Genomic DNA, 226322 nt, shown 5'->3' with positions numbered 1-226322 from the left:
GCGCGACGTGAAGACCAGCGGCGACTGGTTGAGATAGAGCGGCCGGTAAACTTCGGTCATGACGTCACGAGTCCGCGCGTCATCATCGGCAACACCGATGACGATGCGGTCGGGCCGCTTGAAGTCCTCGATCGCCGCGCCTTCGCGCAGGAATTCCGGATTGGAGACGACGGCGAAATCAGCATCCGGATTGGTTTCGCGGATGATGCGCTCGACCTCGTCGCCGGTGCCGACCGGAACGGTGGATTTGGTGACGATGACGGTGAAGCCCTGGAGGTTTACGGCGATCTCGCGCGCCGCCGCATGCACGTAGGAGAGGTCGGCGTGGCCATCGCCACGGCGGGAAGGGGTGCCGACGGCAATGAAGATGACGTCGCTGTCGGCGACGGCCGAAACGAGATCGGTGGTGAACGACAGACGGCCCGAGGCGACGTTGCTGGCCACCAATTGATCGAGGCCGGGTTCGAAGATCGGAATACGCCCCTGCATCAAGGCGTCGATCTTGCTCTCATCCTTGTCGAGGCAGACAACATCGTGACCGAAATCCGCAAAACACACACCGGAAACGAGGCCTACATAGCCGGCGCCGATCATCGTGATTTTCATTGGCTCTTTCCTTTGTTGTCTGGCGAGCTCTTGTTCGTGAACGTGGAAACCATGCTGGTTGGCACGCCCTTATGCTTGCGGGGCCGAGGGTCCGGCTTTTCCGCCGACATTGTAATATTCCTCATACCAGGCGGCAAAGCGTGCCACGCCTTCTTCCACCGGTATCGAGGGTTTGAAGTCGGTCAGGGCCTCCAGGAGGTCCGGGGAGGCGTAGGTGCGCGGCACATCGCCCTGCTGCATGGGCAGCATGTTGCGCAGCGCCGGCTTGCCGACGGTCTTCTCGACCGTTTCGACGAATGTCATCAGTTCGACCGGCTGGCCGCCGCCGATGTTGACCACCCGGAAAGGCCCCTGGCGCGACAGCGTGTCTTCGGCCTTTTCGGCAGGCACGCGGTTCTCTTCGGCCGGGGCCACATGAGAGAGCCGGAGGATGCCTTCGACGAGGTCGTCGATATAGGTGAAGTCGCGGCTCATGCGGCCTTCGCCATAGATGTCGATCGGCTGCCCCTTGTGGATGGCGTCGACGAACTTGAACAGCGCCATGTCAGGCCGCCCCCAAGGTCCGTAGACGGTGAAAAAGCGAAAGGCAGTGGTCGGAACCTTGTAGAGATGCGCATAGCTGTGCGCCATCAGTTCCGCTGATTTCTTGGTGGCCGCATAGAGTGTCATCGGCTCGTCGGCGCGATCGGTTTCCGCAAACGGGATCTTCTCGTTGGCGCCATAGATCGAGGACGTCGAAGCCAGCATCAGGTGCTTGGGGCCGAGCTCCCGCGCCAATTCCAGGACGTTCCAGGAGCCGACCAGGTTGGAATCCACATAGGCCTTCGGATTTTCGAGGCTGTAGCGAACGCCGGCCTGGGCCGCGAGGTGGATGATGACCTCCGGCTCGGCAATCTCTGCCGCATGGTTGAGCGCTGCGCGGTCTTCGAGCATGCCGACGACAGCCTTGAAGCCGTTCGAACGCGCCAGGATTTCATGCCGCCGCTGCTTCAGCGTCACGTCGTAATAGGGCGTCATGCCGTCGAAGCCGACCACGAAATGCCCTTCGTCGATCAATCGCTTGGCGAGATGAAAGCCGATGAAGCCCGCGGTGCCGGTGATGAGGTAACGCACGACGAATGTCCCCAAATTGTGTTGTCAGGGCGTTCTTACGAAGAAAGCCGGGCGATGGAAAGTCGAAACCGTCACTCCGACGGTCGGGTCAACCCCTGTTGCAGGGCGGAAAGTACCGACATCGCGTGTCCCGCATATTGGCTGATCCAGCGGTCGTGAATGGATTGGATCGGCAAAGCGTTCAAATGGTTCCAGCGCTCGCGACCCTCGCGCCGGACAAGCACGAGTTCAGCCTCTTCCAGCACCTTCAGATGCTGCATGACGGTGCAGCGGTCAAGGTTGCCGAATTGCTCGCAGAGCATGCCGGTGGTCTGCGGCGCGTACTTCATGGCGTCGAGCATCTGTCGCCGCAGGCTGTTGGCCAGGGCCTTGAAAACGAGATCGTCTTTCGAATCGGTTGACATGTTATTTTTTTATAACATATTCTGTTTTGGCTCAATGGGAGGAACGTCAGATGCCCTTCGAATTCCGTGTGAATGGACGGATCGATCGCCCGGTCGCCCAGGTCTTCGATGCCGTCGTCAATCCGGATCAGCTCAGCCGCTATTTCGTCACCTTTGGAGGCATCAGCGGCCCCCTGGTCGCAGGGGCAACGGTCAAGTGGTGGGGGGAGGTGCCGGTCCAGGTCGAGGCGGTCGAGCAGAACGAGCGTATCGTCTTTCGTTGGGGCGCCACGGTCGCCAAGGGCGAGGAGCCCTACCAGACCAGCGTCGAAATGCGCTTCCAGTCGCTGGATGACGGCGCCACCATGGTGACGATCGCCGAAAAGGGATGGCGCGAGAACGAGCAGGGGCAAAAGGGATCTTATATCAACTGCGAAGGTTGGTCGCAGATGCTGGCCTGCATGAAGGCCTGGCTCGAATACGGCATCAATCTGCGCCAGGGCTATTACTTCAGCGAACTCTCAGGCAAGCCGGCGCTCGAACCGCAAGCCTGAGCCCACRCACCTGGCTTTCCGCTCCGGATCCAGGCGCGAAATCATCGACAACTAAACATAAACAGTAAGCCGCGTCGGCAGGCGTCGAGCGGCAATAGGAGATTGCGCCATGACGAAAATCACAGGTGGCATCAACATCGCCATGAAGGTCCCCTCGCATCAATACGAGGCGGTCATCGCCTTCTATCGCGACACGGTCGGTCTCGAGCCCATCGAGGAAAAGCTGCCGGCCATCGGCTTCAAGCTAGGTCCCAACCAGCTCTGGATCGACGAGGCGTCGAATTTCAGCCAGGCCGAGGTCTGGCTCGAACTCTTTACCGATGACCATGTGGGCGCGCTGGATCATCTTGCCACGAGCGGCGTTGTGCGCTGTGATGCGGTAGAAGATCTTGGCGAAGGCTTTCGCGGCGGCTGGATCATGAATCCGGCCAACATCGTGCACATGGTGCGGACGCCGGACGCCTGGTAGGCGCGCCCGGCATTCCGCCGAGCAGGTATCAGTAGACCGGCGGCAGGCCGCCATTGGCAGCGCTTGCCATCGGGATGCCGCCCGCCGTTTCGGTCATCGGCGGTTCCGCCTGCAGCACGACGACGCGCGAGTCGAGCGGCACGCGGCTGTAGAGGTCGATGATGTCGGGGTTGAAGAGGCGGATGCAGCCGCTCGACACCGCCTTGCCGATCGACCAGGCCTCGGTGGTGCCGTGGATGCGGAACAGCGTGTCGCGGTTGCCCTGGAACAGGTAGAGCGCGCGCGGCCCGAGAGGATTGCGCACGCCCGGTTCCATGCCGCCTGCAAGCGGACCGTAGCGTTCAGGCTCGCGCTCGACCATGCTTTGCGTCGGCGTCCAGCGCGGCCATTCGGATTTGCGCGCGATGCGCGCTTCGCCTTCGAATTCCAGGCCGGCCTTGCCGACGCCGATGCCGTAGCGCATCGCCATGCCGCCATCCTGCACGAGGTAGAGGAAGCGGTTCTGGGTATCGATCACGATCGTGCCCGGCGGCTCGTGCGTCTGGTAGGCGACCTGCTGGCGCAGATAGCGCTTGTCGACCTTGCTGATGTCGATCGCATCCAGCGGGAATTTCTCATTCGGCAGCGGCCCGTACATCGCCACATAGTATGGATCCGGCCCCTTCGGCTTGGCCRGCCCCGAGGCGGTAACGCAACTGGCGAGCGTCGAGGTGGCGAGAAGAAGGGCGAAAAGCTGCGCCAGGCGGCCGGCGCTGTTCCGGGACACACACATAATGAAATTTTTATCCTGCTGATTGTCTTTTGGGCGGGAGGCACGGTTTTTGCCGCCCTTCCGTTCTAATGTCAAAGACGGCGTCGGGGCGGCGACAGCATGTCGCAAATGAGGCAACCAGCGAGTGTGGCCGAAAGGCGACAGTCACCCGGATGCCCACCCCTGCAAGATCGCTTGATCCGCTTTCGATCGCGGGTGTATGCCATAGCCATGCAATGGAGCGATCAGGCCATCATTCTCGGAATACGGCGGCACGGCGAAAGCTCGGCCATCGTGGAGGTCATGAGCGCTACCCACGGCCGACATCTCGGCATGGTGCGCTCGGGCCGTTCGCGCATGATGCAGCCGGTTCTGCAGCCGGGCAATTCGGTGGAAGTCACCTGGCGCGCCCGGCTTGACGAGCATATGGGCGAATTCCGCATCGAACCTGTGGAACTGCGCGCCGCCCGTCTGATGGAGACGGCGACTTCGGTCTACGGCATCCAGGCGCTCGGCGCGCTCTTGCGGCTGCTTCCCGAGCGCGACCCGCATCCGCATCTCTATGAGGCGCTGACGGTCATCGTCGATCATCTCGCCGATCCCGCCGATGCCGGCGAATTGTTCGTGCGCTTCGAGCTTGCGGTCCTCAACGATCTCGGCTTCGGGCTCGATCTCACGGAATGCGTCGCGACCGGCACCCGCACCGAGCTCGTCTACGTCTCGCCGAAATCGGGCAGGGCGGTCTGCCGGGAGGCGGGAGAACGCTATGCCGATCGCATGCTGGCGCTGCCGGATTTCCTTTCGGCCGAAGCGCGAAGGGCTGCGGACCACGACAGTCTCGCCGCCGCCTTCCGCCTGACGGCCTTCTTCCTCCACCGCCATGTCTACGAGCCGCGTGGCCTCGATGTTTCCTCCGCCCGCAACGGCTTCGTCCATGCGGCGCTCAAAGCGCTGAAAGCGCAATCCTCCGCCGCCTGACCTCCAGGAGTTCCAGATGTATCAAGAGCTTTATCCCGGCATGTCCGTATCCGGTATCGGCGTGCTGTCGCTCGATCGCGTCGCCCGTGATGGCGGCCTCAGGGCGATGCAGGACCTGTTGAGCGGCGACCTGCCGGCCCCACCGATGTCGAAGACATTGAAGTTCGGGCTAAGCGAAGTGGAGGAGGGCCGGGTTGTCTTCAAGGGATTGCCGACCGAGGAGCATCTCAATCCGCTCGGCACCGTGCATGGCGGATGGACGGCGACGATCATGGATTCAGCCCTTGGCTGCGCGGTCTTCACCACGGTGAAGCCCGGCGAGGCCTATACGACGGTCGAGTTCAAGGTGAACCTCGTCAGGCCGCTGCTGCCCGGCATGGGAGAAGTTTTCTGCGAGGGCCGCATCGTGCATCGCGGCCGCACCATCGCGACGTCCGAAGCCTGGCTGCGCGACGTCAACGGCAAGCTGCTGGCCCACGCCACCGAAACCTGCGCCATCTTCCCGATCGACAATCTGCGGCGCTAAAACAATTCCTGAAACGAGGACGCCGTGCAGAACTGCGCGGCGTCCGTCTGCAATCCTCAGATTTATCAGCCGATCCGGCCGCCGCCCTGCTTGGTCACGGCGATGACGGCCGGGCGTACCGGCATGTCATCCCTAAAGTCCGGCCAGCGGGTGGCCGGGGCCTCGTAGGTGGCAAGGCCGGCATCGCCCGGGTGCTGGACGGCGAGGAAGAAGGTGTCCGAGGTCGGGTTAAAGCAGGGGCCGCACATTTCGGCGCCAACCGGCACGCGGAAGAAGAGCTTCGACGTGCCGCGGGCGGCACCATCCGTGTCGATCGCCCATATGCCGTCGGTACGGCCGGTGTCCTTCTCATTGTTGCCATCGGTCGAAACCCAGAGACGGCCGTCGGTGTCGATCGCGCAGTTGTCTGGCATGCCGAACCAGCCGTTCTTGGTGGTCGCGGTCGAGAACGAGGCGCCGACCTCGGCAACAGCAGGGTCGCCGCACTTCAGGAGCACGTCCCAGCGGCTCTTCAGCGAGGCAAAGTCACCGTCCGTCTCGGTGATCTCGACGATGTGGCCGAAGGCATTCTTGGCCCGCGGATTGGCGGCGTCAACTTCCTCTGCCCTGCGCTTGGTGTTGTTGGTCAGCATCACGTAGACCTTGCCCGTCTTCGGGTTCGGCTGGACGTCTTCCGGGCGGTCCATTTTGGTCGCACCGAGGGCGTCGGAGGCGAGACGGGTGTTGATCAGCACGTCCGCCTGCGAGGCAAAGCCGTTGGCTTCGGTCAGCGGGCCTTCGCCGTGCGTCAGCGGCATCCAGGTGACGGTGCCGTCTTCGTCGAACTTGGCGACATAGAGCGTGCCCTCGTCGAAGAGGTCCATGTTGGCGGCGCGATCGTCAGGCTTGAAGGTGCCCTTGGTCACGAACTTGTAGACATAGTCGTAGCGCTCGTCATCGCCGGAATAGAGCACGACGCGACCGTCCTTGTTGACGATCGATTCGCAGCCTTCGTGCTTGAAGCGGCCGAGGGCGGTGCGCTTCTTCGGTACCGACGTCGGGTCCAGCGTGTCGACCTCGACGATCCAGCCGAAGCGGTTGGCTTCGTTCGGCTCCTTGGAGACGTCGAACCGGTCGTAGAAAGACGCCCATTCATACTGGCCGCCCGGTGCGCCCAGGCGCTTCAGCTGCTTGTATTCAGGATGGTCTTCGGCGATCTCGCCGCCGAAATAGCCGTTGAAGTTTTCCTCGGCCATCATGTAGGTGCCCCAGGCGGTGACGCCGCCGGCGCAATTGTTAAGCGTGCCGAAGACTTTTTTGCCGGTCGGGTCGGAGGGCGTCTTCAGGCGGTCGTGGCCGGCGGCCGGACCGGTGATCTGCATCTCGGTGTTGACGGTGATGCGGCGGTTGTTCTTGCCATCGAGAACCGGTTGCCACTTGCCGTCGACCTTGCGGATCTCGATGATCGTGCCGCCATGGGCAGCCATCTCGATGTCGACCAGTTCCTTGCTGTATTCGCCGAGAACGACCTTCTCTTCCTCGACTTCCTTGCCGTCCTTCGTCACCTTTTCCTTCACGACGCTGGCGAAGGCCGGGAACATCAGTTCGGCATTGGTATATTCGTGGTTGACGACGAGCAGGCCGTGGTCGGCGCTGCCGTCGAGCGGGATGAAGCCGACATAGTCGTTGTTGTAGCCGAAGAGTTTTTCCTGGGCGGCAGCCGTCTGGTTCTTCGGGTCGAACTCCGGACTGTCGGCGAAGATCTTGTCGCCCCAGCGCAAAAGGATATCCGCATCATACCCTTCAGCGACATGGTGCTTCTCGTCGACGCCGGCTTCGATCTCGGTGAAGTCGAAGCGCGAACCTTCCTCGGCGCGTGCTTCGTCGGCAGTGAGCAGAGCGAGCGGGCTGACCGTCGTCGAAATCGCGGCGACGGCGAGCGAGCCGCCGATGAAGGAGCGGCGCGAGAAACGGCGATGGATGATGTCGCCCATCGTCGGGTTGGCGGAACAGTTGTGGCCGATGTCTTCCAGCTCTTCCCTGCGTTCCGTCAGCGTCTTGAATTCGGTCTCTTCCGTCTGGGCGAGATGCTTGTCCATGATCGGGTCTCCTGTTGAACGATGGAAACCACCGCGCGAGACAGCGGTGTTCATCCGCCTGTACCAGCTGCCCGGTGACAGTTCTGCGACATTTCCGTGAAGAGATTACAGCGCTCGGACGTCTATGGATTTGGTGACCGCGCAAAAGTTTGTATGGTTGCGCCGAGCACGCCAGTGCGACCGTCAGGGGAATACATGTTCGAACTCTTTGCCTTTGTTGCCTTTATCCTCGCTCTTTCCGCCTTCGCCGGCGGTCGCAAGACGGCCGAGCGACTGGGGGCCGAAATCGCCGCGCTGAAGGCGGAGGTCGCAAGGCTGAAGGCCTCTTCGGGCGAAGGCATTCGGGCCGAATCAACGAGCGAAGAGCTGGCAGCCACGCCCGAATTGCCGGTGGAACCGGAGACGGTCGAGGATACCGGCGGCGACCTAGCGGCCAGCGCGGCCGAGGGCGCCCGCATCTTCGGTGGCGAGGAGAAGGCGGCGGATATCGAAGTCGAAGAGACGATCGCTGCCAACACGGAAGCGCCACAGCCGGTGCAGGCCACGCCCCGCCAGGCCGAAAGCCTGGAGAGCCGTCTCGGCGCGCGTTGGGCCGTCTGGGTCGGCGGCATCGCGCTCGCTCTCGGCGGCGTCTTCATGGTCAAGTATTCCATCGATGCCGGCCTGCTGAGCCCCGCGGTTCGCCTGACGCTCGCTGCCCTCTTCGGCCTCTTGCTGATGGCGGCAGGCGAGATCATCCGCAGGCGCGCGGTGCCCGTGATCGCCAATGAATTCCAGAATGCGATGATCCCCGGCATCCTGACTGCCGCCGGTGCCGTCACTCTCTTCGGGGTCGCCTATGCCGCCTACGGCATCTACGGCTATATCGGCACAGGTACGGCATTCGTGCTGCTGGCCGCGATTTCGCTGGCGACCGTTGGCCTGTCGCTGCTGCACGGGCAGGCGCTCGCTGGCCTCGGCCTGCTTGCCTCGCTCGCAACGCCGGCGCTGGTCTCGAGCGGCGAGCCGCGCCCCTGGGTGCTTTTCGGCTTTCTCTCGGTTGTCTGGCTGGCGACGATTTCTGCCTCGCGGCTGCGCAGCTGGACCGTGGTTCCGACTTTGGCCAATGCCGGCATCGGGCTCTGGGGGCTGGCTTACATCGCCGCGACCGCGCCATTCGAGCCGCTGCCGGTCGCGTTCGCACTGCTGGTGATGATCGCTGGTACCGGCCTCATTTGGCCGGGTGCTACGGAAGCAGCAGCCGCGCCCGAGGCCCCGGAGGGAGCGGAGCGACGCGGCGCCGTTGCCGGACCATGGGAGCGGCTGTTTATCCCGCCGCATGCGGCGATCTCCATTTCCGCGGCGATCACCGCAACGGTGCTTGCGCTCCTCCTCATCAGCCCGGCGGTGGCCGCGGTCAAATATCCGGTGATGGAATTTGCCGTCGTCATTGCGGCGCTGGCGGCCCTTGGGGCCTGGCGGCCGACGGCGGTCTATCCCGCCGTGCTTTCGGCGGTCGGCGCTGTTGCCGGCGTCTGGAGCCTGACGGCGCTGAGCGGTGTGCTCGCCTATCTCGATCCTTCACTGGCCGACGCCCTGCCGACGATCGTGCTGCCCGGACGGACGGCCATGATCACCGCGATGCTGCTTGCAGCGCTGTTCGTCGCCCTCGGCGGCTTCGTGCTGTCGCGCCGTCTCGTCACCCATCCGCAATATTCGACGCTCTGGGCAGGAATTGCCGCGGTCGTCCCGGTCGCGCTCGTCGCCATGTCGTTCCTGATGACCGGCAATTATGCCTTCGACCTGCCGCACGGCCTGTTCTCGCTCGTCGCCGGGGCCGCGTTGCTTGGGCTGGCGGATTGGCTCTACCGCCGCGACGGCGAGGTGGAGGTGCGCGACACGGCGGCCGGACTGCTGGTGGCGGGCTCGCTTGCGTTCTTCGTCCTTGCGCTTCATGCCTGGACGGACGGGCTCGTGACGACGCTTGCGATTGCGGTGCTCGGAACGGCCTATGCGCTCGCGACCCGCATCCGCACCTGGCCGATCCTGCCTTGGATGACCGGTGCGGCGGCCGTTGTCGTTCTCGGGCGCATCGCCTGGGAACCGACGATCGTTGGCGCAGGCAATCTCGGCACCACGCCCGTCTTCAACGCACTCCTGCCGGGCTACGGCATTCCGGCCGTGCTGCTTGCGGGCTCCGCCTATTTCCTGAGATCCTGGCCCGGCACACGGGTGCGCAACCTTTTGCAGGCGCTTGCCAGCCTCTTCGTGCTGTTGACGCTCGCGATCCTGGTGCGTCATGCGATGAACGGCGGCGTGCTCGACAGCGCGGTACCGACACTCGGCGAGCAGTCCATCTATACGCTGCTGGCAATCGGCGCCTCGGCGATTTTCATGAGCCTCGACATGAAGTCGCCGAGCCCGGTCTTCCGCTATGGTGGCATGGGCCTCGGCGTGCTCTCGATGCTGTCGGTGCTTTCGGCACACCTCCTTGGCCTCAATCCCTACTTCAGCGGGGAACTTCTCGGCCATATCCCATTCTTCGATCTGCTTTTGATCGGCTATTTGTTGCCGGGGCTCGGCTATGCCGGGCTCGCCTGGTATGCGCGCGACAAGCGGCCCTTGCCCTATGTCATGGCGCTTGCCGTCAGCGGCGCGATCCTCGCCTTCGCCTGGGCGAGCCTTACGGTTCGACGTGCCTGGCAGGGCGAGAACATCGCGGATTGGAAGGGCTTCCTGCAGGGCGAGACCTATACCTATTCGGTCGTCTGGTTGCTCCTCGGCGTGCTGCTGCTGGTGCTCGGCTCGCGCTTCCACGCCAAGAGCATCCGCATCGCTTCGGCCGTTCTCGTCTTCGTCGCCGTGCTGAAGGTGTTCCTGATCGACATGTCCAACCTCGAAGGTTTCCTGCGGGCCCTGTCCTTCATCGGACTTGGCGGAGTATTGATCGGGATAGGACTCTTCTATCAGAAGATTCTCTCCGGCGTCGCATCGACGGCGCCGACAAGTTCTGCCGAGCAGCAATAGGACACCATGACTTGCATTTCGAAACTGGCGGCCGCCTTCGCGCCGCATGAGGATCTCGCCGCGGTGCTGTTGCCGCATGCCTTTGCCGCCGATGACGGATCGCATGATGCAGCGCATCTGATCCGTGTCTGGAAGAATGCCGCCCGCATTCAGAAAGAAGAGGGCGGCGATCCGCGTTTGCTCGCCGCTGCGGTGCTGTTGCATGACTGCGTCTCGGTGGAGAAGAATTCTCCATTGCGCACTGAGGCGTCGCGGTTGGCGGCGGAGAAAGCGACCGGCATTCTGCGGCAGCTTGGCTGGGGTGCGGACGAAACCGCCGCGGTGGCGCACGCCATCCTGACGCACAGCTTCTCGGCCAATATCCCGCCGGAAACGCTGGAGGCGAAGATCCTTCAGGATGCCGATCGGCTGGATGCGATCGGCATGGTGGGCGCTGCCCGCTGTTTCTACATCGCCGGACGCATGGGCAGCGGCCTCTATGACCCGCTCGATCCGCTGGCGGAGGGCAGGGAGCTCGACGACAAGGCTTTTGCCATCGATCATTTCGAGACCAAGCTTTTCCGGCTGGCCGATGGCTTCAAGACCAAGGCCGGCCGCCGTCTGGCGACGGAGCGTGAGCAACGGCTGCGCGACGTGCTTGCCATGATGCTCGATGAAATCTAGTTGCTGGGAAGGGCGTGGAGCAGTTCTTTGTGTGGGTGTGTAGATTGCACCGGAACATTTCTCCGTTTCCCTCAAACCGAGAAATGATCTAGGCCTTTCAACGGATTGCAGCCTCCTGGTGAATCGGACCGTCAGGCGCTTGAATCAGTTTTTGAAGATGAAGGAACTGACCATGAAGGTGACCGGCCTCAACATTCATCCGCTGAAGAGCGGTCGCGCGATTGCCCGCGAGACGGTCTCGGTTAATCTCGACGGCGTCGAGGGCGACCGTCGTTTCATGTTGGTGGAGCCGGACGGGCGCTTCATCACCCAGCGCGAACTGCAGCCATTGGCGCAGGTTGAGGCCAGGCACATCGATGGCGGCGTGCACCTGAAGATGGGTGACCGGGAGATCTCGGTTCGCTTTGACCCCGACCGTCGTCTGGACGTCGTCGTCTGGGGCAGCGAAGTCGATGCCGCCGTGTCGGACGAAACGACCGACGAGCTTCTCTCCTCATGGTTCGGCCGCCCGGTCAGGCTCGCCCATATGGACACCTCGGCCGAGCGGTTCGTCGGCGCCGAATGGGCAGGAGCGGCCGCGCCCGTCGGCTTTGCCGATGGCTTTCCGGTGCTGATTACGACGACAGGTTCGCTTGCCGATCTCAACCGGACGCTTGCTGAAAAGGGGCAGGAGCCCGTCGGCATGGATCGTTTCCGCACCAATATCCTCGTCGATTGCGATGACGCCTGGGATGAAGACTTCTGGGAGAGCGTCGAGATCGGTGGCATCCGCTTCGATCTCGTGAAGCCCTGCGCCCGCTGCATCATGACCACGCAGGATCAGATCACCGGCGAGCGCATTGGCGGCAACCCGATCCAGGGGCTCGCCGAAAAGCGCATGTCCTCTGACCGACGTGTGCCCGGCGTTCTCTTCGGTTGGAATGCGGTGCCGCGCAGCGAAGGCACCGTGAAGCTCGGCGACGAGGTCAAGGTCACCGGCCGACGCGGCGAGCGCTGGCCGATGAAGGTGCGGGCTTCGGCTTAGTTCAGAAGCAGTTCCGAGCGGAAACCATTTCAAGCCTCTCTCACGCCCAGGGCGTGATGCCGAGAAGCTTGGCGCCGAGATCTGAGAGGCTGGCGGCGGAAGCGTTGTGCTTCTCCCATTCGCGCGGATCGCCGGGGAAGGCGTCGCGCTTCGGGTGATCGAGCTCGCGCCACAGCCGCACCCGCTCTTCGCGCTCGGCGACATTCTCCCATTCCGCCGGATGCATCGAGATGTATTGCGCCATGCGCACGCGGCCATCGGAGTGATTGGGCCGAACGCCGTGGGCAAGCAGGCTGTTGAAGATCATCAGGTCGCCGGCTTCCATCTCGATGTTGACGGTTGAAAGACCGGTCATGTCTGGGTGCATCGGGTCGCGATCGGCAGCTTGAGTCTTCTCCCAGCTTTCAAAGTTCTCGAACAGTTCCGGCACGCACTGGAAGCCGCCGACGTCGCCGTCCTGCTTTTTCAGGCTCAGTACCCCCTGGACGCCGATCGGCAGCGGCCGAATCGAGGTGTCGACGTCCCAATGAATGAAGCCGTTGGGATTGCCCTTGATCTTCTTCGGCGGATTGAGGTTGGCGCGGTCGATCGTCACCCAGAGGTCTTCGCGGTCCCAGATATCGACGAAGGCGCCGTAGATGCGCGGCTCCTGGCGATTGTCCCAGAGATACTGGTGATTGTAGATCTCCAGCATGCCGGTGTTGTTGAGTTCCTTCATCTTGTGCTCGCGCCGCTGCGGTGCATACCAGGTCGAAGGATCGCTCGGATCCTTCTCGTCGAAGCGCCAGAGCAGCTCGACGAGCCGCTCGACATTGGCCGCCGGCACCGCCTGGCGGACGATGACGTAGCCCTTGGTGACCCAGTGCTGCCAATCCGCTTCCGAAAGCACGCGCAACGGCAGACGCTTCCGGATGTCCTTCAGTTGAATGTCGAGATGGGTCGCGGTCGGGTGGCTGTCTCTGAGTGGCTGCATGGGTATCTCCTCGCCTCAAAATGCCGTGTTGGTGATGGAGAAAACCTAGACCTTTCAACGGTACCGCTGTTGCACGCAGCCTGCCAAAATTGATACTATTCTGGCCTCGAAGGAGAGGGCGGTGCAACATGAAGGCAGTTTTGCAGAAGATCTCGAGGCCGACCAATGCCTCATCGATCCTGCTCGACCGTCGGCTCGACGATGCCATCCCGTTCCAATGGCACCATCATCCCGAGTTCGAACTGACGCTGACGCTCAACTCGCGCGGCCAGCGCTTCATCGGCGACCATATCGGCACCTATGACGACGGCGACCTCGTGCTGGTTGGTTCCAATCTCCCACACACTTGGCACTCCGCCGGCAAAGTCGACGAGGCCGAACCGCACGTGGCGCTGGTGCTCTGGTTCCATCCGGAATGGGTGGAGCGCCTGGAGGAGGGCTTCGTCGAACTCGCCGGCGTCAAGGCGATGTTCGAGCGGTCGGCCCCGGGGCTGCAGTTCACGCCGGACGTGGCAGCGCGCGTACGCCCGCTGTTCGAAGGGTTGCGCCGGTTGGCGCCGGAGGAGCGCCTGCCGGATGTCCTGTCGATGCTGACGATCCTGGCGCGCGAGCAGGTGGTCACGCCGCTGTCGACCCGGGTCGTCACGCCGTCGGGCCGATTGGTCGACCGCGGTCGCCTCGACCGGGTGCTCGACCATATCCACCTGCATTACGCCGAAAACCCGTCGATGGACGAACTTGCCGATCTGGCCGCGCTCAGCCTTTCCGGCCTGCATCGCCTGTTCCTGCGCCACCTCAACATGCCGGTCTCGGAATATCTGATGCGCCTGCGGATCGGCGAGGCCTGCGCGCTGCTCAGTGGTTCGGCGCGCTCGATCGCCCATATCGCCGATGCCGTCGGCTATCGTTCGCTCGCCAACTTCAATCGCCAGTTCAAGGCGGCCAAGGGCATGACGCCCCGAGCGTTTCGCGACCGGTTTCGCAGTGCCGCTTGATCAAGGCATCAATTCCGGTGATTGCGGCGTCAATTTAATTGGCTTTTATCTGTTTTAGCAGCCGCCTAGGATCGCGCTCCATCAATCGGAGAGATTCCATGTCCGCTGTTTCCGGAGCATCCGCGCCGTCCAGTGCCCGTCAGGAGATGCCCTGGCTGATCATTGCGGCCGGCTCGGTCGTCGCGATGCTCACCTTCGGCCCGCGCTCGGCGATGGGCTTTTTCCAGCTGCCGATGCTCGCCGATACGGGCTGGGACCGGACGACCTTCGGCCTTGCCATGGCGCTGCAGAACCTCTGCTGGGGCCTGAGCCAGCCCTTCTTCGGCGCGATCGCGGACAAGTTCGGTACCTGGCGGGTGCTCGCGATGTCGGGCCTTCTCTACGCGGCCGGTCTCTTCATCATGGCCTTTGCCGATGCGCCGATCTGGCTGCACATCGGCGGCGGCGTGCTCGTCGGCATGGCTGTTGGCTCCGGCTCCTTCGGCATCCTGCTCTCCGCCTTTGCCCGCAATGTCACGCCGCATCAGCGCTCGCTCGCCTTCGGCATCTGCACGGCGGCGGGTTCGGCCGGCATGTTCCTGTTCGCGCCCCTGAGTCAGGGCCTGATCTCGGCCTATGGCTGGTCGGACAGCCTGGTCTATCTCGGTGTCCTCATGCTGCTGGTGCCGTTCTTTGCGATCCCGCTGCGCGGAAACGCGTCCTCCGGCCGCCAGAGCGAGGCTCAGTACAAGCAGTCGATCGGCGAGGCATTGAAGGAGGCGCTTGGCCACAAAAGCTACCTGCTGCTCGTCTCCGGCTTCTTCGTCTGCGGCTACCAGGTTGCCTTCATCACCGCGCACTTCCCGGCCTATATCGGCGATATCGGCATTGATGCGCGCTATGCGGTGATCGCGCTGGCACTCATCGGCTTCTTCAACATTATCGGTTCTCTGTCAGCGGGTTTCATCGCCCAGCGCTATTCGAAGCCCTATTTCCTGGCGCTGATTTACATCGCGCGCTCGGTAGCGGTCACGGCCTTCCTGCTTTTGCCGCAGACGCCGACCTCGGTCATCGTCTTCGCGATCGTCATGGGCCTGCTCTGGCTTTCGACGGTGCCGCCAACCAATGCGCTGGTCGCGATCATGTTCGGCACGCGGCACCTCGGTCTGCTCGGCGGCATCGTTTTCCTCTCGCACCAGGTCGGCTCGTTCCTGGGCGTGTGGATGGGTGGCTACCTCTACGACCACTTCGGTTCCTACGATCCGGTGTGGTGGCTCGGCGTGGCACTCGGCATCTTCGCGGCAATCGTCCATTGGCCGATCGAGGAGAAGGGCGTGACACGCCCCGCCATGGCCTGATCGCGAACCAAAATCAGAAGCGCCGCGAAAAGCGGCGCTTCTATTCTTGAATTCTGTCACAAAACTTTCTAAATCAACCCATGCGGCTTTGCCGCTTTTGTTTTGGTTCAATTATGCTCATATTGAGCATAATTGAAAGCCCGCCCAGGAAGAGGGGCGGAGAGGAGATGTCGATGACGCGCCTAGATCCCCGCACCGCGGCCGTGGCGAAACCGGTTTTTGTCAGCGCTGCAGAGCGCTTCGGCATCATCGAAAGACCCGAGCTTGCCTTTACGCCGGCGGTCGCGCGCGAAACCGAGCATCTCTACGAGAAGGTCAAGGATTTCATCCCGGCGATCGAGTGGCCGGTCTATGCGCCCTATGTGCACGCGATCAACCGTCTGAAGAAAGAGCGCAACGCCGTCATCCTCGCACATAACTACCAGACACCTGATATCTTCCACTGTGTCGCCGATATCGTCGGCGATTCGCTGCAGCTCGCGCGCGACGCAGCCAAGGTCGATGCGGAAATCATCATCCAGTGCGGCGTGCACTTCATGGCCGAAACGTCGAAGCTGCTGAGCCCGGAAAAGACCGTGCTCATCCCCGACGCCAAGGCAGGTTGCTCGCTGTCGGAATCGATCACCGGCGCCGATGTCCGCCTGTTGAAGCAGCGCTACCCCGGCGTTCCCGTCGTCACCTATGTCAACACGTCTGCCGACGTGAAGGCCGAGACCGACATCTGCTGCACCTCGTCGAACGTGCTCGATGTCGTCGAGAGCCTGGAATCCGACACGGTGCTCTGCATCCCTGACGAATACCTGGCGATGAACGTGGCGCGTCAGACCAACAAGAAGATCCTGACCTGGAAGGGCCACTGCGAGGTGCATGAGCGCTTCACAGCTGCCGAACTGCTCGCCTACAAGGAAGCAAACCCCGGCATCGAGATCATCGGTCATCCGGAATGCCATCCGGATGTGATCGCCGTCTGCGACTTTGCCGGCTCGACATCGGGCATGATCAACTACGTCAAGGACAATCGCCCGTCGAAGGTGCTGCTCGTCACCGAATGCTCGATGGCCTCGAACATCCAGGCGGAGATCGAAGGCGTCGAGTTCGTCAAGCCCTGTAACCTCTGTCCGCACATGAAGCGCATCACGCTGCCGAAGATCCTCGACAGCCTGCTGACCATGACGGAGGAGGTTCTCGTTGATCCTGACATCGCCGATCGCGCCCGCCTCGCGGTCGAACGCATGGTGAACCTCAAGCAGTAACAATTTCAGCCGGGTTATACCGGATGCAGGCATGCGCATTGGAGGAGAATGAAACATGCTGACCGACCATTTTCGCCCGCAATCCTTCAACGGGATTGACGACATCGTCATAGTCGGTGGCGGCCTGGCCGGCCTCTTCTGCGCGCTGAAGCTAAGCCCGAGGCCGGTAACGATCCTTGCCGCCGCGCCAATTGGCCATGGCGCCTCCTCGGCCTGGGCGCAAGGGGGCATCGCCGCCGCCATGAGCCCCGGCGACACCTTCGAAAAACATGTCGCCGACACGCTCGCTGCTGGTGCCGGCATAGTCGACGAGAAGATGACGCGCATGATGGTGGCCGAAGGCCCGGCGCGTATTCACGATCTGCTCGAATACGGCGTGCCCTTCGATCGCGATCTCGAAGGCAAGCTGCTGCTCTCGCGCGAAGCCGCGCATTCCGAGCGCCGCATCGTCCGCGTCAAGGGCGACATGGCCGGCAAGGCGATCATGGAGGCCCTGATTGCGGCCGTCCGGCGGACGCCGTCGATCCGTGTGATCGAGGGTTATGTGGTCGAGGAACTCGTACGCGAAGGCCGGTTCATCTCCGGCGTCATCGCACGTCCGGATGCCGGCCAATCGAAGAAGCGCGTGTCGTTTCCGGCGCGCGCCGTGGTGCTCTGCTCCGGTGGTGTCGGCCATCTCTATGCGGTCACCACCAATCCGTGGGAAGCCTGCGGGCAGGGGGTCGGCATGGCGGCGCGCGCCGGCGCCATCATCGCCGATCCGGAATTCGTACAGTTCCACCCGACCGCGATCAACATCGGCAAGGACCCGGCGCCGCTCGCGACCGAGGCGTTGCGCGGTGACGGCGCCCATCTGCTGAATTCTGCCGGTCATCGCTTCATGCTCGACATCCACCCGGACGGCGAGCTCGCGCCGCGCGACATCGTTTCGCGCGGGGTTTTCGCCGAAGTCCAGGCGGGTCGCGGCGCCTTCCTCGATTGCACCCAGGCGGTGGGCAAGCATTTTCCCGAAATGTTCCCGACGGTCTATGCCTCCTGCATGGCGGCCGGCATCGATCCGGTGACCCAGCCGATTCCGGTAGTGCCGGCGGTTCACTATCACATGGGTGGGGTGCTCACCGATGCCGAAGGCCGCACCTCGATCGATGGCCTCTGGGCGGCCGGCGAAGTGACCTCGACCGGCGTGCACGGCGCCAACCGGCTTGCCTCCAACTCGTTGCTCGAAGCGGTCGTCTTTGCCGCCCGCATTGCCGAAAACATCAAGGGCACGCTGCCGACGCCGCAGCTCACCGCATGGGGCGACAACGCCGGCGAGAACGACGACCCGGTGACGGTCGAGGACAGCCCGCAACTCAAGATCCTGCGTCAGGTGATGAGCGAGTGCGTCGGTGTAATCCGAACCCGCGAGAGCCTGCTGAAGGCGATCCGCGAAATCGCGGTGCTCGAGCGCGAAAATGGCCGCATGCGTTTCACCAACATCATCACGACCGCCAAGCTGATAACCGTTGGTGCGCTACGCCGCACGGAAAGCCGTGGCGGTCACTTCCGCGCCGATTGCCCGCAGGAACGCCCGGAATGGCGTCGCCGCACCTATCTGACGCTCGCCGACGCCAACCGTCTGGCACAGGAGCTGGCAGAAACGGAAGCGGCGTAAGAGCGGTCTGCGACGGCCGTTTCGAATTGAACCTTTGAAATGAGTGATACCATGACTGTAGCCCTCCGCCCCGAATTGCCGGCACTGATGATCGAGGACCAGGTGCGCGCCGCGCTCATCGAGGACCTTGGCCGCGCCGGCGACATCACGACGCTCTCGACGATCGGGCCGGAACTGACGGCAACGGCCGGCATGAATGCGCGCGACCCCGGCGTCGTTGCCGGGCTGGACCTGGCCCGGGCGGCTTTTCGCCTGGTCGATCCGTCGATCCATTTCGAAGCACTGGTAGCGGATGGGGATCGTGTGGCGCCGGGCGCGGCGATCGCTCGCATTTCCGGTCGCGCTCGTGGGGTGCTGTCGGCCGAGCGCGTCGGCTTGAACTTCCTCATGCATCTCTCGGGCATCGCCACTTACACGGCGAAGTTCGCCGACGAGATCGCCCATACGCGCGCGAAAGTCTGCTGCACGCGCAAGACCATCCCGGGCCTGCGAGCGCTCGAAAAATATGCCGTTCGCCTCGGCGGCGGCTCCAACCACCGCTACGGGCTCGATGATGCAGTGCTGATCAAGGACAACCACATCGCCGTGTCAGGTGGTGTCGCGAGCGCGATCCACGCGGCCCGGGCCTATTGCGGCCATCTCGTCAAGATCGAGATCGAGGTCGACGGTCTCGATCAGATGCGCGAGGCGCTGACCGCGGCCCCTGATGTGATCCTGCTCGACAATATGGGCCCGGATCTTCTTCGCGAAGCCGTTGCGGTCAATCGGGTTCATTGGCAGCTTTCTGCCGATGCCTACGCGCTCGATCCTCGCCGCACCCGGCTCGAGGCCTCGGGTAACGTCAAGATCGATACGGTGCGGGCGATCGCCGAGAGCGGCGTCGACTACATCTCGACCTCAAAGATCACCATGGCCGCGCCGACTCTGGACATTGGCCTCGATGTGGTGATTGAGCGGTAATCTTACCCGGCAGCTCATCGCTGCATGATGAACGGGCAGGCGAAGCGCTCGCCGACGGTGATCTGCGTGCCGCAATCATAGCGGCAGGTTTTGAACTGCCCGTTCGAATCCTGGCCATTGAGATTGCAAATGGTAGTCTGCGGCTGCGAGCCGCCGAGCTGGTTCTTGAAGTAGTCGGGCATCTTCGGCTTCTCGTCGATCCCCGATTGCGGGCTGCCGAGCAGCGACGTCAGGAGGGTCAGTGCGAGCAGCATGGGCTTACCTCGATCTTGAACGTCACGCCATTCTGGCGTGGGCATACGGGTGGTCTCCGCCCGCTGCATCAAACATATCACGATCCGGCAATGTAGGGCGCACCTCCGGACGTTTTTAGCCGCCGACCTGCTGTCAGGGCTTGGTGATGACCCTATCTCCCGCCAACCTTGAGACCAGGGGCAGGGCGCTCGTCCAGAATCTGGCGACGGAAGCGGAAGAGGGCTGCCGGGCGGCCGCCGGTAGACGAAAGCGTCATGCCCGTTGGTTCAACCAGTTCTGCGCCTTCGACGAGGCGGCGAAAATTCTGCTTGTGCAGGTGGCGCCCGGAGATCGCCTCGACGGTCGCCTGCAGATCCGTCAGCGTGAATTCCGGCGGCATCAGCTCGAAGACAACAGGTCGATACTTGATCTTGCCACGCAGCCGCGCAATTGCGGTGGCCACGATCCGGCGGTGGTCATGGCGCATCGCCTGTCCGACGGTCAAGACATCGTGGCCATTGCCGTGGCCATCAAGCACGGCCTCCGGCACGAGCCCGGCCTCATAGAGCAGTTCGTAACGCTCAAGCACCCGCTCTTCGTCCCAGGGAAAATCGTCGAGGCCGAAGGCGAGGCGGATGCGGGCGCGACGTTGCGCGATCGGTGCCGCTCGCTCATCGCCGGTGGCGCCGGTTTCCCAGCGGGCAAGCCCCGGCAGGATTGCTTGATCGAGCATCGGCGGGCGACCCTGCCGCCAATCTTCCCAGGGAAGGAAGCCGTACCAGTCGCGCCAGTGCGCGCCGGCTTCGGCGAGCCTTTCGGTGTTTTCGGCATCCGTCCTTGTCAGCGCCAGATAGCCCACCGAGACCATGTGCTTGCCTTCTTCGCCCGGAAGCCGCTGGCGGCCGCGATCGCCGAAGGTGTAGAGCTGCTCGATATAGCCGAGCTTCAGTGCCGTGCGCTTTTCGACGCGATCGCGCAGGCTCGTCTCGAACGTCCGGTGGCGCGCCGGATCGAAGGGGCCGAACGGCAGGCTGTCACGTGTATCGCCATCGGTTTCGCTGACGGCAAGGATGCGAGGACTGCGCTGGACAACGGCGACGATCGCCGCATTGAGACCGATTTCGACGGTCGTCGGTTGCTGCGTCTCAGTCGGCAACGGCTGCTCCCTCGGCGAGGAGCGGCAGGACGAAGGGTGCGTTGCCGTCGGCATCCGCTCCGCGACCGATCGCGCGCACGGCCGCAATGAGCCGCCCTTCGCGCTGAAGGACGGCATCGCCGATTTCGACCAGCCGGGTGTTCGGGGTAGCAAAAGGCGAGGCGCGCCGCAGGCGCTGCACCAGCTCTGCGTCGTCCTGATCGGGTTCTGCCGCAAGGGCCGCGATCAACGCTGCTGCCGGCGAACGCGAAACGCCCATCCAGCAATGGACGAGCAGCGGCCGTGCGCGGTCCCATTCGCGCGCGAAGGCGACGATCTGCCGGACATGGTCTTCCTGCGGTGCGATCAGGTCGCCGGTGCCGGCAAAGGTGATGTCATTCATCCCAAGCGTCAGGTGTCGCGCCTTGGTGATGACCCCGGGACGGTGAAAGTCCTGGCCCTTGGCGACGAGGCTGATCATCTCGGTGCAGCGGTGGCGGACGGCCATTTCGGCAATGCGGGCGAGCGGCGATACGACGATTTCCGGCATGTCAGATTTCCGCGCGCGCTGGCAGTCGCTCGGCTTCCAGCGCGAGGAATCGATCGGTAAACAGCCGTTGCGCCTCGACCGCCGGTACCGGATCGATCAGTAGCATTTCACGGGTGATGCCGCGCGGCTGGCCGAAGAACTTGCGTGCCTCCTCGACCGAGAATCCGGCAAGCACCGTCGCTTCGAAATAGGCGGCGACGTGATCGGCCTTCTTGATGCGATCCTTCAATTCCTTGGAGCATTGCGCCGGCAGGCCGAAACGAAGATGGATGGCGCTTTCCAGCCGCTTTTCCACCGCCTTGTAGCCGCCGCCGACCACCGCCTTGAACGGCGAGATCATGTCGCCGATTACATATTCCGGCGCGTCATGCAACAGGGCGAGCAGGCAGTCGTCGGTGCTGCATTTGTTGCTGCGGCGAAAGATGTTCTCGACCATCAGGCTGTGCTGCGCCACCGAGAAGGCGTGATCGCCGGCGGTCTGACCGTTCCAGCGTGCAACACGCGCAAGCCCATGCGCAATGTCGCCGATTTCGACATCGAGCGGCGACGGGTCGAGAAGATCCAGCCGACGGCCGGAGAGCATGCGTTGCCAGGCGCGGGTCGTCGTCACGCGCTTGCCTCGTCGGCGCTGGTCGGAAAGGTGAGCCCGGTCCATGCGGGCAGGACCATGGACACCGCCACGTCACCGGCAAGCAACGGAACGCCGTTCGCCATGGCTTCGCCGGCCTTGTCGATGCGCACGATCGCGAGCGCCGACTTACCTTGAACCGTGCCCAGCGTGCCGATGGCCTTGTCGTTCGCCGTGATCGTCGTTCCCGTCGGGGGAAGGGCGGTTTCGGCAGAAACGATCACGATCCGGCGGCGCGGCGTGCTGCGGTGCTGCATGCGCGACACTACTTCCTGCCCGACGTAGCAGCCCTTCTTGAACGAAAGGCCACCGTTCTTGTCCAGCAGAACATCATGCGGAAAAGCATCTTGCGCCGCATAGTCGGGGCCGGCATTCGCTACGCCCGCTGCGATGCGAAGCCGCTCCAGGTCTTCGGTGCCAGCCGCGTCGCCGGCACCATCACCGTAGGCGCGGAAGAGTGCGATGCCGGCCTTCTCGAAGCGGTGATCCCGGTAGGCACCCTCAGGCGCAGCTTCGTCGAATATCACGGTGACGGCGGACGCATCGATCGAAAGATCGACCGCCGAGCGTAGCTTGTACATCGTCAACCGCTTCAGCAGCGCTTCCGCCTGGTCGCGCGCCGTCTCAAGCCGGAGGCCGTCGCCGTCACGGGAAATGATGAAGTCGAACAGGATCTTGCCCTGCGGCGTCAAAAGCGCGCCCGGACGCGCTTCGTCGGGCGCCAGCGCGTCGAGGTCGGTGGTGATCAATCCCTGGAGAAGATCTTCCGCATCCTTGCCGGAGACGGCGACAATCGCGCGGTCGTCGAGGCGAACCCTGGGCATCGTTCGAATCCTGCTCCGCGGGGTAGAAGCCCCCGCTCTAACCTGGAGCATTTCCAGCACAAAGTGCCTAGCGGTTTTGCGGTTGGAAATGCCTAACAACAATCACCGATCACGCCGGCGATCCCGGTCGACTCGACCTGGTACCATCGTGATCTCATGGCGAAGAGGTAGGATGTTCGGAGAGGATCGGCAAGCTCGGTCGCCGGCGCTCAGTCGCCGGCGATGAAGAATCTCCACTTTCCGTCCGGCATGATGCCGACGCGGTAGAAGTTGTAGCTGCCGAATTCTTCCATATCGGCAAAGTCGCCGGCCGTAACCAGGCGGAACAGGTCGACCTTTTCCGGCGCCGTCAGTGTGGAAAGCTTCTTTTCGGCGAAGTATGGCCAGACATAGGCTTCCTGCGGCGTGCCCTTATCCACCAGCACGAAGCCGGTCGAAAGCACGTCGAGCAGGATCGCGAGGATCTCGACGCCTTCCTGGTCTCCCGAAAGTCCCTTCAGGATTGCAACGGGGTCCTCGTCACCGGTGACGCCTGTGACCTGAGTTTGTGTCGGCCCCTTGCCGAGCAGCGAGCGCAGGCGTTCGATATCGCCGGAAGCGGCGGCTTCGATGATGAGCTCACGCATCCGGGCAACCGGGGCCGGTATCTTGGAAACGTCGGTCAGTACCTCGACGGGCCCGGTCGTCTCCGGCTCTTCGGCCGCAGGGGTATCGTCCTTGATGGCCGTCGCTGACTTGTTGATCAGCGGATCGGGCATCGGGATTTCGAGCGGAAGCTTTTCTTCCTCGTCCGATTCCTCCGCGACAGGCTCGGCCACGGGCGTCGTCGCCTTCTGCCCTTCGGCTGCCGGCTGTTGAGCAGGAGCAGGCTGCTGCTCTCCCTGCAGTTCACTAAGTGCAAAAGCGGGGGAGAACGTTGCTGGGGTGCTGAAGGCGACACCGGCCAAAAGCAGCGTAACGAGGCGAACCGGAAGGGTCCGGTTTGCAAAATTCCGACTCATCGGGCAGTCCTGATATTACTGAAGCTTGCGCTGGGGCGAGAATTCGCCGGCAAGCACGCGCTCGCGAAGCGAGTTGAGCATTGCTTCGGCACCGTCTTCGCCGTGAAGCCGAACGGTCTCCCGCATGGCGAGGGCGATGGCCGCATCGGCGATGATTTCCGGCTCGATGCCATCAGCCATGCCGTCCGCCCAGGCTTCGCTCTGGTGTTCCAGCGCAGCCTGCATTTTCTCGTGGACGATCATGTCATCGATGTCGGTCAGGCTTGGTTCCATCATTCGTTCCATGCGACTTCCATTGTGCAAGCGGTTCATTCTATGGCCGTCCGGCTGAATTCCAACTGAACGACCGTGACGGACTCGCCACTTCTTACCACTCTCTTAACGAACTTAGCAGCCTTTTCCCGAAACGACACGGGGTCGTGAGAAAAGAGGTTAATTTATTGCTAATTTCCAAAGCGGGCGACGATTTCTGACGCAAGTGTTGCGCCTTCGGCACGATATCTCTGCTCCGCGACGATCGCCGGTCCGGTGCAGGTCGTGTAAACAGATGCAAATGTGCGATACCCACGGTTGAAAGCGGCGGTCATGCGCTCGCGGCGTTTGACCTCGTCTGCCGTCTCTTTGTCGATCAATTCCTGCATCGAACGGCGCCAGATATCCTCAGGTTCCTTGACGCAAAGGTTCCGGAGGTAATGCACAGAGCCCAGGATTTCGGAGAGTCTAATCAACCTCTGGTCGTAAGGCGTGGGTTTCTCCTCGACGACCGCAGGGGCAGGGGCTGCAGCCTCGGTCGTCGCCGGTTCTTTCGTTGGCGTTTTTTGCGCCGCCGCGCCAGTAGCGACTGTCAGCGCCAAGCCGGCCAAGGCGAGCCGCGCGAAGATCGGGGCAGTGATCATGGTTTCACCAAACCGGAATTGACGGCGGTTTCAAGGCCGGGGCCACATTCTGTTGTGACGTTGGTGAGTCTTTCCACGCATTCGCGCACGCTGTCGGGGATCGGCAGCGCAAAGATTTCGGCCGGCGTAAACCATCCAAGGCCGGCGGCGTCGTCGCTTGCGACCGCAACCGCGTCGGCACTCGCCTCGGCCCTGAAGACAGAAAGCAGGAAGTGGCGTCCTTCCGATTCCTTGCCGGGCAGGTCGTAGGTTTCGAACAGCACGGGATTGCGGGCTGCGATGCCCGTTTCTTCCGAAAGCTCCCTTAGCGCAGTTTCGGCCGGGGTCTCTCCAGGCTCCGCCCGTCCACCGGGAAAGGCATACATGTCGGCCGAAGGCGGGTTGGCCCGCCTTACGAGCAGGTAGCGGCCGTCGCGTTCGAGAATGACGGAGGAGGCGAGTTCAGGCTTGGTCGACATAGGGGAATCAAATTGCCTCAGTAGCGTTGACCCATCCTACGTGAAGTGCCACATCCGTGTCATGTGCGGACGTTTTGCGCTGACGGCTACGCCGGAAGAATTGATAGAGTTGTTCGGCCTGCTGGAAAGCGAAGACTTTCCGGCGCGCTTCAACATCGCACCGACGCAGCCGATCATGGTCGTCGTAGCGGGCGACCGGGCGGCGCCCGGCAGCAACCTGCCGGAGCGCAAGGCCGTGCTCGTGCGGTGGGGGTTCATGCCCGGCTGGGTCAAGGACCCGCGCGATTTTCCGCTGCTGATCAATGCCCGTGCCGAATCGGCGATCGAGAAGGCGTCGTTTCGCGCCGCCATGCGGCATCGCCGCGTGCTGGTGCCGGCCTCCGGCTTTTATGAATGGCACAGACCGCCGAAGGGCAGTCGCGAGCCATCACAGGCCTATTGGGTGCGGCCGCGCAAGGGCGGCATCGTCGCGTTCGCAGGTCTGATGGAAACCTGGTCGTCAGCCGACGGTTCCGAGGTCGATACGGCAGCGATCCTCACGACGGCCGCCAACGCGTCGATCCGGCAGATCCACGACCGCATGCCCGTCGTCATCCAGCCAGAGGACTTTACCCGCTGGCTGGATTGCAAGACGCAGGAGCCGCGTGAAGTAGCGGATCTCTTCGCCCCCGTAGCGGAGGACTATTTCGAGACGATCCCTGTTTCCGACAAGGTCAACAAGGTCGCCAACACCGGCCCGGACATCCAGGATGCGGTGGCACCGAGGATTGTGGCGGATGCCCAGCCCAAGGGTACAAGCAAACCCGATGGGCCCGATAGCGGTCAGATGTCGCTGTTCTGAAGGAACGACCCAGGGGTCAAGGCAGGCCGCTTGGTCATTTTGGTCGCGGGCTTTCCCTTTGCTTGCAGCGCAGCGGCGAGCACGGCCTTCAGGCCGAGCGGACGGTACTGTTCGACGAGATTGGTAGGCTTGGCGATTTCTTTGGTCTTTGCGGCTTTCACTTGCACTCACTCCTTGATGCTTTCCTGAACCGGATACATTCCGTTTTCGTCTTTTGGCGCGAAAACGATGCTCCTCCCTGTTCTCCGGAGACAGGATTCGTGATGCAGAACCACCTACACCGCGAATCTGTTTTCCGCGTGGCGCTCCCAGATAAGCCTAATCATGACAAATCCATGGCCGCCGATTCTGTTTCGCTAACCGACTGTGCTTGCATGCGCCTGACCTCTTGACCGAAATTCGGTGACGCGCGATAAGTGGGCGCATGAAAACGGTTATCTGCATTATCTGCCGGAAGATTATTCGCTAGCGTCCCGCTGGCCTGGCCGTTTTCGTCTCCCGAAATCCAAGATGACAAACGCGCGGGCCTCCCGGGCGCCGTGTTTTTCGACGGTTGTATGCGTATTGGAGAATGGGAATGGGCGGAGCGCCGACACTGAAGCTGTACAACACGCTGACGCGGGAGAAGGTCGAGTTCCGGCCGATCGACCCCGACAATGTCCGCATGTATGTCTGCGGCCCGACGGTCTATGACTATGCCCATATCGGCAATGCCCGGCCCGTGATCGTCTTCGACGTGCTGTTCCGGCTTTTGCGCCATGTCTATGGCGCGCAACGCGTTACCTATGCCCGCAACATCACTGACGTCGACGACAAGATCAACGCGCGGGCGCTTCGCGATTATCCGACCCTGCCGCTCAATGAAGCGATCCGGCGGGTGACGGAGAAGACCGAAACGCAGTTTCTGGCGGATGCCAAGTCGCTCGGCTGCCTCGATCCCGACGTGCAGCCGCGGGCGACCGACAACATCGCGCAGATGATCGAGATCATCGAAAAACTGCTTGCCAAGGGGCACGCCTATCAGGCGAGCGGAGAGGTGTTGTTCGACACCAAGTCGATGGCCGACTACGGCCAGCTTTCGAAGCGCAACCTCGATGAACAGCAGGCCGGTGCCCGTGTCGCCGTGGAAGTGCACAAGAAGAGCCCTGGCGATTTCGTGCTGTGGAAGCTTTCGGCCGAAAACGAGCCGGGCTGGGATAGCCCGTGGGGCAGGGGCCGTCCCGGCTGGCACATCGAATGCTCGGCCATGAGCAGCCGCTACCTCGGCGAGGTCTTCGATATTCATGGCGGCGGGCTCGACCTCATCTTCCCGCACCATGAGAACGAGATCGCCCAGTCGCGCTGCGCCCACGGTACGCAGGTGATGGCGAATGTCTGGATGCACAACGGCTTCCTGCAGGTCGAAGGCCGCAAGATGTCTAAGTCGGAAGGCAACTTCGTCACCATTTACGAATTGCTGCACACCGAGAAGTTCGCTGGCCGCCAGTGGCCGGGCGATGTGCTGAGGCTCGCCATGCTGATGACGCATTATCGCGAGCCGATCGATTTCTCGGTCAAGCGGCTGGAGGAAGCGGAACACCTGCTTTCCAAGTGGCCGGTGCCGGGCGACGCGAAGGGTGAGGCCGATCCGGCTGTGGTCGCCGCGCTTGCGGACGATCTCAACACCGTTGCGGCCATTCAGGCCCTCCATGCTCTGGCCCAGAAGGCGGCAGCCGATCCGAAGCTGCTCGGCACTTTTGCCGCCAGCGCTGCCCTGATCGGCGTGGTGCCCGAAGCGGTCGAACTCGACGAAGCCGTGGTGCACGACATCGACAGCCGCGTCCGTGCCCGCCTGGAACTGCTGAAGGCGAAGAATTTCGCCGAGGCCGACAAGATCCGCGACTATCTTCTCGCCCAGGGCGTCCAGCTCAAGGATGGCAAGGACCCGGCAACGGGCGAACGTGTGACGACCTGGGACATCAAACGGTAGTCGCGAGCCCGGCGGCGCGTTTTGTCCGATCCCTTTGATCGGGATCGGACGGAGCCATCCGGAGCAGCGGTAACGCGGAGCGCATGCATGAAAGAGGAGTTCGTGCGATGATCGACCATACGGGCATTCCGGTCGCGGATTTCGACCGGGCGCGGTCGTTCTACGACCGGGCATTTGCGCCGCTCGGCGGCTCGCTGCTGACGATGGTGCCGGTAGAACATACCGGCGGCGTAAAGGTCGCCGGATATGGTCGCGAACGGCCGGTCTTCTGGTTGCACGAGGTGTCGGCGACAGGCACCGGCCGGCACTACGCGTTTTCAGCGCGCAACCGCGCCGAGGTCGATGCCTTCTATGAAGCGGCGATGGCCGCCGGCGGGCGCGACAATGGCAAGCCGGGATTGAGGCCGCACTACCACCCCGACTATTACGGGGCCTTCGTAATCGATCCCGACGGCAACAACATCGAAGCCGTCTGCTACGCGCCCGGCTAAGGAGGAGTTGCGATGAGTCTCGACAACAGGCCTTATTATGCCGGCGGCTGCCAATGCGGCGCGGTCCGTTTCCGCGTCGAGGGCAAGCTCGGTGACGCATCTGTCTGTCATTGCCGCATGTGCCAGAAGGCAAGTGGCAACTTCTACATGCCCTTGGTTTCGGTTCGCGGCGCGCATGTGACATGGACCCGCGCGGAGCCCAAGCGCTTCCAGTCGTCAAACGCTGCGCGACGCGGCTTCTGCGCCGATTGCGGCACGCCGCTGACCTACGAGGCACCGGATGGCATGGCGCTGGCGATCGCTGCCTTCGACGAGCCGCAAGGCATCGTGCCGACCATCCAATGGGGCGTCGAGGGTAAGTTGCCCTATGTGGATCACGTCGCCGATCTGCCTGGCGTTCATACGCTGGAAGATCCGGACGCGATCGAGTTCCTGACCAATCTCGTTTCCTACCAGCATCCCGACCACGACACCGAAACCTGGCCCCCGGAGGAAAGACGATGAGCGAAAATGTTCGAACAGGCGGATGCCAGTGCGGCGCGGTCCGTTTCCGCATCCGCGGGCAGCTCGGCCGCCCTTCGATCTGCCACTGCCGCATGTGCCAGAAGCAATTCGGCTCGTTCTTCTCCGCGTTGGTGACGGCGCCGAAGGACGGGGTCGAATGGGTGCGGGATGAACCGAGCTACTTCCAGTCCTCGGTCAACATCGACCGCGGCTTCTGCCCGAAATGCGGCACGCCGATGACCTATCGGCACCCCGGCGGCCTTGAGATCGCCATCGGCACCTTTGACGATCGCACCGATCTCGCGCCCAAGATTCAGGTCAATTACGCCGCGCGTCTGCCCTGGGTCGAGACGATCTTCGAGCAGCCGGTGCTGGAGGATCCGGATTTCTACGCGCGGCAGGAGAGCATCATCTCCTTCCAGCATCCGGATCATGAAACCGAGCAATGGCATCCTTCGGGAGCATTCCGGTGACCATCGCCCGCATCTATACCGGTGGATGCCAGTGTGGGGCAGTCCGCTATCGTGCCGAGGGCACGCTTGAGGACCCGCATATCTGTCATTGCCGGATGTGCCAGAAGGCGGCCGGAAACTACTTCATGCCGCTAGCGAACGTCGCGCGTGACAGTTTCGACATCACCCGCGGCCAGCCGTCGTGGTTCCGCTCGTCGCATCTGGTCCGCCGCGGCTTCTGCAGCGATTGCGGCACGCCGCTGTTCTACGATATGCCCGACGAGAACTTCATCAACATCGCGCTCGGCTCGCTCGACGACCCTGATGACGTACAGCCCGTTTACCAATCCGGCGTCGAATCCCGCGTCATATGGTTCTCGCGGCTCGCGGGCCTGCCGCCAAGGGAGACGGATGATGGCACCGAGGTTTCGGCGACCCGCCATCTGATCGTTCTCGAAACCAACCGCCAGCATCCCGATTACGACACTGTGCACTGGCCGCTCACGAAAGACTGAAAATGACGACTGTTTTGCGTACGCTTTATCCGGAAATCGAACCCTATGCGTCGGGCCACCTCGACGTCGGCGACGGCCACGTGATCTATTGGGAAAAGGTCGGCACGCCAGGCGCCAAGCCAGCCGTTTTTCTGCATGGCGGACCGGGGGGCACGATTTCCGCAAATCATCGCCGCCTGTTCGATCCGGCGCTCTATGACGTGACGCTCTTCGACCAGCGCGGCTGCGGCAAGTCGACACCGCATGCGAAGATCGAAGCCAACACCACATGGCATCTCGTCGCCGATATCGAGCGGCTCCGTGAGCAGGCTGGGGTCGACAAGTGGCTGGTCTTCGGCGGTTCCTGGGGATCGACGCTGGCGCTTGCCTATGCGGAGAAGCACCCGAGCCGGGTTTCGGAGCTCGTGCTGCGCGGCATCTACACGCTGACGAAGGCCGAGCTCGATTGGTACTATCAGTTCGGCGTCTCGGAAATGTTCCCGGACAAGTGGGAGCGGTTCATCGCCCCCATTCCGGAAGAAGAACGGCACGAGATGATGCACGCCTATCACCGCCGCCTGATGAGCGACGACAAGGCGACGCGCCTTGCCGCCGCGAAGGCCTGGAGCATCTGGGAAGGCGAAACGATCACGCTTCTGCCGGAACTTGCGACGAGCGCACCTTTCGCCGACGATGAATATGCCGATGCCTTTGCGCGCATCGAGAACCACTTCTTCGTCAATGCCGGCTGGATGGACGATGGCCAGTTGCTGCGAGATGCTCACCGGCTTCACGGCATCCCAGGTGTCATCATCCAGGGACGCTACGACATGCCGTGCCCGGCGAAGTACGCCTGGCAATTGCACAAGGCCTGGCCCGGATCCGACCTCCATCTGGTCGAAGGGGCGGGGCACGCCTATTCCGAACCGGGCATTCTCGACCGACTGATCCGTGCCACGGATCAATTCGCAGGCAAGACCGAGTAAGACGAGCAAGAACAGAGCATTTTGGACGATTAGCCATGACCAGCGAACGCATCTATCTCTTCGACACGACGCTACGGGACGGGCAGCAGACGCCCGGCATCGACTTTTCGGTCGAGGACAAGATTGCGATTGCGAGCCTGCTCGATGCGTTTGGCATGGACTACATCGAGGGCGGCTATCCCGGCGCAAACCCGACCGACACCGAGTTCTTCACGCGCAAGCGCACGCAGAAGGCGTCCTTCGTCGCCTTCGGCATGACCAAGCGCGCCGGCGTTTCGGCATCCAACGATCCCGGACTCGCGGCATTGCTTGCGGCCAAAAGCGACGCCATCTGTCTGGTCGCCAAGAGCTGGGACTATCATGTCGAGGTGGCACTCGGCTGCACGAACGAGGAAAATCTCGACAACATCAGCGCCTCGGTCGAGGCCGTTGTCGCCTCCGGCCGCGAGGCAATGGTCGATTGCGAACATTTCTTCGACGGCTACAAGGCCAACCCGGCCTATGCGCTCGCCTGTGCGAGGGCCGCCTTCGATGCCGGCGCACGCTGGGTGGTGCTCTGCGACACCAATGGCGGCACGCAGCCACCGGAGGTGCGGGAAATCGTTGCCGCTGTGATTGCCGCCGGCGTGCCCGGCGCCAATCTCGGCATCCATGCCCACAACGACACAGGCCAGGCCGTCGCCAATTCGCTGGCGGCCGTCGAAGCCGGCGTGCGTCAGATCCAGGGAACACTTAATGGCATCGGCGAGCGCTGCGGCAACGCCAATCTTGTCACACTGATCCCGACGCTCGCGTTGAAGGAAACCTACTCCAGCCGCTTCGAAACCGCGATCGACGCCGATCGCCTGCAGGAATTGACGAAGCTTGCCCACTCCTTCGACGAACTGTTGAACCGCTCGCCCGACCAGCAGGCCCCTTACGTCGGCGCATCCGCCTTCGCCACCAAGGCCGGCATTCACGCTTCGGCCCTGCTCAAGGATCCGCGCACCTATGAGCATGTCGCGCCGGAAAGCATCGGCAACCTGCGCAAGGTCATGGTCTCCGACCAGGGCGGCAAGGCCAATTTCATCAACGCGCTGAAGCGCCGTGGTATCGTTGTCAGCAAAGACGACCCGAAGCTCGACAAGCTGATCGCGATCGTCAAGGAACGCGAAGCGACCGGGTATGCCTATGAGGGGGCGGATGCGAGCTTCGCGCTGCTCGCGAGCCGCATCCTCGGCACGGTGCCGGATTTCTTCCACGTCGAAAGCTTCCGCGTCATGGTCGAACGGCGTTTCGACGCCAACGGCCAGCTGAAGACGGTATCGGAAGCGGTGGTGAAGGTGGTCGTCGACGGTGAGACGATGATGTCGGTCGCCGAGGGGCACGGACCGGTCAACGCCCTCGATCTCGCGCTGCGCAAGGATCTCGGCAAATACCAGTCGGAAATCGCCGACCTCGAACTGGCGGACTACAAGGTCCGTATCCTCAATGGCGGCACCGAGGCGATCACTCGCGTGCTCATCGAATCGACCGACGGCACCGGCGCGCGCTGGTGGACGGTGGGCGTGTCCGACAACATCATCGACGCATCGTTCCAGGCGCTGATGGACAGCATCATCTTCAAGCTGCTGAAGAACCGTGACCACCTGGGCCTGATCGCCGCCGAGTGACCTTGGCGATCCCTAACCCCTGGCGTTTCTATGAAGGGATGATGAGCAAAACTCACCATCCCTTCACGGAAATGAATTGGTGCATAACCGGGCATTGGGGTAGGACCCGTCTATGGGAAATTGTGCCGGCCGGTAAGCCGTGCCTTCTCGTGTGACCGAAGAGCGGCCGTTGCCGCCAGGGCTCTCCGGAAAAAAAGCACCAGGAAAAGATGATATGGCCGAGCCGAAAGCACCCGCCGAAAATACCGATTCCGCGAAAGGCTTTGCCTTCGCGCTGACCGCCTATCTGCTTTGGGGCTTCCTGCCCTTCTTCATGAAGGCGGTTGCCCACATCCCGGCGCCGGAAGTGGTGGCGCACCGGATCGTGTGGTCGGTGCCGCTCGCGGGTCTCGTGCTGCTCTGGCTCGGACGCACCGATGACATCAAGACGGCGTTGCGCTCGCCGCGCATGCTGTGCATGGCGGCGTTGACCGCCGTGCTCATCACCATCAACTGGGGCATTTATGTCTGGGCAATCGGTGCGGGGCGCGCCATCGAAACCGCGCTCGGCTACTACATCAATCCGCTCTTCTCGATCTTCCTCGGTGCGGTGCTTTTGAAGGAGAGGCCGAACCCGGCGCAGATGGTTGCAATAGCGCTCGCCGCCTCTGCCGTCGCCGTGCTCGCCTTTGATGCCGGCGGTCTGCCGTGGGTGTCGATCGGCCTCTGCCTGTCCTGGGGTTTCTACGCCTTCTTCCGCAAAACCTTGCCGGTTGGCCCCAATCAGGGCTTCTTCCTCGAAGTCCTGCTGCTGAGCGTGCCTGCCATCGGTTACATTATCTGGCTGGAGACGACAGGGCAGGGACATTTCGGTGACACCGGCATGGCCGACGTCCTGTGGCTGCTGTCCTGCGGCATCGTCACGGCGGTGCCGCTGATGATCTATGCCAACGGCGCCAAGCTCCTGCGCCTGTCGACCATCGGCATCATGCAGTACATCGCGCCGACGATGATCTTCGTGATCGCCGTCTTCGTCTTCCACGAGCCCTTCGGCACCGCAAAGCTCATCGCCTTCGGTCTGATCTGGGCGGCGCTGGTGATCTATACCGGCGCGATGCTGGCCGAAAGCAGGGCGCGCCGCGCCCTGCAGGCAAGCCCTGCCGAATAAGGTCGGTGGCGATAGAAACAAAAAAGGCGCGCCGGGTGGCGCGCTTTTTTTGTTGGCTGAACAGGTTTCTTAAAGCTTGGAGATGATCTCGGCTTCGCCGCCACGGCCCTTGCCGCCATTGGCTGCCGCCAGGATGGCCGGAACGATGCCTTCGGCATCATCGACGACGAGCGGCTGCACGAGATGCGCCGTATGGACGAAGCCCTCGTCACGCATGTGCTGCAGCAGGTCCAGCATCGGTCGCCAGAAATTGTTGATGTTGCCGAAGACCATCGGTTTGCGGTGACGGCCAAGCTGCGCCCAGGTCATGATCTCGACGATCTCTTCCAGCGTGCCGATGCCGCCCGGCAGAGCGACGAAGGCGTCGGCGCGTTCGAACATCGTATGCTTGCGCTCGTGCATGTCGGCGGTGACGATCAACTCGTTCAATTGGCCGAGCGAATGACGGGTGGCTTCCTTGTCCATCAGGAATTCGGGGATGATCCCGGTGACTTCGCCGCCGTTCGAAAGGACGCCGCTGGCGACTGCTCCCATGATGCCGCGCGTGCCGCCGCCATAGACGAGGCGAAGGCCGTGATCGGCAATCGAACGGCCAAGTGCGCGGCCGGATTCCATGTAGGCGTTGTCGCGTCCGGGCTGTGAACCGCAATAGACGCAGATGGATCGAATCGTGCTGTTCTGGGTGCTCATGCCCCCAAAAAACATTGCAGCGCAGCATGGGTCAAGAAAAATGAGGGGAAACCGGGCTTTCTGCAGGTTGCCGCGCCCTCGGCTGCTTGTGCGCCGAATCGCGAATCGCTAGCAATTTCAGGGATTGATTGAACAAATCGGACGAGTTGCTTGCTGTTGCGCTATAATAACCGGCGCAAGCCCGCACCGCAGGCCGATGAGAGGGCATGCGCGGAGCGTTGCTCCGCTCCGTGTGGAGAGTGGCATGATCAAAAATAAGGCCGGCTGGGTGGCCATTACTGTCCTCGTGGCAGCGACAGCGTTGATGGTATTCGTGGTGCAACCGAACCTGCGTGGCGACGGCAAGAAGCCGGCGGACGAGCCGGCTGCAGGCGGCGCGACCCAATCGAACGACACCGCTTCGGCCTCCGGTGGCCCGCAGTCGACGGATGCGACGGCAAAGCCGCAGGATGCCAAGGCTTCCGAAGCCGCGAAGTCCGGCGAGGCCGCCGGCACCGCGGCCGAACAGACAGCCAATGCTGCGCCGACGAACGCGCCCGCCGAAAATCCGGCCGTTCCCGGTTTCGACGTGCTGCGCGTCGAGCCTGATGGTTCGACCGTGATCGCCGGGCATGCGGAGCCGGGTTCGAAGCTCGAGATTTTGAGCGGTGACACCGTTGTCGGCACCGCCGATGTCGGTGCGACGGGCGACTTCGCCGCAGTCTTCGACAAGCCTCTGCCGGCTGGCGATTATCAGTTGACGCTGCGCAGCACCGGCGAGGACGGCACAGTGAAGAGTTCCGAAGAGGTTGCGACCGTTTCGGTTCCGAAGGATCCGTCCGGCCAACTTCTCGCCATGGTATCGAAGCCGGGTGAGGCAAGCCGGCTGATGACGACACCGGAGGCCGGCAAGACGGAAGCCGGGCAACCGGCTGAGGTCGCGTCGACTGCGACGCAGGCGCCGCTAGCGACCGGCGATGCATCCTCCGCCCCGGCAAAGGCAGTCGGCGTTCCCGGCTTGCAGGTGAGTGCCGTCGAGATCGAGGGCAGCAAGATGTTCGTCGCCGGCAGCGCCAAGCCGCGTGCGCTGGTGCGGGTCTATGCGGATGACAAGCTGCTCGGCGAAATGAAGGCCGACGATAAAGGCAATTTCGTCGTCGATGGTGAGATCGAGTTGACCGTGGGCAGCCACATCATCCGAGCCGACATGCTGAACGAGGATGGCAGCAAGGTTGCCATGCGTGCATCCGTTCCCTTTGATCGTCCCGCCGGTTCGCAGGTTGCCGCAGTGGCACCGTCAAGCACGCCTTCGGCGACCGCCGGTCTTGATGGCGTACGCGCTGAGGCTGGCAAGGCCCTGGCTCTGTTGAAGGGGCTCTACGCCAACGGCAAGGTGCCGACAGGCGAGCAACTCGCCGCTGCGCGTTCCGCCACGGAAATTGCTCTGAAGTCGCTGGCCGATTTCCGGCTCGCCGATAATTCCGATCAGGTACTGGCGGCAACAGCGGCGCGGGCGTCGAAGGCGGCAGCCGACGCGCTGGCAGCCTTGAAGGCCGCGCCGCAGGATGCGCCGAGCGTTGCTTCGGCGCTTGCCAAGGTCGACGCGTCCGTCGGCCCGGTTCTGGCCGAACGCGGCAGCGCGACGCCGGCGTCGGACGAACAGGCCCTGCCGAAGGGTAATGCTCCGGCACAGGGCGAACTGGCGAAGGCCATGGGCGCAGGCAGTGCAGTGGTCAGCGATGCGGTAACGACGCCGGCACCGAGCACGGAGACCGCAGCGGCTTCCCCCACGCAGGAAGAGCCGCAGACGGTCCAGCAGGAACCGCTCAAGGAAAGCAAGTCTTCCGTGATCATCCGTCGCGGCGACACCTTGTGGCAGATTTCGCGGCGCGTCTATGGTGCAGGCCTGCGCTACACCACCATCTATCTCGCCAATCAGGATCAGATCGAAGACCCGGATCGCATTCGCCCGGGACAGGTCTTCGGAGTGCCTGACAAGGCGCTGCCGGACGATGAATCGCGCGAGATTCACAGAAAGCACATGAAACACGAGCAATAGGCTGTCGATCGCCCGCCAACGACATTGCGGCGGCGGCGATGGATGCTTATCTCTCGATCAAGGGCGGCGCCTTCAATGAGGCGCCGCTTTTCATTGAACGGTGATGACGGCGTTGCTTGTCTTCGGATAGAGGGAAAACGCGGTGTGGCAATGCTCGCGGGGCTGCCGCGGCCGCCGGCAGCGCGAAACGTAAGAGCGGATCAGAACGTGGCACCCCAGAAGAAAACCGTTTCGGCCGATACGAGCAATCCGTTGCAGACGATTGCCAATCTCTGGCCTTACATGTGGCCGACGGACAGGGCTGATCTCAAGCTCCGGGTCATCTGGGCGACCGTCATCCTGATTATCGCCAAGGTCGTCCTGATCCTCGTTCCCTATTCCTTCAAATGGGCGACGGACGCGCTGAACGGCAAGCCCGACGTCCTGGGATTCTTGCCCACGTTCATGACCGGCGCGGTCATGCTGGTGCTGGCCTACAACCTCGCGCGTCTGCTTCAGGCCGGCCTGAACCAGCTTCGCGATGCGCTGTTTGCAAGCGTCGGCCAGCACGCGGTCAGGCAACTCGCCTACAAGACCTTCGTCCACATGCACCAGCTTTCGCTGCGCTTCCATCTGGAACGGCGTACCGGCGGGCTTTCGCGCGTCATCGAGCGCGGCACCAAGGGCATCGAGACGATCGTCCGCTTCACCATCCTGAACAGCGTGCCGACCCTGATCGAATTCCTGCTGACGGCTGTGATCTTCTGGTGGGGTTACGGCTTCAGCTATCTGCTGGTGACGGCCGTCACCGTCTGGCTGTACATCTGGTTCACGGTCAAGGCGAGCGACTGGCGCATCGCCATCCGCCGCTCGATGAACGACAGTGACACCGACGCCAACACAAAGGCGATCGACTCGCTCCTGAACTTCGAGACGGTCAAGTATTTCGGCAACGAAGAGATGGAAGCCCGTCGCTTCGACAAGTCGATGGAGCGCTATGAGGCGGCGGCCACCCAGGTCTGGACCTCGCTTGGGTGGCTCAATTTCGGCCAGGCACTGATCTTCGGCGCCGGTACGGCGGTGATGATGGTCATGTCGGCACTCGCCGTTCAGCGCGGCGAACAGACGCTCGGCGATTTCGTCTTCATCAATGCGATGCTGATCCAGCTCGCGATCCCGCTCAATTTCATCGGCTTCGTCTACCGCGAAATCCGCCAGGGCCTGACCGATATCGAGCATATGTTCGATCTTCTCGACGTTCGCGCCGAAGTGGTGGACCGCCCGGGCGCGACCGAACTTGCCATTGGCAAGGGCGCCATCGCCTTCAAGGACGTGCATTTCGCCTATGATCCGGCACGACCGATCCTCAAGGGCATCACCTTCGAAGTGCCCGCCGGCAAGACGGTCGCAGTCGTCGGCCCGTCGGGCGCTGGCAAGTCGACACTCTCCCGGCTGCTCTATCGCTTCTACGATGTGCAGGCGGGAGCGATCACCGTCGATGGCCAGGATGTGCGCACGGTCACGCAGAAGAGCCTGCGCTCGGTCATCGGCATGGTGCCGCAGGATACGGTGCTCTTCAACGACACGATTGCCTACAACATCCGCTACGGCCGGGTCTCGGCCAGCGAGGCCGAGGTCGAGGCAGCCGCCGAAGCCGCACAGATCGCCGGCTTCATCCGCACGCTGCCGGAAGGCTTCCAGGCCATGGTCGGCGAGCGCGGCCTGAAACTCTCCGGCGGCGAGAAGCAGCGCGTCGCAATCGCCCGCACGATCCTGAAAGCCCCACCGATCCTGATCCTCGACGAGGCGACGTCGGCGCTGGACACGCGCACGGAGCAGGAAATCCAGTCGGCGCTCGACGTCGTATCGCGCAATCGCACGACGCTCGTCATCGCGCACCGTCTCTCGACCGTCATCAACGCCGACGAGATCATCGTGCTCAAGGATGGTGTCATCGCCGAGCGAGGCACCCATGGCGAGTTGATCGATCGCGACGGCCTCTACGCCTCGATGTGGAGCCGCCAGCGCGAAGCAACGCAGGCGGAAGAGCAGTTGAAGCGGGTGCGCGAGAGCGACGATCTCGGTATCGTCACGCGCGGCGAACCGGCGGTCTAGGGATGATTTCTTTCTTTGCTGAGCGCGACGCGTTTTGTCGCTGTCTGGTGGGTGACGTTGYCCGCCAGGGCATTTCGCGCTAGTTCACGTTCCACGGAAAATCTGGAGTAGAGTTCATGAGCCTGGTCAATACGATCCGCAACACGCTCGTACCGGTCCACAAGGAAGGCTATCGCTTCGTCGCGATCTTCTTCGTGGTGTCGCTGGTGCTTGGCTTCCTGTGGGAGCCGTTGATGTGGATCGGCTTCGTGCTGACCGCCTGGTGCGCCTATTTCTTCCGTGACCCGGAGCGCATGACCCCGCTCGATGACGATCTGGTGATCAGCCCGGCCGACGGCCGTGTTTCGTCGATCGCAACGGTCATGCCGCCGGAAGAGCTGAATCTCGGTTCGGAACCGATGCTTCGCATCTCGGTCTTCATGAACGTGTTCAATTGCCATGTGAACCGTGCGCCGATGGCTGGTACCATCACCCGCGTCGCCTATCGCGCCGGCAAGTTCGTCAATGCCGAGCTGGACAAGGCGAGCCACGAGAACGAGCGCAACGGGCTGGTGATCGAGACCAAGCACGGCCAGATCGGCGTCGTCCAGATTGCCGGCCTCGTCGCACGTCGTATCCTCTGCTGGAAGTATGAAAACGGCTCGCTGGACGCAGGCGAACGCTTCGGCCTGATCCGCTTTGGCTCGCGCCTCGACGTCTTCCTGCCTGCAGGGGCCGAGCCGCGCGTCAGCGTCGGGCAGACTGCGGTTGCCGGCGAGACCGTGCTTGCCGAATTCGGCTCGGCCAAGGGCCCGGTCATCAGCCGCCGCGCGTAAGGAGTGTACATGGAAGGCTCTGAACAGGAAAAATCGACCGAACCGCCGAAAGTGGCCGGCGACGCGAACGGCTCCAACGACACCGGTCGCGGTCCTCGTCTGCGCGAGATACCGCTGCGCCTGATGATCCCGAACCTGATCACGGTGCTGGCGATCTGTGCAGGTCTCTCCGGCATTCGGCTGGCCTTCGAAAACCGTATCGAGCTCGCCGTCGCCATGGTATTGCTCGCGGCGTTCCTTGATGGCATCGATGGTCGTGTCGCGCGCGCCCTTAAGGCGACGTCGAATTTCGGTGGCCAGATGGACTCGCTCGCCGACATCATCAACTTTGGCGTTGCACCGGCGCTTGTGCTCTACGTCTTCATCCTGGATCAGGCCCGCTCGATCGGCTGGATCGCCGCACTGATCTACGCGATCGCCTGTGGTTTGCGGTTGGCGCGTTTTAACGTCATGGCGGAACGCCAGTCCAAGGCGCCCTGGCAGTCGGAATATTTTGTCGGTGTACCGGCGCCCGCGGGCGCTATGCTGGTGCTGCTGCCGGTCTATCTCGGCCTCCTGGGTCTTGCGCCGGAACGCACCTTCGCCCTGATTGCTTCCGCCTATACGGTGCTGATCGCCTTCCTGCTCGTCAGCCGTCTGCCGGTGTGGTCCGGAAAATCGGAAAATAGCCGCGTGCGCCGCGACCTCGTCCTGCCGGCCATTCTCGGTGTTGTCTTCTACGTGGCGACGCTGATGACCTATACCTGGGAAACGATGGCCTTGACGGCACTTGGCTACCTGATCACGCTGCCGTTTGGCGCACGCTCGTGGCAGCGCAAATATGGCGGCGACTGGCCGGCCCATCCGTCGACCGGCGGCGACGGTCTGCCTGGCGACAAGGACTGAAGCGTTCCGCCGAAAGCTGCGAAACGACGAGCCCTTCAGAAATTACGGACAAAAGAAAAGGCCACCGTGGGGACACGGTGGCCTTTTCCATGAGCGATGCGTCAAAGACTATTCGGGCATCCGGTAGTCGACGATCTTGTCCTCGCGAACGATATAGAGCTTGCCGGTCTCGGTCTGGTTCGGGCCGACGAGCGGAAGCAGCTTGGCGGCAACGTCGGAAGGGTGCGGCACGGTCTCCGGATCCTCGCCGGGCATCGCCTGGGCGCGCATGGCGGTGCGCGTTGCGCCCGGATCGACCGAGAGGATGCGCAGCGGCAGGCGCTGCGTTTCGCCGGCCCAGGTGCGGGCCAGCGCCTCGACGGCAGCCTTGGAGGCGGAGTAGGGGCCCCAGAAAGGCTTGCATTTGTGTGCGGCGCTCGAAGACAGGATCAGCGCGCGGCCGGCATCCGACTTGATCAGCAGCGGCTCCAGCGAACGGATCAGCCGCCAGGTCGCGTTGACGTTGATGTTCATCACCTTTTCAAACACCTTCGCCTCGAAATGGCCGATCGGTGAGATCGTGCCGAGAACGCCGGCATTGGCGACCAGGATATCGAGTTTACCCCAGCGCTCGTTGATGGCGCCGCCGAGCTTGTCGATCGCCGCCATGTCGGCGAGGTCGAACGGCACCAGCGTGGCCGAACCGCCCGCCGCCTTGATTGCGTCGTCGAGTTCCTCGAGGCCGCCGACGGTACGCGCGCAGGCGACGACATGGGCACCGGCCTTGGCCAGTTCGAGAGCGGTGAAATAGCCGATACCGCGCGACGCGCCGGTGACCACGGCCACCCGGCCTTTGAGATCGATCGTCATTTTGTTTTCTGATTATCCGTTGCTGGCGAGAACCGAAAGTTTGCGGACATTGCTGGCGCCTTCCTGGTCGAGAAGGCGGGTCGGATAGTCCCCGGTGAAATAGTGGTCGGTGAATTGCGGTGCCTTGGGATCGCGCTTTTCGCCGCCGACTGCCTCATAGAGGCCATCGATCGACAGGAACTCGAGCGAGTCGGCGCCGATATAGCGGCACATGGACGCGAGGTCGGCATGCTGGTTGGCGAGCAGCTTGTCGCGATCCGGGGTGTCGATACCGTAGAAGTCCGGATGGAAGATCATCGGGCTGGCGACGCGAACATGTACTTCACGCGCGCCGGCATCCCGCATCATCTGCACGATCTTCACAGACGTCGTGCCGCGCACGATCGAATCGTCGACGAGGATAACGCGCTTACCCTCAATCATCGCGCGGTTGGCCGAATGCTTGAGCTTGACGCCGAAGGCGCGGATCTGCTGCGTCGGCTCGATGAAGGTACGGCCGACATAGTGGTTGCGGATGATGCCGTATTCGAACGGGATGCCGCTCTGCTGCGCATAGCCCAGAGCCGCCGGCGTGCCGCCATCCGGGACCGGAACCACCACGTCCGCCTCGATGGGCGCTTCCTTGGCGAGGTTGATGCCCATGTTCTTGCGCGAAACGTAAATGCTGCGGCCACCGACGACCGAATCCGGCCGGGCGAAATAGACGTATTCGAACAGGCAGAGCCGCTCCGGCTGCGATAGCTCGGGCTTGCGTGCATCGATCGAGATCGAACCGTCGGGCTGGATTTCGCAGATGATCACTTCGCCGTTCTCGACGTCGCGAACATAGGTCGCGCCGATGATGTCGAGTGCGCAGGTCTCGGAGCAGAAGATCGGCTTGCCGTCGAGTTCGCCCATGACGAGCGGGCGGATGCCGATCGGATCGCGCGCAGCGATCAGTTTGGTACGCGTCATCGCCAGCATCGAATAGCCGCCTTCCATCTGGCGGATGGCGTCGATGAAGCGGTCGGACGAGGAGGTCTGCTTGGACCGCGCAATCAAGTGCAGGACGACTTCAGTGTCGGAGGTCGACTGACAGATCGCGCCGTCGGCAATCAGTTGCCGGCGAAGGGTGAGGCCGTTGGTAAAGTTGCCGTTATGGGCGACCGCGATGCCACCGACTTCGAGTTCGGCAAAGAGCGGCTGCACGTTGCGCAGCGCCACTTCGCCTGTCGTCGAGTAGCGGGTATGGCCGATCGACATGAAGCCCGGCAGCTTCGCCAGCGTCGCCGGATCCGTGTAATGATCGCCAACGAGGCCCATGCGTTTCTCGGTGCAGAACTGCTTGCCGTCGAAGGTGACGATGCCGGCTGCTTCCTGGCCGCGATGCTGGAGCGCATGCAGGCCGAGCGCCGTCAGCGCCGCCGCGTCCGAGTGCCCCAATATGCCGAAGACGCCGCACTCTTCGTGCAGCTCATCACCTTCGAGTTCATCGTGGATTTCCATGGATCTCAGATCGGTCATCACAGTCGCCTTTGCTCCGTACCGGTGCGCATATCGTGATCAGGCCCGCCGTCTTCAAGCGATCTTAGCTGAAAACGGCTGCAAGCGTTATTCCCCAAAAGGACAAAGCCCGCGGGGCGGGCTTTGTCGGCAAATCGTTCCTGTCTCAGCCGTTGGTGGCCGGAGCGTCGTCGGCGGGCGCCTGTTCCGGCGTCGTCGTCGGTGCCTGGCCGGGTGCCGTTGCCGGTGCTTCGCCTTCACCTTCGCCGGTCGTATCCTTGCCGCGCAGGCGGTCGAGAATGGTGGCGTCGGCTTCTTCCGGCAGCAGCGCAATCAGCTTGTTGCCGAGATTGTCAAGCAGCGGTTTCGACTTGGCGTGGGTGACCCAGCCCGGCTGTTGCTGCGGTGCGACGAGCCAGTTGAAGAACAGCATGGCGACGACGACCAGCAGAATGCCGCGAGCGGCTCCAAACAGGAAGCCGAGCGTGCGGTCGAGCGCACCGATGCGGCTGTCGATGATGAAATCGGCAATCCGCATGGTGATGAAGGAAATGATGATCAGCGCAACCAGGAAGATCACCGCCGCCGATCCGATCAGCGCGACGGTATCGCTATTGGTGTACTGCTTGGCATAGGGCAGAAGCTGCGGGTAGAGGAAATAGGCCGCCGCGGCCGCACCTACCCAGCTCGCGACCGAGAGCACCTCGCGCGAGAAGCCTCGAACCATGGCCAGGATTGCGGAAAACAGGGCGACGCCGAGAACGATACCGTCGAGAATTGTAATGGGCATTTTGTCCTTACTCCGGACCCGGTTCGTCCGGGTCTCCTCAAGCCTATCCGCCATCGGCCCTGCCTTATGTCCAGGGCATTTGCAGCCTGCTCGCGGCCCTCACAGCGCCGCGCGTCTTTCGGACGCGCAAAGGTCGCTGCAACGCTCAGATCTGCTGCATAAATTTGTCCCTAGATCGATCCCGATCTAAGGGCTTATGCAGTAGAGGACGGTTTGCGACATCCGCGTCTTCAGTCCTCGTTTTCCGCCGGTCTCAGCGCGTTTCGCGAACCCGCGATGCGCGCCACCAGATCCGGCAGGCTTTCCATTTCGCTCCATCGGCCATTGCCGTTTTTCGGCAATTCGGTGGACGCGGACGGCAGGACCGCCTGTGAGAACCCGAGCTTCTCGGCTTCTTTAAGGCGTTGTGCGGTATGCGCAACCGGCCGGATGGCGCCCGACAAGCTGACTTCGCCGAAATAGACGCAATCCGCAGGAAGGGCAAGCCCGGCAAGCGATGAAACCAGTGCGGAAGCCACAGCTAGATCGGCAGCGGGCTCGGAAATGCGGTAACCGCCGGCAATGTTGAGATAGACGTCGTGCTGGCCGAGCCGTACCCCGCAGTGCGCTTCGAGCACGGCGAGGATCATCGACAGGCGGGCGGAATCCCAGCCGACGATGGCGCGCCGCGGCGTGCCGAGCGATGTCGGGGCGACGAGCGCCTGCACTTCGACGAGCACGGGGCGGGTACCTTCCATGCCGGCAAAAACTGCCGCGCCCGGGGATTTCTCGTTGCGCTCACCGAGAAAGAGTTCCGATGGGTTGGCGACTTCGCGCAATCCCTTGTCGGACATCTCGAACACGCCGATCTCGTCGGTCGGCCCGAAGCGATTCTTGACGGTGCGCAGAATGCGGTAATGGTGGCCGCGGTCGCCTTCGAAGTAAAGCACGGCATCGACCATGTGCTCGACGACGCGCGGTCCGGCGATCTGGCCTTCCTTGGTGACATGGCCGACCAGAACGACGGCGGTTCCCGTCTGCTTGGCAAAGCGGATCATCGCCTGGACGCCGGTGCGGACCTGGGTGACGGTGCCGGGTGCCGAATCGACGATGTCGCTCCAAAGCGTCTGGATCGAGTCGATGATCACCAGATCCGGTCGCTTGCCTTCGGAAAGCGTTGCCAGGATGTCCTCGACATTGGTTTCGGCGGCGAGCAGCACGTCGCTGTCGGCAGCACCCAGGCGCTGCGCGCGCAGACGTACCTGTGCCACGGCCTCTTCACCCGAGACATAGATGACGCGGTGCTTGCGGCGCGAGAGGGCGGCGGCCGCCTGCATCAGCACGGTCGACTTGCCGATGCCGGGATCGCCGCCGACGAGCAGCGCCGAGCCGCGCACGAAGCCGCCGCCGGTCACCCGGTCGAGTTCGGAAATGCCTGTCTGGATTCGTGGCGCATCTTCGATCTCGCCGGAAAGCGTGGTGAGCGCAACCGGCCGCCCCTTCTTTGGCGCCCGCGAAGGTCCACCACCGATGCCGGCCGTCGGATCGTCCTCGATGATCGTGTTCCATTCGCCGCAGCCTTCGCATTTGCCCACCCAGCGGGTGTGGATGGTGCCGCAGTTCTGGCAGATGAATTGTGTGCGGGCTTTCGCCATCAGGGTCGACTTTCGAAATCTGGAAGGGTCATCGGCGCTCGCGCGCGGCGATGCGTCAGTGACGGGAGAATCACTTGTGTCGTCACATAATGCCGCGAAACGCGGAACAAAAGGTGAATTTTAATGAAGGCCGCAGGGAAAACGCAGGAAAACCGCGTCAGATGGCGCCTACATAGTTCCTGATGTACCGACGCCCGAGGCTGGTCAGCAATTCATAGCCGATCGTCCCTCCGGCGCGCGCCACATCGTCGATGGCGATGTTGCGGCCGAAGAGCTCGATGTAATCGCCCGGCCGCGCTGCATCTGCCGGCAGGTCGGTGACGTCGAAGAGGCTGAGGTCCATGGTGACGCGACCCACATGCGGCACGCGCTTGCCGTGCAGGAAACCGAATGCTCCTGATGGCGTTGCCTGCCGCAGAGTCACGCCGCCGCCGGAGACCGAGCGATGGTAGCCATCGGCGTAGCCGACCGCGACGGTGGCAATGCGGCTGTCCCTGTCGAAGCGGGCAGAGGCGCCGTAGCTCGCCGTGCCGCCAGCCGCGACTTCGCGGATCTGAATGATCCGGGCCTCGGCGGTCACGACCGGGGTCATCGGGTTGGCGATGTCGTTGACCGCTTCGCCGCCATAGACGGCGATGCCCGGTCGGGTGAGATCGAAGTGATAGTCGGGCCCGAGGAACACACCGCCGGAATTGGCAAGGCTGGCATCGACGCCTTCATAGGCGGCCGTCGCTTCGCGGAATCGCCCGAGCTGGTAGGCGTTCAGCGGATGCTGCGGTTCGTCGGCACAGGCGAGGTGGCTCATGATCAGCACGGGAGAGAAGCTTGCGGGTCGCGCCGGGTCGTTGGCAAGCGCCACCGCTGCCTCGACCGTCAGGCCCAGTCGGTTCATGCCGGTATCGATATGCAGGACGCAGGGGTAGTCACCGCGCTCGGAAAGTGCTGACATGAACACGGCAAGCTGCTCATCGGAATTGATGACGGGCACCAGGTCGTTGTCGAAGAAGAGCTCTTCGTTTCCCGGCCACATGCCCGCGAGAATGTAGATGCGCCCCTCCGGAACGAGCGGCCGCAGTTCCTCGCCTTCCTCGGCATTGGCCACGAAGAAGTCGCGCGCACCGGCAGCATAGAGGGCAGGGGCTGCTTGATCGATGCCGAGGCCATAGGCGTCCGCTTTGAGGACCGCCGACGCCCGCGCCTTGCCCGAGCGCGCGTTCATTGTCCGCCAGTTATCGGCAAGCGCGCGCAGATCGATCGTGAGGCGGTTGGAAGCGGAGAGGAATTCTGGGGGGAGCATGCCGGACACCTTCGTGGACGATCCAAAGAGCAATACAGCCAACGGCCGGTGGTCGCAAATACTCCCCCGCCGCCCGCGCGAAACGGCCCCGCGTGGAACGGAGCACTTTTGTGCAAGACGGAGCCGGTTGGGTTCACTATTGTTTCCGCATGCAGACGATTTCGCAGCAGCAGGCCATCGATGACACGCCGATTGAGGGCGGCGAGCGTACACGCTTCTGGCGGGACGCTCGTTTCATGGGGATGGAATGCCTGACGGCGACCTTCATCACCCATGAATTCGCGCCGCATGCACACGAGACCTTCAGCATTGGCGCCATTGAGGCGGGTTCACAGATCAGCAAGATCAAGGGCGAGCGCTCGGAAGCTGGTCCCGGGGACTTTTACCTGATCAATCCCGACGAAATCCACGACGGTCACCCCGGCGGCAGCGGCTACCGTTACCGCATGGTCTATCCGAGCGCCGATCTGCTGGTGAATATCATAGAGGATGTGACCGGTCGCGCCTTCAGGGGAACGCCGTCGTTCTCGAAGCGTGTTCTGCAGGACCCGGACCTCGCCTTGTCCTTTCATCAGGCGCACCGAACGCTTGAGCTGGCCGGCGGCACGCTCGAGGCCGAAGAAAGAATGTTCGGTGTGCTTGCGGCGATGTTCGAAAGGCACGGCAGTACGATCATCACTCCGATCGAGACGCGCGAGCAGTCCGCCGTGCATCGGGCCCGGGATTTCCTCACCGAGAACTACGCCGACGATGTCGGGCTCGAGGAACTCGCCAAGGTCGCAGGGCTCAGCCGCGCGCACCTGATCCGCGCCTTCCGCAAGGAATTCCATATCACGCCGCATGCCTTCCTCACCGACAAGCGCGTTCGTGCTGCCAAGACCTTGCTCAGGCATGGCTGGTCGGCGGTGGATGCCGCCTATCAGTGCGGCTTTGCCGATCAGGCGCATTTCAGCCGCCATTTCAAAGCCCGCACCGGCGTGACACCCGGGGTCTTCCGCGCCGGCTGATCACTTTCGTTCAATACGGGACCTGATGTGCGGTCTAGACGTTCTCCGTTTTCGCATGGGAATGGAGACCGGGACGTTGCAGGAGAGAAGTACATTTCAGGAATTTCGGGCCGCGGCGATGGCGATGACGCCGCTGATCGTCGCCGTCATGCCGATCGGCCTGGTGTTTGGCGCGGTGGCGGCGGGCAAGGGGCTGACACCGGCTGAGGTGACGCTGATGAGTGGGCTGGTCTTTGCTGGCGGGTCGCAGTTCGTCGCCATGGATATCTGGACGCATCCGGCGTCCTGGGCGGCCCTCGGTTTCTCGGCTCTGCTCGTCAACATCCGTCATGTGCTGATGAGCGCCTCGATCGGCGGCAAGCTTCACAGCTTCTCTGGGCCGGCACGCTATGCGTCGATGCTGCTTCTCGCCGATGAAATCTGGGCGATGGCCGAGATGCGCGCGGGTAACGCCAAGCTGACGCCGGCCTGGTATGTCGGCCTCGCCATTCCCTTCTACTGCGCCTGGGTGCTGACGAGCCTGACGGGGGCAATGCTTGGCGCCTTGCTGGGCGATCCGAAGGTCATCGGTCTCGACTTCGCCTTCCCGGCCGTTTTCATCATTCTGGTCATGGGGTTCTGGAAGGGCCGAGAAACCGGCGCCGTCCTGGCCGCAAGCGCTTGTGCGGCCGTGGTCACGCATCAATTGCTGCCGGGCGTCTGGTATATCGCTGCCGGGGCTGCCGCAGGCGTCGTCGTGGCCATGCTTTCAGGCGGACGCAAGGAGGCCCACGCGTGATCGTCGATCTCAACACATTGCTTGCGATTTTCGCCATGGCGGCCGCGACAATCGCGACCCGTATCGGCGGGCTCGTGCTCATCCGCTACGTGACGATCGGAGAGGGGCAGAAACGCGCCCTTGAGGCCATTCCGCCGGCGGTTCTGATGGCGGTCATCGCTCCGACGGCACTGGTTACCGGTCCGGCCGAAACGATTGCGGCTGCGGCGACGGCCGTTGCTGCAACCAGGCTGCCGCTCCTGGCATCCGTTGCCGTCGGGGTAATTTCGGTAGCGCTATTGCGTCAGGTTTTGGGCGGCGCCTGGTAGATGACGGTGGCGGTTGGCCCCAAGGTTAGGCGGCTTTTCGTGAAGTAGAGCGGGATGGGAAACCGCAAACATTTTTCCCATCCCGCTCCGGCCGCCCCCACGGAACGTCAGTGTTCTTCGTATTGGGTGAAGGAGGGATCGGCAAGGTCGGTGAATCGCGTGAATTCCGACTGGAAGGCGAGCTTCACGGTACCGGTCGGTCCGTGACGCTGCTTGGCGATGATCACGTCTGCCGTACCCTTCACCTGCTCCATCTTCATCTTCCACTCTTCGTATTTCGGATCGAACTCGTCGCGCGGCTCCAGGTTCTTCACGTAGTATTCTTCGCGGAACACGAAGAGCACGACGTCGGCGTCCTGCTCGATCGAACCCGATTCACGAAGGTCGGAAAGCTGCGGGCGCTTGTCTTCGCGGCTTTCCACCTGACGGGAGAGCTGTGATAGCGCGATGATCGGAACGTTCAGTTCCTTGCCGAGCGCCTTCAGGCCCGTGGTGATCTGGGTGATTTCCTGTACGCGGTTGTCGCTCGACTTGCCCGAGCCGGTCATGAGCTGGATATAGTCCACCACTAGGCAGTCCAGGCCGCGCTGGCGCTTCAGACGACGGGCGCGGGCGGAAAGCTGGGCGATCGAGATACCACCGGTCTGGTCGATATAGAGCGGCACCTTCTGCATCATCTGCGAGCAGGCCACGAGCTTTTCGAAATCGGCCTCGGAAATGTCACCGCGACGGATCTTCGACGAGGACACTTCGGTCTGCTCGGAGATGATACGGGTTGCCAGCTGTTCGGACGACATTTCGAGCGAGTAGAAGCCGACGACACCGCCGTTTCTGGCCTTGAAAGAACCGTCGGCCTGGACTTCGGGTTCGTAGGCGGCTGCGATGTTGTAGGCGATGTTGGTGGCAAGCGAGGTCTTGCCCATGCCGGGGCGCCCTGCAAGCACGATCAAGTCCGAGCGCTGCAGGCCGCCCATGCGGGCGTCCAGCGACAGGATGCCGGTGGAAATGCCGGAGAGGCTGCCGTCGCGCTCGAAGGCAGCGCCCGCCATGTCGATTGCAAGCGCCACCGCGTCGTTGAACGACTGGAAACCGCCATCGTAGCGGCCGGTTTCAGCGAGTTCGAACAGGCGGCGTTCGGCGTCTTCGATCTGGCCCTGCGGCGGCATGTCGAGCGGCGCGTCGTAGGCGATGTTGACCATGTCCTCGCCGATCGTGATCAGCGAGCGGCGAAGCGCCAGATCGTAGATCGCACGGCCATAGTCTTCGGCGTTGATGATCGAAACTGCTTCGGCGGCAAGGCGCGCGAGGTATTGCGCGACGGTCAGGTCGCCGACCTTTTCGTCAGCCTTGAGGAAGGTCTTGATGGTGACCGGGTTCGCTGTCTTTCCCATACGGATGATATCGCCGGCTACCTCATAGATCTTGCGGTGCAGCGGCTCATGCAGATGGACGGGCTTCAGGAAGTCCGAGACGCGATAGAAGGCGTCGTTGTTGACGAGGATCGCGCCGAGCAGAGCCTGTTCGGCTTCAAGGTTGTTCGGCGCCTCGCGATAGTGCTGGTCCACCTGATCCTTGCTGATAGGGGATAGCTTTCGCGCCGCGTCATTCATGTCGTTTTATCTCTGCCTCTATGTGGTGTGGCACCGGTTTGCGATCTACCGCGAGCCGGGTCAAGTGCAGGGGGGACACACTCACAAAGCGTCTCATCAGAGCCTCGCGCTTTTCCCGTTGTTCGACTGATCCACAGGTCAAGTTCACAAAAGCGTAGATTCTCGCCTTCCCACAAAGTTGGACGTTGACGAGCGAATCACCCAACCGGGCTAGGCAAGTGTAGCCCTCTCTCCATTCCGCTCAAATCTCCATCTTGAAAATCGGCAGCGATTGGATTAGATAGAGACAAAATAATTAGCATGCTAGTAATATGGAAAAGGTATCAATGTATCAGCCGACCGTGAACCGCGAATTGTTCGATGCCCTGTCGCTGCTCAATCGCAAGCTGCGGGCCGTGTTCGATGCTCGGGTGAAGGAGAGGGGGCTGACGCTGTCGCGGGCCCGCGCGCTTTTCGCCTTGACCAAGAAGGATGGCTTGAACCAGCGCGAGCTTGCCGATGAGCTCGATATTGAAACCCCGACTTTGGTGCGCCTGCTCGATGGCATGGAGAAGCAGGGTTTCATCGAGCGGAGGGTCGAGGCCACCGACCGGCGCGCCAAGCAGATCCACATGACCGACTTCGGTCGCTCGGTCGCTGACGAAATCCTCAAACTTGCCGACGAAATCCGAGCCGAAGTGCTGCACGGTATCGATGCGACCGAACTTGCCGTGACCAAGCGTGTGGTGCGGGCGATCGCCGACAACGTTCAGTCCCTGGCGCGGGAGTGACAGCGATGAGCGCAGTCGCGACCGCTGCTGCAAACGACAATCGCGGTGTCGTACCGCTGGAAACAGACGAGGCGAGCGACCTGGGGGAGATTGCTCCCGTCGCACCCGCCCCAGTCCCGGCGCCGGTGCCAGCCCCAGCCGACAAGAGCCTGGCGCTGTCGGCGGTCTATGTCGTCGGTTCCGTTCTTCTGTTCCTGACGCAGGGCCTGGGCATGAACCTGGCGCTGGCCAATCTCACGCAGGTCCAGGGTTCGCTCTCGGCAACCTCCGTGGAGGCTGGCTGGCTTTCGGCGGCGTACATGGCGCCCAATGTCAGCCTGTCGATCGCACTGGTGAAGATTCGCGCCCAATACGGGCTGCGTCGGTTTGCCGAAATCAGCATCGTCGGCTTCGTCATCGTATCGCTGATGAACGTTTTCGTTTCCGATCTGCATTCCGCCGTCGTCGTCCGCTTCATCAGCGGCATCGCGGCTGCGCCGATGTCGACACTCGGCTTCCTCTACATGCTCGAAGCCTTTCCGCCAGCGCGCAAATTGACGGCCGGCCTCGCACTGGCGCTCACCTGCACGACGATCTCCGCGCCGATCACACGACTCATCTCGCCGACCCTGATTGAATATGGCCAATGGCATGCGCTCTACACGCTCGAGATGGCGTTGGCGCTGATCGCGCTGCCGATCATCTATCTTCTGCCGCTGACGCCGGTGCCGCACGCCAAGGTCATTCAGCGCATGGACATTCTGAGCTACCTGCTGGTCGCCATCGCCTTCGGCTGCCTCGCCATCGTGCTGACCATGGGCCGTCTCTACTGGTGGCTCGAAGCACCGTGGCTCGGCGTTCTCCTGGTCGTATCGATCGCGACACTGACGACCGTGGTGCTGATCGAGCTTCATCGCCAGGTGCCGCTGATCGATGTGCGCTGGATCGCCTCGAAGGAGATCATCCACTTCACCGCTGTGTTGTTGATCTTCCGCCTGGTCGCTTCCGAGCAATCGACGATCGCCACGAACTTCTACCAGCAGATCGGCCTCCAGTTCGAACAGGTCGCGACGCTCTATTGGATCATCCTCGCAGCGGCGATTGCTGGCGGTCTGCTCTGTGCCGTGCTGATGAACCCGCAGCATGCGGAGCGCGTGCATATCCTGGCGCTCGGGCTGCTGGCGACCGGCGCTTACCTGGACAGCCAGGCGACAAGCCTGACGCGGCCCGAGCAAATGTATATGAGCCAGGCGATGATTGCGTCCGGCACCGCGCTCTTCCTGCCGCCGGCGATGGCGCGCGGCTTCAAGGCCGCGCTGATGAAGGGGCCGAGCTACATCCTCAGCTTCATCGTGATCTTCCTCTTCACCCAGAGCATCGGCAGCCTGATCGGCTCTGCGGCCTTCGGGACCTTCGTCACGATACGCGAGAAATTCCATTCCAACATTCTGGCCGAGCAGATCGTCCTGTCCAACCCGCTGGTTGCCCAGCGCGTCAACCAGCTCTCCGCCGCCTACAGCAAGGTAATGGGCGACAAGACCTTACTGAATGGCGAGGGCACCCTGCTGTTGTCGCAGCAGGTGACACGGGAAGCCTACATCCTCGCCTACAACGACGCCTTCCTGCTGGCATCGGCGATCGCGCTTTTCGCGCTCGCGGGCCTGCTCCTGCACATGTCCTGCAACTGGCTCACGCAGAGGCTGACTGGCCCTGCGCCGATACTGGCTGCCTGATCAATCGAGTTGATGACCATGCTGAAGTTCCTTCGCTCCCCAACGACCATCATCGTGCTGCTTGCCGGCATCGCCGGCATGACCCTCGTGCTCTATGCCTGGCGGCTGCCACCGTTCCACAGCTCGGTGGAGATGACGGAGAATGCCTATGTGCGTGGCTATGTCACGATCATGAGTCCGCAGCTCTCGGGTTACGTTGCCGACGTTCCGGTACACGACTACGAGACGGTCAAGGCCGGGCAGCTGCTGGTGAAGATCGACGACCGCATTTATGCGCAGAAGCTGGCCCAGGCCGAAGCGACGCTTGCCGGACAGAAGGCGGCGCTTGCCAATTCCTATCAGCAGGAACTGTCCGCCACGGCCGGCATCGCCGCCAGCGAAGCTCAGCTCGACAGCGCCAAGGCGGCTTTCAATCGGGCGCGCGCCACTTGGGACCGCATTCGCCCGCTTGCCGACAAGGGCGTGTCGACGCGCAGCGACGCCGACCAGGCCCGCGCCGGCTTCGAGCAGGCGAATGCTGCCGTCAACCAGGCCGAGGCAGGCTTGCAGGTGTCGAAGCAGGCTCTGGCAACCACACTTGGTGCCCGCGCCGGATTGCAGGCGGCCGTGACCGGTGCAGAGGCAGCCGTCGAACTGGCGCGCATCGATCTCGAAAACACCCGTATCGTCGCGCCGCGTGATGGCAGGCTGGGTGAGATCGGCGCCCGGATCGGGCAATATGTGACGGCCGGATCGCAGCTTCTCGCTCTGGTGCCGAACGACGTGTGGGTGGTCGCAAATTTCAAGGAAACGCAGCTCGACGGCATGAAGGCCGGACAGCCCGTCACGATCGAGGTCGACGCTCTGCAGAAGAGTGAACTGATGGGGCATATCGAGCGTTTCTCGCCCGCAGCCGGTTCAGAGTTCAGCGTGATCCGCGCAGACAACGCCACCGGCAACTTCACCAAGGTGGCCCAGCGTGTCGGCGTGCGGATTGTGGTCGATCCCGGTCAGCCGCTGGCCGAAATGCTCACGCCCGGCCTCTCAGTCGTCGTGAGCGTCGACAAGAATGCTCCGGTGCGGACGATACCGGCTCAGGCGACCAACCGCGCCGTGCCGGTTGCCGCGCGCGGATAGTGGCGTCATCGCAACGTTTTGCGACTTTGACCGCATCGCCTGTCGCGCCACCTGTCATTAAAACCGCACCAGGGTCGCCGTAGCGCGGCCAAGAAAAAAGCCCGGATCGATGACCCGGGCTTTCGCAATTGGAATGGCCGCTAAGGCTTATTCTTCTTCGCCTTCGAATTCGGCTTCCGGGTTGAAGAAGTCTTCCGGCTTCAGCGCGTCTTCGTCGACGCCGTAGATGGCGTCGGCCGAGGTCAGGCTCTCGCCCTTGGCCTGGCGGCCGGCTTCTTCAGCCGAACGTGCAACGTTGACTTCGACCGAGATTTCGACTTCCGAGTGCAGGTGCAGGGTAACCTGGTGCAGGCCGATCGACTTGATCGGGTGGTTGAGGTCAACCTGGTTGCGGCCGACGTTGAAGCCTTCGGCAGCGAGCGTCTCGATGATGTCGCGGGCAGCAACCGAACCGTAGAGCTGGCCGGTTTCGCCAGCGGAGCGGACGATGATGAAGGACTTGCCGTCGAGCTTTTCGGCAACCTGCTGGGCTTCCGACTTGCGCTCAAGGTTACGAGCTTCGAGCGTCGAACGCTCAGCTTCGAAACGGGCCTTGTTGGCAGCGTTGGCGCGCAGCGCCTTGCCGAGCGGCAGGAGGTAGTTGCGGGCAAAGCCGTCGCGAACCTTTACGGTTTCGCCCATCTGGCCGAGCTTGGCGATACGTTCGAGAAGAATGACTTCCATGTTGGTTTCCTTTCAGTGTTCCAGTTCGTTGGTCAGTTTTTTCCAACCGGCGTGACCGCGATGGTGCGTCGCGTATCGATCAGGCCGGACAGGAGGAAGAAGAATGCCGGGATCGTGAACACGAACACCGACAGGTATGCGATCCACAGCACGGGAAGCCGCCAGGACTTGCCGCGGGTGCGGAAATGGAAGGAGGCGAAACCGGCAAGCAGGAAGCCCGCGCCGAAAGTTCCGCAGATCAGCGCGCCGATCGTTGCGGGTGCGCCGCCGAGGAAGGTGAGGACGAGGCCGCCGAGAAAGATAAAGATCGCGTTGCGGTGCATGCGCAGCGTGGAGGGGATGTCCTCGCGCGGGCGCAGCGACCGGCCCGACATCTGCACGATGCGGGTCGCGACGTAATAGGCGGTAAACAGCATCAGCACCCAGATCGCGCCTTGGACGAGCGGCAATGCGAGTGTGAAGAGCGACTTGATCTGGGCAATGGCTGCCACGTCCGGATTGTAGCCCGGGTCCTGCGCCTTCACCGCCTGGATGACGATATCGACCATGCGGTCGGAAATGTCGGCGCCATAGCCGACGATGAAGCCGACGATGATCATGCCGACGGTCACGAGACCGGCGAGGTGGCTAAGGATGTCGGAGAGCGGATACCAGGCGAGCGCTTCGTCCGGACCGCCGAGTTCGGAGGCCGGGCGGGCGAGATTGGCGAGGTGGCTGAGCCAGCCGGCCGGAATCAGCGTGACGACGAGAATGAGCAGCGCGAAATAGGGAGAGACGAGCGCGGCAGCGGTGGCGCCTGCGCTGACGATCGCGGTGATCGCCGCAGCATTGCCCCAGCCAAGACCGGCAATCAGGATCGGGAGTGCGGAAGCAGCATAGAGAACGATTGCAAGAGACGACTGCGTGTTCGCGCCCATCGACAAGAGGGCGGCGGTAAAGCCGGCGAGAACGCCGGTCAGCAGCGATGTCCTGTTCACATTCGTCACGTTCGCTGTCCTGCTTCGTGCAGTTAGGGGATGGCAAGGCCCGGCCCCAGCATGGGATTTTGGCGCTTTTGCACCGGTTCCGATCCGCGCCCATCGCGGAAGGGAGAGAAAGAGGCGCTCACCGAATGGGAGCGCCTCTCCCTTCAAGTCGGTTTCCGTCGTGTCAGCTGACTGACGGAAAGTCAGCCGTTCTTAGGAAACGACGTAGGGCAGCAGGCCGAGGAAGCGTGCACGCTTGATCGCCTGGGCGAGTTCGCGCTGCTTCTTCTGGGAAACGGCCGTGATGCGGGAAGGAACGATCTTGCCACGCTCGGAAATGTAGCGCTGCAGCAGACGGATGTCCTTGTAGTCGATCCGCGGAGCGTTTGCACCCGAGAAGGGGCAGGTCTTGCGGCGACGGTGGAACGGGCGACGAACCGGAGCGGAAGAAACTTCAGCCATTGTCATTATCTCCTAAAGCTTCTTGATTACGCGCGGTCTTCGCGCGGACGACGCGGGCGGTCTTCGCGGTCGCCACGGTCCGGACGCGGACCACGGTCGCCGAAGCCACGCTCCGGACGGTCGCCATCGCGGCGCGGACGGTCGTCGCGGTCGCGCTTCTGCATCATGGCAGACGCGCCTTCCTCGTGCTTCTCGACGGCGATCGTCATGTAGCGCAGGATGTCTTCGTTGATGCGCATCTGACGCTCTACTTCGTGAACGGCCGGTGCCGGAGCATCGATGTCCATCAGAACGTAGTGAGCCTTGCGGTTCTTCTTGATGCGGTAGGTGAGGGACTTCAGGCCCCAGTTCTCAACGCGACCGACCTTGCCGCCGTTCGCTTCGAGCACGCCCTTGTACTGCTCGACGAGAGCGTCGACCTGCTGCGGCGTGATGTCCTGGCGGGCCAGGAATACGTGTTCATAAAGAGCCATTGTGGCTTGCCTTTCTTGCGTTAATCAGCCCGGACCTCGGCGGCTAAGCCTCAACGACTGTTCTTATGGGCTGCAATGAGCCGGCAAGAAAGTGTTGTATCGAGACGGTCGAGAGCGGAGACACGGGAGGCCGGAATGTCTTTCCATTCCTGACGGCACCCTCGCGGGAAACCGGCCCTCCGTTCAGCCACCAGCCAGAAGACCGGGCATTTCGAACAGCGCGCTTATACGCATTTTTCCGCGGAAGGCAAGGCTTGGTCTGCCGTTTAGATATTTAACCGAGCCCTTGGGCCTTCTTCCATTTGCGCAAACGGCCTGAGGCGTTGGCGTAGGGTGAGGACGTGTTGAACTGAATCATACGGCCAAGGGTCCATTTGCCGTAACACGGCTGGCCGTAGAGCGCATGGTCGTCCCGCGACTCGATCATCGCTTCCAGCGTTTTCTTGCTGCGCCTCAGGCGAGTGAGGAGTTCCGATGCCGAAAGAGCCTGCGAGTCACCGTAGAACTTCTGCGCAAGCTTGCCGAGTTCGTTCCATTTGTATCCGGTTTCGGGAAAGTCGACCGGTTCGCCGCGCTGATCGCGGTCGATCCATTTGATCACGAGTTCACCCCAGCCGATGAGGTAGGCGACGAGGTCGCCGACACTCATCGTGGTGCCCTTGGTATGCGCGTCGAGTGTCGGCTCACGGTACTTGTTGTCAGGAACCTTTTCCAGTTCGCGCATCAGCTTGGCGAACTGGACCTCGATCGCCTTGAGCAGTTCCGCTTTCGTCTGGGGCACGGCCATCGGCGATCGTTTCTCGCCCTCAGATCGGCATGGGGTAGAGACGGTGCAGCCGCCGAATGCCGTTCACGACGTCTTGCGACAACGTCAGGTCGGCAGCACCGAGATTGGTCTTCAACTGCTCCATCGAGGTCGCGCCGATAATGACGGAAGCCATGAACGGCCGCGTCAGGCAGAAGGCGATCGCCATCTGCGCGGGGTCGAGGCCGTGTTCGCGTGCGAGCTGGACATAGCCGGCAACCGCCGGTTCCTGGTGTGGCGTGAAGCGGCCACCGAGATCGCCGTTGATCGAGAGGCGGGAGCCCGTCGGCCTTGCGCCGTCCAGATACTTGCCGCTGAGCAGTCCGGCTGCGAGCGGCGAATAGGCGAGCAGGCCCACGTCTTCGTGATGCGACAGTTCGGAAAGGTCGAGGTCATAGGCGCGATAGAGCAGATTGTATTCGTTCTGGATCGATGCGACGCGGGGCAGGTCGTGGCGCTCTGCCATGTCGATCATCTTCATCGTGCCCCAGGCCGTATCGTTGGAAAGGCCGATGGCGCGGACCTTGCCGGCTTTCACGAGATCGCCGAGCTTGTCGAGGATCGCCCGGAGATCGCCGGCGACCTGCGCCTTGTCCTGTTTGGTCGGATCATAGAACCAGGCATTGCGAAAATGGTAGTGGCCGCGGTTCGGCCAATGGATCTGGTAGAGATCCACATAGTCGGTCTGCAATCGCTTGAGGCTGGCGTCGATCGCCTGGTCGATGCCTTCGGGCGTGGTTGGGCCGCCATTGCGGATATAGGGACGGCCGGGGCCCGCGACCTTGGTCGCCAGCACCACGTCTTCACGCTTGCCGCGCTTGGTCAGCCATTCGCCGATAATGCGCTCGGTATTGCCATAGGTTTCGGGCGAAAGCGGCGTCGTCGGATAGAGTTCCGCCGTATCGATGAAGTTCACGCCCTTTTCGAAGGCGTGGTCCAGCTGTTCATGCGCTTCGGCGACGGAATTCTGCGAGCCCCAGGTCATGGTGCCCAGGCAGATTTCGGAGACCTTGATGCAGGTGCGGCCAAGCGTGTTGTAACGCATTGAATAAGGATCCTTGTGAAAGACGTGCGTCGACCCTGTGGGAGAAGGATGCGCGCGCCCGGAATGGAGTGATGGCCTCCGCCCCGGAAATCGTCGAAGGGCAGGTCGGCTTGGGCGGCAAACTTACGCCTTGATTGTTGAAGATCAAGGGCAAAAGGCGGTTCCGGCCCGGTTCGGCAGGCCTTGCGCGCTTGACTCCCCGTTCAGGAATGTGAATGGAGAGGAAACCAGAGCGGGGTAATGAAAAGCATATGCGGTTATCCGCCGGCGTCCCGCTCTAACTCATAAGAACCGATCACTATGATTTTGTGTCGATTCGACCCAAAATCATAGTGATCTAGGGAAGGGACTATCCCATGAGCATTGCATTCACGTTTCCAGGCCAGGGCAGCCAGGCTGTCGGCATGGGCAAGGATCTGGCGGACGCTTTTCCGGAAGCCGCTGCTGTCTTTGCCGAGGTTGACGAGGCGCTCGGCGAGAAGCTGTCCGAGATCATGTGGAACGGCCCCGAAGAAACGCTGACGCTGACGGCGAACGCGCAGCCGGCGCTGATGGCCGTATCGATGGCCGTGATCCGGGTGCTCGAAGCCAAGGGTCTCGACCTCAAGTCCAAGGTTTCTTTCGTCGCTGGCCATTCGCTCGGCGAATACTCGGCGCTCTGTGCGGCCGGTACGTTCTCCATTGCCGACACGGCGCGTCTCCTGCGCATCCGCGGCAACGCCATGCAGGCGGCGGTTCCCGTCGGCAAGGGCGCGATGGCGGCAATCATCGGCCTTGAACATGCCGATGTCGAAGCCGTCTGCCGCGAAGCCTCGGCCCTCGGTTCCTGTCAGATCGCCAATGACAATGGCGGCGGCCAGCTGGTGATTTCCGGTGAAAAGGCAGCCGTCGAAAAGGCGGCTGCACTGGCCTCCGAAAAGGGCGCCAAGCGCGCGCTGATGCTGCCGGTCTCTGCTCCCTTCCATTCAAACCTGATGGGGCCCGCCGCCGACGCCATGCGCGAAGCGCTGGCCAAGGTCGAAAAGCGCACCCCCGTCGTGCCCGTGATCGCCAACGTGCTTGCAGCACCCGTCAGTGACGCCGACGAGATCGCCCGACTGCTCGTCGAGCAGGTCACCGGCCAGGTCCGCTGGCGCGAGACGATCGAATGGTTTGCCGCCAACAATGTCACGACGCTTTATGAACTCGGTTCCGGCAAGGTCCTGACCGGGCTTGCCCGCCGGATCGACAAGACTGTCAACGGTATTGCCGTCAATACGCCTGCCGATATCGACACGGCACTTGCTGCTCTGCTCGCCTGAGCGAAAGCCCAGCTGCTCCAGTTATAAGGAATCAAAGAGATGTTTGATCTTTCCGGCCGCAAGGCTCTCGTTACCGGTGCATCCGGTGGTATCGGCGAAGAAATCGCGCGCATGCTGCACGCCCAGGGCGCGATCGTCGGCCTGCACGGCACGCGTGTCGAGAAGCTCGAAGCGCTCGCCAATGAACTCGGCGACCGCGTGCAGCTCTTCCCGGCGAACCTTTCGGACCGCGCTGAAGTCAAGGCGCTCGGCGAAAAGGCCGAGGCTGAACTTGGCGGCGTCGATATCCTCGTCAACAATGCCGGCATCACCAAGGATGGCCTCTTCGTGCGCATGAGCGACGAGGACTGGGATGCCGTTCTCGAGGTCAACCTGACTGCCGTCTTCCGTCTGACGCGTGAACTCACGCATCCGATGATGCGCCGCCGCTTCGGCCGCATCGTCAACATCACCTCGATCGTCGGTGTCACCGGCAATCCGGGGCAGGCCAACTACTGCGCCTCCAAGGCCGGCATGATCGGCTTCTCCAAGTCGCTGGCCCAGGAGATCGCGACGCGCAACGTCACCGTCAACTGCGTCGCCCCGGGCTTCATCGAAAGCGCGATGACGGACAAGCTCAACGATAAGCAGAAAGACGCGATCATGGGCGCAATCCCGATGAAGCGCATGGGTACCGGCGCGGAAATTGCGTCCGCTGTCGCCTATCTCGCGTCGAACGAGGCCGGCTACGTCACCGGCCAGACGATTCACGTCAATGGCGGCATGGCCATGATCTGATCCGGTTCCCGGGATATGTCGCCCGTCGAGATTGTGCGGCGGGCGATATTCACCGTCCCGGGATGCCACCTGCCAAATGCCTGAAATTCAATGTTGAGCAAGCGAATGTCAGGCATTTTCGGACTTTGCGGCAGACTTAAACCGTGTTAATCGGGCCATGACTGTTAGCAGTCGACCGGTCCCGCCAGGTGTCCGGCAGCCTTGGCTGCCCTGGGTTTGCCGCAGTTCCGGTTGGATGGATTGCCGGGTAGGCCGTCTTGGTCTATCAGGCTTACATAAGAGTACCGGTGCCGGAATAGGCGCCCACAGAAACGAAGGTCGAGGAACTCCGACATGAGCGATATCGCAGAACGCGTAAAGAAAATTGTTATTGATCATCTTGGCGTCGACGCCGAAAAGGTTAGCGAAGGCGCAAGCTTCATCGATGACCTCGGCGCGGACTCGCTCGACACCGTCGAACTGGTCATGGCTTTCGAAGAAGAGTTCGGCGTTGAAATTCCGGACGACGCTGCTGACTCGATCCTGACTGTCGGCGACGCCGTCAAGTTCATCGAAAAGGCTCAGGCCTAATATCTGAGCGGCTAAGGCCGTAGACGGGCCGCCTAAAGCGGCCCGTTTCAGCCCAGGGAAGTGGGCTGTCCCGCATTTGCGGGTTTCGATCAGCAAGCGTTTCCCGCTTTTCCCCCTGGTCGTGAATAAGAACCTTAAAATAGATGCCCGGATCGGGTTCGTCACACGTGGTCCGATCCGGCTCTGAAATTGAAAAGTCAGGGTGGGTCGCGGACTATGAGACGTGTCGTTATCACCGGTACCGGCATGGTATCTCCCTTGGGTTGCGGAACTGAGGCGACGTGGGCGCGCCTGCTTGCCGGGCACAATGCCGCGCGCAAGGTAACCGAATTCGAGGTCGAGGACCTTCCTGCCAAGATCGCCTGTCGCATTCCCTTCGGTGACGGCACCGACGCAACCTTCAATGCCGACGACTGGATGGAGCCGAAGGAGCAGCGCAAGGTCGATCCGTTCATCGTCTACGCGATGGCTGCTGCCGACATGGCGCTGGCCGACGCCGGCTGGAAGCCGGAGAACGACGAGGACCAGATCGCTACCGGCGTCCTGATCGGCTCGGGCATTGGCGGTCTCGAAGGCATCGTCGAAGGCGGCTACACGCTGCGCGACAAGGGGCCCCGCCGTATCTCGCCGTTCTTCATTCCCGGCCGCCTCATCAACCTCGCTTCGGGCCAGGTGTCGATCCGCCATAAGCTTCGCGGCCCGAACCACTCGGTCGTCACTGCCTGCTCGACCGGCGCGCATGCGATCGGTGACGCCAGCCGCCTGATTGCGCTCGGCGATGCCGATGTCATGGTTGCCGGCGGTGCGGAATCGCCGATCTGCCGCATCTCGCTCGCGGGCTTTGCCGCCTGCAAGGCGCTGTCCACCCAGCACAACGACGATCCGCAGAAGGCCTCGCGCCCCTACGATATCGACCGCGACGGCTTCGTCATGGGCGAGGGTGCCGGCGTGGTCATCCTCGAAGAACTCGAGCATGCCAAGGCGCGTGGCGCCAAGATCTATGCGGAAGTCGTCGGTTACGGCCTGTCGGGCGATGCCTTCCACATCACCGCTCCGTCGGAAGATGGCGACGGTGCCTATCGCTGCATGCAGATGGCGCTGAAGCGGGCCGGCCTGACGGCCGCCGATATCGACTACATCAACGCGCACGGCACCTCGACCATGGCCGACACGATCGAGCTCGGCGCGGTCGAACGCCTGGTCGGCGAGCATGCGTCGAAGATCTCGATGTCTTCGACCAAGTCGGCAATCGGTCACCTGCTCGGCGCTGCCGGCGCTGTCGAAGCGATCTTCTCGGCGCTGGCGATTCGCGACAACATCGCGCCGCCGACGCTCAACCTCGACAATCCGTCCGTCGAAACGAAGATCGACCTTGTGCCGCACGTTGCACGCGAGCGCGAGATCAACGTGGCGCTGTCGAACTCCTTCGGCTTCGGCGGCACGAACGCCTCGCTAGTCCTGCGCCGCTATACGGGCGCCTGATCGTCGGCGATCTCTCATCGCGGACAATCATCGGATCGACAAACAGTCGGTCCGATGATCCTGCTTTTGCCGCATTGCTCGTTACAAGCATGTTTTGGGAGGATGCGTCGTCAATCGCGGCGGCGCTTGCCGACCGCTATGTTCGCGCAAGGCCTATCTGTCAGATTGCCATTTAGCTATTGCCGAGAACATGTTCGCCCCAAGGATTGCCAAGGGTGCGTGTTCCGAATAGCTGCATGTCTCCTATCTGGTTCAAGGATAAAGCAGGCAGTCATTTAGAGTGTTACAGAGGCCTTGGCTCGTCCTATAAGACGTGCGGTTCTGTAAAGTGTCGGGCGCCCGCCGCGTTCTCTTGAATAGACGGTGAACCGACACATTTCTGTGGTTCTTGGGTGCCAATGCACCACGCCGCAGGTCTGTTGTAGTGAAGACTGCGGAACGCCGCCCGCCAGGTCGGCGCCGTTTATGAAATTGACTTAAGCCTGCCGCGGTCCAGTCCGAAATTCGCACCGGGGCAGGAAGAGAATGAGGCTGCGAATTTCGGGTTCGGGATAATCGTGAGCGACTCAAACGATAACAGCGCGGCGCAATTCGGCCGCAATGAAAACGCGAGCAACGGACCGATCATTCCGAAATCGGCAAACGAGGCGCTGCGCCCGGAGAAAGTGCCCCAGCCCCCGAAGCGGTCGCGCAAGGCGCGCAGCCAGGTGGTGATTTTCCTGAACTTCGTAATGACCATCATCGTCTTTGCGGCACTGGCTGCGGCCGGCACGGTCTACTATGCGATGCATCAGTATGAGAAGCCGGGTCCGCTGCAGGCAAATCAGAACTTCATCGTCAGAGGCGGCGCCGGCATGAGCGAGATCGCCAGCGGTCTCGAGCGCAGCAACATCATCACCGATGCGCGCGTCTTCCGTTTCGTTTCGGAGGCCTATCTCGACAACGAGACTCTGAAGGCGGGCGAATACGAGATCAAGGCCGGCTCGTCGATGCAGGACGTGATGCAGCTTCTGAAGTCGGGCAAGTCGATCCTCTATTCCGTTTCTCTGCCCGAGGGACTCACCGTCAAGCAGATGTTCCGCAAGCTATCCGACGATCCGGTCCTGGTTGGCGATCTGCCGAGCGAGCTTCCGGCGGAAGGTTCGTTGATGCCCGATACGTACAAGTTCACGCGCGGCACCAAGCGCGGCGAGATCGTCCAGCAGATGGCTTCGGCCCAGAAGGTCCTTGTCGATCAGATCTGGGAAAAACGTGATCCGAACCTGCCGGTCTCGACGGTCGAGGAACTCGTGACGCTGGCGTCGATCGTGGAGAAGGAAACCGGCCGCGCCGACGAGCGTCCGCGGGTCGCTTCCGTCTTTATCAACCGGCTCGACAAGGGCATGCGGCTGCAGTCCGACCCGACGATCATCTACGGCATTTTCGGCGGCGACGGAAAGCCGGCCGACCGGCCGATCCTGAAGTCCGATATCGACAAGCAGACGCCCTACAACACTTACATCATCAAGGGCCTGCCGCCGACGCCGATCGCCAACCCGGGCCGTGCGGCGCTGGAAGCGGTAGCCAACCCATCGCGTACGCCGGAACTCTACTTCGTCGCCGACGGTACGGGCGGCCATGTCTTCGCCGAGACGCTGGACGAGCACAACGCGAACGTAAGGCGCTGGCGCAAGGTGGAGGCCGAGAAGGCGGCAGAGGCGGCGAAGGCCGCTACGGATGCGACAACCGCCGAACCGGCAGCAGCACAGCCGCAATAAACGCCTGCATTGTGGACGGTTAGATCACGGCGCGGATATCCCTTGCGGGATACCGCGCCGTCGCCTTATTGCTTCTGCTGAAACACTACGGAGGTGACTATGCCGCTCCAATCGATGACCGGCTTTGCCCGGAGGGAAGGCAGCAGTGGCCGCCGCCGTTGGGCCTGGGAATTGCGCTCCGTCAATGGCAAGGGCCTTGATCTCAGGTTGCGCCTGCCGCAGGGCCTGGAACGCTTCGAGCCCGAAGTGCGCAAGCTCGCCGCCGACTTTTTTTCGCGCGGCAATCTCCAGATCGGACTTTCCGTCAGCGGCGCGGAAGCGACCGTCGAGGCGGTGGTCAACCAGGGCGCGCTGACGGCCGTCCTTAACCTGCGCGAACAGCTCGGTGATCTCGTCGATCCGGCACCGCTGAAGTTCGACACGCTGCTCTCGATCCGTGGCATCGTCGACTTTCGCGAACCGGAAGAAAGCGAAGCGGAGCGCGCCGCCCTTGATGCGGATATCCTCGAAGGGCTGAGGCTGGCACTTTCTGACCTGCGTATGATGCGTGAAGACGAGGGGGCCGCGCTCTGTCAGATCCTGCTGGCGCAGGTCGAAGGCATCGAGACGCTGACGGGGACCGTAGAGGCCGATCCGTCACGCAGCGCCGCGGCGATCGCCGATCGGCTCGCGCAGCAGGTGGCATTGGTGATGGACAATGGCTCCTCGCTCGACCGGGAACGCCTTTATGCCGAAGTGGCGCTGCTTGCCACGAAGGCAGACCTCCGGGAAGAAATCGACCGCCTCGGTTCCCACATCGTTGCGGCGCGGGAACTGCTGTCGAAGGGTGGCCCCGTTGGCCGCAAGCTCGATTTCCTGGCACAGGAATTTAACCGAGAATCGAATACCATCTGTTCCAAGTCGAATGCGGCCGCCGTTTCGGCCGCCGGCATCGAGCTCAAGGTCGTCATCGACCAGTTCCGCGAACAGGTTCAGAATCTGGAGTAAAGCATGACCCCGGCGACCCCTTCGCCCATCAAGATTGCCCGTCGTGGGCTGATGCTCGTCATTTCCTCGCCCTCGGGCGCCGGAAAGTCGACGATCGCGCGTAACCTCTTGGAAGCCGATCCGGAGATGAGCATCTCCGTCAGCGTGACGACGCGCCAGCGCCGCCCGAGCGAAATCGACGGCCGACATTATCATTTCAAGACGATCCGTGAATTCGAAGCGCTCAGAGCAACGGACTCTCTATTGGAATGGGCGGAGGTGCACGGCAATTTCTACGGTACGCCGCGCGACGCCGTCGAAGCGGCGATGGCCGCCGGCCGTGACATGCTCTTCGATATCGATTGGCAGGGTGCCCAGCAACTTCAGGAAAAGATGGCCGGCGACGTCGTGTCGATCTTCATCCTGCCGCCGTCGATGGCCGAGCTGCAGTCACGCCTGCACCGCCGGGCGGAAGACAGCGAAGAGGTGATCGCCACGCGGCTCGCCAACTCGCGTGCCGAGATCGAGCACTGGCGGGAATACGACTACATCGTGCTCAATGACGATCTCGACCGCGCCTTCTCGGCGGTCCGCTCGATCGTTGAGGCCGAGCGGCTTCGCCGTGACCGGCGTCCGGGCCTGTTCGATTTCGTCAATGGGCTTCTGACGGAAAATCCGTTCTAGCTCGCTTTGCGAGCAGGGTATGTGGCCGGAGCGTTCCGGCCACCTGCGACACGGCGGTTGCCAAGGCGGCTAGAGGCAGTTTGCCAGCCGGCAGAATTGTTCCACCGAAAGCGTCTCGGCCCGCCGTTGCGGGTCGATATCGGCCTTGGCTAGCAGAGCCTCGCCGCCAAGCGGCTTCAAGCTTTGGCGCAACATCTTGCGCCGCTGGCCAAAGGCGGCGTGCGTTACCTTCTCAAGTGCCGAAACGGAGCAGGGGATCGGGTTTTCCACCGGCTCCAGATGAACCACAGACGACGTTACCTTCGGCGGCGGCGTGAATGCCTGCGGCGGTACGTCGAAGGCCATCCGCGCGTTCGTACGCCAGCCGCAAAGCACACCGAGACGCCCATAGTGGTCGTCATCCGCGTCGGCGACGATCCTGAGGCCCACTTCGCGCTGGAACATCAGCGTCAGCGATTGCCAGAAGGGCGGCCAACGATCGGGCAGCAGCCAGTTGACCAACAATTGCGTTCCGACATTGTAGGGCAGGTTGGCGATGATTTTGACGGGCCCATCGTCGGCAAGCGTCTCGAACGACGTCTTCAGGGCGTCACCTTCGATCACCTGCAGCCGGCCCGGATAGTGAGCGCTGATTTCAGCCAGCGCCGGCAGGCAGCGAGAGTCCCGTTCGATCGCGATGACCTTCCTGGCACCGAGGGCCAGGATGGCGCGTGTGAGACCGCCGGGACCAGGGCCGACTTCAATGACTGTCACGCCTTCGAGCGAACCGGCGGTCCGTGCGATCTTCTGTGTCAGATTGAGGTCGAGCAGGAAGTTCTGTCCGAGCGCCTTCTTGGCGTCGAGGCCGTGACGCTGAATCACGTCGCGTAAAGGGGGGAGACCGTCGAGTGCGGCCATCAGCGGGCATCTCCTGGCGTATTGGCCGCAAGCATAGCGGCAAGGTCGAGTGCTGCTCTCAAACTGTCGTCGCGGGCTATGCCCTTGCCGGCCAGGCTGAAGGCCGTGCCGTGGTCGGGCGACGTGCGGATGAAGGGAAGGCCGAGCGTGACGTTGACACTGTCGTCGAAGCCAAGCGCTTTCGCCGGGATCAGAGCCTGATCGTGATACATACAGATCGCAACGTCGTAGGTCGCGCGCGCCCGGTCGTGAAACATCGTGTCTGCCGGCAGCGGTCCTACGGCATCGATGCCTTCCGCGCGCAGCCGGTCGATAACGGGGCGGATGATCGCATCATCCTCAAGACCGAGCGCACCGTTCTCGCCGGCGTGCGGATTGAGCCCGGCAATTGCGAGCCGTGGGCGCTCAAGCCCGAAGCGCGTGTGCAGATCAGCCGCCGTTATCATGCAGGTGCGATAGATGAGGTCTGGCGTCAGCTGATCCGGCACGTCCTTCAGCGGGATGTGGATCGTCACGGGGACGGCGCGCAGCTTCGGCCCGGCAAGCAGCATGACCGGCAGGACGGGTTGCCCCGTCGCCTTCTCGGCAAGATCCGCTAAGTATTCTGTGTGGCCGGGAAAGCGGAAGCCGGCATCGTAAAGGACCGCCTTGGCGATCGGGTTGGTTACGACTGCGGAGGCTTCGCCGGCGGTCACAAGGCGCACCGCGGTGTCGATCGCACCGATGACGGCGCTGGCATTGGCGGTGTCAGGATCGCCCGCTGTGACCGGGGCAGGGCAGGCAAGCGGCAGCACAGGCAGCGCCGCATCAAACGCGGACATCGCGCCGCTGCAATCCGTTTCTCGAATGGGAACCGAATAGCCAAGCAGCGCCGCTCGCGCGGCAAGTATCGAAGGATCGCCAATGAACAGAAAGTGCGCCGTCGCGTGCTCGCGGCGGCCAAGCCAGGCCGAAAGGCTGATGTCCGGACCGATACCTGCCGGGTCGCCCATGGTTAGGGCGAGTGGCCCGCCGGTTGGTTTGCGCATGTTGCCGGGTGCTTACTTGTTGACGATCTGCGCTTTCTTGCGCAGTTCCTCGAGGTATTTTTCGCTGTTGGGGTCTTCGCCGCCTTCTTTCTTCTTGCCGATGTCTTCGGCACGGAAGACGATTTCTGCGGCCGTGTCGTCGTTGACTTCACGCTTCTTGCAGATCGCCAGGTACTCGACGCCCTTTTCGGTCACGCGGGTCCCGGTCGTGCCGTTCTCGCCGGCCTTCTCGATGAGCGGCTTCCACTCCTCCGGCAACTGCTGGGCCAGCATCCGTCCGAGGCTGCGGATCGAAACGTCGCGATAGTTGGCGGCAAACGCCTTCGAGGTCTCGCAACCCGGGAACTGCGAACGGGAGGCATTCGCCTCGGCCTGCCGCTTTGCCGTGATGGCGCCGCGCTTCTTCTCGGGGATGACGAAGATCACCTGCTGCAGGAAGTACTCGGTGGTCACCGGCTTGTTGCCGCCGCCTTCCATCATTCGCTTGACGAGATCGGCGCCCTGCAGTCGGCTCGAGCTGCCAAAGCGGAAGTTCACCGCGCGCGGCCAGCTCATCTGGACGGCGATGAATTGCTTGAAGTGATCGGCGCCGACGCCGGCCTGGTCGAGGATTTTGCCGAGCTGTTCCGGCGAAAGCTTGTTGCCAGCCGCGAAACGGGCATAGGCGGCATCCACGTCCTGCGTGCTGACGGATTGACCGATGCGAACGATCTCGGCGCGCTTCAGGACCTCGTCCACCAGCTGCTTCTTCGCTTCTTCCGCACCGCCCTTCTGGCGCTGGAGGCGTATGAACGCAACTCGCTTGGCAATATCGCCCGAGGTGATCACGGTGTTGTTGACCGTTACCTTGACCTGGCTTGCAGCCTGCGCACCGGCACATGCCGCGATGCTCAGGGCTCCGGCCACAGCCAATACCGAAAGCGTCCTCGAGATCGACATTTTCCCGCCCATTACCTTTTCCTGTTCGCCGGACGATCTCCGTCGTCGGGCCTTGTCCGCCTACCGGCGTTGCGCCGTTGCCTTATCTTGTCGGAGGAAATGCATAATACATGCGGCCAAACGATGACAAGACCGTTTGAGCAGCCCAAAATTGCGCGAAGGGGCGAACTTCGCGTTTCGCCCCTTCGTTTCTATGATCTTAATAGTAATCCAGCTCTTCGAACTTGGTGTCGCCGACATTCACGTCGCCGAGCGTACGGAAGCTGATTCTGGCGCCGATCGACCAGTCGTTCGCCAGCGTGCTGCCAGTGTCGCGTTCCTGCTTGTAGACGATGGAGAACAGGGTGTCCTGATCGTCGTAGGTGACGCCGAAGCCGTTGCGCGAAATGACGTCCCGGTTGATGTCGTAGGTGATGGCACCGAACACCGACCAATAGTCATGGAACTTGTAGGCGGCGGCGGTCTGGATTTCGTCCTGGTCCACCTGCGAGCCATAAAGCGGCTGGGCTTCGATGCGCGTGTAGGTCATCGCCGCCTGCCAGGTCGTGCCGAGATACCCGACGGTCGCGTCGGCACGGCGGAGTCCCAGGTCCCTTTCGTCGAGACGGCCCGAGAGGCTGGCCATCAGGCCGGACGGCGCATCGATGCCGAACATCGCGACATAGTCCGAGCTCTTCGTTTCCAGGCCGGAGTTCGCGCCGGCCTTCACCAGGTCGTCGGTTGCAAACGAATTCAGGCCACCGAGATGGAAGGACTGACCGACGACACCGCGCAGGCCATAGCCACTGTCGAAGGTACCGGTATAGCGGAAGCCGACGTTGGCGCGCGTGCCACCTTCGACCCGGTCGAAGCCCGAGAACTTGTCGCGGTCGAAAAGGTTGGTCGCGTCGAACACAAAGCTCTGGGCGTCTTCGTTCGGCAGGCCGCCGGCATCCTGTTCGTCCGGGCGTGCATAGAGCTGAGCGATCGGCTCGAGCACGTGGCTGCTGCCTTCGCCGACGAACAGGATCGGGTAACGGGCCTCGAGACCGGCGGTCAACATGCGTCGCGTCGTCGCGTCGCTGGTGTTGTAGTCGCCGGTATAGAGCGGTCCTGGAGCGTCCATGTTGAGCCCGAGGGCATCACCACGCGCCGCCAGAAGCGGTGTGACGACGAGGCCGCCGGGGGCGATGAAAGTGCGCTTCCATTCAAGCTCGCCCGTCAGGCGGTGGGTTGTGCCCTCCAGACCGCGGAAGCGATCGACGACGCCTGGAACATTCTCTAAGTCCAGCCGGTTGCGCTTGATGTTCGTCAGGTTGACGGTTGCCGAAAGCTCGCCGCCCAAAATGGGCTGAGGCGCCTTGTAGGAGTAATCGAGAACCTGCACCGTAGGCTGCTGATTTTCCTTGATGCTGTTCGGGTCCGCGTCCTGAATGTCGAAGTAGAAGGCGCGCAGATCGAAGAAGTTTCGCTTGCCGAGCCCGGTCAGGTAGGCCTGGTTGACATAGGTCGTACCGTCGAAGTTCGACAGTTCGTAGGTCTTGGCGAAGTTTGCGTCCGACTGGACGAGAACGTTCCAGCCGAATGTCCAGCGCGGATTGATCTCGAACTCGGCCTTCGACCCGATCATGCCGCGATTGGTCTTCTCCGCGTCGACCGTGCCAGGCGTGAACTTGCTCTTGTCGAGCTGGCTGATGCCGGCGACGTTCAGCGTATGGAAGCCGTTGTGGAAGCGCTGGCGGAATTCGCCTTCCAGCAGGAAGCCCTGCCGGGTCAGGCCCGTCACGGTTGCCGTCGCATCCATATAGGGCGAGATCGCCCAATAGTAGGGAACGCCGACGCCGACGCCGAGCTTCTGTGCCGAGCGGAATGTCGGGAACAGGAAGCCGCTCTTGCGCTTGACCGTATGGTCGGGCAGTTCCATCACCGGAATATAGGCGATCGGCTTGCCGAAGAGTTCGAAGCGGGCGTTCTCGAGACGAATCGTCCGCGTGCGACCGTTCTGAATGACGCGCTGCGCCTTGATGTGCCAGAGCGAGCGATGCTCCGGCTTGGTAGCGCAGGGCGTGCAGGCCGTGTAGACGGCCTCGTTCAGGATGAATTCCTCACCGTTCCGGCGCTCGCCGCTGGTCGCGGCAAGTCGGGTCAGATCGGTGGTTTCGATGCGCATCTGCTCAAGGAAACCGTTCCCGAAATCATCGGTGACGTCCATCTTGTCCGCGTAGACGACATTGCCGCCCGGCTCGATGAACTGGATTTCCCCGGATGCCAAGATGCGGCCATTCTTCTGGTCGTATTCGACCTGACGGGCCACCATCTTGTAGCCGCCGTAGTCGATCTGCACGTTGCCGCGCACGATCACCTTCTCGGCGTCCTTGTTGTAGACGAGCTCATTGGCGGACAGAAGCAGCTTGGCGTCTTCCGGCATGTTCGGGCGCAACGAATCGAGGCGGTCCGAACCCTGCTGCGCCATTGCTGGCGCACTCATTCCCATGGCAAGTGTCTGCAGCGCCACGCCTGCAAGCAGGGTAGCGTTGATCAGCGTCATGCGTTTGCGGTTCACTACCGCCACTAGCCATCCTCCTGATTTAAAAGAATCGTCGAGCCCAGCGCCATCGCTACAACAACTGGCAACCAGGCTGCAACGAAAGGAGGCACAATGCCGCTGCTCCCGAATGCTTTGACAAGCACGGTGACGACATAAAGCACGAAGCCTGAGACGATGCCACCGAGAATTACGGAGCGAGATTGGTTAAACCGGCTAAATTTGAGCGACACGCAGGCAGCTATCAATGTCATGGCGACGAGAAGCAGCGGCAGCGAGAGCATCGAGTGGAATTGAGTTTCCATGCCGTTTGTCGAGAAGCCGAAGGAGCGAGCCACTTCGATCTTGCTCGGAAGGTCGAAAAACTGAATGGAATCAGCCTTTGCAAGACGTTCCTGAACAAACTCGGCCTTTAGATTGGTGCTGAGCTGTGCTGTTTTCAAACGGCGCGGCAGCTGCCCGTTGCGCGTTTCCGTTACGTCGTTAAGAAGCCAGTAACCATCTTCGAGTTTCGCCGACGCCGCATCCTGTCTCAGAATGATCGTGCCCTGTGGATCGAAGTGGATGACGGTGACGTTGAGGAGCGTCGTTCCGTTGTCCTGAACCGCGCGCGCGCCGATGATTGTATCCGTACCGTTGTAGATTTGCCGCAGCCACGGAATGGATCCGGCATCGGAGGATCGCGAGGCGCCCCATTCCGCCAGAAGCGCCTCTCCACGTTTGGTTCCCCAGGCAGCAAGCGGGTTCAGTACCACCACTGCAAGCACGCCGAAGAGGAAGGCGCCCAGAACGAACGGACGCAGGAACTGCCAGACGGAAATGCCCGCGGCGCGCGTCACGACCAGTTCGTAGCGCCGGTTGAGGGAAATCAGCGCCGCCATTGCCGAAAACAGCGCCACAAACGGGATCGTCTGCTGCAGGATCAGCGGAATTCGGAAGGCGGTCATCAGCAGAGCGCCTGTGATCGAATAGTGCGGCAGGTTTGCGAGGCGGCTCGCCTGCTCGCTGAAGTCGATGATGAAGATCAGCGAGAAGATGCCGACAAGGAACCAGAACGTGGTGATCACGTAACGGATGAAGAAGTAGCGGCCGAGCGTGCCCATCATGACGGCTGTCCTCCTTCGGCATCACGCCGTACGAGGCGGAGGCGAACGAGGAGGTCCTGCAGCTTTTCCTGCCCGGTCATCGGGATGTCGAGGCGCTTGTTGCTGACGAGCTGGTGAATGCAGAGCGCACCGGCCGCAAGCGGCACGAGGTACATCAGGGGCACGAACCAGATGGAATCCTCGGCGCTGTTGCCGGCATAGAAGGTCATCCAGCGGATGAGCAGCGCCGTTCCGAGCGCGCTTACCATCGGATGGACGCGTGCTTCGCGGTGGGACCGCGCGTCACTGCTGAAAACCAGTGCGATCAGCCCGAACAGAAGCGGAAAGGTCCACTCCGTCAGTCGGCGATTGAGTTCGGCGGTAAAGGCGAGCGGCTTGTTCTTGTAGACCTGGTCGTTCGGATCCGGATTGAGAAGGCCGGCAAGGTCGCGGTCCTTCGCCCGAATCGTCGCCTCGCGGGTGGTCTTGGTCATGTCGGCGAGGTCGAAGGCATAGGAATCGAACTTGATGATCGAGACGCTGCCGTCGGGCAGTTTGCGTTGCACTTCGCCGTCCTTCATCACCAGGGCAGAGCTCTTTTCATCGACCGCGCCTTCGCGGGCGTAATAGACGAGCTCAAAGGCCGGGTTGCGCGAATCGGCAACGAAGATGCCCTGCAATACGCCGCCGCTGCGCCGCGCGCCGACCTGAACATAAAGCCCGTCGGCAACCTTGCGGAACGAATTCTCCTGAACGACCGACGACAGAAGGTCGGCGTTGGCGGTTGCCAGCATCTTGCGTACCGAAACGCGCGAGTAGGGCTCGACAAAATTATCGACCGCAAAGGACAGGACGCTCAGGCCCGCCGCCAGAAAGATGATCGGCCGGATGATGGCCATGCGCGAGCTGCCGGCGGCGTTGAGCACCGTCAATTCCGAATCGGTGTTCATCGTGGTGAGCGTCTGGGTGACGCCGATGACCAGAGCGAAGGGCAGGATGATCGGGATGACCGAAGGCAGAATGAGGGTTGCGAGCTTGGCGAAAGCCAGGACTGACTGGCCGCTGTCGGTGACCAGGTTGACGTTGGCGAGCGCCTGCGTCGTCCACACAATGCCAAGCAATGGCAGGAGGGTCGCGAGGAACATGACCAAGGCACGCCGGAATATGTAGCGTTCGATCAGCTTCATGCCCGTGTCCGGTCCAAAATCCTGCTCATGTTTCTGTTCCGGCGGCGGTATCGGACCAGGCCTTGCCCGTGTCCAAACCGAAGCCTGGTTCTTGCCCGCTATTTCGTGTCGCTCAAATTGTGAAGCAACAGGGATAATTTAAGGCGAAGAACCTCGGTTAACCGCATGTAAACATCTGGGGGCATCTTGCCAAGCGGTTGAAAAGCGAGAAGGGTGCCGGCCACAGCTTTGACGGTGGCGAATGTTGCGAATATTTTCCACTGTAACCGCCCGGTAACAGGGCGGATCGCCACAGGCCTCGCCGTGTCGTCCGGATGCGTCGTGGCCCGATCACCTTGCCCTGGCGCCCGGCTCTCGGAGGCTTCTTTCGAATCTCCGGCTGCGCACAGAATCATGAAAATACCCCGGAGTTTTCCAATGCCGATGAAGTTCGAGTTCACCTTTGCCAAGTCCCACCGGCCGAGCGGCGGTGTCGCGGTACTCCTCAAGACGTCGGGCGGTGGAGCCGCTGCTGGCGCCGACGTCGCCGATCCGGAAGATGTTGTGGCAAAGGCGGCCAAGGTGAAGAAGTTCACCGGAAAGGCATTCTCCAGCCTCGATATCATAGCGCCGCATGGCTCTCCCGCAGACCGAGTCATCGTGTTCGGAATTGGAGAGGCGGATGCACTCTCGGATCACGATTGGCTGAAGGCCGGCGGCGCGGTTGCGGCGAAACTCGGCTCGGCTGACAAGGTAACCGTCTTCATCGATGCTCCCGAGGTCGAAGTGACCGGCAAGGCGGCCGCCGACTTCGCGCTCGGTATGGAGATGAACGCCTATAGCTTCGACGGCTATAAGACCAAAAAGGCCGACGACGACGCCAAGACCTCCGGCAAGCCGACCAAGGTCACGATCGTGACCGGTACCGTCATTGCTGCGAAGAAGGCTTTCGCGGCGGCGGAGGCGGTGGCCGAAGGCGTGTTCCTGGCGCGCGATCTGGTGAACGAGCCGGCGAACGTACTGGGCCCGGTCGAATTTGCGGCGAAAGCGAAGGAACTGGAGAAACTCGGCGTTGAGGTGGAAATCCTCACCGAAAAGGATATGAAAAAGCTCGGCATGGGTGCGCTTCTCGGCGTGGCGCAGGGCTCTACCCGTCCGCCGCGCCTTGTCATCATGCAGTGGAAGGGTGGCAAGGCCAAGGAGCGGCCGCTCGCCTTCATCGGCAAGGGCGTCGTCTTCGACAGCGGCGGCATCTCGATCAAGCCGGCCGCCGGCATGGAGGAAATGAAGGGCGACATGGGCGGTGCGGCTGCCGTCACCGGCCTGATGCACGTGCTGGCCGCGCGTGAGGCGAAGGTCAACGTCATCGGCATCATCGGCCTTGTGGAAAACATGCCCGATGGCAGCGCTCAGCGCCCCGGTGACATCGTCACCTCGATGTCCGGCCAGACGATCGAGGTGATCAACACGGATGCAGAAGGCCGTCTCGTGCTTTGCGATGCGCTCTGGTACTGCAACGACCGCTTCAAGCCGCAGGCAATGATCGACCTTGCGACACTGACCGGCGCGATCATGGTGGCGCTGTCGACCCATCACGCCGGCCTGTTCTCGAACGACGACCGTCTCGCCGGGCAATTGCTCGCTGCTGGCGTCGCGACCCATGAACGCCTGTGGCGCATGCCGCTCGGCAAGGAATACGACAAGATGATCGACAGCAAGTTTGCCGACATGAAGAACACCGGCGGCCGCTACGGCGGCGCGGTGACGGCGGCGCAGTTCCTGAAGCGTTTCGTCAAGGACACGCCCTGGGCGCACCTCGATATCGCCGGCACCGCCATGGGCGCGCCGACCGATGAGGTCAACCAGTCCTGGGGCTCGGGCTTCGGCGTCCGCCTGCTCGATGAACTGGTGCGGGCGAGCTACGAGGCCTGACCGGAGATGCCGGACGTGACGAAAGGCGGGAAGCAATCGGCATGACCGAAATCCTGTTTTATCATCTGACGGAATCGAAGCTTGAGGACGCACTGCCGCCGTTGCTCGACAAGAGTGTCGAGCGCGGCTGGAGGGTGGCCGTGCAGACGATCGACGCCGAACGGCGCGATGCGCTCGACACGCATCTCTGGGTCTATCGCGACGAGAGTTTCCTGCCGCATGGCACGGACGCGGGCGATTTCGCCGCAGACCAGCCGGTGTTGCTGGTGGCCGACGGAGGCAATGCCAATGCCGCGACGGTCCGTTTCGTCATCGATGGCGCCAGCCCGCCGGATGTTTCGACCTATGAGCGCATCGTCTTCATGTTCGACGGCTACGACCAGGAGCAGCTTGAAGGTGCGCGCGCCCATTGGAAACGGCTGAAGGGGGAGGGGCACAACCTCACTTACTGGCAGCAGAACCGTGACGGCCGCTGGGAAAAGAAGGCCTGAGTTTACAACGCGTTGTGACGAAAAAAAAGCCCGCGGCAGAGACCGCGGGCTTCTTGTTTCTGCCGTGTCCGGAAGATCAGTCGTGGAAGGCCTCGACGAACTTGCGCTTGCCGAGCATGAAAGCATCGGCAACGTGGCGCAGCGGCGCCAGATCGACGTCCGACTTCCGGGCTTTGACGATCTCGGCGAAGCGCCGATAGAGCATCGGGTATTCCTGTTCCGGTTCCTGGTGCACGAGCTTGCCATCGACGGAGAGCTTGGCGCCGCCTTCGGAAAGCACCATCTCGCCCGCTACGGTCCGGGCAACGATGTCCCAGCTCTGCTTGCCGGTCTGGCGCCAGTCGAACTCGGCGGAAACCGGCAGTTTCTTCGCATCCGTGAAGGTGATGTTGGCAGCGATCGGCGCGTCGCGGTTCTCGGGGAATTCAAGCACGGCCGCGGTCACGAACAGCGGGTTCGGGAGGATGTGCGTGGCGATCGAAAGAGCGTTGATGCCCGGATCGAAGACGCCGAGGCCACCCGCCGCCCAGATCCATTCCTGGTTCGGGTGCCAGTGGCGCACGTCTTCTTTCCAGATGATCTGGACATCATTGATCGTCGTCGCGGCCAGGAAGGATTTTGCCGCTTCGACGGCAGGCGCGTAACGGGAGTGCCAGCTTGCGAACAGCGACAGCCCCTTCGATGCCGCCAGTGCCTCGAGGTCGGCGACTTCGCTGAGGGTGGCGCCCGGGGGTTTTTCCAGGAACACATGCTTGCCGGCATCGAGTGCGGCGCGGGCAGCCTCGTAGCGATACTGCGGCGGCATGCACAGTGACACGGCCTCGATCGAAGGTACGGCTTCGAGCATAGCTTCGATCGATTTGAAGTTGTCGATGCCGTCGACCGTGCCATGTCGGCTTGCGGCGGCGATCAGGTGATAGTCGCTGTTCTTGGCGATCGCCGGCAGGTGCTGGTCACGAACGATCTTGCCGATACCGACAAGGGCAATATTGATGGGGGCCATGGTGTTCCGCTCGATTTGTATGACTTATTGTCGGCTCTTGTAGCAGATTGCGCAGAGGGGACAAGCGCCGCCGGTCCGCCGGCAGCTTATGCCATCAATGTCGGCGAAATCGACAGAGTATCATTCCCTCTGAACGCCACCGCGCTAGCTCTACCACCGGACGTGCCGTTTCGTCTCGTCAACCGGGCGGACGTTAGGGCGATCTGACCGCCCCTGAGGAGTGAACCATGCAGCAGAAAATCCGTCGAGCAAGCCGCGGGGAACTCGACGTCATGATCGAGTGGGCGGCCGAGGAGGGATGGAATCCGGGGCTCGGCGATGCGGGCCCTTTCTGGGCGACCGATCCGGACGGTTATTGGGTGGCCGACGGAGAGGACGGCCCCATCGGAGCGATCTCATTGGTGCGATACAATGAAAGCTACGGCTTTCTTGGTTTATACATCACCCGACCGGACCATCGCGGTCAGGGCATCGGCCGGCAACTGTGGCAGCAGGCGATGTCGGTCGCCGAAGGACGCATAGTTGGCCTCGATGGCGTGGTTGCCCAGCAGGAGAATTATCGCCGCTCCGGCTTCACCTACGCCCATGCGAATATCCGCTACGGCGGCACTATCGACGTCGTCGAACCACCGGGCGCCGATCTTCTGGAGGTGGCGCCGGTCCACATGCCGCTCCTCACCGATTTTGACCGTCGCTTCGTCCCCGCCCGACGCGAGGCCTTTCTTCGCGAATGGCTGAAGTCGAGCGACGGACGGCGCAGCGTCTTGCTGCTGCGCGATGGCGCGGTCGCGGCCTATGGCACGATCAGGGCCTGCCGCAACGGCTTCAAGATCGGGCCGCTGTTTTCCGACACCGAGACCGGTGCTGATCTGGTCTTTCGCAAGCTTGCAGCCGCTGTCAACGGCAGTGAGGTCTTTCTCGACATTCCCGAACCGAACGCCTCGGCCAAGGCGCTTTGCGATCGCTACAATCTGCGGACGGTATTCGAAACCGCGCGCATGTATCGCGGGCCGGACCCCGGGTTGCCGCTTGCGCGGATCTACGGCATCACCACGTTCGAACTGGGCTGAAAGCCGGGCCGGCTGTTCTCAACCGGCCATCGCCTCTTCGTACTCGGCGGAAAGTTCGAGCCATTGCTCTTCGGCGTGAGAGAGTTTCGCCGCCGCGTCGGAACGTTCCTTGGCCTTTTGTGCAGCCTTCGCCGGCGACTTTTCGTAGAGCGCCGGATCGGCAAGTTCCACATCAAGTGCCTGAATCAGTTTCTCCAGCTTTCCGGTCAAGGATTCGATTTCATTGATCTTCTTGCGAAGCGGCGCCAGCGATGCACGCTTGTCGGCATTGGCCTTGCGCTGGTCCGCCTTCGAAAGACCGTCATCGACGCCGGTCGGCCTCGGCTTCTCGTCCTTCGCCTTCGGGCCGCCGACGATCAGGCTGCGGTAGTCCTCAAGGTCGCCATCGTAGCTGGTCACCGTTCCATCACGCACCAGCCACAACCGGTCGGCCGTCGCCTCGATCAGGTGCCGGTCGTGCGAGATCAGGATCACGGCACCGGAATAGTCGTTGAGCGCCGTGATCAGCGCGTTGCGGCTGTCGATGTCGAGGTGGTTGGTCGGCTCGTCGAGGATCAGGAGGTTCGGCGCGTCGAAGGCAGCAAGGCCCATGAGCAGCCGCGCCTTTTCGCCGCCGGAGAGATCCTTGGCGGGCGTTTCCATCTTTTCCGTCGCGAGCCCCATCTGCGCCACGCGCGAGCGCACCTTTGCTTCGGGTGCTTCGGGCATGCGTCGCCGCACATGTTCGACGGCGCTCTGGGTGGGGATCAGGTCGTCGAGCTGGTGCTGGGCGAAGAAGCCGACCTTGAGGTTCGGCGCAATCTTCAATTCGCCCGCCTCTGGCGCAAGGCGACCCGAGATGAACTTGGCGAAAGTGGACTTGCCGTTGCCGTTCGAACCGAGCAGGGCGATACGGTCGTCCGTGTCGATCCTGAGGTTCAAGCGCTTGAGGATGGGCTTGCCGGGCTCGTAGCCGACGGTACCGCCGGTGACTGCGATGATCGGCGAGGCGGCTTCCTTCTCCGGATCGGGGAAGGAGAAGCCCTGGACATGATCTTCGATCACGGCCGCAATCGTGCCCATGCGCTCCAGCGCCTTGACGCGGCTTTGCGCCTGGCGGGCCTTGGTGGCCTTGGCCTTGAAGCGGTCGATGAAGCTCTGGAGGTGCTTCCGCGCCGCGTCGTTCTTGGCTTTCGCCTTCATCTGCAGCTCGTCGGCTTCCGCCTTCTGCCGCTCGAACTGGTCGTAGGGTCCACGATAGAAAGTGAGCTTCTTCTGGTCGAGATGCACGATGGCGTTGACCGCGGTGTTCAAGAGGTCGCGGTCGTGGCTGATGATGATGACGGTGTGCGGATAGCGGCGGATGTAATCCTCCAGCCAGAGCGTGCCTTCGAGGTCGAGATAGTTGGTCGGCTCGTCGAGCAGCAGCAAATCCGGCTCGGAAAAGAGCACGCCGGCGAGCGCCACCCGCATCCGCCAGCCGCCGGAAAACGACGAGGCGGGACGCAGCTGTGCTTCGTGGTCGAAGCCGAGGCCGGCGAGAATGCTGGCAGCGCGCGCTTCTGCCGAGTGGGCACCGATGTCGGCGAGCCGTGTCTGGATTTCGGCAATCCGGTGCGGATCGGTCGCAGTTTCCGCTTCGGCGACCAGCGCAGTGCGCTCCTTGTCTGCCTTGAGCACGATCTCGATCAGCGGTTCCTCTGTGCCGGGCGCCTCCTGCGCCACCTGACCGATGCGCGCGTTCTTCGGCAGCGCGATCGAGCCGGCTTCCGACGCGAATTCGCCGGTGATGATGCGAAACAGCGTGGACTTGCCAGCGCCGTTTCGGCCCACGAGCCCCGCCTTCGTGCCCGCCGGAAGCGTCACGGATGCATTTTCGATGAGGAGACGTCCCGCGATGCGGGCGGAAAGGCCGGAAATCTGGATCATTGCGGCCTTTTGCCCGGACTTGGCCGGGAAGGCAAGAGGCGCAGGCGCGCTGCGTTTCCTCCGGCGTCGGTCTGTGATTTCAAGAGGCCATTGTTATCAATTTTTGAACAACGCGTTCCGACAATCGATACTACACATCCTCATCGTGAGGGACCATCTCAATAGCGGAAGGGCGGGGAATGCTCTTCTGACCGCCTCGATCGACTGAACGCCATCGGCAAGGGCCCCGCGTTCCGAGGGACGACCGATCGGGCCACGGACAATTTAGATGAAACCTCGTTCAACCGAACGAGCCTCCCAGGAGTGAAGACCATGAAAACTGCAATCCAGACCGCTCTTTCCGCCGCTCTCGTTGCAACCGCCATCCTCGGTGGGGCCTCGGCTGCCTTTGCCGGTGGCAGCTACTACGAAGGCATCAGCCCGACGCCGCTGTTCACCGAGCGCACGCCTGCCGTCACCGGCAAGACCTCCTTCACCATCGGCAATTCGGAAGCTGGCTATGTGGACAGCACCCGGACCGGCTCGGTCGTAAACTACGGCGTTGCGCCGAAGAGCGTGATCGGCGGCGAAGGCGAATACTATCAGGGCATTTCGCGCTAATCGCGACGAAATAGGGTGCGGGTTTCTGCCCGCACCCACTTTCAGGGGGTTTGATTGATCATCGCCATGATCCTATGAGGCGACCTCCCAAGTGCCAAGCGGGGCTTAGTCCCACCGTCTATCTCCACCAAGGAACCGATCCATGAAGAAGTCCATTGCCGCGATCCTCGTTGCGGTCGCCATGCTCGGCGGCGCGTCGGCCGCTGTCGCCGGCGGCAGCTACTATGAGGGCGTGAGCGCCACGCCGCTCTTTACCGGCCGCGCAGACGCCTCCGCCGGCACCGGCGTCTCCGCAAGCTCGACCGGCCGCGGCGATTACTACGCAGGTATCGAAGACAGATCCGTCGATGCGACGGCAACCGGCGCGATCGCCAACAGCCGTGCCAAGCCTTTCGGCCAGGCCGACGAAAACAAGCAGTAAGTCACGCCAAACGGTTGACCGAACAGCCCGGTCCCGCCACGCGGGGCCGGGTTGTTTCGTTTTGGCGTTGCCAAATGAGGTACATTGCCATGACAGAAAAAGTCGAAGTCGCCGAGCGGCTCTTCGATCTCTACCACTGCGTTCATCGCCTGGTGAACGCGTCTATGTCGGAGGAAGGCGTTTCGCTCGCGCGCAGCAAATTCCTGTTCTATCTGAACACGCTGGGGCCTTGCCGCTGCGCGGATATCGCCTCGGCGCTCAACTTTGCGGCCAGATCCGTCACCGAAGCGATCGACGGGTTGGAGCGGGACGGCATGGTCGTTCGTGAAGCGGATCCGGAAGATCGTCGCGCGAAGATCATCTCGATCACCGATCGCGGGAGGCTCGCACTGGAAGCGGCGCTGCAGCCGCGTCATCGCACGATCGATGAACTGTTTTCCGCGCTTGACGACTGTGAGCGCACCGAGCTCTTCCGCTTGCTTGGCTGTCTCCGGGAAAAGGCGTCGGAGATCGACGAGAACCGCCAGCCGGTCGCCGCCTGACGCGCGACGGTCACGCGGCGTTCTGACCGTAGGTTCTGACGTCGTCGCGGCCGAGTGCCGCCGAATAGCCAAGGATACCGGCGCCATCGCGTGCGCCGGCCAGGGCCAGCTCCGCCTGGTTGATGACGTCGGCGCTCGTGGATGCCGGTTGCGCGATGGTGATGCCGGCAGCCAGCGAGAGCGTTTCGGCGGTGTGTGCCCGCCCGGGAAGGGTGAATTTCAGTTCTTCCACGGATTGCCGGAGGCGGCCTGCAATGGCCTCGGCATTTTCGAGGCTGACATCCCGGCAGACGAAGGCGAATTCCTGCTGGCCCGCGCGAGCGACGAAATCGTTCTTCTTGATCGACTTGCGAAACAGCGCCGACACCTTGGCAAGCGCCTTCGCCGCAACCGCGCCACCGTGGCGCTCGGCCATCTCGTGAAGCCCCTGAACGGAGACGAGAAGCAGGGCAATCGGCTGGTCTGCCCGCTCCGTTTCGAGAATGGAGTCGAGCTTCGCTGTCAGCGCCAGACGGTTCGGCAAGCCCGTCGCGGCGTCGCGGGTAAGCGACCGGCGGCTTTCGGCGAGATCCCCCTCGAATTCGGCCATGCGCTGCGCACTGGTTTCCAGTGCGTGCTGCAGGGCATTCTCTTCGTTCATCAAACGCCCTGCCGTTTCCCGGAGCCGTGCGGCGTCGTCGGCGAAGTCCGACAGGCCGGCAACGGGATCTGCCGCCAGCCGACCGGCGAAACGATCGAGTTCGATCTTGAACGTTTGCTTCTGCGTCAGCGCAAGCTTGAGCTTGCCGGCCATGTCGGCGAGGATTTCCTGGGCTGCAGCTCTCGTCCGGTCCGCTGCGAGGGCTGCGTGGGAGACAAGGTGATGCTTGAGGCCCAAGGCGTCCAGCGAGTCCTGTTGCGGGTTGTGCCCGAGTGCTGCAAGCTCCCGGGAAAGCTGGGGCAAGCGACCGGACAGCGCCTCGTAGAAAAGTTCGTAATTGCGGGGCAGGGCAGCGATCCCGTGCGCGGACATGGCATGCGCCACTTTCAGAATGATCGCTGCCTGCCGCGCCTGCGATCGGCCGGCGTCCGCTGGAACTTGCCTGGTCATTCCGTCGTGGTCCCCACATGTCTATCGGACGATGATGTCCGGATCGATGAGCACTATGGAAGGCCGCTTTTAAGGGAGTCTGAAGATTTCAGGCGGTTGCCCATTCCCGCCCGGTATGGTTGCTGAATTCCATCTGAGGGAGGCAGTACGCAACTGACAATCGCAACCGAGCTGACAGCCGTCAGCTCGTCGATCTTTATACTTGACGGCTTTAGTCACCAATTATATTCGGCGCTGCTAAATCGGGCATCGGAGCTCGGGGCAAACAGCGACGGTCAAGGATGTCCATCTCGTTCATTGCGAATCTGGCGAAATGGGGCGACCGGCCGGCGCTGGTCTTTTCCGGGCAGCGGACCGTCACCTATCGGGAGCTCGGTGAGCGGATCATCCGCCAGGCGCTGGCCTTCCGAGGTCCGCGTGGGTTGGTGGCGATCGAGGCGGAGCTTTCCGAACATGCGATCGTTGCCTATCTGGCAGCACTGGCTGCGGGGCATGCCGTAGCGATGCAGGCCCCGAAAAACGGCGCGACTGCATCTTGGGTCGATGCCTTCGAGCCAGACTTCTGCTTCCGCCGGATTGATGGCCGCTGGCGCACGGAGCATCTGCGACAAGACGGCGGGGCGCCCCATGACCAACTCGCCGTCATGCTCTCGACCTCCGGCAGCACCGGTTGCGGCAAAGCCGTCCGCCTGTCCCGGGAAAACATCACGGCAAACGCCGCGTCCATCGCGGACTATCTCGGTCTGACGGCCGCGGATCGCGGCTGCCTCATCCTGCCGCTTCATTACTCCTACGGCCTGTCGGTGCTGAATTCCCACCTGGCAGCCGGCGCCAGCCTCTATATCCCCGGCGGATCGGTCCTCGATGCCGGTTTCCTCGATGGTCTTGCCGAAAGCGGCAGCACGAACCTTGCGGGTGTGCCCTATTCCTACGAATTGCTGGAGAAGGTGGGCTTCCGCGATCGGCGGTTCCCGCACCTGCGTTTCATGACCGTCGCTGGCGGTCGGTTGGGCCCGGACGTCATCCGTCTCTACAACGACCACCTGGGCGCTCAAGGCGCGGCCTTCTTCGCCATGTACGGCCAGACCGAAGCCACCGCGCGCATCGCCTATATGCCGCCCGCTTTGCTTGCCGGCAACGAGGACAGGATCGGCGTTGCGATCCCAGGTGGGCGCCTCCTGATCGAGAATGAGAACGGTGCGCCGATCGAAAGCGACGGCCTGGCCGGTGAACTCGTCTATCGCGGCCCGAACGTGATGATGGGTTATGCCACGTCGCGTGACGATCTCTGCCGCGGTGCCGAACTCACCGAGCTGCGCACTGGCGATCTTGCGATGCGACATACCGATGGGCTGTTCCAGATCGTCGGCCGCATGAAGCGGATCTCCAAGATCGCCGGGCTCAGGATCGCGCACGACGTGCTGGAAGCAGCGCTCGAAAGGCGTGGTATCGCAGCTGCCGTCGTCGGTGACGATGCCGGCCTTCACGCCTTTTATACCGGCAACCGCGATGCCGAAGAGGTCAAGCGGTTCCTGGCGCAGGCAAGCGGGTTGACGCTCGCCCATCTGAAGGCCACCGCGCTTGCCGAGATGCCACGGCTTGCCAGCGGCAAGGTCGATTACAACGCGCTCAACATGGCAGCTCGCCAGGCAGCAGCCAACGGCGACGACGACAGTGGCGGCATCGAAGAACTCTTTGCGCAGGTCTTCTATCCGAAGCGGGTGAAGCGCTCGGACAGTTTTGTATCGCTGGGCGGCGACTCCCTTCGCTTCGTTCAGCTTTCTATGGGTTTGGAAAAGGCGGCGGGGCAAGTTCCGGACGCCTGGGAGACGCTGTCGATTGCCGACCTGTCGGTCCAGGAACGCTGCGAGACCGCAACGCGGCGGATCGGGACGGACCTGCTGGTACGTGCGCTGGCCATTCTGCTGGTCGTGGTGCACCATGAAACCGTGTGGCCGATCCCCGGTGGATCGGCGGCCATGGTCGTTCTCGCAGGCTTCAGCCTCGCCAGGTTCCAGATAGGGCCGCTTCTCGCCGGAGATGGCTGGGCGATCCTGCGGCCGCTCGCTCAGGTGCTGGTTCCCTATTATCTGATCGTCGCGGCCTATGCGGTTGCCTGGGGTGAGGTGCCCTGGGCCTCGGTTCTGCTCGTCGGCAATTTCGGCCTGACCCTGCCGGAGACGCATGGCATGGTGCCCTATCTCTACTGGTTCATCGAAGCCTATTGCCAGATGATGCTGGTCTTCGTCGGGCTTTTCGCCATTCCGCGGTTCCGCCGTTTCGTATCGGCAAGACCCTTCGCCGCAGGGATGTCTCTGCTTTTGGCGGCACTTGTCGCCCGGCTTGCCCTGCCGTTGCTCTGGCCGATCGGCAATCGACAGATCTTTACCCTGCCTTGGATCTTCTATCTCGCCGTTATCGGCTGGTGCGCCGCCGTCGCCGAAACGGCCAAACAGCGGCTGCTGCTGATGGTGGCCGGCACAGGAGCCTTCCTGTTCTTCGGCTTGTACGAGGGGGTCTGGATCGGGACGCAGATCAAGTACATCTTGCAGATCGCCGTCCTGGCCGCGCTCATCTATCTCCCGCGCATCAACGTGCCGCGTTGGGCGGCGCAGCTTATCCTGCCTCTGTCGGCAGCGGGTTTCCACATCTACATCCTGCACCGCTTCGTGCCGGAGTTGCTGATGCTGCCGCTGCAGCCGGCATTGCCAACCCCGGCGTTTTCGTTCCTGTCGATCTTCGGCGGTGTGGCGCTCGGTCTCGTCGCCTGGCTCGGCCAGCGGCAACTCTTGAAAACGCTTGCCGCGTGGCGGGAGCGTGAGATCCGGCCACTTCGGGTGCTCAACTTCGCAGTGCTGCGATCTCCGCTACGCCCACTGTAATCCTTCGGTCCTGAGGAAATAGGCGAGATCGAGCGCCAGGGATGGGCCACCGAGCGCGGTGAGCGTTGCATGCGCCTGCCCGCGGTGATGGGTCTGGTGGTTGAAGAAATGCGCGAGCGTCGGTGCCAGCTTCTGCGTGATGACCGTAGGGTTGACGACCGGCGAATAGGTGAGGGCTGCGGCAAGGCGTTCGTCGCTGAGGTCATCGATCCAGGCGATGATGCGCGCGTCTTCGGCAATCCGAGCGGCGGTGAGTGCCGACAGATCGTCATGGAGGATCGTGTCGAGCGAGGCTGGGGCGTCGCCCTCGCGCGTAAAGCGCTTCATCCAGATACGGTCTGCAACGAGGATGTGGTTGAGGGTCGAAAGCAGTGAGCCGAAGAAGGCGCCTCGGTTTTGCCGCAACTCGGCATCGGTCAGTTCAGCGGCGGCGGCGTAGACCAGGCGGTTCGCCCAGCGGTTATAGTCGGCGAACATGCGAAAGTGATCGAGCATCGGATATCTCCTGAGGGGGCTTCGGCTTGGGGCGACGACGCTAACTCGAAACCGCATTTCTGTGGCTGATATCACTCATGAAATTTACTGATTTGATGGCGCGGCCGATTTGTCGTTCAACGGGACGCCAACCGACCGGGAGTTCACATGACGAGAAAGCTCTATTCGCTTTGTGGTGCCGACAGGGCGCGTCCGTTCTCGCCGCATGTGTGGAAGACGAAGATGTCGCTCGCGCACAAGGGGCTCGATTTCGACATCGTGCCGATCGGTTTCACCGAAATCCCCGTGGTCGAGGATGGAGCGACAGGCCTGGTGCCGCTGCTGCGGGATGGCGAGCGGCTGGTGAAGGACAGCTTCGAGATCGCGCTTTACCTCGAACAGAACTATCCGGACCGCCCCTCGCTCTTTGCCGGCGCGGGAGGCATGGCCATCGCTCGCTTCGTCGAAGGCTGGTCGCAGACGACGCTGCACCCCGCGCTAACCCGCATCATCATCCGGGACATTCACGATCGCCTTGATCCGGTCGACCAGGCCTACTTCCGTGAGAGCCGCGAAAAGCGTTTCGGTACCTCGCTGGAAGCGGTCGCCGAAAGCGGGGGAGCATCTCTTGCGACCTTCCCGGAAAAGCTCGAGCCGCTGCGCCATATGCTGAAATTTCAGGGTTTCCTCGGCGGCGCGTCACCGCTTTTCGCCGACTATATCGTCTTCGGCGCGTTTCAGTGGGCGCGCATCGTCTCGCCGCAGCGTCTCCTTCAGCCGGGCGATCCCGTCACCGACTGGTTCGAACGCTGTCTAGACCTGCACCACGGGCTCGGACGTAGTGTGACGGCTGCGTGAAACCCTCTCGGCCCAAGCCGAATCATCGGTGAACCCCCTTGTTTTGCGCGGGATTGGCGGTTAATGAACCGCCACTTCTCAAGAAACAAGGGATTTGAGCCAATGGCTATTGAACGTACCTTCTCGATGATCAAGCCGGACGCGACCAAGCGCAACCTGACCGGCGCCATCACCAAGATGCTCGAAGATGCCGGCCTGCGCGTCGTCGCCTCCAAGCGCGTCTGGATGAGCCGTCGCGAAGCTGAAGGCTTCTACGCCGTTCACAAGGAACGTCCGTTCTTCGGCGAACTGGTTGAGTTCATGTCCTCCGGCCCGACCATCGTTCAGGTTCTCGAAGGCGAAAACGCAATCGCCAAGAACCGCGAAGTCATGGGCGCCACCAACCCGGCAAACGCTGACGAAGGCACCATCCGCAAGGTTCACGCTCTCTCGATCGGCGAGAACTCGGTTCACGGTTCGGACGCTCCGGAAACCGCTGCTGAAGAAATCGCCTACTGGTTCTCGGGCACCGAGATCGTCGGCTGATTCAAGATCTTCGGTTCGGGTCGCAGCGGCCTGAATTGATTCAGGATTTGAACCGGAGCGGAAACGCTCCGGTTTTTTATTGCCGGTCTCTCACACCGGGCATTTTGCCGTCTCGAAATGCTCCGGTGCCTTGCCGCCACGGAAGACCTCGGGGTTCTTGTCATAGGCGGGGCCTTCGACCAGCGCCTGTGCCGGCATGATGTCCTGGTCGATGTCGGAGATCACGGTGGTTTCGAGCTTCTGCAGCGACTGGCCCTCAGGGCCTTTGACCTCGATCGACACCGTATAGGGGCGGTCCTTCTTCACGCAGGTAATATCGGGGCTTTCCAGCACCACTTTTTCCAGCTTCGGAAACAGCTTGCGCTCCAGCGTCAGCGCGTCGCCGCCGGCCGGATTTTCAAAGCGTGCCACGACAACGCTGCCGTCGGGCACGGCCTCGGCCTTGGTGAGCGTGACCATATAGGTCGCGTAGGCGAGGCGATAGTTGAAGACGAACATCTTGCCCGTCAGCTTCAGCGGATCCGGGCCGCTCTCGCGCTGACACCCGGCAGTGACGACTGCGATGGCAACTGCCACCAGGATACCGAATGTCCTTGTCATGGGCCTGATTCTTCCCTGTTGCGATGGTAGTGGCGCCTGGCCTTGTTGCGATTGCCGCACACAGCCATGTCGCACCAGGTGCGGCTGCGATTGCGGCTGCGGTCGAGAAACAGCCAGCCGCAATTCGGGCAGATCTTCAGCCGGTCGGGTTCGGGGTTGGCCGCGAGGCTCAGCGCCGATTGCGCGGTCGCCGTGTCGAGCGGAAGCAGACCGCCAGAGTGGGGCGAGCCGCGCATGACGCCGGCGATCGCCTCAAGCAGATCCGCCAGCAGTTCCGGTCGTCCATTGGCCGATATCTCGGCGCGAAAGTGCCGATCGGTCGCTTCGCGCAGCCACAGCAGCTTGGTGCGGTTTTCCGCGGCGACGGGTGCCAGTGGGCCGAAGCGGGTGTTCTCCGCCCCGAAGCGGTTGGCCGCTTCCGCGAAGGAATCGATCGCCGCGGCATCGGCGAAACGATCGATCCGGCGTTCCGGATCGAAACGCAGGACGATGGAATTGGCCACATCCAGCGCCAAGGCGCCGCCGGCAAATCGATGGGCTGTCCAGGTGAAGGTCATGTGAAAATCCTAACTGGTAAAAATGATTTTACCAGTTATATTGATCTTGTCACGCTCCGGATGCGCCATGCTCTATTTTCTGCAGCAGCTCGCCAATGCCGTTCCCATCGCTGCCCTCTATGCCGCGCTCGCTTTCGGCTATGCCATCGCCTTCGCGGTGACGCGCCGGGCTGATCTCACCTATGGCGCGCTCTTTGCGTTCTCCGGCCAGATGTTTGTGCTGTTTGCGGATTTCGGCTGGAACCGGCTGTGGCTGGTGCTGCCAGCTGCTCTTGCCCTCGGGGCGGCGGCAGCCTTGACCTTCAGCCTCGGCGCCGGGCTCGTGGCCGGGCGGTATGTCATGCGGCCGCTTGCCTTTTCCTCCGCCAACACGGTCGTCGTCGCTTCTCTCGGTTGCCTATTGGTCCTGATGGAAATGGCGCGGCTCGCCTCGCAGACACGCAGCCTGTGGCTGCCACCGTTCCTGAACGGCAACATCGTCTTCTGGAACGATCCGCGTTTTCCCGTAACCCTGACGGTTATCCAGCTTGGCAACACGGTGCTGATGGCTGCGCTCGTGGCAGCCGGGCATTGGTTCCTCACGCATTCGCGGGCAGGGCGGTTTTGGCGTGCAGTGTCCGAGGACCGGGGGGCTGCAGCGCTCTGCGGCGTCGACGCCGCGACCGTCTACATCGTCGCCTATGGCGTGGCATCGTTGATCGCCGCGGTCTGCGGCATTCTCGCTGCGTCCTATTACGGCAACATGGACTTCGGCACGGGATTGACCTTTGGCGTCAAGGTGCTGTTCATCGCCGCGATCGGCGGCCAGGCTTCACCCCTTTACGCGGCGCTCGGTGCGGCCGGAATCGGATTACTTGAGACGCTCTGGACTGCCTATGGCCCCATTCTCTGGCGCGACTTCGCGATCTTCGGCTTTCTGGTGATCGTGCTGGCGATAACGCGCAAGGAGAAGGTCATCCCCTGATCGCAAGGGGGACGCTACTTCGTCGACCAGCGGTCCCGTGCGGTATCATCCGCATCCTTGGCGCTGACCCAGCCGCCGGTGGTGCCGTCGTCGAGGTGTTCTTTTTTCCAGAAGGGCGCCGACGTCTTCAGGAAATCCATGATGAAGTTGGCGCCATCGAAGGCGGCCTGCCGATGCCGCGAGGCGGCAACGACCAGCACGATGTTTTCGCCGGGAAGGATTTTTCCGTAGCGGTGAATGGCGGTGGCGGCCTGGAGCGAGAAGCGCTCGACCGCCTCGTTGGAGATGCGCGCGATCTCCGCTTCCGCCATGCCGGGGTAGTGTTCGAGCTCAAGGGCGGAAAGCGTGCCGGCTTCGTCGCGGCAAAGCCCCGAAAAGGTAACGACCGCGCCGATGTCGCGACGTCCAGCCGAAAGCTTCTCAACCTCGGCATTGAGGTCGAAATCCTCGCGCTGAACGCGCACGGTGACCGGCGCGCTCATGGGCTCAGCCACCCGTCATCGGCGGAAACAAGGCAATCTCCCGGGCGCCGGCAATCGGCTCCCCGTGGTCGACATGCTCCTGGTTGATGGCCGCACGGATGACGTTTTCGTGTTCGAGCGCCGCTTCGTATTCCTCGCCGAGCGTCTTCAGGTGCGTGAGCAGGTCGGCGACGGAGACAACGCTGGCCGGAACGTCCAGCGTCTCTTCGCCCTTGCCGATGCGCTCGCGCACCCAGGAGAAATAGACGAGATTGACCGTGCTCATTCGTTGACCACGTGCTTGAGGCCGGCGCGGAAATAGTCGTAGCCCGTATAGAGCGTGATGGCGGCGGCGATCCAAAGGAGCACGATACCAGCCTCGGTCGTGTAGGGCAAAACCTTGTCGCCGGCGGGGCCTGCCAGCAGGAAGGCAATCGCCACCATCTGGATCGTGGTCTTCCACTTGGCGATGCGGGTGACCGGCACGCTGACCTTCAGCGCCGCCAGATATTCACGGAGGCCCGATACCAGGATTTCGCGGCAGAGGATGATGATCGCAGCCCAGATCGACCAGCCGGCAATCGTGCCGTCGGCTGCGACGAGCAGCAGGATCGAGGCGACAAGCAGCTTGTCGGCGATCGGATCCAGCATCTTGCCGATGTTCGACGTCTGCTTCCAGATGCGGGCGAGATAGCCGTCGAAGAAGTCGGTGATCGACGCAATCGCGAAGAGCGTGACCGCGGTCCAGCGCGCAAAATCCGAACTGTGCAGCCGCCCTTCGATGAAGAAGCAAAGGACGATCAGCGGCACGATCAGGATTCGGAAATAGGTGAGCAGGTTCGGGATGCTGTAGGCGACGGGCGTGGGCATGGATTCGTGTTCTCTGGTTCGTCTGGTACAGAATGACTTTGCTGGCCGGAGGTCAACAGGTCATCGTCGGCAACTGTMATATTTGCCCTATTGCATGTGAACGCCGGGTGAATTGTGACACCCGGTTTTCATTTCGCGGCGTCGTCGTGGAAATGTTCGTAAACCAGCCGGGCCACCGTTTCGGAAATGCCGCTGACGGCCATGAGGTCGTTGATGCCGGCGCGGGAGACGGCCTTCGCGGTGCCGAAATGCGTGAGCAGCGCGCGCTTGCGCGTCGGGCCGATGCCGGCGATCTCGTCGAGCGGGTTCTTGACCATCTCCTTCTTGCGCCGCGCCCGATGCGAGCCGATCGCAAACCGGTGCGCCTCGTCGCGCAGTCGCTGGATGAAGTAGAGCACCGGGTCGCGCGGCGGCAGCGTGAAGTTGTCTCGTCCAAGCGCGAAGAAGCGTTCGCGTCCGGCATCGCGGTCGACACCCTTGGCAACGCCGATTGCGGTCACGCAGTCTTCGACGTCGAGCTCTTTAAGAATGGCCCGCACGGCGGTCATCTGGCCCTGGCCACCGTCGATGAGGATGACATCGGGCCAGGCGGGGAAGGCGCCGTCATCGGTCGGCTCGGCGCTCCTGTCTGGCTTGCCTTCTTCCTTGAGCAGTCGCGAAAACCGCCGCGTCATCACCTCGCGCATCATGCCGAAGTCGTCGCCTGGCGTGATGTCGGTCGATTTGATGTTGAACTTCCGATACTGGCCTTTGACGAAACCTTCCGGCCCCGCCACCACCATGCCGCCAACGGCGTTGGTGCCCATGATGTGGGAGTTGTCGTAGATCTCGATGCGGCGCGGTGTGCGTTCGAGCTTGAAGGTCTCCGAGAAGCCTTCGAGCAGGCGCGACTGGGAGGCGGTTTCCGCCAGCTTGCGGCCATGGGCTTCGCGCGCATTGGCAAGCGCGTGGTCGACGAGATCCTTCTTCTCGCCGCGCTGCGGCACCTGGATCGCGACTTTGTATCCGGATTTTTCGCTGAGCGCCTGGCCGAGCAGTTCCTGTTCTTCCACGGCTTCGCAAAGCAGGATCTGCCGCGGACAGGGCTTGTCATCATAGAACTGCGCAAGGAATTGCGAGAGCACCTCCGCTGTCGGCAGCGAGGGGTCGGCCTTCGGGAAATAGGCGCGGTTGCCCCAGTTCTGGCCAGTGCGGAAGAAGAAGACCTGGATGCAGGAAATGCCGCCTTCGTGGTGGATCGCAAAGACATCCGCTTCCTCGACGCCGGCGGGGTTGATGCCCTGATGGCTCTGGACGTGGCTGAGTGCCGCCAGACGGTCGCGGTAAAGGGCCGCCCGTTCGAAATCGAGGTTCTCGGCGGCCTCGCCCATGGCGGCGGCGATCGTCGCCTTCACCGCCTGGCTCTTGCCAGAGAGGAAGTCCTTGRCTTCCTGCACCAGTTCCGCATAGCCCTGATCGCTGATCTCGCCGGTGCAGGGCGCCGAACAGCGCTTGATCTGATAGAGCAGACAGGGGCGCGTGCGGGTTTCAAAGACGCTGTCGGTGCAGGTTCTGAGCAGGAAGGCGCGTTGCAGCGAATTGATGGTGCGGCCAACCGCGCCGGCGGAGGCGAAGGGACCGAAGAAATCGCCTTTGCGGCTGCGGGCGCCACGGTGCTTGTAGAGCGCCGGCGCCCGGCTGTCTCCCGTCACCAGGATATAGGGAAACGACTTGTCGTCGCGCAGAAGCACGTTGAAGCGCGGCCGGAGCCGCTTGATCAGGTTCGCTTCGAGCAGCAGCGCCTCGATCTCGGTGYGCGTCGTCACGAACTCCATGTTCGCGGTCTCGCGCACCATGCGCGCGATGCGGTTGGAATGGCCGCGCCCCTGGGCATAGTTGCTGACGCGCTTCTTCAGGCTGCGCGCCTTGCCGACATAGAGAACGTCGCCCGTCTCGTTGAACATGCGGTAGACGCCCGGGCCGTTCGGCAACAGTTTGACGAAGGCCTGGATCAGCTCCGCGCCTTTCAAGCCTTCCATTTCGGCCTGATTCTCGTTCCACTCGACCGGCGGCGCAGCGCTTGTGCTTTCTGCCGCTTCGACCAGATCGTCGTCGTCTTCCGTCTCGGTACCGTCGTAGAGGATGCCGCCGTCGGCCGGCACGCGTCCATTCATTCCACTATCTCCCTGATGTCGGGCGTTTCCCAGGCGAGGTGCTGGCCCCCGTCGAGCGCAATCATCTGTCCGGTGATCGACGGTGTGTCGAACAGGAAGCGGATGGTCCGTCCGAATTCGTCGAGCGTCGGCCCGCGTTTGAGAATCAGCGCATCGACCTGCGCCTCAAAATCCCCAGGGTCCTGCCGTTCGTTCGGCAGCGTCGGCCCGGGGCCGATGCCGTTGACACGGATGTGCGGGGCAAGCGCCTGCGCCATTGTCCGGGTTGCCGTCCACAGCGCCGACTTGGACAACATATAGGAATAAAAGCGCGGATTGGGAGCCCAGACGCGTTGGTCGATGACATTGATAATGAGTCCATTGGCGTCGGCCGGCAGCTGCCCGGCGAAATCGCGCGCCAATAGGGAAGGAGCCTTCACATGCAGGGCGAAGTGCTGATCCCAGATTGATTCGTCGAAAGCCTCGAGGCTGTCCTTCTTGAAGACCGAGGCATTGTTGACCAGCAGATCGAGAGGACCGAGCGCCTCAGCGGCGCGGGCAATGAGCGTCGAGGTCTCCGCCGTATCGGTGAGGTCGGCGCGAAGCGCGACCGCCTTCGTTCCAGCTTCGGTGAGAGCCCGGGCCAGCGCTTCCGCTTCGTCAAATGAGGCGTCGGCATGGATAGCGACCGCAAAACCATGGGCCGCAAGATCCTCAACTATAGCTTTGCCGATCCGCTTGGCGCCCCCGGTCACGAGGGCCGCCTTCAGTGCTTTCTTCAACGTTTCATCCCGCTTTTTCGAATCTTCGCGTCAGCGGACGAAGATATAGGCAAGAAACGTGAGGCTGAAGCACTCCCTGACAGTTCCTTGCGGAAAAATTAATGGAATTGGCGTAATTTGTATTATTTTGAAGGCATATAGTATAACTTTCGTTAATCTTGAAATATGGTTAACAAATCCCCTGTTGCTCCAAAGCAACATCAAATTTCGGGCGTGTTTGTGCCACCAAAATTTCACATTTTGGCTCTTGTGAATCCTCATTTGCTGGCCAATTTCAGCTCAACCGGGCGGGTTAATTGAAAGTTGTCCGATGTTTCACTGTGGGACCCCAAGCCCACGACGCATCGGTACGAAAAGGAGAATATTTATGCGTACGCTCACCACCACCCTCATGGCTTCCGCCATGACCCTCATCGCCTTCCAGGCCGCCCAGGCTGCAGATGCGATCGACGAAGTTCCGGCAGCTCCGCAGGCCGAATACACCGAGCCGGCAGTGAAGAACTGGTCGGGCGCCTATGTCGGTGGTACCGCCGATTGGCACCATGGTCAGCATGACGCGACCGGCAGCAACACGGCAGCTGGTTTCGGCGGCGGTCTCTACGGCGGCTACAACGTGCAGAGCGGCCAGCTGGTATACGGCGGTGAAGCCGATATCGGTTACTCCGGCCAGGATTCGACCAAGGGCAACCTGCGCATGAAGCAGGGCGTCAACGGCTCGCTGCGCGCTCGCGTCGGTGTCGATCTGAACCCGGTACTGCTGTACGGCACCGCCGGTCTCGCCGTCGGCCAGGCCAAGGGCAGCGTTGGTGGCGCTTCCGACACGAACACCATGGTCGGCTGGACCGCCGGTGCTGGCGCGGAAACCTTCGTCACCGACAACATCACCGCACGCGTCGAGTACCGCTACACGGACTACGGCTCGAAGGACTTCAAGATGGGCGGCACCAACGTGTCCTCCGGTTACGACGAGCACAGCGTTCGCGTCGGTATGGGCGTGAAGTTCTGATCGGCTTTTGCCGGATCAAAAAGAAGGCCGGGGTGACCCGGCCTTTTTTATGTCCTAACGTTTGTCAGGCTGATTTTTTAGGCCTTGAACTTGGAATAGTCGGGGAAGTGCTTTTCGAACTTCGCCGGCCAGTTCTTGAGCTTGGCACGGCCGCGCTGCCACTCGCCGCTGAAGCGCAACTCGATGTAACGCAGCATCGCCGCAAGGGCGAAATGCCCGGCATGAAGCTTGGCTCCGGTCTTCGGCAGATTGGCGTTCAGGTGGTCGAGACTGCGTTCCACCTTTTCCCATTGCCGGTCGATCCAGGGCTGATGCACCTTTTCCGGCGGGTGCGAGCGCTTCTCGTAGACGATCGCGAGTAGGCTGTCGCAGACGCCGTCGCACAAGGCTTCGAGGATCTCGACGTCGGTCCGCTTACCCGCGTTCTTGGGGTAGAGCTTGCCCTTGGTGTCCCGATCGATGAAATGCATGATCGCACGGCTGTCGTAGACCGAACGGCCATCGTCGAGGATGAGCGTCGGTATTTTGCCGAGCGGATTATTGGCGATCAGTTCCGGGGGATTGGCACCGGTGTCGGTCAGCACGCTGTCCGCCGAAAACCCGGCATAATGCGCGGCCATCCGAACCTTGTTCGAATAGGGCGAAGCGGGCGAGTACAGTATCTTCATCGAACGTCTTTCTTTCCAGGAATTGCGGTTTTCAAGGCGAGCATCGTTTGCGTTCCGATCCCCCGCCAGCTACGGCGCCGGGGGCAGGGACACATTGTCTTTCCGGCAGGCCTGGCGATCGACAGCCGGGCAGGATCGGAAGTTCAGCGATTTGTCGAAGCAGATCCGGATTTCTTCGAGCCTGTTGCCTTCACAGGTAACGGCGACGGCATCCTTCGTCATGCCGGGATTTTTGGCGACGAGCGCGACTTCGATCGCGTTGACGGACAAATTGGTCTGCTGTCGGGGTGGTGAGAGTTCCGGCGGCAGCGCAAGCCGGTTCCACGCGGAGCGGGTGACGGCGAAATAGTCCTCCTGGCTGAGGCCCGAGCAGGTGCCGTGCTTGCGCCATTGATGGCCGATCAGACCCATGGACGGGATGAGATCCAGATACTGCTTGCCGAGCGACGACGGCACACGATCGGATTGCCGCGTCGGGCAGAAGTCCGGATATCCTTTTTCGTTCTGGGGCCAGAGGCCGTGCACGATCACGCCGCGATTGGATCCCGCCTCGCATTGGCTGGATTTCCCGTTGGGATCATTGTCGCCACACCAGGTCGGCGACCAGGACAGTGACAGCACGTAAAAATCGAAACCACTGCCGATCGGTACCGCGGCGGCTGTGTTCGCGCTGTCGCCTTTGGTTGCCGTCGGCGCTTTCTCGGTGTTCTGGTCACTGCAGCCGATCAAGTTTGCCGCAACGAAAAGCGCCGGCAAAAGCCGGCGCATAGTCCGGAGTGGCGCCATTTTTATTGAAGCGATGCGCAGTGCGCACCGTAAACGTACCAGGGATCAAGCCCGCCGACGCAGAACTCGATGCTGCGGCCGACACCGGCAAAGCCCCAGGGGCGTTCGATGACATAGTACAGCGAGCGCTGATACCCGTCCGTCATCACAGCGGTGGCGTGGCAATATTCGCGTTCGACCAGGTGCGTCTCGTCGCGGAGCTCCTGCCTGCTTTGTCCCGTGTTGCGGATCTCGGCGATCGACAGATTGGCGTGGAGATAGTTCGCATCCCGGTATTCGAAGCGGGACGTGATGAAGCCGAGCACCGACGCCTCGCTGCAAACACCGGTATCGTAGAAGGACTGGGCTGGGGCACCGCCGATGTAGTCGGCGGCCATAGCGCCCGGCGCTGCGGCGCCGGCGAGCGAAAGCGAAATGAGAAGCTTGGCGGCGAGCGTGCGAGTCATGGGCGTCTCCCTAAGTCGTCACTCAAGATTGCGGCGTGTGGCCGCCACCCGTCAAGCCCCTCCGGTTGCCTGTTCTTCGCCGCGCAGCCAGAAGCAGCGCGAAGAGGCGAAGCGATCCTGCGCCAGCCGGGTTTTCAGGAACGGCAACAGCAGGTCGAGTTCGCCCTTCAGCGTGAAAGGCGGGTTGACGATGATGAGGCCGGAGCCGGAAAGCCCGGTGGTCTCCCGGTCGCTCCGGACCGAAAGCTCGGCGCACAGCATCTTCGGAATATCGAGCGCCTTCAGCGTCTCGTGGAATGCCTTGATCGGCGCGCCCTGCTTCAATGGATACCACAGGCAGTAGACGCCGCCGGTAAATCGCCGGTAGGCGCGCGCGAGGCCCTCGGCGAGGCGGTCGTATTCGCCTTCCTTTTCAAAGGGCGGATCGACGAGGATCAGTCCGCGCTTTTCCTTCGGCGGCAGATGTGCGCCGAGCGCCAACCAGCCGTCGAGCTCGGTAACCCGGCTTTGGAAATCACCGTCGAAAAGCCGGTGCAGCGTTTCGTAGTCGTCCGGATGCAACTCCATCGCCGAAAGCCGGTCCTGCGGACGGAAGAGCATGCGGGCAAGCTTCGGCGAACCAGGATAGAGTGTCAGCTCGGGTCCGGGATTGAGCGTGCGGATCGACGCCAGATAGGGAGCGAGGACGGCAGCGATCTCGGCGGGCAGTTCACCCTCGAGAAGTCGGCCGATGCCGTCGCGCCATTCCCCGGTCTTCTGCGCTTCCTCGCTGGAGAGGTCATAGAGGCCGATGCCGGCATGGGTATCGAGCACCCGGAATGCCTTCTCCTTCTGCTGGAGATAGGTGACGAGCCGCGCCAGCACCGCGTGCTTCAGGACGTCGGCAAAATTGCCCGCATGGTAGATGTGCCGATAGTTCATGAGCGCCGCCGATGGCCCCGATCAATTGTTTCGATGGGTGGACGATTGGCTCTTTGAGCCCGTTTGTCGATGCCATATAGAAAAGCCATGAACGTTGCGACCCCCATCAAAGCAGAAAAATCGATCGGTCATTCGGTCTGTCCGCACGACTGTCCCTCCGCTTGCGCGCTGGAGGTGGACCTGACCGCCGAAGGGCGGATTGGCCGCGTGCGTGGCGCTTCCGCCAACACCTACACCGCCGGTGTGATCTGCGCCAAGGTGGCCCGTTACTCCGAGCGCATCTACCATCCGGGCCGGCTCATGGTGCCGCAGCGCCGCAAGGGCGCCAAGGGCGAGGGCAGCTGGCAGGAGGTGAGCTGGGAAGCGGCGCTCGACGAGATTGCCGATCAGTTCATCCGCGCCGAGCAGAGGCATGGCGCAGAAGCCGTCTGGCCCTACTTCTATGCCGGAACCATGGGCCAGGTGCAGCGCGACTCGATCGATCGGCTGCGTCACGCCAAGCGCTATTCCGGCTTCTTCGGCTCGATCTGCACCAACATGGCCTGGACGGGCTTGACCATGGCGACCGGCGCCTTGCGTGGTCCCGATCCGCGCGAGATGGCCAAGGCCGACTGTGTGGTCATCTGGGGCACGAACGCGGTCGCGACTCAGGTCAATGTGATGACCCATGCGGTGAAAGCCCGTAAGGATCGCGGCGCGAAGATCGTCGTCATCGACATCTACGACAATCCGACGGTCAAGCAGGCGGACATGGGGCTGGTGCTGAAGCCCGGCACCGATGCAGCACTTGCCTGCGCCGTCATGCACATCGCCTTCCGCGACGGCTATGCCGACCGGGCCTATATGGCGAAGTTCGCGGACGACCCGGCCGGGCTTGAGGCGCATCTCCAGTCGCGCGGGCCGGAATGGGCTTCCGCCATCACCGGGCTTTCGGTCGAGGAGATCGAGGCCTTTGCCAAACTCGTCGGCACAACGCCACGCACCTACTTCCGCCTCGGCTACGGCTTCACCCGCCAGCGCAACGGTGCCGTCGCCATCCATGCGGCGACCTCCGTGGCGACGGTGCTCGGCTCCTGGAAGCACGAAGGCGGCGGCGCCTTCCACTCCAACAACGATATCTTCAAGCTCGACAAGCGCGAGCTGGTCGGCTCGGCCTTCCACGATCCGGATGTGCGCATGCTCGACCAGTCGCAGATCGGCCGCGTACTGACCGGGGACGCCGAAGCATTGCGCCATCGCGGGCCGGTGACGGCGATGCTGATCCAGAACACCAATCCGGTGAACGTCGCCCCGGAACAGCGGCTGGTGAAACGCGGCTTCCTGCGCGACGATCTCTTCGTCGCCGTGCACGAGCAGTTCATGACCGATACGGCTGCGGTCGCCGATATCGTCCTGCCCGCCACCATGTTCCTCGAACATGACGACCTCTATCGCGGTGGCGGTCACCAGCATATCCTGATCGGACCCAAGGTGGTGGAGCCGCCCTCGACCGTGCGCACCAACCTCTTCGTCATCGAGGAACTGGCCAAGCGCCTGGGCGTTGCCGACCATGCCGGCTTCGGCCTGACCGAGCGCCAGCATATCGATCGGCTGCTTGCCAATTACGGCATTGGTTACGAGGAGATGAGACAAGAGAAGTGGCTGGACTGTCAGCCAGCCTTCGAAGACGCGCATTATCTCAACGGCTTCGGCCATCCCGACGGCAAGTTTCGCTTCAAGGCGGACTGGACGGGAACGCCCGCACCGAACCGGCCGCCGAAGTCCATGGGCATTCAGGGGCCGCACGCGGAACTGCCGGAGTTCCCTGACCACGTCGATCTGATCGAGGTGGCCGACGCCGAGCATCCGTTCCGTCTCGCGACCTCGCCGGCCCGCTCGTTCCTCAACTCGACCTTTGCCGAGACGCCGTCCTCCATCCAGAAGGAAGTGCGCCCGGAAGTGATGCTCCATGCGGACGATGCAGAGGCGCTTGGCATCGCCGATGGCGATGTCGTCCAGCTCGGCAACCGACGCGGCGAGATCCGCCTGCATGCAAAAATCGGCGGGGGAACGCGCCGCGGCATCGTGATCGCCGAGGGGCTGTGGCCGAACGGCGCCCATCTCGACGGGGAGGGGATCAACGTGCTTACCGGTGCCGATGCCGTGGCGCCCTATGGCGGTGCCGCTTTCCACGACAACAGGGTCTGGCTCAGGTTGGCGCGCTAAAAACAGGTTGTTCAACGACGGAACCCTCCATGAGCGGCGACCACCACCATGCAGATGTCAGCAGCACGCCCGTCTCCCGGCTTTGGGCTTCGCTTGGCCTGACCGGCGGCTTCATGCTGGCCGAAGTCGTGGGTGGGGTGCTGACCGGCAGTCTGGCGCTGATCTCCGACGCCATGCACATGTTGACCGACACGGCCGCCCTGGCGATCGCGCTCGTCGCCATCCATGTGGGCCGCCGCCCGTCCGACCTGTTGCGCACCTATGGCTATGCGCGTTTCGAAATCCTGGCCGCCGCCTTCAACGCGTTGCTCCTGCTCGCCGTTGCCTTCTACATTCTCTACGAAGCCTGGAAGCGCCTGTCGGAGCCGCAGGAAATCCAGTCGGGCGGCATGCTGGTGATCGCGATCATCGGCCTGCTCGTCAATCTCGCTTCGATGCGGCTGCTGACGAACCACAAGGACGAGAGCCTCAATGTCAAGGGCGCCTATCTTGAGGTCTGGTCCGATATGCTCGGGTCGCTGGCCGTCATAGTCGGCGCGGCGCTCATCTGGTTCACCGGCTGGCAATGGGTGGACTCCCTGCTTGCGGTCGGTATCGGCTTCATGGTCTTCCCGCGCACCTGGGTGCTCCTCAAGGAGTGCGTCAACATCCTGCTCGAAGGGGTGCCGCCGGGCATGCGGCTCGCCGATGTCCACGCGACCATCGCGGCCGTGCCCGGTGTCACCTCGGTGCACGACCTTCACCTCTGGGCAATCACCCAGAGCCAGCCGTCGCTGACCGCCCATGTGGTGCTCGCCGAGGGCGCCGATGGTGAAGCGGTGCGCCAGGCGATCGAGAGCCGTTTGCGCCAGGAGTTCGACCTGCACCACACGACCTTGCAGACGGAGCGCGAGGATCGCGCGGCAACGGAACATGTTCACTAGAACGCGCGGCGGTCTAAGGCCGGAGCGGCCGGATTGCTTCCGCCAATGAAGGATTTCGCATGAGCATACATCACGATCCGCGCGTCAGGATCATCGGCCGACGCACGCTCTGGGACGGGTTCATCCACCTCGAGGAGGTGACGCTCGAACAGGACATGTCGAACGGCGTGACCGCGACGCTGAAGCGCGAGGTTCACGATCATGGCAGTGCCGCGACCATCCTGCTCGTTGATGCCAGGCGGCAAAGCGTAGTGCTGGTGCGGCAGCTGCGCGTTCCCGTGCTTCTGCAGGGGCACCCTGCCTACATGATCGAAGCGGTGGCCGGGTTGCTGGACGACGACACCCCGGACGTCGCGATCGCCCGCGAGGCCCTGGAAGAGACCGGCTACCACGTCGAGGGCGCCACCCACCTTTTCGATGCCTATATGAGCCCGGGCGCGATCACCGAACGCACGAGCTTCTTCGTCGGCCATATCGACGTCACGGAAAAACGGGGGGATGGCGGCGGGCTCGCGCATGAGGGCGAGGATATCGAAGTTCTCGAAATACCGTTCGACCAGGCCTTCGCGATGATCGCCACCGGCGAGATCTGCGACGCCAAGACGATCATGCTGTTGCAATGGGCCAAGCTAAACCGCAACGAGCTCATCGGCTAACTTATTGTTTTATAAGAATATAATTTATTACGGATATTTCACTTTTTGATCCGTATCGGGTAAGCTAAAGCGCTGATGTTCTCATCATTTGACATGGGCGCCCATGACATCCTCCATCTCGGAAAGCGCAACCGACGACGAGCAGCAGGCGGAGGGAGGTTGGATCTCCTTCCTGCGCCGCAACCGTCGCTATTTTTCGGCCGCCGGTACGCTTTTTGTGATCGCTCTCTTCGGCTTTGCGATCTTTCATCTGACATCGGAAGTTCAGTACGACGAAGTCGTGCAGGCACTGGCGGACACGCCCTGGACGGCGGTTGCGGCAGCGATTTTCTTCACGGCATTGAGCTTCCTGGCGCTGACCTTCTATGACGTCAGCGCGCTCGACTACGTCCGGCGCAAACTGCCCTACGCCGATGTGGCGCTGACGGCCGCGTGCGCCTATGCCGTCGGCAACACCGCGGGCTTCGGTGCGCTGAGCGGTGGCGCGATCCGCTATCGGTCCTACTCCCGCCTCGGCATTGAGCCGGAAAACATCGCCCGGATCATCGCCTTCGTGACGCTCGCCTTCGGGCTTGGCCTTCTGACGGTGACCTGTCTCAGTCTGCTCGCGGTGGGCGAATATGTGGCGCCGATGACAGGGCTCGATCCCCTGTTCCTGCGCCTGATTGCAGTCATCATCCTCGGCGGGTTGTTCTCCGTGTTCTTCCTGGCGCGCGACGGCCGCGAGGTGAGCCTGGGACGCATGACCCTGCGGTTGCCCGATTCGCGCACGGTCTCGCGCCAGTTCCTGGTGACGGCGCTCGATCTGGCCGCTTCGGCGACCGTGCTCTACGTGCTCCTGCCGGCCGGAACCATCGGCTGGCCGGCTTTCCTTGCAGTCTACTCGCTGGCCGTCGGCGTCGGTGTCCTCAGCCACGTTCCGGCTGGTCTCGGGGTGTTCGAGACGATCATCATTGCGACGCTCGGCCACAACACCGATGTCGACACCATTCTCGGCGCGCTGGTGCTTTATCGCGTGATCTATCACGTGCTGCCGCTGGTGATCGCGATTGCCGTCGTCATCGGTATCGAGCTTCGCCAGCTTGCCGGCCATCCCGTCGCCTCCAGCGTCCGGCGTATTGGCGGGCGGATGACGCCGCTGCTGTTGGCGACGCTCGGCATCGTGCTGGCGATCATGCTCGTGCTGTCGAGCGTGACGCCCACCCCGGACGAAAATCTGGCATTTCTCGAAAGTCTTCTGCCCCTGCCGATCGTCGAGGGGGCGCATTTCCTCGCGAGCCTGCTCGGGCTGGCGCTCGTCGTCGTCTCGCGCGGACTTGCTCTGCGGCTCGATGGGGCCTGGTGGGCATCGATCGTGATTGCCATCGCCGCCCTGCTGCTGTCGCTGATCAAGGCGATCGCGGTGGTGGAGGCAGGCATGCTCGCCTTCTTCCTGCTGGGGCTGCTCGTCAGCCGGCGCCTGTTCGTTCGGCCGGCTTCGCTCTTCGGTCAGGCGCTCACCATACCGTGGCTCACGGCGCTCGGGGTCATCTGCCTAGGCGGACTGGTCGTCCTGCTCTTCGTTTACCGCGATGTCGAATACAGCCACGAACTCTGGTGGCAGTTCGAATTCTCGGCCGAGGCGCCGCGCGGGCTGCGGGCGCTCTTGGGCGTGACCATCGGCGCCAGCATGCTTGCCATCTGGAGCCTGATGCGGCCTGCTGCAGGGTCGGTCGAACCCGCCTCCAACGACGCGATGGAACGGGCTTTGGCGATCGTCGAGGCACAGAATATGTCCGACGCCAATCTGGTGCGCATGGGCGACAAGAGCATCCTGTTCTCGGCTGATCGAAGAGCCTTCATCATGTACGGCCAGCGGGCCCGTTCGTGGATCGCACTCTTTGATCCGGTCGGCCCGATCGACGCCTGGCCGGAATTGATCTGGCATTTCATCGAGAAGGCGCGTGCCGCCGGTTGCCGGGCGGTCTTCTACCAGGTCTCGCCCGAAGGGCTCGCCTATTACGCCGATGCGGGGCTACGCGCTTTCCGGCTCGGTGAACTGGCGCGCGTCGATCTCGCCCGCTTCGAGATGAAGGGCGGCAAATGGGCGAACTTGCGGCAACAGGTTAGCCGCGCTCAACGTGACGGTCTTGAGTTTCGCGTCGTGTCGCCGGCGGACGTTCCGGGGATCATGGCGGACCTGACGGAAGTTTCCGATGCCTGGCTTGCGCACCACAATGCCAAGGAAAAAGGTTTCTCGCTCGGCGCCTTCGATCCCGACTATCTGACCGAGCAGCCGGTTGCCATCCTGACCAGCGGCGGTCGCATCGTCGCCTTCGCCAACATTCTCGTGACAGCGACGAAGGAAGAGGGCACCGTCGATCTGATGCGCTTCTCCCCGGATGCGCCCAAAGGGGCGATGGACTTTCTTTTCGCCCAAGTTATGGAATACCTGAAGGCCGAAGGCTTTCGTGCCTTCAATCTCGGCATGGCGCCACTTTCAGGCATGTCGACGCGCCAGATTGCGCCGGTGTGGGACCGGGCCGGCCGTACCTTCTTCGAACACGGCGAGCGCTTCTACAACTTCAAGGGTTTGCGTGCCTTCAAATCGAAGTTTCATCCGCAGTGGCAACCGCGGTATCTTGTCGCCAGTGGCGGCATCAATCCGATCCTCGCCTTGATGGATGCGACATTCCTGATCGGCGGCGGTCTCAAAGGAGTGGTGAAGAAATGATCCGTGTCGCGAACGCCTGGAAATGTCTCACCTCGGCGGCGCTGCTGCTTTCGGCTTCCATTCTTCCCGCTCTCGCGGAAGACGCGCCGAAGAGCTACGATACCGGGATGATCCCGTCGCCGCGCATCATGCTCCCCAAGGAAAAGGCGGCCGCACTCGTCGTGCTGCTTTCGGATGCTGGTGGCTGGACGGACAAGGAGCAGGCCGTTGCCGATGCGCTCACAAGTGACAAGACCGTTGTGATCGGTGTCGATCTCAAGGCCTACCTCGCGTCGCTCGCCAAGGATGACGGCGACTGCATCTACATGGTCTCCGACATCGAGTCGCTCAGTCAGCAGGTACAGCGCGCCATCGGCAGCGATTCATACCAACTGCCCATCGTCGCCGGTGTCGGCGCCGGTGGCGCCATGGCGCTCGCGATTGCCGCCCAGACGCCACCGGCCACAATCGGCCAGACGCTGGCGGTGGACCCGGAAGAGGGGATAGCGCTCAAGAAGCAGCTCTGCACGCCGGCCGAGAAGGTGAAGAAAGGCGACCGCATGGTCTACGGCTTGACCGACGGCCCCCTGCCGGACCCGGTCTCCGTCGTCTTCTCGCCGGAAGCCTCCGCGGATGGCCGTTCGCATGTGGCCGCGCTCATCGCGAAACACCCGGATGTCGATCAGGAGGACAGCGACGATGACGCCTTCACGACCTTGTCCGGCCACCTCACTGACATCATCGACAGCGAGAGCGACGCCGGCAATCCGTTCGGCCTACCGCTGACCATTCTCGACGCCAAGCCGACGCGCGATACGATGGCGGTGATCTATTCGGGTGACGGCGGCTGGCGTGACATCGACAAGGAGGTCGGCGACGTCCTCCAGCAGCAGGGTGTTCCCGTCGTCGGTTTCGATTCACTGCATTATTTCTGGTCGGAGCGCGATCCCCAGGTGACGGCGGACGATCTCGCCAAGGTGATGAGCTACTACCGCAAGCACTGGAACGTCCGCAACGTTCTGCTGATCGGCTATTCCTTCGGTGCCGATGTCCTGCCTCGAACCTTCAACCTGCTGCCGCCGGGCGAAAAGGCGCATGTGCGCCAGGTGACGCTGATGGCGCTGTCGCACATGGTCGACTACAAGGTCTCGGTGCTCGGCTGGCTGGGCGCGGAAGGCGATGGCAAGGGCGGTGATCCGCTCGACGACATCAAGCGCATCGATCCGGCGCTTGTGCAGTGCATTTACGGAATGGACGAAGAGGATGATGCCTGCCCCGAATTGAAGGGCACAGGCGTCGACGTCATTGGGATCGACGGTGGTCACCATTTCGACGAGGACTATCCGGCGCTGACACGGCGCGTGCTTGATGCCCTCGATCGCCGGCTGGCGTCGGCGAAGTGACGATTTGATTTAGTCAGGCCGCCGGTGAGATCAGCGTGTCGCTCGCTTCGGCAGCGCTCTGGCTCACCGCGCGGCCGCCTTCCATGCGCACCTTGCCCTCGGCCATCAGCCGAAGCGCCATCGGATAGGTGCGGTGCTCGACGGTCAGTACCCGCGCCGCAAGGCTTTCCGATGTGTCGCCGGGTACAACTGGAACCACCGCCTGCGCCAGGATCGGGCCTTCGTCCATGCCTTCGGTGACGAAATGCACTGTGCAGCCGGCAACTTTCATACCGGCGTCGATGGCGCGCTGATGGGTGTGCAAGCCAGGGAAAAGCGGCAAAAGCGAGGGGTGGATATTGAGGATCCGTCCTTCATGGCGCTGGATGAACGTCGCGGAGAGCAGCCGCATGTAGCCGGCCAGGCAGATGATGTCGGGCGACAGGCGGTCGAGCTCGGCAAGGATTGCTGCCTCGTGGGCGTCCTTGCTGTCGAAATCCTTGCGCAGGAAGCTGCGTGTCGGAATGCTCAATGCCGCCGCCTTGGCGAGGCCGCCGGCATCCGCCTTGTCGGCGATGACCGCGACGATTTCGGCCGGGAAGCCCGGCTCGGCTGCCGCTTTGGCCAGCGCCAGCATGTTGGAGCCGCCGCCCGAAATGAAGACGACGACCCGCTTCTTGCCCGTCGAGACCTCAGTCGTCATAGAGCGAGGTTGCCCTTGTAGATCGTGCCGGCAGCACCTTCGTCGCGGGCCACCATACGGCCGAGGGTGAAGACGGTCTCACCTTCGCCGGTCAGCGCGGCGGAAACCTCTGCAGCCTTGTCGGCCGGAACGACGGCGATCATGCCGACGCCGCAATTGAAGGTGCGCAGCATTTCATTGGCGGCAACGCCTCCGGTCTGGGCGAGCCAGGAGAAGACCTTCGGCGCCTTGATCGCGTCGAGGTCGATCTCGGCAGCGAGATGCTTCGGCAGCACGCGCGGAATGTTTTCGGGGAAGCCGCCGCCGGTGATGTGGGCAAGCGCCTTGATCGAACCGGTTTCGCGGATCGCCTTCAGGAGCGGCTTCACATAGATGCGCGTCGGCGTCATCAGGAGATCGGCAAGCGTTCCTTCGCCGAACGGGGCAGGGGCATCCCAGGCAAGGCCCGAGAGCGCGACGATCTTGCGCACCAGCGAATAGCCGTTGGAGTGGACGCCCGACGAGGCGAGGCCGAGGATGACGTCGCCTTCGGAGATGTCGCCGGCCGGCAGCAACTGGCCGCGTTCGGCAGCGCCGACAGCAAAGCCCGCGAGGTCATAATCGCCGCCCGAATACATGCCCGGCATTTCGGCGGTCTCGCCGCCGATCAACGCACAGCCCGCCTCGCGGCAGCCGCTGGCAATGCCGGCGACGATGGCCGCACCCTGGTCCGGATCGAGCTTGCCGGTTGCGAAGTAGTCGAGGAAGAACAGCGGCTCGGCGCCCTGGACCACCAGGTCGTTGACGCACATGGCGACGAGGTCGATGCCGACGGTGTCATGCTTGTTGGCGTCGATCGCGATCTTGAGCTTGGTTCCGACGCCGTCATTGGCAGCAACCAGAACCGGGTCGGTGAAGCCTGCCGCCTTCAGGTCGAACAGGCCGCCGAAGCCGCCGATTTCGCCATCGGCGCCGGGGCGCCGCGTCGAGCGCACATGCGGCTTGATCTTCTCGACCATCAGGTTACCGGCGTCGATATCCACGCCCGCGTCGCTATAGGTGAGGCCGTTCTTTCCCGACTGGCTCATGCTCGTTCTCCAAGGCTCGTCGTGCGACAGGTATTTTGCGGATGCGATTGGCACGGCAGGCAAGGGAGTGCAAGCCGAGAGCAGGCATTGGCGGCGTTTTTTCAACATTTTGCCCATATCCCACGGTAGAAACGAACAGCATGGCTCCAAACCGCGCGGTGCCGCCCGGTTGGACTTGACCGGCGCCCGCGCCGCCCCCTATCTCCTCTAAAGGGTTGTGATACGCGTTCGGCGCGTGCAGCGCGCGAGAGCGAGATGAGGAAGAGTGTGCGGTTCCCCGCCCGCATCCCGCTTTCGCTGATGAGAAACGACCGCGTTTATGATTTTGGGTCGATCCGACCCCAGATGATCGTGGTCTAAGGGAGTGTCATGGATATCAAGGTCAGTGGTTCCGGATTGCAGCGCCAGGTCATCTTCTGGATGCTGGTGCTTGGCGCCTTCATTGCCTTCCTCATGGTCTTCAGCTCTATCCTGCTGCCGTTCCTTGCCGGCATGGCGCTTGCCTATTTCCTCGATCCGGTGGCCGACCGTCTCGAGCGCCTCGGCCTCAGTCGCCTGATGGCGACGGTCGTCATTCTGATCGGTTTCGTCGTCGTCTTCGTGCTGGCGCTGATGATCATCATTCCCGTGGTCGTCAGCCAGGCTTCGGACTTCATTGCGAACATCCCCGGCTATGCGTCCAAGTTGCAGGTGCTCGTCAATGAAGCACAGACGCGGCTCATTCCCGATTGGCTGGCGAGCCAGATGCCGTCGATCAAGCAGAGTTCAGGCAAGCTGTTGGAGCAGGGGGCGGCCTTCGTCGGCACGCTCTTCCAGCAGATCTGGAACTCCGGCGTGGCACTGCTCGACGTCATTTCGCTGCTCGTCGTGACCCCCGTCGTCGCCTTCTACATCCTGCTCGACTGGGACCGGATGGTGGAGAAGGTCGACAGTTGGGTGCCGCGCGACTACGTCTCGGATGTGCGCCAGATCGCCCGCGACATGAACGCGACGATCGCCGGTTTCGTGCGCGGTCAGGGCTCGCTCTGCGTCATTCTCGGCCTCTATTACGGTATCGGCCTGTCTTTGGTCGGCCTCAATTTCGGCCTGCTGATCGGCCTCTTCGCCGGCATGATCAGCTTCATCCCCTATGTCGGCTCGATGGTCGGCCTCGTGCTTGCCGTTGGCGTCGCCCTGGTGCAGTTCTGGCCGGACTATCTCTGGATCGGCCTTGTGCTTGCCGTCTTCTTCAGCGGCCAGTTCATGGAGGGCAACATCCTCCAGCCGAAGCTGGTGGGCAAGAGCGTCGGCCTGCATCCGGTCTGGCTGATGTTTGCCCTGCTCGCCTTCGGCGCGCTCTTCGGCTTCGTTGGCCTGCTGGTGGCGGTGCCGGCGGCAGCGGCCATCGGTGTGCTTGTCCGCTTCGGCATCCAGCGGTACCTTGATAGCGATCTCTATCACGGGCACGGCAAGGCAGTGGAAAAGAAGGCGAAGAGCGACAAGGCCGCCTGATTTCCGACGATTGTCCCGAGTACAGCATGACAAAACGCCCATTTGAACAAATCCCCCTGGCCTTTGGCCACGACCCGGCGACGGGCCGTGAAGACCTGCTCGTCTCCGACAGACTGAGCGCGGCGATCGCGATCGTCGACCATTGGCCGGACTGGCCCTCGCCGGTGGTCATCATCGCCGGGCCGGTCGGCTCGGGCAAATCGCACCTTGCCAGTATCTGGAAGGAGCGGGCAGGAGCTGAGGTCATCCACCCGCTCGCCGGTTCCGATGCTGCCGTCATCGCGGCTGAACGGCCCGTTCTCTTCGAGGACGCCGACCGCAGCGGCTTTGACGACACGACGCTGTTCCACGTCATCAACAATGTGCGCCAGCATGGCACCGGTCTGCTGATGACGACCCGGCTGTGGCCGATGTCCTGGCCGGTGACCCTGCCGGATCTGCGTTCTCGCCTCAAGGCTGCGACCGTCGTCGAGATCGGCGAGCCGGATGACGAGTTGCTGACGCAAGTGCTGATCAAGCTCTTCGCCGACCGCCAGCTCTTCGTCGACGAGCGGCTTGTGGGTTACATCGTTCAGCGCATGGAGCGGTCGCTCGAGGCGGCGCAGACGATCGTCGAACGCATCGACCATCTGGCACTTTCCCGTAGCACCAAGCTCAGCCGGGCGCTCGCTTCGGAAGTTCTCGAAGAACTGGGGAATCAGCGGCGTTCCGATTGACTGTCACAGAACCGTCGTCAAACTGAGATAGCCGGTGCAACCGGAGCAATGGGATCGGATGAGCATGGACAACGCGGTATCGGCGGTGAACGAAAACCAGGCAGCGGTGGAGGATGTCGATCTGCTGGCCAGCCCGCAGCGCTTCATCAATCGCGAGTTCTCCTGGCTGCAGTTCAATCGTCGGGTGCTTGAAGAGACGCTGAACACCGCACATCCGCTGTTGGAGCGCATCCGCTTTCTGTCGATCTCAGCCGCCAATCTCGACGAGTTCTTCATGGTGCGCGTCGCGGGTCTGGAAGGCCAGGTGCGCCAGGGACTTTCCATGCGTTCGCCCGACGGCAAGACCCCGGTCGAGCAGCTCGAAGACATCCTCAAGGAAATCGACAACCTGCAGATGGAACAGCAGGCCTCGCTGGCCGTCCTGCAGCAGTATCTCGCCAAGGAAGACATCCTGATCGTGCGTCCGGCATCACTGTCGGCGCAGGACAGGAGCTGGCTTGCCAACGAGTTCGACCAGTCGATCTTCCCGGTGCTGACGCCGCTCTCGATCGACCCGGCCCATCCGTTCCCGTTCATTCCAAACCTCGGCTTCTCGATGGGTCTGCAGCTCGTCAGCAAGACCGGCCGCGAGCCGATGACCGCGCTCTTGCGCCTGCCGGTGGCGCTCGATCGCTTCATCCGGTTGCCCGATGTCAAGAATGTCATCCGCTACATCACGCTTGAAGACGTCGTCAGCCAGTTCATCGACAGGCTGTTTCCCGGCTACGAGGTCAAGGGTTCCGGTACGTTCCGCATCATCCGCGACAGCGATATCGAGGTGGAGGAAGAAGCCGAAGACCTGGTACGCTTCTTCGAAACGGCGCTGAAGCGCCGTCGCCGCGGTTCGGTGATCCGCATCGAGACGGATTCGGAGATGCCGGCGTCACTGCGCCAGTTCGTCGTGCAGGAACTTGGCGTTCCGGAAAACCGCATCGCCGTTCTGCCGGGGCTCCTGGCGCTCAACACGCTCTCGGAGATCACCAAGGCGCCGCGCGACGACCTGCGCTTCGAGCCCTACAATCCGCGTTTTCCCGAGCGCGTGCGCGAACATGCCGGCGATTGCCTGGCCGCGATCCGCGAAAAGGACATGGTGGTCCACCACCCCTATGAATCCTTCGACGTCGTCGTGCAGTTCCTGTTGCAGGCGGCGCGCGACCCGGACGTCGTCGCCATCAAGCAGACGCTCTACCGGACTTCCAACGACAGCCCGATCGTGCGCGCGCTGATCGACGCGGCCGAGGCCGGCAAGTCGGTGACGGCCCTGGTCGAGCTCAAGGCCCGTTTCGACGAAGAAGCCAACATCCGCTGGGCGCGCGACCTCGAACGCGCCGGCGTGCAGGTCGTCTTCGGCTTCATCGAATTGAAGACCCATGCCAAGATGTCGATGGTGGTCCGGCGCGAAGAGGGCAAGCTCAGGACCTACTGCCACCTCGGCACCGGCAACTACCATCCGGTAACGGCGAAGATCTACACCGACCTGTCGTTCTTCACCTGCAACCCGGTGATCGCCCACGACATGGCGAACATCTTCAATTTCATCACCGGTTATGGCGAGCCGGAAGCGGGCATGAAGCTCGCCGTCTCGCCGCACACCCTGCGCCCGCGTATCCTCAGGCACGTCGACGAAGAGATTGAGCATGCCAAGGCCGGCCGCCCGGCAGCGATCTGGATGAAGATGAATTCGCTGGTCGATCCGGAAATCATCGATGCGCTCTACAAGGCGAGCCGCGCCGGCGTCGAGATTGATCTCGTGGTGCGCGGCATCTGCTGCCTGCGTCCGCAGGTCCCGGGTCTGTCCGACAATATTCGCGTCAAGTCCATCGTCGGCCGTTTCCTCGAACATTCCCGCATATTCTGCTTCGGCAACGGCCATGGGCTTCCATCGGAAAATGCCCTTGTCTATATCGGCTCGGCGGATATGATGCCGCGCAATCTGGACCGGCGGGTCGAGACGCTCGTGCCTCTCATCAACCGGACTGTGCACGAACAGGTTCTGTCGCAGATCATGCTGGGCAATCTCATCGACAACCAGCAGAGCTACGAAATTCTTCCTGATGGCACGTCTCGCCGGATGGAAGTCGGCAAGGACGCCGAGCCTTTCAACGCACAGCACTATTTCATGACCAATCCCAGCCTCTCCGGCCGGGGTGAGGCCCTGAAGTCCAGCGCACCGAAGCTCATAGCCGGCTGGAAAAGCGGCTGGCACAAATAAACTGGAATTGCATGGTCGAGTCTGAAGCGCAGGGGCGTCTGCCCGGCATCCGCCCGGTTTCTGTTATCGATATCGGTTCGAACTCCATCCGCCTTGTCGTCTATGAAGGCCTGAGCCGTTCGCCGGCCATGCTGTTCAACGAAAAGGTGATGTGCGGTCTCGGCAAGGGCATCGATGCCACCGGACGAATGGACGAAGAAAGCGTCGAGCGCGCGCTGAAGGCGCTGCATCGCTTCCACGCGCTCTCCAAGCAGGCGCGTGCGACGTCGATGTATGTGCTGGCGACGGCCGCCGCACGTGAGGCGAGCAACGGCCCGGCCTTCATCGAGAAGGCGGAGGCGATTCTCGGTCACAAGGTCCGCATCCTCACCGGCGAGGAGGAGGCCTATTACTCCGCGATGGGCATCGTCAGCGGCTATCACGATCCAGATGGTGTCGTTGGCGACCTTGGCGGCGGCTCCCTGGAACTCGTCGACGTCTCCGGCACGAAGATCGGCAAGGGCATCACCCTGCCGCTCGGCGGCATTCGTCTGTTCGAACACAGCAACGGCTCGTTGACGAAAGCGCGTACCTGGGTGCGCAAGTTCATGAAGAATTCGCCGGTGCTGAAGACCGGCACCGGGCGTACCTTCTATGCCGTCGGCGGCACCTGGCGCTCGATCGCCAAGCTGCACATGGAGATCCGCGACTATCCGCTGCACATGATGCAGGGCTACGAGATTTCCTATGGCGAGGCGATGGCGCTGCTGCCGGAAGTGATCGAGCCGAAGAACATCAAACCCTCGGCCTATTCGACGATCTCGAAGAGCCGCCGCAGCCTTCTGCCCTTTGGCGCGATCGCCATGCAGGAGGCGCTGTCGATCATGAAGCCGGAGCGGATTTCCTTCTCGGCGCTCGGCGTGCGCGAAGGCTATCTGTTCTCGTTGCTCAAGGACGAGGAACGCGCCCAGGATCCGTTGCTGACGGCGGCGAACGAGATTGCCATCCTGCGGGCCCGCTCGCCCGAGCACGCCCGTGAACTGGCCGACTGGACCGGCCGCATGGTGCCGTTCTTCGGGATCGAGGAGACGGAAGAGGAAAGCCGGTATCGCCAGGCCGCCTGCCTGCTCGCCGATATCAGCTGGCGCGCGCATCCGGATTATCGCGGCCTGCAGGCGCTGAACATCATCGCCCACTCGACCTTCTCAGGAATCACCCACGCCGGCCGCGCCTATATCGCGCTTTCCAACTACTACCGCTTCGAAGGCCTGAATGATGACGGCGCGACGAACGCGCTTGCCGGGATCACCACGCCGCGCCTGCTGGAGCTGGCGAAGCTGCTCGGTGGCCTCTTGCGTGTCGCCTATCTCTTCTCGGCATCGATGCCCGGCGTTGCGCGGAACCTGACGTTCCGCAAATCGTCTCTGCCGGACGTGGATCTGGAAATCGTGGTTCCGGCCGCCTACTCAGAGTTTTCCGGCGAACGACTGGATGGGCGCCTGCAACAGCTTGGCAAGCTCACCGGCAAGCGGCTCGCCTTCCACTTCGAAAGCTGAGCTGAAGAAAATCCCGGATCGAACGGGCAGGGCGCGCGAACTTCGGTTCGCGCGCCCTTTTTTGATTATTCGGCCTTCAGGAAGTCGCCGACTTCGAGCAGCACGAACTCGTTGTCGTCGGCCTTGTCGAGCGAGCGACCGGCCGAGAACGGCAGGTTGTTGTCGTTGCCGACGATAATGTGGGTCTCATCGACGCGGTCGACGTTCTCGATGGTGACGAAAGGCATGTCGTAGAAGCCCTCGCCGCCGCCCTGGCGCTTCCTGTTGTCCGGGTCGGCGATCTTCAAGAGGTCGATGTAGCCGATCTTGCGCACCGCCTTGCCGACATTGCTGTCGTCGAAGGCGATCTTGTAGATGCGTTTGACCTTGGAGCCCGTTGCGAAGCAGTCCGGCTTCGGGTCCTTCGGATCGGCGCAGGCCTTGTCGACCGTGCCAGCGCCATTGTCACGCTCGATCACCAGCGCGGTCTTGTCGTCGAGCATGTTGAAGTCGCCGATCGCCTCACCACCTTCCGCCAGCGGATAGAGCCAGCTGCGGCCGGTCCAGGCTTTGCTCGCAACATCGAGTTCGATGATGCGCAGCGCGGGGCGGCCATCGGCCTGCTCGACCGTTTCGCTGTCGGTCCAGATCGGGCCTTCGAGCAGGCCGTAGAGCTTGCTGCCGTCCTTGGAAAGCGCCATGCCTTCATAGCCGCCGGAACGCTTCAGGTTGAAAGCGGGCGTCTTCTTCGATGGATCGCCCTGCAGCGTCAGCGTCGGATTGTCGGGCGAAAGCACCGGCTTGCCATCGACCGTGGTCGCGATCACGTCCGTCAGTTTGCCGTCGAGGTCGAACTTGAGGACGTAGGGCCCGAATTCTTCGCCAACCCAGAAGCCGTCGGCGACCGGCTGGATCGATTCGACGTCGAAGTCAGCGCCAGTGAGATAACGCTTGTCGGAGCCTTCCATGACGATCGGGAAGGGGGCCTTCTTGTCCGGGTCGGTCAGGAACAGCGTCTTCAGGGCTTCGACCTTGCCGCCATCCCAGTCCATCTTCACGTGATGCAGCATCAGCATGGCGTCGCTTGAGTTCAGCTTGCTGCCGAAGCCGTTGTCGGAGAGGCTCCAGAATGTACCGTCTTCCATCGCCTTGATGCCGGAGAAGCCCTGCATCGGCTGGCCGTCGAAGGGAAGCGACAGGCCGGTCCGGCGAACGCCATCCTTGCCGGGAACGGTGCCGAGCGCTTCGGCGCGCTTGCGGTCCGCGGTGGTGAACTTGCCGGAGGTCTTGAGATACTCAGGCGCGTCCGCAGGGGCGGCGATGATCGTGTTCGCCGGCAGGATTGCGTGACCCTTGAGGGTCGCGGTGAAGGACTTTTCCTCGGCCGAGGCGGCCATCGTCATCAAGAGAGAAAGAGCCGCGGTGGCGAGAAGCGTTTTCGTCATGAAAGTCACCCTGGGTTGGAGCCTTCTGCATGTCTCCTTGGATCGCCCTCGATCCAAGGAGACAGACATGCAGCAAATTCGACGTGCCACAGCGACCGTTGCGCGTCTTGAGACACGCGGTGCTGCAGTCCGCAACCCGATAGGCGGCTATGATGACGGTTGGGTGATGCTTGCTTTACAACCCGATGAAGCTTTGGTGACAGGCTCAGCCTGCCATGGCGAGGCTTGCCCAGCGTCCGGGCGTGATGCCGTAGGCGCGCTTGAAATGGCGGGTGAAATGCGCCTGATCGGCAAAGCCGGTTTCGAGCGCAGCGCCTGCAAGACTTTCTCCCCTGGCGATCATCTGGCGGGCACGCTCCAGTCGGCGCATCAGGAGGTAGCGATGCGGGCTGGTGCCGAGAACCCGGCGGAATTGCCGGGCCAGCGTAAAGCGATCGAGCCCGCTGACCGCCTCGAGTTCCTGGGAGCCGACCGGGCGTTCGAGGTTGGCGCGAAGGAATTCGGTTGCCTCGAGAACGGCCTGCTTGTCGGCCTTACCAGGCTTGGTGTCCCTGGCGCCGGCGTGGCGGTAAAGGCCCTCTGCGATCCGCACGAGGATGTCGTCGAGCGCCAACTCGTCGATGCCATTGTCGAGATCCATCACGGCTTCTCCGACCGCCTGCCGCAGGGCCTCGTCACCCACGACCGGTGCTGCCACGAAGGGCAGAGTACGGTCGGTTTCGCCGAGTGCTGCGAGCAGCCGTTCCGGCTGCAGGTACATCATCCGGTAGCGCAGCCCGATCTCCGTTCCGGCGCCGCCATCATGGACCTCGTCCGGGTGGAGGATGATGATGCTCCCGGGATTGCTGAAGCGGCTTTCGCCGCGGTACTGGAACGTCTGGACACCGCCCAGCGTCACGCCGATCGCATAGGTGTCGTGACGGTGCGGCTCGAAAAATTTTCCGTGCAAGCGCGCCTCGATGCGTTCGATGCCATCGACGGCAGGTGCGACCCGGATGCCGTCGCCAGGCGCACCGCACAATCGTTCAAGATCGATCGCGGCATCACCCGATAATGCGTCTTCCGGCACACCCTGTCGGGCTGAAATGGAGATGACCGTCATGTTCAATACCAAATTTGCAATCGTCTTGCGCGAGGACCTGGCAACCTGGCAGAAGCTGAACGTCACCGCCTTCCTCGCCACCGGGATTGCCGGGCAGAAGCCCGATATTATCGGTGAAGATTATCGCGACGGCGCCGGCAACGTCTACAATGCCTTGAGCATTCAGCCGATCATCGTACTCGCTGCAGATGGGAAGACGCTCGGCGACATTCAACGGCGCGCGATCGAGCGAGACGTGCGAGCATCGATCTATGTCGATGGCATGTTCGCCACCGGCCACGACAACGCCAATCGCGCGATTTTCGCAGAGACCCGCCCGGATGACGCCGCGGTCGCCGGCATCGCCATCCACGCGGACAAGAAGCTGGTCGACAAGATTACCAAAGGCGCAAAACTGCACGGCTGACGGATGCAGATCGACGACGGCTATTCCGCGGCGCTGGGCGCAAGAGCAGGTGTCGCGCTACCGACACGCAGCGCCAGAACGCCGAGCTTCTGGCCGCGCCCCTTGACCGCGTGCTCGCCGAGATCCTCAACCCTGACATAGTGCGGCAAGCGCATTTTGCGGGCTAGGTCGGTAGAGATCAGCACCTGGTGGCCGAGCGTCTTGCAGAAGCCTTCCAGCCGGGCGGTGGTGTTCACCGTGTCGCCGAAATAGGTGATCTTGTGCCTGTCGAGGCCGATTTCGGCAGCGACGATGGTGCCGCCGTGGAGGGCTGCGCGCAGGCGTGGGACCTCACCGAACTCCTTCTGCCAGCGGTGCGCGTCCGCATCGATGGTTTCCAGAATATCGAAGACGCAATGGATGCAGGCGGCGTTGTTGGTGGCGCGGTCGAAGGGCCAGGTGATGACGGCGGCGTCGCCCACATAATCGTCGATCGACCCGCGATAGCGCAGCACCGGGTCGGCAATCGTTGCGAACAGCTTGCCGAGATATTCCTGCATGCGAAGATCGCCGTACCGTTCGGCAAAGGAGGTCGAGCCGGCAAGATCGATGAACAGAAAGACCCGCTCTTCCTGGATCGGTCTGCGGTAGCGCCCCGTCAGCAGGCTCAGGAACACGTCGCGCCCAAGCAGTTCGCGCACCCTTAGAATGAAGACGAGCGATCCTGAAATGCCGAGCGCGAAGAACAGGACCGTCTTGGACGGCATCATGGCCGCCATCCAGTGGTCCTCCATCACGCCGGTCGCCTGCATGATCAGGCCGGCGACGGCGTAGCCGACGTCGAGAAGCACGAAGTAGACCGCGAGCGAGGCGACGAAGAACACTGGGGTTGAGAAGGCGTGGATGCGTCGATTGAGGCGCCGGAAGACGACGCGCCGTTCAAAGGCGATGATCGGCAGGCACATGAAGAGCGCATAGGTGGCGCCGATCAGAGCGCCTTTTCCATAGAAGACCCATGCGTAAACCGCGCCTGCACCCGCAACGACGAGCAGCAGGAGAAGTCCTTCGAAAGTGGAGAAGCGCCAACGCATGCGGAAAGCCCCGGTACCGGAAGAAGCGGCTCCGTGTCAGTCGGCACGGTTGACCGCGCCGGCTGCACGCCTTGTCACCCCGTTTGAGACGGTGGTGATTCTGTTCCGCCGCGCTTTCAGCTAGAGCCGGATTCGGGCGGAAACTTGTCTCCGCCCGTGTGGGGCTCAGTTCCCGAGCTCGACAGTCTCGATCTTCTTGTCGACGAAACGAAGGGCCACTTCGCCATTGATGAGCTTCAGCGCGGTTTCACCGAAAAGTTCGCGACGCCAGCCCTTGAGCGCGCCGACATCGGCCTTGTCGCCCTCGGCGGCGATCTTGTCGAGATCGTCGCTGTTGGCGATGATCTTCGCGGCCACGCCCTGCTTTTCGGCGATCAGCTTCAAAAGCACCTTCAGCATTTCGCCGGCGGCAGCGGCGCCTTCCGGCGTGTGGCTTTGGCGCGGCAGTTTCGGCAAGTCGGCCTTCGGGATCGCAAGCGCCTCGTTAACCGCCTCGATGACCGCCGTTCCGGCGCCGGAGCGTTCCCAGCCCTTGGGGATGGTCCTGAGCCGCGCGAGCGCTTCCGCGTCCTTCGGTTGCTGCTGGGCGATTTCGTAGATGGCGTCGTCCTTGAGGATGCGACCGCGCGGTACGTTGCGGGCGCGCGCCTCGCGTTCGCGCCAGGCGGCGACGGTCTTGAGGACGGCGAGTTCGATCGGCTTCTTGACGCGCATCTTCAGACGCTGCCAGGCATCGTCGGGATGCAGGTCGTAGGTGTCCCGCGCTTCGAGGATTGCCATCTCTTCGGTCAGCCACAGCGAACGCCCCTCGCGCTCCAGTTCGGCGGCGAGATACTTGTAGATGTCGCGCAGATGCGTGACGTCGGCGAGTGCGTAGTCGAGCTGCTTGTCGGTCAGCGGCCGGCGGCTCCAGTCGGTGAAGCGCGAAGACTTGTCGATCTGGGTACCGGTGACGCGGTTGACGAGCTGATCATAGGAGACGCTGTCGCCGAAACCGCAAACCATGGCCGCGACCTGCGTGTCGAAGATCGGGTGCGGAATGAGGTTGCCGAGATGGAAGATGATCTCGATATCCTGGCGCGCTGCATGGAATACCTTGATGACCTCAGGATTGGCCATCAGCGCGAAGAATGGAGCGAGGTCGATGCCCTTGGCCATCGGGTCGACGATGACGGCAAGATCCGGGCTCGCCATCTGGATCAAGCAGAGCTCCGGCCAGAAGGTCGTCTCGCGCAGGAATTCGGTATCAATCGTAATATAATTTGAGCGGGCCAGCTGTTGGCAGGCGGCCTCAAGGTCTGCGGTTGTTTCAATCATCAGATTTAGATCACTGTGGCAAAAATGCGGCTTAGATTTTCGTGTAACCCTTCGCGGCATCTGTCACAATCGAAATTCTCAGACGATCTTGAAATAACCCGTCATGCCGGCCTTCTGGTGCTCGATGATGTGGCAATGGATGACCCAATCGCCCGGATTGTCTGCCACCAGCGCCACTTCCGCCTGTTCGTCGGGCAAGAGCAGGATCGTATCGGTCGGCGGCGGCAGGAAGGTCCGCTTGTTGGAATTGAGGATGCGGAAGCTCAAGCCGTGTAGGTGGATCGGGTGGGCGTGCGGCGTCCGGTTGGCGACCTGCAGCACATAGCTCTTGCCGAGCTTCATCTCCTCAATCGGCGCGATCGGGTCAGGCGTGTCGCCCGGCCACGGCACCTTGTTGATCGCCCAGAACGTATAGCCGAGCGAGCCGCAGATCGAAGGAGCGGCCTTGTGTTCGGCTGTCGCCGTCAGTTCGATCGGCACGCGGATCGCGGTGGAAAGGTCCGCCTCGGCGACAGGGTTGGCGGGCAGGGGGGCGACATCCCTGAGATCGCGTTTGAGTGTAGCGCCAGTCGCCCGGAAGCGCGCGATCGTCCAGGGATGCGAACCCCGGAAATTGCCGAGTGCAACCGTCTGCCCCTCGCCATCGGGCATGCGCACGACAAGATCGACGCGTTGGCCCGGGCCGAAATCGTAGCGGTCGAGCGCAAACGGCTTGTCGACCGGATTGCCGTCGAGCGCGATCACCGTCGCCGGCGCGCCGTCGAGACCGATCGTATAGATGCGGGTGACGTCGGTTGCGGCGATGCGCACGCGCACCAGGCCGCCGGCGGGCGCGTCGTAGGTCGGTTCCTGCTGCCAGTTGGCGGTACGCACCGTGCCGTAGGTGCCGCCGCGTGCCGCATCGCGCGGCTTGAAGGGATCGATGAAGGCACCGCCTGTGCCAAGCCGCCAGTCGCGCAGGTTGAGCACGATTTCGGCGTCGAACACCGGATCCTCAGGGTTCTCGACGACAATCACGCCGGTCATCCCGGCGCCCATCTGGGTCAGCGTGTTGCAGTGGGGATGGTACCAGAAGGTGCCGGCGTCGGGCGGCGTGAACACGTAGTCGAAAGAATCGCCCGGATAGACATAGGGCTGCGTCAACTCGGGCACCCCGTCCATGGCGTTGGCGATCCTGAGCCCGTGCCAGTGCACCGTCGTCGGTTCGTCCAGCCGGTTGATGAGGCGCGCGGCATAGGGCTCGCCTTTGCGCATGCGCAGGACTGGTGGCATGCCGCTGTTTTCGGCCTCACCCAGTCCGTAGGTCATCACTTTCGGCGTCACGCCGTCGCTGGCGATCTTCGCGTCGATCAGCTGCGCCGTGAGAAGCTGCGGATCAGGCGCGGTGCCCGCACGCGCCGCCATGCCGGCGCCGAGCGCAAAGGCGCCTCCCAGCGCGGCAGAGCCTTGAAGAAAAGTACGGCGGCTGATGACGGGCATTCGGCAATCTCGGGAGCTGTTCGCGTTGTCGCCGGTTCTAAACCTGATTGTGGAGTTCAGCAATTCTTTCAACGGCGCGCATCTTGCCGCAGGTCGGGGTCAACCGTCCTTGCGCTTGTGGTTGTTGCTGGCCGCAAGCTTGTTGAAGAAAGACGAGGTGCGCAGAAGATTGCGGAACGGCATCGCGCGCTCCTGTGTGGGCACCGGCGCGCGCGCCGTCATGCGCTGCAGGGTGTAGAGCATGAACAGGAAGAGGATGGCCGCGGTATAGATGAACAGCGCCTGCGGTCCGAAGATCTCGAGCAGGAAGGATGCAAACAGCGGCCCGATGATGGCGCCAAGAGACCAGAAGAACAGCATGCCGGCGGACACCAGCGCGTGCTGACCCTCTGCTGCGTGGTCGTTGGCATGCGCTGAACAGAGCGAATAGAGCGGCATCGCAAAGGCGCCGAAGAGGAAGATGCCGGCAAAGTTCAGCCACTCGTCGTTGCCGGCGCCGAAGGCGAGGAACAGGCCGGCGAGCAACGAGCCGAAGGTGGCGATCAGGATGATCAGCCGACGGTCGAGCCGGTCGGAGTAATGACCGAGCGGGTATTGCAGCACGACGCCACCAATGATGCCGGCGCTCATGAAGGTGGCGATGGCCGTCACCGACAGGCCGATCCCTTGCGCATAGATCGGGCCAAGCGAGCGGAAGGCCGCGTTGGTCAGGCCGACGACGATGCAGCCGACGGTCGCGAGCGGCGAGATGTTCCAGAGCGCCTTGACGTCGAAACGGATCGCTTCCGGCGCGACCGGGCTTGATCGGTCGGCAAAGGAGATCGGCACGAGCGACAGCGTCAGCGCCATGGAGATGATGGCGAAGAGTTCGAAGCCTTCGAGACCGATGCCGGGGATGACATATTGCGCCGCCGTCACCGAACCGAGATCGACGAGGCGATAGACGGAAAGCGTGCGCGCCCGGTTGGCATTGGTGACGCTGGCGTTGAGCCAGCTTTCGACGGTCGCGAACAGGCAGGCAAAACAGATGCCGGCCAGCAGCCGCATCAGGAACCACATCAGTGGATTGATGACGAGCACCATCGAAATGGCCGCGGCCGAAGCGATCGCCGCCATGGCCGAGAAGGTGCGGATGTGACCGATCGATCGCAGGATGCGCGTGACATAGACGCAGCCGAGCGCGAAGCCGATGTTGTATCCGGCGCCGATCACGCCGATCAGCGATGTCGAAAAGCCCTCTTCCAATGCGCGAAGCGAGATGAAGGTGCCCTGCAGGCCATTGCCGCCGATGAGGATGCCTGCAGTTGCGAGAAGGGGGATGAGCGGGCGAATCTGAGACATGGGGCAGGCGACATCCGGAAATCGGCCGCGACTCGGGGATCAATGCGGGCCTTCAAATGTGTAGCCCTGCATTCTGCCGCCGGACAGTCCCGAATTGTGACGATTGCCGTTCTTTTCGCGGCATTTCGGCTTGCTCCTGCCACAAGCGGCCTTGGACTGGCCGTTTCCTTCGTTTACAACGCACCTCCATCGGGGGCGGCAGCGGTCGCGCGGCTTGACAAAGGCTGCGCATCATGCGCTTTTCCGCCCGATTTTGACCATGTTGCCGCGCGCCGTTCCAGCGAGCCTGCGCGGCTCTTTGCAATTCCGGGATAAGACGATGCATCGTTACCGCAGCCACACCTGTGCCGCCCTCCGCAAGTCGGACGTCGGCTCCACCGTTCGCCTTTCCGGCTGGGTCCATCGCGTACGCGACCATGGCGGCGTACTCTTCATCGACCTGCGTGACCACTACGGCCTGACCCAGGTCGTTGCCGATCCGGACAGCCCGGCCTTCAAGGTCGCGGAAACCGTTCGCGGCGAGTGGGTTATCCGCATCGACGGTATCGTCAAGGCGCGTACCGACGACACCGTCAACAAGGGCATGCCGACCGGCGAGGTCGAGCTCTACGCCCAGGAGATCGAAGTTCTCTCGGCCGCCAAGGAACTGCCGTTGCCGGTCTTCGGCGAGCCCGACTATCCGGAAGACGTGCGCCTCAAGTACCGTTTCCTCGATCTGCGCCGCGACACGCTGCACAAGAACATCGTCAAGCGCACCCAGATCATCTCGTCGATGCGCCGCCATATGGGCGATGTCGGCTTCACCGAATACACGACCCCGATCCTGACGGCCTCGTCGCCGGAAGGCGCGCGCGACTTCCTGGTTCCTTCGCGCATCCATCCGGGCAGCTTCTACGCCCTGCCGCAGGCGCCGCAGCAGTACAAGCAGCTCCTGATGGTTGCCGGCTTCGACCGCTACTTCCAGATCGCACCGTGCTTCCGCGACGAAGATCCGCGCGCCGACCGCCTGCCGGGCGAGTTCTACCAGCTCGACCTGGAAATGAGCTTCGTCGAGCAGGAAGACGTCTGGTCGACCATGGAACCGGTCATCCGCGACATCTTCGTCGAGTTTGCCGATGGCAAGCCGGTGACCGAGAAATTCCCGCGCATCCCCTATGACACGGCGATCCGCAAGTATGGCTCCGACAAGCCGGACCTGCGCAACCCGATCGAGATGCAGGCCGTCACCGAGCACTTCGCCGGCTCCGGCTTCAAGGTCTTCGCGAACATGATCGCGTCGAACCCGAAGGTCGAAGTCTGGGCGATCCCGGCCAAGACCGGTGGCTCGCGCGCCTTCTGCGACCGCATGAACGCCTGGGCGCAGAGCCAGGGCCAGCCGGGCCTCGGTTACATCTTCTGGCGCAAGGAAGGTGAAAAGCTCGAAGGCGCCGGTCCGCTCGCCAAGAACATCGGCGAAGAGCGCACGGATGCGATCCGCACGCAGCTCGGCCTCGACGACGGCGACGCCTGCTTCTTCGTCGCCGGCGACCCCGCGAAGTTCTACAAGTTTGCCGGCGAAGCCCGCACCCGCGCCGGCGAGGAACTGAACCTCGTCGACCGCGACCGCTACGAATTCTGCTGGATCGTCGACTTCCCGTTCTACGAATGGCTGGAAGACGAAAAGAAGATCGACTTCGCCCACAACCCCTTCTCGATGCCGCAGGGCGGCCTGGAAGCGCTCAACGGCGAAGATCCGTTGTCGATCAAGGCCTACCAGTACGACATGGTCTGCAACGGCTTTGAGATCGCCTCGGGCTCGATCCGTAACCAGCTGCCGGAAGTGATGGTCAAGGCGTTTGAGCTGACCGGCAAGTCGCAGCAGGAGGTCGAAGACCAGTTCGGCGGCCTCTACCGGGCATTCCAGTACGGCGCACCGCCGCACGGTGGCATGGCCTTCGGCATCGACCGTATCGTCATGCTGCTCGTCGGCGCCAAGAACCTGCGCGAGATCTCGATCTTCCCGATGAACCAGCAGGCCGTCGATCTGCTGATGGGCGCGCCGTCCGAAGCGACGCCGGCCCAACTGCGTGAACTGGCGCTCCGCCCGATCCCGCAGAAGAAGGACTAAGGTCGAACGGACCCGATGAAAAACAAAGCCCGGCGATCGTCTCGCCGGGCTTTTCTTTTGATGCGGTCGATCTGTTCAGCGTTTGCCGTAGACTGCGTCGCGAACATCACGGGTGAATGGCCCCCACATGCCTTCGAAGGTGGTATTCGTCATGGCGACGACGGTGATCTTCTCGACCGGATCGACGAACCAGTTGTGCCCATAGGCGCCGCCCCACTGAATGGTGCCTTTCGATTGCGGTGTGGCGCCGGCCTTGGGATCGACAAGCACGGCCCAGCCATAGCCGAAGCCCCAACCGGGACCCTGCGTCTGAGCCTCCGCACCGGTCTGGTCCTGCGTCATCTTCTTCACGGTCTCTGCCGACAGGATAGGGCTGCCGCCCTTGCGGATGGCTTCGAGGAACGTCAGCACATCCTTGGCCGTACCGGCCATGCCGGCCCCACCCGAGGGGAATTGCTTGGCGTCGAGGATACGGCCCGGCGAGAACGTCAGCTTGCCTTCCCCGATCGGCACCGCGACACTTCCTTCCATGCGCTTCGGAGCAGGGGACGCATCGAAATAGGCGGCGGTCAGTCGCTCCGATGGCTTCGACGAGAAGCCGGCGTCGGCGAGGGAAAGCGGGGCGACAACGAGTTCGTTGACGGCCTTGTCGAGCGTCTTGCCGGTCGCTTTCTCGATGACGCTGCCAAGCACGTCGATCGCCAGCGAATAGCGAAAGGTCTTGCCCGGTTCGGATGCGAGCGGGACGCTGGCGAGACGCTTCAGGTTCTCGTCGAGCGAGATGTTCGTGAGATCGAGACCGTCGGAGACGCCGGCCTTGGCATAGAGGCCGCCGGGTGGCTGGAAGAAGCCGTATTCTAGCCCCGCCGTATGGTTGAGCAGGTGGCGGACGAGGATCGTCGCCGGCTTGCCGTCAAAGGTCGGCTTGAAGTCCGAGAGCCACTTGCTGACCGGATCGTCAAGCGTGATCCGGCCCTCTTCGACAAGCCGCATGGCCGCCGCCGTCACGAAGGGTTTCGTGACCGAGGCAAAGCGGAAGATGTCGTCCTCCTTCATCGCGCGGCCAGCCTCCCGGTCGGCGAGGCCCGCAGCGCGGGCATAGACGAGTTCGCCGTCGCGGGCGACCAGGATCACGGCCCCGACGATGCGTTTGTCGGCGATCGCTTGGTCGATCACCGGGTCGAGCCGTGCGCCGAGAGATGCGTTCTGATCTTCGGCCAGTGCAGGGGAGGCAAGCAGCAAGGCGAGGAGCGCAGCTTCTTTCAGGTGGAGACTCATCGGACAAATCCCTCTATAATCACAATGACCATTCCTTAATACGTCAGGTTGCGAGGGAATTCTAGAGTGACCATTGTGAAAAATAATGAATCCGCAGAATCATCCGTTCGCCGCCGGGGACGGCCGCGCGCCTTCGACCGCGACGTGGCTCTGGCTGCAGCCGGCGATACCTTCTGGAGGCTCGGCTACGAGGGCGCCTCGATCTCCGATCTCACAGCCGCCATGGGGATTACGCCGCAAAGTCTCTATGCCGCCTTCACCTCGAAGGCAGATCTCTATCGCGAGGCGCTTGAACAATATCGGCGCGAGGCGGGCGCTGCGGCGGGCCGCAATCTCGCCAGCGAAGGGCATGTGGTCGAGGTGATCGACAAGATACTGCGCGCCTCTGCGCACGAGTTTACGCTTCCCGGCAGACCGAAGGGCTGCATGATCTCAACCGCGGTGCTGACCTGCGCCGTCGAGAACCATGCGATCGCACAGCACGTGTCCGCCTTGCGCAGCGAGACCCTGGCGCTGCTGGAGGCCCGTTTCAGGCAGGGCGTCGTCGACGGAGAGTTGCGTGCCGACACGGACCTCGCCGGGCTTGCGCGCTTCGTCGGCGCGATCCTCCAGGGCATGACGGTGCAGGCGCAGGACGGCGCCAGCGAAGTGGAACTCCTGGCGATCGCCGAACTGGCGATCGCCGAGGTGGCGCGCCATCGGCATCCTTCTTCCTGAGCGGACTGAGCGCGTCAGAAATCCATGCCGGGGCCGGGCGGTGGCGTGGGGCCGTTCTTCTTCGGCTTCTCGGCGACCATAGCTTCGGTCGTCACCAACAGGCCGGCGACGGAGGCCGCATCCTGAAGCGCCGCGCGCACCACCTTGGCCGGGTCGATAACACCCATGCGGAAGAGATCGCCATATTCGCCGGTCTGGGCGTTCCAACCGTGGGCGAAATCATTGTTCTCCCTTAGCTTCCCGACGATGACAGAGCCTTCGGCGCCGGCGTTCTCTGCAATCTGACGCACGGGCATCTCGACTGCTCGCCGCACGATCTCTACGCCGACGCGCTGATCGTCGTTGGCAGCCTTGAGCCCGTCGAGCGCATGGACGACCCTGAGCAAGGCGACGCCACCGCCTGGCAGAATGCCTTCCTCCACGGCGGCGCGCGTTGCATGCAGCGCGTCGTCGACGCGGTCCTTTTTTTCCTTCACCTCCACTTCGGTCGACCCGCCGACGCGGATCACCGCGACGCCGCCGGCAAGCTTGGCGAGCCGCTCCTGCAGCTTTTCGCGATCATAGTCGGAGGTCGTTTCTTCGATCTGCGCCTTGATCTGGCTGACACGTCCGCCGATATCCGCTTTCGCTCCGGCGCCGTCGACGATCGTCGTGTTCTCCTTCTCGACCATGACCCGCTTGGCGCGGCCGAGCGTTTCGAGCGTCACGTTCTCGAGCTTGATGCCGAGATCGTCGGAGATGACCGTACCGCCCGTGAGGATGGCAATGTCCTCAAGGATCGCCTTGCGCCTGTCGCCAAAGCCTGGCGCCTTCACCGCGGCGATCTTCAGGCCGCCGCGCAGTTTGTTGACGACGAGCGTGGCAAGCGCTTCGCCCTCCACATCCTCGGCGATGATCAGCAAGGGTCGGCTCGCCTGGATCACCGATTCGAGGATCGGGATCATCGCCTGAAGGTTGGAGAGTTTCTTCTCGTGAATGAGAATATACGGGTCTTCGAACTCGACGCGCATCTTTTCCTGGTCGGTGATGAAGTAGGGGGAGAGATAGCCGCGGTCGAACTGCATCCCCTCGACGATTTCGAGTTCGATCTGGGCGGTCTTGGCTTCCTCGACGGTGATCACGCCCTCGTTGCCGACACGCTCCATCGCCTGTGCCAGATAGCTGCCTATTTCCCTGTCGCCGTTGGCCGAGATCGTGCCGACCTGCGCGATTTCCTCGTTGTTGGAGATCTTTCGGGCATGGGTTTTCAGCTGCGCGACGATCGCCTCGACGGCGAGGTCGATGCCCCGCTTGAGGTCCATCGGGTTCATGCCCGAAGCGATCGCCTTGATGCCTTCCCGGACAATGGCTTGAGCAAGCACGGTGGCCGTCGTCGTTCCGTCGCCTGCGACGTCGCTGGTGCGCGACGCGACCTCCCGCAGCATCTGCGCGCCCATATTCTCGAATTTGTCTTCGAGTTCGATCTCCTTGGCAACCGATACGCCGTCCTTGGTGACGCGTGGTGCACCGAAGGCCTTGTCGATCACGACGTTCCGACCTTTTGGACCGAGCGTCACCTTTACGGCGTCGGCGAGGATGTCGACACCACGCAGCATACGATCGCGGGCATCGCTACTGAACTTGACTTCCTTGGCTGCCATTGTGGATCTCCCTCAACACAAAACACGTGGCCTCATGCTCCCGCCGCCCGCCGAGCGAGGGGGCAGCCTTGCCTGCAATCGAAAACCTTCGCACGCCTTGCTGCCTGTTCGGCTACGTCGCGAAGTCCCGTTCCTCGTCATTGTCCGGCGTCAGGATATCGATCAATGCCGCAACGCGGCCGGCCGGCAGGTGGCGGCCTTCACCGATCAGCGCTTCGTCGTTGTTGACCCAGGCAATAGCTTCGGCGAGTTCACCCGCCGTGGCGCCCGTCGCAAGCAATTCGGCCATCAATGTCTCGTCGACCGGGCCAAGGATGGCGGTGATATCCGCATGCTTCAGTCCCATGGACTCCTCCTTCCGTTTTATCGGTCAGGAATGCGGGGACCTCGGATCCCCGCCCAAGGTAAATAGGCCGGGGTCCGAAGGCATCAAGCGTTGATCATATCATGGAAGCCAAGCCGGCGAAAAACCAAGAGGTCGTCATTCCGGCCGAAGCGCGTTGTCGAGGTAGTACCATTGGTCGAGATGCGCATGAACGATGGGCTCGATCGCGTTGTTCAACAGCAGCATATCGTCCAGGAGGCGGGCGTTGGGGTCATCGGAAGCCGGTAGCCGGATGGGCTCCAGCGCCCGGCATTCGAAACGGAATCCCTTGGTGCGCACACCGTACCAGGGGCAGATCGTGGCACCCGTCATGCGCGCTAGGCGAATGGCGAGCGCAAAATTGCCTTCCTGATGTGGCTTGCGGTCGAAGAACGGCCCGCGGATCATGCCGCCAAAGCCTTCGTCGCAGAACATGCTGACGACGCCGCCGTTCTTCAGGATCTTGATCGCCGGGCGGATCCCCTCCATGCCCGGCGGCAGAAACCGCAATCCGGCTTTGCTGCGAACGCGCTCGGCGATCCAGGCCTTGGCACGGCCCTTGGGCGGGAGATAGAAGGCATAGGGGCGCACATTGATGCTCTGCAACACAGTCGGGCCAACTTCCCAGTTGCCGAGGTGCATGCCGACGATGATCACAGGCCCAGTCTTGGCCACTTCGCCGATGATGTCGAGGCCGTTCAACGTCAGCCGATCACGGTTGTTTTGCAGCCGGTTCACGACCGAGAATTCGGTCATCAGCCGACCCTGTGACCGGCAATTCTCGCGAAAGAGCGCCTCTTGCCCGGCCGCGTCGAGATCGGGCCGCAGTGCGCGGATCGTCTCGCGTGCGCGCTGCGATGCCACCTTGTGGAAGCGCGGCACGGCAAAAAGACCGAGCGCTGCCCCAAGGTTGGAGCAGGCGTCCATTGGCAGCAGCTTCATCCCGAAATGGCCGGCGAGATGCGCGAGGTTCCAGAGATTATCCGTCACCCAATAGCGTCGGAACGCATTGAAACCCTCGCGTCCCGAAAGGGCGTCGGCGAAGGTCGGTCGGCCTTCGCTTGTAAAGCTCCAGGCCTTTCGTTTGGCAATCTTCTCGGTCTGGCGTGGTTCTTCAGCGGTCATGGGATGGTCTCTGCCGTCTGTGCAGGGTCACCGGTAGTCCGCCCTTCGGCCTGAGCGTCAGCCGGCAGATCGGCTCGACCGCGTGGTGTTCGCGCAGGCGCACCCGGTACTGTTGAGCAATGATCGCCAGGCAGAGGATCGCTTCCGTCAGGCCGAAATGCAGGCCCGGGCAGACGCGCGGGCCGCTGGCGAAGGGGATGAAGCTGTATGGCGTCGGGCGACGGCCTTCGGTGAACCGCTCTGGGTGGAAATGGTGTGGATCCTGGAAGAGGCTCTCCGTACGGTGCAGGAGCCACGGCACGATCAAGACGAGCGAGCCCGGCTCGGCGGCAACATCGCCGATCATGTCCGCCTCGCGGGTCTGCCGCGCCAGGATCGGAACCGGCGGGTAGAGGCGCAGCGTTTCCTCGATGACGGCGCGGCACCATTCGAGCTGCGGCACGTCGTCGATCGTCGGCGTTCTCTCGCCGCAGACCCTGGCGATCTCGTCATGAACGGCTTTCTCGATCCAGCCTGCCTTGGAAAGTAGATACCAGGTCCATGTCAGTGTCGCCGCCGTCGTCTCGTGGCCGGCCATGAAGATGGTCGCGGCCTCGTTTCGCAAGGCGACGAGGTCGAGTTTCAGCTCCGGATTTCGCTGCTGTCGTCGGATGAGCAGCTCGACCATCGAATTGTGGTCGCCGCGGCCGGCAAGGTGATCCTCCACAACCTTGTCGATCGTTCCGTGGATGCGCTTGACCGAGCGGCGCAGGCTCGGGGTGCGCAGGACGGGCAGGCCGTCGTCGAAGCCGAGGAAGTAGCCGATGTTGATGGAATCCACCAACGACTGGTAGCTGGTAAAGCCCTCGGTCACGGCGGCCGCACTGTCGTCGCCGAGCTGGTTGCCGAAGACGCTGCGCGCGATGATCTCGGCAGTCAGGCCCGCCATTTCGTGGAGCGCATTGACCTCGGCTCCGTCGGGCATCTCGTTCCAGCGCTCGACTAGTTCGCTGGTCGTCTTCTCCATGACAGGGCCGAAGGACGGCACTCTCTTGGCGTGGACGATATCGGCGACCAGCGGACGGCGTTGTTTCCAGGTGTCGCCGTCGGAAATGAACAACCCGTCTCCGAGGAGAAACTCGAGCGCCCGGCGCATCTGTGGGCTCTTGCGTTCGAAGTTCTCGTGCCGCTTGACGACGACCTGTCGGATCAGATCGGGCGAGTTGACGACGATGATCTGCCGACCGAGGATCCGGATCTGCGAGACCTTTTCGGTATAGTCACTGGCGCGCCAGATCGACAGGAAATCTGTTCGTGCCTGAAGCAGCAGCCGCAGCGGCTTCCCCGGTGGACCCGAATAGTAATCGGCGCGGACGGGAGCGAACTTCCCCTCCAGCAATTCTTCCCTGAAATTTACAGATTGCTGGAACCAGGCGAGCATTTACGTCCGATCTGCCGTAACGTGACGATGATATTCAGGCATCTATTTGTATTTCGTGCACGAGGTCCGAGAATTCCCGGTGTGCTTTAAATGTTCTCAAGTTGCTGGACGTCGGTTTAACGACGGCCTGATTTTGGCATGCACGATTTTGGCAAAAAACGCTATCACCCGGGGCCAAATTTTCTTGGTGGCATGAGTAACGTGTCGAAATAGCAACGGCAGCATAAGCCAAGGCGCGCGCCTTCAAGAAGTGCACTGCCAACCGGCCGCGTGAGCGCAAGTAGTAACGGCCCTTGTTCTGTCGGGGGCGGGCGGGTGCGCAATAAAGATATGCTTGAATGAAGTTGGACCGGAGGTCCTGCGGGCTCGGATAAATCAGACCGGCTGAGCCGCGGAGCCGTCAAAGCTTGCGCGCCCGTGTGGGCGCGCAAAACTCGTTCCGAGGTCGTCTGTTCCCGGCAGTCGGCGACGCCGGGAGCAGGCCAATACATCAGTCGTTCGCGGTCACCTTGACGCCGAGCACCGACGGGATCGTGTTCGGCGCGCCCATGGCAGCGCCCATGATCATCGGGAACGGAACCGGCTTTTCCGGTGCAGCGCTGATCGTCAGGCTCTTCGGGCCATCGAGATAGGCGTTGATGGCGGCGGACACCTGGTTCTGCAGTTCAGGCACGTTGAGCTGGGCCATCATTATCGGCACCAGGCCCTTCAGCGACTGCGCCATCTGATCGCCCGTAACGCCCTGCTGCGAGCCGGCATAGTCCAGCGCCTTCTTGGTGATGGAAGCGTCGTCGAAGCGGATTTCGGCGCTGTTGAAGGTCAGTTGCTGCACCAGTCCCATCATGGCGAGGCCCATGGCCTGGTTTGCCTCTTCCTTGTTCGGATTGGCCTCGGCCGCCTTCATCGCTTCCTGCATAGATTTGACGAAGCCCAGCGTGTAGCCGGAGATATCGAAGGCGAAGTTCAGCCGGCCGACGTTCTTGAAGTCGAAGGCGTATTCTTCCAGGGCGACATTGCCGCTTTCGACTTCCCAGCTGCCCTTCATCGTCAGAGCACCGTCAATGGTCGTGAGGCCGAGCTTTGCGATCGCGTCCTTCGTCTTGGCGTCTTCGACCGAAGAAAGGTCTGCCTTGATGCCGGAAGCCGTCGCGTCGAAGTCGAAGCCGGCGTCATTTTCCTGGCGTGCCAGGTTGGCTTCGGTGCTTTCGAGCGAGAATACTTCCTTACCCTTGGCGTTGAGCGTTATCGGGCCCGTGCTCGCGCTTTCGTAGAGAAGGATGTCGTTGATTGTCTCGCCCTTGGCATTGGCGGGAATCGTAAGGCCAGAGAGCAGGATGTCCTTGACCGAGAGGCTGCCTTCTTCCTGGCTGAGGTTCACGTCCGGGAAGGTTACGGTTTCGGCGTAGTAGCCACCGCCCTCGGTTTCCTCAACGCCTTCAAAGGTCAGATCGCCGATCTTCAGGTTTGTCGGTTCGCCCGGCTGGCTGGCGAACTTCAGCTGCACGCCGGTCACCGTCACCTTGTCGCCGTCGACTTCGGCCTTGTCATAGGTGAGGGAGGTGCCGTTCGCGTTCGTTGCCGCATCGAGCTTCTTCATCAGGTCCGCGCCATCGAGTGCGAAGGCCGGGCTGGCGAGAGTAAGGAGCGCGGCGCTCGCCATCATCAGGCGGATCTTGCGCGTGTGCATCATTGTCGAGTTCCTTCGTAAAATCTTTGATTGTGTAGCTGTTTCGAAGATGAGGCTTGGCTAATCTGGTTTGTCCCGGCAGAGGGCGTCAACTGGGAGCGAACGGCAACATCCGGCAGTTTTCGGCGGCCAGTTCGTGTCTTGCAATCCCCCTCACAGATCGTCCAAATCAACTGCAGCCGAAGCTATTACGAAACAGGGCGAAATTATATTCGCTTGGCCAAACCGCACATGTTCCTGACCGGGCATGCTTTCCGGGATGTTACCAAGCGCTCGCCTCAGACGCATAGCGGCCCGACCGTTGCACGAACATTGCGCCGGAGCAAGCGGATCGCTTCAGGCGCCAACTGTCGGCTGGCCGGGGGTTCTCCACAATCGCATCCCCTGAAAACCTTGCTGTTCCGGGTTTGTTGCGCTAGCAAGGACCTATGGGACAAAGCCTTAATCCCCCGTCAGGCGGGGACGACAATATTCAGCCGGTTGACCTCAAGGCGGCGCTGGAAGAGCGTTATCTCGCCTATGCCTTGTCGACCATCATGCACCGCGCGCTTCCGGACGTTCGCGACGGGTTGAAGCCCGTGCACCGCCGCATCGTGCATGCGATGAGCGAGATGGGTCTCAGACCCAATTCATCGTTCAAGAAATGCGCCCGCATCGTCGGCGACGTCATGGGTAAGTTCCACCCGCACGGCGACGCCTCGATCTATGACGCGCTGGTGCGCCTGTCCCAGGAGTTTGCGATCCGCTATCCGCTGGTCGACGGCCAGGGCAACTTCGGCAACATCGACGGCGATAACGCTGCAGCGATGCGATACACCGAAGCGAAGATGACGGACGTCTGTTCGCTGCTTCTTGAGGGTATCGACCAGGACGCGGTGGATTTCCGCCCCACCTATAACGAAGAGGACCAGGAGCCGACCGTGCTTCCCGGTGCCTTCCCGAACCTGCTTGCAAACGGTGCAACCGGCATTGCAGTCGGCATGGCGACCTCGATCCCGCCGCACAACGCGCATGAACTGTGCGATGCGGCGCTGCATCTCATCCGCCATCCGGAAGCGAGCGTCGAGGATCTGCTTTACGATCCGGCCAATCCGCAGAAGGGCGGCATCGAAGGACCTGATTTCCCGACCGGCGGCGTGATCGTCGAGAGCCGCGAAAGCATGGCCGAATCCTATCGCACGGGCCGTGGCGGCTTCCGCGTCCGTGCCCGCTGGGTTCAGGAGGACATTGGTCGTGGCGGCTACCAGATCGTCGTCACCGAAATTCCCTACCAGGTCCAGAAGTCGCGCCTGATCGAAAAGATTGCCGAGCTGCTGGTGGCCCGCAAACTGCCGCTGCTCGAAGACATTCGCGACGAATCCGCGGAAGATGTCCGCATCGTACTGGTGCCGAAGAGCCGCTCGGTCGACGCCGGCATCCTGATGGAGTCGCTGTTCAAGCTGACCGAGCTCGAAAGCCGCATCTCGCTCAACATGAACGTCCTGTCCATGGGGCGCGTGCCGCGGGTCATGGCGATCAACGAGGTGCTGTCGGAATGGCTGGCGCACCGCCGCGAGGTATTGCAGCGCCGGTCCCGCCATCGCCTGGCGGCGATCGACCGCCGGCTCGAGATCCTTGGCGGTTACCTCGTCGCCTATCTGAACATCGACGAAGTCATTCGCATCATCCGCGAAGAGGACGAGCCCAAGCCTGTGATGATGGAGCGGTTCTCGCTCACGGACCTTCAGGCCGAGTCGATCCTCAACATGCGCCTGCGCTCGTTGCGCCGGCTCGAAGAGTTCGAGATCCGCACAGAATTCGACGCCCTGTCGAAGGAAAAGGCCGAAATCGAGGCGCTGCTCGCCTCCGAGGAGAAGCAGTGGCAGACCGTCGCCTGGGAGATCGGTGAGGTCAAAAAGAAGTTTGCCAAGGCGACCGATATCGGTAAGCGCCGCAGCACGTTTGCCGATGCTCCGGAAGCCGACGTGGAGGCGATCCAGCAGGCGATGATCGAAAAGGAACCGATCACCGTCGTCATCTCGGAAAAGGGCTGGATCCGTGCGCTGAAGGGCCATATCTCCGACACGTCCTCGCTCCAGTTCAAGGAGGGTGATGCGCTCAAGGTGGCGTTCCCGGCGCAGACGACGGACAAGATCCTGGTCTTTACGACCGGCGGCAAGGTCTACACGCTTGGCGGCGACAAGCTGCCCGGCGGTCGCGGGCATGGCGAACCGCTGCGCATCATCGTCGACATGGAGAACGATCAGGACGTCCTGATCGCCTTTGTTCACGATCCGGCGCGCAAGCTGATCGTCTCGTCGGCGGCAGGTAACGGCTTCGTCGTGACGGAAAGCGACATCGTCGCCAATACTCGCAAGGGCAAGCAGGTGATGAACGTCTCGATGCCGGACGAAACGAAGCTGGTCGTGCCGGTCAAGGGCGACCATGTTGCTGTCGTCGGCGAGAACCGCAAGATGCTCGTCTTCCCGCTCGTCCAGATCCCTGAAATGGCGCGCGGCAAGGGCGTCCGGTTGCAGCGCTACAAGGATGGCGGCATCTCCGACATTCGCTGCTTCACGATCGCTGAGGGGCTCATCTGGGAAGACAGCGCTGGCCGCGTCTTCACCAAGACGAAGGATGAACTGATCGAGTGGCAGGCGGACCGCGCATCGGCTGGCCGCGTCGTTCCGAAGGGCTTCCCGCGCAGCGGAAAGTTCAGCGGCTGATCTTGAAGTCCCAGCCATGCGGCCGATTGGCTGCATGGCTGGTGTCCCATTTCGGGGCGTCGAATTTTTGCATTAAGGTATTGGAAACACAGTTGAAACCGAGCGAAATGCGGCGCTTGTAAGGTGTCGCCGTATCGTGGATCACTGCCCATCCAACAGGATGGAGATGATGCCGAACGCCAGCACCCTCGACGACATTCTCCTGGCGCTCGCCAGCCCGATACGCCGGCGGATCTTCGAGATCCTGTTTGCCGGTGAGGCGCGCGTCGCCGACATTGCCACGGCGGTGGCGGTCCGAGGCGAAGAGCTGGAGAAGCATATCGCGCTACTGGAAGCCGCCGGGCTCATCACGCGCCTGCGGCGCCGTGAGGGCGAATCGCTGAGCGGAAATCCGGCACCTTTGAGCGAGGCGGCCACCTGGATCAACACCAACCGCGAGCTTTGGGCGATGCGCGTGCAAATGCCGGAAACCAGGCTGGCATCCGCCGCGCCGGAGCCTGTGCCCGAGCGGACACCGGTGCGCGACCGTCGCAACGAAACGGATCAGAAGTCGCGCCGTCCCCGGCCAACCGGTCCTCGCCGCGACAATTGACCGGTTGCGCTACTCGGCGCAGGCCACTGCGGCCCTGAGCGCTCTGCTGCGCATCTGCCAGAGCGAATGGCCGATGAGCGCGAAGATCAAAATCGCGCCGCCCATCAAGGTCTGCGTCGTCGGAGTTTCGGCAAAGACCAGCCAGACCCAGATCGGCGCGAGGATCGTTTCCAGCAGATAGAACATGCCCACTTCCGGCGCCGAGAGGTAACGCGGTCCCGTCGCAAGGCAGAAGAATGCAAGCGGGATCATCACGAGCCCGTTGAAGAAGATGTAGCCGGGTTCCGCAATCGTGAAGCCCGAAGAGGGCAGCATCAAGAGCGCAAGTGCTCCCGGGAAGATCGCTGTGACCAGTGGCACGAGCGCCATGTCGCGTTTGCTTGCGCGGCTGATCGTGATCGCGCTTGCAAGCAGGAAGGCGGAGGATGCCGCCATCGCGTCACCGAAAAGATGGCCGCTTTCCAATCCGTCCTGGACGATCAAGCCGACGCCGAACACCATGACCAGCATGGTCGCGAGCGTGGCGTTCGATGGTCGTTCCTTCAGGAAGATCCAGGAAAGAATGGCGGCGAACATCGAGGTGAAGGCGAGGATGAAGACCACGTTGGCCGTCGATGTGTTGAAGACGGCAAGCAGGAACGTGCAGGAATTGATGCCGTAGAACAGCCCGACCACGAGGCCTGTCTTGCCCGGCAGAAGGGAGATCTTCCGGCCGAAGAGGCGGTTGATCACGAACCAGGTGCCAAGCGCGATGACGAAGGTCGACAGGCTGCGCACGGCAAGCAGTGACCAGACGTCGCCACCGGCGGAACGAATGAGCGGGATGTCGAAGGAAAGTGCAAGGCCACCGATGCCGGTGATGGCAAGGCCGCGCCGGTGCATCGCGGCATCAGAAGATGAACTCAATTTCTAACCCGTTTTCGTAGGAGCGGCTTCCAGGGTGGTGTCCCCGCCTTCATAGCGTTCCCAGCCACGGGCCATAAGGTGTTCTTGCGGCAAAAACTTTGTTTTATAGCCCATCTTCCGCGATCCCTTGACCCAATAGCCAAGATAGACGTGGGGAAGGCCGCGCTCTTTGGCAYGGCGAATATGGTCAAGAATCATGAAAGTGCCGAGCGATCGGTCTTCGTGGGCGGGATCGAAGAACGAATAGACCATGGAAAGCCCGTCGCCCATGCGATCGGTCAGCGCTGCGGCGATGAGCGGTCCACGCGCCTTCTGGCTGATCCCGTCGCCTTCGACCCGCAGGCGGTACTCGATGATCTTCGTGTGCACGTGCGTGTCTTCGACCATCATTGCATAATCGAGGACCGACATGTCCGACATGCCGCCCTTCTGATGGCGACGGTCGAGATAGCGGCGGAAGAGATTGTACTGTTCGCTGGAAGGTTCGGCCGGATACTCGGCCGAAATCACGTCGTGATTGGTCGCAAGCACCCGGCGCATCGAGCGGCTGGGTGCGAACTCGTTGGCAAGGATCCGCACCGAGATGCAGGCGCGGCAAGTCTCGCACGCCGGGCGATAGGCGATGTTCTGCGAGCGGCGGAAACCGCCCTGCGTCAGGAGGTCGTTGAGTTCCGGCGCGCGCTCGCCGACCATGTGGGTGAAGACTTTTCGCTCCATCTCGTTCGGCAGATAAGGGCAGGCTGCCGGCGCAGTCAGGTAGAATTGCGGAGACGGTGCGGTCTGTGTGTTCATCGAGTGCGGAGGTCAATCTTCGCGCGGTTGTTCATGACAATAGCATGGCGGAAGAATGGAAAACGTCAACTCACTCGTTTGCAGCTTCCGCCTCCGCCGGCCAGTTATTTTAGCGTTGTCGACAATAGTCTGCGCTTCCGGTCAGTACATGTCGCGGCGGACGGTGACGGTGCCGATCAGCAGGTCGTGCAGCAAGCGGCTTCGATCGGTAAAAAGACCGATCAGGAGGATCAGCGGCGTCAGCAGGGCGTTGGCGATCCAGAAGATGACGAGATGCACGATTGCGGTCAGGAAATCCATCGGACGTCCGTCGGTGCGCGCGATCGCAAGGCCCATCATCCGCATGCCGGGCGAAGCCTGCTCGCGACCGCCGACCGTCAGGCCGAAATAGAGCATCGCGACGATCGCAAAGAGCGCCGGATAGAGCATGAAGCCAAGGCCGAGCGTGAGGATGCCTAGGAAAAAGACGACGACTGCCGCGGGAATCCACAGCAGCCCGATGATGGCGTAATCGAGCAGGAAGGCAAATATGCGCCGGGACAGCACGCCCTGATAGGCGCGCCAATCATTGCTCGGCAGCCTCAGTTCTTCGTTGTGCATGGTCATCCGTTTCAGCCTCGCTTGGTTCCATTGAGGATATGGGATCACACCCCGGCCAAAACAAGGAGAAAAGACTTGATCGGATTGCTGATCTAGCGGCCCTTGGCGAGGATGCGAGCCACTTCGACGGCGAAATAGCTGAGGATGCCGTCGCAGCCGGCGCGCTTGAAGGCGAGCAGCGTTTCCAGCATCACCTTGTCGCCGTCGATCCAGCCGTTTGCGGCGGCTGCCTTCACCTGCGAATATTCGCCGGAAACCTGATAGGCGAAGACCGGCAGGCCGAATGCCTCCTTCATGCGCCAGCAGATGTCGAGATAGGGAAGGCCGGGCTTCACCATCAGCATGTCGGCGCCTTCCTCGACGTCGAGGGCCGCGTCGCGGATCGCCTCGGTGCCGTTGGCCGGGTCAATGTAATAGGTCTTCTTGTCGCCCTTCAGCAGCCCGCCGGTGCCGATCGCCTCGCGATAGGGACCGTAGAAGCCTGAGGCGAACTTCGTCGCATAGGCCATGATGCCGACATTCTGGTGTCCGGCTGCGTCGAGCGCCTGGCGGATCGCGCCGATGCGACCATCCATCATGTCGGAGGGTGCGATGATGTCGGAGCCGGCATCCGCCTGGGCGACCGCTGCCCTGGAGATCATCTCGACGGTTTCATCGTTGACGATCTCGCCGTTGCGCAGGATGCCGTCATGGCCATGGCTGGTGAAGGGGTCCAGCGCCACGTCGGTGATGATGCCGATCTCGGGTACTGCCTTCTTGAAGGCGCGGGTCGCCTGGTTGATCAGGTTATCGGCGGCAAGGCTGTTGGAGCCGGTCTCGTCGCGCAGCGACATGTCGACGTTCGGGAAGGTGGCGATCGCCGGAATGCCGAGGTCGGCCGCTTCCTTGACCGCTTCCACGGCCTTGTCGACGCTCATCCGGTTGACGCCGGGCATGGCATCGATCGGCTCCACGATATTGCTGCCCGGCACGATGAAGATCGGCCAGATGAGATCGTCGACAGTCAGGCGGTTTTCCTGCACCAGTCGTCGCGTCCAGTCGGCCTTGCGGTTGCGGCGCATGCGGCGGTGGCCGGTAATCCTGTCCACAAGATTTGTCCTGTCGTTCATTGGGCCCGCGCCTTTCCGGTCAAAATCGTCGTTGGCCAAGCGCTTTATCATGGGCCGACGGCAATTGGGAACCGCGCGACCGGGAAACGGGCTGCGGCATTTCTTCTCTCAATGATGCGGTAGGGGAGGGGAAGCTGCGATCCCGCTGGCGGATGAGGAAGACCCGCCCTATCTTGCCGGCCATGCTTCATGATTCTGCCCATGTGCTGAAACCTTCGCTGACCGAGATCCTCTTCGGTCTCTTCCTGCGTCTCGTTTCCGCCTCATGCATCTGGTTCGCACTCAACTACTGGGCCATGCTGATCGGCTTTTCCCATGGCGGTGCCGGGCGGTTCGATCTCTTGACGCCCGAATGGCGTGCGGCGGCGACCGCGCTTGCCGTCGTCTATCCCGTTGCGGCCCTCGGCCTCTGGTTGCTCGTCTCCTGGGGGCCCGTGGTCTGGGTGGTCGCAGCGGCGATCGAAATCGCGATGTACGAGTTCTATCCGGCCAGTTTCGGCGCGCGTCCAATGCTGGTCGTGCTGCATGTGGCGGTTGCCGTGACTTTCGTTCTTTTCCGGGCGGCGCTGCTCTATCAGCGCTGGCGGCAGGCCAAGCAGGTAAGAGTTGATTCACCCTGAGACAGGCTCGTCAAATGGCAAGCTCTTGTTAAGGCTGCGGTTTAAGTAGAATTTTAGACGTATTCGATAGGGTCTCACTCAAGGCGGGAAGACAAACAGACACCGCCAAACAAAACAGTGAGGCAGTCAAATGAACACCAAGATGAAGCCGCAGGTTGCTGCGCCCCGAGACCCCCAGGAAGAAACCATCCGCGGTCTCTATATGGAATCCCTCCACCTCGTCGAGCGCCTGCATCGCCGTCTGCTCGACGTCATCAAGGACGAGTTCGATCGCGAAGGTCGCAGCGACGTCAACGCCGTCCAGGCCCTGTTGCTCTTCAATATCGGCAACTCGGAACTGACCGCCGGCGAACTTCGCTCCCGCGGCTATTACCTCGGCTCGAACGTTTCCTACAACGTCAAGAAGCTTGTCGATCTCGGCCTGATCAACCACCAGCGCTCGCGCGTCGACCGTCGCTCGGTCCGCATCAGCTTGACGGAAGATGGCCAGGACATCGCTGAAACTGTTGCCAAGCTTTACGAGCGCCACATCGGCTCGATCCAGAAGGTCGGCGGCATCGGTTCGGACGAGTTTACCCAGATGAACAAGCTCCTGCAGCGTCTCGATCGCTTCTGGAACGACTCGATCATGTATCGCCTGTAATCCGGGTCAAAACCTCCAGTTCAAGGGTCGGGCGCAATCCCTGCGTGTCCGACCTTTGCCATTTGCGACCTTCCCATCCTGTTGCTGAAAAGCCGCACCGCTGCAGCGCCGCATTCCGGGGTTCGGGCTGCCTTCCAAGCGGAAAATATTAGAAAATCAAAATGTTGCCGTCCGCAGGCTGGTCCGCCAAACGCCCGCGGTGGTGAAAAGCAAAAGGCGTGCCATGTCGCGGTTCAGCCTCGCCGAGACACGAATTGGCCATATTGCTGTGACAGCGACGACGACATGCGGTAGGTGCGGCCACGTGTTTTCTGACGTGTGGATTCGTTTCGCGTTTCGCCTGCCGGATGAGGGTCCTCACTCGCGGTATCGTGAAATCATGTGAGGGCAGGGTGGCTCGTTGGTTGACCTTTGTTAACCACGATCGTGTTAGGGCTCCGGCAGCGTGCGTTTCAGCGCATAGGGCGCGTGCCAACGCATTGGGATGGTAGGAATATGTCGAAAAAGAATGGAATTGATGCATTCTCGCGCCGCGCCTTTCTGCGCTCGGCAGCAACCTTCGGCGCTGTGGCAGTCGCCGGCGCGGCAAGCGCACAGGATGCCCTGAACGAGATCATCAATTCGCCTCGCCGCGGCTCCTGGGACGACCAGTTTGACGCAAAAGGGGCATCGCGTACCGCGACGACGGTCGTTTCGAATACGCCTGTCTTCGGTCCGGAGACGATCGCCCACGTGCAGCAGGCGATTTTCGACTACCAGAACATCGTTTCTCAAGGTGGTTGGCCGACGGTCCAGACCAGCGTCAAGCTCGAGCTCGGCGTTACCGATCCCTCGGTACAGCAGCTCCGCCAGCGCCTGATGGTTTCCGGCGATCTACCGCGTTCGGCCGGCGTTTCCTCGTCCTTTGACAGCTACGTCGAAGGCGCCGTCAAGCGCTTCCAGGCGCGCCATGGCCTGCCGCCGGATGGCGTTATCGGCGAATACACACTGAAGGCAATCAACGTCGACGCCAACACCCGCCTCGGCCAGCTCCAGACCAACCTGGTGCGTCTGCAGTCGATGTCCGGCGATCTCGGTCGCCGTTACGTGATGGTCAACATTCCGGCCGCCTATATCGAAGCGGTGGAGAACGGCCGCGTGGCGCTGCGCCACACGGCGATCGTCGGCAAGATCGATCGTCAGTCGCCGATTCTCAACTCGAAGATCTACGAGGTTATTCTCAACCCCTATTGGACCGCGCCGCGTTCGATCATCCAGAAGGATATCATGCCGCTGATGCGTAAGGATCCGACCTACCTCGCACGCAACTCGATCCGTCTGTTCGACGGCAGCGGCGGCGAAGTGTCTCCGGAGACGGTCGACTGGAACGCCGAAAAGGCGCCGAACCTGATGTTCCGCCAGGACCCAGGCAAGATCAACGCGATGTCGTCGACGAAGATCAACTTCCACAACGAGCATCAGGTCTACATGCACGATACGCCGCAGCAGGGCCTGTTCAACAAGCTCATGCGCTTCGAATCGTCCGGTTGCGTGCGCGTGCAGAACGTGCGCGACCTTTCGACCTGGCTGCTCAAGGAAACGCCCGGCTGGTCGCGCCAGCAGATCGAGGCGACCATCAAGACCGGCGTCAACACGCCGATCACGCTCGCCGAGGAAGTTCCCGTCTTCTTCACCTACATCACGGCTTGGTCCGCCAAGGACGGGGTGGTCCAGTTCCGCGACGACATCTACCAGCGCGACGGCGCTACCGAACTGGCGCTTCAGACCCCCTATGGCGTCGAGCAGTCCGCCGGTTCGGTCGACCAGGACGCACTGCCGCAATAAGCAGATTTGCGACACGAGATCGAAAAGCCGCGCTCTCCCCGGGAGCGCGGCTTTTTCGTGCGCCGGACCCCGCGATATTTCGGCGCGGCAGATAGGGGAAATGACGCAAACCGCACAGCGGATATTGCTCTCTCCGTGCGAGGAAGTTAAAGAACTGCCACCCTTGAGAGGAGCCTCGCGCCGATGCCTGAACAGACCAATGACGCCTTCTTCACCCGCTCTCTGGCCGACAGCGATCCGGACATCTTTGGTGCGATCGAGAAGGAGCTGGGTCGTCAGCGCCACGAGATCGAGCTGATCGCCTCCGAGAACATCGTTTCCCGCGCCGTGCTCGAAGCCCAGGGCTCGATCATGACCAACAAATACGCCGAGGGCTATCCGGGCAAGCGCTACTACGGCGGCTGCCAGTTCGTCGACATCGCCGAGGAACTGGCGATCGAACGTGCCAAGAAGCTGTTCGGCGTCAACTTCGCCAACGTTCAGCCGAACTCCGGTTCGCAGATGAACCAGGCCGTGTTCCTGGCGCTCTTGCAGCCCGGCGACACCTTCATGGGCCTCGACCTCAATTCGGGCGGTCACCTGACGCACGGATCGCCGGTCAACATGTCCGGCAAGTGGTTCAACGTCGTTTCCTACGGCGTGCGTGAAGACGATCACCTGCTCGACATGGACAATGTTGCCGAGCAGGCACGCAAGCACAAGCCGAAGCTCATCATCGCCGGCGGCACCGCCTATTCGCGCATCTGGGACTGGAAGCGCTTCCGCGAGATTGCTGACGAAGTCGGCGCCTGGCTGATGGTCGACATGGCCCACATCGCCGGCCTCGTTGCCGGTGGCCAGCATCCGTCGCCGTTCCCGCACTGCCACGTTGCCACGACCACGACGCATAAGTCGCTCCGTGGTCCGCGCGGCGGCATGGTTCTGACCAACGACGAAGATATCGCCAAGAAGATCAACTCGGCCGTCTTCCCGGGCCTCCAGGGCGGTCCGCTGATGCACGTCATCGCTGCGAAGGCGGTTGCGTTCGGCGAAGCGCTGCAGCCGTCGTTCAAGGACTATGCGGCCCAGATCGTCAAGAACGCCCGCACGCTTTCCGAAACGCTGAAGGCCAACGGCCTCGATATCGTATCCGGTGGCACCGACAACCACCTGATGCTGGTCGACCTGCGCAAGAAGAACGCGACGGGCAAGCGCGCAGAAGCCGCTCTCGGCCGCGCCTTCATCACCTGCAACAAGAACGGCATTCCGTTCGATCCTGAGAAGCCCTTTGTCACCTCGGGCGTCCGTCTCGGCACGCCTGCCGGCACGACCCGCGGCTTTAAGGAAGCCGAGTTCAAGGAAATCGGCGAGCTGATCGTCGAGGTCCTCGACGGCCTGAAGGTCGCCAACTCCGACGAGGGCAATGCCGCCGTCGAGGCGGGTGTTCGTGAAAAGGTCGTCAAGCTGACCGACCGTTTCCCGATGTACGGCTACATGTGATCGTTCGCCCATGCGCTGCCCCTATTGCGGTTCTGAAGACAGTCAGGTGAAGGATTCCCGTCCGGCAGAGGACGGGAATGCCATTCGCCGCCGCCGGATTTGTCCGGATTGCGGAGGTCGTTTCACGACCTTCGAACGGGTGCAGTTGCGTGAGTTGATGATCATCAAGAAGACCGGTCGGAAGGTTCCTTTCGACCGGGACAAACTTTTGCGGTCCTTCGAGATCGCACTGCGGAAGCGTCCGGTCGACCGGGACCGAATCGAGCGGGCTGTTTCCGGCATCGTGCGTCGCCTCGAAAGCTCCGGCGAGACCGAGATCCCCTCGGAGGAAATCGGCCTGCAGGTGCTCGAAGCGCTGAAGAGCCTCGATGACGTTGCCTTCGTGCGCTACGCTTCGGTTTATCGCGATTTCTCGCATGCCGAGGATTTCGAGAAGGTCATCACCGAGATCAGCGCCAAGATCGCGCGCGATCCCGGCGAGTAGCTCACGCTGGATAGAGCCATGACAGCGCCCAACCGTGAAGACGAGAGGTTCATGGCCGCGGCGCTGAGGCTGGCCCGCCATCATCTCGGACAGACATCCACCAATCCTTCCGTCGCCTGCGTCATCGTCAAGGACGGCGTCATCGTCGGCCGCGCTGTGACGGCGCGAAGCGGCCGTCCGCATGCCGAAACTCAGGCGCTTGCCGAAGCGGGCGAGGAGGCGAGGGGCGCGACCGCCTACGTGACACTGGAGCCCTGCTCGCATCACGGTAAGACGCCGCCTTGCGCCGACGCGCTTGTCGCATCCGGCGTTTCCCGCGTGGTGATCGCGATCCTCGACCCGGACGAGCGCGTCGCCGGGCGTGGTGTCGTGCGGCTGCGTGACGCCGGCATCACCGTCGATATCGGTGTCCTTGCGGAAGACGGACAGCACGCACTTGAAGCTTATCTCATGCGTCAGGTCAGCCGGCGGCCCTATGTGACTCTCAAGCTTGCCGTTTCCGCTGATGGCATGATCGGCCGGAAGGGGGAGGGGCAGGTGCGGATTACCGGCCCCATCTCGCGCGGCCAGGTGCAGATGCTGAGAGCCGAGACCGATGCGATCCTGGTCGGCATCGGCACGGCGACGGCCGACGATCCCGAATTGACCGTGCGGTTGCCGGGGCTCGAACATCGTTCGCCGCTACGCATCGTGCTTGATCGCCGCCTCGACCTGCCGCTTTTTTCGAAGCTGGCGCGAACGGCGCGGGATGTCCCGGTGATCGTGGTATCGAGTGATGAATCCGGCGATGCGGACACCGACGATGGCCGCACCGCACGCAAGGCAGCCCTGGAGGCTGCCGGCGTCGAGGTGCTCGAGGCCGGTTCGATTGCCGACCTGCTGGCGGCCCTTGCTTCCCGTGGCCTCTCCTCGCTGATGGTCGAAGGCGGAGCTGTCGCGGCGCGTGCGTTTCTCGATGCGGGCCTCGTCGATCGTATCCAGCTCTACACCGGGCCTGGGACGATTGGCGAAAACGGCATCGCATCCCCATTTGACCGTAGGTCCGTGCCGACAGGCTACCGACGCATCGCCGAGGCACGGTATGGCGACGATCTGTTCGAGGAATACGAAAGAGAGAGCTAATGTTCACAGGTATTGTTACCGATATCGGCACCGTCGATGCCGTCACCCCGCTCAAGGAAGGCATCAAGCTGCGCGTTGCCACGAGCTATGATCCGAAGACCATCGACATGGGGGCTTCGATCGCCCATTCCGGCGTGTGCCTGACGGTGACTGCCCTTCCTGACGCCGGCAGCAACGAGCGCTGGTTCGAGGTCGAAGCCTGGGAAGAGGCACTGCGGTTGACGACGATCGCGGGGTGGGCGAAGGGCACGCGGATCAACCTCGAGCGGTCGCTGAAGATCGGCGATGAACTTGGCGGTCACCTGGTCTCCGGTCACGTCGACGACAAGGCGGAAATCCTCTCGGTCGAGCCGGAAGGCGACGCGGTGCGCTTCCGGTTGCGGGCCCCCGAGCATCTGGCAAAGTTCGTTGCTCCGAAGGGCTCCGTCGCGCTCGATGGCACGTCGCTGACGGTCAACAAGGTCGACGGCGCAGAATTCGACGTGCTGCTCATCCGCCATTCGCTTGAGGTCACGACCTGGGGAGAGCGCAAGGCGGGCGATTTTGTGAACTTCGAAGTCGACACCATGGCCCGTTATGCAGCGCGGTTGGCCGAGTTTCCGGCACCCAAGCCGGCGTGAGAAACGTCTGAAGGTCTTGCCGGGGCCATCTCGAAAGCAAACCGCCCCCGACTGGGGGCGGTGGCGTTTTGGGAGGGTGATTTGAGGCTCAGCGCAGATAGAAGGTCAGGCTGCCATCGGCCGCCTGTTCCGCACCGGCGATGTTGCTTATCTCGACGTTCTGGCCCTTCAGCTTGGCGGCCAGCGGCTTGTTGGCGTGGACCGCGGCGTGCAAGGCCGAGACTTGCTTCGGCGTGGCTTCCTTGAGCCAGGTCCGTGTCTCGCTCGATTCCTTGAGCGTGTCGACGTCAACGATGTTGAAGTGGTTTCCCTTGAACTGACGTACGGTCTGATCGATATGCGCCGGCCAGTTCATCGCGGTGCCTGCCGCGAAGGAGACGCCCCCGAAGGAAAGGGCGGAGAGAGCAGCGATGACGGAAAGCTTGGCTATGCGGTTCATGGTCATGCTCCTAGGTTGCTTGCGACAGCGTGACCGTCGGCCTCCTACCCGAACGCGGGACCCTCAGGGGTCTCGGAGGCCGATCTCCATTTCGTGCCGCAGCGGCCAGCAGATGTCGCTTGCGGGTTGCGTAACCCGCAGCAGGACGTGCCGGACTGTTTCGACTGATTGGGGCGGCGTTTCCTCGGCTTGGGGCGGGGGCGCGTCGTGCCAACGCCTAGGAAACTGGGCTGGAATCTGGCCGTTTCCGTGGCACCTGGGGCCGCAAAACAATTAAAAATTGTTCATGTTTCGGAGTGCGCACGCATGTTCCTCGTGGTCGAGGCCGATGCTTTCTGATGGCGTTCGAACATGATCACGTGATTGCCGTGATAGGTCGTTCGCCAGAACTCCTGGAAGCCGTGCTTTTCCGCGACACGGATGGAGGCGTGGTTGCCGATGTCGATGATGCAGGTCTTCCGCAGTGTCGGAAACTGCTGATCGGCCCATTTGAGCGCAGCACTGACGGCCTCGGTTGCCAGGCCTCGGCCATGAGCCTTTGGCGACAGCGCCCATCCGGTTTCCATCGTCCCTTCGAGCGACGGCGTGATGGCCCGGTGCACGTCGTGGAACCCGGCTTCGCCAAGAAAGGTGCCTGTCTCCCGGTCCTGGATGGCAAAGAAGCCGAAGCCGAAATAGTGCCACATGCCGACCTGGCGCAGGAAACGGGTCCAGGATTGTTCGCGCGTAAACGGCACCCCGCCGACGTAACGGATAACCTCGGCATCGCCGAACAGCGCAGCGTAAGAGGGGAAGTCGTCACGGCGATAGGGGCGCAGGATGAGGCGATCAGTCTCGATGATAGGCACGCTATACATGTTCGATCCTATGCTGCGGTGAACTCAGACGCCGGGCTCGCCGTCCCAATAGTCGACGGTGCTTTCCGCGCGGCCGATGAAACGGAAATGTCGTTCGCCGCCGGGCGTGCGCGTCTTGGCGAGAAACTTACCGGAATCGGGATATTCGCAGATCTCGGTTGCCGCGAGGGTCGAGATCGACAGGTATTTGAGTGGCACCGTGCCGGTGTTGATCAGGTGATGTGCCGTTTCGGGCCCACCCGTGGGTGCGCCCAGGATATCACCCGGGCCCACCGAATAACGCTCGCTGCCGAAACGGTACGTGCCTTCGCCTTCGAGGATAATGAAGAGCTCTTCCTCGACGTGGTGATTATGAAACGGACAGCCGGATTTGCCGGGCGGCACTTCGCCGTAGCCGATGCCGAGATCCTTGAGGCCCAGCAGCGCTCCAAAAGAGACGTCGCGCGATTCGAATAGTTCGCCCTTCGTCCAGTGGTCGAGGTCGAGCGTCTTCGGGTTGACGATCGGTTTTCGTGTTTCCGTCATGTCTTCCTCCCTGGTGCCGCCAGCGCCTCGAGAAGCATCGACGGTCCGTCTCTATCCGTGTCCTGTGATCAGCGGATCGTCAACCGACAAGCGTTGAAATCTGATAAACGTCACGTTGATTGTGTCTCGATTTTGCAATCCTATGACGATGAACGCGGCGCGTCGTTTGCTTGTCGCTGTGTCGCCTTGAGCGCTTCGCTGACGTCGTGGAGGCTGTTGGCGATGCCGATGCAGATGGCCCTGACGTCTTCCGTTGGCGGCAACAGGTCGTGAACCATCACTGTCATCATGCCGGCAGATGTCCCCAGTGCACGCCGTTATGGCTGTCCTCCAAAGCGAGGCAGAATTCCGGTGCTACGGCGAGCCGTTTTGCTGCCGTCAGGAACGGATCCGGATGTGGCTTTCCACGGGCATAGTCGCCATAGGCAACGACGGTCGGGAAGCGGTCTATCAAGGCGAGTGCCCCGAGATTGCGCTGGACGTCGTCGTGTCGCGACGATGTGGCGATCGCAAAGCGCAGTCCCATTTCTTCCAGCAGGCCGACGAGTTCGGTCACTCCCGGTTTCAAACGGAGTTCGGTGGCTACCAGCATTTCGAAATGGGCCGCTGCACGGTCCCAGAATTTGTCGGCATCGAACGCTTCGCCGAAATGCTGTCTCAGCACGGACCGCGTCGCGTCGCCCGGAAGGCCGATCATGTCGAGATAGAGCGAGACGGGCATTTCGTAACCGAAATCCGGTGCAGTTCGCATCATGGCGTCGCGGGCAAGCGTCTCCGTATCGAAGAGCAGCCCATCCATTTCGAAGACGACCGCTTGAGGGGTGCGGGGGAGGCGGATCGTCGACCGGGTCTCAAACATGCGGATGCCTCATTGAATTGCTACCTGGTACCTGAGCTTGCTGTTCTGCACTGCAAACCTCAAGCAACCATGCGATTGTGTTCCAAGCCCGAACGGCAAAGATGGCCCTTCGGGCGTGGTATTCTGGCGCCATCCAGCGCGGCAAAAGGCCGTCTGCGGCGGAATTTGCTTGCCATTCGGCGCCGGGCATGGTTTTACCGCCGCCTGCCGGTCGCATCCGGCGACGAACTCTCAAAGACAGGTGATCCATGGCAGAGACCACGGCAGCCCACATTCTGATTGTGGAAGCGCGTTTCTATGACGATATGGCCGATGCATTGCTCGATGGTGCCAAGCATGCACTGGACGCAGCCGGGGCCACCTATGATATCGTGACGGTTCCGGGTGCGCTCGAAATCCCGCCGGCTATCGCCATGGCGCTTGACGGTGCGGACGAGGGCGGCACGGAGTATGATGGCTTCGTCGCGCTCGGCATGGTGATCCGCGGCGAGACCTATCATTTCGATATCGTCGCGAATGAATCTTCGCGGGCCATCATGGATCTCGCCGTGAGCGAAAGCCTCGCCATTGGCAATGGTATCCTGACGGTCGAGAATGACGATCAGGCCTGGGCGCGTGCCCGCCGGTCGGAAGGTGACAAGGGTGGGTTTGCTGCACGCGCGGCCCTCACCATGATTGAATTGAAGAAGAAACTGGGCACGGAAAAGTGACGAAGACACCCTCGGATCAGCCGCTGAAGCAGGTCAACCAGCGCGGCGCAGCGCGCCTTGCCGCCGTGCAGGCACTCTATCAGATGGATATTGGTGGTACCGGCGTGCTCGAAGTGGTCGCCGAATACGAAGCCCATCGCCTCGGCCAGGACGTCGACGGCGACACCTATCTGAAGGCGGACGCCTCCTGGTTCCGCTCGATCGTCGCCGGCGTCGTGCGCGATCAGCGCAAGCTCGATCCGTTGATTGGTTCGGCGCTGCAGGACGATTGGGCGCTGTCGCGGCTCGATTCCACAGTCCGCGCCATCCTGCGCGCCGGCACCTTCGAGATGCTGGAGCGCAAGGACGTGCCGGTTCCGGTCATCGTCACCGAATATGTCGAGATCGCCAAGGCCTTCTTCGAGGATGACGAGCCGAAGCTCGTCAATGCCGTTCTCGACCGCATCGCCAAGCAGGTCCGTAGCGAGTTCAGGAAGTAGAACAATGGTTGCGGTTGCTGCGGATGACATGGGGGCCACCCTTCGCGAAGCGCGCCGCAATGTTTTCCATCTGACTGCCGCACAGGCCATCCTCGGCGTCGTCGGGCCGATCTGCTTCTCCATCGGCGGGGTTGCCGGCTATCAATTGCTGGCGGAAGACAAGTCGCTGGCGACCGCACCGCTCACGGCCTTTAACGTCGGCATGGCGCTCGGCGTCGTGCTGGTAGCGATGCTCTCGCGCCTGATTGGTCGCCGTTTTGCGTTCATGACCGGGACGGGGATCGCCGCCGCAGGTGCGGCGCTCGCCGCCGTCGCACTTTTCCGCGAAAGCTTCTGGCTCTTCGCCTTCGCTCTCGCGATGCTCGGCTCTTCGAACGGCTTCACGCAGAAGCTGCGCTTCGCCGCCGCCGATGCTTCCCCGTCCTTCTACAAGCCCAAGGCGATCTCTTTGATCCTGGGGGGCGGTATCGTTTCCGCTGTGCTCGGCCCGCAGATCGTGATCTTTGCCGGTGACCTGTTTGCACCGGTATCCTTTGCCGGCGCTTTCGTCGTGCTGCTGCCGATCAGCCTGCTGGCGGCCTTCTTCTTCGCGCCCCTGCGGTTGCCCGAACCGAGCGCCATGGCGAAAGGGCATCACGATCAGGCCGTGCGTCCGCTCGGCGCTATCGTGCGCAACCAGCGCTTTGCCACCGGCATGGTCTGCGGCATCTCCAGCTACGCGCTGATGACGTTCATGATGACCGGTGCACCGGTCGAGATGGTGGTGGGCTGCGGGTTTTCGACCGAGCTCGCAACGCTCGGCATCCAGTGGCACGTACTTGCGATGTTTGCTCCGAGCTTCTTCACCGGCTGGCTGATCAGCCGGTTCGGCGCCGAACGTATCGTCGGCTGCGGCCTGCTGTTGCTGATGGCCTGTGCCACGGTTGCGCATATGGGCATCGAGCTCTGGAACTTCTGGGGCGCCCTGGTGCTGCTTGGCCTCGGCTGGAACTTCGGCTTCATCGGCTCGACGGCGATTGTTGCGAGCAGCTATCGCCCGCAGGAAGCCGACAAGGTCCAGGCCTTCCATGACATCATCCTGTTCACGACCGTGGCGCTGTCGTCCTTTGCCTCGGGCAAGGTGCTTTCGGTCTATGGGTGGGACATGCTGAACGCGGTCGTCTGGCCGGTCACCATCGTCTGCCTCGTGCTTCTGCTGCTATTGAAGCGTGCGCCGCGGAACGCCGCCGTCTAAGTCCTTTCCTCCTGACATTCAAAGTCGTCGGAGCGCCTTATCACTGGCGTTTTCCGGGGCTTGACGATCTCCCGTTGCAACCGCACTCTGGCCGCGCCGTGGGGGGCGCTGCTTGAGGAGGTGGCGCGTGATTCGCGGTTTTGAGGGGCCCGTGGCCGGGAGTGAGTCTGCGGGTTGTAACGGAGGGTAATGCGAAATGACCATTTTATTGGGCGTTATCGCATGCGGGTTGCTCGCGGTGGCTTATGCCATCTGGGCAACACAGTCGGTGCTGGCCGCCGACCAGGGGAACGCCCGCATGCAAGAAATCGCAGGCTACATTCGTGAAGGGGCGCAGGCCTATCTCACGCGTCAATACAAGACCATTGCCATCGTCGGCGTCGTCGTTTTCATCGCCGCTTGGGTACTTCTTTCTCCCGCTGCCGCTTTCGGCTTTCTGGTCGGTGCGATCCTTTCGGGTGCTGCGGGCTTCATCGGCATGCATGTTTCTGTTCGGGCGAACGTCCGCACCGCCCAGGCGGCTTCCGTCAGTCTTGCCTCCGGCCTCGACATTGCATTCAAATCCGGGGCGATTACCGGCCTTCTCGTAGCGGGCCTGGCGCTTCTCGGCGTCTCCGTCTACTACGTCGTGCTCACCGCCGGCCTCGGGCATGAGCCCGCGTCGCGCGAAGTCATCGATGCGCTGGTCGCGCTCGGTTTCGGCGCTTCGCTGATTTCGATCTTTGCTCGTCTCGGCGGAGGTATCTTCACCAAGGGCGCAGACGTCGGCGGCGACCTCGTCGGCAAGGTGGAAGCCGGGATTCCGGAGGATGATCCGCGCAACCCGGCGACGATCGCCGACAACGTCGGCGACAATGTCGGCGATTGCGCCGGCATGGCCGCTGACCTGTTTGAAACCTATGCCGTATCCGTCGTCGCGACCATGGTATTGGCGGCGATCTTCTTCGGTGGCACGCCGATCCTGGCGACTGTGATGGTCTACCCGCTGGCGATCTGCGCAGCCTGCATCGTTACTTCGATCGTTGGCACCTTCTTCGTGAAGCTCGGCACCAACAACTCGATCATGGGTGCCCTCTACCGGGGCCTGATCGTGACCGGCGTCCTGTCGATCCTCGGTCTCGGCGCCGCTACGTCGTTCACCATCGGATGGGGCACGATCGGCACCGTCGCAGGCAAGGACATTACCGGCTGGAACCTGTTCCTTTGCGGCATCCTCGGCTTGGTCGTCACGGCTCTGATCGTGGTGATCACCGAGTACTATACCGGCACCAACAAGCGGCCGGTGAACTCAATCGCCCAGGCTTCGGTCACCGGTCACGGCACCAACGTGATCCAGGGGCTCGCGGTTTCGCTGGAATCGACGGCCCTGCCGGCGATCGTCATCGTCGGCGGCATCATCTCCACCTACCAGCTCGCCGGCCTCTTCGGCACGGGCATTGCCGTCACCGCCATGCTCGGCCTTGCCGGCATGATCGTGGCGCTCGATGCGTTCGGACCGGTAACCGACAACGCCGGCGGCATCGCGGAAATGTCGCACCTGCCGCCGGAAGTGCGCAAGTCGACGGACGCGCTCGACGCCGTCGGCAACACCACCAAGGCCGTCACCAAGGGTTACGCGATCGGTTCGGCCGGTCTCGGCGCGCTGGTGCTCTTCGCGGCCTACTCGAACGACCTCAGCTACTTCGCCGCCAATGGCGACAAGTATCCGTACTTCGCCGATGTCGGGCAGATCTCCTTCGATCTCTCCAACCCCTACGTCGTGGCCGGATTGATCTTCGGCGGCCTCATCCCCTACCTCTTTGGAGGTATCGCGATGACGGCGGTCGGCCGTGCGGCCGGGTCCATCGTCGAGGAAGTTCGTCGCCAGTTCCGCGAAAAGCCCGGCATCATGCAAGGCACTGAGCGGCCGGACTATGGCCGTGCCGTCGACCTGCTGACGAAGGCGGCGATCCGCGAAATGGTCGTTCCCTCGCTGCTGCCGGTGCTTGCACCTGTCGTCGTCTACTTCGGCGTGCTCCTGCTGTCGGGTTCCAAGGCCTCGGCCTTCGCAGCACTCGGCGCATCGCTTCTCGGCGTCATCGTCAACGGCCTCTTCGTGGCGATCTCGATGACGTCGGGCGGCGGCGCGTGGGACAATGCCAAGAAGAGCTTCGAGGATGGCTTCGTCGACAAGAATGGCGAACGTCATCTCAAGGGCTCGGATGCGCATAAGGCGTCCGTCACCGGCGACACGGTGGGCGATCCCTACAAGGATACGGCCGGTCCGGCGGTGAACCCGGCAATCAAGATCACCAACATCGTGGCGCTGCTGCTTCTGGCCATCCTCGCCTGATCGCATCGCTGAAACGAAAAAGGCCCGCGGAAGCGACTTCCGCGGGCCTTTTGCTTTGGGATGGATGAACTACTTGCTGCCGAAGTCCTTGAACAGGCTCTTTGCGGCAGCCTGTCCGGCACCGGGTCCGCTCAGCAGCTGGCCGAGGAAGCTTGTTTCCTTGCCGCCGGTCGGCGTCGTGCGCGACAGCATGTCGAACACCTTGCCATCCTTCAGCGTATAGTGTGCGAGCTGGCTGACGGTGCCTTCCTTGTCGAAGTAAACAGCAAGGATCGACTGGTCGACGAGCTGAGGCTTCATGAAGGCGACAGGGCGCTTGCGGGTCTGCGAAATGTAGTAGAACACTTCGTTGTCGAAGGTCGCGGTCGTCGACGGTGTGCCGAGCGACAGCAATACCTGCTCGCGGCTGGAGCCGACCGGGACAAGGTTGAGCGTTTCCTGGTCAACCACGTAACCCTGATGAAGGACTTCGCCGACATTGGCGGACTGGCAGGCTGAAAGGGTGAGACCGGCGATGGTAGCTACGACCGCCACGCGGCCGAGGGTTTTAAAGTTTTTTCTCAAATACCGCTTCGTCAACGACAGCTCCCCTTGGAGAAACGATGGCAGATCCGCCATTGCAATTCGTGCCTGCTTCGGTAAACCAGCTTCGGCTGTCATGCAACAACGGGATGGGCGCTTGCGCGCATTTCGAGAAAGCCAAGCCCGAGCTTTGTGATGATTTTTGGACTGTTCAAAAGAAAAAGCGGCAACACCGTGATTGTCGAGCGTCAGTATGCACTGCTGACGTCGGCCGCGCGCCAACCTTACCTCTACACCGACCTCGATGTGCCGGACACGGTCATGGGGCGGTTCGAGATGCTGTCGGCGATGCTGATCCTCTACTTCCGCCGCACCCGTGCTTCGGCCAGGCCCGGCCAGGAAATCGCCCAGGAGATCATCGACGCTTTCTTCGAGGACGTCGATCACTCGATCCGCGAACTCGGCGTGGGCGATGCCGGCGTTCCGAAGAAGATGAAGAAACTGGCCGGCATGTACTACGGTCGCCTCGAATCCTATGCGGCAGCGCTGGAGGCGAAGGACACGGCGGGCCTGGCAGCGGCACTCAAGCGCAACGTCCATCCGGAGGGCGGCGATGCAGCGCCCTCGATGGAGGCGCTCGCCGCCTATCTGCTGAGCGTCGATGCGCAGCTCGCCGACATTGCCGAAGAGGTTGTCGAGGCCGGTCAGTTGCAGATTCCGTCCGCTGGCGTTTAATTGAGCGATTACAAGAGATAGCAGCGTCGCGAGCCGGAAACTCGGGCGGCAGCTGCATTCGCGACTGGGCGGCATCATTCGCCCTGGCGAGGAAGGATCCGATCATGAAAGACGATAGCCAACCGGCCTTCTCCTATCCGGTGAAGGTGGGGCATATCTCGGCGAACGCTGTCAGCGTGCATCTTTCCGCGAACGAGCGGGAAAGGGCGGCACTGGCAAAGCTCTGGGGCGTCAGCGATGTGCTCTCGCTCAGCGCAGAACTGCAGATTGCGCGCTGGAAGAAGGACGGCATCAAGATCAAGGGTGAGGTCACGGCCCGCATTGTGCAAAGCTGTGTGGTGACGCTCGAGCCTGTCGAGGCCGATATCCATGAGCCTGTCGAAGCGATTCTGGTGCCCGAAGGGTCGCGGCTTGCTCGCCAGGCGAGCAATGACGGCGGCGAGATGATTCTCGATCCGGATGGACCGGACATTCCCGACACCTTCACGGGTGACACGGTCGATGCCGGCGTCGTCGTCAGCGAGCAGGTGGCGCTCGCCATCGACCCTTACCCGCGCAAGCCAGGCGCGAGTTTCGGGGCGCGCATCGAGAGTACGGCAGCTGACGACAAGAAGCCGAACCCGTTTGCCGTTCTGAAGGACTGGAAAAAGGACTGAGGCTGCGAAAGCCTCCTCTACAATTCGGTTGTCACGCAAAGGAAAAGCAGTATTTTGGCCCCAAACCGGCCGAAAGAGCCGTGAAGCGATCTGCCGCGTGCTTGGCTCAAGCGTCAGAAGCAATATGTTTCGTCATCGCGTCCGAGAAGAGTGCGCCACGACGGCACGTGTTGTGTGGCAGAAATGAAGGATAAGACACGCGTGGTCAGAATTTCACTTGACGTGATGGGTGGCGACTATGGTCCCGAAGTCGTCATCCCGGGCGCCGCAAGAGCGCTCGAACGTCATCCGGACATCAAGTTCGTGTTGTTCGGAATCGAAGCGCAATGCGCGGACCTCCTGGAGAAGTATCCGAAGCTCAAGGCCAACAGCACTTTTTTTGATTGCGAAATTGCGGTCGCGATGGATGAGAAGCCGAGCCAGGCGCTTCGCCGCGGCCGCGGTAAATCGAGCATGTGGAAGGCGATCGACGCGATCAATGCCGGCGAGGCAGATGTCGTCGTTTCGGCCGGAAACACCGGCGCGCTCATGGCCATGTCGGTCTTCTGTCTGCGCACGATGCAGGGAATCCAGCGTCCGGCGATTGCTGCCATCTGGCCTACGCTGAAGGGCGAGAGCATCGTGCTCGACGTCGGGGCGACGATCGGTGCGGATGCCCAGCAACTGATGGACTTCGCGCTGATGGGCGGCGCCATGGCGCGCGCACTCTTTGAGATCGAACGGCCGACGGTCGGTCTTCTCAATGTCGGGGTCGAGGAAATCAAGGGACAGGAAGAGGTCAAGGAAGCCGGCCGCCTGATCCGTGAGGCCAACATTGATGGCTTCGACTACTACGGCTTCGTCGAGGGCAATGACATCGGCCGCGGAACGGTTGACGTCGTCGTGACCGAAGGCTTTTCCGGCAATATCGCGCTGAAGGCTGCCGAAGGTACCGCGCGCCAGATTGCCGAATATCTCCGCGCCGCAATGTCGCGCACCCTGCTTGCCAAGATCGGCTACATCCTGGCGAAAGGTGCATTCGACCGGTTGCGTGAGAAGATGGACCCCCGGAAGGTCAATGGCGGTGTATTCCTCGGCCTCAATGGCGTCGTGATCAAGAGCCATGGTGGTGCCGACGCTGAGGGTTTCGCAGCCGCAATCGATGTCGGCTACGACATGGTGAAGAATGGCCTGAAGTCGAAGATCGAGCTCGATCTGGCAAAGTACCATGGCGCCGAACCGCCACAGGCTCTTTCCGCCGGCATGAATGATGAGGTTTGAATAAATGATCCGTTCCGTCGTTCGCGGCTTCGGCGCAGCTTTGCCGAAGCGCGTTGTCACCAATCAGGAGCTGGAATCCAAGGTTGATACGTCCGATGAGTGGATCGTGCAGCGCACTGGTATCCGGCAGCGCTACATCGCCGGCGAGGGTGAAACGACCGCGTCACTCGGTGAAGGGGCTGCCCGTGCGGCGCTCGCCAATGCCGGGCTTACGCCCGACGATATCGATCTAATCATCCTGGCGACCTCGACGCCGGACAACACGTTCCCGGCCACCGCCGTCAACATCCAGGACCGCCTCGGCATGCGCCATGGCGCTGCCTTCGATATGCAGGCAGTCTGTTCCGGTTTCGTCTATGCGGTGACGACCGCCGACGCTTACATCCGCGGCGGGCTTACCAAGCGCGTGCTGGTGATTGGCGCGGAAACATTCTCCCGCATTCTCGACTGGACCGACCGGACGACTTGCGTGCTCTTCGGCGATGGCGCCGGCGCCATCATTCTGGAGGCCCAGGAGGGCGAGGGCACGAATGCCGACCGTGGGGTGCTGACAGCCAAGCTTCGCTCCGATGGTGCCCATCGCGACAAGCTCTATGTCGATGGCGGCCCGTCGACGACGGGCACAGTCGGCCATCTCAAGATGGAAGGCCGCGAAGTATTCAAGCATGCAGTCGGCATGATTACCGACGTGATCGAGGCGGCGTTCGAGGCGACTGGAACGACCGCAGAAGATCTGGACTGGCTGGTGCCGCACCAGGCCAACCGGCGCATTATCGACGGCTCCGCCAAGAAGCTCGGCATCCCTCTCGACAAGGTTGTGGTGACGGTCGACCTGCATGGCAACACCTCGGCTGCCTCCATTCCGCTGGCGTTGAACGCGGCGGCTGGCGACGGCCGAATCAAGAAGGGTGACCTTGTGCTGCTCGAGGCCATGGGCGGTGGCTTCACCTGGGGCTCCGTGCTCCTCCGCTGGTAAAGAAATTGCTTAAGCAACAGACGCTTGACCGCAAAAGGTAAGGGCAATAGTCTTCGGTCGCTGATCGGCGTACCAGACGTTGGTGGGGGAAGATGAGCGGAAAAACAGTAACACGGGCGGACTTGGCTGAGTCGGTATTTCGCAAGGTGGGTCTGTCACGGACAGAGTCTGCCGAGTTGGTGGAAACCGTCATTGACGAAATATGCAACGCAATCGTGCGTGGCGAGAGTGTGAAGCTGTCTTCTTTCGCGACCTTCCAGGTCCGCGACAAGAATGAGCGCATCGGGCGAAACCCGAAGACCGGCGAGGAAGTGCCGATCTCGCCCCGTCGCGTGATGACCTTCAAGGCGTCCAACGTGCTCAAGCAGCGCGTGCTGAAGGCCCATCTCAGCCGCAGAGCCAAGCAGAAGCCGGTATCGCCCGTGGCGTGACGTCATGGCGTCGGCCACAAATGTGGTTGAAAACCCATCCATAAGCCGTTGAAATGGGTCCGATTCGTGCCATCATCGGTATGATATCGGTTCATTGCTGCTCGCGAGCATGAGTCGCGTGACATGGATTGGGAACCACATGGAAAAGAGCCCGGACGCATTCCGCACCATCAGCGAGGTCGCTGACGATCTCGATCTGCCGCAGCACGTTCTGCGCTTCTGGGAAACCCGTTTCCAGCAGATCAAGCCGATGAAGCGCGGCGGCGGTCGGCGCTACTACCGGCCCGAAGACGTCGATCTCCTCAAGGGCATCCGGCATCTGCTCTACGATCACGGCTATACCATCAAGGGCGTGCAGAAGCTGCTGAAGACCAACGGCAACAAGTTTGTCGCCGCCATCGCCAGCGGCGATCTCGCGACCGTCGAGGCGCTTGCTGCATCCAGCAACGAGGAGCCGGCACCGCCCAAGGCCGGTGTTTCGGAAGAAGATCAGATTGTCGGCCGCGCCAAGGCACCGGCGAGCCGCCGCTTCTTTTCATTCGGTGGCGGTAGCGACGACGTACCGGAAATCTCCCTCGGGAAATCGTCGTCCGTGGGCAAGGAGGACCGGGCCTTGCTTCAGGAGGCGCTCTACGATCTCCTGGAATGCAAGCGCCTGCTCGACCAGGTTCGCTGAGACTGACCGCGATCGCCTATGGGGCGCGTGCTAGGTTGGCAACGCGATGCTTTCATGACCTTAAAAAATTCAACGGCGACGCAGGCATGGCGCTTGCGCGAATGTGCGGGGTTGTTGCCAGCCGATCCCCGCCGTAGCTGACGGCAAACATTCGATCGATCGTCGGTTTGGGAGATTGGCAGGCGGCCCGCATCCAAATGCTTCGGGTCCGGGAGAAGGGGCAACCCACTCATGCATTGACGTGAGCGGCTGAGGGACACCTCACAAGGCTCGCGTTCTGTCGCTCACACCACAGGTGCCGCGTCTTAGTAGGACATACGGAAGCCACCGGGGCTTGATGCGGAAACATCAGGCTCCGGATAGGGGCCGGTCCACTGCGCGTAGGTTGTGTTGGTCGAACCGGAAGTCGCGCATCCGGACAGGGTCAGGACGACGAGTGCGGTTGCGGCCAGCAGTGATTTAAGAGGCATGGTCTACTCCTGAAAATGGAGGCTCCAGGCCTCAAGGGCCAGTACTAAACTGTCCCTCAAATCGGTTGTGATGGCAAGCTCACGTTGCGTTAGGCACGGCGTTTCGAGCGGTGCAATTTAAGACTTGGTGAAGGTTCCCTTGCGATGCGCGACCGCCGCTCTCAGGGAGATGACTTTGAAAAGCGGACCGATTTCCTCATCGTTCCATGGCAGGCCCGCAGCTTTTCCACGCCGGATATTTCTTTTTCACGCCGAGTTCGAAATTCCCGCTTGCGCTCTAAGCGTTGGTTATATAGGGGTTTCCTCGGTTCGGAGCGTAGCGCAGCCCGGTAGCGCACTTGACTGGGGGTCAAGGGGTCGTGGGTTCGAATCCCGCCGCTCCGACCATTCTTCTCAATCCTCAATCCCCCAGAGAGCGATTGATCTGTTTCCCATCCCTATCTTACTTGCGCTACTCAGCCGGCTGAAGGATCGCTGATACCCGGCGTTTGGTGGCCACCTGCTCGTAGAGCGTCTCGGTTTGATCGAGCATCACATCGAGGGTGAAGCGGTGCTTCCGGCTGCGCGCAAAGGCAGCCAGCTCCTCGAATGTTTCCGGTGCTGCGGCTTTGGCCATCGTCTTCGCGAGCAGGGACGTGTCGTCGCTGTTCGGCAGGATGAAGCCGTTCTCGCCATCTTCGATGACCGTGCGCGCGCCGCCGATATCGGTGGCGATGATCGGTTTGCCCGCGGCCGCCCCTTCCAGCATGACGTAGGACATGGCCTCGTAGCGGCTCGGCATGACCAGAAGGTCGAAAGCGGGTGCGGCCTGTGGTCCCGTAAAGGCCGAGGTCAGGTGCATGCGGTTCTGCAATCCGCTTTCGGCGATCGCCTTGCGCAGGGTCGCTTCCAGTGCTCCGGCGCCGACCATGACCAGATGGCTGTTCTTCACCGATGCAGCGATGCTCTGGAAGGCCGCGATCAGACGCTCCGGTGCCTTCTGTGCCGAGAGCCGGCCGATGAAGCCGAAGACGAAGGCATCCGGCGCGATCCCGAAGCTGGCGCGAATCGTTTGCGCCATTTCGTTTGAGGGCGGAGCGACGCCATTGACGACCACTGACATCCGGTCCCCGGGCATATGCAATGACAGGGCGTGGCGATGCTCGTCCTCGGAAACGCAGATGAGATGGTCCGTGAAGAAACGGGCAAGGGCCCACTCGATCATGCCGTAGATCAACCGGCCACCACGGCCAAGTCTCGGGTCGAGCGTGCGAAAGGCGTGTGGGGTATAAAGGCGTGGGATGTGCGGGCCGGGAAGCCGAATCCGGGTCAGTGCACCTGCCTTGGAACTGTGGCCGTGGATGATGTCGAAGTCGTTGTTGCGGATGATGCGTCGCAGTTCCAGCAAGGAGGCGAGATCCCACGGGCCCGGAGCCCGTTTCATGTTGACGGCGTGGACGGCCGGCAGGCCGATCGCCTTCAATTCGCGCATGAAGCCCTCCTCGGCGCGCACCGGCGAATAGACCGCCTCCACATGGTGGCCGCGCTCATGCATGCCGCGGCAGAGGTCGACGAAATGTCGGCCCGAGCCGCCGCCGCTCGGTTCCAGGACCTCAAGCAGGCGTAGGGGGAGGGCCGGTCGCCGGCCCGGAACAAAGTGTTCCATGATCAGGAGCTCCAGCCGGCGCGCGCTTGCCGGCGATGGCGATATTCGAGGGCGGCACATCCCCAGATGATGCCGACGAGCAGATAGAAGTGACGCCAGTGGTCGGTGTCGATGACATTGCCGACGCCGACATGGCCGAGAACGGCGACCCAGGCAATCATCAGGTAGGTCTGCCAGGGGCGGTTGAGCAGCAGGAAACGGAAGCCGAGCGACAGCGTCCAGATGATCAGCGTCACGTAGCTGACGAAGCCGAGCCAACCGTAGGACGTCAGCGACTTGAGCCAGACATTGTGTTCGTCTTCCGGGAAGATCGTGCTGAAGACCATGGGGCCGATGCCGAGGGGTTTTTCCATGGACATCAGGAAGCCAAGCCTGTGGCGGTCGAAGCGTCCGAGATGACCGCCATCGTAATCCTGCACGAGCTGCGACCGGCTGGAAAACAGCGTTGCGACTTGTTCGGATTGCAGGGCGACGAGAAGGGCGCCGACAACCAGCAGCCCGCCGACGAGTGCCAGTACCAGGATCCTGAGGCGGAAGAGGCCGCTACGCTCCTTGAGCAGCATGACAAAGACGAAGGCCACGACACAGAAGAGATTGAGCGCCCAGGCCGCGCGCGAAAACGAGAGGAAGACACCGAGCGCGAGGATCATCAGCGCTGCGATCTTCAGCGGTGCCTTCTGGATCGGCTGCGTCAGGATGCCATGGATCAGATACATGGCCGGAACCGACAGAAACGGTCCGAATACGTTGGGATCCTGGAACGCGCCCTTGGCGCGACCGTAGAGCGTGAAATTCTCCGCCCCTGGAACGGCGCCGAAGTAGCCGAGGATGCCGAGCAGGGCGGTAATGATGGCAGCGGCCAGCCAGGCATTGAAGATCAGACGCAGCCGCTCGTGGCGGTCCTCGATGATCGCTGCGAAGAACACGGACGAAAGCGCAAGAAAGCCGGAAACGGCCATGTACATCGGGCCTTTGGTCAGATCGACCATGACCGTCAGCGACAGGATGCCGCCCACCATGAACAGCGTCAGAAGCGTGAGCAGGGGGGCGACGCTACGGGAAATCTTGAGACCGAAGAGCGCCCACAGCCCGATGAGCGCAACCAGGAACAGCTCATAGGGCGCCGGCTCGAAGATGACGAAGCCCGAAAGGAACACGGCGAACGCCACCATGCCCGAGCCGAACAGCGAGAGAGCTGCAAGCTGGGGGCGCGCGATTGGAAACCGGCCTGTCTCGATGGCGCTCAATAGGCGTTCTCGGTGTTGAGGAGCCGAAACGGCGTCAGGAACAGGATCTTGAGGTCGAAGAGCAGCGACCAGTTTTCGATGTAGTGGAGGTCGAAGGCCGTGCGCAGGCGGATCTTTTCGTCATTGTCGATTTCGCCCCGCCAGCCATTGATCTGCGCCCAGCCGGTAACGCCCGGCTTGACGCGATGGCGTGCGAAGTAGCCTTCGACGACGTCGGAATAGGTCCGGTTCTGGGTCTGCGCCAATACGGCGTGCGGACGCGGGCCGACGAGCGAGAGTTCGCCTTTCAGCACGTTGAAGATCTGCGGCAGTTCGTCGATTGACGACTTGCGGATGAAACGCCCGACCGGTGTGACGCGCGGATCGCCCTTGGTTACGGCGTTGCGCGCCGAGGGGTCGCTCATATGCGTGTACATCGAGCGGAACTTGTAGACCTCGATCGTCTCGTTGTTGAAGCCGTGCCGCTTCTGCTTGAAAATGATCGGTCCGGGAGAGGTGGCTTTGACCGCAATGGCGGCGCCGAGCATGATGGGCCAGAGCAGCACGAGAGCGACAAGGCTAAAGAAGATGTCGAAGCCGCGCTTGGCGACGGAATCCCAGTCGGCGATCGGCTTGTCGAAGATGTCGAGCATGGGAACATCGCCGACATGGGAATAGCTGCGCGGACGGAAGCGCAGATTGTTGGCGTGTGCGGCGAGCCGGATGTCGACCGGCAGGATCCAGAGCTTCTTCAGAAGCTCGAGAATGCGTTTTTCCGCTGTCAGAGGCAGCGAGATGATCAGCATGTCGATCCGCGCCAGGCGGGCAAACTCGACGAGCTCATTGACCGTTCCGAGTTTCGGATAGCCGGCGATCACGTTGGGTGAGCGCCGCTCGTCGCGGTCGTCGAAGATGCCACAGATACGGATGTCGTTGTCGGGTTGATCCTCAAGTGTGCGGATCAGGTCCTTGGCCGGCTGGCCGCCGCCGACGACGACGGCGCGGCGTTCCATCGTGCCGTTACGCGCCCAGTGGCGAATGGAATAGGCGATGAAGGCGCGTTCGGCGACGAGGAAGAGTGCGCCGCCGACAAACCAGCCGCCGAACCATACGCGGGAATACTGGTGGCCGGATTTCAGGAAGAACAGGGCAATGGCGATCCCACCGAAGGCAATCGCCCAGGCTGCGAGAATACGCGGCATCACGCGCAGCCAGGCGCGTAGCGCCGGAATCTGATAGGTATCTGCGATCTGCATAGCGGCGACCGCCAGGGCCGAACCGCCCATCAGGATCGCCATATAGAGTGGCAATTGCTCGAAGCCCGGTTGAACGTAGAGCGCGTTGATGGCGTAGCCGATGGCAAAGAGCGCGCAGAATTCGAACAGCCGCATCAGGCCCATGATCATGGCCGGCGAATAGGTGTCAGCCCGGAACTGCTCGGCAATTTGCCGCGCCAGCGGATTAAGTTCCGCGGCCGGCTCACCGTTCGGCATTTCGCCGGGTGCACGGGCGCGGATTTCCGAAATCTTCTTGCGAAGCGCTTCCGGATCGAATGAACCCGGGCGGTCAAACTTGTTCATGGCTGTCTTCCGGCGCTGAAGTCCCACAGCCCGGATAGCAGAAAGCCACTAAGAAACGCTTACGTTGTGGGCGACACGCTATCCGTGGGTGGCTGGTAACGGCACAATTCCCGATAGAGGTCTAACATATCGGCCGACATTACCGAAGCGGCGAATCGTGATTTGAACGTGCTCGGCTCAGGCATGACCCGTGTCGCCCAGTCCTTCTCGCTGATGGAGCGCGCCATGATGGTGGCCAGCGATTGGACGTCGGCCGGTTCTGCAAGCGCGCCGCTGTCGGGTCCCAGTATTTCCGGGATGCCGCCGACGCGGCTGGCGATGACCGGCTTTCTGGCCGCGAGTGCTTCGAGGACGATGTAGGGCATGGACTCGGCCCGCGAAGGAACGACGACATTGCGCGCCAGCGTAAACGCTTCGCGGGTCTTCATGGCCGGCTGCATCCTGATGCGGCGGCTCAGGCCCTGCTGCAGCATCAGCTCGCTGTACTCCTCCTGCTGCGGGCCGTCGCCTATCATCAATGCCGAAAGTGGCCGTCCGACAAGACGTTCGGTGCGCGCGAAGGCCTCCACAAACAAATCGGGACCCTTCAGGTCCCGCATCATGCCGATATAGAGAAAATCGACCGCATCCGGCCGTGGGGTGATCACCTCGAATTCCCCGTCGTCTATCCCGTTATAGATCAGTTCGTGCCGTACCCGCGGCGCGCCGACCTTGGTGAAGTAGGTCTGGCGTTCGAAATCGCAGACAAAAACGAGAGCGTCCGCAAGCCGCTCCTGTGCCCGTTCCAGCGGGAAGACAAGCCGCCCGATCAGGGAACGGCGGCGAAAGTGCAGGCTTCCCCCGTGCGGTGAATAAAGGCGGGCTACGCGATACCTGTTGACCCGCAAGGCTGAACCGATGAGCCGGGCAATGGCGCCACCCTTGGCGCCGTGCCCATGCAACACATCCGGTCGCAAACTTCTGATTTCCTTGTAGCCGCGCCACAGCGCGGTAAAATCCGACGGACCGACGGAGCGGTGAATCGGCATGCGAACGAGGCCGAGCGCCAGATGGGGCCGGATCTCGTCGAACAGTGAATCTTCGTGGCTACCCCCGGTGGTGCTGTCGCAGAGAATGCCGACCTCATGACCGGCGCGGGCGTGCGCCTCGGCGAGATCGCGCACGTGGCGGAAAATTCCGCCGACCGGCGACCTGAAGCAATGGATGATGCGCAGGGGACGCTGTTGCTGCATCGAGATCAGAACAGGCGTTCGCGGATATAGATTGTATCGCCGGCAAGAACCGCGTCGGTGATCGGAACCCGGCCGGTGATGATGCGGCCGTTGATCTTGCGGGTAATGTCGGCGTTGGACTGGTTGGCGCGCGGCGAGAAACCGCCGGCGACCGCAATCGCGTTCTGCACGGTCATTCCCGGAACATAGGCATATTGGCCGGCCTGGCCGACTTCACCCATGATGAAGACCGAGCGGTAGCGATCGACCTCGATCGTCACGTCGGGGTCGCGCAGATAGCCCTGGCGCAACTTGGCGGCGATCATGCCTTCGAGTTCCGGCAGGGTCTTGCCGCGCGAGGCAACGGTGCCGATCAGCGGAAACGCGACATACCCGGCCTGGTCGACCGTATAGGTGCCGCTGAGGCCGGCCTGTTCGAAGACGTTGATGCGCAAGCGGTCGCCGCTGTCGAGGCGATAGGGCTGGATCGTGGCTTCGCTGAAAGCCTTCGGCGCGGGCTGGTAGCTGGTGCAACCGCTGAGCAACATCGACAGCACTGCCGCCGTGATCGCGAGACCCGTCTTGATAGCTGCGGTTGACATGCGGTTCATAGGCTCCGGAAACGACCCACCTTTTCGGACGTTATCGATCCGTTAGGGTTAATAGCCGGTAAACTCGCGGTAGAATTTTTGCCGCGTATCGCTGCAAAGGGGAGGGTTTATCGTCCGGAAGTTGATTGTATTAACCCTTGCGTTACCATGTTCATTTACCCTCCGGCAAAATTTGAAGGTTCGGAGCCAGTAGCATGTCGGGAAGCGGCARCGGTCAACAGGATGTGGATATCGACCTCGGCGGCCTGTTTCGTGCCGTCTGGGATCGGCGCGTCAAAGTGTTGCTCGCAACGGCCTGTGTGKCCGCACTCRCCTTCGGTGCGGCGAAAATGATTTCGCCCGACTATCAGAGCGAAACCCGCGTGCTGATCGAATCGCGCGAGCCGGAATTCAGCGGCCCGAACCAGGCTTCGCAGGCTGGGGCAGATCGCGTCTTCGACGAATCCGGGATTCTGAGCCAGGTGCAGGTGCTTCGTTCGGCCGACCTGATCAAGCAGGTCGCCCGCAACATGAAGCTCTATGAGCTGAAGGAGTTCGACCCGTCGTCGGCGCCCTCGGCAATTTCCGACCTCCTCGTGATGCTCGGCCTCAAGAAGAATCCGCTGGAACTGGCCCCGGAAGAAAGAGTTCTCAAGGAGTTCAATGAAAAGCTCCAGGTCTATCAGGTCGAAAAGTCGCGCGTGATCGCGATCGCCTTCACCTCAAAGGATCGCCAACTCGCGGCCACCGTCCCGAACGAAATGGCGAAGGTCTTCCTTGCGCTGCAAAGCGGAGCGAAGCTCGACACCAATTCCGAGGCGACCCGCTGGCTGGAGCCCGAGATCGCCAATCTGCGCGAGAAGGTGCGGGATGCCGAGGCGAAGGTTGCCGCCTATCGCGCGTCTTCGGATCTGTTGCCGACCGGCGAGACGACGAATTTTGCGACACGGCAACTGACCGATATCTCCACCGAGCTGGCCCGCGTGCGCGGTGAGCGCGCGAACGCCGAAGCGCGGGCTGCGGGCGTGCGCTCGGCGCTTGCGAGTGGCCGGGCACCGGACACGATCACCGATGTCGTCGGATCGCAGATGATCCAGCGTCTCAAGGAGACTGAGGCAAACCTGCAGGCACAGGTCGCCGACCTTTCTACGACCTTGCTTGACGGACACCCGCGCCTGAAGGCGCTGAAGTCGCAGCTTGAAGGCATCCGCGGCCAGATCCGTAGCGAGACGCACAAGATCCTGACGAGCCTCGAAAATGAGGCGAAGGTCGGTGAACTGCGCGAACAGCAGCTTGTCCAGCAACTCAATGGGCTGAAGGCTCAATCGGCCCAGGCCGGTGAAGAAGAGGTGGGGCTGCGTGCGCTCGAGCGCGAGGCGACCGCTCAGCGGCAGTTGCTCGAAACCTATCTCTCCCGCTACCGCGAGGCGACCTCGCGCACGGTGGAGAATGCGACCCCTGCCGATGCGCGCGTGATTTCAACCGCGGTGGTTCCGACCAGCGCGAGCTTCCCGAAAGTTCTGCCGATCACCATTGTCGCCGCGCTCGCGACGTTCTTGTTGAGTTGCGTCGTGATCATGCTGGGGGAACTGTTCAGCGGCCGGGCGTTGCGGCCCGTCTCGGCAAGCGGCGAGCGGGTTGCCCCGATGCGACCCCGGCCGGCTTTGGCCGCAAGCGCGACCGATACCCCGATCGTCGCTACCGAAACGGCACCCGAAGTGGCGCCCTTGGTCGATGACGCAGTCGACCTGCTTCCGGCAGCGGAAGCACCGGCTATGGACACGGACACCACAGAAGCAGCCACCGAACCGGATTTCTCCATCGAAGCGGTTGCGGAACATCTGCGCGCCGCAGGCGCACGCGTTGCAATTTCGGTCTCTCCGGGTGGAGACGAAGGATCGACCGCAACCGTCATGCTGGCACGCCTGCTGGCCGAGGACGATGTGAAGGTGGTGCTGATCGATCTGACCGGATCGGCCTGCCCGACGCGCCTTATGGCGCGCTCACCACAGCTTCCCGGGATCACCAACCTGCTGGCCGGTGAAGTGCCGTTCACGGATACGATCCACGCTGATCGTTTCTCCGACGCTCACGTCATTCCCCAGGGCGATGCCGACCCACGGCAGGCGATGCGCGGCATCGAGCGGCTGAAGATGATCATCGACGCCCTGACCAACGCCTACGATCTCGTTCTGGTCGAGTGCGGTCCGGCGGACGAGATGGCTGTCGAGAAGATCGCCGGGCGCGATAGTGCAGAGATCATCCTGTCGGCGCCGTCGGTCAGCGATGAACGCATCGTCGAGGTGCTGACCGGTTTTGGCGCGGCCGGCTATCGCGACATCGTGCTGATGACCGGGCAGGTCGAACCCGGCCCGGAATATCCCGACCGGGATGCTGCCTAATCGGAAGACGGCGCCTCGGTCGCGAATGACCGACGCGGCCCGCATGCGCGCGACGTTGCAGCTTAGTCCGGGGTGCCTCGTGAATCGCCTCTGCCTTGCCTGAACCGTCTCGCTCGCTGCAGGCGAGCGTAGACGGCCTTGTTCGACTTGGCCGCCGCCTTTGCGCGCACGACGAGATGATGGCGCAAGGCGGCAAGGTGTCCGGGAAGCGTTACCGGCAATATGATGTCACGCAATGGCGTCTCGATCGTACACCACGATCGCTTGTAGAGTTGATCGCCGACGCCGAAATCGAACAGGCGCACACCCTGGACCGAAAGACGCTCGATCATCCGGTAGAACAACAATTCACCCGGGCTTGCATCGCCTGCCAGCACCTCGTCGATCGAGCCGAACTGGCAGATGACATGGTCGCCTTTCAACGAAAGCCCGGCGACGGCGACGACTTGTCCGTCATGTTCACCCTTAAGCCGGATGGCGTTCAACTGCATGAGCTGCGGGTCACCATCCTGAGAGGCTGCGAGCGCGTGGAAGAAGGCCGTTGTCTCGGCTTGCTGGAAAACGTCGGGAAGGCCAAGTGCCGCAAACCGTGTCGCCTTTTGCCGGAAGAAGGTATCGAGCAGCGCCTGCGCCTCGTCGGGGGTGCGAGCAACCACGTAGTCGTAGCCACCCATCTCCGCCAGGCGTCGCTCGGAGATGCGCATCTTCTTGCGCCGCCGCTTGGCGTTGATCTGCGCCAGTGTGTGCTGGATGCTACCGAGGAGGGGGAGCTGGAACGAAGCATTGGGGTTTGCGACGCCAGGAAGCGCGGCAAAGGGGCTGGGGCTGCCACGCCATTCGCAGGGTACCCGTTCGAGCATGAGGATGTCGGCAACGCCGTTTAACGCCATACTGACATCGCGGGCCAAAGCATGCGCAAGCGCCGGCGTCATGGCCGCCGAGGCTTCGGCGGTAAAGAGCCCAGTGTTGAGGTTGCTGTGTTCCGTTCCGATCAGGCGCGCCGTTCGAAACAGGCGCCCATGCCTGATCTCCAGCGGCAGAATGAGGAACAGTTCACCGCCGAACGCGACGCGCAGCAAGAGGAGGTTGCTGTTGTGGGCTTCCGCCCAGGCACGGCACCAGTCATAGGCGTGATGAAGCGAATTGGCGGCCAGGCTGTCGAGCGCACGCCATTCGGCTTCCAGCGGCTCCATGGTGCGATGGATCGAAATCTCGAACCGGCCAGTGGCGTCGGTCGGCCCGAAACGCACGGACGTGCGCGGACGGCGGTCGCCGGAGCCTTCCATGGTCAGATCGGAGTTCGTCATCGAAGGTGCCATCCGGTCCCTGTTGCCGCGCGATTGAACCTCAAGCCGGCTACGATCCGTTTAATGCGATAGCTCTCATGTATGGCGGTGAAGAATAACCGGGGAACGCAGTTAGCAAAGCGTGAAGCGTCGCTGGCCAGCGGCACGGCGGATCAGTCGAGAAAGCCGGTGGCGAGTGCCTTTGCCCATTCCAGTCGGTTGCGACTGGCCGCGAGCCGGGACATTGCCGCCCAGTCATACGGGACATTGCGGAAGGTGACGCGCCACCCGGCGCCCGCCTTTTCGATGATGGCGTAGCGCGCATCCGGCGAACCCACCTCGACCTTGTGCGGCACGGGCTGGTCGTCGGCATAACCGGGGCAGCCGACGCTGCCGGGATTGACGACAAGGCGGCCGTCCGAGAGGCGGACGGCGCGCTGGATATGCGTGTGTCCGCAGAGGATCACCGGGTAGTCGATGCCGGCGGCCTCAGCCTCGATTGCCGAACGAGCCGCCATATGGACCGTGCCGTCGCTCGTCAGTGCCTCCAGCCAGTAGGTCTCATCATCAGTCGGCGTCGCATGGCACAGGAAGAACGTTTCCTTGTGGACGTGTGCGACGGGCAGGGTGGCCAGCCATTCGCGGTGCTGCGGTTGCAATTGATCGTAGGCCGCGCGATCCGACTGCCCCAGTTTGCGGGGATCGATGGTCAGGAGATAGCGATCGTGATTGCCTCTGATCGAGGAGATCCCTCGTTCGATGAGGATGTCGGCGGTCCGCGCGGCATTGAGCGGGCCGCTCAAGTGATCGCCGAGGTTGACGATGTCGGTGATGCCGAGCGCATTGATGTCGGCAAGCACGGCCTCAAGCGCGAGGTCGTTGCCATGGATATCAGCGATAACCGCAAGCCGCATGGGCGTCTCCTCGGATGTCTACCACGCCGGGGGATCAGCGATCGCGCGCCGGCTTTTCCATCCATTTGATAATCAGCATGGCTGGCAATATCCAGAGCAGGCCGGTGAAGAAGAAGTAGGCAAGGTGCACCCACCAAGGCGACGCCCCGAGCAGCAGCGAGGCGAAGGTGACGGCGGCCAGCGCATAGACGACGACGAGGATGATGATCAGGATCGTGCCGATCAACTTTCTGAGGCGTACGGGCATTTCATTTCTTTCAAATGGCACAATGGCCGGCCGCGACGGCATGCCGCAAAGGTTTCGGCCTTGTTTTGCATGCCACTCTGGTGCAAATCAACGGCTTTCCTGAAGGTGCGACCGTTGATCCGTCCGGTCTCACCGCCGAACCCTGCGATATCAGAGGGACAATGATGGCCGGCGTCGAAATGGCGACAGAACAGATGCTTCGAAACGAGATCAGCAGAACCGACCGCAACCGCCGGCAAATCCGTGGCTGGCTGGCAGTCGTGCTCTTCACCCTTTTTGCGCTGGTGCTCGTCGGTGGCGCGACGCGGCTTACGGAATCCGGCCTGTCGATTACCGAATGGAAGCCGATTCACGGCGTGATCCCGCCGCTTTCTGCGACCGAGTGGGAGGAGGAATTCCAGCTCTACCAGCGCATTCCGCAGTATCAGCAGATGAACAGCGGCATGACGGTGGAACAGTTCAAGACCATCTTCTGGTGGGAATGGGCGCACCGTCTGCTGGCTCGCACCATCGGATTGATTTTCGCGCTGCCGCTCGCCTTCTTCTGGCTGACCGGCCGGATCGAGCGCAAGCTCCGGATGCCGCTTCTTGGCATCCTCGCGCTTGGCGGCTTCCAGGGGTTCATCGGCTGGTGGATGGTGTCGTCCGGCCTCGTCGAGCGCACCGAAGTCAGCCAGTACCGATTGGCGACCCACCTCGTCATCGCCTGTCTCATCTTTGCCGCCTGCATGTGGATATTGCGCGGGCTCAGCCCGCATTCCAACGACGCGGCGCCCACAGATCGCTCGCGCAAGATGGCAATGATCATCGCGGTCATGAGCCTGTTCCAGATCTATCTCGGCGCGCTCGTCGCCGGCCTCGATGCCGGTTTCAGCTACAATACCTGGCCGCTGATGGATGGCGCCATCATCCCGCAGGACCTGTTCCTGCAGCAGCCCTGGTGGATCAATCTGTTCGAGAACCCGAAGACGGTGCAGTTCGTTCACCGGATCGGCGCCTATGTGCTCTTTGCCTTCGCGCTGATGCACATGATCGCCTCGCTGAGGGCAGCGCCCGAAACCACCCATGCGCGGCGCTCGGTGCTCCTCTTCCTGCTCGTCTCGGTCCAGGCGGTGATCGGCATCACCACGCTCGTGCTGCAGGTGCCGGTCGGCTGGGGCGTGGCGCACCAGGGTGGCGCGCTCGTTGTGCTCGGCTTTGCCATCGCCCACTGGCGCGGCTTTTACGGCGAGTATTTGCGACCGACGGCAATCCAGTATCGGGACTGACGTTCCGTAAATCCCGGAAAAAGAAAGACCCCGGCGAGCGGCTCGCCGGGGTCTTCTTGTTTTCAGTTGATTGCCGATCAGACCGACAGCATGAGGTCCATGTTCTGGACGGCCGCGCCGGATGCGCCCTTGCCGAGATTGTCGAGCAGGGCGACGAGGTTCACGTGATTGCCGCGGCGGGTGCCGAAGACGAAGAGCTTCATCGTGTCCTTGCCGGCAAGCTCGGTCGCGTCGATGCGCGCGAGCTTCTCGCCTTCCTCAAGCGACACGACCTCGACGATCGACTGGCCCGTGTAGTGCTCGACCAGCGCCGCATGGATCGTTTCCAGCGTCGCGCCGGCTGCAAGATCTTCGATATAGAGCGGGACCTGGACGATCATGCCCTGCGCGAATTTGCCAACCGACGGAGCGAAGATCGGTGCGCGGTCGAGCAGTCCATGCATCTTCATCTCGGGCACATGCTTGTGTTTGAGCGGCAGGCCGTAGAGGAAGTGCGGCGCGCTGATGTGCTCTGGATTGGCCTCGTCTTCCATCTGCGCGATCATCTGCTTGCCGCCGCCGGTATAGCCGGAGACCGCGTTGACCGTGACCGGATAGCCGTCCGGCAGGATGCCGGCCTGGCGCAGCGGCCGGATCACGCCGATCGCGCCGGTCGGATAGCAGCCTGGATTGGCGACGCAACGGGCACTACGGATCTTCTCCGGCTGCGCCTTGTCCATTTCGGCAAAGCCATAGGCCCAATCGGGCGCGATGCGGTGCGCGGTCGAGGTGTCGATGATGCGAACCTTGTTGTTGCCGGAAACCATCGAAACCGCCTCGCGTGACGCGTCATCCGGCAGGCACAGGATGGCGATGTCGGCGTCGTTCAGAAGATCTTCGCGCATCGCGGCGTTGCGTCGCTCCGCTTCCGGAATGGAAAGCAGTTCGAGATCGCTACGGCCGGCCATGCGCGTGCGGATCTGCAGGCCCGTGGTGCCGTGTTCGCCATCGATGAAGATCTTCGGTTTCATGATTTTCCCGTTCTGCCAGTAGGTTAGAGGTCGTTCCGGATTCACTCTGGCATAGAATTGAATCAATTTCTCAACAGGCCGGCGGGACACCGCCAAGCCCATTGTTTCTATATAAGCAGCGGCACTTCATCGCAACGGCAGCGGCTATCTTCAGCGAAGCGGCGCGCGCTCTGCAAGCTTCTCCGCATGCAGCCCCAGCATATACATCGCGACCGTCGCGCCGGCGATTGCGGTGACGTCGGCATGGTCATAGGCCGGCGCCACTTCGACGACATCGCTGCCGACGACCGTCAGCGCGCCGAGCTTGCGCAATACCGACAGGATCTTGGCGCTTGATGGGCCGCCGGCGACCGGGGTGCCGGTGCCGGGCGCATAGGCCGGGTCGAGGCAGTCGATGTCGAAGGTCAGATACGCCTTGCGCTCGCCGACCTGCCTTATGATCGTCTCGGCGATCTCGGCAGCACTCATCTCTTCGACGTCGTAGCCATAAAGGATGCGAATGCCGCAATCCTCCGGCGCGTGGGTACGGATGCCGATCTGGATCGAAGCGTCGGTGTCGATCAGGCCCTCGCGGGCGGCGCGGCCGACGAAGGAGCCATGGTCGATACGGCCGCGCTCGTCCGGCCAGGTATCCTGGTGGGCGTCGAATTGAACGAGGGCGAGGGGGCCGTGGAGGGCCGCCTGCGCCTTCAGGATCGGATAGGTGACGAAGTGGTCGCCGCCGAGCGTCTGCAGATAGGCGCCGCTCCTGATGATCTTGGCCGCCTCGCGTTCGATCGTTGCCGGCGTCTTCGAATGGTTGCCGTAGTCGAGCAGGCAGTCGCCATAGTCGACCGTCGGCATCTGCGCGAAGAGATCGCGTTCGAACGGGTATTGAGGATCGTTGTCGAAGATCGCCGAGGCGCGGCGGATCGCCTGCGGCCCGAAGCGTGCGCCAGGGCGGTTCGAGGTGGCGGCGTCGAAAGGAATGCCCCAGACGACGGCATCGACGCCCTTCAATTGCTTCGAATATTTGCGGCGCATGAAGGAGAGAATGCCGGCATGTGTCGGGTCGGATGCCGCCGATGTGAGAGAGCGCGCCGTCAGCGCGTGATCGATTGTCCTGTTGGCCATGTCCCGCCTCTGCTTGCGCGCGGGATGTCGGCGCTGTGGCCGGCCATTCCGCTCTATCTCTCGTGGCAAGACGTTGGACAATCGTTGCCGGCAAGGCAAGGCCCTGCCGGCCGATTCTTCGGCGATTACGATGCCTTGGCCTCGTAGGTCGGAGGGAAGTCGCCAAGCGCTTTCGCTTCAGTGATGCGCGCGGCGATATCCTCTTCGATGATCGTTTCGAGCTGAGCGAAACTGTCGATCACGTAGTAGATCGGCTGCACGATATCGATGCGATAGGGGGTGCGCAGCACGGTCATCAGGTCGAACGGGCGGAACTCGATGCCTGGCGTTTCCATGGCATTCCGTGTCTCGTTCGGCGAAGAAACGATGCCGGCGCCATAGCAGCGGCGGCCCTTCGACGTGTTGATCAGACCGAACTCTACAGTGAACCAGAAGATCCGGAACATGTGCCAGGAATAGCCCTTGCCGAGCGAGACGGCCTTCTCGCCGAAGCGCCGGACGAAATTGGCGTAGCTCTGGTTGGTCAGCAGCGGGCAGTGACCGAAGACTTCGTGGAAGATATCGGGCTCTTCGATGTAATCGATATGCTCGCGGCGGCGAATGAAGGTCGCCAGCGGAAACTTGCCTTGGGACAGAAGCTCGTAGAAGCGGGACGGCGGAATAAGAGCCGGCACACCTTCTACGCCGAAGCCGGTGGTCTCTGCGAGGCGCCGGTTCACGTCCTTCAACTGCGGCACGTGGTGCGGACCGAGATCGAGCGTTTTGGCGCCTTCCAGATACTCGTCGCAGGCCTTGTCGGCGAGGAGCTTCATCTGCCGCTGATAGAGCTCGCCCCAGATCGCATCTTCCTCTGGAGTGTAGAGATAGGTGCCGTCAGGCTCCGGTAGTCTCGCAGTATAGGTGCTTTCCTTCGTCATGACGTCTCCTCTTCGTCAGAACAACTCTGTTGTTGCAATTGTATCGCGACTGGAGCGAGTATTTGTTTCACAGTTGCCACGCTTCGGCCCGTAGTCGGGAGGAAATTTCGAAATGTCGTCCGATGTGAAGGAAAATTTTCAACCCTTGCGAAAGCTGTTGCGGCTGATTCAGGCCGATAGCGGTCAGTCTCTTTCGGAACTCGCGGAAAAGGCCGGGATGTCGCAGAGCTCGGCCTGGAGGCGGCTGCAGGAACTGGAGACGGACGGCGTCATCCGCAAGCGCGTGGCGCTGCTCGACCCGGCAAAGCTCGATTTGAAACTCTGCATCATCGCCCATGTGACGCTGGAAGATCACCACGACGAGGCGATCGCGGCCTTCTCGGCGCTGGTGCGGGACCGGCCGGAGATCATGGAGTGTTACGCTCTCTCTGGCACCTTCGACTACATGCTGAAGATTCGCGCCACCGATGTCGAAAGCTACGATGCCTTCATGACGCGCTATCTGATGCGCAATCCGCACGTGCGCACGGTTGTGTCGAGCTTCGTCCTGCGTGAACTCAAATCGACGACCGAGCTGCCGATCTGAAGCAATTCCAGGAAAAGTGCGAAGCGGTTTTCCGTCCGGGATTGCGTCGTTCAAGACAGACCGGAGAGGTCATCATTCATTGAGCGACGAACTGACCGTGTCAGCGCTCGAAGCCGTATTGCCGTTCGATCTTGCCAACGCGCACCTGATAGTCCTCGTACCAGCGCTCGCGGCCGAGCCGCTGCGCGGTCAGATGCCGGACGTCGCTTTTCCACGCAGCGATGCTCTCCTCGTCCGCCCAATAGGAATTGGTGAGACCGAAGCCGTCGGCGCCGCGAACGCTTTCCAGTCCGAGAAAACCCGGCTGCTCGCGCGCAAGCCGCTCCATTTCCTCTCCCATATTGTCGTAGCCGTGATCGCCGGCCGTGCGGCGCGAGGCGAAGGTGACGATGTAATAGGGCGGCTCTGGGGTCTTGGCGACGGGGGAGCTTGTCATGCGATCCTCGGTGGGGCGGCGTTGTTGGACACGGTGCGTCGGATGATAACAAAAAAAGGCGGAGCAAAGCCCCGCCTTTCCAAGTGTCGCAGTTTGGAAGCGATTAGCGCTTCGAGAACTGGAACGAACGACGTGCCTTCGCACGGCCGTACTTCTTGCGTTCGACCACGCGGCTGTCACGGGTGAGGAAGCCACCGCGCTTCAGGACCGAGCGCAGGCCCGGTTCGAAGTAGGTGAGTGCCTTGGAGATGCCGTGACGAACGGCACCGGCCTGGCCGGAAAGACCGCCGCCAGCAACGGTCGCGTCGATGTCGAACTGGCCGTCACGGGCAGCAGCGACGATCGGCTGCTGCAGGATCATCTGCAGAACCGGACGGGCGAAGTAAGCCGAGTAGGGCTTGCCGTTGATGGTGATCTTGCCGGTGCCCGGCTTGACCCATACGCGGGCGACAGCGTCCTTACGCTTGCCGGTCGCGTAGGAGCGACCCTGGGCGTCGACCTTCTTGACGTGAACCGGAGCAGCCGGTTCCGCGGTCGTGGCGATGTCCTTGAGAGCGGAAAGGTCAGCCATTATCAGGCGCTCCTTGTGTTCTTGCTGTTCAGCTTGGCGACGTCGAGGACGGCCGGCTGCTGTGCTTCATGCGGGTGGTTGGCGCCTGCGTATACGCGCAGGTTCTTCATCTGGCGACGGCCGAGCGGACCGCGCGGAACCATGCGCTCGACGGCCTTCTCGATGACGCGCTCCGGGAAGCGGCCTTCGATGATCTGGCGAGCGGTGCGCTCCTTGATGCCGCCGGGGTAGCCGGTGTGCCAGTAGTACTTCTTGTCGGTGTACTTCTTGCCCGTCAGGACTGCCTTCTCGGCATTGATGACGATGACGTTGTCGCCGTCGTCAACATGCGGGGTGAATGTAGCTTTGTGCTTGCCGCGCAGGCGGTTTGCGATGAGGGAAGCGAGGCGACCAACAACGAGGCCTTCGGCGTCGATGATGATCCACTTCTTCTCCACCTCTGCAGGCTTCTGAACGAAGGTTGCCATATCAAAAATCTTTCTTTGGACCCGAGCGGCGAACCGTTGGGCGTTTCTTGTTGCTTGGTTTTGTCCGGTTTCCCGGACAAAAGAGAAAGCGGCCCGTAAGGACCGCGATCTGCGGCAGCTTATACGCAAGTGCGAAACAAGCGTCAAGAACGCGAAATCTGCGCGATGGAAATAAAGATAAGTAAAAACAACATGTTACGTGTATGGTATTTTGATACCACAAATTATCGCGGCGGAATCGAATAGGTCGCTGTGGCATGTGCGACGAGATCGTCGTCGCCCACCTTGACGATCGACGCGTCGAGAACGGCAAGCCGCTTGCCGAGTTTCAGGATGCGGCAGGTGCATTCCAGCGGTTCCGGCTCGGGCTTGCGCAGGAAGTTGATGTTGAGGTTGGTGGTGACGGCAAGCGCAACCGGCCCGATATGGGCGATCAAAGCGATATAGGCGGAAACGTCGGCAAGCGCGAAGAGGGTAGGGCCGGAGACGGTTCCGCCCGGCCGGATGTGCCGTTCGTTCGGATCGAGCCGCATGGTGGCAAAGCCGGGACCGACCGCCGTGACGCGAAAGACCTTGCCGTCGGTATGGACCTGCGGGAAATCCGTGTCGAGAAACCGGTTGAGGTCGTTGACGGTCATGATCGGCTCGATGGTCATGCATTCTATCCTTCAATACACCTGCGCCACCTGAAACCGGCTAATGGTCGGGCGCAAGGGGGAAAAAGGTCTTAGATGAATGCGCCGACCGGTTCTTCGGTCACCTTGCACCGCAGGCGCGTCCGGCGTACCACCAAGCCCGAGTTCAAGTTTCAGGAGAAGAAGATGGCCGAAGTCGTATCGTTCAAGAAGGAAGAGCCGAATGGCCTGCTGCTCAGCGAACGCTCCGGGCCGGTGCTGCGGCTGACGCTCAACAACCCGCCGGCCAACGTGCTGTCGATCGCCATGATGGAGGCGCTGCACGCCGAGTTCGATGCGGTCGCCACCTCCAAGGACATCAGGGTCGTCGTGCTCGCCGCCACGGGCAAGCTGTTTTCCGCCGGTCACGATCTGAAAGAAATGACTGCGCACCGCGAAGACGATGACCGCGGCAGGGCCTTCTTCGAACGGACGGTCCGCCTCTGCGCCGATCTCATGCTGAAAATCACACGGCTGCCGCAGGCGGTCATCGCCGAGATCGATGGCTTGGCAACAGCAGCTGGCTGCCAGCTCGTCGCAAGCTGTGACCTCGCGATCTGCACCGACAGTTCCACCTTCTGCACGCCCGGCGTCAATATCGGCCTCTTCTGCTCGACGCCGATGGTCGCGCTCACGCGTGCGGCACACCGCAAGCAGGCGATGGAGATGCTGTTGACCGGCGAGACCATCGACGCTTCGACGGCCAAGGATTTCGGTCTCGTCAATCGCATCGTGCCGCAGCAGTATCTGCGCCAGGTCGTCGACAAATACGCCGCCGTGATCGCTTCGAAGTCGCCGCAGGCGCTGAAGATCGGCAAGGAGGCCTTCTATCGCCAGGCGGAGATGGACCTGCCTGAGGCTTACGACTACGCCGTCGGCGTGATGGTCGAGAACATGCTGGCGCGTGATGCCGAGGACGGCATCGGCGCTTTCCTCGGCAAGCGCATGCCGGAGTGGAAGGAAGACTGAGCGTCAGGCGAGCTTCAGAAGCAGGGCGCCAAGCGCAATGACGCAGGCAGCGGCGATGCGCCAGACGCTGACCGGCTCCTTGAGAAACACCACCGAGATCACGACGGCAAAGAGGATCGAGGTCTCGCGCAGCGCCGCGACGGTCGCGACCGGCGCCTTGGTCATGGCCCACAGGGCAAGTCCATAGGCGCCGATCGAGCCGGCGCCGCCGATGAAGCCGCGCCACCAGTTCTTGTAGACGTGGCGGGCGACCGGCTTGATGCCGCGCCGGGCAAAGGCCCAGGTGAACAGAAGAACCGGCGGCAACAGGGCCATCCACAGTGTATAGGAGATCGCGTTGCCTGAAACGCGCGCGCCGATGCCGTCGACAAAGGTGTAGCTGGCGATGACGCAAGCGTTGAGCAGCGCCAGAATGATGGCGTGTTTGCCGCCTTTTCGCGATTCGAAGGCAAGCGTCAGCACGCCGGCGGAGATCGTCAGGATGCCGATCATCGTGCCGAAGGTGAGCTTTTCGCCGATCAGCGCCCCACTGGCCATCGCGACGATCAACGGTGCCGCCCCGCGCATCAGCGGATAGACAAGGCCGATGTCGCCGGCGCGGTAGGAGGCGGCGACGAGCTGGAAATAGGCGAACTGGAACAGTGCCGAGACCAGGATGTAGGGCCAGGCTTCCGGCTTGGGCAACGGCATGAACGGCAGGATCGGCAGCGCTACGGCAGCTGCACCGAGCGCGATCATCGCCGCATCGAGCGATTTTTCCGAGCCTGCCTTGACCAGGGCATTCCAGGTCGCGTGCAACAACGCCCCGAACAGGACGAGCGCAATGACTTCAACGGGCAAGATGGGACCTCGGAAAACGATGTGGCAGGCTTTGTGAAGCTTGTCGCGCCGCTTGGCCGCAAAATCAATCGGAAAGTCTCACGCCAGCCGCTGTCTTCGGCTTGACGCGGTGGTCGCGGACCGCACTGTTGACTCGCCACACCCTGGTATCATTATACAATCGTTTAATTGGAATGGACCCGAAGCCTTAATGAACCACGACGCCTATCCGGACTATTATCTCGCCGACATCCTGCGCGAGACCAAGACGATCGCCCTCGTCGGCGCCTCGCCGAATGCCGAGCGGCCGAGCCACAGGGTCATGGCGTTCCTGCTGCGCAAGGGCTATCGGGTGATCCCCATCAACCCGGGCCATGTCGGCAAGACAATCCAGGGCCAGACGGTGGTCGGCAGGCTCGCCGACGTCAAGGAGCCGGTCGACATGGTCGATGTCTTCCGCGCCGCCGCCGCGCTTCCGGCACTCGTCGACGAGATCCTGGCACTGGACGCACTGCCCAAGGCAATCTGGGGGCAGCTTTCCGTGCGGCACGACGGTGCAGCGGCGAAGGCGGAGGCCGCCGGGATCAAGGTCGTCATGGACCGCTGTCCGGCAATCGAGTATCCGCGCCTGATCGGTTGACATCTCGTCCACAAGTACCGCCTGCAACCACGCAACCGTCAGTTTCGTAAAATCCTCTTTGACCGCGTGCGGTGGCTCTGGAATAGTGCCGCGGCTTCCGCGCTGAACCGCGGAGGTTTGCTCGCGGATAACGCGCAGATTCAAGATGATAGAGCGTTCTTGACCTGCCAGAAGGCGGTCGCGCTCTGATCATGGGAGGGGTGAATGACGAAAGACAATCCTGGTTTCAACACGCTCGCAATTCATGCGGGGGCGCAGCCCGACCCGACCACGGGCGCACGGGCGACGCCGATCTACCAGACGACGAGCTTCGTCTTCAACGACACCGACCATGCCGCAGCCCTTTTCGGCCTCCAGCAGTTCGGCAACATCTATACTCGCATCATGAACCCGACGCAGGCGGTTCTCGAAGAACGCATCGCGGCGCTCGAAGGCGGCACCGCGGCACTCGCTGTTGCCTCAGGTCACGCCGCACAGCTTCTCGTCTTCCACACGATCATGAGCCCGGGCGACAATTTCGTTGCTGCCAACCGGCTCTATGGCGGCTCGGTCAACCAGTTCGGCCACGCCTTCAAGTCCTTCGACTGGCAGGTTCGCTGGGCCGATCCAAGCGATCCGACTTCCTTCGAGGCGAAGATCGATCGGCGCACCAAGGCGATCTTTATCGAGAGCCTCGCCAATCCCGGCGGCACCTTCGTCGATATCGCGGCGATCGCCGAGGTTGCCCGCAAGCACGAGCTGCCGCTGATCGTCGACAACACGATGGCGACGCCCTACCTGTTGCGGCCGCTTGAGCATGGCGCCGACATCGTCGTGCACTCGCTGACCAAGTTCATCGGCGGCCATGGCAATTCCATGGGCGGCGTCATTGTCGATGGTGGCACCTTTGACTGGTCGAAATCGGGCAAGTATCCGATGCTGTCGGAACCGCGTCCGGAATATGCCGGCGTCGTGCTGCACCAGACCTTCGGCAACATCGCCTTCGCCATTGCCGCACGCGTTCTCGGCCTGCGCGACTTCGGACCGGCGATCTCGCCCTTCAATGCCTTCATGCTGGTGACCGGTTCCGAGACCCTGCCGTTGCGCATGCAGCGCCATTGCGACAACGCACTTGCGGTCGCCAAGTGGCTGAATACACACGACAAGATTTCGTGGGTGAACTATGCCGGGCTTGAGGACGACCCCAACCACGCGCTGCAGCAGCGCTATTCGCCGAAGGGCGCCGGTGCCGTCTTCACGTTCGGCCTCAAGGGTGGCTACGAGGCCGGCAAGCGCTTCGTCGAGGGGCTGGAAATGTTCTCGCATCTCGCCAATATCGGCGACACCCGCTCGCTCGTCATTCATCCGGCCTCGACGACCCATCGCCAGCTGACACCCGAGCAGCAGGTGGCGGCCGGCGCCGGTCCTGACGTGGTGCGCCTCTCGGTCGGCATCGAGGATGTCTCCGACATTATCGCCGATCTCGAGCAGTCGCTGGCAAAACTTTGATAGGCGTCTCGCCAGTCGTCGTTCGTTGACGACGACCCTTCTTTTCATGGCTGCGTCCGCTTCGGCGGACGCTTTCCGGTCGCCCATGCGTCAACTCACGAAATATCTCGCCTGCGCCATTCTGTATGGAAGCTCGTCGATGATCGCTCTTGCCCAAGACCGCTATTTTACCGCGACCGGCCAAGAGGACGGCAAGCCTCTGATCTTTCGAGGTCTAGGCAGAGTGCCTGCCGGCGTAAAGGAGGCGGACCTTGCAACCCGAGTAGCGATCCTTTGGCGCTACAAGTCTCATGCCAACGGGATGCCGGATGCGGAAACCAACGACGCACAAATCGCCTTCGAAGATGCTCTGGAACCGTTGGATGCAAGCGACACGAGCCGCCTAATGCTGGTGGTTACCGGGAACGGGCGCAAGGAGTGGCACTGGTATGTCAAGGACTTTGACGCCTGGATGGTGCTGCTCAATCAGAGGCTGGCGCAATACGCTGCCTATCCGATTGAGATTACATATAGCTACGAGCCGGCTTGGTCTCTGTACAAGGATTTCATGGCCAATCTGAGTGATCCGGAAGCGGCCAAATGACAAATCGTTTGATTTCAACGGCAGTGCCGTGAAAGGTGAACGATGATCGTAGACCGCGCGCAGGCGGAGGGGGCAGCCCTCGCCGTAAAGGTGCCAAGATGACGAATATGCAGAAGTTCGATCTGTCTTCCGTCGAGGCGGAAACCGGTACGCCGGCAGCCGAGCGGCTGATTTCCGGGGCACCGCAGTTCCGGACCTGGAACCTGGAGGAGGCCGATGGTGGCCTCTATGCCGGGGTCTGGGAATCGACGCCCGGAAAATGGCGGATCGTCTACGAGGAGTGGGAATACTTCCACATCATCTCCGGCTATTCGATCGTCACGCAGGATGGTGGCGAGGCGGCGCATCTTCGTGCCGGCGATAGCATGATCCTGCGCCCCGGCTTCGAAGGAACGTGGGAGGTGGTGGAGACAACCCGCAAGGATTACGTCATCCGCCTCTAAGCAACCAGACACCGGCGGCCGGACGGTCTCCGGTGCTGCTCACCAGACAAGGTCAAGGCGCTCCAGGCCGTGGAAATGGAACGCGTCCTTCACCTCGGGCTCGTTCTTCAGCCGCATATTCGGCAGTCGCCGAAACAGGATCGGCAGCGAGAGATTGAGCTCCAGCCGGGCGAGTGGCGCACCGATGCAGAAATGCAGGCCGGCCCCGAAGGAGACATTTGCGCCTTCGTCGCGCGTCGGCCGGAACACATTCGGGTCCGTGAATTTCTTCGGATCCACGTTCGCCGCTCCGAGCAGCAGGCCGATCTTGTCCCCTTTTCGCAGCGTGATGCCATCATCGAGCACCATGTCCGACAGGGCATAGCGCTGGAAAATGTGCAGAGGTGCTGCAAAGCGCAGGCACTCCTCGATCGCCAGCGCCGTTGCCGCTTCCGTGGCAAACAGATCCTCGACGGAAAGTTCCGATTGCAGAATGGTCCTGACGGCATTGCCGATTTGATGCACAGTCGCTTCGTGGCCGGCATTGAGGAGGAGGGCGGTGGTCGAGACCAGTTCCGCATCCGACAACCGCTCGCCATCCTTTTCGGAGGTGATCATGTGCGTCAGCAGGTCGTCGGCGGGGTTGCGGCGTTTCTCTGCGATGATCTTTCGGAGATAATCGGCAAAGTCGGCGGAAGCCTGGTTGGCGTCGAGCTCGGTTTCGTAGCTCGGGTCGAAGACATACATTTTGACCATGCGGTGCGACCAGTCGAGAAGGTCGGGCGCCGCCTCGACGGGAATGCCGAGCATGCGGGCGATGATCGTCACGGGAAGCGCTTCCGCAAAGGTCTTCAGCAATTCGACCTGACCGTCGTTTGCAAAGCTGTCGATCAGGGCATGCGACAGCCGCTCGATATCCGGTCTCAACTGCTCGATCTGCCGCGAGACGAAGGCCCGGTTGACGAGCGTGCGCAGCCGCGTGTGTGCCGGCGGCTCGAGCTCTAAAAGCGAATGCGCCTCAAGGGCGTCGAAATCCTTGAGATGTGGCTTCGGTGCTGGGAGGCCCACTTCTTCGCGCGTCGCCACATGCAGGATCTGCCGGCCGAAACGTCGGTCGCGGAGCAGCGCGTTCACCTGGTCATAACCTGCGAAATACCATTGCTGCCGCTCTTCCCAGAAGAAGGCCGGGCAGTGCGCGTGGATCTCGGCATAGGCGGCGAGGGGCTCACGGTAGAAGGCGGGATCGCGCGCGTCGATGGAAACGCGCCTTTGGGCGCAGTCAATGGTAATGGCAGGCATGCAACGGGCTCTTCCCAGGTTTGGATCGACGCCTATTTCTACGGGAACCGGCGTTCGGCCGGCAAGTGCCGATATCCCTCCGCTCACTCCGGGACGGCGTTGACAGTGCCTGCGATGGCGGTCAATCTCGTGGCGCTGCGTAGGGCGCATCGGCAGGAGGCTGAAAGGGCAATGCCCGCCTACGGAAGACACACCGTAGTTGCGCCCATGCCAAACCTTGAAAACCTGAAGAAGCAGGCGAAGCAGTATCTCAAATGGCATCGCGAACGGTACCATCCGGTCGCCGCCGAGATCAGGGCTGCGTTGCCGCGTTTCCGTGGCCTTGATGACGACGCCATTCTCAAGTCGGAGTTCAAGCTCGCCGACGCGCAGGAGCTGATTGCGCGCCAATCGGGATTCGACAGTTGGCAGGCGCTCAAATCAGGAGCCCTGACAATGACTACACACTCAACTCCCACCACATCGCAGCCGCTGCTGCAGTCGGTCGCCGCACAGTTGTTTGTCGCCGATATCAAGGCCTCATGCGCCTTCTACACGGAGAAGCTCGGCTTTACCGTCGATTTCGTCTACGGCGAGCCGCCCTTCTATGGGCAGGTCGTTCGAGACAATGCCAGGCTCGCTCTACGGCTGGTCTGCGAGCCGGTTTTCGTCGGCGACATTCGCGAGCGCGAAGACCTGCTATCGGCGGCCATCACGCTCGAAACCGCCAATGACATCAAGCAGTTGTTCCTGGCCTATCAGGCGGCTGGCGTGTGCTTTCACCAGCCTTTGCGGACGGAACCCTGGGGCTCACGCACCTTCATCGTGCTTGATCCGGACGGAAATCTGATCCTGTTCGCAGGGCCGGCTGACTGAGTGAGGTTGGCGACAATGGACACCGGCGCTGCTCCTGCAGGACCGGCTTCCAGCCATTCGACGCGACAACGCAGTTGCGAAACAACTTCCGTCCCTGACCCTTTTTCAGTGGCGCCCGGTGACCTATTTGCGCAATGATGCGGGCAGCAGGCAGGGAGCGGCATGGCAAAAAACCAGTCCAGTCTATCGGCGGGGATCGTCGCAGCGATCCGCAAGCGGCGCCCCACGGTCGTTCATCGCGAAGCTGCGGTGAGCCGCGGGGATATCGTCATCGCCTCCTACAACATCCACAAATGTGTCGGTACCGATGGCCGCTTCGATCCCGGGCGGACCGCCAACGTGATCGGCGAACTGGGTGCCGATATCGTTGCGCTTCAGGAGGCGGACCAGCGGTTCGGTGAGCGCGCCGGTCTTCTCGATCTCGAACATCTCCGGCGCGAGGCCCATCTCGTCTCAGTGCCGATCTCCGGTTTTTCCGCCAAGGGGCATGGCTGGCACGGCAATGTATTGTTGCTGCGCGAGGGCGCCGTCTCCGATGTCCGTCAACTGAAGCTTCCGGGCGTCGAGCCGCGTGGCGCGCTCGTCGTCGATCTCGACCTGAAGGTTGGCCCCTTGCGCATCATCGCCGCCCATCTCGGTCTTCTCAGGCATTCCCGCGCTCAGCAGGCCGAGGCGATCCTCGAGGCGGCAGCCGATGCGAACGGGCGGCCGACGCTGCTCATCGGCGATCTCAACGAGTGGCGCATGGGCCGGCGGTCGTCGCTGTCCTTCCTGAGCCCCGTTTTCGATCCTTCGCATGCCACGGTCGCGAGCTTTCCGTCGCGCTTTCCGCTGCTGCCGCTCGATCGCGTGCTTGGCAACCCGCACAATCTGGTAACCTCGGTCGCCRTGCATGATTCACCGCTCGCGCGGATCGCCTCGGACCATCTGCCGGTCAAGGCGTCGATCGCCTTGAAGACCGCCCAGCAGGACAATCGAGACGGCAAGCGCGTCGAAGCCGGTCGCGCGGGGCAGGTCTGACGACGGGGCGAGCTTTCGATGTTGTCCTCCGCTCTGATCACCGTCGCCGCCATCGTCGGTGTCGTCGTTGCGGCCATCCTCTACATCTACGGCCGGTTCGGCCGGCGCCCGCACGGCCCGCCGTCAACGGCGCTTCCCGTGGCTGAGGCAGGTACGGACCTCGACCGGCACATCACGCCGCTTCTTGCCGCGCATGTGGGCGCAAATGGCGTGGCGCTCGTCTCCGACAACATCGAGGCTCTGGTCGTGCGCGCGCATGCGGCCCGGCGCGCCGGCCGCAGCCTCGATCTGCAGTACTATTATTGGAAGGGTGATCTGACCGGTCTTCTGCTGGCCCGCGAGATTCTGGCGGCGGCCGACAGAGGCGTGCGTGTCCGCTTGTTGCTCGATGATATCAACGCCGGCATTCACGATCGCATGTGCATTGCGCTCGACGCCCACCCCAATATCGACGTGCGGCTGTTCAACCCGAGCCGGGCGCGCACCGACCGTTTTCGCCGCGGCTTCGAAATGGCGATCCGCGCCTTCAGCGCCACTCGCCGCATGCACAACAAGCTGTGGGTGGCCGATGGCCGCGTCGCGATTGCCGGTGGCCGCAACATCGGTGACGCCTACTTCGATGCCGCCGAACTCTCCAACTTCCGTGACCTCGATGTCTGGATGGTAGGGCCGGTACTGGAACAGGCATCCGCGATGTTCGACCGCTATTGGAACAGTGCCTCGGTTCTCCCGATTGCGGCGCTGCGCACGCCACGCAAGCAATATTTGCCGGCGCTCCGCGAGGCCGTCGACGCGCTTGCCCTGACGCCTGCGGGCCGGTTCTATCTCGAGCGTGTCGATGGGGCAGTCCAGCAAGCCGATATCTACCACGGCACACGGCAGCTTCACTGGAGTTCGGAGATCCGTCTGGCATCCGACCCACCGGAAAAGGCCCTGATGCAGCGGCGCCAGAACTGGTTGCTGCGCGAACTCTTCCCGTTGATCGAGGCGGCGGTGAGAGACCTCAGGATCATTTCGCCCTATTTTATCCCCGGCGTCGCCGGCACCAGGGAGCTTGTCTCCCTTGCCGCGCGCGGGGCGCGGGTGTCGGTGCTGACCAACTCCCTTGCCGCGACCGACGTGGCAGCCGTTCACGGCGGCTATATCAAATATCGCCGCAAGCTCGTGCGCGCCGGCGTGGAGCTCTTCGAGCTGAAGGAGCAGGGGGACGTTGCCGAGGGACACCGCATGTCGCTGTTTGGTGCCCGCAATGCGAGCCTGCACAGCAAGGCCTTCGTCGTCGATGGTCGTCATGGTTTCGTCGGCTCCATGAACTTCGACCCGCGGTCCGCGTCGCTCAACACGGAAATGGGCGTCGTGTTCGCGGACGCTGCACTCGCCGGCGAGCTCGCCGACATGTTCGAGGAGGAGACCTCGCCCTCGATCAGCTATCGGCTGGGCATGGACGGTTCACGGCTTGTCTGGCGTGATCGCGCCGAAGGCTCCGAGCGGCTGTTGCGGCGCGAGCCGGATGCCAGCCTTGCCAGGCGCATGATTGCCAACCTGATCCGTATTCTGCCGATCGAGTCCCAGCTCTAGGAAGGCGGCGGTGCCGGCACAGGATTTGCCGTTCGTTTACCGACGTCGTCGAACCCTGTGTGAAATGCTCGGTCGCGGCGGCTTGCGCTGCGCATATCGGTGAAAAATGGCGCTATTGACAACCATGTGTGGAGGAGCGCCGAACTTCGCAGTAATGCGGGGCTTCGATTAAGCTTATCGAAGCTTCGCGACTTGAAGTGAAGGGTGTTGACACTCTATGTAGGGACAGAAGGCAAATCCCGTGATTCCCGGTTCGCAAAGGTTTTGCGAGCCCGATTGATGAAGGTTCGATATGAGAAATCCCGTTGATACCGCCCTGGCACTGGTGCCGATGGTTGTTGAACAGACCAACCGCGGTGAACGTTCCTACGATATCTTTTCGCGCCTTCTGAAGGAGCGCATCATCTTCGTAACCGGCCCGGTCGAAGATCAGATGGCGACGCTCGTTTGCGCTCAGCTGCTTTTCCTTGAGGCGGAAAACCCGAAGAAGGAAATCGCGCTCTATATCAATTCTCCGGGCGGTGTCGTTACGTCCGGCATGGCGATCTACGACACGATGCAGTTCATCAAGCCTGCTGTCTCGACGCTCTGCGTCGGCCAGGCAGCCTCGATGGGCTCGCTGCTCCTGGCGGCCGGCCACAAGGATATGCGCTTTGCCACGCCGAATGCGCGCGTCATGGTTCACCAGCCCTCGGGCGGTTTCCAGGGCCAGGCCTCCGATATCGAGCGCCACGCCCGCGACATTCTCAAGATGAAGCGTCGCCTCAACGAGGTCTACGTCAAGCATTGCGGTCGCACCTACGAGGAAGTCGAGCAGACGCTCGATCGCGACCATTTCATGAGCGCGGATGAGGCTCTCGAGTGGGGAATCGTCGACAAGGTGCTGACCTCGCGCGAAGAGATCGAAGGCGCGGAGCAGGCCTGATAACGCGCTTTTGTGTCGCGATAGATGTAATTGTGACACAATTGTAATGGCTCAAGGGCTTTATCGTCAGGGTAAAGCCGTTAATATGGACCGTTAATGCTATGTTGGATTCTGAGGGCATAGTGTTCGGATGAGTTGGGAGAGTCGTTGCAGCCGCATCGGGCATGTCGCCCTGGTGCGGTAAGTACTCCCGGAAGCCCTGCGTGAGGATAGGCTACAGGGCGAATTGAGTGGTCCGCGATGCTTCTCTTGAGGTGTCCGGCGTGCTGGAAGGAAGTGGAAATGAGCAAGGTCAGCGGAAGCAACGGCGGTGACTCGAAGAATACGCTTTATTGTTCGTTCTGCGGCAAAAGCCAGCACGAAGTCCGTAAGCTGATTGCCGGACCGACCGTCTTCATCTGCGATGAATGCGTCGAACTGTGCATGGACATCATTCGCGAAGAGAACAAGACCTCGATGGTCAAGTCCCGCGATGGCGTTCCGACCCCTCAGGAAATCATCAAGGTCCTCGACGAATACGTCATCGGCCAGCAGCAGGCCAAGCGCATCCTCTCGGTCGCCGTGCACAACCACTACAAGCGCCTGGCGCATGCGGCCAAGGGCAGCGACGTCGAGTTGGCGAAATCCAACATCATGCTCGTCGGCCCGACCGGCTGCGGCAAGACCTATCTCGCCCAGACGCTCGCCCGCATCATCGACGTGCCGTTCACCATGGCCGATGCCACGACGCTGACCGAAGCCGGGTATGTCGGTGAGGATGTCGAGAACATCATCCTGAAGCTGCTGCAGGCTGCCGACTACAACGTCGAGCGCGCGCAGCGCGGCATAGTTTACATCGACGAAGTCGACAAGATTTCGCGCAAGTCGGACAACCCGTCGATAACCCGCGACGTTTCGGGCGAGGGCGTTCAGCAGGCACTGCTGAAGATCATGGAAGGCACGGTCGCATCCGTGCCGCCACAGGGTGGCCGCAAACATCCGCAGCAGGAATTCCTGCAGGTCGACACCACCAATATCCTCTTCATTTGCGGTGGCGCTTTCGCCGGCCTCGACAAGATCATCTCCGCCCGCGGCGAGAAGACCTCGATCGGCTTCGGCGCCACGGTTCGCGCGCCGGAAGACCGTCGCGTTGGCGAAGTGCTGCGTGAACTGGAGCCGGAAGATCTGGTCAAGTTCGGCCTGATCCCGGAATTCATCGGCCGTCTGCCGGTTCTTGCGACGCTGGAAGACCTCGACGAGGACGCGCTGATCCAGATCCTCTCGGAGCCGAAGAACGCGCTCGTCAAACAGTACCAGCGCCTGTTCGAGATGGAAGACGTGGAGCTTACCTTCCACGAGGACGCGCTGCGCGAGATCGCCCGCCGGGCAATCGTGCGCAAGACCGGTGCTCGCGGCCTCCGTTCGATCATGGAAAAGATCCTGCTCGATACGATGTTCGAGCTGCCGACGCTCGAGGGCGTGCGCGAAGTGGTCATCTCCGACGAGGTGGTCAAGGGTGCGGCGCGGCCGCTCTACATCTACTCCGAGCGGTCGGACGAAAAGACCAACGTTTCGGCCTGATAGCGCCGAAATATCGTTTGAGAAGCCCGCCTTGTGCGGGCTTTTTCATGTTCGCCCACTTAGCTGTTGAGACAAAGCCGCCGCAGCGCAGATTTCACAATTCGATTGTTGCTAAAGTGTCTCAAACAACGCAATGATGTGACGATTCAATGAAGGACCTTTATCGTTGCGCGTCCTTGAGCCTCGTTCTCCGTCGCAAGGCCCGCAACAGAAATGATGCGTAGTCAGAAGGACCCGGCCACGGTTGGTGGGTGTCGCGTCAGCCTTGAAATGGACGCGGTGGCACTCCACTTTCATGTGGAAAATATGACAACCGGGAGTGCCTGCGGGGCTCCCGGGAACGGGCCCGAAATCGGGACGGAAAGGAAATGACATGACGAACAAAACGTCACCGGCGACTGAAAGCGCGACCTACCCGGTCCTGCCGCTCCGCGACATCGTAGTCTTCCCGCACATGATCGTGCCGCTCTTCGTCGGCCGTGAAAAGTCGATCCGTGCGCTTGAGGAAGTCATGGGCACCGACAAGCAGATCATGCTTGCCACCCAGATCAATGCCACCGACGACGATCCGGAACCTTCCGCGATCTATGAAGTCGGCACCGTCGCCAATGTCCTGCAATTGCTGAAGCTGCCCGACGGCACCGTCAAGGTGCTGGTGGAAGGCCGTGCGCGCGCCAAGATCGACGGCTACACGCCGCGCGAGGAATTCTACGAGGCGTCGGCGCATACGCTCGGCGAGCCGGAAGAAGATCCGGTGGAGATCGAGGCGCTTAGCCGCTCGGTCGTCTCCGAGTTCGAAAGCTACGTAAAGCTCAACAAGAAGATTTCTCCCGAGGTCGTCGGCGTCGCCAGTCAGATCGAAGACTATTCGAAGCTCGCCGATACGGTTGCTTCGCACCTTTCGATCAAGATCGTCGAGAAGCAGGAAATGCTGGAAACCACCAGCGTGAAGATGCGTCTGGAAAAGGCGCTCGGCTTCATGGAAGGTGAGATTTCCGTCCTGCAGGTCGAAAAGCGCATCCGCTCGCGCGTCAAGCGCCAGATGGAGAAGACCCAGCGCGAGTACTACCTCAACGAACAGATGAAGGCGATCCAGAAGGAACTCGGCGACGGCGAAGATGGCCGCGACGAGATGGCCGAGATCGAGGAGCGCATCGCCAAGACGAAGCTTTCCAAGGAAGCGCGTGAAAAGGCTGACGCGGAGCTGAAAAAGCTGCGCCAGATGAGCCCGATGTCGGCGGAAGCGACCGTCGTTCGCAACTACCTGGATTGGCTGCTCGGGCTGCCCTGGGGCAAGAAGTCGAAGATCAAGACGGACCTGAACCATGCCGAGGAAGTGCTCAACGTTGATCACTTCGGCCTCGACAAGGTCAAGGAACGCATCGTCGAGTATCTCGCCGTGCAGGCGCGTTCGACCAAGATCAAGGGCCCGATCCTGTGCCTCGTCGGCCCTCCGGGCGTCGGCAAGACCTCGCTCGCCAAGTCGATCGCCAAGGCGACCGGCCGCGAATATGTGCGCATGGCGCTCGGCGGCGTTCGTGACGAAGCCGAGATCCGTGGCCACCGCCGCACCTATATCGGCTCCATGCCGGGCAAGGTCGTTCAGTCGATGAAGAAGGCGAAGCGGTCCAACCCGCTGTTCCTGCTCGACGAAATCGACAAGATGGGTCAGGACTTCCGCGGCGATCCGTCGTCGGCGCTGCTTGAGGTGCTGGATCCGGAACAGAACTCGACGTTCATGGACCACTACCTGGAAGTCGAATATGACCTGTCCAACGTGATGTTCATCACCACGGCCAACACGCTGAACATTCCGGCGCCGTTGATGGACCGCATGGAAGTGATCCGCATCGCCGGCTACACCGAAGAGGAAAAGCTGGAGATCGCCAAGCGGCACCTGCTGCCGAAGGCGATCCGCGACCACGCGCTGCAGCCGAAGGAGTTCTCGGTCACCGACGGTGCGCTGATGGCGGTCATCCAGACCTACACCCGCGAAGCCGGTGTGCGTAACTTCGAACGCGAGTTGATGAAGCTCGCCCGCAAGGCCGTGACCGAGATCATCAAGGGCAAGGCCAAGACGGTCGAAGTGACCGCTGCCAACATCAACGACTATCTGGGCGTTCCGCGCTTCCGCCACGGCGAAGCCGAACGTGACGATCAGATCGGTGTTGTCACCGGTCTCGCATGGACCGAGGTCGGCGGCGAGCTGCTGACGATCGAAGGCGTCATGATGCCCGGCAAGGGTCGCATGACCGTCACCGGTAACCTGCGCGACGTGATGAAGGAATCGATTTCCGCGGCGGCCTCCTATGTCCGTTCGCGCGCAATCGACTTCGGCATCGAACCGCCGCTGTTCGACAAGCGTGACATTCACGTGCACGTACCGGAAGGTGCGACGCCGAAGGATGGTCCGTCGGCCGGTGTCGCAATGGCAACCACGATCGTGTCGATCATGACCGGTATCCCGATCTCCAAGGATGTCGCGATGACCGGCGAGATCACGCTGCGCGGCCGCGTACTGCCGATCGGCGGTCTCAAGGAGAAGCTCCTGGCGGCTCTCCGGGGTGGCATCAAGAAGGTGCTCATCCCTGAGGAGAACGCCAAGGATCTCGCCGAGATCCCGGACAACGTGAAGAACGCGCTGGAAATCATCCCGGTTTCGCGGATGGGCGAAGTGCTTGAACACGCTCTGGTGCGCATGCCGGAACCGATCGAATGGGACCCGGCAAACGAGCCGGCAACCGTCGCAGCGGTTGATTCGCAGGACGAAGCGGGCTCTTCGATCGCCCACTAAAAAGTGCCAGTGAATGGGCGGAGCGACCTCACGCGGCGCCCATTTTGCAGAAAAATTGGGAAGACCGGCCTCTGGCCGGTCTTTTTTGTTGTAAAAGCACGCTGCAAGCCTTGCATTCCAAGGGATTAGGCGCAATTGGGAAAGGCAAGACGCGGGCGATGCGCAAGCCGCCGCGGCTTAAAACACAGTCGTTTCGAACCAATCTGAAAGGGGTGGAAACATGAACAAAAATGAGCTCGTGTCTGCCGTTGCTGAGAAGGCCGGACTTTCCAAGACCGACGCATCTTCTGCAGTTGATGCAGTTTTCGAGACCATCCAGGGCGAGCTGAAGAACGGCGGCGACATTCGCCTGGTCGGCTTCGGCAACTTCTCGGTTTCGCGCCGCGAAGCCTCGAAGGGCCGCAACCCGTCCACGGGTGCGGAAGTTGACATTCCGGCTCGTAACGTGCCGAAGTTCACGGCCGGCAAGGGCCTGAAGGACGCCGTCAACGGCTGATCAGATTTGCTTGGCGGCCGGACACGAGGCCGGCAGTCCAGGTATTCGAGGGTTCGGCGAAAGCCGGACCCTTTCGCATTTCGGGGGCGGCCCTTGCAGCCTCCCGCCATTTGCTCTACGGCTTGCCCATTCTCAGGGCGGGGTGAAAGTCCCCACCGGCGGTAAGGGCACCACAGCGCCGCGCGTCCTTCAAGACGCGCAAAGGTCGCTGTCGCACGATGGTGTGGCCCAAGCCCGCGAGCGCCTTTCCCCCGCAACGTGGAAGGGGTCAGCAGATCCGGTGCAATTCCGGAGCCGACGGTCATAGTCCGGATGAAAGAGAATGGTCGTCGGCACGAAGGGCAGAGGTTGCCCGGCGTCGTGCCGTGCGCTCATGCGTCCTGATTTGTGTTTGTCCAGTGTTCAGGATGCATGACATGAATCAGACTTCCCTCGGCTTCTCCTCCTCGCGCGCCATGGCCGGAGCCGGCTTCATGGTGCTGGCCGGTATTGCCTTCGCCGGCCTCAATGTCGTCACCCAATGGCTGACGATGAAGCTCGGCTTCCCCGCTGCCGCGACCGCCTTCTGGCAATACGCCTTCGCCTTCCTCTTTTCTTTGCCGTTCCTGCGCCGCGTCGGGCTTTCGGCGATGCGCACCGATTACCCCTGGCGTCACGTGGTGCGTGTGGCGCTTGCCGCCTTCGGTGTCGGAGCCTGGGTCTCCGGCCTTGCCCATGTGCCGATCTGGCAAGCGATTGCTCTGGTCATGACCTCGCCCTTCTTCATCATCCTCGGCGCCCGCCTGTTCCTCGGCGAACGCGTCGGGCCGGCGCGCTGGACCGCAACGGCGGTTGGTTTTGCCGGTGCGATGATCATTCTCCAGCCCTGGTCGGACAGCTTCACCTGGGCAGCACTTCTGCCGATCCTCTCCGCGCTGCTCTGGGGCGCCTCGTCGCTCATCACCAAAAGCCTGACAGGCCGCGAGCGTCCCGAAACCATCACCATCTGGCTGCTTGTCCTTCTGACCCCGATCAATGGCGCCATTGCATTCACCGCCGGTTTTGCGGTGCCGGATGGCGCGGCACTCGGTCTTCTCCTACTGGCCGGGGTGATGACCGTTTTCGCGCAGTACTTGCTGACGCTCGCCTATACGGTTGCCGACGCTGCCTATGTGCAGCCCTTCGATGATTTGAAGCTGCCGCTCAATGTCTTCGCCGGCTGGCTGGTCTTTGGTTATGCGCCGACGGGCTATCTCTGGTTCGRCGCGATCCTGATCCTCTGCGCGTCGCTTTTCATCATGCGCAACGAGATTCGGCGCGAGCGGGAGACCGCGGGCGCCTGAATGGTGCAAAACCGTTCGGCTGTCATTCGGATGTCATCCCCATCGCGCAGAAACCCCTTGTTTTTTAGAAGTGTCCATGGGGGATTTCATGACCATTAGATCGCGCGTGACGGCGCTTGCCGCCGTCCTTCTCGCTTCCGCGGCTTTTCCCGCGGCGGCCGAGCCCGTCTTCAACCGCATTGCGTCCTTTGCTGTCGCTGACAATCTTCCGGAAGGTGACGCGCGCAAGGCGCCGACGTCCGCCGAGATCATCACGGCCAGCGAAGACGGCAATACGCTGATCTACTCAGACAGCCCGGGCAAGCGCATCGGCCTGATCGACATCACCGATGCCAAGGCGCCGAAGGCCGCCGGCACGATTTCTTTCGACGGTGAGCCGACCTCCGTTACCGTTGCCGGCGGTAAGGCGCTCGTTGCAGTCAACACGCGCGAAAGCTTCGTCAAGCCCTCCGGTCTCCTAGCTATCGTCGATCTGGCATCGAAGAAGGTGGAGAGCACCTGCGATCTCGGTGGTCAGCCGGATTCGGTCGCCGTCAACCAGGACCGTACGCTTGCGGCCGTCGCCATCGAAAACGAGCGCGACGAGGAACTGAACGACGGCAAGATCCCACAGATGCCGGCCGGCGACCTGGTGATCCTGTCGCTGAAGGACGGGGTGGCCGATTGCGGCTCGCTGAAGCGCGTGACGTTGACCGGTCTTGCCGAAATCGGCGGCGAGGATCCGGAGCCGGAATTCGTCTCCTTCAATGGCAAGGACGAGATTGCGCTCACGCTGCAGGAAAACAACCATATCATCATCATCGACGGCAAGACCGCGACGGTGAAGACGCATTTCTCCGCCGGTACGGTCGACCTCAAGAACATCGACACCAAGCGCAACGGGGCGATCGCTTTCAAGGACGAGCAGCCGGGTCGCAAGCGCGAGCCCGATGCCGTGAAGTGGCTTGACGACAACCGGATCGTCATTGCCAACGAAGGCGACTACGAAGGCGGTTCGCGCGGCTTCACGATCTTCGATACGACTGGCAAGGTTCTCTACGAATCGGGTGCCAGCTTCGAGCATGCCGTTGCCGCGATCGGTCACTACCCGGAAAAGCGCTCGTCGGCCAAGGGTGTCGAGCCCGAAGGTCTGGAAGCGGCGAAGTTCGGCGACGACAACCTGTTCTTCCTGCTCGCCGAACGTGCTTCGGTCGTCGGCGTTTACAAGGACACCGGTGCGGAGCCTGAGCTGCTGCAGCTCCTGCCGTCAGGCATCTCGCCGGAGGGCGCTGTTGCGATCCCGTCGCGCAACCTGCTTGCGACCGCCAACGAACTCGATCTCGTCGAGGACGGCGGCGCGCGTTCGCACGTCATGATCTACGAACGCGGTGAAGGCGAGGCTGCCTATCCGCAGATCCGCTCCGCCGAGAAGGACGGCCTGCCGATCGGCTTCGGCGCACTTTCCGGTCTCGCGGCCGTCGCGGACAAGCCGGGCTTCCTGCGCGCCGTCAACGATTCGGTCTACTCGTCGCAGCCGACGATCTTCACGATCGACGCCACGCAGAAGCCGGCGCTGATCACCGAAGCGCTCGCCATCACCCGTGACGGTGCGCCGGCTCAGAAGCTCGACATCGAAGGCATCGCCAATGACGGGGAAGGGGGCTTCTGGCTCGCATCCGAAGGCAATTCCGACAAGCTCTACAGCCACGCGATCTTCCACGTGAACAAGAAGGGCGAGATCAAGAAGGAAATCGCCCTGCCGGAGGCCCTGCGTGCGGGCGAAACCCGCTTCGGCTTCGAAGGCATCACGGTTGTTGGCGAAGGCGATGACCAGACGCTGTGGATGGCCGTTCAGCGTGAATGGAAGGACGACGAGAAGGGCTTCGTCAAACTCGTTTCCTATAACCCGAAGAGCGAAGAATGGGGCGCCGTGCGCTACCCGCTGGAAAAGGCCGGTGAAGGCTGGGTTGGCCTGTCGGAAATTTCCGTCCATGGCGACTACGTCTACATCATCGAGCGCGACAACCTGATCGGCCAAGCCGCCAAGCTCAAGAAGATCTACCGCGTCGCGCTGACGGAACTGAAGCCGGCAGCACTCGGTGGCGATCTGCCTGTGGTCAAGAAGGAAGAGGTTCGTGACCTCATTCCGGAGCTGAAGGCGCTGAACGGCTATGTCGTCGACAAGGTCGAAGGCTTCACCGTCGATGCCGCCGGCAACGGCTACGTCGTCACCGACAACGACGGTGTCGACGACTCCTCCGGCGAGACCCTGTTCTTCTCCATTGGCGCCATCAACGCGATGTAAGCGTTATCGCCCGGAGAAAACGGAAGAGGCCGGGACATGATGTCCCGGCCTCTTTCTATTTCGGCATTGCGCGATCCAGTAGAGGGAGCCGCTATTAGCGGGCGACGGCGACCTGCGCCGCTTCCTCTTCGTCCTTGCGCTTGCGGATATCGTCCGTCTTGTCGACCAGCTTGCCGACGATGTCGTAGAGCGCGTCGAGTTCTTCGTCGTCGAGCGCAGAGAAGATCTCTTCGAGCAACTGCTTGCGCGGATGCTCGGCGGCTTCGAGCACGATGCGGCCCGTTTCGGTAATCGAGACGATCTTGGCGCGCCGGTCCTCGGGGTCGGGCTTGCGCATGACCAGGCGGTCACGTTCCAGGCCATCGATGGCCTCGGTGACCGTGCGTGGCGCGAAATTCAGCGCACAGGCGATATCGGTCGAGCGGCAGGGGCCGAGCTTGCTGAGAAAAAAGAGGAATTTGCTGCGTGCCAGCGACACGCCTTCTTCGGTCATCGATTCGTTCACCAGCCGGTGTACCCGGTGGTAGAGCTCGAACAGCCTATCTGAAACTTCGAATGTCTTCTTCATGATCGTCGTTGGAATTTCATGAGGTGCCATGTGAAATGGCAGTAACATTAGTGATAGTTATAATTGCCGCATTTGTCGACATAAACCTCCGGCGTTTCACGGTAAGTACCTTGCCGACAAAGAAACGGCCGCCGTTACCGGCGGCCGTTTGACTTGCAGTTTGCAAGAATTTCGCGTTTTGAGCGGTCCTGCTTTGACGCGGACACTTCAGCGTCGAACGAGAAATCCGCGGGGACGGCTCGCAGGGCGCGCGAGCCGCACGGGATTATGCCGCCCGACGTGTCGAGCCGGCGGAGGGCGCGTAGCCGTAGGTCTGGGCTTCTTCCAGCGTGAAGCGGGCGATCAGTTCGCGCAGGCGGCCGGCTTCCTGGGCAAGCGTTGCGCTTGCGGCATTGGCTTCCTCGACCATGGCTGCGTTCTGCTGGGTGACCTGATCCATCTGGTTGACCGCGGTATTGACCTCCGACAGGCCGGCAGACTGTTCCTGTGCCGAGACGGCGATCGCATCCATGTGCTGGTTGATCGTGACGATGAAGCCTTCGATGGTGCGCAGAGCCTCGCCGGTTTCGCGAACGAGCCGGACGCCGCTTTCGACTTCGACGGTGGAGTTGCGGATCAGGTCCTTGATTTCCTTGGCCGCATTGGCCGAGCGCTGGGCGAGCTCGCGCACTTCCTGGGCGACGACGGCAAAGCCCTTTCCGGCATCACCGGCGCGGGCCGCTTCGACGCCGGCATTCAGCGCCAGAAGGTTGGTCTGGAAGGCGATCTCGTCGATCACACCGATGATGTTGGAGATCTGGCTCGACGAATGCTCGATACGACCCATGGCATCGACCGCGCCCGAGACGATCGCGCCGGACTTGCGGGCGCTTTCATTGGCCTGGCTGGCCACCGTGCGCGCCTCATGGGTGCGCTTCGACGAGTTGCCGACATTGGCGGTGATCTGGTCGAGTGCCGCGGCTGTCTCCTCCAGCGAGGCGGCCTGCTGCTCGGTCCGGCGCGACAGGTCGTCGGCGCTCTGGCTGACTTCGCGCGCACCGCTGTCGATGCTGCCGGAACTCGCCGAAACGGCCGCGAGCGTATCGGCGAGCTGGGCGACGGCCTGGTTCAGATCGTGACGCAGCTGCTCGAAGTCCGGCGCGAATGGTTCGTTGAGCTGGAAGGCGAGATCGCCGGAGGCAAGACGGCGCAGACCGCCGGCAAGACCGGCCGTTGCTTCCTGGAGGCGGCGCTGGGCCGCGGCTTCCGCTTCTTCGGTCAGACGCAGGCGATCCGCCTCAGCCTGGGCGCGCTGCGCCTGGGCATCCGCTTCGAGCTGCTGGTTGGTGATAGCCGCCTGGCGGAAGACTTCGACGGCACGGGCCATCTCGCCGATTTCGTCCTTGCGGGCGCCGTAGGGGATGTTGCTGTCCGTGTCGCCTTCTGCGAGACGCGCCATCGAACGGGTGATGATCTGGATCGGGCGGGCAATACCACGCACGGCGTAAAGAATGGCGCCGAGCACGATGATGGCCGCAACGGCGATGACCGCCATTTCGATCATGCGGATCTGGTCATGCGTGGCCGAGCTTGCCGCAACCGCGGCATCGGCACCGGCGAGGTTGATCGCGCGCACTTTCTTGATCGCCTCGTCGACCTTCTGCTCGGTCTCCCGCATCTCGACCTTGAAAACGCTCTGTGCCTTCATGTTCTCAAGATTGTTGGAGAGCTTCACCATGCCGTCGGCAATCGAGAGGTAAGCCTGATAGGCAGTGCGCACTTTTTCCAGCGCGGCCTTGTCTGCATCCGTCACCATCAGCGCCGCATAGTCGTCGGCGAGCTTGTTGAAGCCTTCGACGGTCTGGCCGATGACTTTCTCGGCGGCTTTCTTTTCGAAGGGCGTCAGCGAGATCAGGTGGCGCGCAAAGGCCATGCGCGTGTCGGAAAGCTGGGTTTCGAGCGCGCGGGAAAGCGAGACGCGCGGCAGCCAGGTGGTGGCGATCTCGTTGTTGCGCTCGTTCATCATCTTGATGCCGCCGAGCGAGGAGACGGCCAGCGCCGTGACAATTGCGGCGACCACCAGGAAAAGGGCAATGAGCGTATGTGAAATCTTGAGCCGTGACATAGGTTCCCCCCGGAAGGACGGCCGTCCATAAAAGCTGTACTTGATGAAGTCGTTCCGGCTCTTGATCGTCATGACGGAGCGGATGCCGAAGCAGGAATCATTCCGGTGCCTGGATGCGCTTCAAGCGCAGCCGGCGGAAACCTAACGAACAAGATATTACAAAAGCCCTAATCGATTAAAGTGAGTATAATCTGATATTTGCATGTATTCTGGGGCCGCTGTTGATCATTCGCATTCGGCAATCACCACGGGGATGTTCTGTATTAGTCTTGGCTTTACTTAGGCGGTCTGGAATTTGCGCGTCGAGAGCGGGCCAATCTCCCACGTGGATGAAGGGCCGACACTGATTGACGGGCGCCAGCCTGCCGGGCCATGGTCGGCCATGCCCTTCCGCTTCGTCCATACCGCAGATCTTCATCTCGATTCGCCCCTCCGCAGCCTCGCCCTCAGAAATGCCGATCTTGCCGAGATCGTGCGTGGGGCGTCCCGGCACGCCTTCGTCAAGATCGTCGATCTCTGCATCGCCGAGAAGGTGGATGCTCTGCTGATTGCCGGCGATCTCTATGATGGCAGCCAGACGTCGATGAATACGGCGCTGTTTCTCGGGCGGGAATTGCGCCGGCTGGACGAGGCGGGCATCCGGACCTTCATCATTCGTGGCAACCACGACGCTCAGTCGCAGGTGACCAAGGAACTGACGCTTCCGCCCTCGGCGCACGTCTTCAAAGGCAAGACAAAGGCCGTTCATGCCAAGACATTGGCAAGCGGTCGCGACGTCTATGTGCATGGGGTCAGTTTCGAGAATACGCACGCGCCGGAAAGTCTGCTTCCCGCTTTTCAGCCACCCGCACCTGGTGCGATAAACATCGGCATGCTGCACACGAGCCTTGCGGGCGCCTCTGGCCATGATCCCTACGCTCCGTGCAGCACCGGCGACCTCGTGGCACATGGTTTTGATTACTGGGCGCTCGGCCATATCCATCAACGCCAGATCCACGCAACGGCGCCGTTTGTCGTCATGCCCGGCATACCGCAGGGCCGCGATGTCAACGAAGCCGGCGTGAAGAGCGTGACGCTGGTGACGTTCGATGACGACGGTCGGGCCGAGATTTCCGAACTGCCGATCGGCATCGCCAGTTTCGAGCGCCTGTCTGTCGATATCTCCGGCCTCTCCGAGTGGCGCGATGTGCTCGATGCGGTCAGGCTGGCGCTTGTGCGGGTCTCGGCAGATACGCTGGCGGAAAATGTCATCCTGCGTGTAATGCTTACCGGGGCTACGTCGCTTGCCTGGCGCCTTCGCCGCGACGCGGATTTGCTGCGCGCCGAGATCGACAACATTGCAGCCGGCATCGTCGGTTGCTGGATCGAGAAGCTGGATATTGCCTGCGGCAACCCCTTGCTGGAAAAGACGGGGGCGATGCTCGATCCCGTCGATGAACTGGTCGCCCTCGTCGAGGCCGATGTGATGCCCGCCCACGGATTTCGCCAGGAGGTCCGGGCAGCGGTGGAAGATCTGTTGCAACAACTGCCCCCTGAGCTGCGCCAAGTGTTGGCGCCGGATGAAGACGCCATCGAGCGGCTCGCTTTCGAGGCCAGCGCTTCGGGAGGCACGGAGGTGCTTGCCCATCTTCACGGCGGCGGTGCAGGCGAGGGGCAGCACTGATGCGGCTCACCGCGCTCGATCTCGTTCGCTACGGCAAATTCACCGATCGCCGGCTCGACTTCGGTGAGAGCGTCGCCGGTGTGCCCGACCTGCACATCGTCTACGGACCGAACGAGGCCGGAAAATCAACTATGTTCTCGGGCTTCCTCGATCTGCTTTTCGGGATCGAGCATTCGAGCCCTTACGGCTTCCTGCATCCCTATCCGACAATGCGGGTCGGCGGCACCATCGAGGCGGCAGGTCGGACGCATCGTGTGTTCCGGCTCAAACGCAAGACGAACTCGCTGGTCAGCGCAGATGATCAGCCGCTGCCCGACAATCTCTTCTCCGGAGCATTGGGCGCCATTGACCGTGACACCTACCAGACGATGTTTTCGCTCGACGATGAGAGTATTGAGAAGGGCGGGGAAGCGATCCTGAAGAGCGAGGGAGAACTCGGTTCGCTGTTGTTTTCCGCAAGCTCCGGCCTGCCGGACAGTACGGCGATCCTTGCGGCCCTGCGCGGCCAGGCCGACGCCTTCTATCGGCCGCAGGCGCGCAAGCATCAGCTTGCGGAGATGAAGGCGCAGCTTGATGCCCTGAGGACGGAGCGAAACACCCTCGATATCAATGCCCGCGAATACGCGACCCTGCGCAAGACCCTGGCGCAAGCCCGCGACCGCCACGAGGAGGCGATCACACGCCGTGCCGAACTGCGGGTCGCGCGCGCTCGCCTGAATGCCGAGATCGAAGCGCTGCCGCACTTTGGTCGGCTGCACGCGCTTCGCCATGAGCTGGCAAGCGTTCCGGTGCTGCCGGTCCCGCCGGCCGAGTGGGCTACCGAGCTGCCGGCGCTTCGCCGCCAGGAGGCGGAGATCGACGTCCGGCTCCGCCAGAACGAAAGCGAGATGCAGCATCGCCGAGATGCGCTGGAAGAATTCCCGCTCGACAAGGAAGGGCTGTGCCTGGCTGAGCGGCTGACGGCGCTGCAGGAGACCGCGCTCGATGCGCGCTATATCACTGCCGCGCGCGATATGCCCTCTCGATTGGAAGAATTGGCGCGGACGTCGACGGAGATCGTCGGCTGCCTGCTACGGCTCGGAGAACAGGCTGACCGGGACCCCGCCAACCTGCTGTTGCCGGCTGGGATCGGCGCGCGGCTTCAAGATCTCGCGCGCCGGCATTCTGCCTTGGCCGAGCGATGCTCTTCGGCTCGCCACGAAGTGCAAGCTGCAGCCGAAGAAAGTCGCGCCGCTGAACGCGAGCTGGCCCGGGTCGAGGAAGAGGGGGGAGCCGCGGATACCTCCTGCCTTTCCGGCCGGCTGGCGCTGCTGCGCCGCAGCGACTGCCTGCTGCGGAAACAGGCAGCCGTGCAATCTCTGGATCGCCTGGAGGTGGAACTTGCCGACAAACTGCTGCAGCTGAGGCCTTTCGCTGGCAGCGCCGACGATCTGTTGGCACTCGGCGTTCCCGCACCCGGAGCACTCGAGGCGTTGCGCAAGGTCGTGGCCTCATTGGAAGAGCGGCAAGCGCGCCTTTCCGATCGCGTCGCGGGCGAGCAGGAACTGCTTGCGGGAGAAGAGGCGCGGCTGGCCGCGCTGTCTACCGCTGGCGCCGCGCTGGACGACGGTTCTGCCGCGGTACTGCGCCGCCGTCGTGACGAGGCCTGGGAACGGCACAAGGGCCAGCTCCTCCTGGAAACGGCGGTCGATTTCGAAGAGGCTATGGGCAGAGATGACGAGGTCATGGCGCTGCGTCTCACGGAGACGGCGCGGCTTGCGGATCTGCGCGGCCTGTCGCTTGCGATAACCGAGCGACGCGCCCGCCTTGCGGCACTGCGTGAGCACCAGCAGCGATGCCGCGAGGAGATGGCGGCTCAGGCAAAGTCTCTGGAAACCCTCGCGACGTCGTGTGGTTTACCCTGCGTCACGGGCTTACCGCAGCTGGAAGCCTGGCTCGCCGTCAGAGGTTCGGCGCTCGAACTGCGCGCGCAGCTACGCGCTGTCCGTCTGGAATTCGAGCGCGCTCATGCGGAGGAGGCCGAGGCGGTCTGCGGGCTCAGCCAAGAACTCGCACGCATCGGCATCGAAGAAGGGCTATCGGAGCGGCTCGACGATCTCCTTTTGATCGCGGAGCGAGTCGTATCGCAGGCGCAGACCGTAGCTGCCGCTCGCAATGCGGCCCGCGAGGCGGCAAAGCGTAGCGCTGCGGTTCTCGAAGGCCGACGCTCGACCTTGGACCTTGCTGAAACCGAAATGGCCGCCTGGCAGGAGCAGTGGAGGACACTGCTTGCCAAGAGCTGGCTTGCCGAACGCAGCGGAGAGCTCTTGCCGGAGCAGATCGGTGCGATGCTTGCGGTCCTGCAGGACCTGGACAAGCTCACACAGCGCAAGGCCGATCTGGAGTACCGTGTCGCCGGGATGCGCAAGGACCAGGTGGCTTTCGAACGCGATATAGCTGACCTCGCGGGCGGATCGCCGACAGACGATACGGTGGCGATGTTTACCGCGCTCAAGACGCGCGCTGCCGACGCCCAGCGGCTTGCCGACCGCCGGGCAACTTCCCTGGCGGAATTGGCTCGCCTCGAGGAGGATCGGCGCGCCATCTGTGGCGCGCGCGAGATTCATTGGGCGCGCCGGCGCCTCGTGACGGAGTTTTTCGAGTGTGAAACGCTCGACGACGCCATGCAGCAGTTCGAAGCCGCTCGCAAACAGGAGCGCCTGCGCCAGCGCATAGCCGAACTGGAAGCGGATATCGCTTCCCGATTGGGCGTAGCCACTTGCGCGCAGGCCGAGGCGTTGCTCGCCGAGCTCGATGACGCCGCCGTTAGGTTGGAACTGGCGCGGCTCGATGCGGCGCTTGAAGAAAGCGACCGCGACGTCAGCGAGCTGCATACGGACATGCGGGGCAGGGAAAAGGCGCTCGCCGATGTCGAAGGCGGCGATACGGTTGCCGAACTCGATCAGAAGCGGCGAACGCTGCTGCTCGACATCGAGAGCAAGGCGCTCGCCTATCTTCGGCTCCGGGCCGGCGTTATCGCGGCCGAGACCGCGCTTCGGCTTTTCCGCGAGCGCCACCGCAGCGCGATGATGCGCCGTGCTTCCGAAACCTTCAGCCGGATCAGTGGTGGTGAATATTCTGGCCTGTCGGCGCAATCCGACAAGGGACAGGAATTCCTGATCGCCAATGCCGCCGGCGGCGGATCGAAACTCGCCAAGGATCTCTCCAAGGGCACTCGGTTCCAACTCTATCTGGCACTCAGAATCGCCGGCTATCACGAAATCGCGGCTGCCCGCGAATCGCTACCCTTCATCGCCGACGACATCATGGAGACCTTCGATGACGGGCGCGCTGGCCGCGCCTTCGAGCAGATGGCGGAAATGGCGCGCGTGGGCCAGGTGATCTATCTGACCCACCACGAACATCTTTGCGAGATCGCTCGTGATACCTGCCCGACTGTGACAATCCACAGGTTATGATAGGCTCGCGGGCGAGATCGTAGTTGTTGGCCGTGGCGTATTTCGCTGACGAGGCGCCGAACACGCAAATCGGAGGAACAAGAGATGGACATCATACCCGGTGGATCGAGACCCTCGATGCGCGCTCCGGCGGAATACTTCACCGGCACCGTGCGCCAGGATCCGGTGATCGAAGCCGCTGACCCTGCGAGAATTCGCGCCGTCAGCGTTACCTTCGAGCCCGGCGCGCGCACGGCCTGGCATACGCATCCACTCGGCCAGACGCTGGTCGTGACCGCCGGCCGCGGACTGGCGCAGACCTGGGGCGGCCCGGTGCGGGAGATTCGCGTCGGCGATGTCGTCTGGTTCCCGCCGGGCGAAAAGCACTGGCATGGTGCAGCGCCGGATACGGCAATGGTGCACCTTGCGATTCAGGAAGCGCTCGATGGCAAGGCTGTGGATTGGCTGGAGCATGTGAGCGACGAGCAGTATCGCGGCGCGTAACTGCGCCGCGCATACGGGCGCGTCGCAAGCTGGCGTTTCTGCCGCCAGTGGCGCGCCGAAGCACTGAATTGTGACGGGCCGCTGCGCTCGGGACTGCCGAAGCCCTGATTCCCCGCCGCTCAACGCCAGTGCGTCTCAAAGCTGGTGCTTCACTCGACGAGATCCGAAGTCGCATCGCAAACACGAATGTCGCAATAATTCGCGTACAGCAAATTCAGCGGAGGTAAATGGTATTTATCTTTTTGGAGAAAATGGTGGGCGATGACGGACTCGAACCGCCGACATCCTCGGTGTAAACGAGGCGCTCTACCAACTGAGCTAATCGCCCTTCCGCGTTTGGACCGGATCAGTCCGCCGCGTCGGTGGGCGTGATCTAGGCGTAACCGAAAAAAACCGCAAGAGCATTTGTATCGTTTTTATGATTTTTTTTGTTGGCGGTCGCGCGATGCCCTGAATTGCCGGGATTCCTGGTTGTGGACAAGAAAGCGCTTTTTCCGCCGTCCCCTCGGCAGGGGAGGGCGATAGATAAAGTTTCGCAGTTCGGTATCTCCGCACGGGAGAGAACAGGCGATCGAAGGGGGCATGTGGCTGCGTCACGCGTGCGTCCCTGTCTCCCGATGTTCGTCGTCACGATACCCTGTGGATGATTTTTCGCTCTGTGGATCAATTTTCATTCCGTCACGGATTTGTCTTCAAACACGCTTGACACCCAAATGCGAACCGCTTAGTTAGCCGCTCATCGAACGGGCAAGCACCGCTCGGTGCCGGGGCGGAAACGCCTCAACCAAGTCAAGAGGATGCGGGTGTAGCTCAGTCGGTTAGAGTGCCGGCCTGTCACGCCGGAGGTCGCGGGTTCGAGCCCCGTCACTCGCGCCACTCTTGATCTTGAATTGCCTAGGCATTCTCATAGAAGGCCGATGGTGGTAATAATGATCGTTCGCGGTCATCATGCGCGGGTGTAGCTCAGTCGGTTAGAGTGCCGGCCTGTCACGCCGGAGGTCGCGGGTTCGAGCCCCGTCACTCGCGCCATTTTCTTCTCTCCGCCTTTATGTGAATTCCGCCCTCCTTGGGGCCGGATTGTGCGCTGCGGCAATCTGTCTCGTCTCGCTTTGTTTTACCGTAAAGTTCGCGTCGGCCCGCAAATCCGCGCTTTGTCGGTACCACCCGCCGGATCCTGTGTTGCGAAGCGGTTTAAATGGCCCCTCAAGGCTTGCGCGACGGCGCGGGCTGCGCTAACCACTCCGGCGTTGCAACATATTTTTCGGCCTGCGAGATTTGTTGTTCTGGCGCTCTCCCATGCGCCCTTCCGCAGGCAGGGACGGATAACAATGACTGAACTTCTCGGTTCCTACGTTCCGATCGCGATTTTCATTGGAATCGCATTGGTGATCGGTGTGGCGCTTCTGATTGCTCCCTTCGCCGTCGCCTTCAAGGCTCCTGATTCGGAAAAGCTGTCGGCCTACGAGTGTGGCTTCAATGCGTTCGACGACGCCCGCATGAAGTTCGACATCCGCTTCTATCTCGTGTCGATCCTCTTCATCATCTTCGACCTTGAAGTCGCCTTCCTCTTCCCCTGGGCGGTTTCGTTCCATGAGTTGGGCTGGTTCGGTTTCTGGTCGATGATGGTCTTCCTCGGTGTGCTGACGATCGGCTTTATCTATGAATGGAAGAAGGGAGCGCTGGAATGGAACTAGCATCCGGCACCACGCTCGTTGCGCCCAAGCCGAAGGGGGTCATTGATCCCTCTACCGGCAAGCCGATTGGCAGCAATGATGCATTCTTTGGCGAGATCAACAATGAGCTCGCCGACAAGGGTTTTCTCGTCACCTCGACGGACGAACTCATCAACTGGGCCCGTACCGGCTCGCTGATGTGGATGACCTTTGGTCTCGCCTGCTGCGCGGTCGAGATGATGCAGATGTCGATGCCGCGTTATGACGCCGAGCGTTTCGGCTTTGCGCCGCGCGCCTCGCCGCGCCAGTCCGACGTCATGATCGTCGCCGGCACGCTGACCAACAAGATGGCGCCTGCGCTCCGCAAGGTCTATGACCAGATGCCGGAGCCGCGTTACGTCATCTCGATGGGCTCCTGCGCCAACGGCGGCGGCTACTACCACTATTCCTATTCCGTCGTTCGCGGCTGTGACCGCGTCGTTCCCGTCGACATCTACGTGCCAGGCTGTCCTCCCACGGCAGAAGCGCTGCTTTACGGCGTGCTCCTGCTGCAGAAGAAGATCCGCCGAACCGGCACGATCGAGCGCTAAGGGCAGGGGGTCTTTGATATGAGTGAAGCCCTGAACGAGCTTGCGTCCTACTTGCGCGAAACGCGCGGTGCGCTGATCTCCGATGCATCGCTGAACTATGGCGAACTGACGCTGACGACGACGTCGGCGAACCTCATCGCGCTGCTCACTTTCCTGCGCGATGACGTGCAATGCGCCTTTGTCAACTTCGTCGATGTCTGCGGCGTCGACTGGCCGCAGCGGCCGGATCGCTTCGATGTGGTCTACCACCTCTTGTCGCCGCGCCAGAATCTGCGCGTGCGCGTCAAGGTCTCGACCGGCGAGAACGAGCCGGTTCCCTCGGCAACTCCGGTCTATCCCGGCGCCGACTGGTTCGAGCGTGAAGCCTACGACATGTACGGCATCCTGTTCACCGGCCATCCGGACCTGCGACGCATCCTGACAGACTACGGTTTTGAAGGACATCCGCTGCGCAAGGACTTCCCGGTCACCGGTTTCGTCGAGGTCCGCTATGACGACCAGGCCAAGCGCGTCGTCTACGAACCCGTCGAGCTGAAGCAGGAATTCCGCAACTTCGACTTCCTCTCTCCCTGGGAAGGCACGGACTACGTGCTGCCCGGCGACGAGAAGGCGAAAGCACGGTGAGACTAAATGGCCCGCGGTAGTCGCCAAGCGGCTGCCGTCCGGCCTGGAGCAATCGGTATGACCGAACATAACGTCCGCAATTTCAACATCAACTTTGGTCCGCAGCATCCGGCGGCGCACGGCGTTCTTCGCCTGGTGCTCGAGCTTGATGGCGAAATCGTCGAGCGCGTCGATCCGCATATCGGCCTTCTGCATCGCGGCACCGAGAAGCTGATCGAGACCAAGACCTATCTGCAGGCCGTGCCCTATTTCGACCGCCTCGACTACGTGGCGCCGATGAACCAGGAGCACGCTTTCGCACTCGCGGTTGAGAAGCTGACGGGCACGGAAGTTCCGATCCGCGGCCAGCTCATCCGCGTTCTTTATTCGGAAATCGGCCGCATCCTCTCGCATCTTCTGAACGTCACGACGCAGGCCATGGACGTCGGCGCGCTGACGCCGCCGCTCTGGGGCTTCGAAGAGCGCGAAAAGCTGATGGTGTTCTATGAGCGCGCCTGCGGCGCGCGCATGCACTCTGCCTATTTCCGTCCGGGCGGCGTCCATCAGGATCTGCCGCACGAGCTCGTCGAAGACATCGGCAAGTGGATCGATCCGTTCCTGAAGACCGTCGACGATATTGACGAGTTGCTCACCGGCAACCGCATCTTCAAGCAGCGCAACGTCGACATCGGCGTCGTCAAGCTCGACGACGCCTGGGCCTGGGGCTTCTCGGGTGTCATGGTGCGCGGTTCGGGTGCGGCCTGGGACCTGCGTCGTTCGCAGCCGTATGAATGCTACTCGGATATGGAATTCGATATCCCGATCGGCAAGAACGGCGACTGCTTCGACCGCTACCTGATCCGCATGATCGAGATGCGCCAGTCGGCGCGCATCATGCGCCAGTGCGTCGATCGCCTGCTCGGCGACGCCAAGGTCGGTCCGGTTTCGTCGCTCGACGGCAAGATCGTTCCGCCGAAGCGTGGTGAGATGAAGCGTTCGATGGAAGCGCTCATCCACCACTTCAAGCTCTACACCGAAGGCTATCACGTGCCGGCCGGCGAAGTTTACGCCGCCGTCGAAGCGCCGAAGGGCGAATTCGGCGTCTATCTCGTCTCCGACGGCACCAACAAGCCCTATCGCTGCAAGATCCGTGCTCCAGGTTATGCGCATCTGCAGGCGATGGATTTCCTCTGTCGGGGACACCAGCTTGCCGACGTTTCGGCCGTGCTGGGCTCCCTCGATATCGTGTTCGGTGAGGTGGATCGCTGATGCGTCTCGCGCCCCTGGCCACGCTCGCTCTTCTCGCGCTTATGTCGACCGCTTCCGCACAGGAATCGGTCGATAGCGGCGAGACCTCGGGCGGCATGCGCGGGGGCTCGATGGCCGAGCTCGTGGCCAAGGGCTACGAGATCAAGGCCGCGGTCGCCAATGGCACGCGCTACATCGTATTTTTGCAGAAAGACCAGTCAGCCTATGCCTGCGAATTCGTCTCGGTGACGAAATCGCGGTGCGGTTCGATTAACTGATAAGGTGTCCACTAGAATGTCCGTTCGTCGACTAGCCGAAGACACCGTCCAGCCAGCGAGCTTTGCCTTCAGCAAGGAGAACGCCGCCTGGGCGAAGGAAACGATCAACAAATACCCCAAGGGTCGTGAGCAGTCCGCCGTCATCCCGTTGTTGATGCGCGCTCAGGATCAGGACGGCTGGGTCACGAAGGCGGCCATCGAGTCGATCGCGGACATGCTGGGCATGCCGTACATTCGCGCGCTCGAAGTTGCGACCTTCTACACCCAGTTCCAGTTGAAGCCGGTCGGCACGCGCGCCCACATTCAGGTTTGCGGCACAACGCCCTGCATGCTGCGTGGCGCCGAAGACCTGATCAAGGTCTGCAAGAGCAAGATCGCCCATGATCCCTTCACCCTGAACGAGAGCGGCACGCTCTCCTGGGAAGAAGTCGAATGTCAAGGCGCCTGCGTCAACGCGCCGATGGTCATGATCTTCAAGGATACTTTCGAAGACCTGACGCCCGAGCAACTCGAGCAGATCATCGACCGTTTCGAGGCAGGCAAGGGTGCTGAAGTTACCCCCGGTCCGCAGATCGATCGCATTTACTCGGCGCCAGAAGGCGGCCCAACGACCCTGACGCTTGCGGATGCTGCTCCGGCGAAGGCTGCGACCAGCGCTGCCAAGAAGGTAAGCGATGCTCCGGCCGTCTCGGTGCCGCCGTCGAATGCCGGCCGCGCCAAGACCGCATCGGCCGTGACCGACGCATCGCTGAAGACCCCGGCGACGGCAAAGGCGGAAGCCGCTGCTAACGCAAAGGTCGAAGGCGACACCGTCGATAAGTCGAAGCCGGCCAAGGCCGCCGCCGTTGCCGGTAAGCCGTCGCTTGAGGACAAGAACCGTCCGGCTGGTATTGAGAAGCCGGCAGCGACTGACGACCTCAAGCTGATCTCGGGCGTTGGTCCGAAGATCGAAGGTACGCTCAACGAACTGGGCATCTACACCTACGCGCAAGTTGCTTCGTGGAAGAAGGCGGAGCGCGAGTGGGTCGACGGATACCTGAATTTCAAGGGCCGCATCGAACGCGACGACTGGGCCAAGCAGGCCAAGGCGCTCGCCAAGGGCGGCGAAGCCGAATACATCAAGGTCTTCGGCAAGAAGCCGCGGTAAAGAGGTGAATTATGCTCAGAGATGAAGACCGCATCTTTACCAATATCTACGGCCTCAAGGACAAGTCGCTGAAGGGCGCCATGGCGCGTGGCCACTGGGACGGCACCAAGCAGCTGCTCGAAAAGGGCCGTGACTGGATCGTCAACGAAGTAAAGGCTTCCGGCCTTCGCGGTCGTGGCGGCGCCGGCTTCCCCACGGGCCTCAAGTGGTCCTTCATGCCGAAGGAAAGCGACGGCCGTCCGCATTACCTCGTCGTCAACGCCGACGAGTCCGAGCCCGGCACCTGCAAGGACCGTGACATCATGCGTCACGATCCGCATACGCTGATCGAAGGCTGCGTCATCGCCAGCTTCGCCATGGGGGCCCATGTCGCCTACATCTACGTTCGCGGCGAATTCGTCCGCGAGCGCGAGGCGCTGCAGGCGGCAATCGACGAGTGCTACGCCTACGGCCTGCTCGGCAAGAACAACAAGCTTGGCTACGACATCGACATCTACGTGCACCATGGTGCCGGCGCCTATATCTGTGGCGAAGAGACGGCGCTGCTCGAAAGCCTCGAAGGCAAGAAGGGCCAGCCGCGCCTGAAGCCGCCGTTCCCGGCCAACATGGGCCTCTACGGCTGCCCGACGACCGTCAACAACGTCGAGTCGATCGCGGTAACCCCGACTATCCTGCGTCGCGGCGCCGGCTGGTACACGAGCTTCGGCCGCCCGAACAACCACGGCACCAAGCTCTATTCGGTCTCCGGTCACGTCAATCGTCCGTGCACGGTCGAAGACGCGATGTCGATCCCGTTCCACGAACTGATCGAAAAGCACTGTGGCGGCATTCGCGGCGGCTGGGACAACCTGCTCGCCGTCATCCCCGGCGGTTCGTCCGTTCCCTGCGTGCCCGGCGCGCAGATGAAGGACGCGATCATGGACTTCGACGGCCTGCGCGAAGTCGGCTCCAGCCTTGGAACCGCCGCCGTCATCGTCATGGACCGGTCGACCGACATCATCAAGGCAATCTGGCGTCTCTCGGCCTTCTACAAGCACGAGAGCTGCGGCCAGTGCACGCCGTGCCGCGAAGGCACGGGCTGGATGATGCGCGTGATGGAACGCATGGTTCAGGGTCGCGCCCAGAAGCGCGAAATCGACATGCTGTTCGACGTGACCAAGCAGGTGGAAGGCCACACGATCTGCGCGCTCGGCGACGCTGCAGCCTGGCCGATTCAAGGCCTGATCAAGCATTTCCGTCCGGAAATGGAAGCGCGCATCGACCAATACACGCGCAATGCCTCGTCGCATGGCGCGGTTCTGGAAGCGGCGGAGTAAGGGTTATGGCCGGTGCACGCGGAGAGGGACAGATGAAGGGACAGGCCGAAGCAGGCATTCCGTTCGCGCGTCTGCTCGGCGGCGACCCGGCCGATCCGTTCGGCATGGGCGAATGGATGAAGAACCTGCAGCAGGTGCAGCTGCACCCGCTGATGGTTCACCCGGCTGCCGCGGTTGCGGCCGCAACCGCGATTGGCTTCGGCCTCACCAGCCATTTTGCCGGAGCCATGCTCGGCGCAATGCAAGGTGCGGTCGAGGCGGCGCAGAAGCGGGAACCCGCCGATGCGTCGGCCGGCATCGTCGCAAAGCCGGTGCAAGCCGAAGCGAAGTCTGAGCCGCGCGCCAAGCCGTCCGCACCCGCCAAGCGGGCAGCTGCGAAACCGGTGGTCGAAAAGGCAGCCGCTGAAAAGGCGGTCAAAGCACGCCCGGCGCGTGCCAAGACGCAGGCCGTCGACGACCTCAAGCGCATTTCCGGTATCGGCCCGAAGCTCGAGCAGGTGCTGAACGCAAAAGGTATCCGCGGCTTTGCCGACATTGCCGGCTGGAGCGACGCGGACGTCGCGCGCTTCGACGACGAGCTCGGCTTCGGCGGGCGGATCAAGCGGGACGATTGGGTTGGGCAGGCCAAGGCGCTGAAAAGCGCGTGAGACAATAGGGGCGGGGGACCGGAGACGGCCATCGCCCGCAAGCAGCAAGGCTGTGTTGGAGTTGTCCGTCGCCTTTAGGCCGACGGACGGAAGACAGGATTGAGTACGAAGATGGCAAAGCTGAAAGTCGACGGAAAAGAGATCGAGGTACCGGATCATTTCACGCTGCTTCAGGCGTGCGAAGAGGCCGGGGCCGAGGTTCCGCGCTTCTGTTTCCACGAGCGGCTGTCGGTCGCCGGCAACTGCCGCATGTGTCTGATCGAGGTGAAGGGAGGGCCACCCAAGCCCGCCGCATCTTGCGCCATGGGCGTGCGCGATCTTCGTCCGGGCCCGAACGGCGAAGCGCCCGAAGTCTTCACGACCACGCCGATGGTCAAGAAGGCCCGCGAAGGCGTGATGGAATTCCTGCTGATCAACCATCCGCTTGATTGCCCGATCTGCGACCAGGGMGGCGAATGCGACCTGCAGGACCAGGCGATGGCTTTCGGTATCGACAGCTCGCGCTACCAGGAAAACAAGCGCGCCGTCGAAGACAAGTACATCGGCCCGCTCGTCAAGACCGTGATGAACCGCTGCATCCACTGCACGCGCTGCGTTCGTTTCACCACCGAAGTCGCCGGCATTGCCGAGCTTGGCTTGATCGGCCGCGGCGAAGACGCCGAGATCACCACCTATCTCGAGCAGGCAATGACGTCGGAACTGCAGGGCAACGTCGTCGACCTTTGCCCCGTGGGCGCGCTGACCTCGAAGCCCTTTGCCTTCACCGCCCGTCCGTGGGAACTGAACAAGACCGAATCCATCGACGTGATGGATGCGCTCGGTTCGGCGATCCGCGTCGACACCCGCGGTCGCGAAGTCATGCGCATCATGCCGCGCGTCAACGAAGAGATTAACGAAGAGTGGATCTCCGACAAGAGCCGCTTCATCTGGGATGGCCTGAAGACGCAGCGCCTCGATCGTCCCTACGTCAAGAAGGACGGCCGCCTGCAGCCGGCGAGCTGGGGCGAAGCCTTTCAGGCGGTCAAGGCTGCCGTTGGCCAGACCTCGGGCGACAAGATCGGCGCCATTGCCGGCGACCTCGCTTCGGTCGAAGAAATGTACGCGCTGAAGCAGCTGATCTCGGCTCTTGGCTCCGAGAGCGTCGACTGCCGCCAGGATGGCGCCGCACTCGACCCGTCGCTCGGCCGCGCCAGCTACCTCTTCAACCCGACGATCGCTGGTATCGAAAGCGCTGATGCGCTGCTGATCATCGGCTCCAACCCGCGCTTCGAGGCTTCGGTTCTCAACGCCCGCATCCGCAAGCGTTACCGCATGGGCAATTTCCCAATCGCCGTGATCGGTGAGCCCGGCGAACTGCGCTACGAATACGAATATCTCGGCGCCGGTACCGAAACGCTCGCCGAGCTCGTCTCCGGCAAGGGCAAGTTTGCAGCGACCTTGAAGAAGGCCCAGCGCCCGATGATCCTCATCGGCCAGGGCGCGATCGCAGGGGAGGGCGGTGCTGCCGTTCTTTCTGCCGCCGCCAAGCTCGCAGGTGCTGTCGGTGCGGTCACCGCCGAGTGGAACGGTTTTGCCGTGCTTCACACGGCAGCTTCCCGCGTCGGTGGTCTCGACCTCGGCTTCGTTCCGGGCGCAAACGGCAAGACGGCGGCCGAAATGGTCACCGCATCCGACGTTCTCTTCCTGCTCGGCGCTGACGAGATCGACCTGGCTGATCGTAAGTCCGGCTTCACGGTCTATATCGGCTCGCACGGCGACAACGGCGCACATGCCGCCGACGTCATCCTGCCGGGCGCGACCTACACCGAAAAGTCCGGCACCTGGGTCAACACCGAAGGCCGCGTTCAGGTCGGCAACCGCGCCGGCTTCGCACCGGGCGACGCACGCGAGGACTGGGCGATCATTCGCGCACTCTCCGACGTGCTCGGCAAGAAGCTGCCCTTTGATTCGCTTGGCGAATTGCGCTCGAAGCTCTATGCGGACCACCCGCATTTCGCCGATATTGACGCGATCGCGGCCGGCAACGGCGACGAAATTGCCGCACTCGGCCAAAAAGCCGGTGAGATGGGCAAATCCGTGTTTGCGTCTCCGGTCAAAGACTTCTATTTGACGAACCCGATAGCGCGCGCATCCGCCGTCATGGCCGAATGCTCGGCTTTGGCACGCAACAATTTCAAAGCTGCGGCGGAATGAGCGCGAGGGAATAGAGTATCATGGACGCTTTCGTTTCGACCTATGTCTGGCCCGCGATCATCATGGTCGCCCAGTCGCTGCTGCTCCTGGTCGCGCTGCTGCTTTTCATCGCCTACATCCTGCTCGCAGACCGTAAGATCTGGGCTGCCGTTCAGCTCCGCCGTGGTCCGAATGTGGTAGGCCCATGGGGGCTTTTCCAGTCCTTCGCTGACCTTTTGAAGTTCGTCTTCAAGGAACCGGTGATTCCCGCCGGTGCCAACAAGGCGATCTTTCTGCTCGCACCGCTCGTTTCCGTGACGCTGGCGCTCGCTGCCTGGGCGGTGATCCCGCTCAACGCCGGTTGGGTGATCGCGAACATCAACGTCGGCATCCTCTTCGTGTTCGCCATATCTTCGCTTGAAGTTTATGGCATCATCATGGGCGGCTGGGCGTCGAACTCCAAATATCCCTTCCTCGGCGCGCTTCGCTCCGCGGCACAGATGGTCTCCTACGAAGTCTCAATCGGCTTCGTCATCGTCACCGTCCTTCTCTGCGTCGGCTCGCTGAACCTGACGGACATCGTCAACGCCCAGTCGACGGGCATCGGCACGAACCTCGGTCTGCCGGCGTCGTTCCTCGACTGGCATTGGCTGGCGCTGTTCCCGATGTTCATCGTGTTCTTCATTTCGGCGCTTGCCGAAACGAACCGTCCGCCCTTCGACCTTCCGGAAGCGGAATCCGAACTCGTCGCCGGCTTCATGGTCGAGTACGGCTCCACGCCTTACATGATGTTCATGCTCGGCGAATATGCTGCCATCTGCCTGATGTGCGCATTGACGACGATCCTGTTCCTTGGCGGCTGGCTGCCTCCGGTCGACGTCTGGTTCCTGAACTGGGTTCCCGGCATCATCTGGTTCGTTCTCAAGGCATCCTTCGTGTTCTTCATGTTCGCGATGGTGAAGGCTTTCGTTCCGCGATACCGCTACGACCAGCTGATGCGTCTCGGCTGGAAGGTCTTCCTGCCGATCTCTCTCGCAATGGTCGTGATCACTGCATTCGTTCTCAAGCTGACGGGAGCCGCATGACGATGGCTCACGTTTGGCGGCATACCGCCGGTCGCTCCCAGGCCGGCAACTCTGGAGGTAAATGATGGCCGGTCTTTCGCAAGCCGTCAGCTCGCTGTTCCTGAAGGAATTCGTCGGCGCGTTCTTTTTGTCGATGCGCTACTTCTTCAAGCCGAAGGCGACGTTGAACTACCCCTTCGAAAAGGGGCCGGTCAGCCCGCGCTTCCGTGGCGAGCATGCGCTTCGCCGCTATCCGAACGGTGAAGAGCGCTGCATCGCCTGCAAGCTGTGCGAGGCGATCTGTCCTGCACAGGCCATCACCATCGAAGCCGGCCCGCGCCGCAACGACGGCACCCGCCGTACGGTGCGCTACGATATCGACATGGTGAAGTGCATCTATTGCGGTTTCTGCCAGGAAGCCTGTCCGGTTGATGCCATCGTCGAGGGCCCGAACTTCGAGTTCGCCACCGAGACGCGCGAAGAGCTTTACTACGACAAGGACAAGCTCCTCGCCAACGGCGACCGTTGGGAACGGGAAATCGCACGCAACATCGCAATGGACTCGCCCTATCGCTGAGGACAAAGCGTAGCGCCGCCCCGGGGAGGGCGGTGCATGTGACATAGGTTGGGCAACGGCCGGACGCGTGTCCGGCTTTGCCTGTGGAGTGGAGCCAGAAGTGCTTCACGCCGTGCAAGACGAAGAAGGCACCGATCATGGGTCTGCAGGTTCTTTTTTTCTATCTCTTTGCCTTCATCGCGGTGGCGTCGGCATTTATGGTCATTGCGGCCAGGAACCCGGTTTATTCGGTTCTGTTCCTGATCCTGACCTTCTTCAACTCGGCGGGCCTGTTCCTGCTGACCGGCGCAGAATTCCTCGCGATGATCCTGTTGGTCGTCTACGTCGGCGCGGTCGCGGTACTCTTCCTCTTCGTGGTCATGATGCTCGACATCGACTTCGCAGAACTGCGCGCGGGCGTGCTCGAATATGCGCCGATCGGTGCGCTGATCGGCCTTATCCTCGCAGCCGAACTCATCATCGTGGTTGGCGGCGCGACGTTCTCGCCTGAAATCGCCAAGTCGATTTCGATGCCGATCCCGGCGGTGGCGGACCGCACGAACACGGCCGCCCTCGGTGACGTGCTCTATACCCACTATGTCTACTTCTTCCAGATCGCCGGCCTCGTGCTGCTCGTCGCCATGATCGGCGCGATCGTGCTGACGCTGCGCCACCGCGAAAACATCAAGCGCCAGAACATCCCGCAGCAGGTTGCCCGCTCGCCCGAAACCGCCGTCGAGGTGGTCACGGTCAAGCCGGGCCAGGGCATCTAAGTCGGACGCGAGATCGAGGAACAAAAAATGGAAATCGGAATTTCCCACTATCTCACCGTCAGCGCCATCCTGTTCACGCTGGGCGTCTTCGGCATCTTCCTGAACCGGAAGAACGTCATCGTCATCCTGATGTCGGTCGAACTCATTCTTCTCGCGGTCAATATCAACATGGTCGCCTTCTCGGCGTTCCTGAATGATATCACGGGCCAGGTCTTCGCCCTGTTCATCCTGACCGTCGCGGCTGCGGAAGCGGCCATCGGACTTGCAATTCTCGTCGTCTTCTACCGCAACCGCGGCTCGATCGCTGTTGAAGACGTCAACATGATGAAGGGCTGATTGGGCTATGGATACCATCATCAAGGCTATCGTCTTCCTGCCTTTGATCGGCTTTCTGATCGCCGGCCTCTTCGGTACTTCGATCGGCGCCAAGGCATCGGAATATGTCACCAGCGGTCTGATGATCATCGCCGCTGCGCTCTCCTGGTACGTCTTCTTCGACGTCGCCTTGGGCCACCAGGAAATGATCAAGGTTTCGGTGCTGCGCTGGATCCAGTCCGGCAGCTTCGATGTCGAATGGGCATTCCGTGTCGATACGTTGACGTCTGTCATGTTCGTCGTCGTCAACACGGTGTCGACGCTCGTGCATGTCTATTCGATCGGCTACATGCACCACGATCCGCATCGTCCGCGCTTCTTTGCCTATCTGTCGCTGTTCACCTTCGCGATGCTCATGCTCATCACGTCGGACAACCTGGTGCAGATGTTCTTCGGCTGGGAAGGCGTGGGTCTGGCGTCCTACCTGCTCATCGGCTTCTGGTACAAGAAGCCGTCGGCGAACGCTGCTGCGATGAAGGCCTTCATCGTCAACCGCGTCGGCGACTTCGGTTTCTCGCTCGGCATCTTCCTCGTCTTCGTGCTGTTCGGCTCGGTCAACTTCGAGACGATCTTCGCTGCCGCCCAGACCTACCTGCCGGCCGAAGGCGCTGCAGCAGGGGAGGCGGTTGTCACCCTGTTCGGCATGCACCTCGACAAGGCTGACGCCATCACGGCTGCCTGCTTGCTGCTCTTCATGGGCGCGATGGGCAAGTCGGCGCAGTTCCTGCTGCACACGTGGCTTCCGGACGCGATGGAAGGACCGACCCCCGTTTCGGCCCTGATCCATGCCGCAACCATGGTCACCGCGGGCGTCTTCCTCGTCGCCCGCATGTCGCCGCTCTTTGAACTGTCGCCGGATGCGCTGACCGTCGTCACGACCATCGGCGCGATCACCGCGTTCTTCGCGGCGACCGTCGGTCTCGTCCAGAACGACATCAAGCGCGTCATCGCCTATTCGACCTGCTCGCAGCTCGGCTACATGTTCGTGGCGCTCGGCGTCGGCGCCTATGGCGCGGCCATCTTCCACCTGTTTACGCACGCCTTCTTCAAGGCGCTCCTGTTCTTGGGTGCCGGCTCGGTCATCCACGCCGTCGATGGCGAACAGGACATGCGCTACATGGGCGGCCTGCGGAAGCATATCCCGGTCACCTACTGGATGATGTTCATCGGCACGATCGCCCTGACCGGTGTCGGTATTCCCGGTACGTCGCTTGGTACCGCTGGCTTCTTCTCGAAGGACGCGATCATCGAATCGACCTTCGCGTCGCACAGTGCCGTTTCCGGCTTCGCCTTCGCGCTGCTGGTCATTGCCGCTCTCTTCACCAGCTTCTACTCCTGGCGTCTGACCTTCCTGACTTTCCACGGCAAGCCGCGCGCTTCCTCGGACGTCATGCATCACGTCCACGAGTCGCCGCAGGTCATGCTGGTTCCGCTCTATATCCTGGGCGTTGGTGCACTTGCCGCTGGCTATTTCTTCCACGACCACTTCTTCGGCGAAGGTTATGCCGAATTCTGGAAGGGCGCGCTGTTCACGTCGGCAGAGAACGAAATCCTCCATGAATACCACCACGTACCGCTGTGGGTGAAGTGGAGCCCGTTCTGCGCCATGGCGCTCGGCCTCTTCACTGCCTGGTACATGTATATCCGCCGGCCGGAACTGCCGAAGTATCTGGCGGAGCAGCATCGTGGCCTCTACCAGTTCCTGCTCAACAAGTGGTACTTCGACGAGCTCTATGACTTCCTGTTCGTACGTTCGGCCAAGTGGCTCGGCACCTTCCTATGGAAGGAAGGCGACGGTCGCGTCATCGATGGCTACGGCCCGAACGGCATTGCCGCACGCGTGATGAACGTCACTGACCGCGTTGTCCGCCTGCAGACTGGTTACCTCTATCACTACGCGTTCGCGATGCTGATCGGCATTGCCGCGCTTGTTACTTGGATGATGTTCAGGAGTTCCTTCTGATGACCGATTGGCCCGTACTTTCCGCGGTCACCTTCATGCCGCTCGTCGGCGTCCTGCTTCTCTTGCTCGTAAGGGAAGACAGCGCCTACGGACGCCGGAACATCCTGAACGTTTCGCTGCTGACGACGATCTTCACCTTCGCGGTGTCGGTCTACATCTGGTACCAGTTCGATGCCTCGAACCCCGGTTTCCAGATGACCGAAAAGCATGAGTGGCTCGGCACCGGCATTTCCTACCACCTGGGTGTCGACGGCATCTCGGTGCTGTTCGTCGTGCTCTCGGCATTCCTCATGCCGTTCTGCGTGCTCGCAAGCTGGCTGTCGATCGAGAAGCGCCTGAAGGCCTACATGATCGCGTTCCTCGTCTTGGAAACGTTCATGATCGGCGTCTTCGTGTCGCTCGATATCGTGCTCTTCTACGTGTTCTTCGAGGCCGGCCTGATCCCGATGTTCATCATCATCGGTGTCTGGGGTGGCAAGGACCGCGTCTACGCCAGCTACAAGTTCTTCCTCTATACGCTGCTCGGCTCGGTGCTGATGCTGCTTGCGATCATGGCGATGTACTGGCAAGCCGGTACGACCGATATCCCGCAGCTGCTCGCCTATAGCTTCCCGCGTCAGATGCAGACGTGGCTGTGGCTTGCCTTCTTCGCCTCCTTCGCCGTGAAGATGCCGATGTGGCCGGTCCACACCTGGCTCCCGGACGCGCACGTTCAGGCGCCGACCGCGGGCTCGGTCATCCTGGCCGGCATCCTTCTGAAGCTCGGCGGCTACGGCTTCCTGCGCTTCTCGCTGCCGATGTTCCCGCTGGCATCCGATTACTTCGCGCCGTTCGTCTTCACGCTTTCGGTCGTCGCCATCATCTACACCTCGCTGGTCGCGATGATGCAGACCGACATCAAGAAGCTGATCGCCTATTCGTCGGTTGCTCACATGGGCTACGTGACGATGGGTATCTTTGCCGCCAACACCCAGGGCGTGCAGGGTGCGATCTTCCAGATGCTGTCGCACGGTATCGTCTCGGGCGCGCTCTTCCTCTGCGTCGGCGTCGTCTATGACCGTCTGCACACCCGCGAGATCGCGGCCTATGGCGGTCTGGTCAACAACATGCCGAAATACGCCGTCGCCTTCATGGTCTTCACCATGGCGAACGTCGGCCTTCCGGGCACCTCCGGCTTCGTCGGCGAAGTCCTGACCCTCGTCGGTGCGTTCCGCGCCAACACCTGGGTTGCGCTCTTCGCCACCTCGGGCGTCATCCTGTCGGCAGCCTATGCGCTCTGGCTCTACCGCCGGGTGATCTTCGGTGCACTGGAGAAGGAAAGCCTGAAGGCGCTGCTCGATCTGTCGTCGCGCGAAAAGGCCATCCTTTATCCGCTGGTGATCCTGACGATCTTCTTCGGCGTCTATCCGGCACCGATCTTCGATGCGACCGCGGCTTCCGTGGATCTGCTCGTCAACAACTACTCCGCAGCCCTGCAGGCAGCGCAAAACGTTGCGCTTTCGGTGCAATGACCACAGGACGTGATTGGACATGACTGCTGAAACCCTCCTTGCAAGCCTGCAACTCTCGATCCCCGAGTTGATCCTCGCGGTCGGCGCGATGGCATTGCTGATGATCGGCGTGTTCGCCGGCGAAAAGTCGGCTTCGACCGTCACCGGCCTTGCGGTTGCGCTTCTGATCATCGCAGGCCTCTGGCTCGTGCTTAAAACCGGTGAAGGCTCGGCCTATGGCGGCGCCTTCCTCTCCGACCCCTTCGCCAAGTTCATGAAGGTGTTGGCATTGATCGGCTCGATCACCGCCCTGGTGATGACGGTCGGCCACGCGCGATCCGCCCAGATCGACCGTTTCGAGTTCCCGGTGCTTCTGGTGCTGGCAACGCTCGGCATGCTGCTGATGATCTCGGCCAACGACCTGATCTCGCTCTACCTGTCGCTGGAATTGCAGTCGCTGGCCCTTTACGTCGTCGCCGCCATCAACCGCGACAGCGTGCGTTCGACTGAAGCCGGCCTCAAGTACTTCGTGCTCGGTGCGCTTTCCTCGGGCATGCTGCTCTATGGCATGTCGCTGATCTACGGTTTCACGGGCCACACCGGCTTTACCCAGATCGCTGCTGCGCTGACGGCGGAAGGCCGCTCGCTCGGCCTGATCTTCGGTCTCGTCTTCGTGCTTGCCGGTCTCGCCTTCAAGATTTCGGCCGTGCCGTTCCACATGTGGACGCCTGACGTTTACGAAGGTGCGCCGACGCCGGTCACCGCCTTCTTCGCGGCGGCACCGAAGGTCGCGGCCATGGCGATCCTGGTGCGTATCGTCATCAATGCGTTCGAGCCCGTCGTTGCCGACTGGCAGCAGATCATCGTCTTCATCTCGATTGCATCGATGCTGCTCGGCTCCTTCGCAGCGATCGGCCAGCGCAACATCAAGCGCCTGATGGCCTATTCCTCGATCGGCCACATGGGTTACGCGCTGGTCGGCCTTGCTGCCGGCTCGATGGCAGGCGTTCGCGGCGTTCTACTCTACATGCTCATCTACATGGTCATGACGCTCGGCACCTTTGCCTGCATCCTCGCGATGCGGCGCAAGGAAGGCGAAAACGTCGAGAACGTCGACGATCTTGCTGGCCTGTCGCAGACGAACCCCTTCATGGCGTGCGTGCTGACCGTTCTTATGTTCTCGCTCGCCGGCATCCCGCCGATGGCTGGCTTCTTCGGGAAGTACTTCGTCTTCATGGCGGCGATCGAAGCCCAGCTCTATGCGCTCGCCATCATCGGCGTTCTCGCATCCGTCGTTGGCGCCTACTACTATCTGCGCGTCATCAAGGTGATGTGGTTCGATGAAGCCAAGGGCGAGTTTGCCCGTACGGCCGGTGAACTGAAGCTGGTCTTCGGTCTCTCGGGTCTGTTCGTCCTCGGATACGTCCTGATCGGCGGCCCGCTTGGAAGCGCTGCCGAGGTTGCGGCGCGGACGTTCTTTTGATCGGCCTTGAAAGCGGCGGCCGGATATCGCCCGACGATTTCCGGCACGTCGCTCTCGATGCGGTCGGCTCGACAAACAGCGAATGCCTGGCGCGCGCGCGCCAGGGTGACCCAGGTAATCTCTGGGTCACGGCCGCCACGCAGACAGGCGGTCGCGGCCGCCGGGGCCGTGCCTGGGTCTCGGAACCCGGCAACCTCTATGCATCGCTTCTCCTGATCGATCCGGCGCCGATCGAGCATCTGCATTCCTTGCCGCTCGCCGTTGCCGTCGCCGTGCACCGGGCAATCCGCGAGGTAATGCCGCCGGGTGCGGCTCCGGTGGAGATCAAGTGGCCAAACGACATCTTGATCGATGGCAAGAAGACCTGCGGCATTCTGCTCGAAGGTGAAGCGCTGGCCGATGGACGGCAGGCTTTGGTCATTGGCTGTGGCATCAACATCGCCGTCCAGCCGCACGAGGCCCTCTATCCCGTCACCTCGTTGAGAAGGGAGGGCGCCTCGGTTTCGCCGGACGAACTTTTCGCGCGGCTGTTCGTGACAATGGCGGAGACGTTGTCATTGTGGGAGCGCGGCGCAGGCATTGCAAAGACTATCGAGCAATGGCGGGCGGCGGCCCGCGGCATCGGTGAAACGATTACAGTGAACCTGCCGGACCGGTCGCTTTCGGGCCGCTTTGCCGGTATTGATGAGACCGGGCGGTTGATGCTCGATACCGGGTCAGGCACGATGCAGGCGATTGCCGCCGGCGACGTATTTTTCGGATAATTCTTAGAACAAGGGCGCATTACAATATGGCGCAGGACGAAGAACTGGTGTTCTTGCCGCTTGGCGGCGTCGGTGAAATCGGCATGAACCTCGGCCTTTACGGCTACGGAAAACCCGGTAACCGCCAGTGGATCATGGTCGATTGCGGCGTGACGTTTCCGGGACCGGAACTTCCGGGGGTGGATCTGGTGCTGGCCGATATCAGCTTCCTGGCGGAGGAGCGGCGCAATCTAAAGGGCATCATCATCACCCATGCCCATGAGGATCACTATGGCGGTCTGAACGATCTCTGGCCGGGTCTCAACGTTCCGGTCTATGCTTCGCCGTTCACAGCGGGCATGCTGGAGGCCAAGCGCGATTTTGAAAAGAGCCGCGGCGAGATCCCGGTGACGATCTTCAAGCAGGGCGACCGCATCAATGTCGGGCCCTTTGAGATCGAGGCGGTCGGTGTCAACCATTCGATCCCCGAGCCGATGTCGCTGATCATCCGCACGCCGGTCGGCACCGTCGTCCACACCGGCGACTGGAAGATCGACCTTCATCCGTCGCTCGGTCCGTTGACGGACGAAACGCGCTTCCGCCAGATCGGTGACGAAGGCGTTTTGGCGCTTGTCTGCGATTCCACCAATGCGATGCGCGACGGCGTTTCGCCGTCGGAACAGGAAGTGTCGGAAAGCCTGGCGAAAATCATCGGCAATGCGGAAGGCCGGGTTGCGATCACGACCTTCTCATCAAATGTCGGGCGCATCCGCTCGATCGCTGAGGCCGCTGAGGAGGCGGGGCGCGACGTCCTGCTGCTTGGCAGTTCGATGCGACGCGTCGTCGCCGTCGCTCGGGACCTCGGACTGATGGAAGGCATCAAGCCGTTCCTGGCTGAAGACGAGTTCGGCTACGTGCCGCGCGACAAGGTTGTCGTCATCCTGACCGGCAGTCAGGGCGAGCCGCGGGCCGCCCTTGCCAAGATCGCACGCGACGAGATGCGCAACGTCGCATTCTCCGCCGGCGATACGGTCGTTTTCTCCTCACGCACGATCCCGGGCAACGAGAAGGCGATCAACGACATCAAGAATGGCCTGGTTGAGCAGGGCATCCACATTGTCACCGACAGTGAAGCACTGGTGCATGTGTCCGGTCACCCCCGCCGCACCGAACTGCAGCAGATGTATCAGTGGCTGCGCCCGCAGATCCTCGTTCCGGTTCACGGCGAAGCCGCCCATCTGACGGCCCATGCCGAGCTCGGCCAGCAATCGGGCATCGCCAGCGTCCCGCGCCTGCGCAACGGTGAAATGTTGCGCCTCGCACCGGGCCCGGCCGAGGTCATTGACGAAGCGCCGCACGGCCGCATCTACAAGGACGGCAACCTCATCGGCGATTTCGAGGAGATGGGCATCGGCGAGCGCCGCAAGCTCTCTTTCGCAGGGCACGTCGCCGTCAACGTCGTTCTCGACAGCCGTTACGATTTCCTCGGCGACCCGGATATCGTGGCGATCGGTCTGCCGGAGTTCGACGACGAGGGCGAGGACATGGAAGATACGCTCTATGACGCGATCCTCGGTGCGGTGGAAAGCATTCCGCGGGCAAAGCGCAAGGATCTCGCCATGCTGCAGGAAGCGGTGCGCCGTGCTGTTCGCAGCACAGCCAACCAGACCTGGGGCAAGAAGCCGATCGTAACGGTGTTCGTCACCAAAGTCTGATTGGCGGTCGTCTCGTGGCGATGTATGCGGGACCGGTTGAGGAATAGCGGGAGGATCGCAATGCTCGGAAGAGTGAACCATATCGCCATCGCCGTGCCGGATCTTGCTTCCGCCACCGAAAGCTATCGCTCGACGCTGGGGGCGTCCGTGACCGAGCCGCAAGCGTTGCCGGAACACGGTGTAACAGTCGTGTTCGTCACGCTGGCCAACACCAAGGTTGAGCTATTGGAGCCGCTCGGCGAGAACTCGCCGATCGCCGCCTTCATGGCGAAGAACCCTTCGGGCGGCATGCACCACATCTGCTACGAAGTGGAAAACATCCTCGTCGCCCGCAACGCGCTGCGGGCGGCCGGAGCTCGCGTTCTTGGAGACGGCGAGCCGAAGATCGGTGCGCATGGCAAGCCGGTGCTTTTCCTGCACCCCAAGGATTTCCAGGGTACGCTGATCGAACTCGAAGAGGTGTGACAGTTGACCGCGCGATGGCTGTTTGTCTGATCGGGCAGGCGGCGTTATAAGGCGGACAGAATGTCGCGGAAGTCGCAACGAAATGGCCTTCGGTCGTTGCGTCGATTGCCTTCACCGGGAGCCGGATATGCCACTGTTTTCAACTTTTGCCATTTACTTCATCATCTGGTGGATCACGCTGTTTGCCGTCCTTCCGCTGGGAGTACGCACGCAGGCTGAGGAGAATAGCGTCGTCCCGGGAAGCGTTGAAAGCGCGCCAGCCAAGTTCAATGCCAAACGGGTCGTGCTTCTGACCACGGCCATCGCAGCTGTCATTCAGCTCGCCTGGTACATCGTCTCCGTCAAGCTGGGCTACGGCATCGACTCCATCCCGCGGTTTTACCCGAAGTTCTACTAAGAATTTCACCGGAGCGGACAGGCTGACCGGGCCGCAAAGCGGGCTGCAGAAATCTGAGGATATCGAGGCGGATTTTCGGCGTCGCGATGACCGCCGGGCATTGCCGCGGGCGGAACCAGGGCAATGGCAGGGTTGACCGCCGCCAAATTGACATAGTTCAATTTTCGCTACTGCTTCGTGCTTGAGACGGTGTGAGAAAAGCAAAAAAAAACAAGGCTAAAAGCCTTGTTTTTCAAGTTTCGCGTGATCTTTCATCCGTTGCCGGCGGCAGCGACTAAGCGCGCCTAAGATCTTATCCTCCCAAGACTTGACCGCGAAAGTCGGCAAGAATTTAGTCTTCATGCCTGTTTTGTGAGCCGAAATTAGCCCAAACATTAAGCGATGTCATCCTGTTTTTTTGCATTTTTGCTACACTCGGGTAAAATATTCCCGTTGACAATACCTGTCGTAATCTTGTTACTAGCGTGCTCTTTTGACGCAGACTTTGCTCGTCTTACCCCCTCAAAAACAGTGGCTCCGATCTTTCCGGTAATGGCCTGAGAGTAGGGTTTTCTTCCGCCTGCGAAGCAGCTATGAACGCAAGGCTCGTAAAGCTTCACGCTGGCATTGCCGGCGATGGATAATGGAGAGCTCGACCCCGCGAAGCAACGGTCGCCCTTGCCAGTCCACCGGCGAAGAAGGCACCTGAGCTCAACGTCATTTCGCCCGAATCCGCCGATAGTGCGACGTTCATCAAGTTCTGGAACCCGTCATGCGCCTGTCCCGCTTTTTCATGCCCATCCTGAAGGAAAATCCGAAGGAAGCGGAAATCGTTTCCCACCGCCTCATGCTCCGCACGGGCATGATCCGGCAGCAGTCCTCGGGCATCTATACCTGGCTGCCACTGGGCAAGCGGGTCCTCGACAAGGTCAATGCGATCATCCGCGAGGAGCAGAACCGCTCGGGCGCAGTCGAACTGTTGATGCCGACGCTGCAGTCCGCGGAGCTCTGGCAGGAAAGCGGCCGCTACGACGCCTACGGCAAGGAGATGCTGCGCATCAAGGATCGTCAGGATCGGCCGATGCTTTACGGCCCGACCAACGAGGAGATGATCACGGACGTCTTCCGGTCCTACGTGAAGTCCTATCGTGACCTGCCGCTCAACCTGTACCACATCCAGCTGAAGTTCCGCGATGAGATCCGTCCGCGCTTCGGCACCATGCGCTCGCGCGAATTCCTGATGAAGGACGCCTATTCCTTCGATCTCGACCGGGAAGGGGCTGAGCACGCCTACAACCGCATGTTCGCCGCCTATCTGCGTACCTTCGCGCGCATGGGTCTCCGCGCTATTCCGATGCGTGCCGACACCGGCCCGATCGGCGGCAATCTGAGCCACGAATTCATCATCCTCGCCGACACCGGCGAATCCGAAGTGTTCTGCCACAAGGACTTCCTCGGCTTCGACATTCCCGGCGAAGAAACCAATTTCGATGACGTCGCCGGTCTCAAGGCGATCTTCGACAAGTGGACCTCGCGTTACGCTGCGACATCGGAAATGCACGACGAGGCAGCCTTCAATGCGGTTGCCGAGGGCGACCGTCTGTCGGCGCGCGGGATCGAGGTTGGCCACATCTTCTACTTCGGCACCAAGTATTCCGAAGCCATGGGCGCCAAGGTGCTCGGCCCCGACGGCAAGGAGCATGCCGTGCACATGGGTTCCTACGGCATCGGCCCGACCCGCCTCGTGCCTGCGATCATCGAAGCCTCGCATGACGACAACGGCATCATCTGGCCGAAGTCGATCTCGCCGTTCGATGGCGTCATCATCAACATGAAGGCCGGCGATGTCGCTTGCGACGGCGCCTGCGAGACGCTCTACTCCGAACTCGGCAAGGCTGGATTCGATGCGTTGCTCGACGACACGGACGACCGCGCCGGTGCGAAATTCGCGACGGCGGACCTGATTGGGGTTCCGGTTCAGATCATCGTCGGTCCGCGTTCGATCGCCAACGGCGAGATCGAGGTCAAGGATCGCAAGACCGGCGAGCGCGAAACGATGACCGTCGAAGCTGCGATCAACAAGCTGACCGCAAAGAAGTGATGAGGCGAGGGAAGGCAGGATGACCGCCGTGGTGCAAGATCAGGTGCAGGCCGCAGCGCGGCCTGAAAAGTCCTCCAGCCGTCCCTTTTCCGCCTTTGAGCGCATGGTCGCCTGGCGCTACCTGCGCTCCAGGCGCAAGGAAGCCTTCATCTCGGTGATCGCAGGCTTCTCCTTCATCGGCATCATGCTCGGCGTCGCGACGCTGATCATCGTCATGG

215 protein-coding genes, 4 tRNA genes, 2 pseudogenes and 1 riboswitch (1 of these 222 running past the window's edge) are annotated in these 226322 nt (G+C 62.1%); of the genes and pseudogenes, 125 read left to right on the top strand and 96 right to left on the bottom strand.

Annotated features, from left to right (window positions below):
- The 3 genes from rkpK to AB4Z53_RS17340 form a co-directional block, all read right to left on the bottom strand.
- Nucleotides 1-606: the beginning of a UDP-glucose 6-dehydrogenase gene (rkpK, locus tag AB4Z53_RS17350; RefSeq protein WP_223726821.1), read on the bottom strand. The gene continues 708 nt to the left of window position 1, outside the view; only the first 606 of its 1314 coding nucleotides appear in the window; its start codon is at nt 604-606; its stop codon lies off the left edge, out of view.
- Between the two features lie 69 nt (nt 607-675).
- Nucleotides 676-1719, bottom strand: coding sequence for an NAD-dependent epimerase (locus AB4Z53_RS17345; protein ID WP_441596736.1), 1044 nt, complete (start codon nt 1717-1719; stop codon nt 676-678).
- A 71-nt stretch (nt 1720-1790) separates the two neighbouring features.
- Entirely contained in the window at nt 1791-2123 is a 333-nt protein-coding gene (locus AB4Z53_RS17340; protein ID WP_441596735.1) for an ArsR/SmtB family transcription factor, read from the bottom strand.
- A 50-nt stretch (nt 2124-2173) separates the two neighbouring features.
- On the opposite strand from AB4Z53_RS17340, the gene AB4Z53_RS17335 reads away from it, so the two are divergent.
- Together AB4Z53_RS17335 and AB4Z53_RS17330 are read left to right on the top strand one after the other, a co-directional pair.
- The gene (locus AB4Z53_RS17335) at nt 2174-2656 is read left to right on the top strand and encodes an SRPBCC domain-containing protein (protein WP_441596734.1); all 483 of its coding nucleotides are present in this window, start codon (nt 2174-2176) and stop codon (nt 2654-2656) included.
- 109 nt (nt 2657-2765) lie between these two features.
- Entirely contained in the window at nt 2766-3125 is a 360-nt protein-coding gene (locus AB4Z53_RS17330) for a hypothetical protein (RefSeq protein ID WP_441596733.1), read from the top strand.
- Nucleotides 3126-3153: 28 nt separating this feature from the next.
- Here AB4Z53_RS17330 and AB4Z53_RS17325 read toward each other — a convergent pair whose 3' ends face one another.
- Entirely contained in the window at nt 3154-3897 is a 744-nt protein-coding gene (locus AB4Z53_RS17325; RefSeq protein WP_441596732.1) for a L,D-transpeptidase, read from the bottom strand.
- Nucleotides 3898-4107: 210 nt separating this feature from the next.
- Here AB4Z53_RS17325 and recO point away from each other — a divergent pair, with 210 nt between their 5' ends.
- Complete coding sequence (gene recO / locus AB4Z53_RS17320; protein ID WP_441596731.1) at nt 4108-4854, top strand: DNA repair protein RecO; 747 nt, start codon at nt 4108-4110, stop codon at nt 4852-4854.
- Between the two features lie 16 nt (nt 4855-4870).
- Complete coding sequence (locus tag AB4Z53_RS17315; protein WP_441596730.1) at nt 4871-5380, top strand: PaaI family thioesterase; 510 nt, start codon at nt 4871-4873, stop codon at nt 5378-5380.
- 65 nt (nt 5381-5445) lie between these two features.
- Here the strand turns inward: AB4Z53_RS17315 and AB4Z53_RS17310 are convergent, their stop codons facing one another.
- Entirely contained in the window at nt 5446-7458 is a 2013-nt protein-coding gene (locus tag AB4Z53_RS17310) for a PhoX family protein (RefSeq protein WP_441596729.1), read from the bottom strand.
- A gap of 195 nt (nt 7459-7653) precedes the next feature.
- Between AB4Z53_RS17310 and AB4Z53_RS17305 the strand changes: the two genes are divergently transcribed.
- From AB4Z53_RS17305 to AB4Z53_RS17295, 3 genes are all read left to right on the top strand, one after another.
- Nucleotides 7654-10464 carry a DUF2339 domain-containing protein gene (locus AB4Z53_RS17305; RefSeq protein ID WP_441596728.1) on the top strand — a complete coding sequence of 937 codons (2811 nt, stop codon included), beginning with the start codon at nt 7654-7656 and terminating at the stop codon, nt 10462-10464.
- A gap of 6 nt (nt 10465-10470) precedes the next feature.
- Nucleotides 10471-11127, top strand: a complete 657-nt coding sequence (locus AB4Z53_RS17300) for an HD domain-containing protein (RefSeq protein ID WP_291155912.1) — start codon at nt 10471-10473, stop codon at nt 11125-11127.
- A 172-nt stretch (nt 11128-11299) separates the two neighbouring features.
- Nucleotides 11300-12151, top strand: a complete 852-nt coding sequence (locus AB4Z53_RS17295; protein ID WP_441596752.1) for an MOSC domain-containing protein — start codon at nt 11300-11302, stop codon at nt 12149-12151.
- A gap of 40 nt (nt 12152-12191) precedes the next feature.
- Here the strand turns inward: AB4Z53_RS17295 and AB4Z53_RS17290 are convergent, their stop codons facing one another.
- Nucleotides 12192-13124 (bottom strand): phytanoyl-CoA dioxygenase family protein, encoded by a 933-nt coding sequence (locus AB4Z53_RS17290; protein ID WP_441596727.1) that lies wholly within the window; start codon nt 13122-13124, stop codon nt 12192-12194.
- Nucleotides 13125-13252: 128 nt separating this feature from the next.
- Between AB4Z53_RS17290 and AB4Z53_RS17285 the strand changes: the two genes are divergently transcribed.
- The 5 genes from AB4Z53_RS17285 to nadC all read left to right on the top strand — a co-directional run bounded on the left by AB4Z53_RS17285 (nt 13253) and on the right by nadC (nt 19323).
- A complete protein-coding gene (locus tag AB4Z53_RS17285; RefSeq protein WP_441596726.1) occupies nt 13253-14119 on the top strand; it encodes a helix-turn-helix domain-containing protein in 867 nt (288 codons plus the stop codon).
- Nucleotides 14120-14217: 98 nt separating this feature from the next.
- Entirely contained in the window at nt 14218-15456 is a 1239-nt protein-coding gene (locus AB4Z53_RS17280; RefSeq protein WP_441596725.1) for an MFS transporter, read from the top strand.
- Between the two features lie 173 nt (nt 15457-15629).
- The gene (gene nadA, locus AB4Z53_RS17275; protein ID WP_441596724.1) at nt 15630-16709 is read left to right on the top strand and encodes a quinolinate synthase NadA; all 1080 of its coding nucleotides are present in this window, start codon (nt 15630-15632) and stop codon (nt 16707-16709) included.
- Nucleotides 16710-16764: 55 nt separating this feature from the next.
- Nucleotides 16765-18363 carry an L-aspartate oxidase gene (locus tag AB4Z53_RS17270; protein ID WP_441596723.1) on the top strand — a complete coding sequence of 533 codons (1599 nt, stop codon included), beginning with the start codon at nt 16765-16767 and terminating at the stop codon, nt 18361-18363.
- Nucleotides 18364-18414: 51 nt separating this feature from the next.
- Complete coding sequence (gene nadC, locus AB4Z53_RS17265) at nt 18415-19323, top strand: carboxylating nicotinate-nucleotide diphosphorylase (protein ID WP_441596722.1); 909 nt, start codon at nt 18415-18417, stop codon at nt 19321-19323.
- Between the two features lie 14 nt (nt 19324-19337).
- On the opposite strand, the gene AB4Z53_RS17260 is transcribed toward nadC, so the two are convergent.
- From AB4Z53_RS17260 to AB4Z53_RS17220, 9 genes are all read right to left on the bottom strand, one after another.
- Nucleotides 19338-19577: a hypothetical protein gene (locus AB4Z53_RS17260; RefSeq protein ID WP_113536798.1), complete on the bottom strand. Its 240-nt coding sequence runs from the start codon at nt 19575-19577 to the stop codon at nt 19338-19340.
- A gap of 152 nt (nt 19578-19729) precedes the next feature.
- The gene (locus AB4Z53_RS17255) at nt 19730-20713 is read right to left on the bottom strand and encodes an NUDIX hydrolase (RefSeq protein WP_223726838.1); all 984 of its coding nucleotides are present in this window, start codon (nt 20711-20713) and stop codon (nt 19730-19732) included.
- A complete protein-coding gene (locus AB4Z53_RS17250) occupies nt 20703-21242 on the bottom strand; it encodes a tyrosine phosphatase family protein (protein WP_113536800.1) in 540 nt (179 codons plus the stop codon). Before AB4Z53_RS17250 ends, AB4Z53_RS17255 begins: the two co-directional genes overlap by 11 nt.
- Before the next feature lies 1 nt (nt 21243).
- Nucleotides 21244-21852: a YfbR-like 5'-deoxynucleotidase gene (locus tag AB4Z53_RS17245; RefSeq protein ID WP_113536801.1), complete on the bottom strand. Its 609-nt coding sequence runs from the start codon at nt 21850-21852 to the stop codon at nt 21244-21246.
- A complete protein-coding gene (gene ygfZ, locus AB4Z53_RS17240) occupies nt 21849-22694 on the bottom strand; it encodes a CAF17-like 4Fe-4S cluster assembly/insertion protein YgfZ (RefSeq protein ID WP_441596721.1) in 846 nt (281 codons plus the stop codon). The genes AB4Z53_RS17245 and ygfZ overlap by 4 nt, the downstream gene beginning before the upstream one ends.
- A 209-nt stretch (nt 22695-22903) precedes the next feature.
- Nucleotides 22904-23695: a hypothetical protein gene (locus AB4Z53_RS17235; protein WP_441596720.1), complete on the bottom strand. Its 792-nt coding sequence runs from the start codon at nt 23693-23695 to the stop codon at nt 22904-22906.
- A 15-nt stretch (nt 23696-23710) separates the two neighbouring features.
- Nucleotides 23711-23980, bottom strand: a complete 270-nt coding sequence (locus AB4Z53_RS17230; RefSeq protein ID WP_113536804.1) for a hypothetical protein — start codon at nt 23978-23980, stop codon at nt 23711-23713.
- A 158-nt stretch (nt 23981-24138) separates the two neighbouring features.
- On the bottom strand, nt 24139-24591 hold the full coding sequence (locus AB4Z53_RS17225; protein ID WP_113536805.1) for a TIGR02301 family protein: 453 nt from the start codon (nt 24589-24591) through the stop codon (nt 24139-24141).
- On the bottom strand, nt 24588-25049 hold the full coding sequence (locus tag AB4Z53_RS17220) for an NUDIX domain-containing protein (protein WP_113536806.1): 462 nt from the start codon (nt 25047-25049) through the stop codon (nt 24588-24590). The genes AB4Z53_RS17225 and AB4Z53_RS17220 overlap by 4 nt, the downstream gene beginning before the upstream one ends.
- A 61-nt stretch (nt 25050-25110) precedes the next feature.
- Here AB4Z53_RS17220 and AB4Z53_RS17215 point away from each other — a divergent pair, with 61 nt between their 5' ends.
- Entirely contained in the window at nt 25111-25890 is a 780-nt protein-coding gene (locus AB4Z53_RS17215; protein ID WP_291155948.1) for an SOS response-associated peptidase, read from the top strand.
- On the opposite strand, the gene AB4Z53_RS17210 is transcribed toward AB4Z53_RS17215, so the two are convergent.
- Nucleotides 25872-26051: a hypothetical protein gene (locus tag AB4Z53_RS17210; protein ID WP_113536808.1), complete on the bottom strand. Its 180-nt coding sequence runs from the start codon at nt 26049-26051 to the stop codon at nt 25872-25874. The genes AB4Z53_RS17215 and AB4Z53_RS17210 overlap by 19 nt on opposite strands.
- A 416-nt stretch (nt 26052-26467) precedes the next feature.
- Between AB4Z53_RS17210 and cysS the strand changes: the two genes are divergently transcribed.
- The 8 genes from cysS (at nt 26468) to rarD (ending at nt 33585) form a co-directional block, all read left to right on the top strand.
- The gene (gene cysS / locus AB4Z53_RS17205; protein ID WP_441596719.1) at nt 26468-27859 is read left to right on the top strand and encodes a cysteine--tRNA ligase; all 1392 of its coding nucleotides are present in this window, start codon (nt 26468-26470) and stop codon (nt 27857-27859) included.
- Between the two features lie 107 nt (nt 27860-27966).
- Complete coding sequence (locus tag AB4Z53_RS17200) at nt 27967-28350, top strand: VOC family protein (protein WP_441596718.1); 384 nt, start codon at nt 27967-27969, stop codon at nt 28348-28350.
- Between the two features lie 12 nt (nt 28351-28362).
- Nucleotides 28363-28854: a GFA family protein gene (locus tag AB4Z53_RS17195; protein WP_291155955.1), complete on the top strand. Its 492-nt coding sequence runs from the start codon at nt 28363-28365 to the stop codon at nt 28852-28854.
- Nucleotides 28851-29327 carry a GFA family protein gene (locus AB4Z53_RS17190; protein WP_113536811.1) on the top strand — a complete coding sequence of 159 codons (477 nt, stop codon included), beginning with the start codon at nt 28851-28853 and terminating at the stop codon, nt 29325-29327. The genes AB4Z53_RS17195 and AB4Z53_RS17190 overlap by 4 nt, the downstream gene beginning before the upstream one ends.
- Complete coding sequence (locus tag AB4Z53_RS17185) at nt 29300-29821, top strand: GFA family protein (RefSeq protein ID WP_291155960.1); 522 nt, start codon at nt 29300-29302, stop codon at nt 29819-29821. The genes AB4Z53_RS17190 and AB4Z53_RS17185 overlap by 28 nt, the downstream gene beginning before the upstream one ends.
- 2 nt (nt 29822-29823) lie before the next feature.
- A complete protein-coding gene (pip, locus tag AB4Z53_RS17180) occupies nt 29824-30786 on the top strand; it encodes a prolyl aminopeptidase (protein ID WP_441596717.1) in 963 nt (320 codons plus the stop codon).
- Between the two features lie 35 nt (nt 30787-30821).
- On the top strand, nt 30822-32438 hold the full coding sequence (cimA, locus tag AB4Z53_RS17175) for a citramalate synthase (RefSeq protein ID WP_441596716.1): 1617 nt from the start codon (nt 30822-30824) through the stop codon (nt 32436-32438).
- Nucleotides 32439-32652: 214 nt separating this feature from the next.
- Complete coding sequence (rarD, locus tag AB4Z53_RS17170) at nt 32653-33585, top strand: EamA family transporter RarD (RefSeq protein ID WP_291155968.1); 933 nt, start codon at nt 32653-32655, stop codon at nt 33583-33585.
- A 69-nt stretch (nt 33586-33654) separates the two neighbouring features.
- Here the strand turns inward: rarD and AB4Z53_RS17165 are convergent, their stop codons facing one another.
- Nucleotides 33655-34275 carry a TIGR00730 family Rossman fold protein gene (locus AB4Z53_RS17165; protein WP_113536816.1) on the bottom strand — a complete coding sequence of 207 codons (621 nt, stop codon included), beginning with the start codon at nt 34273-34275 and terminating at the stop codon, nt 33655-33657.
- Nucleotides 34276-34519: 244 nt separating this feature from the next.
- On the opposite strand from AB4Z53_RS17165, the gene AB4Z53_RS17160 reads away from it, so the two are divergent.
- The 4 genes from AB4Z53_RS17160 to pssA all read left to right on the top strand — a co-directional run bounded on the left by AB4Z53_RS17160 (nt 34520) and on the right by pssA (nt 40107).
- A complete protein-coding gene (locus AB4Z53_RS17160; protein ID WP_441596715.1) occupies nt 34520-36313 on the top strand; it encodes a LysM peptidoglycan-binding domain-containing protein in 1794 nt (597 codons plus the stop codon).
- 150 nt (nt 36314-36463) lie between these two features.
- Complete coding sequence (locus tag AB4Z53_RS17155) at nt 36464-38407, top strand: ABCB family ABC transporter ATP-binding protein/permease (protein ID WP_419195815.1); 1944 nt, start codon at nt 36464-36466, stop codon at nt 38405-38407.
- A 116-nt stretch (nt 38408-38523) separates the two neighbouring features.
- Entirely contained in the window at nt 38524-39222 is a 699-nt protein-coding gene (locus AB4Z53_RS17150; RefSeq protein ID WP_223726854.1) for a phosphatidylserine decarboxylase, read from the top strand.
- A gap of 9 nt (nt 39223-39231) precedes the next feature.
- Nucleotides 39232-40107, top strand: coding sequence for a CDP-diacylglycerol--serine O-phosphatidyltransferase (pssA, locus tag AB4Z53_RS17145; protein WP_113536820.1), 876 nt, complete (start codon nt 39232-39234; stop codon nt 40105-40107).
- Between the two features lie 108 nt (nt 40108-40215).
- Here pssA and AB4Z53_RS17140 read toward each other — a convergent pair whose 3' ends face one another.
- The 5 genes from AB4Z53_RS17140 to alr all read right to left on the bottom strand — a co-directional run bounded on the left by AB4Z53_RS17140 (nt 40216) and on the right by alr (nt 46159).
- Nucleotides 40216-40956, bottom strand: a complete 741-nt coding sequence (locus tag AB4Z53_RS17140) for an SDR family NAD(P)-dependent oxidoreductase (RefSeq protein ID WP_441596714.1) — start codon at nt 40954-40956, stop codon at nt 40216-40218.
- Between the two features lie 12 nt (nt 40957-40968).
- Nucleotides 40969-42459 (bottom strand): amidophosphoribosyltransferase, encoded by a 1491-nt coding sequence (gene purF / locus AB4Z53_RS17135; protein ID WP_113536822.1) that lies wholly within the window; start codon nt 42457-42459, stop codon nt 40969-40971.
- A 145-nt stretch (nt 42460-42604) separates the two neighbouring features.
- Nucleotides 42605-43228, bottom strand: coding sequence for a CvpA family protein (locus tag AB4Z53_RS17130; protein ID WP_223726857.1), 624 nt, complete (start codon nt 43226-43228; stop codon nt 42605-42607).
- A gap of 230 nt (nt 43229-43458) precedes the next feature.
- Nucleotides 43459-44862 (bottom strand): DNA repair protein RadA, encoded by a 1404-nt coding sequence (radA, locus tag AB4Z53_RS17125; RefSeq protein WP_113536824.1) that lies wholly within the window; start codon nt 44860-44862, stop codon nt 43459-43461.
- A 157-nt stretch (nt 44863-45019) separates the two neighbouring features.
- A complete protein-coding gene (gene alr / locus AB4Z53_RS17120; protein ID WP_441596713.1) occupies nt 45020-46159 on the bottom strand; it encodes an alanine racemase in 1140 nt (379 codons plus the stop codon).
- 149 nt (nt 46160-46308) lie between these two features.
- Between alr and AB4Z53_RS17115 the strand changes: the two genes are divergently transcribed.
- The 3 genes from AB4Z53_RS17115 (at nt 46309) to AB4Z53_RS17105 (ending at nt 48252) form a co-directional block, all read left to right on the top strand.
- Nucleotides 46309-47166 carry an AraC family ligand binding domain-containing protein gene (locus AB4Z53_RS17115; RefSeq protein WP_441596750.1) on the top strand — a complete coding sequence of 286 codons (858 nt, stop codon included), beginning with the start codon at nt 46309-46311 and terminating at the stop codon, nt 47164-47166.
- Nucleotides 47167-47290: 124 nt separating this feature from the next.
- On the top strand, nt 47291-47944 hold the full coding sequence (locus AB4Z53_RS17110; RefSeq protein WP_441596748.1) for an AzlC family ABC transporter permease: 654 nt from the start codon (nt 47291-47293) through the stop codon (nt 47942-47944).
- Nucleotides 47941-48252, top strand: coding sequence for an AzlD family protein (locus AB4Z53_RS17105; protein ID WP_223726860.1), 312 nt, complete (start codon nt 47941-47943; stop codon nt 48250-48252). Before AB4Z53_RS17110 ends, AB4Z53_RS17105 begins: the two co-directional genes overlap by 4 nt.
- 107 nt (nt 48253-48359) lie before the next feature.
- Here AB4Z53_RS17105 and AB4Z53_RS17100 read toward each other — a convergent pair whose 3' ends face one another.
- A complete protein-coding gene (locus AB4Z53_RS17100; RefSeq protein WP_112995436.1) occupies nt 48360-49862 on the bottom strand; it encodes a replicative DNA helicase in 1503 nt (500 codons plus the stop codon).
- Between the two features lie 326 nt (nt 49863-50188).
- Here AB4Z53_RS17100 and AB4Z53_RS17095 point away from each other — a divergent pair, with 326 nt between their 5' ends.
- Genes AB4Z53_RS17095 through AB4Z53_RS17085 form a run of 3 tightly spaced genes read left to right on the top strand, consistent with a single transcriptional unit; the run spans nt 50189 to nt 53460 of the window.
- The gene (locus AB4Z53_RS17095; RefSeq protein ID WP_113536828.1) at nt 50189-50632 is read left to right on the top strand and encodes a MarR family winged helix-turn-helix transcriptional regulator; all 444 of its coding nucleotides are present in this window, start codon (nt 50189-50191) and stop codon (nt 50630-50632) included.
- Nucleotides 50633-50637: 5 nt separating this feature from the next.
- Complete coding sequence (locus AB4Z53_RS17090) at nt 50638-52344, top strand: MFS transporter (RefSeq protein ID WP_441596712.1); 1707 nt, start codon at nt 50638-50640, stop codon at nt 52342-52344.
- 18 nt (nt 52345-52362) lie between these two features.
- A complete protein-coding gene (locus AB4Z53_RS17085) occupies nt 52363-53460 on the top strand; it encodes an HlyD family secretion protein (protein ID WP_441596711.1) in 1098 nt (365 codons plus the stop codon).
- A 147-nt stretch (nt 53461-53607) separates the two neighbouring features.
- Here the strand turns inward: AB4Z53_RS17085 and rplI are convergent, their stop codons facing one another.
- The 6 genes from rplI to AB4Z53_RS17055 form a co-directional block, all read right to left on the bottom strand.
- The gene (rplI, locus tag AB4Z53_RS17080; RefSeq protein WP_113536830.1) at nt 53608-54183 is read right to left on the bottom strand and encodes a 50S ribosomal protein L9; all 576 of its coding nucleotides are present in this window, start codon (nt 54181-54183) and stop codon (nt 53608-53610) included.
- Between the two features lie 32 nt (nt 54184-54215).
- Nucleotides 54216-55169 carry a DUF2232 domain-containing protein gene (locus AB4Z53_RS17075; RefSeq protein WP_113536831.1) on the bottom strand — a complete coding sequence of 318 codons (954 nt, stop codon included), beginning with the start codon at nt 55167-55169 and terminating at the stop codon, nt 54216-54218.
- A gap of 192 nt (nt 55170-55361) precedes the next feature.
- Complete coding sequence (gene rpsR, locus AB4Z53_RS17070) at nt 55362-55610, bottom strand: 30S ribosomal protein S18 (RefSeq protein WP_025426448.1); 249 nt, start codon at nt 55608-55610, stop codon at nt 55362-55364.
- 26 nt (nt 55611-55636) lie between these two features.
- Nucleotides 55637-56083 (bottom strand): 30S ribosomal protein S6, encoded by a 447-nt coding sequence (gene rpsF / locus AB4Z53_RS17065; protein ID WP_113536832.1) that lies wholly within the window; start codon nt 56081-56083, stop codon nt 55637-55639.
- Nucleotides 56084-56357: 274 nt separating this feature from the next.
- On the bottom strand, nt 56358-56870 hold the full coding sequence (locus AB4Z53_RS17060) for a ClbS/DfsB family four-helix bundle protein (RefSeq protein WP_441596710.1): 513 nt from the start codon (nt 56868-56870) through the stop codon (nt 56358-56360).
- Nucleotides 56871-56889: 19 nt separating this feature from the next.
- Nucleotides 56890-57933, bottom strand: a complete 1044-nt coding sequence (locus AB4Z53_RS17055) for an aldo/keto reductase (protein WP_441596709.1) — start codon at nt 57931-57933, stop codon at nt 56890-56892.
- A gap of 356 nt (nt 57934-58289) precedes the next feature.
- Between AB4Z53_RS17055 and fabD the strand changes: the two genes are divergently transcribed.
- The 7 genes from fabD to gmk all read left to right on the top strand — a co-directional run bounded on the left by fabD (nt 58290) and on the right by gmk (nt 65470).
- Nucleotides 58290-59234 (top strand): ACP S-malonyltransferase, encoded by a 945-nt coding sequence (fabD, locus tag AB4Z53_RS17050; RefSeq protein ID WP_441596708.1) that lies wholly within the window; start codon nt 58290-58292, stop codon nt 59232-59234.
- Nucleotides 59235-59273: 39 nt separating this feature from the next.
- On the top strand, nt 59274-60011 hold the full coding sequence (gene fabG / locus AB4Z53_RS17045) for a 3-oxoacyl-[acyl-carrier-protein] reductase (RefSeq protein WP_441596707.1): 738 nt from the start codon (nt 59274-59276) through the stop codon (nt 60009-60011).
- A 333-nt stretch (nt 60012-60344) separates the two neighbouring features.
- On the top strand, nt 60345-60581 hold the full coding sequence (locus AB4Z53_RS17040; RefSeq protein ID WP_003531676.1) for an acyl carrier protein: 237 nt from the start codon (nt 60345-60347) through the stop codon (nt 60579-60581).
- A gap of 216 nt (nt 60582-60797) precedes the next feature.
- Nucleotides 60798-62063, top strand: a complete 1266-nt coding sequence (gene fabF / locus AB4Z53_RS17035; protein WP_441596706.1) for a beta-ketoacyl-ACP synthase II — start codon at nt 60798-60800, stop codon at nt 62061-62063.
- 557 nt (nt 62064-62620) lie between these two features.
- Nucleotides 62621-63820: an endolytic transglycosylase MltG gene (gene mltG / locus AB4Z53_RS17030; RefSeq protein WP_113536837.1), complete on the top strand. Its 1200-nt coding sequence runs from the start codon at nt 62621-62623 to the stop codon at nt 63818-63820.
- A 99-nt stretch (nt 63821-63919) separates the two neighbouring features.
- On the top strand, nt 63920-64807 hold the full coding sequence (locus tag AB4Z53_RS17025) for a YicC/YloC family endoribonuclease (protein WP_441596705.1): 888 nt from the start codon (nt 63920-63922) through the stop codon (nt 64805-64807).
- A gap of 3 nt (nt 64808-64810) precedes the next feature.
- A complete protein-coding gene (gene gmk, locus AB4Z53_RS17020; RefSeq protein WP_113536839.1) occupies nt 64811-65470 on the top strand; it encodes a guanylate kinase in 660 nt (219 codons plus the stop codon).
- A 69-nt stretch (nt 65471-65539) separates the two neighbouring features.
- On the opposite strand, the gene rsmA is transcribed toward gmk, so the two are convergent.
- From rsmA to lptF, 6 genes are all read right to left on the bottom strand, one after another.
- Entirely contained in the window at nt 65540-66367 is an 828-nt protein-coding gene (gene rsmA / locus AB4Z53_RS17015) for a 16S rRNA (adenine(1518)-N(6)/adenine(1519)-N(6))-dimethyltransferase RsmA (RefSeq protein ID WP_441596704.1), read from the bottom strand.
- A complete protein-coding gene (gene pdxA, locus AB4Z53_RS17010) occupies nt 66367-67395 on the bottom strand; it encodes a 4-hydroxythreonine-4-phosphate dehydrogenase PdxA (protein ID WP_113536841.1) in 1029 nt (342 codons plus the stop codon). The genes rsmA and pdxA overlap by 1 nt, the downstream gene beginning before the upstream one ends.
- A gap of 12 nt (nt 67396-67407) precedes the next feature.
- The gene (locus AB4Z53_RS17005; protein WP_113536842.1) at nt 67408-68346 is read right to left on the bottom strand and encodes a peptidylprolyl isomerase; all 939 of its coding nucleotides are present in this window, start codon (nt 68344-68346) and stop codon (nt 67408-67410) included.
- 187 nt (nt 68347-68533) lie between these two features.
- Nucleotides 68534-70885 (bottom strand): LPS-assembly protein LptD, encoded by a 2352-nt coding sequence (locus tag AB4Z53_RS17000; RefSeq protein ID WP_113536843.1) that lies wholly within the window; start codon nt 70883-70885, stop codon nt 68534-68536.
- The gene (lptG, locus tag AB4Z53_RS16995) at nt 70885-71964 is read right to left on the bottom strand and encodes an LPS export ABC transporter permease LptG (RefSeq protein WP_113536844.1); all 1080 of its coding nucleotides are present in this window, start codon (nt 71962-71964) and stop codon (nt 70885-70887) included. The genes AB4Z53_RS17000 and lptG overlap by 1 nt, the downstream gene beginning before the upstream one ends.
- Nucleotides 71961-73130 carry an LPS export ABC transporter permease LptF gene (lptF, locus tag AB4Z53_RS16990; protein ID WP_113536845.1) on the bottom strand — a complete coding sequence of 390 codons (1170 nt, stop codon included), beginning with the start codon at nt 73128-73130 and terminating at the stop codon, nt 71961-71963. The genes lptG and lptF overlap by 4 nt, the downstream gene beginning before the upstream one ends.
- Before the next feature lie 417 nt (nt 73131-73547).
- On the opposite strand from lptF, the gene AB4Z53_RS16985 reads away from it, so the two are divergent.
- Complete coding sequence (locus AB4Z53_RS16985; RefSeq protein ID WP_441596703.1) at nt 73548-75041, top strand: leucyl aminopeptidase; 1494 nt, start codon at nt 73548-73550, stop codon at nt 75039-75041.
- Between the two features lie 41 nt (nt 75042-75082).
- The gene (locus tag AB4Z53_RS16980; protein ID WP_113536848.1) at nt 75083-75532 is read left to right on the top strand and encodes a DNA polymerase III subunit chi; all 450 of its coding nucleotides are present in this window, start codon (nt 75083-75085) and stop codon (nt 75530-75532) included.
- Nucleotides 75533-75608: 76 nt separating this feature from the next.
- Here AB4Z53_RS16980 and AB4Z53_RS16975 read toward each other — a convergent pair whose 3' ends face one another.
- On the bottom strand, nt 75609-76535 hold the full coding sequence (locus AB4Z53_RS16975) for a Gfo/Idh/MocA family protein (protein ID WP_441596702.1): 927 nt from the start codon (nt 76533-76535) through the stop codon (nt 75609-75611).
- A 227-nt stretch (nt 76536-76762) separates the two neighbouring features.
- Here AB4Z53_RS16975 and AB4Z53_RS16970 point away from each other — a divergent pair, with 227 nt between their 5' ends.
- Nucleotides 76763-77605 carry a GNAT family N-acetyltransferase gene (locus AB4Z53_RS16970; protein WP_441596701.1) on the top strand — a complete coding sequence of 281 codons (843 nt, stop codon included), beginning with the start codon at nt 76763-76765 and terminating at the stop codon, nt 77603-77605.
- A gap of 18 nt (nt 77606-77623) precedes the next feature.
- Here AB4Z53_RS16970 and AB4Z53_RS16965 read toward each other — a convergent pair whose 3' ends face one another.
- Nucleotides 77624-79513: an ABC-F family ATP-binding cassette domain-containing protein gene (locus tag AB4Z53_RS16965; protein WP_113536851.1), complete on the bottom strand. Its 1890-nt coding sequence runs from the start codon at nt 79511-79513 to the stop codon at nt 77624-77626.
- Nucleotides 79514-79825: 312 nt separating this feature from the next.
- On the opposite strand from AB4Z53_RS16965, the gene AB4Z53_RS16960 reads away from it, so the two are divergent.
- The 3 genes from AB4Z53_RS16960 to AB4Z53_RS16950 all read left to right on the top strand — a co-directional run bounded on the left by AB4Z53_RS16960 (nt 79826) and on the right by AB4Z53_RS16950 (nt 81076).
- The gene (locus AB4Z53_RS16960) at nt 79826-80113 is read left to right on the top strand and encodes a hypothetical protein (protein ID WP_291157858.1); all 288 of its coding nucleotides are present in this window, start codon (nt 79826-79828) and stop codon (nt 80111-80113) included.
- Nucleotides 80114-80255: 142 nt separating this feature from the next.
- Complete coding sequence (locus AB4Z53_RS16955) at nt 80256-80534, top strand: hypothetical protein (RefSeq protein WP_113536853.1); 279 nt, start codon at nt 80256-80258, stop codon at nt 80532-80534.
- Nucleotides 80535-80623: 89 nt separating this feature from the next.
- Nucleotides 80624-81076, top strand: a complete 453-nt coding sequence (locus AB4Z53_RS16950; RefSeq protein WP_441596700.1) for a MarR family winged helix-turn-helix transcriptional regulator — start codon at nt 80624-80626, stop codon at nt 81074-81076.
- 10 nt (nt 81077-81086) lie between these two features.
- Here AB4Z53_RS16950 and AB4Z53_RS16945 read toward each other — a convergent pair whose 3' ends face one another.
- Complete coding sequence (locus tag AB4Z53_RS16945) at nt 81087-82166, bottom strand: GGDEF domain-containing protein (protein WP_441596699.1); 1080 nt, start codon at nt 82164-82166, stop codon at nt 81087-81089.
- A gap of 281 nt (nt 82167-82447) precedes the next feature.
- Between AB4Z53_RS16945 and AB4Z53_RS16940 the strand changes: the two genes are divergently transcribed.
- Complete coding sequence (locus AB4Z53_RS16940; RefSeq protein WP_441596698.1) at nt 82448-85048, top strand: AMP-binding protein; 2601 nt, start codon at nt 82448-82450, stop codon at nt 85046-85048.
- Here the strand turns inward: AB4Z53_RS16940 and AB4Z53_RS16935 are convergent.
- On the bottom strand, nt 85034-85543 hold the full coding sequence (locus AB4Z53_RS16935; RefSeq protein WP_441596697.1) for a DinB family protein: 510 nt from the start codon (nt 85541-85543) through the stop codon (nt 85034-85036). The two genes, AB4Z53_RS16940 and AB4Z53_RS16935, sit on opposite strands and share 15 nt — an antisense overlap.
- 147 nt (nt 85544-85690) lie before the next feature.
- On the opposite strand from AB4Z53_RS16935, the gene AB4Z53_RS16930 reads away from it, so the two are divergent.
- On the top strand, nt 85691-86380 hold the full coding sequence (locus AB4Z53_RS16930; protein ID WP_441596696.1) for a glutathione S-transferase family protein: 690 nt from the start codon (nt 85691-85693) through the stop codon (nt 86378-86380).
- Nucleotides 86381-86482: 102 nt separating this feature from the next.
- Entirely contained in the window at nt 86483-86905 is a 423-nt protein-coding gene (gene ndk, locus AB4Z53_RS16925; protein WP_034803877.1) for a nucleoside-diphosphate kinase, read from the top strand.
- A 90-nt stretch (nt 86906-86995) separates the two neighbouring features.
- Here the strand turns inward: ndk and AB4Z53_RS16920 are convergent, their stop codons facing one another.
- Both AB4Z53_RS16920 and AB4Z53_RS16915 read right to left on the bottom strand, forming a co-directional pair.
- Nucleotides 86996-87505, bottom strand: a complete 510-nt coding sequence (locus tag AB4Z53_RS16920) for a hypothetical protein (protein ID WP_441596695.1) — start codon at nt 87503-87505, stop codon at nt 86996-86998.
- Nucleotides 87502-88062 (bottom strand): CGNR zinc finger domain-containing protein, encoded by a 561-nt coding sequence (locus tag AB4Z53_RS16915; protein ID WP_441596694.1) that lies wholly within the window; start codon nt 88060-88062, stop codon nt 87502-87504. The genes AB4Z53_RS16920 and AB4Z53_RS16915 overlap by 4 nt, the downstream gene beginning before the upstream one ends.
- Before the next feature lie 67 nt (nt 88063-88129).
- Between AB4Z53_RS16915 and AB4Z53_RS16910 the strand changes: the two genes are divergently transcribed.
- Complete coding sequence (locus AB4Z53_RS16910; RefSeq protein WP_113536861.1) at nt 88130-89026, top strand: branched-chain amino acid ABC transporter permease; 897 nt, start codon at nt 88130-88132, stop codon at nt 89024-89026.
- Nucleotides 89027-89040: 14 nt separating this feature from the next.
- Here the strand turns inward: AB4Z53_RS16910 and AB4Z53_RS16905 are convergent, their stop codons facing one another.
- The 5 genes from AB4Z53_RS16905 to AB4Z53_RS16885 all read right to left on the bottom strand — a co-directional run bounded on the left by AB4Z53_RS16905 (nt 89041) and on the right by AB4Z53_RS16885 (nt 93271).
- A complete protein-coding gene (locus tag AB4Z53_RS16905) occupies nt 89041-89508 on the bottom strand; it encodes a molybdenum cofactor biosynthesis protein MoaE (RefSeq protein ID WP_441596693.1) in 468 nt (155 codons plus the stop codon).
- A gap of 4 nt (nt 89509-89512) precedes the next feature.
- Nucleotides 89513-89773: a molybdopterin converting factor subunit 1 gene (moaD, locus tag AB4Z53_RS16900; RefSeq protein WP_113536863.1), complete on the bottom strand. Its 261-nt coding sequence runs from the start codon at nt 89771-89773 to the stop codon at nt 89513-89515.
- Complete coding sequence (gene pgsA, locus AB4Z53_RS16895; RefSeq protein WP_104665796.1) at nt 89770-90357, bottom strand: CDP-diacylglycerol--glycerol-3-phosphate 3-phosphatidyltransferase; 588 nt, start codon at nt 90355-90357, stop codon at nt 89770-89772. The genes moaD and pgsA overlap by 4 nt, the downstream gene beginning before the upstream one ends.
- A 128-nt stretch (nt 90358-90485) precedes the next feature.
- Nucleotides 90486-92510: an excinuclease ABC subunit UvrC gene (uvrC, locus tag AB4Z53_RS16890; RefSeq protein WP_441596692.1), complete on the bottom strand. Its 2025-nt coding sequence runs from the start codon at nt 92508-92510 to the stop codon at nt 90486-90488.
- Complete coding sequence (locus AB4Z53_RS16885; RefSeq protein ID WP_113536865.1) at nt 92507-93271, bottom strand: SDR family oxidoreductase; 765 nt, start codon at nt 93269-93271, stop codon at nt 92507-92509. The genes uvrC and AB4Z53_RS16885 overlap by 4 nt, the downstream gene beginning before the upstream one ends.
- Nucleotides 93272-93638: 367 nt before the next feature.
- Between AB4Z53_RS16885 and AB4Z53_RS16880 the strand changes: the two genes are divergently transcribed.
- Entirely contained in the window at nt 93639-94277 is a 639-nt protein-coding gene (locus tag AB4Z53_RS16880; RefSeq protein WP_113536866.1) for an outer membrane protein, read from the top strand.
- A gap of 77 nt (nt 94278-94354) precedes the next feature.
- On the opposite strand, the gene AB4Z53_RS16875 is transcribed toward AB4Z53_RS16880, so the two are convergent.
- From AB4Z53_RS16875 to AB4Z53_RS16860, 4 genes are all read right to left on the bottom strand, one after another.
- A complete protein-coding gene (locus AB4Z53_RS16875) occupies nt 94355-94945 on the bottom strand; it encodes a glutathione S-transferase (RefSeq protein ID WP_441596691.1) in 591 nt (196 codons plus the stop codon).
- A 69-nt stretch (nt 94946-95014) separates the two neighbouring features.
- Nucleotides 95015-95713 (bottom strand): ribonuclease T2 family protein, encoded by a 699-nt coding sequence (locus AB4Z53_RS16870; protein ID WP_441596690.1) that lies wholly within the window; start codon nt 95711-95713, stop codon nt 95015-95017.
- Nucleotides 95714-95733: 20 nt separating this feature from the next.
- Nucleotides 95734-96177, bottom strand: coding sequence for a hypothetical protein (locus AB4Z53_RS16865; RefSeq protein WP_441596689.1), 444 nt, complete (start codon nt 96175-96177; stop codon nt 95734-95736).
- A gap of 51 nt (nt 96178-96228) precedes the next feature.
- Nucleotides 96229-97098 carry a 23S rRNA (adenine(2030)-N(6))-methyltransferase RlmJ gene (locus tag AB4Z53_RS16860; RefSeq protein ID WP_113536870.1) on the bottom strand — a complete coding sequence of 290 codons (870 nt, stop codon included), beginning with the start codon at nt 97096-97098 and terminating at the stop codon, nt 96229-96231.
- Between the two features lie 69 nt (nt 97099-97167).
- On the opposite strand from AB4Z53_RS16860, the gene AB4Z53_RS16855 reads away from it, so the two are divergent.
- The 5 genes from AB4Z53_RS16855 to AB4Z53_RS16835 all read left to right on the top strand — a co-directional run bounded on the left by AB4Z53_RS16855 (nt 97168) and on the right by AB4Z53_RS16835 (nt 104977).
- A complete protein-coding gene (locus AB4Z53_RS16855; protein ID WP_441596688.1) occupies nt 97168-99303 on the top strand; it encodes a molybdopterin-containing oxidoreductase family protein in 2136 nt (711 codons plus the stop codon).
- A 29-nt stretch (nt 99304-99332) separates the two neighbouring features.
- Nucleotides 99333-100226 carry a cation diffusion facilitator family transporter gene (locus AB4Z53_RS16850; protein ID WP_441596687.1) on the top strand — a complete coding sequence of 298 codons (894 nt, stop codon included), beginning with the start codon at nt 99333-99335 and terminating at the stop codon, nt 100224-100226.
- A 59-nt stretch (nt 100227-100285) separates the two neighbouring features.
- Nucleotides 100286-100882 carry an NUDIX domain-containing protein gene (locus tag AB4Z53_RS16845; RefSeq protein WP_441596686.1) on the top strand — a complete coding sequence of 199 codons (597 nt, stop codon included), beginning with the start codon at nt 100286-100288 and terminating at the stop codon, nt 100880-100882.
- A gap of 103 nt (nt 100883-100985) precedes the next feature.
- Nucleotides 100986-103595, top strand: a complete 2610-nt coding sequence (gene mprF / locus AB4Z53_RS16840) for a bifunctional lysylphosphatidylglycerol flippase/synthetase MprF (protein ID WP_441596685.1) — start codon at nt 100986-100988, stop codon at nt 103593-103595.
- The gene (locus tag AB4Z53_RS16835; protein WP_441596684.1) at nt 103592-104977 is read left to right on the top strand and encodes a virulence factor family protein; all 1386 of its coding nucleotides are present in this window, start codon (nt 103592-103594) and stop codon (nt 104975-104977) included. Before mprF ends, AB4Z53_RS16835 begins: the two co-directional genes overlap by 4 nt.
- Nucleotides 104978-104990: 13 nt before the next feature.
- Here the strand turns inward: AB4Z53_RS16835 and purN are convergent, their stop codons facing one another.
- Both purN and purM read right to left on the bottom strand, forming a co-directional pair.
- Nucleotides 104991-105659 carry a phosphoribosylglycinamide formyltransferase gene (gene purN, locus AB4Z53_RS16830; protein WP_441596683.1) on the bottom strand — a complete coding sequence of 223 codons (669 nt, stop codon included), beginning with the start codon at nt 105657-105659 and terminating at the stop codon, nt 104991-104993.
- Complete coding sequence (purM, locus tag AB4Z53_RS16825) at nt 105656-106726, bottom strand: phosphoribosylformylglycinamidine cyclo-ligase (protein ID WP_441596682.1); 1071 nt, start codon at nt 106724-106726, stop codon at nt 105656-105658. Before purM ends, purN begins: the two co-directional genes overlap by 4 nt.
- Nucleotides 106727-107095: 369 nt before the next feature.
- Here purM and AB4Z53_RS16820 point away from each other — a divergent pair, with 369 nt between their 5' ends.
- From AB4Z53_RS16820 to ppx, 4 genes are all read left to right on the top strand, one after another.
- On the top strand, nt 107096-108217 hold the full coding sequence (locus AB4Z53_RS16820; RefSeq protein ID WP_223726905.1) for an AI-2E family transporter: 1122 nt from the start codon (nt 107096-107098) through the stop codon (nt 108215-108217).
- Nucleotides 108218-108243: 26 nt separating this feature from the next.
- Nucleotides 108244-108933: a DnaA regulatory inactivator HdaA gene (hdaA, locus tag AB4Z53_RS16815; protein WP_113536879.1), complete on the top strand. Its 690-nt coding sequence runs from the start codon at nt 108244-108246 to the stop codon at nt 108931-108933.
- A 64-nt stretch (nt 108934-108997) separates the two neighbouring features.
- Complete coding sequence (locus AB4Z53_RS16810) at nt 108998-111184, top strand: RNA degradosome polyphosphate kinase (protein WP_291156478.1); 2187 nt, start codon at nt 108998-109000, stop codon at nt 111182-111184.
- 11 nt (nt 111185-111195) lie between these two features.
- Nucleotides 111196-112719 carry an exopolyphosphatase gene (gene ppx / locus AB4Z53_RS16805; RefSeq protein WP_441596681.1) on the top strand — a complete coding sequence of 508 codons (1524 nt, stop codon included), beginning with the start codon at nt 111196-111198 and terminating at the stop codon, nt 112717-112719.
- Nucleotides 112720-112784: 65 nt separating this feature from the next.
- Here the strand turns inward: ppx and AB4Z53_RS16800 are convergent, their stop codons facing one another.
- Entirely contained in the window at nt 112785-114143 is a 1359-nt protein-coding gene (locus AB4Z53_RS16800) for an esterase-like activity of phytase family protein (protein WP_441596680.1), read from the bottom strand.
- A gap of 205 nt (nt 114144-114348) precedes the next feature.
- Complete coding sequence (locus AB4Z53_RS16795) at nt 114349-115245, bottom strand: AraC family transcriptional regulator (RefSeq protein WP_113536882.1); 897 nt, start codon at nt 115243-115245, stop codon at nt 114349-114351.
- Here AB4Z53_RS16795 and AB4Z53_RS16790 point away from each other — a divergent pair.
- Nucleotides 115244-115651, top strand: a complete 408-nt coding sequence (locus tag AB4Z53_RS16790) for a DUF2000 family protein (RefSeq protein ID WP_113536967.1) — start codon at nt 115244-115246, stop codon at nt 115649-115651. The genes AB4Z53_RS16795 and AB4Z53_RS16790 overlap by 2 nt on opposite strands.
- Nucleotides 115652-115671: 20 nt before the next feature.
- Here AB4Z53_RS16790 and AB4Z53_RS16785 read toward each other — a convergent pair whose 3' ends face one another.
- From AB4Z53_RS16785 to AB4Z53_RS16770, 4 genes are all read right to left on the bottom strand, one after another.
- A complete protein-coding gene (locus tag AB4Z53_RS16785) occupies nt 115672-116721 on the bottom strand; it encodes an adenylate/guanylate cyclase domain-containing protein (RefSeq protein ID WP_441596679.1) in 1050 nt (349 codons plus the stop codon).
- A 165-nt stretch (nt 116722-116886) separates the two neighbouring features.
- Nucleotides 116887-118038 carry a ribonuclease D gene (gene rnd, locus AB4Z53_RS16780; RefSeq protein ID WP_223726911.1) on the bottom strand — a complete coding sequence of 384 codons (1152 nt, stop codon included), beginning with the start codon at nt 118036-118038 and terminating at the stop codon, nt 116887-116889.
- A gap of 78 nt (nt 118039-118116) precedes the next feature.
- The gene (locus AB4Z53_RS16775; RefSeq protein ID WP_441596678.1) at nt 118117-119517 is read right to left on the bottom strand and encodes a multicopper oxidase domain-containing protein; all 1401 of its coding nucleotides are present in this window, start codon (nt 119515-119517) and stop codon (nt 118117-118119) included.
- A 99-nt stretch (nt 119518-119616) separates the two neighbouring features.
- Complete coding sequence (locus AB4Z53_RS16770; protein ID WP_223726913.1) at nt 119617-120858, bottom strand: MFS transporter; 1242 nt, start codon at nt 120856-120858, stop codon at nt 119617-119619.
- Nucleotides 120859-121177: 319 nt separating this feature from the next.
- Between AB4Z53_RS16770 and aspS the strand changes: the two genes are divergently transcribed.
- Nucleotides 121178-122965, top strand: a complete 1788-nt coding sequence (aspS, locus tag AB4Z53_RS16765) for an aspartate--tRNA ligase (RefSeq protein ID WP_441596677.1) — start codon at nt 121178-121180, stop codon at nt 122963-122965.
- A 75-nt stretch (nt 122966-123040) separates the two neighbouring features.
- On the opposite strand, the gene AB4Z53_RS16760 is transcribed toward aspS, so the two are convergent.
- Entirely contained in the window at nt 123041-124243 is a 1203-nt protein-coding gene (locus AB4Z53_RS16760) for a serine hydrolase domain-containing protein (protein WP_291163184.1), read from the bottom strand.
- Between the two features lie 66 nt (nt 124244-124309).
- Between AB4Z53_RS16760 and AB4Z53_RS16755 the strand changes: the two genes are divergently transcribed.
- Complete coding sequence (locus tag AB4Z53_RS16755) at nt 124310-124960, top strand: TetR/AcrR family transcriptional regulator (protein ID WP_441596676.1); 651 nt, start codon at nt 124310-124312, stop codon at nt 124958-124960.
- A 14-nt stretch (nt 124961-124974) separates the two neighbouring features.
- Here the strand turns inward: AB4Z53_RS16755 and groL are convergent, their stop codons facing one another.
- The 5 genes from groL to AB4Z53_RS16730 form a co-directional block, all read right to left on the bottom strand.
- Nucleotides 124975-126600, bottom strand: a complete 1626-nt coding sequence (gene groL, locus AB4Z53_RS16750) for a chaperonin GroEL (protein ID WP_113536889.1) — start codon at nt 126598-126600, stop codon at nt 124975-124977.
- Nucleotides 126601-126712: 112 nt separating this feature from the next.
- Nucleotides 126713-126946 carry a hypothetical protein gene (locus AB4Z53_RS16745; RefSeq protein WP_057252607.1) on the bottom strand — a complete coding sequence of 78 codons (234 nt, stop codon included), beginning with the start codon at nt 126944-126946 and terminating at the stop codon, nt 126713-126715.
- Nucleotides 126947-127081: 135 nt separating this feature from the next.
- Nucleotides 127082-128089 carry a lysophospholipid acyltransferase family protein gene (locus AB4Z53_RS16740; RefSeq protein ID WP_441596675.1) on the bottom strand — a complete coding sequence of 336 codons (1008 nt, stop codon included), beginning with the start codon at nt 128087-128089 and terminating at the stop codon, nt 127082-127084.
- The gene (locus AB4Z53_RS16735; RefSeq protein ID WP_291163197.1) at nt 128079-129509 is read right to left on the bottom strand and encodes a cytochrome P450; all 1431 of its coding nucleotides are present in this window, start codon (nt 129507-129509) and stop codon (nt 128079-128081) included. Before AB4Z53_RS16735 ends, AB4Z53_RS16740 begins: the two co-directional genes overlap by 11 nt.
- Nucleotides 129510-129999: 490 nt before the next feature.
- Nucleotides 130000-131199 (bottom strand): hypothetical protein, encoded by a 1200-nt coding sequence (locus AB4Z53_RS16730; protein ID WP_441596674.1) that lies wholly within the window; start codon nt 131197-131199, stop codon nt 130000-130002.
- A gap of 425 nt (nt 131200-131624) precedes the next feature.
- Between AB4Z53_RS16730 and parC the strand changes: the two genes are divergently transcribed.
- Nucleotides 131625-133901 (top strand): DNA topoisomerase IV subunit A, encoded by a 2277-nt coding sequence (gene parC, locus AB4Z53_RS16725; protein ID WP_441596673.1) that lies wholly within the window; start codon nt 131625-131627, stop codon nt 133899-133901.
- Here parC and AB4Z53_RS16720 read toward each other — a convergent pair.
- Nucleotides 133891-134046, bottom strand: coding sequence for a hypothetical protein (locus AB4Z53_RS16720; RefSeq protein ID WP_441596672.1), 156 nt, complete (start codon nt 134044-134046; stop codon nt 133891-133893). The genes parC and AB4Z53_RS16720 overlap by 11 nt on opposite strands.
- A gap of 24 nt (nt 134047-134070) precedes the next feature.
- Here AB4Z53_RS16720 and AB4Z53_RS16715 point away from each other — a divergent pair.
- Nucleotides 134071-134397, top strand: a pseudogene (locus AB4Z53_RS16715) (helix-turn-helix domain-containing protein); the annotation flags it as partial.
- 105 nt (nt 134398-134502) lie between these two features.
- Here AB4Z53_RS16715 and AB4Z53_RS16710 read toward each other — a convergent pair.
- The 4 genes from AB4Z53_RS16710 to hemB form a co-directional block, all read right to left on the bottom strand.
- On the bottom strand, nt 134503-135399 hold the full coding sequence (locus tag AB4Z53_RS16710) for a DMT family transporter (RefSeq protein WP_291151562.1): 897 nt from the start codon (nt 135397-135399) through the stop codon (nt 134503-134505).
- A 3-nt stretch (nt 135400-135402) separates the two neighbouring features.
- Nucleotides 135403-136191: an arginyltransferase gene (locus AB4Z53_RS16705; RefSeq protein ID WP_441596671.1), complete on the bottom strand. Its 789-nt coding sequence runs from the start codon at nt 136189-136191 to the stop codon at nt 135403-135405.
- Nucleotides 136192-136332: 141 nt separating this feature from the next.
- Complete coding sequence (locus tag AB4Z53_RS16700; protein WP_113536897.1) at nt 136333-136797, bottom strand: RDD family protein; 465 nt, start codon at nt 136795-136797, stop codon at nt 136333-136335.
- 86 nt (nt 136798-136883) lie between these two features.
- Complete coding sequence (hemB, locus tag AB4Z53_RS16695; protein ID WP_113536898.1) at nt 136884-137900, bottom strand: porphobilinogen synthase; 1017 nt, start codon at nt 137898-137900, stop codon at nt 136884-136886.
- Nucleotides 137901-138082: 182 nt separating this feature from the next.
- Here hemB and AB4Z53_RS16690 point away from each other — a divergent pair, with 182 nt between their 5' ends.
- The 7 genes from AB4Z53_RS16690 to AB4Z53_RS16660 all read left to right on the top strand — a co-directional run bounded on the left by AB4Z53_RS16690 (nt 138083) and on the right by AB4Z53_RS16660 (nt 144692).
- Complete coding sequence (locus tag AB4Z53_RS16690) at nt 138083-138520, top strand: DUF6163 family protein (protein WP_441596746.1); 438 nt, start codon at nt 138083-138085, stop codon at nt 138518-138520.
- Between the two features lie 130 nt (nt 138521-138650).
- On the top strand, nt 138651-139163 hold the full coding sequence (gene ldtR / locus AB4Z53_RS16685; RefSeq protein WP_113536900.1) for a transcriptional regulator LdtR: 513 nt from the start codon (nt 138651-138653) through the stop codon (nt 139161-139163).
- Nucleotides 139164-139658: 495 nt separating this feature from the next.
- Nucleotides 139659-140987 carry a L,D-transpeptidase family protein gene (locus tag AB4Z53_RS16680; protein ID WP_113536901.1) on the top strand — a complete coding sequence of 443 codons (1329 nt, stop codon included), beginning with the start codon at nt 139659-139661 and terminating at the stop codon, nt 140985-140987.
- 183 nt (nt 140988-141170) lie between these two features.
- Entirely contained in the window at nt 141171-142466 is a 1296-nt protein-coding gene (gene glyA / locus AB4Z53_RS16675) for a serine hydroxymethyltransferase (RefSeq protein ID WP_223726924.1), read from the top strand.
- A 10-nt stretch (nt 142467-142476) separates the two neighbouring features.
- Nucleotides 142477-142950 (top strand): transcriptional regulator NrdR, encoded by a 474-nt coding sequence (gene nrdR / locus AB4Z53_RS16670; RefSeq protein WP_034803756.1) that lies wholly within the window; start codon nt 142477-142479, stop codon nt 142948-142950.
- 18 nt (nt 142951-142968) lie between these two features.
- Nucleotides 142969-144072 (top strand): bifunctional diaminohydroxyphosphoribosylaminopyrimidine deaminase/5-amino-6-(5-phosphoribosylamino)uracil reductase RibD, encoded by a 1104-nt coding sequence (gene ribD, locus AB4Z53_RS16665; protein WP_441596670.1) that lies wholly within the window; start codon nt 142969-142971, stop codon nt 144070-144072.
- Complete coding sequence (locus AB4Z53_RS16660; protein WP_223726926.1) at nt 144072-144692, top strand: riboflavin synthase; 621 nt, start codon at nt 144072-144074, stop codon at nt 144690-144692. Before ribD ends, AB4Z53_RS16660 begins: the two co-directional genes overlap by 1 nt.
- Before the next feature lie 88 nt (nt 144693-144780).
- Here AB4Z53_RS16660 and AB4Z53_RS16655 read toward each other — a convergent pair whose 3' ends face one another.
- From AB4Z53_RS16655 to AB4Z53_RS16635, 5 genes are all read right to left on the bottom strand, one after another.
- Nucleotides 144781-145131, bottom strand: a complete 351-nt coding sequence (locus AB4Z53_RS16655; protein WP_441596669.1) for a hypothetical protein — start codon at nt 145129-145131, stop codon at nt 144781-144783.
- Nucleotides 145132-145415: 284 nt separating this feature from the next.
- Nucleotides 145416-145988, bottom strand: coding sequence for a GNAT family N-acetyltransferase (locus tag AB4Z53_RS16650; protein WP_441596668.1), 573 nt, complete (start codon nt 145986-145988; stop codon nt 145416-145418).
- Nucleotides 145989-146012: 24 nt separating this feature from the next.
- Entirely contained in the window at nt 146013-146513 is a 501-nt protein-coding gene (locus AB4Z53_RS16645; RefSeq protein ID WP_113536907.1) for a cupin domain-containing protein, read from the bottom strand.
- A 140-nt stretch (nt 146514-146653) separates the two neighbouring features.
- Nucleotides 146654-146803 (bottom strand): hypothetical protein, encoded by a 150-nt coding sequence (locus AB4Z53_RS16640; RefSeq protein WP_441596667.1) that lies wholly within the window; start codon nt 146801-146803, stop codon nt 146654-146656.
- A complete protein-coding gene (locus AB4Z53_RS16635; protein ID WP_441596666.1) occupies nt 146800-147372 on the bottom strand; it encodes an HAD family hydrolase in 573 nt (190 codons plus the stop codon). Before AB4Z53_RS16635 ends, AB4Z53_RS16640 begins: the two co-directional genes overlap by 4 nt.
- Before the next feature lie 248 nt (nt 147373-147620).
- Here AB4Z53_RS16635 and ribH point away from each other — a divergent pair, with 248 nt between their 5' ends.
- The 4 genes from ribH (at nt 147621) to AB4Z53_RS16615 (ending at nt 152127) form a co-directional block, all read left to right on the top strand.
- Nucleotides 147621-148082: a 6,7-dimethyl-8-ribityllumazine synthase gene (gene ribH / locus AB4Z53_RS16630; RefSeq protein WP_034803742.1), complete on the top strand. Its 462-nt coding sequence runs from the start codon at nt 147621-147623 to the stop codon at nt 148080-148082.
- Nucleotides 148079-148561, top strand: coding sequence for a transcription antitermination factor NusB (gene nusB / locus AB4Z53_RS16625; protein WP_113398386.1), 483 nt, complete (start codon nt 148079-148081; stop codon nt 148559-148561). Before ribH ends, nusB begins: the two co-directional genes overlap by 4 nt.
- 4 nt (nt 148562-148565) lie before the next feature.
- Entirely contained in the window at nt 148566-149795 is a 1230-nt protein-coding gene (locus AB4Z53_RS16620) for an MFS transporter (RefSeq protein WP_441596665.1), read from the top strand.
- Between the two features lie 196 nt (nt 149796-149991).
- Nucleotides 149992-152127: a sodium-translocating pyrophosphatase gene (locus AB4Z53_RS16615; protein ID WP_223726931.1), complete on the top strand. Its 2136-nt coding sequence runs from the start codon at nt 149992-149994 to the stop codon at nt 152125-152127.
- Nucleotides 152128-152196: 69 nt separating this feature from the next.
- Here AB4Z53_RS16615 and AB4Z53_RS16610 read toward each other — a convergent pair whose 3' ends face one another.
- Nucleotides 152197-152706: an outer membrane protein assembly factor BamE gene (locus tag AB4Z53_RS16610; protein ID WP_275023336.1), complete on the bottom strand. Its 510-nt coding sequence runs from the start codon at nt 152704-152706 to the stop codon at nt 152197-152199.
- A 138-nt stretch (nt 152707-152844) separates the two neighbouring features.
- On the opposite strand from AB4Z53_RS16610, the gene AB4Z53_RS16605 reads away from it, so the two are divergent.
- From AB4Z53_RS16605 to AB4Z53_RS16580, 6 genes are all read left to right on the top strand, one after another.
- Entirely contained in the window at nt 152845-153384 is a 540-nt protein-coding gene (locus AB4Z53_RS16605; RefSeq protein WP_441596664.1) for a ubiquinol-cytochrome C chaperone family protein, read from the top strand.
- A gap of 104 nt (nt 153385-153488) precedes the next feature.
- The gene (locus AB4Z53_RS16600) at nt 153489-154040 is read left to right on the top strand and encodes a YceD family protein (protein ID WP_113536911.1); all 552 of its coding nucleotides are present in this window, start codon (nt 153489-153491) and stop codon (nt 154038-154040) included.
- Between the two features lie 201 nt (nt 154041-154241).
- Nucleotides 154242-155300: a phosphate acyltransferase PlsX gene (gene plsX, locus AB4Z53_RS16595; RefSeq protein ID WP_113536970.1), complete on the top strand. Its 1059-nt coding sequence runs from the start codon at nt 154242-154244 to the stop codon at nt 155298-155300.
- Between the two features lie 4 nt (nt 155301-155304).
- Complete coding sequence (locus tag AB4Z53_RS16590; protein ID WP_441596663.1) at nt 155305-156276, top strand: beta-ketoacyl-ACP synthase III; 972 nt, start codon at nt 155305-155307, stop codon at nt 156274-156276.
- Between the two features lie 92 nt (nt 156277-156368).
- Nucleotides 156369-156707 carry an integration host factor subunit alpha gene (locus AB4Z53_RS16585; RefSeq protein ID WP_113536913.1) on the top strand — a complete coding sequence of 113 codons (339 nt, stop codon included), beginning with the start codon at nt 156369-156371 and terminating at the stop codon, nt 156705-156707.
- Nucleotides 156708-156846: 139 nt separating this feature from the next.
- Nucleotides 156847-157383 (top strand): MerR family transcriptional regulator, encoded by a 537-nt coding sequence (locus tag AB4Z53_RS16580; RefSeq protein WP_057252555.1) that lies wholly within the window; start codon nt 156847-156849, stop codon nt 157381-157383.
- A 305-nt stretch (nt 157384-157688) separates the two neighbouring features.
- Here AB4Z53_RS16580 and AB4Z53_RS16575 read toward each other — a convergent pair whose 3' ends face one another.
- Nucleotides 157689-157853 carry a hypothetical protein gene (locus AB4Z53_RS16575; protein WP_291151629.1) on the bottom strand — a complete coding sequence of 55 codons (165 nt, stop codon included), beginning with the start codon at nt 157851-157853 and terminating at the stop codon, nt 157689-157691.
- Nucleotides 157854-158163: 310 nt separating this feature from the next.
- Between AB4Z53_RS16575 and AB4Z53_RS16570 the strand changes: the two genes are divergently transcribed.
- A tRNA-Pro gene (locus AB4Z53_RS16570) sits at nt 158164-158240 on the top strand.
- 64 nt (nt 158241-158304) lie between these two features.
- Here AB4Z53_RS16570 and AB4Z53_RS16565 read toward each other — a convergent pair.
- The 5 genes from AB4Z53_RS16565 to AB4Z53_RS16545 form a co-directional block, all read right to left on the bottom strand.
- Entirely contained in the window at nt 158305-159498 is a 1194-nt protein-coding gene (locus AB4Z53_RS16565) for a glycosyltransferase family 4 protein (protein WP_441596662.1), read from the bottom strand.
- 2 nt (nt 159499-159500) lie between these two features.
- A complete protein-coding gene (locus AB4Z53_RS16560; RefSeq protein ID WP_113536915.1) occupies nt 159501-160745 on the bottom strand; it encodes an O-antigen ligase family protein in 1245 nt (414 codons plus the stop codon).
- Nucleotides 160742-162115, bottom strand: coding sequence for an undecaprenyl-phosphate glucose phosphotransferase (locus AB4Z53_RS16555; protein WP_441596744.1), 1374 nt, complete (start codon nt 162113-162115; stop codon nt 160742-160744). Before AB4Z53_RS16555 ends, AB4Z53_RS16560 begins: the two co-directional genes overlap by 4 nt.
- A 248-nt stretch (nt 162116-162363) precedes the next feature.
- Nucleotides 162364-163536, bottom strand: a complete 1173-nt coding sequence (locus tag AB4Z53_RS16550) for a glycosyltransferase family 4 protein (RefSeq protein WP_113536917.1) — start codon at nt 163534-163536, stop codon at nt 162364-162366.
- Nucleotides 163537-163541: 5 nt separating this feature from the next.
- The gene (locus AB4Z53_RS16545) at nt 163542-164117 is read right to left on the bottom strand and encodes a polysaccharide biosynthesis/export family protein (protein WP_113536971.1); all 576 of its coding nucleotides are present in this window, start codon (nt 164115-164117) and stop codon (nt 163542-163544) included.
- A gap of 203 nt (nt 164118-164320) precedes the next feature.
- On the opposite strand from AB4Z53_RS16545, the gene AB4Z53_RS16540 reads away from it, so the two are divergent.
- A complete protein-coding gene (locus AB4Z53_RS16540; protein WP_441596661.1) occupies nt 164321-166507 on the top strand; it encodes a GumC family protein in 2187 nt (728 codons plus the stop codon).
- A gap of 62 nt (nt 166508-166569) precedes the next feature.
- Here the strand turns inward: AB4Z53_RS16540 and AB4Z53_RS16535 are convergent, their stop codons facing one another.
- The 3 genes from AB4Z53_RS16535 to AB4Z53_RS16525 all read right to left on the bottom strand — a co-directional run bounded on the left by AB4Z53_RS16535 (nt 166570) and on the right by AB4Z53_RS16525 (nt 168954).
- Nucleotides 166570-167814: a GNAT family N-acetyltransferase gene (locus AB4Z53_RS16535; protein WP_441596660.1), complete on the bottom strand. Its 1245-nt coding sequence runs from the start codon at nt 167812-167814 to the stop codon at nt 166570-166572.
- A gap of 152 nt (nt 167815-167966) precedes the next feature.
- Nucleotides 167967-168707, bottom strand: a complete 741-nt coding sequence (locus AB4Z53_RS16530) for a metallophosphoesterase family protein (protein ID WP_291151642.1) — start codon at nt 168705-168707, stop codon at nt 167967-167969.
- A gap of 34 nt (nt 168708-168741) precedes the next feature.
- Nucleotides 168742-168954, bottom strand: coding sequence for a DUF2842 domain-containing protein (locus AB4Z53_RS16525; protein ID WP_113536920.1), 213 nt, complete (start codon nt 168952-168954; stop codon nt 168742-168744).
- 164 nt (nt 168955-169118) lie between these two features.
- Between AB4Z53_RS16525 and AB4Z53_RS16520 the strand changes: the two genes are divergently transcribed.
- Nucleotides 169119-170222, top strand: a complete 1104-nt coding sequence (locus AB4Z53_RS16520; RefSeq protein WP_291151647.1) for a COX15/CtaA family protein — start codon at nt 169119-169121, stop codon at nt 170220-170222.
- Nucleotides 170223-170299: 77 nt separating this feature from the next.
- On the opposite strand, the gene argC is transcribed toward AB4Z53_RS16520, so the two are convergent.
- The 3 genes from argC to AB4Z53_RS16505 all read right to left on the bottom strand — a co-directional run bounded on the left by argC (nt 170300) and on the right by AB4Z53_RS16505 (nt 173262).
- Complete coding sequence (gene argC / locus AB4Z53_RS16515) at nt 170300-171232, bottom strand: N-acetyl-gamma-glutamyl-phosphate reductase (protein ID WP_291151650.1); 933 nt, start codon at nt 171230-171232, stop codon at nt 170300-170302.
- A 150-nt stretch (nt 171233-171382) separates the two neighbouring features.
- The gene (gene speB / locus AB4Z53_RS16510) at nt 171383-172345 is read right to left on the bottom strand and encodes an agmatinase (RefSeq protein WP_441596659.1); all 963 of its coding nucleotides are present in this window, start codon (nt 172343-172345) and stop codon (nt 171383-171385) included.
- A gap of 125 nt (nt 172346-172470) precedes the next feature.
- Nucleotides 172471-173262, bottom strand: a complete 792-nt coding sequence (locus AB4Z53_RS16505; protein WP_441596658.1) for a phenylalanine 4-monooxygenase — start codon at nt 173260-173262, stop codon at nt 172471-172473.
- A gap of 112 nt (nt 173263-173374) precedes the next feature.
- Here AB4Z53_RS16505 and AB4Z53_RS16500 point away from each other — a divergent pair, with 112 nt between their 5' ends.
- Nucleotides 173375-173848 (top strand): Lrp/AsnC family transcriptional regulator, encoded by a 474-nt coding sequence (locus tag AB4Z53_RS16500; protein WP_113536925.1) that lies wholly within the window; start codon nt 173375-173377, stop codon nt 173846-173848.
- Between the two features lie 100 nt (nt 173849-173948).
- Here AB4Z53_RS16500 and AB4Z53_RS16495 read toward each other — a convergent pair whose 3' ends face one another.
- From AB4Z53_RS16495 to AB4Z53_RS16480, 4 genes are all read right to left on the bottom strand, one after another.
- A complete protein-coding gene (locus AB4Z53_RS16495) occupies nt 173949-174284 on the bottom strand; it encodes an antibiotic biosynthesis monooxygenase family protein (RefSeq protein ID WP_113536926.1) in 336 nt (111 codons plus the stop codon).
- 103 nt (nt 174285-174387) lie between these two features.
- Nucleotides 174388-174855 (bottom strand): 30S ribosomal protein S9, encoded by a 468-nt coding sequence (rpsI, locus tag AB4Z53_RS16490; protein ID WP_113536927.1) that lies wholly within the window; start codon nt 174853-174855, stop codon nt 174388-174390.
- Between the two features lie 2 nt (nt 174856-174857).
- Nucleotides 174858-175322 (bottom strand): 50S ribosomal protein L13, encoded by a 465-nt coding sequence (gene rplM, locus AB4Z53_RS16485; protein ID WP_057252379.1) that lies wholly within the window; start codon nt 175320-175322, stop codon nt 174858-174860.
- A gap of 224 nt (nt 175323-175546) precedes the next feature.
- Nucleotides 175547-175978, bottom strand: coding sequence for a PaaI family thioesterase (locus AB4Z53_RS16480; RefSeq protein ID WP_441596657.1), 432 nt, complete (start codon nt 175976-175978; stop codon nt 175547-175549).
- A gap of 165 nt (nt 175979-176143) precedes the next feature.
- Between AB4Z53_RS16480 and AB4Z53_RS16475 the strand changes: the two genes are divergently transcribed.
- Nucleotides 176144-176965, top strand: coding sequence for an enoyl-CoA hydratase (locus tag AB4Z53_RS16475; RefSeq protein WP_113536973.1), 822 nt, complete (start codon nt 176144-176146; stop codon nt 176963-176965).
- Between the two features lie 3 nt (nt 176966-176968).
- Here the strand turns inward: AB4Z53_RS16475 and AB4Z53_RS16470 are convergent, their stop codons facing one another.
- Nucleotides 176969-177805, bottom strand: coding sequence for an EamA family transporter (locus AB4Z53_RS16470; RefSeq protein ID WP_441596656.1), 837 nt, complete (start codon nt 177803-177805; stop codon nt 176969-176971).
- Nucleotides 177806-177995: 190 nt separating this feature from the next.
- On the opposite strand from AB4Z53_RS16470, the gene AB4Z53_RS16465 reads away from it, so the two are divergent.
- The 4 genes from AB4Z53_RS16465 (at nt 177996) to AB4Z53_RS16450 (ending at nt 180938) form a co-directional block, all read left to right on the top strand.
- Nucleotides 177996-178424 carry a CoA-binding protein gene (locus tag AB4Z53_RS16465; protein WP_113536930.1) on the top strand — a complete coding sequence of 143 codons (429 nt, stop codon included), beginning with the start codon at nt 177996-177998 and terminating at the stop codon, nt 178422-178424.
- A 204-nt stretch (nt 178425-178628) separates the two neighbouring features.
- Nucleotides 178629-179912, top strand: coding sequence for an O-acetylhomoserine aminocarboxypropyltransferase (locus tag AB4Z53_RS16460; RefSeq protein WP_113536931.1), 1284 nt, complete (start codon nt 178629-178631; stop codon nt 179910-179912).
- A 139-nt stretch (nt 179913-180051) separates the two neighbouring features.
- Nucleotides 180052-180495: a DUF695 domain-containing protein gene (locus AB4Z53_RS16455; RefSeq protein ID WP_162768695.1), complete on the top strand. Its 444-nt coding sequence runs from the start codon at nt 180052-180054 to the stop codon at nt 180493-180495.
- A 98-nt stretch (nt 180496-180593) separates the two neighbouring features.
- Nucleotides 180594-180938: a cupin domain-containing protein gene (locus tag AB4Z53_RS16450; protein ID WP_223726951.1), complete on the top strand. Its 345-nt coding sequence runs from the start codon at nt 180594-180596 to the stop codon at nt 180936-180938.
- 39 nt (nt 180939-180977) lie between these two features.
- On the opposite strand, the gene AB4Z53_RS16445 is transcribed toward AB4Z53_RS16450, so the two are convergent.
- Nucleotides 180978-182216: a cytochrome P450 gene (locus AB4Z53_RS16445; RefSeq protein WP_441596655.1), complete on the bottom strand. Its 1239-nt coding sequence runs from the start codon at nt 182214-182216 to the stop codon at nt 180978-180980.
- A gap of 207 nt (nt 182217-182423) precedes the next feature.
- Between AB4Z53_RS16445 and AB4Z53_RS16440 the strand changes: the two genes are divergently transcribed.
- The 9 genes from AB4Z53_RS16440 to AB4Z53_RS16400 all read left to right on the top strand — a co-directional run bounded on the left by AB4Z53_RS16440 (nt 182424) and on the right by AB4Z53_RS16400 (nt 195050).
- Nucleotides 182424-183071 carry a VOC family protein gene (locus tag AB4Z53_RS16440; protein ID WP_441596654.1) on the top strand — a complete coding sequence of 216 codons (648 nt, stop codon included), beginning with the start codon at nt 182424-182426 and terminating at the stop codon, nt 183069-183071.
- A gap of 162 nt (nt 183072-183233) precedes the next feature.
- Nucleotides 183234-184091 (top strand): endonuclease/exonuclease/phosphatase family protein, encoded by an 858-nt coding sequence (locus AB4Z53_RS16435; protein WP_441596653.1) that lies wholly within the window; start codon nt 183234-183236, stop codon nt 184089-184091.
- An 18-nt stretch (nt 184092-184109) separates the two neighbouring features.
- Nucleotides 184110-185669: a phospholipase D family protein gene (locus AB4Z53_RS16430; RefSeq protein WP_441596652.1), complete on the top strand. Its 1560-nt coding sequence runs from the start codon at nt 184110-184112 to the stop codon at nt 185667-185669.
- Nucleotides 185670-185961: 292 nt separating this feature from the next.
- Nucleotides 185962-186594: an ATP-dependent Clp protease proteolytic subunit gene (locus AB4Z53_RS16425; RefSeq protein WP_113536938.1), complete on the top strand. Its 633-nt coding sequence runs from the start codon at nt 185962-185964 to the stop codon at nt 186592-186594.
- Between the two features lie 282 nt (nt 186595-186876).
- Complete coding sequence (gene clpX, locus AB4Z53_RS16420) at nt 186877-188154, top strand: ATP-dependent Clp protease ATP-binding subunit ClpX (RefSeq protein ID WP_077961578.1); 1278 nt, start codon at nt 186877-186879, stop codon at nt 188152-188154.
- A gap of 373 nt (nt 188155-188527) precedes the next feature.
- Nucleotides 188528-190948 carry an endopeptidase La gene (gene lon / locus AB4Z53_RS16415; RefSeq protein ID WP_441596651.1) on the top strand — a complete coding sequence of 807 codons (2421 nt, stop codon included), beginning with the start codon at nt 188528-188530 and terminating at the stop codon, nt 190946-190948.
- Nucleotides 190949-191168: 220 nt separating this feature from the next.
- Nucleotides 191169-191444 carry a DNA-binding protein HupB gene (hupB, locus tag AB4Z53_RS16410; RefSeq protein ID WP_065777403.1) on the top strand — a complete coding sequence of 92 codons (276 nt, stop codon included), beginning with the start codon at nt 191169-191171 and terminating at the stop codon, nt 191442-191444.
- 124 nt (nt 191445-191568) lie between these two features.
- A riboswitch (FMN riboswitch) is annotated at nt 191569-191772 on the top strand.
- Between the two features lie 79 nt (nt 191773-191851).
- Nucleotides 191852-192766, top strand: coding sequence for a DMT family transporter (locus tag AB4Z53_RS16405; RefSeq protein ID WP_441596650.1), 915 nt, complete (start codon nt 191852-191854; stop codon nt 192764-192766).
- A 76-nt stretch (nt 192767-192842) separates the two neighbouring features.
- Complete coding sequence (locus AB4Z53_RS16400) at nt 192843-195050, top strand: esterase-like activity of phytase family protein (RefSeq protein ID WP_441596649.1); 2208 nt, start codon at nt 192843-192845, stop codon at nt 195048-195050.
- Between the two features lie 94 nt (nt 195051-195144).
- Here the strand turns inward: AB4Z53_RS16400 and AB4Z53_RS16395 are convergent, their stop codons facing one another.
- Together AB4Z53_RS16395 and AB4Z53_RS16390 are read right to left on the bottom strand one after the other, a co-directional pair.
- The gene (locus AB4Z53_RS16395) at nt 195145-195618 is read right to left on the bottom strand and encodes a MarR family winged helix-turn-helix transcriptional regulator (RefSeq protein WP_113536975.1); all 474 of its coding nucleotides are present in this window, start codon (nt 195616-195618) and stop codon (nt 195145-195147) included.
- Between the two features lie 265 nt (nt 195619-195883).
- Entirely contained in the window at nt 195884-197722 is a 1839-nt protein-coding gene (locus tag AB4Z53_RS16390) for a methyl-accepting chemotaxis protein (protein WP_441596648.1), read from the bottom strand.
- 382 nt (nt 197723-198104) lie between these two features.
- Between AB4Z53_RS16390 and AB4Z53_RS16385 the strand changes: the two genes are divergently transcribed.
- The 3 genes from AB4Z53_RS16385 (at nt 198105) to AB4Z53_RS16375 (ending at nt 203326) form a co-directional block, all read left to right on the top strand.
- Entirely contained in the window at nt 198105-199385 is a 1281-nt protein-coding gene (locus tag AB4Z53_RS16385) for a metallophosphoesterase (protein ID WP_441596743.1), read from the top strand.
- Nucleotides 199385-202843 (top strand): AAA family ATPase, encoded by a 3459-nt coding sequence (locus AB4Z53_RS16380; protein WP_441596647.1) that lies wholly within the window; start codon nt 199385-199387, stop codon nt 202841-202843. Before AB4Z53_RS16385 ends, AB4Z53_RS16380 begins: the two co-directional genes overlap by 1 nt.
- 84 nt (nt 202844-202927) lie before the next feature.
- Nucleotides 202928-203326, top strand: coding sequence for a (R)-mandelonitrile lyase (locus tag AB4Z53_RS16375; RefSeq protein ID WP_113536943.1), 399 nt, complete (start codon nt 202928-202930; stop codon nt 203324-203326).
- A gap of 252 nt (nt 203327-203578) precedes the next feature.
- On the opposite strand, the gene AB4Z53_RS16370 is transcribed toward AB4Z53_RS16375, so the two are convergent.
- Nucleotides 203579-203654: transfer RNA gene (locus tag AB4Z53_RS16370), tRNA-Val, on the bottom strand.
- Between the two features lie 471 nt (nt 203655-204125).
- Between AB4Z53_RS16370 and AB4Z53_RS16365 the strand changes: the two genes are divergently transcribed.
- From AB4Z53_RS16365 to AB4Z53_RS16250, 24 genes and pseudogenes are all read left to right on the top strand, one after another.
- A tRNA-Asp gene (locus tag AB4Z53_RS16365) sits at nt 204126-204202 on the top strand.
- Nucleotides 204203-204278: 76 nt separating this feature from the next.
- Nucleotides 204279-204355: transfer RNA gene (locus tag AB4Z53_RS16360), tRNA-Asp, on the top strand.
- Nucleotides 204356-204654: 299 nt separating this feature from the next.
- Nucleotides 204655-205020, top strand: a complete 366-nt coding sequence (locus AB4Z53_RS16355; protein ID WP_034803593.1) for an NADH-quinone oxidoreductase subunit A — start codon at nt 204655-204657, stop codon at nt 205018-205020.
- Complete coding sequence (locus AB4Z53_RS16350; RefSeq protein WP_441596646.1) at nt 205011-205589, top strand: NuoB/complex I 20 kDa subunit family protein; 579 nt, start codon at nt 205011-205013, stop codon at nt 205587-205589. The genes AB4Z53_RS16355 and AB4Z53_RS16350 overlap by 10 nt, the downstream gene beginning before the upstream one ends.
- 18 nt (nt 205590-205607) lie before the next feature.
- Nucleotides 205608-206213 carry an NADH-quinone oxidoreductase subunit C gene (locus AB4Z53_RS16345; protein WP_113536944.1) on the top strand — a complete coding sequence of 202 codons (606 nt, stop codon included), beginning with the start codon at nt 205608-205610 and terminating at the stop codon, nt 206211-206213.
- Nucleotides 206214-206270: 57 nt separating this feature from the next.
- Nucleotides 206271-207461, top strand: a complete 1191-nt coding sequence (locus AB4Z53_RS16340) for an NADH-quinone oxidoreductase subunit D (protein ID WP_113536945.1) — start codon at nt 206271-206273, stop codon at nt 207459-207461.
- Nucleotides 207461-207718 carry a hypothetical protein gene (locus AB4Z53_RS16335; protein WP_441596645.1) on the top strand — a complete coding sequence of 86 codons (258 nt, stop codon included), beginning with the start codon at nt 207461-207463 and terminating at the stop codon, nt 207716-207718. The genes AB4Z53_RS16340 and AB4Z53_RS16335 overlap by 1 nt, the downstream gene beginning before the upstream one ends.
- 16 nt (nt 207719-207734) lie before the next feature.
- On the top strand, nt 207735-208865 hold the full coding sequence (locus AB4Z53_RS16330) for an NADH-quinone oxidoreductase subunit E (RefSeq protein WP_441596644.1): 1131 nt from the start codon (nt 207735-207737) through the stop codon (nt 208863-208865).
- 11 nt (nt 208866-208876) lie between these two features.
- Nucleotides 208877-210181: an NADH-quinone oxidoreductase subunit NuoF gene (gene nuoF, locus AB4Z53_RS16325; protein ID WP_113536948.1), complete on the top strand. Its 1305-nt coding sequence runs from the start codon at nt 208877-208879 to the stop codon at nt 210179-210181.
- A gap of 5 nt (nt 210182-210186) precedes the next feature.
- Complete coding sequence (locus tag AB4Z53_RS16320) at nt 210187-210828, top strand: NADH:ubiquinone oxidoreductase (protein ID WP_441596643.1); 642 nt, start codon at nt 210187-210189, stop codon at nt 210826-210828.
- A 111-nt stretch (nt 210829-210939) separates the two neighbouring features.
- Nucleotides 210940-213021 carry an NADH-quinone oxidoreductase subunit NuoG gene (nuoG, locus tag AB4Z53_RS16315; protein ID WP_441596642.1) on the top strand — a complete coding sequence of 694 codons (2082 nt, stop codon included), beginning with the start codon at nt 210940-210942 and terminating at the stop codon, nt 213019-213021.
- A 20-nt stretch (nt 213022-213041) separates the two neighbouring features.
- Complete coding sequence (gene nuoH / locus AB4Z53_RS16310) at nt 213042-214085, top strand: NADH-quinone oxidoreductase subunit NuoH (RefSeq protein ID WP_104665712.1); 1044 nt, start codon at nt 213042-213044, stop codon at nt 214083-214085.
- A 64-nt stretch (nt 214086-214149) separates the two neighbouring features.
- Nucleotides 214150-214641: an NADH-quinone oxidoreductase subunit NuoI gene (gene nuoI / locus AB4Z53_RS16305; protein WP_025426590.1), complete on the top strand. Its 492-nt coding sequence runs from the start codon at nt 214150-214152 to the stop codon at nt 214639-214641.
- Nucleotides 214642-214778: 137 nt separating this feature from the next.
- Complete coding sequence (locus tag AB4Z53_RS16300; protein ID WP_113536951.1) at nt 214779-215393, top strand: NADH-quinone oxidoreductase subunit J; 615 nt, start codon at nt 214779-214781, stop codon at nt 215391-215393.
- 27 nt (nt 215394-215420) lie between these two features.
- Nucleotides 215421-215729, top strand: a complete 309-nt coding sequence (gene nuoK, locus AB4Z53_RS16295; RefSeq protein WP_034803568.1) for an NADH-quinone oxidoreductase subunit NuoK — start codon at nt 215421-215423, stop codon at nt 215727-215729.
- A 7-nt stretch (nt 215730-215736) separates the two neighbouring features.
- Entirely contained in the window at nt 215737-217731 is a 1995-nt protein-coding gene (nuoL, locus tag AB4Z53_RS16290; RefSeq protein WP_441596641.1) for an NADH-quinone oxidoreductase subunit L, read from the top strand.
- Nucleotides 217731-219242, top strand: coding sequence for an NADH-quinone oxidoreductase subunit M (locus AB4Z53_RS16285; RefSeq protein ID WP_441596640.1), 1512 nt, complete (start codon nt 217731-217733; stop codon nt 219240-219242). Before nuoL ends, AB4Z53_RS16285 begins: the two co-directional genes overlap by 1 nt.
- Nucleotides 219243-219261: 19 nt before the next feature.
- Nucleotides 219262-220704: an NADH-quinone oxidoreductase subunit NuoN gene (nuoN, locus tag AB4Z53_RS16280; protein WP_113536954.1), complete on the top strand. Its 1443-nt coding sequence runs from the start codon at nt 219262-219264 to the stop codon at nt 220702-220704.
- Nucleotides 220701-221468, top strand: a complete 768-nt coding sequence (locus AB4Z53_RS16275; RefSeq protein ID WP_441596639.1) for a biotin--[acetyl-CoA-carboxylase] ligase — start codon at nt 220701-220703, stop codon at nt 221466-221468. The genes nuoN and AB4Z53_RS16275 overlap by 4 nt, the downstream gene beginning before the upstream one ends.
- Nucleotides 221469-221494: 26 nt before the next feature.
- A complete protein-coding gene (locus tag AB4Z53_RS16270) occupies nt 221495-223162 on the top strand; it encodes a ribonuclease J (protein ID WP_441596638.1) in 1668 nt (555 codons plus the stop codon).
- A gap of 60 nt (nt 223163-223222) precedes the next feature.
- Nucleotides 223223-223627: a methylmalonyl-CoA epimerase gene (mce, locus tag AB4Z53_RS16265; protein WP_441596637.1), complete on the top strand. Its 405-nt coding sequence runs from the start codon at nt 223223-223225 to the stop codon at nt 223625-223627.
- 127 nt (nt 223628-223754) lie between these two features.
- The gene (locus AB4Z53_RS16260) at nt 223755-224024 is read left to right on the top strand and encodes a DUF1467 family protein (protein ID WP_057252306.1); all 270 of its coding nucleotides are present in this window, start codon (nt 223755-223757) and stop codon (nt 224022-224024) included.
- Nucleotides 224025-224775: 751 nt separating this feature from the next.
- Nucleotides 224776-226104, top strand: a complete 1329-nt coding sequence (gene proS / locus AB4Z53_RS16255; RefSeq protein ID WP_113536958.1) for a proline--tRNA ligase — start codon at nt 224776-224778, stop codon at nt 226102-226104.
- 19 nt (nt 226105-226123) lie between these two features.
- Nucleotides 226124-226322: pseudogene (locus tag AB4Z53_RS16250) on the top strand (lipoprotein-releasing system transmembrane subunit LolC); the annotation flags it as partial.

It is taken from the genome of Ensifer sp. 2TAB8 (genome assembly GCF_052115125.1).
Classification (GTDB): Bacteria; Pseudomonadota; Alphaproteobacteria; order Rhizobiales; family Rhizobiaceae; genus Ensifer.
Note: the sequence above shows the minus strand (reverse complement) of the source record. Positions and strands in the feature narration are given on the sequence as shown.

Bases quoted from the DNA above. Each gene is read 5' to 3' on its own strand.
- nuoH (WP_104665712.1), top strand. From the start codon at position 213,042: ATGGACGCTTTCGTTTCGACCTATGTCTGGCCCGCGATCATCATGGTC.
- AB4Z53_RS16450 (WP_223726951.1), top strand. From the start codon at position 180,594: ATGACGAATATGCAGAAGTTCGATCTGTCTTCCGTCGAGGCGGAAACC.
- AB4Z53_RS17150 (WP_223726854.1), top strand. From the start codon at position 38,524: ATGAGCCTGGTCAATACGATCCGCAACACGCTCGTACCGGTCCACAAG.
- AB4Z53_RS17130 (WP_223726857.1), bottom strand. From the start codon at position 43,228: ATGCCCATTACAATTCTCGACGGTATCGTTCTCGGCGTCGCCCTGTTT.
- proS (WP_113536958.1), top strand. From the start codon at position 224,776: ATGCGCCTGTCCCGCTTTTTCATGCCCATCCTGAAGGAAAATCCGAAG.
- ribH (WP_034803742.1), top strand. From the start codon at position 147,621: ATGGCAGAGACCACGGCAGCCCACATTCTGATTGTGGAAGCGCGTTTC.
- AB4Z53_RS16585 (WP_113536913.1), top strand. From the start codon at position 156,369: ATGAGCGGAAAAACAGTAACACGGGCGGACTTGGCTGAGTCGGTATTT.
- AB4Z53_RS16915 (WP_441596694.1), bottom strand. From the start codon at position 88,062: ATGACCTTCACCTGGACAGCCCATCGATTTGCCGGCGGCGCCTTGGCG.
- AB4Z53_RS16400 (WP_441596649.1), top strand. From the start codon at position 192,843: ATGGGGGATTTCATGACCATTAGATCGCGCGTGACGGCGCTTGCCGCC.
- AB4Z53_RS16330 (WP_441596644.1), top strand. From the start codon at position 207,735: ATGTCCGTTCGTCGACTAGCCGAAGACACCGTCCAGCCAGCGAGCTTT.
- AB4Z53_RS16965 (WP_113536851.1), bottom strand. From the start codon at position 79,513: ATGATCCAGATTTCCGGCCTTTCCGCCCGCATCGCGGGACGTCTCCTC.
- AB4Z53_RS16300 (WP_113536951.1), top strand. From the start codon at position 214,779: ATGGGTCTGCAGGTTCTTTTTTTCTATCTCTTTGCCTTCATCGCGGTG.
- AB4Z53_RS16860 (WP_113536870.1), bottom strand. From the start codon at position 97,098: ATGAACTATCGGCACATCTACCATGCGGGCAATTTTGCCGACGTCCTG.
- AB4Z53_RS16355 (WP_034803593.1), top strand. From the start codon at position 204,655: ATGACTGAACTTCTCGGTTCCTACGTTCCGATCGCGATTTTCATTGGA.
- AB4Z53_RS16680 (WP_113536901.1), top strand. From the start codon at position 139,659: ATGTCGAAAAAGAATGGAATTGATGCATTCTCGCGCCGCGCCTTTCTG.
- AB4Z53_RS17025 (WP_441596705.1), top strand. From the start codon at position 63,920: ATGCCGCTCCAATCGATGACCGGCTTTGCCCGGAGGGAAGGCAGCAGT.
- AB4Z53_RS17215 (WP_291155948.1), top strand. From the start codon at position 25,111: ATGTGCGGACGTTTTGCGCTGACGGCTACGCCGGAAGAATTGATAGAG.
- AB4Z53_RS16935 (WP_441596697.1), bottom strand. From the start codon at position 85,543: ATGCTCGATCACTTTCGCATGTTCGCCGACTATAACCGCTGGGCGAAC.
- argC (WP_291151650.1), bottom strand. From the start codon at position 171,232: ATGAAACCGAAGATCTTCATCGATGGCGAACACGGCACCACGGGCCTG.
- recO (WP_441596731.1), top strand. From the start codon at position 4,108: ATGCAATGGAGCGATCAGGCCATCATTCTCGGAATACGGCGGCACGGC.
- rpsR (WP_025426448.1), bottom strand. From the start codon at position 55,610: ATGGCTGAAGTTTCTTCCGCTCCGGTTCGTCGCCCGTTCCACCGTCGC.
- AB4Z53_RS16465 (WP_113536930.1), top strand. From the start codon at position 177,996: ATGAACCACGACGCCTATCCGGACTATTATCTCGCCGACATCCTGCGC.
- AB4Z53_RS16920 (WP_441596695.1), bottom strand. From the start codon at position 87,505: ATGACAAGGACATTCGGTATCCTGGTGGCAGTTGCCATCGCAGTCGTC.
- AB4Z53_RS16640 (WP_441596667.1), bottom strand. From the start codon at position 146,803: ATGATGACAGTGATGGTTCACGACCTGTTGCCGCCAACGGAAGACGTC.
- AB4Z53_RS17330 (WP_441596733.1), top strand. From the start codon at position 2,766: ATGACGAAAATCACAGGTGGCATCAACATCGCCATGAAGGTCCCCTCG.
- AB4Z53_RS16940 (WP_441596698.1), top strand. From the start codon at position 82,448: ATGTCCATCTCGTTCATTGCGAATCTGGCGAAATGGGGCGACCGGCCG.
- AB4Z53_RS17225 (WP_113536805.1), bottom strand. From the start codon at position 24,591: ATGATCACTGCCCCGATCTTCGCGCGGCTCGCCTTGGCCGGCTTGGCG.
- ppx (WP_441596681.1), top strand. From the start codon at position 111,196: ATGGTCGAGTCTGAAGCGCAGGGGCGTCTGCCCGGCATCCGCCCGGTT.
- lptF (WP_113536845.1), bottom strand. From the start codon at position 73,130: ATGAAGCTGATCGAACGCTACATATTCCGGCGTGCCTTGGTCATGTTC.
- rsmA (WP_441596704.1), bottom strand. From the start codon at position 66,367: ATGGCCGCACTCGACGGTCTCCCCCCTTTACGCGACGTGATTCAGCGT.
- AB4Z53_RS16445 (WP_441596655.1), bottom strand. From the start codon at position 182,216: ATGCCTGCCATTACCATTGACTGCGCCCAAAGGCGCGTTTCCATCGAC.
- aspS (WP_441596677.1), top strand. From the start codon at position 121,178: ATGCATCGTTACCGCAGCCACACCTGTGCCGCCCTCCGCAAGTCGGAC.
- AB4Z53_RS16550 (WP_113536917.1), bottom strand. From the start codon at position 163,536: ATGCAGCAACAGCGTCCCCTGCGCATCATCCATTGCTTCAGGTCGCCG.
- AB4Z53_RS17060 (WP_441596710.1), bottom strand. From the start codon at position 56,870: ATGGCCGTGCCCCAGACGAAAGCGGAACTGCTCAAGGCGATCGAGGTC.
- AB4Z53_RS16350 (WP_441596646.1), top strand. From the start codon at position 205,011: ATGGAACTAGCATCCGGCACCACGCTCGTTGCGCCCAAGCCGAAGGGG.
- AB4Z53_RS17200 (WP_441596718.1), top strand. From the start codon at position 27,967: ATGATCGACCATACGGGCATTCCGGTCGCGGATTTCGACCGGGCGCGG.
- AB4Z53_RS17230 (WP_113536804.1), bottom strand. From the start codon at position 23,980: ATGGAACGAATGATGGAACCAAGCCTGACCGACATCGATGACATGATC.
- AB4Z53_RS16910 (WP_113536861.1), top strand. From the start codon at position 88,130: ATGCTCTATTTTCTGCAGCAGCTCGCCAATGCCGTTCCCATCGCTGCC.
- AB4Z53_RS17165 (WP_113536816.1), bottom strand. From the start codon at position 34,275: ATGAGCACCCAGAACAGCACGATTCGATCCATCTGCGTCTATTGCGGT.
- AB4Z53_RS17295 (WP_441596752.1), top strand. From the start codon at position 11,300: ATGAAGGTGACCGGCCTCAACATTCATCCGCTGAAGAGCGGTCGCGCG.
- AB4Z53_RS16960 (WP_291157858.1), top strand. From the start codon at position 79,826: ATGAAAACTGCAATCCAGACCGCTCTTTCCGCCGCTCTCGTTGCAACC.
- AB4Z53_RS17190 (WP_113536811.1), top strand. From the start codon at position 28,851: ATGAGCGAAAATGTTCGAACAGGCGGATGCCAGTGCGGCGCGGTCCGT.
- gmk (WP_113536839.1), top strand. From the start codon at position 64,811: ATGACCCCGGCGACCCCTTCGCCCATCAAGATTGCCCGTCGTGGGCTG.
- AB4Z53_RS17235 (WP_441596720.1), bottom strand. From the start codon at position 23,695: ATGAGTCGGAATTTTGCAAACCGGACCCTTCCGGTTCGCCTCGTTACG.
- AB4Z53_RS17220 (WP_113536806.1), bottom strand. From the start codon at position 25,049: ATGTCGACCAAGCCTGAACTCGCCTCCTCCGTCATTCTCGAACGCGAC.
- AB4Z53_RS16565 (WP_441596662.1), bottom strand. From the start codon at position 159,498: ATGGAACACTTTGTTCCGGGCCGGCGACCGGCCCTCCCCCTACGCCTG.
- mce (WP_441596637.1), top strand. From the start codon at position 223,223: ATGCTCGGAAGAGTGAACCATATCGCCATCGCCGTGCCGGATCTTGCT.
- AB4Z53_RS16425 (WP_113536938.1), top strand. From the start codon at position 185,962: ATGAGAAATCCCGTTGATACCGCCCTGGCACTGGTGCCGATGGTTGTT.
- AB4Z53_RS16285 (WP_441596640.1), top strand. From the start codon at position 217,731: ATGACCGATTGGCCCGTACTTTCCGCGGTCACCTTCATGCCGCTCGTC.
- AB4Z53_RS16335 (WP_441596645.1), top strand. From the start codon at position 207,461: ATGCGTCTCGCGCCCCTGGCCACGCTCGCTCTTCTCGCGCTTATGTCG.
- AB4Z53_RS16795 (WP_113536882.1), bottom strand. From the start codon at position 115,245: ATGACGGTCATCTCCATTTCAGCCCGACAGGGTGTGCCGGAAGACGCA.
- AB4Z53_RS16440 (WP_441596654.1), top strand. From the start codon at position 182,424: ATGCCAAACCTTGAAAACCTGAAGAAGCAGGCGAAGCAGTATCTCAAA.
- AB4Z53_RS16460 (WP_113536931.1), top strand. From the start codon at position 178,629: ATGACGAAAGACAATCCTGGTTTCAACACGCTCGCAATTCATGCGGGG.
- lon (WP_441596651.1), top strand. From the start codon at position 188,528: ATGACGAACAAAACGTCACCGGCGACTGAAAGCGCGACCTACCCGGTC.
- AB4Z53_RS16655 (WP_441596669.1), bottom strand. From the start codon at position 145,131: ATGAACCGCATAGCCAAGCTTTCCGTCATCGCTGCTCTCTCCGCCCTT.
- AB4Z53_RS16530 (WP_291151642.1), bottom strand. From the start codon at position 168,707: ATGCGGCTTGCGGTTATCGCTGATATCCATGGCAACGACCTCGCGCTT.
- purM (WP_441596682.1), bottom strand. From the start codon at position 106,726: ATGAGCCAGTCGGGAAAGAACGGCCTCACCTATAGCGACGCGGGCGTG.
- AB4Z53_RS17340 (WP_441596735.1), bottom strand. From the start codon at position 2,123: ATGTCAACCGATTCGAAAGACGATCTCGTTTTCAAGGCCCTGGCCAAC.
- fabD (WP_441596708.1), top strand. From the start codon at position 58,290: ATGAGCATTGCATTCACGTTTCCAGGCCAGGGCAGCCAGGCTGTCGGC.
- rarD (WP_291155968.1), top strand. From the start codon at position 32,653: ATGGCCGAGCCGAAAGCACCCGCCGAAAATACCGATTCCGCGAAAGGC.
- groL (WP_113536889.1), bottom strand. From the start codon at position 126,600: ATGGCAGCCAAGGAAGTCAAGTTCAGTAGCGATGCCCGCGATCGTATG.
- mprF (WP_441596685.1), top strand. From the start codon at position 100,986: ATGACATCCTCCATCTCGGAAAGCGCAACCGACGACGAGCAGCAGGCG.
- radA (WP_113536824.1), bottom strand. From the start codon at position 44,862: ATGGCGAAAGCCCGCACACAATTCATCTGCCAGAACTGCGGCACCATC.
- AB4Z53_RS16395 (WP_113536975.1), bottom strand. From the start codon at position 195,618: ATGAAGAAGACATTCGAAGTTTCAGATAGGCTGTTCGAGCTCTACCAC.
- AB4Z53_RS16985 (WP_441596703.1), top strand. From the start codon at position 73,548: ATGCCGATGAAGTTCGAGTTCACCTTTGCCAAGTCCCACCGGCCGAGC.
- hupB (WP_065777403.1), top strand. From the start codon at position 191,169: ATGAACAAAAATGAGCTCGTGTCTGCCGTTGCTGAGAAGGCCGGACTT.
- AB4Z53_RS17085 (WP_441596711.1), top strand. From the start codon at position 52,363: ATGCTGAAGTTCCTTCGCTCCCCAACGACCATCATCGTGCTGCTTGCC.
- AB4Z53_RS16810 (WP_291156478.1), top strand. From the start codon at position 108,998: ATGGACAACGCGGTATCGGCGGTGAACGAAAACCAGGCAGCGGTGGAG.
- fabG (WP_441596707.1), top strand. From the start codon at position 59,274: ATGTTTGATCTTTCCGGCCGCAAGGCTCTCGTTACCGGTGCATCCGGT.
- AB4Z53_RS16605 (WP_441596664.1), top strand. From the start codon at position 152,845: ATGATTTTTGGACTGTTCAAAAGAAAAAGCGGCAACACCGTGATTGTC.
- AB4Z53_RS16855 (WP_441596688.1), top strand. From the start codon at position 97,168: ATGCCATATAGAAAAGCCATGAACGTTGCGACCCCCATCAAAGCAGAA.
- AB4Z53_RS17285 (WP_441596726.1), top strand. From the start codon at position 13,253: ATGAAGGCAGTTTTGCAGAAGATCTCGAGGCCGACCAATGCCTCATCG.
- AB4Z53_RS16495 (WP_113536926.1), bottom strand. From the start codon at position 174,284: ATGACAAGCTCCCCCGTCGCCAAGACCCCAGAGCCGCCCTATTACATC.
- AB4Z53_RS16575 (WP_291151629.1), bottom strand. From the start codon at position 157,853: ATGCCTCTTAAATCACTGCTGGCCGCAACCGCACTCGTCGTCCTGACC.
- nuoL (WP_441596641.1), top strand. From the start codon at position 215,737: ATGGATACCATCATCAAGGCTATCGTCTTCCTGCCTTTGATCGGCTTT.
- AB4Z53_RS17100 (WP_112995436.1), bottom strand. From the start codon at position 49,862: ATGAATGACGCGGCGCGAAAGCTATCCCCTATCAGCAAGGATCAGGTG.
- rpsI (WP_113536927.1), bottom strand. From the start codon at position 174,855: ATGGCTGACCTTTCCGCTCTCAAGGACATCGCCACGACCGCGGAACCG.
- AB4Z53_RS16260 (WP_057252306.1), top strand. From the start codon at position 223,755: ATGCCACTGTTTTCAACTTTTGCCATTTACTTCATCATCTGGTGGATC.
- AB4Z53_RS17280 (WP_441596725.1), top strand. From the start codon at position 14,218: ATGTCCGCTGTTTCCGGAGCATCCGCGCCGTCCAGTGCCCGTCAGGAG.
- purN (WP_441596683.1), bottom strand. From the start codon at position 105,659: ATGACGACTGAGGTCTCGACGGGCAAGAAGCGGGTCGTCGTCTTCATT.
- ldtR (WP_113536900.1), top strand. From the start codon at position 138,651: ATGAACACCAAGATGAAGCCGCAGGTTGCTGCGCCCCGAGACCCCCAG.
- AB4Z53_RS17090 (WP_441596712.1), top strand. From the start codon at position 50,638: ATGAGCGCAGTCGCGACCGCTGCTGCAAACGACAATCGCGGTGTCGTA.
- AB4Z53_RS16380 (WP_441596647.1), top strand. From the start codon at position 199,385: ATGCGGCTCACCGCGCTCGATCTCGTTCGCTACGGCAAATTCACCGAT.
- AB4Z53_RS16760 (WP_291163184.1), bottom strand. From the start codon at position 124,243: ATGAGTCTCCACCTGAAAGAAGCTGCGCTCCTCGCCTTGCTGCTTGCC.
- pdxA (WP_113536841.1), bottom strand. From the start codon at position 67,395: ATGCGCAAACCAACCGGCGGGCCACTCGCCCTAACCATGGGCGACCCG.
- nuoI (WP_025426590.1), top strand. From the start codon at position 214,150: ATGGCCGGTCTTTCGCAAGCCGTCAGCTCGCTGTTCCTGAAGGAATTC.
- AB4Z53_RS17055 (WP_441596709.1), bottom strand. From the start codon at position 57,933: ATGCGTTACAACACGCTTGGCCGCACCTGCATCAAGGTCTCCGAAATC.
- AB4Z53_RS16375 (WP_113536943.1), top strand. From the start codon at position 202,928: ATGGACATCATACCCGGTGGATCGAGACCCTCGATGCGCGCTCCGGCG.
- AB4Z53_RS17310 (WP_441596729.1), bottom strand. From the start codon at position 7,458: ATGGACAAGCATCTCGCCCAGACGGAAGAGACCGAATTCAAGACGCTG.
- hemB (WP_113536898.1), bottom strand. From the start codon at position 137,900: ATGAACGACAGGACAAATCTTGTGGACAGGATTACCGGCCACCGCCGC.
- AB4Z53_RS17315 (WP_441596730.1), top strand. From the start codon at position 4,871: ATGTATCAAGAGCTTTATCCCGGCATGTCCGTATCCGGTATCGGCGTG.
- AB4Z53_RS17270 (WP_441596723.1), top strand. From the start codon at position 16,765: ATGCTGACCGACCATTTTCGCCCGCAATCCTTCAACGGGATTGACGAC.
- AB4Z53_RS16390 (WP_441596648.1), bottom strand. From the start codon at position 197,722: ATGTCACGGCTCAAGATTTCACATACGCTCATTGCCCTTTTCCTGGTG.
- ndk (WP_034803877.1), top strand. From the start codon at position 86,483: ATGGCTATTGAACGTACCTTCTCGATGATCAAGCCGGACGCGACCAAG.
- AB4Z53_RS16730 (WP_441596674.1), bottom strand. From the start codon at position 131,199: ATGATGCACACGCGCAAGATCCGCCTGATGATGGCGAGCGCCGCGCTC.
- AB4Z53_RS16690 (WP_441596746.1), top strand. From the start codon at position 138,083: ATGCTTCATGATTCTGCCCATGTGCTGAAACCTTCGCTGACCGAGATC.
- AB4Z53_RS16645 (WP_113536907.1), bottom strand. From the start codon at position 146,513: ATGACGGAAACACGAAAACCGATCGTCAACCCGAAGACGCTCGACCTC.
- fabF (WP_441596706.1), top strand. From the start codon at position 60,798: ATGAGACGTGTCGTTATCACCGGTACCGGCATGGTATCTCCCTTGGGT.
- AB4Z53_RS16580 (WP_057252555.1), top strand. From the start codon at position 156,847: ATGGAAAAGAGCCCGGACGCATTCCGCACCATCAGCGAGGTCGCTGAC.
- AB4Z53_RS16525 (WP_113536920.1), bottom strand. From the start codon at position 168,954: ATGCCCGTACGCCTCAGAAAGTTGATCGGCACGATCCTGATCATCATC.
- AB4Z53_RS16980 (WP_113536848.1), top strand. From the start codon at position 75,083: ATGACCGAAATCCTGTTTTATCATCTGACGGAATCGAAGCTTGAGGAC.
- AB4Z53_RS16950 (WP_441596700.1), top strand. From the start codon at position 80,624: ATGACAGAAAAAGTCGAAGTCGCCGAGCGGCTCTTCGATCTCTACCAC.
- AB4Z53_RS17305 (WP_441596728.1), top strand. From the start codon at position 7,654: ATGTTCGAACTCTTTGCCTTTGTTGCCTTTATCCTCGCTCTTTCCGCC.
- pip (WP_441596717.1), top strand. From the start codon at position 29,824: ATGACGACTGTTTTGCGTACGCTTTATCCGGAAATCGAACCCTATGCG.
- lptG (WP_113536844.1), bottom strand. From the start codon at position 71,964: ATGATGGGCACGCTCGGCCGCTACTTCTTCATCCGTTACGTGATCACC.
- AB4Z53_RS17250 (WP_113536800.1), bottom strand. From the start codon at position 21,242: ATGCCGGAAATCGTCGTATCGCCGCTCGCCCGCATTGCCGAAATGGCC.
- AB4Z53_RS16545 (WP_113536971.1), bottom strand. From the start codon at position 164,117: ATGTCAACCGCAGCTATCAAGACGGGTCTCGCGATCACGGCGGCAGTG.
- nadC (WP_441596722.1), top strand. From the start codon at position 18,415: ATGACTGTAGCCCTCCGCCCCGAATTGCCGGCACTGATGATCGAGGAC.
- AB4Z53_RS16650 (WP_441596668.1), bottom strand. From the start codon at position 145,988: ATGTATAGCGTGCCTATCATCGAGACTGATCGCCTCATCCTGCGCCCC.
- AB4Z53_RS16320 (WP_441596643.1), top strand. From the start codon at position 210,187: ATGGCCGGTGCACGCGGAGAGGGACAGATGAAGGGACAGGCCGAAGCA.
- pgsA (WP_104665796.1), bottom strand. From the start codon at position 90,357: ATGCCCACGCCCGTCGCCTACAGCATCCCGAACCTGCTCACCTATTTC.
- AB4Z53_RS16500 (WP_113536925.1), top strand. From the start codon at position 173,375: ATGTCGTCCGATGTGAAGGAAAATTTTCAACCCTTGCGAAAGCTGTTG.
- AB4Z53_RS16905 (WP_441596693.1), bottom strand. From the start codon at position 89,508: ATGAGCGCGCCGGTCACCGTGCGCGTTCAGCGCGAGGATTTCGACCTC.
- purF (WP_113536822.1), bottom strand. From the start codon at position 42,459: ATGACCGATCTGAGATCCATGGAAATCCACGATGAACTCGAAGGTGAT.
- rplM (WP_057252379.1), bottom strand. From the start codon at position 175,322: ATGGCAACCTTCGTTCAGAAGCCTGCAGAGGTGGAGAAGAAGTGGATC.
- AB4Z53_RS17140 (WP_441596714.1), bottom strand. From the start codon at position 40,956: ATGACGATCGATCTCAAAGGCCGGGTGGCCGTGGTCACCGGCGCGTCG.
- AB4Z53_RS17290 (WP_441596727.1), bottom strand. From the start codon at position 13,124: ATGCAGCCACTCAGAGACAGCCACCCGACCGCGACCCATCTCGACATT.
- rplI (WP_113536830.1), bottom strand. From the start codon at position 54,183: ATGGAAGTCATTCTTCTCGAACGTATCGCCAAGCTCGGCCAGATGGGC.
- AB4Z53_RS16975 (WP_441596702.1), bottom strand. From the start codon at position 76,535: ATGGCCCCCATCAATATTGCCCTTGTCGGTATCGGCAAGATCGTTCGT.
- AB4Z53_RS17040 (WP_003531676.1), top strand. From the start codon at position 60,345: ATGAGCGATATCGCAGAACGCGTAAAGAAAATTGTTATTGATCATCTT.
- AB4Z53_RS16735 (WP_291163197.1), bottom strand. From the start codon at position 129,509: ATGCTCGCCTGGTTCCAGCAATCTGTAAATTTCAGGGAAGAATTGCTG.
- AB4Z53_RS16800 (WP_441596680.1), bottom strand. From the start codon at position 114,143: ATGACGAAAACGCTTCTCGCCACCGCGGCTCTTTCTCTCTTGATGACG.
- AB4Z53_RS16880 (WP_113536866.1), top strand. From the start codon at position 93,639: ATGCGTACGCTCACCACCACCCTCATGGCTTCCGCCATGACCCTCATC.
- nuoK (WP_034803568.1), top strand. From the start codon at position 215,421: ATGGAAATCGGAATTTCCCACTATCTCACCGTCAGCGCCATCCTGTTC.
- AB4Z53_RS16615 (WP_223726931.1), top strand. From the start codon at position 149,992: ATGACCATTTTATTGGGCGTTATCGCATGCGGGTTGCTCGCGGTGGCT.
- AB4Z53_RS16700 (WP_113536897.1), bottom strand. From the start codon at position 136,797: ATGACCATGCACAACGAAGAACTGAGGCTGCCGAGCAATGATTGGCGC.
- AB4Z53_RS17160 (WP_441596715.1), top strand. From the start codon at position 34,520: ATGATCAAAAATAAGGCCGGCTGGGTGGCCATTACTGTCCTCGTGGCA.
- AB4Z53_RS16660 (WP_223726926.1), top strand. From the start codon at position 144,072: ATGTTCACAGGTATTGTTACCGATATCGGCACCGTCGATGCCGTCACC.
- moaD (WP_113536863.1), bottom strand. From the start codon at position 89,773: ATGAGCACGGTCAATCTCGTCTATTTCTCCTGGGTGCGCGAGCGCATC.
- AB4Z53_RS16865 (WP_441596689.1), bottom strand. From the start codon at position 96,177: ATGACTCGCACGCTCGCCGCCAAGCTTCTCATTTCGCTTTCGCTCGCC.
- AB4Z53_RS16850 (WP_441596687.1), top strand. From the start codon at position 99,333: ATGAGCGGCGACCACCACCATGCAGATGTCAGCAGCACGCCCGTCTCC.
- AB4Z53_RS17155 (WP_419195815.1), top strand. From the start codon at position 36,464: ATGCTCGCGGGGCTGCCGCGGCCGCCGGCAGCGCGAAACGTAAGAGCG.
- AB4Z53_RS16875 (WP_441596691.1), bottom strand. From the start codon at position 94,945: ATGAAGATACTGTACTCGCCCGCTTCGCCCTATTCGAACAAGGTTCGG.
- AB4Z53_RS16870 (WP_441596690.1), bottom strand. From the start codon at position 95,713: ATGCGCCGGCTTTTGCCGGCGCTTTTCGTTGCGGCAAACTTGATCGGC.
- AB4Z53_RS17110 (WP_441596748.1), top strand. From the start codon at position 47,291: ATGACGCCGCTGATCGTCGCCGTCATGCCGATCGGCCTGGTGTTTGGC.
- AB4Z53_RS16745 (WP_057252607.1), bottom strand. From the start codon at position 126,946: ATGGGACTGAAGCATGCGGATATCACCGCCATCCTTGGCCCGGTCGAC.
- pssA (WP_113536820.1), top strand. From the start codon at position 39,232: ATGGAAGGCTCTGAACAGGAAAAATCGACCGAACCGCCGAAAGTGGCC.
- nadA (WP_441596724.1), top strand. From the start codon at position 15,630: ATGACGCGCCTAGATCCCCGCACCGCGGCCGTGGCGAAACCGGTTTTT.
- AB4Z53_RS16345 (WP_113536944.1), top strand. From the start codon at position 205,608: ATGAGTGAAGCCCTGAACGAGCTTGCGTCCTACTTGCGCGAAACGCGC.
- AB4Z53_RS16270 (WP_441596638.1), top strand. From the start codon at position 221,495: ATGGCGCAGGACGAAGAACTGGTGTTCTTGCCGCTTGGCGGCGTCGGT.
- AB4Z53_RS17185 (WP_291155960.1), top strand. From the start codon at position 29,300: ATGGCATCCTTCGGGAGCATTCCGGTGACCATCGCCCGCATCTATACC.
- clpX (WP_077961578.1), top strand. From the start codon at position 186,877: ATGAGCAAGGTCAGCGGAAGCAACGGCGGTGACTCGAAGAATACGCTT.
- AB4Z53_RS16770 (WP_223726913.1), bottom strand. From the start codon at position 120,858: ATGTCTCAGATTCGCCCGCTCATCCCCCTTCTCGCAACTGCAGGCATC.
- AB4Z53_RS16970 (WP_441596701.1), top strand. From the start codon at position 76,763: ATGCAGCAGAAAATCCGTCGAGCAAGCCGCGGGGAACTCGACGTCATG.
- AB4Z53_RS16555 (WP_441596744.1), bottom strand. From the start codon at position 162,115: ATGCGGCTGTTCGAATTCTGCGCGCTCTTTGCCATCGGCTACGCCATC.
- nrdR (WP_034803756.1), top strand. From the start codon at position 142,477: ATGCGCTGCCCCTATTGCGGTTCTGAAGACAGTCAGGTGAAGGATTCC.
- AB4Z53_RS17115 (WP_441596750.1), top strand. From the start codon at position 46,309: ATGCAGACGATTTCGCAGCAGCAGGCCATCGATGACACGCCGATTGAG.
- nuoF (WP_113536948.1), top strand. From the start codon at position 208,877: ATGCTCAGAGATGAAGACCGCATCTTTACCAATATCTACGGCCTCAAG.
- glyA (WP_223726924.1), top strand. From the start codon at position 141,171: ATGCCTGAACAGACCAATGACGCCTTCTTCACCCGCTCTCTGGCCGAC.
- AB4Z53_RS16475 (WP_113536973.1), top strand. From the start codon at position 176,144: ATGGCCGAAGTCGTATCGTTCAAGAAGGAAGAGCCGAATGGCCTGCTG.
- rpsF (WP_113536832.1), bottom strand. From the start codon at position 56,083: ATGGCTCTTTATGAACACGTATTCCTGGCCCGCCAGGACATCACGCCG.
- AB4Z53_RS16340 (WP_113536945.1), top strand. From the start codon at position 206,271: ATGACCGAACATAACGTCCGCAATTTCAACATCAACTTTGGTCCGCAG.
- nuoN (WP_113536954.1), top strand. From the start codon at position 219,262: ATGACTGCTGAAACCCTCCTTGCAAGCCTGCAACTCTCGATCCCCGAG.
- AB4Z53_RS16635 (WP_441596666.1), bottom strand. From the start codon at position 147,372: ATGTTTGAGACCCGGTCGACGATCCGCCTCCCCCGCACCCCTCAAGCG.
- speB (WP_441596659.1), bottom strand. From the start codon at position 172,345: ATGGCCAACAGGACAATCGATCACGCGCTGACGGCGCGCTCTCTCACA.
- AB4Z53_RS17260 (WP_113536798.1), bottom strand. From the start codon at position 19,577: ATGCTGCTCGCACTGACCCTCCTGACGTCGCTGCTCGGCAGCCCGCAA.
- cimA (WP_441596716.1), top strand. From the start codon at position 30,822: ATGACCAGCGAACGCATCTATCTCTTCGACACGACGCTACGGGACGGG.
- parC (WP_441596673.1), top strand. From the start codon at position 131,625: ATGGGACAAAGCCTTAATCCCCCGTCAGGCGGGGACGACAATATTCAG.
- AB4Z53_RS16790 (WP_113536967.1), top strand. From the start codon at position 115,244: ATGTTCAATACCAAATTTGCAATCGTCTTGCGCGAGGACCTGGCAACC.
- AB4Z53_RS16955 (WP_113536853.1), top strand. From the start codon at position 80,256: ATGAAGAAGTCCATTGCCGCGATCCTCGTTGCGGTCGCCATGCTCGGC.
- AB4Z53_RS16785 (WP_441596679.1), bottom strand. From the start codon at position 116,721: ATGCGTTGGCGCTTCTCCACTTTCGAAGGACTTCTCCTGCTGCTCGTC.
- AB4Z53_RS16930 (WP_441596696.1), top strand. From the start codon at position 85,691: ATGACGAGAAAGCTCTATTCGCTTTGTGGTGCCGACAGGGCGCGTCCG.
- AB4Z53_RS16590 (WP_441596663.1), top strand. From the start codon at position 155,305: ATGATCCGTTCCGTCGTTCGCGGCTTCGGCGCAGCTTTGCCGAAGCGC.
- AB4Z53_RS16455 (WP_162768695.1), top strand. From the start codon at position 180,052: ATGATCGCTCTTGCCCAAGACCGCTATTTTACCGCGACCGGCCAAGAG.
- alr (WP_441596713.1), bottom strand. From the start codon at position 46,159: ATGCTCCCCCCAGAATTCCTCTCCGCTTCCAACCGCCTCACGATCGAT.
- AB4Z53_RS17300 (WP_291155912.1), top strand. From the start codon at position 10,471: ATGACTTGCATTTCGAAACTGGCGGCCGCCTTCGCGCCGCATGAGGAT.
- rnd (WP_223726911.1), bottom strand. From the start codon at position 118,038: ATGATTGAAACAACCGCAGACCTTGAGGCCGCCTGCCAACAGCTGGCC.
- AB4Z53_RS16385 (WP_441596743.1), top strand. From the start codon at position 198,105: ATGCCCTTCCGCTTCGTCCATACCGCAGATCTTCATCTCGATTCGCCC.
- AB4Z53_RS16505 (WP_441596658.1), bottom strand. From the start codon at position 173,262: ATGACGAAGGAAAGCACCTATACTGCGAGACTACCGGAGCCTGACGGC.
- hdaA (WP_113536879.1), top strand. From the start codon at position 108,244: ATGACAAAACGCCCATTTGAACAAATCCCCCTGGCCTTTGGCCACGAC.
- cysS (WP_441596719.1), top strand. From the start codon at position 26,468: ATGGGCGGAGCGCCGACACTGAAGCTGTACAACACGCTGACGCGGGAG.
- AB4Z53_RS17195 (WP_291155955.1), top strand. From the start codon at position 28,363: ATGAGTCTCGACAACAGGCCTTATTATGCCGGCGGCTGCCAATGCGGC.
- AB4Z53_RS17335 (WP_441596734.1), top strand. From the start codon at position 2,174: ATGCCCTTCGAATTCCGTGTGAATGGACGGATCGATCGCCCGGTCGCC.
- AB4Z53_RS16945 (WP_441596699.1), bottom strand. From the start codon at position 82,166: ATGACCAGGCAAGTTCCAGCGGACGCCGGCCGATCGCAGGCGCGGCAG.
- AB4Z53_RS16520 (WP_291151647.1), top strand. From the start codon at position 169,119: ATGGCCGGCGTCGAAATGGCGACAGAACAGATGCTTCGAAACGAGATC.
- AB4Z53_RS17095 (WP_113536828.1), top strand. From the start codon at position 50,189: ATGTATCAGCCGACCGTGAACCGCGAATTGTTCGATGCCCTGTCGCTG.
- AB4Z53_RS16845 (WP_441596686.1), top strand. From the start codon at position 100,286: ATGAGCATACATCACGATCCGCGCGTCAGGATCATCGGCCGACGCACG.
- AB4Z53_RS16740 (WP_441596675.1), bottom strand. From the start codon at position 128,089: ATGACCGCTGAAGAACCACGCCAGACCGAGAAGATTGCCAAACGAAAG.
- AB4Z53_RS17005 (WP_113536842.1), bottom strand. From the start codon at position 68,346: ATGGGCGGGAAAATGTCGATCTCGAGGACGCTTTCGGTATTGGCTGTG.
- AB4Z53_RS16775 (WP_441596678.1), bottom strand. From the start codon at position 119,517: ATGCCCGTCATCAGCCGCCGTACTTTTCTTCAAGGCTCTGCCGCGCTG.
- AB4Z53_RS16820 (WP_223726905.1), top strand. From the start codon at position 107,096: ATGGATATCAAGGTCAGTGGTTCCGGATTGCAGCGCCAGGTCATCTTC.
- AB4Z53_RS16835 (WP_441596684.1), top strand. From the start codon at position 103,592: ATGATCCGTGTCGCGAACGCCTGGAAATGTCTCACCTCGGCGGCGCTG.
- AB4Z53_RS16535 (WP_441596660.1), bottom strand. From the start codon at position 167,814: ATGACGAACTCCGATCTGACCATGGAAGGCTCCGGCGACCGCCGTCCG.
- AB4Z53_RS16620 (WP_441596665.1), top strand. From the start codon at position 148,566: ATGGTTGCGGTTGCTGCGGATGACATGGGGGCCACCCTTCGCGAAGCG.
- AB4Z53_RS16430 (WP_441596652.1), top strand. From the start codon at position 184,110: ATGTTGTCCTCCGCTCTGATCACCGTCGCCGCCATCGTCGGTGTCGTC.
- AB4Z53_RS16600 (WP_113536911.1), top strand. From the start codon at position 153,489: ATGAAAGACGATAGCCAACCGGCCTTCTCCTATCCGGTGAAGGTGGGG.
- ygfZ (WP_441596721.1), bottom strand. From the start codon at position 22,694: ATGCCCAGGGTTCGCCTCGACGACCGCGCGATTGTCGCCGTCTCCGGC.
- ribD (WP_441596670.1), top strand. From the start codon at position 142,969: ATGACAGCGCCCAACCGTGAAGACGAGAGGTTCATGGCCGCGGCGCTG.
- AB4Z53_RS16480 (WP_441596657.1), bottom strand. From the start codon at position 175,978: ATGACCATCGAGCCGATCATGACCGTCAACGACCTCAACCGGTTTCTC.